The sequence below is a fragment of the Burkholderia sp. F1 genome, assembly GCF_050813845.1.
Lineage (GTDB): Bacteria > Pseudomonadota > Gammaproteobacteria > Burkholderiales > Burkholderiaceae > Burkholderia > Burkholderia ubonensis.
In genome coordinates, this window is the sequence record NZ_CP172422.1 from 622373 (window position 1) to 847793 (window position 225421).

202 protein-coding genes, 4 pseudogenes and 1 riboswitch (1 of these 207 only partly in view) are annotated in these 225421 nt (G+C 66.7%); of the genes and pseudogenes, 120 read left to right on the top strand and 86 right to left on the bottom strand.

Going from position 1 to position 225421, the window contains the following annotated elements; genetic code table 11:
• Together glnA and ACFIMZ_RS21850 are read right to left on the bottom strand one after the other, a co-directional pair.
• Positions 1-1018 carry the 5' portion of a type I glutamate--ammonia ligase gene (gene glnA, locus ACFIMZ_RS21845; protein WP_431824398.1) on the bottom strand. Its footprint begins 488 nt before the window's first position, so 1018 of the gene's 1506 nt are visible here — the first part of the coding sequence; its start codon is at positions 1016-1018; its stop codon lies beyond the left edge, outside the window.
• Between the two features lie 94 nt (positions 1019-1112).
• On the bottom strand, positions 1113-1316 hold the full coding sequence (locus tag ACFIMZ_RS21850) for a hypothetical protein (protein WP_431824399.1): 204 nt from the start codon (positions 1314-1316) through the stop codon (positions 1113-1115).
• 809 nt (positions 1317-2125) lie between these two features.
• Between ACFIMZ_RS21850 and ACFIMZ_RS21855 the strand changes: the two genes are divergently transcribed.
• Positions 2126-4018: a DUF3857 domain-containing transglutaminase family protein gene (locus ACFIMZ_RS21855; protein ID WP_431824400.1), complete on the top strand. Its 1893-nt coding sequence runs from the start codon at positions 2126-2128 to the stop codon at positions 4016-4018.
• Positions 4019-4437: 419 nt separating this feature from the next.
• Positions 4438-5136, top strand: a complete 699-nt coding sequence (locus tag ACFIMZ_RS21860) for a hypothetical protein (protein WP_431824401.1) — start codon at positions 4438-4440, stop codon at positions 5134-5136.
• A 240-nt stretch (positions 5137-5376) separates the two neighbouring features.
• Here the strand turns inward: ACFIMZ_RS21860 and ACFIMZ_RS21865 are convergent, their stop codons facing one another.
• The gene (locus ACFIMZ_RS21865; RefSeq protein WP_431824402.1) at positions 5377-5910 is read right to left on the bottom strand and encodes a carboxymuconolactone decarboxylase family protein; all 534 of its coding nucleotides are present in this window, start codon (positions 5908-5910) and stop codon (positions 5377-5379) included.
• 162 nt (positions 5911-6072) lie between these two features.
• Here ACFIMZ_RS21865 and ACFIMZ_RS21870 point away from each other — a divergent pair, with 162 nt between their 5' ends.
• On the top strand, positions 6073-6993 hold the full coding sequence (locus tag ACFIMZ_RS21870; RefSeq protein ID WP_431824403.1) for a cupin domain-containing protein: 921 nt from the start codon (positions 6073-6075) through the stop codon (positions 6991-6993).
• 105 nt (positions 6994-7098) lie between these two features.
• On the opposite strand, the gene ACFIMZ_RS21875 is transcribed toward ACFIMZ_RS21870, so the two are convergent.
• The gene (locus ACFIMZ_RS21875; protein ID WP_431824404.1) at positions 7099-8079 is read right to left on the bottom strand and encodes a hypothetical protein; all 981 of its coding nucleotides are present in this window, start codon (positions 8077-8079) and stop codon (positions 7099-7101) included.
• 232 nt (positions 8080-8311) lie between these two features.
• On the opposite strand from ACFIMZ_RS21875, the gene ACFIMZ_RS21880 reads away from it, so the two are divergent.
• Together ACFIMZ_RS21880 and pbpC are read left to right on the top strand one after the other, a co-directional pair.
• On the top strand, positions 8312-14317 hold the full coding sequence (locus tag ACFIMZ_RS21880) for an MG2 domain-containing protein (protein WP_431824405.1): 6006 nt from the start codon (positions 8312-8314) through the stop codon (positions 14315-14317).
• 45 nt (positions 14318-14362) lie between these two features.
• Positions 14363-16780 (top strand): penicillin-binding protein 1C, encoded by a 2418-nt coding sequence (pbpC, locus tag ACFIMZ_RS21885; protein WP_431824406.1) that lies wholly within the window; start codon positions 14363-14365, stop codon positions 16778-16780.
• A gap of 18 nt (positions 16781-16798) precedes the next feature.
• Here pbpC and ACFIMZ_RS21890 read toward each other — a convergent pair whose 3' ends face one another.
• The 9 genes from ACFIMZ_RS21890 to ACFIMZ_RS21930 form a co-directional block, all read right to left on the bottom strand.
• Positions 16799-17719: a pirin family protein gene (locus ACFIMZ_RS21890; protein ID WP_431824407.1), complete on the bottom strand. Its 921-nt coding sequence runs from the start codon at positions 17717-17719 to the stop codon at positions 16799-16801.
• 40 nt (positions 17720-17759) lie between these two features.
• Positions 17760-18161: an OsmC family protein gene (locus ACFIMZ_RS21895; protein WP_431824408.1), complete on the bottom strand. Its 402-nt coding sequence runs from the start codon at positions 18159-18161 to the stop codon at positions 17760-17762.
• A 55-nt stretch (positions 18162-18216) separates the two neighbouring features.
• Positions 18217-18420, bottom strand: a complete 204-nt coding sequence (locus ACFIMZ_RS21900; protein ID WP_431824409.1) for a hypothetical protein — start codon at positions 18418-18420, stop codon at positions 18217-18219.
• 161 nt (positions 18421-18581) lie between these two features.
• Positions 18582-19487 (bottom strand): efflux RND transporter periplasmic adaptor subunit, encoded by a 906-nt coding sequence (locus ACFIMZ_RS21905; RefSeq protein WP_431824410.1) that lies wholly within the window; start codon positions 19485-19487, stop codon positions 18582-18584.
• 24 nt (positions 19488-19511) lie between these two features.
• Positions 19512-19712: a DUF1656 domain-containing protein gene (locus tag ACFIMZ_RS21910; protein WP_431824411.1), complete on the bottom strand. Its 201-nt coding sequence runs from the start codon at positions 19710-19712 to the stop codon at positions 19512-19514.
• Positions 19702-21195: an efflux transporter outer membrane subunit gene (locus tag ACFIMZ_RS21915; RefSeq protein WP_431824412.1), complete on the bottom strand. Its 1494-nt coding sequence runs from the start codon at positions 21193-21195 to the stop codon at positions 19702-19704. Before ACFIMZ_RS21915 ends, ACFIMZ_RS21910 begins: the two co-directional genes overlap by 11 nt.
• Positions 21179-23350 carry an FUSC family protein gene (locus ACFIMZ_RS21920; RefSeq protein WP_431824413.1) on the bottom strand — a complete coding sequence of 724 codons (2172 nt, stop codon included), beginning with the start codon at positions 23348-23350 and terminating at the stop codon, positions 21179-21181. The genes ACFIMZ_RS21915 and ACFIMZ_RS21920 overlap by 17 nt, the downstream gene beginning before the upstream one ends.
• Positions 23351-23613: 263 nt before the next feature.
• Positions 23614-24576, bottom strand: coding sequence for a LysR family transcriptional regulator (locus tag ACFIMZ_RS21925; RefSeq protein ID WP_431824414.1), 963 nt, complete (start codon positions 24574-24576; stop codon positions 23614-23616).
• A 74-nt stretch (positions 24577-24650) separates the two neighbouring features.
• Positions 24651-25481: a hypothetical protein gene (locus tag ACFIMZ_RS21930; protein WP_431824415.1), complete on the bottom strand. Its 831-nt coding sequence runs from the start codon at positions 25479-25481 to the stop codon at positions 24651-24653.
• Positions 25482-25598: 117 nt separating this feature from the next.
• Between ACFIMZ_RS21930 and ACFIMZ_RS21935 the strand changes: the two genes are divergently transcribed.
• On the top strand, positions 25599-26504 hold the full coding sequence (locus ACFIMZ_RS21935) for a LysR family transcriptional regulator (RefSeq protein ID WP_431824416.1): 906 nt from the start codon (positions 25599-25601) through the stop codon (positions 26502-26504).
• Between the two features lie 9 nt (positions 26505-26513).
• Here ACFIMZ_RS21935 and ACFIMZ_RS21940 read toward each other — a convergent pair whose 3' ends face one another.
• Positions 26514-27485, bottom strand: a complete 972-nt coding sequence (locus ACFIMZ_RS21940; RefSeq protein WP_431824417.1) for a LysR substrate-binding domain-containing protein — start codon at positions 27483-27485, stop codon at positions 26514-26516.
• Positions 27486-27906: 421 nt separating this feature from the next.
• Here ACFIMZ_RS21940 and ACFIMZ_RS21945 point away from each other — a divergent pair, with 421 nt between their 5' ends.
• From ACFIMZ_RS21945 to ACFIMZ_RS21960, 4 genes are all read left to right on the top strand, one after another.
• Complete coding sequence (locus tag ACFIMZ_RS21945) at positions 27907-29004, top strand: porin (RefSeq protein ID WP_431824418.1); 1098 nt, start codon at positions 27907-27909, stop codon at positions 29002-29004.
• 90 nt (positions 29005-29094) lie between these two features.
• Positions 29095-29316 (top strand): hypothetical protein, encoded by a 222-nt coding sequence (locus ACFIMZ_RS21950; RefSeq protein ID WP_431824419.1) that lies wholly within the window; start codon positions 29095-29097, stop codon positions 29314-29316.
• 111 nt (positions 29317-29427) lie between these two features.
• Entirely contained in the window at positions 29428-30504 is a 1077-nt protein-coding gene (locus ACFIMZ_RS21955; protein WP_431824420.1) for a porin, read from the top strand.
• A gap of 386 nt (positions 30505-30890) precedes the next feature.
• Positions 30891-32324: a PQQ-binding-like beta-propeller repeat protein gene (locus ACFIMZ_RS21960; RefSeq protein ID WP_431824421.1), complete on the top strand. Its 1434-nt coding sequence runs from the start codon at positions 30891-30893 to the stop codon at positions 32322-32324.
• Positions 32325-32603: 279 nt separating this feature from the next.
• Here the strand turns inward: ACFIMZ_RS21960 and ACFIMZ_RS21965 are convergent, their stop codons facing one another.
• The 3 genes from ACFIMZ_RS21965 to ACFIMZ_RS21975 form a co-directional block, all read right to left on the bottom strand.
• Positions 32604-32990, bottom strand: coding sequence for a DoxX family protein (locus tag ACFIMZ_RS21965; protein WP_431824422.1), 387 nt, complete (start codon positions 32988-32990; stop codon positions 32604-32606).
• 109 nt (positions 32991-33099) lie between these two features.
• Positions 33100-33738 carry a hydrolase gene (locus ACFIMZ_RS21970; protein WP_431824423.1) on the bottom strand — a complete coding sequence of 213 codons (639 nt, stop codon included), beginning with the start codon at positions 33736-33738 and terminating at the stop codon, positions 33100-33102.
• Between the two features lie 368 nt (positions 33739-34106).
• Positions 34107-34880, bottom strand: a complete 774-nt coding sequence (locus ACFIMZ_RS21975) for a GntR family transcriptional regulator (protein ID WP_431825335.1) — start codon at positions 34878-34880, stop codon at positions 34107-34109.
• A gap of 161 nt (positions 34881-35041) precedes the next feature.
• On the opposite strand from ACFIMZ_RS21975, the gene ACFIMZ_RS21980 reads away from it, so the two are divergent.
• The 3 genes from ACFIMZ_RS21980 to ACFIMZ_RS21990 are packed head-to-tail and all read left to right on the top strand — an operon-like array spanning position 35042 to position 38659.
• Positions 35042-35893 (top strand): fumarylacetoacetate hydrolase family protein, encoded by an 852-nt coding sequence (locus ACFIMZ_RS21980; RefSeq protein WP_431824424.1) that lies wholly within the window; start codon positions 35042-35044, stop codon positions 35891-35893.
• Between the two features lie 30 nt (positions 35894-35923).
• Positions 35924-37714, top strand: coding sequence for an FAD-dependent monooxygenase (locus ACFIMZ_RS21985; RefSeq protein WP_431824425.1), 1791 nt, complete (start codon positions 35924-35926; stop codon positions 37712-37714).
• Between the two features lie 15 nt (positions 37715-37729).
• The gene (locus ACFIMZ_RS21990) at positions 37730-38659 is read left to right on the top strand and encodes a VOC family protein (RefSeq protein ID WP_431824426.1); all 930 of its coding nucleotides are present in this window, start codon (positions 37730-37732) and stop codon (positions 38657-38659) included.
• Here ACFIMZ_RS21990 and ACFIMZ_RS21995 read toward each other — a convergent pair.
• The 5 genes from ACFIMZ_RS21995 to ACFIMZ_RS22015 form a co-directional block, all read right to left on the bottom strand.
• The gene (locus ACFIMZ_RS21995; protein WP_431824427.1) at positions 38635-38916 is read right to left on the bottom strand and encodes a hypothetical protein; all 282 of its coding nucleotides are present in this window, start codon (positions 38914-38916) and stop codon (positions 38635-38637) included. The genes ACFIMZ_RS21990 and ACFIMZ_RS21995 overlap by 25 nt on opposite strands.
• Positions 38917-38962: 46 nt before the next feature.
• Complete coding sequence (locus ACFIMZ_RS22000; protein WP_431824428.1) at positions 38963-40033, bottom strand: porin; 1071 nt, start codon at positions 40031-40033, stop codon at positions 38963-38965.
• Between the two features lie 108 nt (positions 40034-40141).
• Positions 40142-40456: a high-potential iron-sulfur protein gene (locus ACFIMZ_RS22005; RefSeq protein WP_431824429.1), complete on the bottom strand. Its 315-nt coding sequence runs from the start codon at positions 40454-40456 to the stop codon at positions 40142-40144.
• 92 nt (positions 40457-40548) lie between these two features.
• Entirely contained in the window at positions 40549-41757 is a 1209-nt protein-coding gene (locus ACFIMZ_RS22010) for a c-type cytochrome (RefSeq protein ID WP_431824430.1), read from the bottom strand.
• Between the two features lie 84 nt (positions 41758-41841).
• Positions 41842-43563 carry a methanol/ethanol family PQQ-dependent dehydrogenase gene (locus ACFIMZ_RS22015; RefSeq protein WP_431824431.1) on the bottom strand — a complete coding sequence of 574 codons (1722 nt, stop codon included), beginning with the start codon at positions 43561-43563 and terminating at the stop codon, positions 41842-41844.
• A 390-nt stretch (positions 43564-43953) separates the two neighbouring features.
• Here ACFIMZ_RS22015 and ACFIMZ_RS22020 point away from each other — a divergent pair, with 390 nt between their 5' ends.
• The gene (locus ACFIMZ_RS22020; protein ID WP_431824432.1) at positions 43954-46272 is read left to right on the top strand and encodes a TonB-dependent receptor; all 2319 of its coding nucleotides are present in this window, start codon (positions 43954-43956) and stop codon (positions 46270-46272) included.
• A gap of 63 nt (positions 46273-46335) precedes the next feature.
• On the opposite strand, the gene ACFIMZ_RS22025 is transcribed toward ACFIMZ_RS22020, so the two are convergent.
• Positions 46336-47295, bottom strand: coding sequence for an alpha/beta fold hydrolase (locus ACFIMZ_RS22025; protein ID WP_431825336.1), 960 nt, complete (start codon positions 47293-47295; stop codon positions 46336-46338).
• Between the two features lie 345 nt (positions 47296-47640).
• Between ACFIMZ_RS22025 and ACFIMZ_RS22030 the strand changes: the two genes are divergently transcribed.
• From ACFIMZ_RS22030 to ACFIMZ_RS22040, 3 genes are all read left to right on the top strand, one after another.
• A complete protein-coding gene (locus ACFIMZ_RS22030; protein WP_431824433.1) occupies positions 47641-47778 on the top strand; it encodes a hypothetical protein in 138 nt (45 codons plus the stop codon).
• Positions 47779-47795: 17 nt separating this feature from the next.
• A riboswitch (ZMP/ZTP riboswitch) is annotated at positions 47796-47878 on the top strand.
• A 20-nt stretch (positions 47879-47898) separates the two neighbouring features.
• Positions 47899-48531 (top strand): LysE family translocator, encoded by a 633-nt coding sequence (locus ACFIMZ_RS22035; protein ID WP_431824434.1) that lies wholly within the window; start codon positions 47899-47901, stop codon positions 48529-48531.
• A 131-nt stretch (positions 48532-48662) separates the two neighbouring features.
• Positions 48663-49622 carry an alpha/beta hydrolase gene (locus tag ACFIMZ_RS22040; protein WP_431824435.1) on the top strand — a complete coding sequence of 320 codons (960 nt, stop codon included), beginning with the start codon at positions 48663-48665 and terminating at the stop codon, positions 49620-49622.
• 57 nt (positions 49623-49679) lie between these two features.
• Here the strand turns inward: ACFIMZ_RS22040 and ACFIMZ_RS22045 are convergent, their stop codons facing one another.
• On the bottom strand, positions 49680-51245 hold the full coding sequence (locus ACFIMZ_RS22045; protein ID WP_431824436.1) for an MFS transporter: 1566 nt from the start codon (positions 51243-51245) through the stop codon (positions 49680-49682).
• A 133-nt stretch (positions 51246-51378) separates the two neighbouring features.
• Here ACFIMZ_RS22045 and ACFIMZ_RS22050 point away from each other — a divergent pair, with 133 nt between their 5' ends.
• Complete coding sequence (locus ACFIMZ_RS22050; protein WP_431824437.1) at positions 51379-52302, top strand: LysR family transcriptional regulator; 924 nt, start codon at positions 51379-51381, stop codon at positions 52300-52302.
• Here the strand turns inward: ACFIMZ_RS22050 and ACFIMZ_RS22055 are convergent.
• Entirely contained in the window at positions 52295-52843 is a 549-nt protein-coding gene (locus ACFIMZ_RS22055; RefSeq protein WP_431824438.1) for an alpha/beta hydrolase, read from the bottom strand. The genes ACFIMZ_RS22050 and ACFIMZ_RS22055 overlap by 8 nt on opposite strands.
• A 118-nt stretch (positions 52844-52961) precedes the next feature.
• On the opposite strand from ACFIMZ_RS22055, the gene ACFIMZ_RS22060 reads away from it, so the two are divergent.
• Complete coding sequence (locus tag ACFIMZ_RS22060; protein WP_431824439.1) at positions 52962-53417, top strand: Lrp/AsnC family transcriptional regulator; 456 nt, start codon at positions 52962-52964, stop codon at positions 53415-53417.
• 63 nt (positions 53418-53480) lie between these two features.
• On the opposite strand, the pseudogene ACFIMZ_RS22065 reads toward ACFIMZ_RS22060, so the two are convergent.
• A pseudogene (locus ACFIMZ_RS22065) lies at positions 53481-54085 on the bottom strand (transposase); the annotation flags it as partial.
• Positions 54086-54423: 338 nt separating this feature from the next.
• On the opposite strand from ACFIMZ_RS22065, the gene ACFIMZ_RS22070 reads away from it, so the two are divergent.
• The 7 genes from ACFIMZ_RS22070 to ACFIMZ_RS22100 all read left to right on the top strand — a co-directional run bounded on the left by ACFIMZ_RS22070 (position 54424) and on the right by ACFIMZ_RS22100 (position 60772).
• The gene (locus tag ACFIMZ_RS22070) at positions 54424-56427 is read left to right on the top strand and encodes a sigma-54-dependent Fis family transcriptional regulator (protein ID WP_431824440.1); all 2004 of its coding nucleotides are present in this window, start codon (positions 54424-54426) and stop codon (positions 56425-56427) included.
• Positions 56428-56725: 298 nt separating this feature from the next.
• Entirely contained in the window at positions 56726-56800 is a 75-nt protein-coding gene (pqqA, locus tag ACFIMZ_RS22075; protein WP_006485436.1) for a pyrroloquinoline quinone precursor peptide PqqA, read from the top strand.
• A gap of 64 nt (positions 56801-56864) precedes the next feature.
• On the top strand, positions 56865-57788 hold the full coding sequence (pqqB, locus tag ACFIMZ_RS22080) for a pyrroloquinoline quinone biosynthesis protein PqqB (protein WP_431824441.1): 924 nt from the start codon (positions 56865-56867) through the stop codon (positions 57786-57788).
• Between the two features lie 5 nt (positions 57789-57793).
• The gene (pqqC, locus tag ACFIMZ_RS22085) at positions 57794-58513 is read left to right on the top strand and encodes a pyrroloquinoline-quinone synthase PqqC (RefSeq protein WP_431824442.1); all 720 of its coding nucleotides are present in this window, start codon (positions 57794-57796) and stop codon (positions 58511-58513) included.
• Entirely contained in the window at positions 58510-58791 is a 282-nt protein-coding gene (pqqD, locus tag ACFIMZ_RS22090) for a pyrroloquinoline quinone biosynthesis peptide chaperone PqqD (protein ID WP_010093544.1), read from the top strand. Before pqqC ends, pqqD begins: the two co-directional genes overlap by 4 nt.
• 1 nt (position 58792) lies before the next feature.
• Positions 58793-59929, top strand: coding sequence for a pyrroloquinoline quinone biosynthesis protein PqqE (pqqE, locus tag ACFIMZ_RS22095; RefSeq protein WP_431824443.1), 1137 nt, complete (start codon positions 58793-58795; stop codon positions 59927-59929).
• Between the two features lie 48 nt (positions 59930-59977).
• The gene (locus tag ACFIMZ_RS22100) at positions 59978-60772 is read left to right on the top strand and encodes an energy transducer TonB (RefSeq protein WP_431824444.1); all 795 of its coding nucleotides are present in this window, start codon (positions 59978-59980) and stop codon (positions 60770-60772) included.
• A gap of 234 nt (positions 60773-61006) precedes the next feature.
• Here the strand turns inward: ACFIMZ_RS22100 and ACFIMZ_RS22105 are convergent, their stop codons facing one another.
• Positions 61007-61345 carry a helix-turn-helix domain-containing protein gene (locus ACFIMZ_RS22105; RefSeq protein WP_084910100.1) on the bottom strand — a complete coding sequence of 113 codons (339 nt, stop codon included), beginning with the start codon at positions 61343-61345 and terminating at the stop codon, positions 61007-61009.
• Positions 61346-61424: 79 nt separating this feature from the next.
• Here ACFIMZ_RS22105 and ACFIMZ_RS22110 point away from each other — a divergent pair, with 79 nt between their 5' ends.
• Both ACFIMZ_RS22110 and ACFIMZ_RS22115 read left to right on the top strand, forming a co-directional pair.
• On the top strand, positions 61425-62330 hold the full coding sequence (locus tag ACFIMZ_RS22110; protein ID WP_431824445.1) for a hypothetical protein: 906 nt from the start codon (positions 61425-61427) through the stop codon (positions 62328-62330).
• Positions 62331-62595: 265 nt separating this feature from the next.
• Positions 62596-62826 (top strand): hypothetical protein, encoded by a 231-nt coding sequence (locus ACFIMZ_RS22115; RefSeq protein WP_431824446.1) that lies wholly within the window; start codon positions 62596-62598, stop codon positions 62824-62826.
• A 143-nt stretch (positions 62827-62969) separates the two neighbouring features.
• Here the strand turns inward: ACFIMZ_RS22115 and ACFIMZ_RS22120 are convergent, their stop codons facing one another.
• The 4 genes from ACFIMZ_RS22120 to ACFIMZ_RS22135 form a co-directional block, all read right to left on the bottom strand.
• Positions 62970-63872 (bottom strand): alpha/beta hydrolase, encoded by a 903-nt coding sequence (locus tag ACFIMZ_RS22120; protein WP_431824447.1) that lies wholly within the window; start codon positions 63870-63872, stop codon positions 62970-62972.
• Between the two features lie 123 nt (positions 63873-63995).
• A complete protein-coding gene (locus ACFIMZ_RS22125) occupies positions 63996-64724 on the bottom strand; it encodes an alpha/beta fold hydrolase (protein WP_431824448.1) in 729 nt (242 codons plus the stop codon).
• The gene (locus tag ACFIMZ_RS22130; RefSeq protein WP_431824449.1) at positions 64721-65515 is read right to left on the bottom strand and encodes a DinB family protein; all 795 of its coding nucleotides are present in this window, start codon (positions 65513-65515) and stop codon (positions 64721-64723) included. Before ACFIMZ_RS22130 ends, ACFIMZ_RS22125 begins: the two co-directional genes overlap by 4 nt.
• A gap of 416 nt (positions 65516-65931) precedes the next feature.
• Entirely contained in the window at positions 65932-66837 is a 906-nt protein-coding gene (locus ACFIMZ_RS22135) for a LysR family transcriptional regulator (RefSeq protein ID WP_431824450.1), read from the bottom strand.
• A gap of 118 nt (positions 66838-66955) precedes the next feature.
• Here ACFIMZ_RS22135 and ACFIMZ_RS22140 point away from each other — a divergent pair, with 118 nt between their 5' ends.
• From ACFIMZ_RS22140 to ACFIMZ_RS22150, 3 genes are all read left to right on the top strand, one after another.
• A complete protein-coding gene (locus tag ACFIMZ_RS22140) occupies positions 66956-67546 on the top strand; it encodes a flavodoxin family protein (RefSeq protein WP_431824451.1) in 591 nt (196 codons plus the stop codon).
• Positions 67547-67618: 72 nt separating this feature from the next.
• Positions 67619-68674: an aldo/keto reductase gene (locus tag ACFIMZ_RS22145; RefSeq protein WP_431824452.1), complete on the top strand. Its 1056-nt coding sequence runs from the start codon at positions 67619-67621 to the stop codon at positions 68672-68674.
• A 94-nt stretch (positions 68675-68768) separates the two neighbouring features.
• Complete coding sequence (locus ACFIMZ_RS22150; RefSeq protein ID WP_431824453.1) at positions 68769-69065, top strand: DUF1330 domain-containing protein; 297 nt, start codon at positions 68769-68771, stop codon at positions 69063-69065.
• A 408-nt stretch (positions 69066-69473) separates the two neighbouring features.
• Here ACFIMZ_RS22150 and ACFIMZ_RS22155 read toward each other — a convergent pair whose 3' ends face one another.
• Entirely contained in the window at positions 69474-70919 is a 1446-nt protein-coding gene (locus tag ACFIMZ_RS22155; RefSeq protein WP_431824454.1) for an IS1182 family transposase, read from the bottom strand.
• A gap of 223 nt (positions 70920-71142) precedes the next feature.
• Between ACFIMZ_RS22155 and ACFIMZ_RS22160 the strand changes: the two genes are divergently transcribed.
• Both ACFIMZ_RS22160 and ACFIMZ_RS22165 read left to right on the top strand, forming a co-directional pair.
• On the top strand, positions 71143-71535 hold the full coding sequence (locus ACFIMZ_RS22160; protein WP_431824455.1) for a hypothetical protein: 393 nt from the start codon (positions 71143-71145) through the stop codon (positions 71533-71535).
• Positions 71536-71772: 237 nt separating this feature from the next.
• The gene (locus ACFIMZ_RS22165) at positions 71773-73356 is read left to right on the top strand and encodes a hypothetical protein (protein ID WP_431824456.1); all 1584 of its coding nucleotides are present in this window, start codon (positions 71773-71775) and stop codon (positions 73354-73356) included.
• A gap of 316 nt (positions 73357-73672) precedes the next feature.
• Here the strand turns inward: ACFIMZ_RS22165 and ACFIMZ_RS22170 are convergent, their stop codons facing one another.
• From ACFIMZ_RS22170 to ACFIMZ_RS22190, 5 genes are all read right to left on the bottom strand, one after another.
• Positions 73673-74383 (bottom strand): ABC transporter ATP-binding protein, encoded by a 711-nt coding sequence (locus ACFIMZ_RS22170; protein WP_431824457.1) that lies wholly within the window; start codon positions 74381-74383, stop codon positions 73673-73675.
• A complete protein-coding gene (locus ACFIMZ_RS22175) occupies positions 74380-75129 on the bottom strand; it encodes an ABC transporter ATP-binding protein (protein ID WP_431824458.1) in 750 nt (249 codons plus the stop codon). Before ACFIMZ_RS22175 ends, ACFIMZ_RS22170 begins: the two co-directional genes overlap by 4 nt.
• Complete coding sequence (locus ACFIMZ_RS22180) at positions 75126-76091, bottom strand: branched-chain amino acid ABC transporter permease (protein WP_431824459.1); 966 nt, start codon at positions 76089-76091, stop codon at positions 75126-75128. The genes ACFIMZ_RS22175 and ACFIMZ_RS22180 overlap by 4 nt, the downstream gene beginning before the upstream one ends.
• Positions 76088-76957 carry a branched-chain amino acid ABC transporter permease gene (locus tag ACFIMZ_RS22185; RefSeq protein WP_431824460.1) on the bottom strand — a complete coding sequence of 290 codons (870 nt, stop codon included), beginning with the start codon at positions 76955-76957 and terminating at the stop codon, positions 76088-76090. Before ACFIMZ_RS22185 ends, ACFIMZ_RS22180 begins: the two co-directional genes overlap by 4 nt.
• A 137-nt stretch (positions 76958-77094) precedes the next feature.
• Positions 77095-78357 carry an ABC transporter substrate-binding protein gene (locus tag ACFIMZ_RS22190; protein ID WP_431824461.1) on the bottom strand — a complete coding sequence of 421 codons (1263 nt, stop codon included), beginning with the start codon at positions 78355-78357 and terminating at the stop codon, positions 77095-77097.
• Between the two features lie 395 nt (positions 78358-78752).
• Here ACFIMZ_RS22190 and ACFIMZ_RS22195 point away from each other — a divergent pair, with 395 nt between their 5' ends.
• Positions 78753-79448: a hypothetical protein gene (locus ACFIMZ_RS22195; RefSeq protein WP_431824462.1), complete on the top strand. Its 696-nt coding sequence runs from the start codon at positions 78753-78755 to the stop codon at positions 79446-79448.
• Positions 79449-79490: 42 nt separating this feature from the next.
• On the opposite strand, the gene ACFIMZ_RS22200 is transcribed toward ACFIMZ_RS22195, so the two are convergent.
• From ACFIMZ_RS22200 to ACFIMZ_RS22215, 4 genes are all read right to left on the bottom strand, one after another.
• Positions 79491-79925 carry a YciI family protein gene (locus ACFIMZ_RS22200; RefSeq protein WP_431824463.1) on the bottom strand — a complete coding sequence of 145 codons (435 nt, stop codon included), beginning with the start codon at positions 79923-79925 and terminating at the stop codon, positions 79491-79493.
• Positions 79926-80157: 232 nt separating this feature from the next.
• Complete coding sequence (locus ACFIMZ_RS22205) at positions 80158-81594, bottom strand: MFS transporter (RefSeq protein WP_431824464.1); 1437 nt, start codon at positions 81592-81594, stop codon at positions 80158-80160.
• Between the two features lie 148 nt (positions 81595-81742).
• Positions 81743-82504: an ABC transporter permease gene (locus ACFIMZ_RS22210; RefSeq protein ID WP_059609714.1), complete on the bottom strand. Its 762-nt coding sequence runs from the start codon at positions 82502-82504 to the stop codon at positions 81743-81745.
• Positions 82501-83460: an ABC transporter ATP-binding protein gene (locus ACFIMZ_RS22215; RefSeq protein WP_431824465.1), complete on the bottom strand. Its 960-nt coding sequence runs from the start codon at positions 83458-83460 to the stop codon at positions 82501-82503. The genes ACFIMZ_RS22210 and ACFIMZ_RS22215 overlap by 4 nt, the downstream gene beginning before the upstream one ends.
• A 320-nt stretch (positions 83461-83780) precedes the next feature.
• Between ACFIMZ_RS22215 and ACFIMZ_RS22220 the strand changes: the two genes are divergently transcribed.
• The 4 genes from ACFIMZ_RS22220 to ACFIMZ_RS22235 all read left to right on the top strand — a co-directional run bounded on the left by ACFIMZ_RS22220 (position 83781) and on the right by ACFIMZ_RS22235 (position 86897).
• Positions 83781-84551 (top strand): hypothetical protein, encoded by a 771-nt coding sequence (locus ACFIMZ_RS22220; protein ID WP_431824466.1) that lies wholly within the window; start codon positions 83781-83783, stop codon positions 84549-84551.
• Between the two features lie 120 nt (positions 84552-84671).
• Positions 84672-85814 (top strand): MGDG synthase family glycosyltransferase, encoded by a 1143-nt coding sequence (locus ACFIMZ_RS22225; RefSeq protein WP_431824467.1) that lies wholly within the window; start codon positions 84672-84674, stop codon positions 85812-85814.
• A complete protein-coding gene (locus ACFIMZ_RS22230) occupies positions 85811-86305 on the top strand; it encodes a hypothetical protein (RefSeq protein ID WP_431824468.1) in 495 nt (164 codons plus the stop codon). The genes ACFIMZ_RS22225 and ACFIMZ_RS22230 overlap by 4 nt, the downstream gene beginning before the upstream one ends.
• Before the next feature lie 7 nt (positions 86306-86312).
• Complete coding sequence (locus ACFIMZ_RS22235) at positions 86313-86897, top strand: dual specificity protein phosphatase family protein (RefSeq protein ID WP_431824469.1); 585 nt, start codon at positions 86313-86315, stop codon at positions 86895-86897.
• A gap of 79 nt (positions 86898-86976) precedes the next feature.
• On the opposite strand, the gene betA is transcribed toward ACFIMZ_RS22235, so the two are convergent.
• Genes betA through betI form a run of 3 tightly spaced genes read right to left on the bottom strand, consistent with a single transcriptional unit; the run spans position 86977 to position 90789 of the window.
• The gene (betA, locus tag ACFIMZ_RS22240; protein WP_431824470.1) at positions 86977-88677 is read right to left on the bottom strand and encodes a choline dehydrogenase; all 1701 of its coding nucleotides are present in this window, start codon (positions 88675-88677) and stop codon (positions 86977-86979) included.
• A gap of 25 nt (positions 88678-88702) precedes the next feature.
• The gene (gene betB / locus ACFIMZ_RS22245; RefSeq protein WP_431824471.1) at positions 88703-90172 is read right to left on the bottom strand and encodes a betaine-aldehyde dehydrogenase; all 1470 of its coding nucleotides are present in this window, start codon (positions 90170-90172) and stop codon (positions 88703-88705) included.
• Between the two features lie 32 nt (positions 90173-90204).
• Positions 90205-90789 (bottom strand): transcriptional regulator BetI, encoded by a 585-nt coding sequence (betI, locus tag ACFIMZ_RS22250; protein WP_042588492.1) that lies wholly within the window; start codon positions 90787-90789, stop codon positions 90205-90207.
• 726 nt (positions 90790-91515) lie between these two features.
• Here betI and ACFIMZ_RS22255 point away from each other — a divergent pair.
• Genes ACFIMZ_RS22255 through ACFIMZ_RS22285 form a run of 7 tightly spaced genes read left to right on the top strand, consistent with a single transcriptional unit; the run spans position 91516 to position 99720 of the window.
• Positions 91516-92418, top strand: a complete 903-nt coding sequence (locus ACFIMZ_RS22255; RefSeq protein ID WP_431824472.1) for an alpha/beta fold hydrolase — start codon at positions 91516-91518, stop codon at positions 92416-92418.
• A 44-nt stretch (positions 92419-92462) separates the two neighbouring features.
• Positions 92463-93032 carry a methyltransferase family protein gene (locus ACFIMZ_RS22260; protein WP_431824473.1) on the top strand — a complete coding sequence of 190 codons (570 nt, stop codon included), beginning with the start codon at positions 92463-92465 and terminating at the stop codon, positions 93030-93032.
• A 17-nt stretch (positions 93033-93049) separates the two neighbouring features.
• Positions 93050-94342: a glycosyltransferase gene (locus ACFIMZ_RS22265; RefSeq protein WP_431824474.1), complete on the top strand. Its 1293-nt coding sequence runs from the start codon at positions 93050-93052 to the stop codon at positions 94340-94342.
• Complete coding sequence (locus tag ACFIMZ_RS22270) at positions 94339-95925, top strand: DHA2 family efflux MFS transporter permease subunit (RefSeq protein ID WP_431824475.1); 1587 nt, start codon at positions 94339-94341, stop codon at positions 95923-95925. Before ACFIMZ_RS22265 ends, ACFIMZ_RS22270 begins: the two co-directional genes overlap by 4 nt.
• A 22-nt stretch (positions 95926-95947) precedes the next feature.
• Positions 95948-96886: a glycosyltransferase family 2 protein gene (locus ACFIMZ_RS22275; protein ID WP_431824476.1), complete on the top strand. Its 939-nt coding sequence runs from the start codon at positions 95948-95950 to the stop codon at positions 96884-96886.
• An 8-nt stretch (positions 96887-96894) separates the two neighbouring features.
• Positions 96895-98529, top strand: a complete 1635-nt coding sequence (locus ACFIMZ_RS22280; protein ID WP_431824477.1) for an efflux transporter outer membrane subunit — start codon at positions 96895-96897, stop codon at positions 98527-98529.
• Positions 98530-99720 (top strand): efflux RND transporter periplasmic adaptor subunit, encoded by a 1191-nt coding sequence (locus tag ACFIMZ_RS22285; protein ID WP_431824478.1) that lies wholly within the window; start codon positions 98530-98532, stop codon positions 99718-99720. It begins immediately after the preceding gene.
• Between the two features lie 226 nt (positions 99721-99946).
• On the opposite strand, the gene ACFIMZ_RS22290 is transcribed toward ACFIMZ_RS22285, so the two are convergent.
• Positions 99947-100939, bottom strand: coding sequence for an AraC family transcriptional regulator (locus ACFIMZ_RS22290; protein ID WP_431824479.1), 993 nt, complete (start codon positions 100937-100939; stop codon positions 99947-99949).
• A gap of 280 nt (positions 100940-101219) precedes the next feature.
• Here ACFIMZ_RS22290 and ACFIMZ_RS22295 point away from each other — a divergent pair, with 280 nt between their 5' ends.
• From ACFIMZ_RS22295 to fdhA, 3 genes are all read left to right on the top strand, one after another.
• Positions 101220-103478 carry a fatty acid desaturase gene (locus ACFIMZ_RS22295; RefSeq protein WP_431824480.1) on the top strand — a complete coding sequence of 753 codons (2259 nt, stop codon included), beginning with the start codon at positions 101220-101222 and terminating at the stop codon, positions 103476-103478.
• A gap of 48 nt (positions 103479-103526) precedes the next feature.
• Entirely contained in the window at positions 103527-105146 is a 1620-nt protein-coding gene (locus ACFIMZ_RS22300) for a GMC family oxidoreductase (protein ID WP_431824481.1), read from the top strand.
• A 752-nt stretch (positions 105147-105898) separates the two neighbouring features.
• Complete coding sequence (fdhA, locus tag ACFIMZ_RS22305) at positions 105899-107095, top strand: formaldehyde dehydrogenase, glutathione-independent (protein WP_431824482.1); 1197 nt, start codon at positions 105899-105901, stop codon at positions 107093-107095.
• Positions 107096-107166: 71 nt separating this feature from the next.
• On the opposite strand, the gene ACFIMZ_RS22310 is transcribed toward fdhA, so the two are convergent.
• The 3 genes from ACFIMZ_RS22310 to ACFIMZ_RS22320 form a co-directional block, all read right to left on the bottom strand.
• Entirely contained in the window at positions 107167-107976 is an 810-nt protein-coding gene (locus ACFIMZ_RS22310; RefSeq protein ID WP_431824483.1) for a hypothetical protein, read from the bottom strand.
• Between the two features lie 55 nt (positions 107977-108031).
• A complete protein-coding gene (locus ACFIMZ_RS22315; protein ID WP_431824484.1) occupies positions 108032-109054 on the bottom strand; it encodes a class I fructose-bisphosphate aldolase in 1023 nt (340 codons plus the stop codon).
• 203 nt (positions 109055-109257) lie between these two features.
• On the bottom strand, positions 109258-110679 hold the full coding sequence (locus tag ACFIMZ_RS22320; protein WP_431824485.1) for a PLP-dependent aminotransferase family protein: 1422 nt from the start codon (positions 110677-110679) through the stop codon (positions 109258-109260).
• 271 nt (positions 110680-110950) lie between these two features.
• Here ACFIMZ_RS22320 and ACFIMZ_RS22325 point away from each other — a divergent pair, with 271 nt between their 5' ends.
• Complete coding sequence (locus ACFIMZ_RS22325) at positions 110951-112363, top strand: discoidin domain-containing protein (RefSeq protein WP_431824486.1); 1413 nt, start codon at positions 110951-110953, stop codon at positions 112361-112363.
• A gap of 64 nt (positions 112364-112427) precedes the next feature.
• Here ACFIMZ_RS22325 and ACFIMZ_RS22330 read toward each other — a convergent pair whose 3' ends face one another.
• Together ACFIMZ_RS22330 and ACFIMZ_RS22335 are read right to left on the bottom strand one after the other, a co-directional pair.
• Positions 112428-113450 (bottom strand): GlxA family transcriptional regulator, encoded by a 1023-nt coding sequence (locus tag ACFIMZ_RS22330; protein WP_431824487.1) that lies wholly within the window; start codon positions 113448-113450, stop codon positions 112428-112430.
• 107 nt (positions 113451-113557) lie between these two features.
• Positions 113558-113818 (bottom strand): hypothetical protein, encoded by a 261-nt coding sequence (locus ACFIMZ_RS22335; protein WP_431824488.1) that lies wholly within the window; start codon positions 113816-113818, stop codon positions 113558-113560.
• Between the two features lie 80 nt (positions 113819-113898).
• Here ACFIMZ_RS22335 and ACFIMZ_RS22340 point away from each other — a divergent pair, with 80 nt between their 5' ends.
• From ACFIMZ_RS22340 to ACFIMZ_RS22390, 11 genes are all read left to right on the top strand, one after another.
• Positions 113899-115173, top strand: coding sequence for a serine hydroxymethyltransferase (locus tag ACFIMZ_RS22340; RefSeq protein ID WP_431824489.1), 1275 nt, complete (start codon positions 113899-113901; stop codon positions 115171-115173).
• A gap of 33 nt (positions 115174-115206) precedes the next feature.
• Positions 115207-116178 carry a dipeptidase gene (locus ACFIMZ_RS22345; protein ID WP_431824490.1) on the top strand — a complete coding sequence of 324 codons (972 nt, stop codon included), beginning with the start codon at positions 115207-115209 and terminating at the stop codon, positions 116176-116178.
• A gap of 142 nt (positions 116179-116320) precedes the next feature.
• Complete coding sequence (locus tag ACFIMZ_RS22350; RefSeq protein WP_431824491.1) at positions 116321-116854, top strand: DUF5943 domain-containing protein; 534 nt, start codon at positions 116321-116323, stop codon at positions 116852-116854.
• A 61-nt stretch (positions 116855-116915) separates the two neighbouring features.
• Positions 116916-118979 carry an FAD-dependent oxidoreductase gene (locus ACFIMZ_RS22355; protein ID WP_431824492.1) on the top strand — a complete coding sequence of 688 codons (2064 nt, stop codon included), beginning with the start codon at positions 116916-116918 and terminating at the stop codon, positions 118977-118979.
• A gap of 4 nt (positions 118980-118983) precedes the next feature.
• A complete protein-coding gene (locus tag ACFIMZ_RS22360; RefSeq protein WP_431824493.1) occupies positions 118984-120909 on the top strand; it encodes a (Fe-S)-binding protein in 1926 nt (641 codons plus the stop codon).
• A gap of 4 nt (positions 120910-120913) precedes the next feature.
• Entirely contained in the window at positions 120914-122083 is a 1170-nt protein-coding gene (locus ACFIMZ_RS22365) for an electron transfer flavoprotein subunit alpha/FixB family protein (protein WP_431824494.1), read from the top strand.
• Positions 122080-122865: an electron transfer flavoprotein subunit beta/FixA family protein gene (locus tag ACFIMZ_RS22370; protein ID WP_431824495.1), complete on the top strand. Its 786-nt coding sequence runs from the start codon at positions 122080-122082 to the stop codon at positions 122863-122865. Before ACFIMZ_RS22365 ends, ACFIMZ_RS22370 begins: the two co-directional genes overlap by 4 nt.
• Positions 122866-122917: 52 nt before the next feature.
• The gene (locus ACFIMZ_RS22375; protein ID WP_431824496.1) at positions 122918-124159 is read left to right on the top strand and encodes an aromatic ring-hydroxylating oxygenase subunit alpha; all 1242 of its coding nucleotides are present in this window, start codon (positions 122918-122920) and stop codon (positions 124157-124159) included.
• Positions 124160-124193: 34 nt separating this feature from the next.
• Positions 124194-125345, top strand: coding sequence for an FAD-binding oxidoreductase (locus ACFIMZ_RS22380; RefSeq protein WP_431824497.1), 1152 nt, complete (start codon positions 124194-124196; stop codon positions 125343-125345).
• Between the two features lie 116 nt (positions 125346-125461).
• The gene (locus ACFIMZ_RS22385) at positions 125462-126325 is read left to right on the top strand and encodes a glycine betaine ABC transporter substrate-binding protein (protein ID WP_431824498.1); all 864 of its coding nucleotides are present in this window, start codon (positions 125462-125464) and stop codon (positions 126323-126325) included.
• 168 nt (positions 126326-126493) lie between these two features.
• Positions 126494-128149, top strand: a complete 1656-nt coding sequence (locus tag ACFIMZ_RS22390) for an APC family permease (protein ID WP_431824499.1) — start codon at positions 126494-126496, stop codon at positions 128147-128149.
• An 85-nt stretch (positions 128150-128234) separates the two neighbouring features.
• Here ACFIMZ_RS22390 and ACFIMZ_RS22395 read toward each other — a convergent pair whose 3' ends face one another.
• Complete coding sequence (locus ACFIMZ_RS22395) at positions 128235-128423, bottom strand: hypothetical protein (RefSeq protein WP_431824500.1); 189 nt, start codon at positions 128421-128423, stop codon at positions 128235-128237.
• 67 nt (positions 128424-128490) lie between these two features.
• Between ACFIMZ_RS22395 and ACFIMZ_RS22400 the strand changes: the two genes are divergently transcribed.
• Both ACFIMZ_RS22400 and ACFIMZ_RS22405 read left to right on the top strand, forming a co-directional pair.
• The gene (locus ACFIMZ_RS22400) at positions 128491-129108 is read left to right on the top strand and encodes a TetR/AcrR family transcriptional regulator (RefSeq protein ID WP_431824501.1); all 618 of its coding nucleotides are present in this window, start codon (positions 128491-128493) and stop codon (positions 129106-129108) included.
• 165 nt (positions 129109-129273) lie between these two features.
• Positions 129274-130266 (top strand): DMT family transporter, encoded by a 993-nt coding sequence (locus ACFIMZ_RS22405; RefSeq protein WP_431824502.1) that lies wholly within the window; start codon positions 129274-129276, stop codon positions 130264-130266.
• A 90-nt stretch (positions 130267-130356) separates the two neighbouring features.
• On the opposite strand, the gene purU is transcribed toward ACFIMZ_RS22405, so the two are convergent.
• Positions 130357-131226, bottom strand: a complete 870-nt coding sequence (gene purU, locus ACFIMZ_RS22410) for a formyltetrahydrofolate deformylase (protein ID WP_431824503.1) — start codon at positions 131224-131226, stop codon at positions 130357-130359.
• A 203-nt stretch (positions 131227-131429) separates the two neighbouring features.
• Here purU and ACFIMZ_RS22415 point away from each other — a divergent pair, with 203 nt between their 5' ends.
• The 4 genes from ACFIMZ_RS22415 (at position 131430) to ACFIMZ_RS22430 (ending at position 133992) form a co-directional block, all read left to right on the top strand.
• Positions 131430-131732: a hypothetical protein gene (locus ACFIMZ_RS22415; RefSeq protein WP_431824504.1), complete on the top strand. Its 303-nt coding sequence runs from the start codon at positions 131430-131432 to the stop codon at positions 131730-131732.
• Positions 131729-132871, top strand: coding sequence for a porin (locus tag ACFIMZ_RS22420; RefSeq protein ID WP_431824505.1), 1143 nt, complete (start codon positions 131729-131731; stop codon positions 132869-132871). The genes ACFIMZ_RS22415 and ACFIMZ_RS22420 overlap by 4 nt, the downstream gene beginning before the upstream one ends.
• Before the next feature lie 327 nt (positions 132872-133198).
• A complete protein-coding gene (locus tag ACFIMZ_RS22425; RefSeq protein WP_431824506.1) occupies positions 133199-133477 on the top strand; it encodes a hypothetical protein in 279 nt (92 codons plus the stop codon).
• Positions 133478-133644: 167 nt separating this feature from the next.
• Positions 133645-133992: an MTH938/NDUFAF3 family protein gene (locus ACFIMZ_RS22430; protein WP_431824507.1), complete on the top strand. Its 348-nt coding sequence runs from the start codon at positions 133645-133647 to the stop codon at positions 133990-133992.
• Between the two features lie 131 nt (positions 133993-134123).
• Here ACFIMZ_RS22430 and ACFIMZ_RS22435 read toward each other — a convergent pair whose 3' ends face one another.
• Positions 134124-135221, bottom strand: a complete 1098-nt coding sequence (locus tag ACFIMZ_RS22435) for an AraC family transcriptional regulator (RefSeq protein ID WP_431824508.1) — start codon at positions 135219-135221, stop codon at positions 134124-134126.
• Between the two features lie 98 nt (positions 135222-135319).
• On the opposite strand from ACFIMZ_RS22435, the gene ACFIMZ_RS22440 reads away from it, so the two are divergent.
• From ACFIMZ_RS22440 to ACFIMZ_RS22450, 3 genes and pseudogenes are all read left to right on the top strand, one after another.
• Positions 135320-136831 carry a flavin-containing monooxygenase gene (locus tag ACFIMZ_RS22440; protein WP_431824509.1) on the top strand — a complete coding sequence of 504 codons (1512 nt, stop codon included), beginning with the start codon at positions 135320-135322 and terminating at the stop codon, positions 136829-136831.
• Positions 136832-136880: 49 nt separating this feature from the next.
• On the top strand, positions 136881-137795 hold the full coding sequence (locus ACFIMZ_RS22445; protein WP_431824510.1) for an alpha/beta hydrolase: 915 nt from the start codon (positions 136881-136883) through the stop codon (positions 137793-137795).
• A 1-nt stretch (position 137796) separates the two neighbouring features.
• A pseudogene (locus ACFIMZ_RS22450) lies at positions 137797-137886 on the top strand (type I methionyl aminopeptidase); the annotation flags it as partial.
• 23 nt (positions 137887-137909) lie between these two features.
• Here the strand turns inward: ACFIMZ_RS22450 and ACFIMZ_RS22455 are convergent.
• Positions 137910-138542, bottom strand: coding sequence for an FMN-dependent NADH-azoreductase (locus ACFIMZ_RS22455; protein WP_431824511.1), 633 nt, complete (start codon positions 138540-138542; stop codon positions 137910-137912).
• 131 nt (positions 138543-138673) lie between these two features.
• On the opposite strand from ACFIMZ_RS22455, the gene ACFIMZ_RS22460 reads away from it, so the two are divergent.
• Positions 138674-139579 (top strand): LysR substrate-binding domain-containing protein, encoded by a 906-nt coding sequence (locus ACFIMZ_RS22460; RefSeq protein ID WP_431824512.1) that lies wholly within the window; start codon positions 138674-138676, stop codon positions 139577-139579.
• Positions 139580-139687: 108 nt separating this feature from the next.
• Here ACFIMZ_RS22460 and ACFIMZ_RS22465 read toward each other — a convergent pair whose 3' ends face one another.
• The gene (locus tag ACFIMZ_RS22465; RefSeq protein ID WP_431824513.1) at positions 139688-140698 is read right to left on the bottom strand and encodes an AraC family transcriptional regulator; all 1011 of its coding nucleotides are present in this window, start codon (positions 140696-140698) and stop codon (positions 139688-139690) included.
• Positions 140699-140845: 147 nt separating this feature from the next.
• On the opposite strand from ACFIMZ_RS22465, the gene ACFIMZ_RS22470 reads away from it, so the two are divergent.
• The 3 genes from ACFIMZ_RS22470 (at position 140846) to ACFIMZ_RS22480 (ending at position 144400) form a co-directional block, all read left to right on the top strand.
• The gene (locus tag ACFIMZ_RS22470; protein WP_431824514.1) at positions 140846-142315 is read left to right on the top strand and encodes an aldehyde dehydrogenase family protein; all 1470 of its coding nucleotides are present in this window, start codon (positions 140846-140848) and stop codon (positions 142313-142315) included.
• A 73-nt stretch (positions 142316-142388) separates the two neighbouring features.
• On the top strand, positions 142389-143519 hold the full coding sequence (locus ACFIMZ_RS22475; RefSeq protein ID WP_431824515.1) for an NAD(P)-dependent alcohol dehydrogenase: 1131 nt from the start codon (positions 142389-142391) through the stop codon (positions 143517-143519).
• Positions 143520-143566: 47 nt separating this feature from the next.
• On the top strand, positions 143567-144400 hold the full coding sequence (locus tag ACFIMZ_RS22480; protein WP_431824516.1) for an alpha/beta hydrolase: 834 nt from the start codon (positions 143567-143569) through the stop codon (positions 144398-144400).
• Positions 144401-144433: 33 nt separating this feature from the next.
• Here ACFIMZ_RS22480 and ACFIMZ_RS22485 read toward each other — a convergent pair whose 3' ends face one another.
• The 5 genes from ACFIMZ_RS22485 to ACFIMZ_RS22505 form a co-directional block, all read right to left on the bottom strand.
• Positions 144434-144799: a YbjQ family protein gene (locus ACFIMZ_RS22485; protein ID WP_431824517.1), complete on the bottom strand. Its 366-nt coding sequence runs from the start codon at positions 144797-144799 to the stop codon at positions 144434-144436.
• Positions 144800-144923: 124 nt separating this feature from the next.
• Positions 144924-146165 (bottom strand): M20/M25/M40 family metallo-hydrolase, encoded by a 1242-nt coding sequence (locus tag ACFIMZ_RS22490; protein WP_431824518.1) that lies wholly within the window; start codon positions 146163-146165, stop codon positions 144924-144926.
• An 80-nt stretch (positions 146166-146245) separates the two neighbouring features.
• Entirely contained in the window at positions 146246-147958 is a 1713-nt protein-coding gene (locus ACFIMZ_RS22495) for a M36 family metallopeptidase (protein WP_431824519.1), read from the bottom strand.
• 510 nt (positions 147959-148468) lie between these two features.
• Positions 148469-149413, bottom strand: coding sequence for a GlxA family transcriptional regulator (locus ACFIMZ_RS22500; RefSeq protein ID WP_431824520.1), 945 nt, complete (start codon positions 149411-149413; stop codon positions 148469-148471).
• Positions 149414-149517: 104 nt separating this feature from the next.
• Positions 149518-150480, bottom strand: a complete 963-nt coding sequence (locus tag ACFIMZ_RS22505; RefSeq protein ID WP_431824521.1) for a helix-turn-helix domain-containing protein — start codon at positions 150478-150480, stop codon at positions 149518-149520.
• A 240-nt stretch (positions 150481-150720) separates the two neighbouring features.
• Here ACFIMZ_RS22505 and ACFIMZ_RS22510 point away from each other — a divergent pair, with 240 nt between their 5' ends.
• The 14 genes from ACFIMZ_RS22510 (at position 150721) to ACFIMZ_RS22575 (ending at position 163324) form a co-directional block, all read left to right on the top strand.
• Positions 150721-151878 (top strand): amine dehydrogenase large subunit, encoded by a 1158-nt coding sequence (locus ACFIMZ_RS22510; RefSeq protein ID WP_431824522.1) that lies wholly within the window; start codon positions 150721-150723, stop codon positions 151876-151878.
• A 7-nt stretch (positions 151879-151885) separates the two neighbouring features.
• Positions 151886-152452, top strand: coding sequence for a MauE/DoxX family redox-associated membrane protein (locus ACFIMZ_RS22515; protein WP_431824523.1), 567 nt, complete (start codon positions 151886-151888; stop codon positions 152450-152452).
• Positions 152449-153075, top strand: coding sequence for a methylamine dehydrogenase accessory protein MauD (gene mauD / locus ACFIMZ_RS22520; RefSeq protein ID WP_431824524.1), 627 nt, complete (start codon positions 152449-152451; stop codon positions 153073-153075). The genes ACFIMZ_RS22515 and mauD overlap by 4 nt, the downstream gene beginning before the upstream one ends.
• Before the next feature lie 38 nt (positions 153076-153113).
• The gene (locus tag ACFIMZ_RS22525) at positions 153114-153641 is read left to right on the top strand and encodes a methylamine dehydrogenase light chain (protein WP_431824525.1); all 528 of its coding nucleotides are present in this window, start codon (positions 153114-153116) and stop codon (positions 153639-153641) included.
• Positions 153638-154138 (top strand): c-type cytochrome, encoded by a 501-nt coding sequence (locus ACFIMZ_RS22530; RefSeq protein WP_431824526.1) that lies wholly within the window; start codon positions 153638-153640, stop codon positions 154136-154138. Before ACFIMZ_RS22525 ends, ACFIMZ_RS22530 begins: the two co-directional genes overlap by 4 nt.
• Positions 154135-154614 carry a c-type cytochrome gene (locus tag ACFIMZ_RS22535; RefSeq protein ID WP_431824527.1) on the top strand — a complete coding sequence of 160 codons (480 nt, stop codon included), beginning with the start codon at positions 154135-154137 and terminating at the stop codon, positions 154612-154614. Before ACFIMZ_RS22530 ends, ACFIMZ_RS22535 begins: the two co-directional genes overlap by 4 nt.
• A gap of 24 nt (positions 154615-154638) precedes the next feature.
• Positions 154639-156144, top strand: a complete 1506-nt coding sequence (locus tag ACFIMZ_RS22540) for an aldehyde dehydrogenase family protein (protein WP_431824528.1) — start codon at positions 154639-154641, stop codon at positions 156142-156144.
• 50 nt (positions 156145-156194) lie between these two features.
• Entirely contained in the window at positions 156195-157415 is a 1221-nt protein-coding gene (locus ACFIMZ_RS22545; protein WP_431824529.1) for a porin, read from the top strand.
• Between the two features lie 278 nt (positions 157416-157693).
• Positions 157694-158647, top strand: a complete 954-nt coding sequence (locus ACFIMZ_RS22550) for a choline ABC transporter substrate-binding protein (RefSeq protein WP_431824530.1) — start codon at positions 157694-157696, stop codon at positions 158645-158647.
• A 58-nt stretch (positions 158648-158705) separates the two neighbouring features.
• Positions 158706-159635 (top strand): 3-keto-5-aminohexanoate cleavage protein, encoded by a 930-nt coding sequence (locus ACFIMZ_RS22555; protein ID WP_431824531.1) that lies wholly within the window; start codon positions 158706-158708, stop codon positions 159633-159635.
• A gap of 79 nt (positions 159636-159714) precedes the next feature.
• A complete protein-coding gene (locus tag ACFIMZ_RS22560) occupies positions 159715-160680 on the top strand; it encodes an L-carnitine dehydrogenase (protein ID WP_431824532.1) in 966 nt (321 codons plus the stop codon).
• A gap of 3 nt (positions 160681-160683) precedes the next feature.
• Positions 160684-161175 (top strand): thioesterase family protein, encoded by a 492-nt coding sequence (locus ACFIMZ_RS22565; protein WP_431824533.1) that lies wholly within the window; start codon positions 160684-160686, stop codon positions 161173-161175.
• Between the two features lie 15 nt (positions 161176-161190).
• Positions 161191-162114 (top strand): alpha/beta hydrolase, encoded by a 924-nt coding sequence (locus ACFIMZ_RS22570; RefSeq protein ID WP_431824534.1) that lies wholly within the window; start codon positions 161191-161193, stop codon positions 162112-162114.
• Between the two features lie 22 nt (positions 162115-162136).
• Complete coding sequence (locus tag ACFIMZ_RS22575; protein WP_431824535.1) at positions 162137-163324, top strand: TauD/TfdA family dioxygenase; 1188 nt, start codon at positions 162137-162139, stop codon at positions 163322-163324.
• 163 nt (positions 163325-163487) lie between these two features.
• On the opposite strand, the gene ACFIMZ_RS22580 is transcribed toward ACFIMZ_RS22575, so the two are convergent.
• The 3 genes from ACFIMZ_RS22580 to ACFIMZ_RS22590 form a co-directional block, all read right to left on the bottom strand.
• Positions 163488-163790 carry a DUF4148 domain-containing protein gene (locus ACFIMZ_RS22580; RefSeq protein ID WP_059588975.1) on the bottom strand — a complete coding sequence of 101 codons (303 nt, stop codon included), beginning with the start codon at positions 163788-163790 and terminating at the stop codon, positions 163488-163490.
• A 205-nt stretch (positions 163791-163995) separates the two neighbouring features.
• Positions 163996-164991, bottom strand: a complete 996-nt coding sequence (locus ACFIMZ_RS22585) for an oxidoreductase (RefSeq protein WP_431824536.1) — start codon at positions 164989-164991, stop codon at positions 163996-163998.
• Between the two features lie 140 nt (positions 164992-165131).
• A complete protein-coding gene (locus ACFIMZ_RS22590; RefSeq protein ID WP_431824537.1) occupies positions 165132-165422 on the bottom strand; it encodes a DUF3331 domain-containing protein in 291 nt (96 codons plus the stop codon).
• A gap of 602 nt (positions 165423-166024) precedes the next feature.
• Here ACFIMZ_RS22590 and ACFIMZ_RS22595 point away from each other — a divergent pair.
• The 9 genes from ACFIMZ_RS22595 to ACFIMZ_RS22635 all read left to right on the top strand — a co-directional run bounded on the left by ACFIMZ_RS22595 (position 166025) and on the right by ACFIMZ_RS22635 (position 175198).
• Positions 166025-166789, top strand: a complete 765-nt coding sequence (locus ACFIMZ_RS22595; RefSeq protein WP_431824538.1) for an SDR family oxidoreductase — start codon at positions 166025-166027, stop codon at positions 166787-166789.
• Between the two features lie 45 nt (positions 166790-166834).
• Positions 166835-167677, top strand: a complete 843-nt coding sequence (locus ACFIMZ_RS22600) for an ureidoglycolate lyase (RefSeq protein WP_431824539.1) — start codon at positions 166835-166837, stop codon at positions 167675-167677.
• A 29-nt stretch (positions 167678-167706) separates the two neighbouring features.
• Positions 167707-168984 (top strand): L-fuconate dehydratase, encoded by a 1278-nt coding sequence (locus ACFIMZ_RS22605; protein WP_431824540.1) that lies wholly within the window; start codon positions 167707-167709, stop codon positions 168982-168984.
• A gap of 39 nt (positions 168985-169023) precedes the next feature.
• Positions 169024-169800: an SDR family oxidoreductase gene (locus ACFIMZ_RS22610; protein WP_431824541.1), complete on the top strand. Its 777-nt coding sequence runs from the start codon at positions 169024-169026 to the stop codon at positions 169798-169800.
• A 35-nt stretch (positions 169801-169835) separates the two neighbouring features.
• Positions 169836-171389 (top strand): sugar ABC transporter ATP-binding protein, encoded by a 1554-nt coding sequence (locus ACFIMZ_RS22615; protein ID WP_431824542.1) that lies wholly within the window; start codon positions 169836-169838, stop codon positions 171387-171389.
• A gap of 32 nt (positions 171390-171421) precedes the next feature.
• Positions 171422-172459 carry an ABC transporter permease gene (locus tag ACFIMZ_RS22620; protein ID WP_431824543.1) on the top strand — a complete coding sequence of 346 codons (1038 nt, stop codon included), beginning with the start codon at positions 171422-171424 and terminating at the stop codon, positions 172457-172459.
• 40 nt (positions 172460-172499) lie between these two features.
• Positions 172500-173441, top strand: coding sequence for an ABC transporter substrate-binding protein (locus ACFIMZ_RS22625; protein WP_431824544.1), 942 nt, complete (start codon positions 172500-172502; stop codon positions 173439-173441).
• Positions 173442-173468: 27 nt separating this feature from the next.
• Complete coding sequence (locus tag ACFIMZ_RS22630) at positions 173469-174341, top strand: amidohydrolase family protein (protein ID WP_431824545.1); 873 nt, start codon at positions 173469-173471, stop codon at positions 174339-174341.
• A gap of 98 nt (positions 174342-174439) precedes the next feature.
• A complete protein-coding gene (locus ACFIMZ_RS22635; protein ID WP_431824546.1) occupies positions 174440-175198 on the top strand; it encodes a FadR/GntR family transcriptional regulator in 759 nt (252 codons plus the stop codon).
• A 27-nt stretch (positions 175199-175225) separates the two neighbouring features.
• Here ACFIMZ_RS22635 and ACFIMZ_RS22640 read toward each other — a convergent pair whose 3' ends face one another.
• The gene (locus ACFIMZ_RS22640; protein ID WP_431824547.1) at positions 175226-176467 is read right to left on the bottom strand and encodes an NAD(P)/FAD-dependent oxidoreductase; all 1242 of its coding nucleotides are present in this window, start codon (positions 176465-176467) and stop codon (positions 175226-175228) included.
• A 194-nt stretch (positions 176468-176661) separates the two neighbouring features.
• On the opposite strand from ACFIMZ_RS22640, the gene ACFIMZ_RS22645 reads away from it, so the two are divergent.
• Positions 176662-177213: a GNAT family N-acetyltransferase gene (locus ACFIMZ_RS22645; protein ID WP_431825337.1), complete on the top strand. Its 552-nt coding sequence runs from the start codon at positions 176662-176664 to the stop codon at positions 177211-177213.
• Positions 177214-177284: 71 nt separating this feature from the next.
• On the opposite strand, the gene ACFIMZ_RS22650 is transcribed toward ACFIMZ_RS22645, so the two are convergent.
• From ACFIMZ_RS22650 to ampC, 3 genes are all read right to left on the bottom strand, one after another.
• On the bottom strand, positions 177285-177830 hold the full coding sequence (locus tag ACFIMZ_RS22650; protein WP_431824548.1) for a hypothetical protein: 546 nt from the start codon (positions 177828-177830) through the stop codon (positions 177285-177287).
• 74 nt (positions 177831-177904) lie between these two features.
• Positions 177905-178618 carry a hypothetical protein gene (locus ACFIMZ_RS22655; RefSeq protein ID WP_431824549.1) on the bottom strand — a complete coding sequence of 238 codons (714 nt, stop codon included), beginning with the start codon at positions 178616-178618 and terminating at the stop codon, positions 177905-177907.
• A gap of 163 nt (positions 178619-178781) precedes the next feature.
• A complete protein-coding gene (gene ampC / locus ACFIMZ_RS22660; RefSeq protein WP_431824550.1) occupies positions 178782-179957 on the bottom strand; it encodes a class C beta-lactamase in 1176 nt (391 codons plus the stop codon).
• Positions 179958-180272: 315 nt separating this feature from the next.
• Here ampC and ACFIMZ_RS22665 point away from each other — a divergent pair.
• From ACFIMZ_RS22665 to ACFIMZ_RS22680, 4 genes and pseudogenes are all read left to right on the top strand, one after another.
• A pseudogene (locus ACFIMZ_RS22665) lies at positions 180273-180509 on the top strand (YadA-like family protein); the annotation flags it as partial.
• Between the two features lie 261 nt (positions 180510-180770).
• Positions 180771-181469 (top strand): YfiR family protein, encoded by a 699-nt coding sequence (locus ACFIMZ_RS22670; RefSeq protein ID WP_431824551.1) that lies wholly within the window; start codon positions 180771-180773, stop codon positions 181467-181469.
• Complete coding sequence (locus tag ACFIMZ_RS22675; protein WP_431824552.1) at positions 181466-182734, top strand: diguanylate cyclase domain-containing protein; 1269 nt, start codon at positions 181466-181468, stop codon at positions 182732-182734. Before ACFIMZ_RS22670 ends, ACFIMZ_RS22675 begins: the two co-directional genes overlap by 4 nt.
• 87 nt (positions 182735-182821) lie before the next feature.
• Positions 182822-183331: an OmpA family protein gene (locus ACFIMZ_RS22680; protein WP_431825338.1), complete on the top strand. Its 510-nt coding sequence runs from the start codon at positions 182822-182824 to the stop codon at positions 183329-183331.
• 234 nt (positions 183332-183565) lie between these two features.
• On the opposite strand, the gene ACFIMZ_RS22685 is transcribed toward ACFIMZ_RS22680, so the two are convergent.
• Positions 183566-184714 (bottom strand): alkene reductase, encoded by a 1149-nt coding sequence (locus ACFIMZ_RS22685; protein WP_431824553.1) that lies wholly within the window; start codon positions 184712-184714, stop codon positions 183566-183568.
• Positions 184715-184717: 3 nt separating this feature from the next.
• Positions 184718-186046 (bottom strand): SGNH/GDSL hydrolase family protein, encoded by a 1329-nt coding sequence (locus ACFIMZ_RS22690; protein ID WP_431825339.1) that lies wholly within the window; start codon positions 186044-186046, stop codon positions 184718-184720.
• A 111-nt stretch (positions 186047-186157) separates the two neighbouring features.
• On the opposite strand from ACFIMZ_RS22690, the gene ACFIMZ_RS22695 reads away from it, so the two are divergent.
• Positions 186158-187069, top strand: a complete 912-nt coding sequence (locus tag ACFIMZ_RS22695; protein WP_431824554.1) for a LysR family transcriptional regulator — start codon at positions 186158-186160, stop codon at positions 187067-187069.
• A gap of 282 nt (positions 187070-187351) precedes the next feature.
• Here the strand turns inward: ACFIMZ_RS22695 and ACFIMZ_RS22700 are convergent, their stop codons facing one another.
• From ACFIMZ_RS22700 to ACFIMZ_RS22720, 5 genes are all read right to left on the bottom strand, one after another.
• Positions 187352-187537 carry a DUF3303 domain-containing protein gene (locus tag ACFIMZ_RS22700; protein WP_431825340.1) on the bottom strand — a complete coding sequence of 62 codons (186 nt, stop codon included), beginning with the start codon at positions 187535-187537 and terminating at the stop codon, positions 187352-187354.
• A gap of 18 nt (positions 187538-187555) precedes the next feature.
• Positions 187556-188182, bottom strand: a complete 627-nt coding sequence (locus ACFIMZ_RS22705) for a hypothetical protein (RefSeq protein WP_431824555.1) — start codon at positions 188180-188182, stop codon at positions 187556-187558.
• 279 nt (positions 188183-188461) lie between these two features.
• Positions 188462-189067: a hypothetical protein gene (locus ACFIMZ_RS22710; protein WP_431824556.1), complete on the bottom strand. Its 606-nt coding sequence runs from the start codon at positions 189065-189067 to the stop codon at positions 188462-188464.
• Between the two features lie 129 nt (positions 189068-189196).
• A complete protein-coding gene (locus ACFIMZ_RS22715; protein WP_431824557.1) occupies positions 189197-189790 on the bottom strand; it encodes a hypothetical protein in 594 nt (197 codons plus the stop codon).
• Positions 189790-190395, bottom strand: coding sequence for a hypothetical protein (locus ACFIMZ_RS22720; protein ID WP_431824558.1), 606 nt, complete (start codon positions 190393-190395; stop codon positions 189790-189792). The genes ACFIMZ_RS22715 and ACFIMZ_RS22720 overlap by 1 nt, the downstream gene beginning before the upstream one ends.
• An 862-nt stretch (positions 190396-191257) precedes the next feature.
• On the opposite strand from ACFIMZ_RS22720, the gene ACFIMZ_RS22725 reads away from it, so the two are divergent.
• The 5 genes from ACFIMZ_RS22725 (at position 191258) to ACFIMZ_RS22745 (ending at position 196230) form a co-directional block, all read left to right on the top strand.
• Entirely contained in the window at positions 191258-192379 is a 1122-nt protein-coding gene (locus ACFIMZ_RS22725) for a branched-chain amino acid ABC transporter substrate-binding protein (RefSeq protein ID WP_010089871.1), read from the top strand.
• Between the two features lie 170 nt (positions 192380-192549).
• Positions 192550-193476 carry a high-affinity branched-chain amino acid ABC transporter permease LivH gene (livH, locus tag ACFIMZ_RS22730; protein ID WP_431824559.1) on the top strand — a complete coding sequence of 309 codons (927 nt, stop codon included), beginning with the start codon at positions 192550-192552 and terminating at the stop codon, positions 193474-193476.
• A gap of 11 nt (positions 193477-193487) precedes the next feature.
• On the top strand, positions 193488-194759 hold the full coding sequence (locus ACFIMZ_RS22735; protein WP_431824560.1) for a high-affinity branched-chain amino acid ABC transporter permease LivM: 1272 nt from the start codon (positions 193488-193490) through the stop codon (positions 194757-194759).
• Positions 194756-195529: a high-affinity branched-chain amino acid ABC transporter ATP-binding protein LivG gene (livG, locus tag ACFIMZ_RS22740; protein WP_431824561.1), complete on the top strand. Its 774-nt coding sequence runs from the start codon at positions 194756-194758 to the stop codon at positions 195527-195529. Before ACFIMZ_RS22735 ends, livG begins: the two co-directional genes overlap by 4 nt.
• Positions 195529-196230, top strand: coding sequence for an ABC transporter ATP-binding protein (locus ACFIMZ_RS22745; RefSeq protein WP_431824562.1), 702 nt, complete (start codon positions 195529-195531; stop codon positions 196228-196230). The genes livG and ACFIMZ_RS22745 overlap by 1 nt, the downstream gene beginning before the upstream one ends.
• Before the next feature lie 87 nt (positions 196231-196317).
• Here the strand turns inward: ACFIMZ_RS22745 and ACFIMZ_RS22750 are convergent, their stop codons facing one another.
• Positions 196318-197619 (bottom strand): aspartate aminotransferase family protein, encoded by a 1302-nt coding sequence (locus ACFIMZ_RS22750; protein ID WP_431824563.1) that lies wholly within the window; start codon positions 197617-197619, stop codon positions 196318-196320.
• Between the two features lie 78 nt (positions 197620-197697).
• On the opposite strand from ACFIMZ_RS22750, the gene ACFIMZ_RS22755 reads away from it, so the two are divergent.
• The 8 genes from ACFIMZ_RS22755 to ACFIMZ_RS22790 all read left to right on the top strand — a co-directional run bounded on the left by ACFIMZ_RS22755 (position 197698) and on the right by ACFIMZ_RS22790 (position 208807).
• Positions 197698-198582 carry a LysR family transcriptional regulator gene (locus tag ACFIMZ_RS22755; RefSeq protein ID WP_431824564.1) on the top strand — a complete coding sequence of 295 codons (885 nt, stop codon included), beginning with the start codon at positions 197698-197700 and terminating at the stop codon, positions 198580-198582.
• A gap of 196 nt (positions 198583-198778) precedes the next feature.
• The gene (locus tag ACFIMZ_RS22760) at positions 198779-199720 is read left to right on the top strand and encodes a helix-turn-helix transcriptional regulator (RefSeq protein WP_431824565.1); all 942 of its coding nucleotides are present in this window, start codon (positions 198779-198781) and stop codon (positions 199718-199720) included.
• Positions 199721-199980: 260 nt separating this feature from the next.
• A complete protein-coding gene (locus ACFIMZ_RS22765) occupies positions 199981-201687 on the top strand; it encodes an ABC transporter ATP-binding protein (RefSeq protein WP_431825341.1) in 1707 nt (568 codons plus the stop codon).
• Positions 201684-203441 (top strand): ABC transporter ATP-binding protein, encoded by a 1758-nt coding sequence (locus ACFIMZ_RS22770; RefSeq protein ID WP_431824566.1) that lies wholly within the window; start codon positions 201684-201686, stop codon positions 203439-203441. Before ACFIMZ_RS22765 ends, ACFIMZ_RS22770 begins: the two co-directional genes overlap by 4 nt.
• A gap of 191 nt (positions 203442-203632) precedes the next feature.
• Positions 203633-205762, top strand: coding sequence for a TonB-dependent siderophore receptor (locus ACFIMZ_RS22775; RefSeq protein WP_431825342.1), 2130 nt, complete (start codon positions 203633-203635; stop codon positions 205760-205762).
• A complete protein-coding gene (locus ACFIMZ_RS22780) occupies positions 205762-206025 on the top strand; it encodes a hypothetical protein (RefSeq protein ID WP_431824567.1) in 264 nt (87 codons plus the stop codon). Before ACFIMZ_RS22775 ends, ACFIMZ_RS22780 begins: the two co-directional genes overlap by 1 nt.
• Position 206026: 1 nt before the next feature.
• Complete coding sequence (locus ACFIMZ_RS22785; protein WP_431824568.1) at positions 206027-207538, top strand: PepSY-associated TM helix domain-containing protein; 1512 nt, start codon at positions 206027-206029, stop codon at positions 207536-207538.
• A gap of 24 nt (positions 207539-207562) precedes the next feature.
• On the top strand, positions 207563-208807 hold the full coding sequence (locus tag ACFIMZ_RS22790; RefSeq protein ID WP_431824569.1) for a RhtX/FptX family siderophore transporter: 1245 nt from the start codon (positions 207563-207565) through the stop codon (positions 208805-208807).
• Between the two features lie 272 nt (positions 208808-209079).
• Here ACFIMZ_RS22790 and ACFIMZ_RS22795 read toward each other — a convergent pair whose 3' ends face one another.
• A complete protein-coding gene (locus ACFIMZ_RS22795; RefSeq protein WP_431824570.1) occupies positions 209080-209907 on the bottom strand; it encodes a hypothetical protein in 828 nt (275 codons plus the stop codon).
• Positions 209908-209962: 55 nt separating this feature from the next.
• Complete coding sequence (locus tag ACFIMZ_RS22800) at positions 209963-210817, bottom strand: LysR family transcriptional regulator (protein WP_431824571.1); 855 nt, start codon at positions 210815-210817, stop codon at positions 209963-209965.
• Positions 210818-211744: 927 nt separating this feature from the next.
• Here ACFIMZ_RS22800 and ACFIMZ_RS22805 point away from each other — a divergent pair.
• Both ACFIMZ_RS22805 and ACFIMZ_RS22810 read left to right on the top strand, forming a co-directional pair.
• Positions 211745-212605, top strand: a pseudogene (locus ACFIMZ_RS22805) (2OG-Fe(II) oxygenase); the annotation flags it as partial.
• 14 nt (positions 212606-212619) lie between these two features.
• Positions 212620-213543 (top strand): DMT family transporter, encoded by a 924-nt coding sequence (locus ACFIMZ_RS22810; RefSeq protein ID WP_431824572.1) that lies wholly within the window; start codon positions 212620-212622, stop codon positions 213541-213543.
• 30 nt (positions 213544-213573) lie between these two features.
• Here ACFIMZ_RS22810 and ACFIMZ_RS22815 read toward each other — a convergent pair whose 3' ends face one another.
• Positions 213574-214047: a MarR family winged helix-turn-helix transcriptional regulator gene (locus tag ACFIMZ_RS22815; RefSeq protein ID WP_431824573.1), complete on the bottom strand. Its 474-nt coding sequence runs from the start codon at positions 214045-214047 to the stop codon at positions 213574-213576.
• A gap of 96 nt (positions 214048-214143) precedes the next feature.
• On the opposite strand from ACFIMZ_RS22815, the gene ACFIMZ_RS22820 reads away from it, so the two are divergent.
• Positions 214144-214512, top strand: a complete 369-nt coding sequence (locus tag ACFIMZ_RS22820) for an antibiotic biosynthesis monooxygenase family protein (protein ID WP_431824574.1) — start codon at positions 214144-214146, stop codon at positions 214510-214512.
• Between the two features lie 4 nt (positions 214513-214516).
• Here ACFIMZ_RS22820 and ACFIMZ_RS22825 read toward each other — a convergent pair whose 3' ends face one another.
• The 7 genes from ACFIMZ_RS22825 to ACFIMZ_RS22855 all read right to left on the bottom strand — a co-directional run bounded on the left by ACFIMZ_RS22825 (position 214517) and on the right by ACFIMZ_RS22855 (position 222118).
• The gene (locus tag ACFIMZ_RS22825; protein ID WP_431824575.1) at positions 214517-215149 is read right to left on the bottom strand and encodes a LysE family translocator; all 633 of its coding nucleotides are present in this window, start codon (positions 215147-215149) and stop codon (positions 214517-214519) included.
• A gap of 102 nt (positions 215150-215251) precedes the next feature.
• Positions 215252-216169: a LysR family transcriptional regulator gene (locus ACFIMZ_RS22830; protein ID WP_431824576.1), complete on the bottom strand. Its 918-nt coding sequence runs from the start codon at positions 216167-216169 to the stop codon at positions 215252-215254.
• A 120-nt stretch (positions 216170-216289) separates the two neighbouring features.
• Positions 216290-217495, bottom strand: coding sequence for an MFS transporter (locus ACFIMZ_RS22835; RefSeq protein ID WP_431824577.1), 1206 nt, complete (start codon positions 217493-217495; stop codon positions 216290-216292).
• Positions 217496-217780: 285 nt separating this feature from the next.
• Positions 217781-218383 (bottom strand): hypothetical protein, encoded by a 603-nt coding sequence (locus tag ACFIMZ_RS22840; protein WP_431824578.1) that lies wholly within the window; start codon positions 218381-218383, stop codon positions 217781-217783.
• 898 nt (positions 218384-219281) lie between these two features.
• Entirely contained in the window at positions 219282-219776 is a 495-nt protein-coding gene (locus ACFIMZ_RS22845) for an SRPBCC family protein (protein WP_431824579.1), read from the bottom strand.
• A 59-nt stretch (positions 219777-219835) separates the two neighbouring features.
• A complete protein-coding gene (locus ACFIMZ_RS22850) occupies positions 219836-220135 on the bottom strand; it encodes a 2Fe-2S iron-sulfur cluster-binding protein (protein WP_431824580.1) in 300 nt (99 codons plus the stop codon).
• A 78-nt stretch (positions 220136-220213) separates the two neighbouring features.
• Positions 220214-222118: a sigma-54-dependent Fis family transcriptional regulator gene (locus ACFIMZ_RS22855; RefSeq protein ID WP_431824581.1), complete on the bottom strand. Its 1905-nt coding sequence runs from the start codon at positions 222116-222118 to the stop codon at positions 220214-220216.
• A 529-nt stretch (positions 222119-222647) separates the two neighbouring features.
• Between ACFIMZ_RS22855 and ACFIMZ_RS22860 the strand changes: the two genes are divergently transcribed.
• Both ACFIMZ_RS22860 and ACFIMZ_RS22865 read left to right on the top strand, forming a co-directional pair.
• Positions 222648-222839, top strand: a complete 192-nt coding sequence (locus ACFIMZ_RS22860; RefSeq protein WP_042588930.1) for a DUF2964 family protein — start codon at positions 222648-222650, stop codon at positions 222837-222839.
• A gap of 232 nt (positions 222840-223071) precedes the next feature.
• Entirely contained in the window at positions 223072-223359 is a 288-nt protein-coding gene (locus tag ACFIMZ_RS22865) for a DUF1488 domain-containing protein (protein WP_017328705.1), read from the top strand.
• Between the two features lie 186 nt (positions 223360-223545).
• Here the strand turns inward: ACFIMZ_RS22865 and ACFIMZ_RS22870 are convergent, their stop codons facing one another.
• On the bottom strand, positions 223546-224847 hold the full coding sequence (locus ACFIMZ_RS22870; RefSeq protein WP_431824582.1) for an NCS2 family permease: 1302 nt from the start codon (positions 224845-224847) through the stop codon (positions 223546-223548).
• Positions 224848-225421: the final 574 nt, after the last annotated feature.

Genomic DNA, 225421 nt, shown 5'->3' on the forward strand with positions numbered 1-225421 from the left:
TCAGCGCGGGCGCGTGCTGCAGCAGGCCGCCGATGTACCAGCGGCACAGGTCCGACGTGAGCGCCCAGCCCGCCGCGTCGTAAAACAGGTTGCGCTCGTCGTCCCACAGGCTCTGGTGGCAGTGCATGCCGCTCGCGTTGTCGGCGAACAGCGGCTTCGGCATGAAGGTGGCGACCTTGCCGTGCCGGCGCGCGACGTTCTTGCAGATGTACTTGTAGATCATCACGTTGTCGGCCATCCGCGTGAGCGCCGCGAAGCGCAGGTCGATCTCGTTCTGTCCGGCGGTCGCCACTTCGTGGTGGTGCACCTCGACCTGCACGCCGGCCTGCTGCAGCGTCAGCGCGATCTCGGAACGGATCTCCTGCAGCGTGTCCTGCGGCGGCACCGGAAAATACCCTTCCTTGTAGCGCGCCTTGTAGCCGAGATTGCCGCCGCCGTACGCGCCTTCGTCGCGGCCGGTGGTCCAGTCGCCTTCGGCCGATTCGACGTAGTAGTAGCCGCTGTGCTGATCCTGCCCGAAGCGGATCGAGTCGAAAATGAAGAATTCGAGCTCGGGCCCGAAATAGCACGTCGTCGCGATGCCGGTCTGCGCCAGATACGCCTCGGCCTTCTTCGCGACATGGCGCGGATCGCGCGAGTAAGGCTGCCGCAGCACGGGATCGAAGACGTCGCAGATCAGCGACAGCGTCGGCGTGCCGCACACCGGATCGACGAACGCGGTGGCGGGGTCCGGCCTCAGCAGCATGTCCGACTCGTGGATCTCCTGGAAGCCGCGAATCGACGAGCCGTCGAAACCGATGCCGGCTTCGAACAGGCCTTCGTGAACTTCGGGGAGCGTAATCGAGAAGTGCTGCCAGAGTCCCGGCAGATCGGTGAATTTCAGGTCGACGATCTGGATCTCGTGCTTGTGCACCAGATCGATCACATCGCTCACGCTTTCGGGGCGGGCGACGCGATAGCTGCCCGCATCGACGGATACCGACGAAGGCGCACCGGGATTGGCTTGCGTATCGGGCATGGACGTTCTCCTCTTCCGGCCCTTTGCCTGTATTCCTGACCTGGCTTGCCCGCGCGCGAAAAACCGCGCGGGTCCACACACACGCAGCGCCCGGTTACCGGTCTTCCCTCATCCCGGCCAGGCGGGCTTCGCCGGCGTCCCTCGCGGCGGCGGCCGTGCCGAACGTTTCGTCCGACACGAGCGCGCGCTTCACGTGCTGCGCGTCGAAATCGACGAGCGCGATGACCCAGACGAACGCACCCGCATGCTCCGCGGTCTGCACGAAGGCACGGACATTGCTGCTGGCTGCCGTATTCATGGCGATCTCCTGAAAAAGGGGCACTTCGATCGGCCGGGATTGCCGCATCCTCCGTGCGTCACGCGGGGCCGGTGGGGTTGCACATTGATTGTAGGCAATGGGAACGGGCGAATCGCGTCGGGTTTTTGCGACGCAGCGCGGCGTCAGCGGCATCTCGTCGCAGAGGCCGATCGCGACGCTCGGGAATCCCGGGCGCGATGCCGGACAGGATCTTGCCGAAAACGCCGGCATATCGCTGATTTTTAGGTCGGGAAACTTAATTTGTTATGCATATTTATGATCGGCGATCGGACGGAATGCGAATGGTCGCGTTTGACCTGGAAAGTACATTTTGATACGATCGTCGCGTTTTAAAATTCCATCCTGTTCGATCAAGCGAATACCCATAGCAGTTCTACGGAATCAATGCGCCGCTTGCCCGCTTCGTTGAAGGCAGGCGGCCGCGATTCAACGTGATTGCATCTGCCTGCGCCCGCCCGCGCAGCGGCCCGGATGCAATCGCCATCGGTACAGCGACACTCGCCACGAAGCCCGCAGACCTCGTCATGCGGCGCGCCCCTCTTTAGCCATGTCGTCAGCGTCCGTCTCGACGCGCATCCGTCCGATGCGCCGAAGACCTCGGACGGTCCGCCCGGGCGCGCCTTTGCGCGCCTGACAAGCCATTCCTGAATCGATTCGTTCGCCGCCTCGACGCGAGCGGCGACGGCATTCATGCAATCGGAAGCGCCAAGCCCATGTGAAATCAGCAGACCCGTTCGAAAGGAAAGCAGCATTTCAACCAGTCACGACCAATTTGAGGAGTCCAACCGATGACCTTCCGAACCCGATCGAAACATGTGCGTAGCGGCGTCAGGGCGGGCGTCACCGCGCTGCTGTGCATCGCGTCCGCCGGAACGAACGCCGCGCTGCAGCCGAGCGACGAAGCGCCGGTGGCGCGGCGCACCGACATGACCTGCCGGCTCAACCGCGACGCGAGCAAGGACTGCACGACGCACGAAAGGCTGACGATCCTGCGTCCGGCCGGGCGCGCGCAGCTGTCCCGGCTCGATTTCGACTTCCTGGACAACGATCGCCTCGAGATTCGCGATGCCGCGGTGATCCAGCCGGACGGCCGGCGCGTCCCCCTGTCGTCGAAGCAGATCGACACGCGCACCGCGCCGAACCCCGAGGCCGGTTTTCACCGCAAGCGCCAGACGTCGGTCGCGTTTCCCGGCTTGCGGGTCGGCAGCACCATCACGTACACGCTCGTCGAGCACGTCGCCGCGATGCCGAATGCGACGGAATTCCACGAGCGCGCGCTGTTCGGGCCGATGCCCGTCCGGCTCGATGCGTACCGGGCCGCGTTTTCCGCCGACCGGCCGATCGCGTGGCGCGGCGAGCAGCTCGACGGATTCGACGTCGAAACGTCCGGGCAGGGCCACCGTATCGTCGTCACGCTGAAGGCGCCGCGCTATTTCAACCTGATCAACGAGGACGGCACGATGGCGCGCCGGGTGCCGCGCATCGAGCTGACCAGCAGTCTCGACCGGCAGGCGCACTTCGGCCCGTTCGCGGCGCGCTACAACGCGATTCTCGCCGCGCCGCTGCCCGCCGGTGCGGCGGGCGCCGTCGCGGCGGCGCGCGGCAGGCCCGAGCCCGAGCGCGTCGCCGCGCTGATGAAGCACATCAGCGCCCACTATCGGTACATGGGCGACTGGCGCATGAGCGAGCGCGGCCTCATTCCGTTCGATCTCGCGCAGATCGAGGCGAACGGCTACGGCGACTGCAAGGATCTCGCGGTGCTGCTGGCGGCCATGCTCAACGCGAGCGGCATCGACGCGCGGCCCGCGTTCGTGTTCCGCGGCGTCGACGCGGGCCCGCTGCTGGTGCCCGGGCTCGCCGCGCCGAATCACGCGATCGTGCGCGCAGTCGTCGACGGCGAAACCTGGTGGCTCGATCCGACCAACAATGTCTACCTGCCGGGCATTATCCCGCCGGACCTGCAGGAACGATGGGCGCTGGTCGTCGAGCGGAACGGCGCGGTCGAGGAGGACCGCATCGCGGCGCAGGCGCCGCGGGTGATCTTCGACGGCACGTACCATGCGAGCGTGCGCGACGACGGCAGCGCGCGCGTCGACCTGCGCGTCGACAAGGACGGGAACCTGCTGTGGGCGCTGATGGACGGCGACTATGCGCAGGGCGCGACGGCCGTCGATCAGCATCTGTGCAACACATGGTTCAAGGAGCCGGTCGAATGCCGGATCGACCGGCCGGACACGAGCGCCGCGGGGTTCGGCCGCTACCGGATCAGCGCGCACGGCGTGGACCGGCGCGCGCTCGACCGGACGTCGAGCGGCTACGTGTACAACGGCGGCGCCGGATGGCGCGACAAGTGGGAGCGGCTGGTCAACTACCGGCGCAACGGCGACGTCGGCGACCTGTACCTGGGCGACCAGGAGGAAAGCCGGGCCGAGGTGCGGCTCGACGGCGTGCGCGCGGAGCAGCCGCTCGCCGCCTGCACCGTGCGTTCGCCGTGGTTCGATCTCGACGTGACGCCCGAGCCGGCGGCGCAGGGCATCGCGTATCGCCAGCGCCTCGTGCAGAAGGTGCGCTGGCTGACCCACGACGACCTGACGAGCGACGCGTTCGGCCGCTTCCTCGACGACGCGCAGCGTTGCACGAACGCGTTGCGGCAGACGGTGTCGGTTGCGTCGCCGGTTTAGCGGGCTGTTGAAAGAGAATGGTGTAAACGGGCACGGAGGCGGTGCGTCAGGGATAGCATCGATTTTCTACCCCGTCAGCAAATGCTGGATGTGACTGGATCGGCTTGAGATCTGGTTTGGCGGCCTCCGTCTCCGCCAGCTTATGGCGGTGGAACCCCGGAAGATTACGGTCTTCCGGGGTTTTGTTTTTGGTGGACCGCTTACGCAACTATCAAAGCGGCTATCAAAACAGTCGGTGTCACATGGGCTCGTCGCAGGGTGTGAAATCCTGTTGTCCAGCGAGTTCCAACGCTGAAGCATACGCCGGGTCGAACAATCCGGGGGCCATGCGTGCCGTAGTGCTTCATGACGCCGTTCCGGAAATCGGGTGCCATACGAACCCATCTGGCGATGTGCCAGGGTTCGATTGGAGTCCGATCATGTCTCAGCAAGCTTTCCCCATTCACCATACCCATCCTTACGAAGCGGCGACGCAGGATGGTGCTCTGTCCTTGCCAATGGTTGGCGTGCCGCTCGCGCTGTTGCGCGACAAACGTCCGACGCCGATGGAGCGCAACCTGTACCGGGTGTTCTTGGTGGCGGCCCGGGAGGGCAGCCTGCCGCCCGATCTGGAGTGGCGGCGGCGCCTGCTGGCCTGCGCCGAGACCCAATCGCTCGTATCGCCGTCCACTACCAAGCGCTGCGTGTTCTTACTGCGCCTGACGCGCTGGATTCACCAGGAGCCGCAGCGGCACGATCCCATCACTGGACAGCCGCTCCCGCCCGCTTACGTGGTTCACGACACGCCTGCGAGCTTCGCGACCGTGTGCGCGGCAGACCCCGGTTATGCCGACCTGTTGCGTGATGCGCTTTGCGATACGCACCCGTCGACGCAGGCCGTGGCTGCTGGCGTGCTGGCCGAACTGGCGGCCGATCCGACGTTGCCGGTGGTTTTGCGGCCGCTCATCGCACACATGCGCCAGACCGCTCCGGGCGGCACTCGGGATGATGAGAGCGATCCGCCGGCGCCACCATCTTTGTCAGTGCCTCCGGGTTCCGACGAGACGCCATCGCGTTTGCAGGATAGGGGCACTGCGTCGTCACATGATGGTGCTCGAATACGCGGTGCATGCCCATGACGACCAGATCCTCCCGCGCGAAGGCCAAGTGCAGATTGCGTGCTTGCGGCAGACTGAACTGAGCACAACCTGGGCAAAGCCTCTGAAAGACTATGACCACCACCACACGCCCCCGCAAAAACGAAAGGCTGAATGGCTTGTCAGTGTTGAGCCAATCGCTGGCGTCGATCTCGTAGGGCATGGCGTCAACGACTCGAATGCGAGTGAGCCTCACCCATCGCAGGTGAGGCTCACCCAAACTCACTTCAGAGCGACCTTGGGAAAATCGACCGGAATATCCAATGCAACGTTGATGTAGTTGGTAAAGAGATTCAGAGCGACATGCGCCATGATCTCGACGATCTGCTCGTCGCGGAAGCCAGTCTCCCGCAGGCTCGCGACGTCGGCGTCGGTAATCTGCGCACGCTGCTCGACCACCTTCAGGGCGAAGGCCAGGGCCGCCCCGGTCTTGGGGTCACCGGATTGGCCAGCTTGGGCAGCGGACATCTCGGCGGAAGACGCACCAGCCTTCTGGCCGAGCACGGTGTGGGCCGCCAGGCAGTATTCGCAGCGATTCCGGTTGGCGATGGCCACGGCGATCTGCTCGCCGAGCTTGGCGCCCAGAGTGCCTTTTCCCAATGCGCCGAAGGCGGCCCACATGCTCTGCAAAGCGGCTGGCGAGTTGGCCACGGCCTTGAACATGTTGGGTGTAGCACCGAAGGCTTGCTGGATCTGGGCCAGCAAGGGCTGGCTGGCTGCGGGGGCGAGTTGAGGCTGGATGTTGACGCGAGACATGTCGATCTCCTAGAGGACGTCAGGTTGAAGTGAAGGAAAACGGCCGGCGAGGCAGGCCTTACTTGTTGGCCTCGCTTGACGAGTGATTCGGTGTAAGCAGTATGGTCGGGATGAATGTATGATTGGGTTCAATTAGTCCACAAAACATACCAATTGGTTCGTATGCAAGCCTCTCCTCCTATTGACCGCCTCTCGGGCATCCTCGAACGGTTCCGGGTGCAGGCCCAGTTGCATCACTCCGGCGCACTGTGCGGGCTCAACCATTTCGACGCCTGCGAAGGACACGGTTATTTGCATGTGTTGCGGCGCGGCGAGTTGAAGGTGAGCCATCCTGGCGCGCGCGATGTGCCCGAGTCGATGCGCTTTGACGAGCCGACACTGCTGCTGTATCCGCGCCCCTTCACTCATCGCTTCCACAACCCTCCCATGGAGGGTTCCGATTTCACTTGCGCGCGGCTGAACTTCGACGGTGGCTCGTACAACCCTCTCGCGCGGGCGCTGCCATCTTTGATCGCGTTACCGCTGGCACGCGTATCGGGCCTGGACTTGGCGCTTGAATTGCTGTTCGCTGAAACTGATCGAGTGCGCTGCGGCCAGCGGTTGCTGGCCGATCGGATCTTCGAGGTGGTTGTGATCCAGCTAGTGCGCTGGTTGCTTGACCATCCGCAGGAAGCGGGCGTGCGTCCCGGCTTCATCACTGGGCTGTCGGACCCGCGTTTGGCACGCGCTCTTGTCGCCATGCACGATGCTCCTGGCGAGCCTTGGTCGCTGGAGCGCATGGCCGAACGCGCCGGCATGTCCCGCACGGCGTTTGCCAACATCTTTCGCGAGGTGGTGGGTCAGACTCCGGCCGACTACTTGAGCGACTGGCGCATGGCGCTGGCGCAGCGCCGACTGCGCGCGGGCCATCCGATCAAGGTCCTGGCGGAAGAACTCGGATATGCGAACCCTTCGGCACTATCGCGCGCATTCACGGCCAAGGTAGGAATGTCCCCTCGCGATTGGCTATCGAAGGAGACTGCTATGGACCGGCACGTGCCGGACTGTTCCAGAGCCGACCCGTGTTGGACGAAGCTCAAATGATGGACGTGACCTGGATCGGTTCACGCTACTTTCCGGAGTTGAGGCTTTCGGAAGGCGGCCATGGCGACGGCTTGAGGCGAGTGTGTCGCCTAGGGAGCTAAACACTCAGGCGGGTTTGGTTTGTAGCCACGCGCGCTCCTCTTGCAACACAAGTTGTTGCATGGCGTCCGCATCAAGGGACTGCGCCGTCCTGCGGCGAGCTTCGATCTTTGCAGGTGTTTGCTCGGCCAGCAGCTTGGCGCCGGCGACCTCATTGCATACGGTTTGAAACGCTAGTTCGTTAGCTCTCGCGAACAGCATAGACTTCCGGCTATCGTCAATCATCATCAGACGAATCGGGTTCAAATGCAGGAGCTTGCGCCAGCGCTCATCCAGGGATACGAAATGCGGAATGAAGAACGAACCTAGGCTGGATTGTAGTGCCGTCTGCTCCATAAGCCTTAAATGACTCATATCCCAGGCCATCCCCCGAATGTCGTCAAAAATTTTCTTGGATGGGTTGATGACCGGGCCGAAGAAAGGGGCGATCTGCTTGGTTCTGATGCCGCTCCAGACAAGGCCAAGCTCGGTCATGGGGAGATAACCCAGATGGGAAAGGCAAAAGTCCAGCAGTTCGGCCAGTATGCGCTTGACGTCCCGCTTCTTCTTGTCTCTGTGCCATGACGTTGTGAATCGAAACAACAATGCTTGAATGCCAAGGCTCGCAGCTTCTCGATGCAATACTGCCGGATTAGCGTACTGACTGTTGAGAAATGCCTCAGCCGCTGGTCGGAGCGATGCCTTCAGTGTTTCGACAGGCGTGTTGAATTTGAGCCGGCTTGGATCACGCTTGAACGCCACCCAGTCCAGATGGTCGAGCATGCGGAATGCGATGAGCGTATCCGGCGGTCTTGCGTTTTTCGGATTCTCCCGAGCTAGCCGAATGTTTTCATACAGAAATGGCACGACGTCAAACTGCACGCGCTTGTTGCTGGCCTTCAACGTCAATACGTCGATCACGCGTGCCCGATCAGCAGACTGGATCTCTTTTCCGTTGACGAGGGCTCTTAGTCGCTCCGCGAAGAGATAGTCAGCCCAGGCCTGCATGTCTTGTCGTGAACACGCGCTAGCGCGATCGCCACGCGTTCCGCGATAATTCAGCGTCCCGCTTCGAGCGGCAGGCCGGCGTTCAGCCGAATCCGGCCTGCGCGACGCGCGCGGCGGGGCCTGCATCACGCATATCAAGCATCCACGGCGCAACTGGGCCGCGCCGTCAAAGATAACGATCCGGGGTACGTCGCCGAGGCCGGCAGCACGTCCTTGACAAGGAAACAACAACATGGATTTGCTGCGATTTTTGCTGCGCCTGCCGTTTCGCGCGATCGGTTTCGTCTGGCGTCTGCTCGGCTACGTGCTGAGGCCGCTCGTCGGCGACGTGTCATGGCGCGCGCCCGCGTGGGTGGGCTTCGCCGTCGCGACGGTGCGCCGCCGCCCGTGGCATGCCGGCGGCGCCGTGCTGCTCGGGATCGCGCTGGCGGGCGGCTGGCACTGGTACAAGCACCGCCCGAAGCCGCCCGAACCGGAAACGGTCAGCTTCACCGTGAAGCCGCCCGCCGTCACGAGCTACGACACCGACGAGAGCGGCAAGCCGAAGGTGACCGTCCATCCGCTCGACATCGCGTTCTCGCACTCGGCCGCGCCGCTCGAACGCGTCGGCAAGCCGGTCGAGCGCGGGATCGAGATCACGCCCGCGCTGAAGGGCGTGTGGCAATGGGTCGACGACAAGACGCTGCGCTTCACGCCGGCGGCCGACTGGCCGGTCGGCGCGCACGTCGAAGGGCGCTTCGCGGTGCGTGAAGCGTTCGCGCCGCAGGTGACGATGGCCGACGACCGTTTCGCGTTCGACGTGCCGGCATTCACCGCGCAGACGGGCAGCAACCAGTTCTACCAGGACCCTGAGAACCCCGCGCAGAAGCAGGCGATCCTGCAGGTCCGCTTCAACTACCCGGTCGATCCGGCCGCGTTCGAGAAGCGCATCGGGCTCGTGCTCGTCGCACGCGACGGCAAGAGCACGACGCCGCTGCGCTATACGGTGAGCTACGACGCGAACAAGCTGAGCGCGTGGGTCAACTCGCAGCCGCTCGAGATTCCGCGCGACCCGCTGTCGGTGCGGCTCGATGTCGACAAGGGCGTGACGAGCGCGCGCGGCGGCGACGGCACGAAGGACGCGCTGCACGCGTCGGTCGGCGTGCCGGGCCTCTACAGCCTGTCGATCGACAACGTGTCGCCGACGCTCGTCGACAACGACCGCTACGAGCCCGAGCAGGTGCTCGTCGCGGAAACGTCCGACGGCGTGCGCAGCGCGGAGCTCGCCGCGCGCGCGAAGGCGTGGGTGCTGCCGAAGCGCAAGCCGGGCGTCGACCAGGCGGATGACGACCCGCCATACGAATGGAACGTCGCGGACGTCGGCGACGCGGTGCTGAAGCAGTCGAAGCCGCTGCCGCTCGAGCCGGTCCCGACCGAGGACGACTACGCGACGCTGCAGAGCTTCAAGTACCACGCAACGCCGGGCGAGCGCGTTTACGTGCGCTTCGACGACGGCCTGAAGTCGGCCGGCGGCTACCTGCTCGGCAAGGCCGTGACGCACGCGTTCACGGTGCCCGACTATCCGAAGCTGCTGCGCTTCATGGCCGACGGCTCGCTGCTGTCGATGAGCGGCAGCAAGCGGATCTCGGTCGTGTCGCGCAACCTGCCCGGGATGAAGGTCGAGATCGGCCGCGTGGTGCCCGACCAGCTCCAGCACCTCGTCAGCTTCAACCAGGGCACGTATGCGCATCCCGAGCTGTCGTATTCGTTCAGCGAGGACCACATCGTCGAGCGCTTCGTGCAGAAGCGCGCGTTCCCGGCGGGCGAGCCGGGCAAGGCGCATTACGAAGGCGTCGATCTCGGCCAGTACCTGAAGGGCGGCAAGCGCGGCGTGTTCCTGCTGCACCTGTCCAAATACGATCCGGCCGCCGAGAAGAAGCAGGCGGACGCCGCTCAGGGCGACGATGCGGCGGCGGACGGCAACGGCGGCCCGGACCACGCCGACAGCGCGGATTCGGGCGGCGACGGCAGCGCCGATGACAGCTCGCTCGGCGACACGCGGCTGATCGTCGTGACGGACCTCGGGATGCTCGTCAAGCGCGCGCTCGACGGCAGCCAGGACGTGTTCATCCAGTCGATTCGCACCGGCCGCCCGGTCGCGGGCGCGACCGTGTCGGTGCTCGCGGTGAACGGCCAGGCGCTGTTCACGCAGACGACCGCCGCGGACGGCGTCGTGCATTTCCCCGCGTTCAAGGGACTCGAGCGCGAGAAGCGTCCGCAGCTTTACGTCGTGAAGAAGGACGGCGACCTGTCGTTCCTGCCCGTGTCCGGACATGACCGCCAGCTCGACTTCTCGCGCTTCGACGTCGGCGGCGAGCGCAACGCGACCGGCCAGGGGCAGCTGTCCGCGTACCTGTTCTCGGATCGCGGGCTGTACCGGCCCGGCGACCCGTTCCATGTCGGCCTGATCGTGCGGGCGGCGAGCTGGGCGCGCAGCCCGGCCGGCGTGCCGCTGCAGGCCGAGATCGTCGATCCGCGCGGGATGACGGTCGAGCGCCGGCCGGTGACCGTCGACGCGACCGGGTTCACCGAGCTCGGCTATACGACCGCCGAGACCGCGCCGACCGGCGCGTGGACCATCAACCTGTATATCGTCAAGGACGGCCGGCCGGGCGAAGAGCCGATCGGCAGCACGACGGTGCAGGTGAAGGAATTCCTGCCGGACCGGATGAAGGTCGACGCGAAGCTGTCGCAGCAGGTCGTCGAAGGCTGGGTGAAGCCGGACGGGCTGAAGGGGATCGTCGATGCGCAGAACCTGTTCGGCACGCCGGCGGAGAAGCGCCGCGTCGCCGCGACGCTGACGCTGCGGCCGGCATGGCCGTCGTTCCGCAGTTGGCAGGGCTATCGCTTCTTCGACGCGCGGCGCGCGCAGGAGGGCTACACGACCACGCTGCAGGACGGCCAGACCGACGACAAGGGCCATGCCGAGTTCGATCTCGACCTCGGCAAGTACGCGGACGCGACCTACCAGCTCTACTTCCAGGCGAAGACCTATGAGGCGGAAGGCGGGCGCAGCGTCGCCGCGAACGCGCAGACGCTCGTGTCGAACAACGACTGGCTGGTCGGCTACAAGTCGATCGACGATCTCGGCTACGTGAAGCGCGGCAGCCCGCGCACGGTGCGGCTCGTCGCGATCGATCCGCGCGCGAAGGCGATCGACTTGAAGGACCTGCGCGCGCAGCTCGTCGAGCAGCGCTACGTGTCGGTGCTGACGAAGCAGGATTCGGGCGCGTACAAGTACGACTCGCGGCTGAAGGAAGTGCCGGTCGACGAGCAGCCGCTGACGCTTCCCGCCGCGGGCCGCGACTTCGCGCTGCGCACCGACAGGCCCGGCAGCTATGCACTGGTGATCCGCCGCGCGGACGGCGCGGCGGTGAACCGCATCGAGTACACGGTCGCGGGCGAAGCGAACGTGACGCGCTCGCTTGACCGCAACTCGGAGCTGCAGGTGAGCCTGGCCAAGCATGACTACAAGCCGGGCGAGCAGGTCGAGATCGCGATCCGCGCGCCCTACGCGGGCAGCGGCCTGATCACGATCGAGCGCGACAAGGTGTACGCGCACGCATGGTTCCATGCGGACACGACGAGCTCGATCCAGCACATCACGGTGCCGGCCGGCTTCGAGGGCAGCGGCTACATCAACGTGCAGTACATTCGCGATCCGTCGTCGGACGAGATCTTCATGAGCCCGCTGAGCTACGGCGTCGTGCCGTTCTCGGTGAACCTCGACGCGCGCCGCAACGCGCTCACGGTCGACGCGCCCGCGCTGGTGAAGCCGGGCGACACCGCGACCTTCACCGTGCATTCGGCTAAGCCCGCGAAGGTCGTCGTGTTCGCGGTCGACGAGGGGATCCTGCAGGTCGCGCGCTACAAGCTCGGCGATCCGCTGAAGTTCTTCTTCCGCAAGCGGATGCTCGAGGTCGGCACGTCGCAGATCCTCGACCTGATCCTGCCGGACTTCGAGAAGCTGATGTCGATGGCGGCGCCCGGCGGCGACGCCGACGACGCGCTCGGCCGCCAGCTCAATCCGTTCAAGCGCAAGCGCGACAAGCCGGTCGTCTACTGGTCGGGGATCGTCGACGTGAACGGCGACGCGCGCGTCAGCTACACGGTGCCGGACTATTTCAACGGCCGGCTGCGCGTGATGGCCGTATCGGTGTCGCCGGACCTGGTCGGCACCTACGAAGGCGCGACGACCGTGCGCGGCGATTTCGTGCTGTCGCCGAACGTGCCGGCCACGCTCGCGCCGGGCGACGAAGCGGAAGTGAGCGTCGGCGTCGCGAACAACCTGACGGGCGTCGGCAACGCACCGGTGCCGGTCGCGGTCACGCTGAAGACGGGCCCGCAGCTGCAGGTGGTCGGCCCGGCGACGCAGAACGTCACGCTCGCACCCATGCGCGAAGGCGTCGCGCTGTTCCGCGTGAAGGCGACCGACGCGCTCGGCTCCGGCACGCTGTCGTTCGCTGCGCGCTACGGCGCGAAGGCCGCGCAGCAGAGCGTCGACGTGTCGGTGCGACCGGCCGCCGCGTTCCGCACGCAGCTCGACTTCGCGCGGCTCGACGCGGGCAAGAAGGCGAGCGTGCCGAACCTGCGCAGCATGTACGACGCGTACGCGGCGCGCGACGCGAGCATCTCGACCGCGCCGCTCGTGCTGTCGGAGGGGCTGGCGTCGTATCTCGTCAATTTCGACCACTACTGCAGCGAGCAGATGGTGAGCGCGATCGTGCCGCGCCTGTTCGCGTCGAAATGGCTGTCGGTGCGCGCGCTGACGAGCCCGCGGCAGCCGCGGGCCGCTTCGGCCGCTTCGGCAGAGCAAGCCGCAGCGGACGCGGCCGCGCAGTTCTTCGGCGCGCTGCGCACCCGGCAGAACGCGCAGGGCGGCTTCGGACTGTGGAGCGCGACGCCGGATGCCGATCCGTTCGTGTCCGCGTATGCGATGCACGTGCTGATCGATGCGCGCGAGCGCGGCGCGGCCGTGCCGAAGGACATGCTCGACGCAGGCAACGCGTACCTGCAGCAGCTCGCGGCGAACGACCGGCTCGGCTCGCTCGACCTGCTGCGGCAGCGTGCGTATGCGGTGTACCTGCTGACGCGCGCGGGCAACGTGACGACCAACAGCCTCGCGGCGGTGCAGAAGCGCCTGCAGGACGCGTACCCGAACGACTGGAAGACCGATCTCGCGGCCGCGTGGCTCGCCGCGTCGTACCAGCTGCTGAAGCAGGACAAGGAGGCGGCGGCGCTGATCGCCGGCCCGCAGGGGCTGCTCGAGCGCAAGGCGGCGCGCAACGAGCCGTACGACGCCGGCTACTACATCGATCCGCTGACGCGCGACGCGAGCGTGCTGTACCTGCTTGCGAAGCACTTCCCCGAGCGCGTGCGCAAGCTGTCGCCGCGCGTGATGGAGAACGTCTCGGCGCCGCTCGAGCGCAACCGCTACAACACGCTGTCGTCGGCGATGACGATCCTCGCGCTCGACGCATACGCGGGCGCGAGCGCGGGCGGCCTCGACAAGCTCGCGATCGACGAGGTGCGCGCGGGCGGCGCGCCGAAGGACGTGTCGTCGGTGCAGGCGAACCTCGTGCGCTCGGGCACCTGGGGCGCGGGCGCGTCACGGGTCGACTTCGTGAACGGCAGCGCGCTGCCCGCGTGGTGGATCGCGAGCCAGTCGGGCTACGACCGCGGCACGTCGGCGAAGGCGATCAAAAACGGCCTCGAGATCGTGCGCGAGTACACCGATACGAGCGGCAAGCCGCTCGACAAGGTGACGCTCGGCCAGGAAATCGACGTGCACCTGAAGATCCGCGCGACAGGCTCGGCGAGCGTCGGCAACGTCGCGATCGTCGACCTGCTGCCGGGCGGCTTCGACCCGGTGATCGCGCCGCCGCCCGCGACCGACGCGCAGGACGGCAACGGCGATGCGGGCGGCGCGGATGCGGCCGGCGCGGCGAATGCACCGTGGCGCTCGCCGATCGGCGTCGCGGGCTCGACCTGGCAGCCGGAATACGCGGACGTGCGCGAGGATCGCGTGGTGATCTACGGCACCGCGACGACCGACGTGCGCGAGTTCGTGTACCGGATCAAGGCGAGCAACGCGGGCCGCTTCGTGGTGCCGCCCGCGTATGGCGAGTCGATGTACGACCGGCGCGTGCAGGCGCAGTCGCCGGGCGGCGCGACCCTCACGGTCGGGCGCGCGCGATGATCGCGGCGTCGCATGCGTCGCGTTCGGCGGAAGGTGGACGGGCGCATGGCTGACGGGCCCGCATTCCGCCGGGCGCTGCATCGCGCCGGCCGCTGGCTGCATCGCTGGCAGAACTGGATCGCGGGCGGGCTGCTCGTCGTGGCGGTGCTGGCCGGTTTCCGGCTGTGGCCGCATCCGTCGCTGCGCGACTGGAAACCGTCGTCGACCGCCGTGTTCGATGCGCACGGGCGGCTGTTGCGGCTCACGCTCGCGAAGGACGACCGCTACCGGCTGTGGGTGCCGCTCGAACGGATGTCGCCGCAACTCGTCGAAGCGGTGCTGCTGCACGAGGACCGCTGGTTCTGGTGGCATCCGGGCTTCAATCCGTACGGCCTTGTGCGCGGCGCGTGGGTCACCTACGTGCGCGGCGGCAATCCGCAGGGCGGCTCGACGCTGACGATGCAGCTCGCGCGCTCGCTGTGGCGGCTCAACACGCGCACGCCGCTCGGCAAGCTCGAACAGGTCGGCCGCGCGCTGCAGCTCGAGCTGTTCCATTCGAAGCGGCAGATCCTCGAGGCATACCTGAACGATGCGCCGTACGGCCGCAACGTCGAAGGCGCGGGCACCGCGAGCCTCGTGTATTTCGACCGGCAGGCCGATGCGCTGACGTTGCCCGAGGCGCTCGCGCTCGCGGTGATCCCGCAGGATCCGGCGCGGCGCGTGCGCGGCGGCGCGGGGCAGGACGAGATCAATCGCGCGCTCGCCGCGTCCCGCAACCGGCTGTACGCGCGCTGGCTCGCCCGCCATCCGCGCGACGCGGCATCGAGGCCGCTGTTCGCGCTGCCGCTCGCGATGCGCCCGCTCGCGGCGCTGCCGTTCGACGCGCCGCACGCGGTCGACCAGGCGCTGGCCGAGCGCGACGCGTGGCGCACCCGGGCGGGCGCCGGGGACGATGATGCACGCGACGCCGCGCGCGTCGTCACGTCGCTCGATCTCGATCTGCAGCGTGCGCTCGAACGGCAGGTCGGCCGCTACGTCGCGCGCAACGACACGCAGGGCATCCGCAACGCGGCGGCGATCCTCGTCGACACGCGCGACATGGGCGTGAAGGCGCTCGTCGGTTCCGCGAACTTCTTCGACCGCGCGATCCAGGGGCAGGTGAACGGCACGCTCGCGCGGCGCTCGCCGGGCTCGACGCTCAAGCCGTTCATCTATGCGCTCGGCTTCGACCAGGGCGTGCTGCATCCGCAGACGGTGCTGCGCGACGTGCCGACGTCGTTCGGCCCGTACGCGCCGGAGAACTTCGACGGCCGCTTCCTCGGGCCGATCACCGCGACCGATGCGCTGAACCGCAGCCGCAACGTGCCCGCCGTGTGGGTCGCGTCGCAGCTCAGGCAGCCCGATCTCTACGGGTTCCTGCAGGCGGCCGGCGTACGCCGGCTCGCGAGCGCGCAGCACTACGGGCTCGCGCTCGTGCTCGGCGGCGGCGAGGTCACGATGCAGGATCTGGCGCGCCTGTACGCGATGCTCGCGAACGGCGGGGTGCTGCGGCCGCTGCGGCTGCGCGACGACGAGCCGGTCGCGCCGGGCCGGCGCCTGCTGAGCGCGGAAGCGAGCTTCATGACGATGGACATGCTGCGCGAGCACCTGCGTCCCGACGAGACGAGCGGCGCGCAGCCCGGGCGGCTGCCCGTGTACTGGAAGACCGGCACGTCGTGGTCGTTCCGCGATGCGTGGACGGCCGGCGTGTTCGGGCCGTACGTGCTGGTCGTATGGGTCGGCAATTTCGACAATTCGAGCAACACGGCGTTCGTCGGCGTCGACGCGGCCGCGCCGCTGTTCTTCCAGATCGTCGATGCGCTGAACGCCGAGCGTGCGCTCGTCGAACCGCCGCGGCCGGCGCCGCCGCGCGTGAAGCGTGTGCGGGTCTGTCTCGCGAGCGGCGACCTGCCGAACGAGTGGTGTCCGCAGCAGGGCTGGACGTGGTTCATCCCGGGCACGTCGCCGATCCGCGTGAGCACCGTGCACCGGCCCGTCGTGATCGACGACGCGACCGGCCGCCCCGCGTGCCCGCCCTATGACGGCAAGCGCACGCACACCGAAGTCTTCGAGTTCTGGCCGTCGGACCTGCAGCAGGTGTTCGCGCAGGCGGGCATTCCGCGCCGGCGCCCGCCGCAGAATCCCGACTGCGGCAACGCCGGGCAGGTCGACGGCGATCCGCCGCGCATCACGTCGCCGCTGCGCGGCAGCACGTATGCCATGCGCGTGAAGGACGCGAGCGGCACGCGCATCGCGTTCAACGCGACCGCCGATGCGAGCGCGCATGCGCTCTACTGGTTCGTCAACGATGCGTATGTCGGCCGCAGCGCGCCGGGCGACGCGCTGTTCTGGCAGCCGGCAACGGCGGGCAGCTTTACGGTGCGGGTGGTCGACGACCACGGCCGCAGCGACCAGCGGCCGCTGGCGGTCGGGCTCGAGCAGTAGCGGGCGCGCCGCCTGCGCTCACTTCCACGTCGGCGGCAGCGCGGGCGCCTCCAGGCGCGGGGCCGTCACGCCCTGCACGTCGCCGAAGCCGCGCCGCGCGTTCCACGCGTCGGCCGCGGCGACCATCTCCGCCGGGCTGCGCGCGACGAAGTTCCACCAGATCAGCAGGTCTTCCTCGAACGGCGCGCCGCCGAGCACGATGAATCGCGCGGCGGCCTCCGTCGTCAGTTCGAGCCGGTCGCGCCCGGTGCCGAGATAGAGCAGCACGTTCGGTTCGAGCGCCGCGCCGTCGACGGCCACGTCGCCCGTCAGCGCGAAGACCGCATACTCGAAGGCCGGATCGAGCGGCATCGCGAGACGGGCGGGGCCGTCCGACGCGAAGTCCAGCCCGACCATCGGCGAATACACCTGGGCCGGCGATACGCGATCGAACGCGGCGCCGGCGAGCACCGTGATCGTGAAGCCGCCGTCGCGGTGCACGGGCAGGTTCCGGTAGTTTTCGAACGCGGGCGCGCGGTCGCGATGCGCGTCGGGCAGCGCGATCCAGAGCTGGACCGCATGAAAGCGTCCGCCGGGCAACAAGGTGTCCTCCGCGTGCGCGATGCCGCGGCCGGCGGTCATCAGGTTGACCTCGCCGGGCCGGATCACCTGCTCGTAGCCGAGGCTGTCGCGATGCAGCACCGAGCCTTCGATCATCCAGGTGAACGTCTGCAGGCCGATGTGCGGATGCGGGCCGACGTGCATGCCGGTGTCGCCGGAAAGCGCGACCGGGCCCGCGTGGTCCAGGAAGCACCACGCGCCGACGGTTTTCCGCTGACGATTGGGCAAGGCGCGGTGGATCGGCAGCGCGCCGACTTCCGCGGCGCGCGCCGGGTAGCGTTCGGCGGCCTGCGGGCCGGGTTCGGTGGAGGTCGACGGGGTTTCGATGCGCGTGTCCATGTCGTGAACGTCCTGTGCTCGTATCGTGAGGCGGGTTATGTCATGCAGTCAGGCGGCTGTCGATCTCGACGTCGCCGGTGAGCAGCCGGTGAATCGGGCATGCGTTCGCGATTTCCAGCAGGCGGTTGCGCTGCTCGGCCGTCAGGTTGCCGCTCAGCGTGATGTCGCGCGCGATCCTGGTCGGCGATCCGGGCTGCTCGTCGGTGATCGCGAGCCGCACGTCGATGCCGGCGAGCGGCAATTCCTTGCGCTGCGCATACATCGCGACGGTGATCGCGGTGCAGGAGCCGAGCGCGGACAAGAGGAGGTCGTGCGGATCCGGGCCGCGGTCGCCGCCGCCGAGACGGGCCGGCACGTCGCTGCGCCATTCATGGGCGCCGGACGTCAGCGTGACCTGGTAGCGGATCGCGCCGAGATGCGCGACGACGGTTGAATTTGCCATGGGAAATCCTGATGAACGAGAAAGCGGGGGAAAGGGGCCGGCCGGATGCCGCGGGTCAGCGGTCGTCGATCCGGACGACGGCGTAGCCGGCATCGTCGAACGCGACGAAGAACTCCTCGGCGAACAGCCACGAATCGACCTGGACCATCCGGCTCGCCTGGTCGACCTGAACCTTGGCGTCCGGGTCGACGGTCCGGATCTGATGCGCGATGTCTTGTGCCGCTGCGCCATCGATGGCGTGGTCGAGCAGAAATTCCATGATGTGCTCCTGATCGAATGCGAATGTCAGTCTGCCTGCGTGCGCGACAGGCGCGCCGCGCAACCTGTTCGCAACCTTACATCGGCTTGACGGTGCCCGGAAGCCGGTGCGCGCGGAACGGACTGTCGCCCGCCGGGCAACAAAGCGCGCGCACGCCGCCGTCACCGGTGGCCTGCCTGCGCGGTCGCGCCCGCCGCGTCGCCTGCTCGAGGACGAATGGTGACCGTGCAGGTCGTGCCCGCAGCCAGAAGCGTATCGGACGGCAGCGCATCGAGACGAATGCGCACCGGCACGCGCTGCGCGAGGCGCACCCACGTGAAGATCGGATTGACGTCCGCGAGCAGCGACGAGCCGGTCGGATTGTCGCGATCGCTGATGCCGCGCGCGATGCTCTCGACGTGTCCGGCGAGCGGCGCGCCGCCCGACAGCAGCCGGACTTCCACCGGGTCGCCGACGCGCACCTGCGGCAGCTTGGTCTCTTCGAAATAGCCGTACACCCAGTAGGAATGGGCGTCGATCAGCGCGAGCCGCGCGACGCCCGAGGTCGCATAGTCGCCGGGGTACAGGTTCAGGTTCGTGATGTAGCCGTCGACGGGTGCGCGCACCACGCTGCGTTCGAGATTGATGCGCGCGATGTCCCGCGCGGCGAGCGCGGCCTGGTAATTGGCCTGCGCCTGGCGGGCCGCCGCGCCGGAATCGTCGCGCACTTCGGCTGAAATGACCGAGCCGTCGAGCTGCGCGCGGCGCGCGGCCTGCCGGTTGCGCATGTCGAGTTCGGAGCGCCGCAGCGCGACCTGCGCGTCCGCTTGCGCGAGCGCGTAGCGGAAGCGGTCCGGATCGAGGCGAAACAGCACGTCGCCGCGATGCACCGGCTGGTTGTCGGCGACGAGCACGTCGGTCACGATGCCCGACACGTCCGGCGCGATGTTGACGACTTTCGCGCGCACGCGGCCGTCGCGGGTCCACGGCGCGTACATGTAGTGCGTCCAGAGCGCATGGGCGAGCAGCACGGCGGCGCAGAACAGCAGCAAGGTCGCCGCGACGCGAAAGAGGGATTGGGCACGCATGATGACTTCGGAGCTGGGAGGGATTTATTGGGCGAACAGCAGGCCGATCGCGCAGAACACGCACACGAACAGCGACACCCGGAACAGCGCCGGATGCCAGACGCGCCGGTAGAGCCCGGTGCGCGCGATCCAGCGGTCCGCGATCCAGAACGCGACGCCGCAGCCGACGAACGCCGGCAGCAGGCCGGGGAAGAGCAGCGAGACGAACGACATTTCAGCGAACATCGGGGCCTCCCGGCGGCGGCATGACGGCGTCGGCCGGCATCGGTTCGACGCCGCCGCCGAGCGCCATCATCAACTGCGCCCAACTGTCGAGCCGCGCTGCGCGCGTGTTCGCGAGGTTCTGTTGCGCCTGCAGCAGCTCGGTCTGCGTCGACAGCACGTTCAGGTAATCGGTGAGGCCGGCGCGATACGCGCGCGACGCGTAGTCGAAGGCGCTTTGCGCGGACTGCACCGACGCCTCGACGTCCTGCTGCTGGCGCGCGAGCGACTGCAGCGACACGACCTGGTTGGCGACGTCGCGAAACGCGTCGAGCACGGCCTCGTTGTACGTCTCGACCGCGGTGTCATAGTCGGCGACGGCCACGCCGTACCGGCCCTTGCGCACGCCGCCGTCGAAGATCGGCAGCGACAGCGCGGCGCCGAAGCCGTGCGTCATCGCGTCGTTGTTCACGAGCGTGAAGAAGCCGCCGAACGCCGCCGATACCAGCCCGGCGCTCGCGATCAGGTCGATGTTCGGATAGAAGTCGGCCTTCGCGGCCTTGATGCCGTGCGTGGCGGCCTCGACGCGCCAGCGCGCGGCGACGATGTCCGGGCGATGGCCGACGAGCTCCGCCGGCAGGCTGGCGGGCAGCGCGGCGCGCACGTCGAGCCGCAGCGCGGGCCGCGCGAGCCGTGCGCCCGCGCCGGGACCCTGGCCGGTCAGCACCGCGAGTTCGTTGCGCATCACCGCGATCTGCCGGTCGAGCTCCTCGACCTGCGCGCGGGTCGCCGCGATCGGCGTCGTCGCCTGCGTCACCTCGAAGCGGCTCGCCAGTCCCGCCTTCATGCGGCGCTCGATGATGTCGACGATGTCCTGCTGCCGTTTCAGCGTTGCGAGCGCGACGTCGCGCTGATCGAACGCGCGTGCGAACGACACATAGGTGCGCACGACCGCCGTTTCGAGCGTCAGGCGCGCGGCGCGGGCGTCGGCTTGCGCGGCCCGCGCGCTGTCGAGCGCGCCTTCGCGCAGCGCGCGATCCTTGCCCCAGAGATCCAGCGAATAGCTCAGGTCCGCGCCGACGGCGTTGTTCCAGACCGTATTGCCGCCTGGCGGGCTGGGGCTCGCAAAGCGGGCGAAGCGCCTGCGCGTGAAGTCGCCTTGCACGCTCGCCGACGGATAGCGCGACGCGCCGGCGACGCGCGCGAGCTCGAGATAGCGATCGACGCGCGCGCGGGCGATGCGCAGCGCCGGATTGCCGGCGACCGCGTCGGCGACCAGCGCGTCGAGCTGCGGATCGCGCCACGCGAGCCACCAGTCGTCGCGCGGCCATGCGGCCGCGGCGGCTTGCGTCGAACGCGGGAACTGCGCGGCGACGCCGGACGGGTCGAGCATCTGCGCCCGCGGCGCGATTCCGTTCGTGTTGGCGCACGCGCCGAGCAGCAGCGCGCATGCGGCGGCCGCTGCGCCGGCGGCGACCCGGCGGCCCCGGTCAGGCGCGCACGTCATGGTGCGAGGCCGGTGCGAGCCGGAGCGGAATCAGGTTGCATTGCAGCGATACGCGGATGAAGTTGACGCAATGGCGCAGGTGGGTGTTCGTTTCAGGCGCCGACGGCGCGGTGGCCCCGAGTGCCGCCAGCGCGGCGGCCGCGTCCCGCTCGGCCGCCTGCAGCGTGTCGATCGACGGCGCGTCGAACAGGCGCGACACGGATGCGCACAGCGCACGCTCGCTCGCGTGCCACGCGTCGGGCATCGGGCGCTGCGCGCTCGCCGTGCGCAGGTCGACGATGCTGCGGCCGATTTCCAGCGCAGCGAACGTCCAGGCGAGCAGCGTGTCCTGGCCGAGCGGGCCGGAAGCCGGACGCGCGGCGATCTGCAGCACGAAATCGCGCACGCCGGCATCGAACCGCGGCATCAGCCCGGCGAGCGGGCCGTAGCAGGCGTCGCGCGACACGAGCCGGCGGAGCTGGCGCAGATAGAGGCCGGTCGCCCAGTCGCCGCTGTAGGGCGCGACGACGGAATAGGCCAGCGACGCGGCGCCGATGCCGAGGATCGCCGCGAAGCCCGCGTCGAACGTCGCTTCAGGCGCGTAGACGCCCGGATTGGTCAGGTTGCCCAGAAACAGGAAGTAGATGTTGAAGCCGAGGCCGAACGCCGCGGTGGCGGGAAACGTGTTCAGGTACGAGCCGACGCAGACGAACAGCGCCAGCGCGGCCGCCAGTGCGGCGAAGCCGTCGATGAGCGGCAGCAGCCCGAAGTTGAAGAACAGGCTCGCGATCCACGCGACGGCGCAGCCGAGTGCGACCTGACGCGTGGCCGCGGCGGGCGCGGGCATGATCGAGTAGAGGGCGCTCGCGATCGCCGCGGCGATCACCGCACCCGCTGCGGCGTTCCATCCCGACGCGATCCAGAACAGCGTGACCGCGCCGATGGCCACGATCGCCCGGATGCCGGATGCGGCGGATACCATCCGGTTCGCGGTGGTGCCGATCCGCGGCAGGCGGGCAGGCGCCGGCGGCGCGTCGCCCGCGGCCGGTTGCCGGATCGCGATGAAATCCGCGAGATAGCGGCGCGCGCTGACGAACGCTTGCCGAAGCAACGACACGCCGGTATCGATGTCGCGCCGCACGATCGCGTCGGCGTGCGCGGGGACGCGCGTGTCGCTCGCCGCCGACTGCGCGAGCCATCGATCGATGCCGTCGACGACGCGCTGGACGGCAAGCAGGTCGAACGGCTGCGCGTCCGCTTCGGCGGGGATCAGCCGCGCGGCGTCCGCGCACAGCCGATCGACGGTGCGCGTGGCAGGCGCGTCGGCATCGCGGCCGATGCGCAGGCGAAACTGATGAAGCGCATGCAAGCGCGCGCTCGCGTCGAGGAATTGACCGGCCATCCGCGTCATCACGTCGTCGCGCGCGCGCAGGTCGGGATCTTCGAACACGGCGGCGCTGCGCAGGTTCTCGAGCTGCGCGCGCGCGGCGATGAGCCGAAGATACGCGCGATGCTGCTCGCCGGCGGGCAGCGCTTCCGTCAGTGCGGCCCGGACGAAGCGCATGAAATCGGCATAGTGATGCTCGCCGGTCTGCATCAGCATCGCGCGGACGTGGCGCGGCAGGATCAGCGCGCTGACGAGACTCGCCGACAGGATGCCGATCGAGACCTCGCTCAGTCCGGTCACGACGTTGGCGATGATGTCGTATGGCCGGTCGACCGACGGCAGCGCCGCGATGCAGGTCGCGTAGCCGGCAAGCACGAATCCGTACGACTGGTAATTGCGGAAGTAGGCCGCGCCCCATGTGCAGCAGCCGATCCACAGTGCGAGCGCCGTCAGGAACAGCACCCGCTCCTGCGGAAAAGCGCCGATCAGCACGAGCGCGGCCAGGTTGCCGACCAGCATCCCGACGCCGCGGTAGAACCCGCGCGCCATCACCATCCCGCTGTGCTGATGCATCATCAGGATCACGACGGTCACCATCGCGGTCCGCGGCGCGGCGAGCTCCACGCGCATCGACACGCCCGCCGCGATCACGACGGCGAGCGCGGTCTTGAGCACGTGGATCAGGCGCGCGCCGTCCGTGCGGCCGAACGCGCGGAACAGGTCGAGCGAGGCGCGCGCGAAACCGGCCCGGCTCACGGCGGGAGGGATCGTGTGCTGAGTGTCTGGCATGGCGTGGCGACTGGGCGGTATCCGGCGGGACGGTGGTGACGCTGCGTTGTGGCGCGCTGCCTTGAGGTCCCGGCACGCGCCGCGAGGGCGGGCGTCCGGCGGCGCACGAATGGCGCTGCGGGCACGCGTTGCAACGGCATGCGCGGCTGCGGCGCGGTCGACGCGGGACGCGCACGGCAGACTCTACGGAAGCCCGCGCGCGCGCGGTAGTGCCGGAACGTGAAACTCTCTGTTCGGCCGCGGGAAACGCGGCGCGCGCTCCGTCACGCGGAGGCCGCCTGCAGCGCCTCCGCCGGCTGCGCGTCGTCCGCGAGCGTGGCCCACGGCCGGTCGAGCAGCGCGATCCGCGCATGTTCGATGAACGCCTTCAGCTTGTTGCTGGCGAACGGATTGCGCGGATAGACGGCATAAATTATTTCTTCCTGCGGCGTCTCGTCCGGCAGCAGCCGCACGAGCCGGCCGTCGCGCAACGCGGGGTCGGCGACGTAGGCGGGCAGCATCGCGATGCCGATCCCGTGCAGCGCGGCATCGCGCAGGGTCTCGCTGTTGTTCGCGAGGAACGCGCTGGCCGGACAGATCGTCTGCGGCTTGGCCGGCCCGTTCGGTGATTCGAACGACCACGTCTGCGACGGCGACGCATGCGTGTAGTTCAGGCACCGGTGTTCGAGCAGCTGGTCGATGGAATGCGGGCGGCCGTGGCGTTCGAGATAGCACGGGCTGCACACGACGACGCGCTCGCACGCGGCGATCCGGCGCGCGATCAGCGCGCTGTCCTGCAGGCGGGCGGAGCGGATCGCGACGTCGAAGCGCTCGGCCTCGATGCTGACGATGCGGTCGTCCGTCTCGAGCGTGACGCGCAGGTGCGGATGGGCGGCGGCGAACTGCGCGATCGCGGGGCCGAGCCACAGCCGCGTGAGGCTGACCGGCGCCGTGATGCGCAGCTCGCCGCACAGGCCGTGCGATTGCTCGGCGATTTCCTCCGCGACGTCGATGAGGCGCCGCATCGATTCCGACGCGGCTTCATAAAAGATCATGCCGGCATCGGTCGGCACGACGTTGCGCGTGGAGCGCATCAGCAGTTGCACGCCGAGCGTGCGCTCGAGATCGCTGATGCGCTTGCTGACGACCGATTTGGACAGGCCGAGCCGCCGCGCCGATTCGGTGATGCTCTGTCGTTCGACGGCGAGAAGGAAGGCTTGGATGTCGTCGTTGTTCAGGGATTTCATGATGCGATCTCGCTGGGTGTCGTGTGCCTGGCATGCCGCTTTCGTGCCGCCGGCGGACGGTCACGTCGGCCGGGTCACGGGGCGCCGCGTTTCCTCGGGTGACGGGGAAGTGGTTGTTTCAGACTAGGGCGCTTGCGTGGTTTGTCGAGACGATTTCTCGCGCCGTCGCGCGCCGCCGGCAGCGACGGCGCGCCGCGTATGAGTACGAGCGTCGACGGCGCGAGCGATTCGATGTGCGCGGTCGTTCCGGCGCGTGCGAGCACGACGAGGTGCGATGCGGGCACTTCCTGGTCGCCATTGATCAGCAGGCGGCCGCGCAACACCGCGATCGCCAGCGGCGCATTCGCTGCGGATCGCACGGGAACCGCGGCGCGCGACGGCAGCTCGAGCTCCCACACGTCGACGCGCGCGGGCGCCGGCACGGGGCCGATGCGTCCGCGATGGCTGCCGGCGATCACGCGGATCTCGCCCGCGCCAGGCAATGCCACCGCGGGCGCGTGTTCGGCGTGCAGCACGCGGCTGCCGTGCGGTGCGACGTCGATCGCGCGGGCGTCGTCGACGGCCAGCCGCACGATCTCGGCAGGTGGGGTGGCGAGCCGCGCATCGTCTGATGATTGCACGCGCACCGCGTGCGCCGCCGGGTGCGGATCGCGATCGGCATCGCCCGGCGCGGTCGACGGGCAACGATGCAGGATCGACACGGTTGCGCCGGCGCCGTCGTCCGGTTCGGGAGCGGTTGCCGGCGCGTCGTACGGCGCGCGCACCTGCGTCACGTGGTCGAGCCGCGTGAACGGGCGCAGATAGCGGCCGAGCGTGCGTTCCGAGAAGAACGTGCGCACGACCTGCCCCGCCGTGTCGCGGTGGGGAAGGGCGCAACTGAATACGCCGAGCACGTGCTTGATCATCGTCGCCTCGCAAATGGATCTCGATCGGACGACGTAAGCGTAGGGCAACCCCTTTTGCGCCGGTAGACCGCGCAGGCTATCCTCAGTGTCTCATTCATGGAACGATGAACGGCGTCGATGCAGGATCTCAACGATCTCTATTTCTTTGTGCAAGTGGTTGAATACAAAGGGTTTGCGCCTGCCGGGCGGGTGCTTGGCGTGCCGAAGTCGACGTTGAGCCGGCGGATTGCCGCGCTCGAGAAGCAGCTCGGCGTGCGCCTCGTGCACCGGTCCACGCGGCAGTTCTCGATCACCGAAATCGGTCAGCGCTACTACACGCATTGCAAGGCGATGCTCGTCGAGGCCGAGGCCGCGCAGCAGGCGATCGACCAGATGCGCGCGGAGCCGCAGGGCGTGGTCCGGCTCACGTGCCCCGTGGCGATCCTGCATGCGCGCGTCGGCGCGATGCTCGCGGCGTACCTTGCCCGCACGCCGCGCGTGACGATTCATCTGGAGGCGACCAATCGCGTCGTCGACGTGGTGGGCGAAGGCATCGACGTCGCGATCCGGGTGCGGCCGCCGCCGCTGAAGGACAGCGACCTCGTGATGCGCGTGCTCGGCGAGCGGGCGTGGTGTCTCGTCGCGAGTCCGTCGCTTGTGCGGCAGGTCGGCGAAGCCGCGACGCCGGCCGATCTCGCGGCGTGGCCGAGCCTCGATTTCGGGCCGGCGCAGTCGCAGCACGCGTGGCAGCTCGACGGGCCGGACGGCGTGCAGGTGACGATCCACCACACGCCGCGGTTCGTCACCGACGACATGACTGCGTTGCGCCAGGCGGCAGTCGCCGGCGCGGGTGTCGTTCAGCTTCCCGTGATGATGATGACCGACGAGTTGCGGCGCGGCGAGCTCGTGCGGGTGTTGCCCGGCTGGTTGCCGAAGAGCGGGGTCATTCACGCGGTGTTTCCGTCCCGCCGCGGGCTGCTGCCGTCGGTGCGGTCGTTGCTGGATTTCCTCGCCGAGCGCTTTGCGGAGGTCGACGAGGCGTAGTCGCAGGGCTTAGCCGTTGGCGATCGCGTCGAAGCGCTGCGCGAGAAAGTCGAGCAGCAGCCGGACCGCATGCGGCATGCCCTTTCGGGTCGGAAACAGCGCGTGGATCATGTCGCGCTGCAGTGACCAGTGCGGCAGCACCCGGACGAGACTGCCGCCGTCGAGCGCGTCGCGCGCGACCATCAACGGCAACTGGACGACGCCGATGCCGGCGACCGCCGCGCGGCGCAGCGTGAGCAGGTCGGTCGTGACGAAGCGCGGCCGATGCCGCACGAGCGTCTCCGTGCCGTTCGGGCCGACGAGCGTCCACGCGTGCCCGGTGACGGGCGGGCCGAAGCCCATGCTCGGCCACGGCTGCAGGTCGGCCGGGACGCGCGGCTGCCCCAGCCGGTCGAGCAGCGCGGGGCTCGCGACGAGCAGCTGGGTCGAATGGCCGAGCACGCGGACGACGAGGTCGGGGCTGTCCCACGGCTGCGGGCGCGCATAAAGCGCGAGGTCCAGTCTTTCGCGGACGACGTCGACTCGCCGGTTCATCCCGACGAGCTCGATGTCGATGTCCGGGTATTGCGCGGCGAACGCGACGAGCATCGCGCCGACATGCGCGTGCAGCAGCGCGATCGGGCACGACACGCGGATCGTGCCGCACGCGTGCGTGCGCGCGGTCTTGACCAGCGCCTGCGCGGCGTCGGCATTCTCCAGCATCGACTTGCATCGCGCGTAGTAGGCGGCGCCGATCTCGGTGACGGCGAAGGTCCGCGTCGAGCGCCGGATCAGCGTGACGCCGAGCCGCTTCTCGAGCAGCGCGATGCGGCGGCTCAGGCGCGAGCGCGGCAGGCGCAGCGCGCGCCCGGCCTGCGCGAAGCCGCCGTATTCGACGACCTGGACGAAATAGTAGAGGTCGTTCAGGTCGTAGCCGAGCGCGGGCGCAACCGTACGGGACGAAAGGCGTGACAACGGGGACGTGCGGCTGCTCTCTGTCATGAACGGTGCGGTCGTGGGCGCACGCCGCAATCGCACGGCGCCGGAGGATGTGCGCCGCGCGATGCGTGGTCGCGGCGGCGCGTGATTCACGGATGGAGGGCGAGGCGGCCGGGGTCGGTGGCCTGATTCGTCAGCTTATGCGATCCGCGACGGATTGCGTAGCCGGCGCGCATCGAACATTGTGTTCTCGCCGGGCGAACGGCGGGTGAGTAACAATATCGACTGATACGCGCGTCGATTGGTTGGTATTGCGAATCAATTATCGAGGGCAATTTCGAAGGTGGCGCGGCTGACAGGATTCGTCGGTGACGTCGTGTGCGACAAGTGCCGCGCAGCAGCGTGCGATCAGGAACGGCCGATCGATCCCTCGTAAGAAAGCGGCGATCTCGGTCAAACGATTCGTAACGCCAACAGGATATGCATGAACATTTGGCAGAGTTGTGCGGTTGCCGCACTGGCGTCGCTATGTGGGCCCGGCGCGCACGCGCAAAGCAGCATCACGTTGTTCGGCCTGCTCGACGCAGGCGTGAGCTACGTCAGCAACGAAGGCGGGCACGGCAATGCGAAATTCGACGACGGCATCTATACGCCAAGCATGGTTGGCTTGCGCGGCAGCGAGGACATCGGCGGCGGAACGCGGGTCATTTTCCAGCTGGTGAACCAGTTCGCGTTCGGCAACGGGGCGATCATCGGCAACGGGCTCTTTGCGCGCACCGCTTACGTCGGCATGCAGAACGACCGGTTCGGCACGTTGACGCTCGGCAACCAGTACGAGTTCATGGCCGACACGCTGTTCTTCAGCGGCATTGACGCCGCCGGGGACGTCGGCGGACTCTACAACCTGCGCAACGGGCCGTTCCAGAAGCTTGCGCTGCCCGGCAATCCGACCGGTGCGTTCGACTGGGACCGGATGGCGGGCAGCCAGCGCGTCGCGAATTCCGTCAAGTACGTGAGCCCCGTCGTCGACGGACTGAAGGCGGGGGCGCTTTACGCATTCGGTGGCGTCCCGGGGTCCATCGGCGCCGGCAATACGGTGAGCGTGAGTCTCGACTACGAGGCCGGGCCGTTTGGCGCTGCCGCGGCGTACACCAACCAGAAGTATGGCGCGCAGCCGGGATCGGCTGCGACGAGCGTGCGCAACTGGGGCGCGGGCGCGCGCTACCAGCTCGGCCAGGTGAAAGCGAGCGCGCTTTTCACGACGGTGCGCAACGCCGCCAACGGCGGCGCGGCATGGATGAGCGAACTCGGCGGCGTCTGGCAATTGACCGGCCCGATCCGGATCGGCGCCGACTACATGTACATGAAGGGTAACGCGGTGCTCGACGACAACCATGCGCACCAGGTCACCGCGACGCTCCAGTATTCGCTGTCGAGGCGGACGATGGTGTACGCAAGTGGCGTGTGGCAGCGCGCAAGCAGCGGCGCACACGCGCAGATCAACGGCGTGATGGACCCGGACGGCGCGTCCTCCGGCGCGAACCAGGCGATTGCCCGCGTCGGCATCCATACGATTTTCTGACCGCCTCCGCGAGACGGAGAACGACGTTCAAGGCCAGGGGACAGACATCGTGAAGGCATCGTGGCGCCCGATGCAATGCCGGAAGCGGGAATGACCCGATATTGGCGATGGTTCGCGGTCGATATACTGCGCGACGTTGGGGTCTGGAATCTCGCCATCCTGCCCGCGAAGCGCCAGGAAGACACGACAACGATCAGGGCAGCGATCGTCGGAGGGAGCGATGAACAATCGACGCGCTGCGGCAGTGTCTCCGGGAACCCGAACGCCACGGGCGCGCGCGCAATCGAGCGCGACGCCGCGCGGCCGGATTGACGCCGACCGCGAATCCGCTCGTCGGCAAGCCGCGGATGACGCGCGCACGCGACGGTTTCACACGCTGCGCGGCACGGAAAATCGTCAGGCCCGTCACGGAAAAGATCATCGATGATCGACAACGGGCGGCACGGCCGGTGGCGTGGCGATGCCCGGGCGGGTCGGGCACCGCCGGTACGCGCGTATGGCGTGCTGGGCGCATTGCTCGTTGCGGCGCCCTGCGCGTGGGCGCAGGGTTCGGTGACGCTGTACGGTCTGCTCGACACCAGTATCGAGGTCACGAATCCGGGGGGCGGGTGGGTGCCGCGGATGGATTCCGGCGCCTATCGCGGATCGCGGGTCGGCCTGCGGGGCCGCGAGCCGATCGGCGGCGGCACGAGCATCCTGTTCGCGCTCGAGAGCGGTTTCAGCACGGCCGACGGCACGCTGTCGACGGCGGGCATGCTGTTCAGCCGCCAGGCGTGGATCGGCATGGGCGGCCCGTGGGGCGAAGTGCGGGTGGGGCGGCAATATTCGCCGATCTATATCCCGTTCAAAGGATCGATCGACGCGTTTGGCGCCGGCACGATCGCGTCCGGTCTGAACAACCTGTCGAAGATCACGCCGTACGTGAGCGATGCGATCACGTATCTGTCGCCGACGATCGCGGGATTCGACGCGACCGTGATGATGGCGCTGCGCGCGCCGGACGACAAGGACGGCAACGGGCTCGCCGGCAACTTCGAGACGGTGGCTTACCGGTACGGGCCGTTCCGGATCGCATACGCGCACCAGCAGACGCACGGCAGCGGCGCGCTGCGCGCGAACCTCGGCGGCATATCGTATGACGTTGGCAAGGCAACGTTGTTTGCGGACTGGTTCAATGGATCGGGCGGCGGCAAGCCGGCCTATCTCGACGACGGCATTGCCGTCTCGCTGCGCTATGCGTTCGCGACGAATTTCGATGCGTCGCTCGGCTATGCGTATGTGCGCGACCGTTCGTCGGCGCGCAACAATGCCGATCAGTTCAGCGCGATGTGCGAGTACAGCCTCTCGAAGACGCTGCAGCTCTATGCAAGCGCGGGCTGGCTGCGCAATCGCAACCAGGCGACGTTCACGCTGCGCGGCGTCAATGTGACGGGACTGCCGCCGACATCGCCCGGCGCGCCGGTGCGCGGCGCGCAGCTCGGCATGATCGACCGCTTCTAGGCAGCACGATCGATACGCGCAGAGGCGTCGCATTCGTCGTCGCCATGCATCGTCTTGCGATCCTTGTAATTGGGCAAGGTGCTCCCTATGCTTTTACCGAAATTCGTCTCTGCATCGAACTCGCCGTGGACGCCGTGAAGGGCGGATGCCGGGCATCCGCTGTCCATCGAAAGATCGGCCAGGCGGGGCTTTTTCTTCGGGAGGCCGGCCGGGCGCCGGCCAGGCAATCAACCGTCTCACGGAGGGGGAAAATGCTAAGCGAGTTCAGCAGAAAGGACGCTTGTCGGCCGTCGTCGCCGCGCTGGCGGAATCTCGCCGCCGTGGCGCTGGCGGGCGGCGTCGTGGCCGCCGGTCAGGCCGCGGCACAAAGCGCAGGGGATTGGCCGATGGCCGGGCAGAACGTCCATAACACCCGCAGCGCGCCGGGCGAGCGCGCGATCGGGGTGGACAGCGTCGCGAAGCTGGCGCCGCGCTGGACGCTCGACACGGACGGCAATGTCTCCGCCACGCCGACGGTGGTCGACGGGGTCGTCTACGTTCCCGACTTCGGCGGCACGTTGTGGGCCGTCGATGCCGCGAGCGGGCAGGTGAAGTGGCGCAAGAAGGTCAGCGACTACACCGGGATTCCGAATGACGCGTCGCGCACCAGCCCTGCGTATTGGAACGGCACGCTGGTGATCGGACAGGGCACGCAGGTTGCGGTCAATCCGACCGGCGCCTACGTGCTGGGCATCAAGGCCGCGGACGGGGCGCCGCTGTGGCGCACGCAGGTCGAGACCGAACCGACCGCCATCATCACCAGTTCGCCCGTCATCGACGATGGCGTCGTCTACGTCGGGGTATCGTCGCGGGCCGAAGCGCTCAAGGACGTTCCCAGGTACCGGGGCAGCGTCGCGGCGCTCGACGCGAAGACGGGCAAGCTCCTCTGGAAGACGTACATGGTGCCCGAGGGCTATACGGGCGGCTCGGTCTGGGGCAATACGCCGGTTGTCGATCGCCGGAACGGCCTCCTGTACGTGACCACCGGCAACAATTTCTCCGTTCCGACCGGCGTCTGCCGGTATCCGACGCAAAAGAAATGCAAGCCGGGGGTAGCGGCCAATCACATCGACAGCTTCGTCGCGCTCAACCTGAAGACCGGAAGGATCGCGTGGGCCACCCGCACGCTGCCTGCCGACATGTCGACGAACTACGATCACAACGATGGTCCCGACTACGACTTCGGTTCGGGGCCCAACCTGTTCACGACGACGATCGGCGGGCATGAGCGGACCCTGCTCGGCGCCGGCCAGAAGAGCGGCGTCTATTGGGCGCTCGAGCCCAGGACGGGCAAGGTCGTCTGGCATACGCAGGTCGGCCCCGGCAGCCTGCTCGGCGGCATGCTGTGGGGAACGGCCGCCGACGGCAAGCGGATCTATGTGTCGATCGGCAACCTCAATCACGAGTCGATCCCCGTCGATTCGCCGAAGGGCAAGACGACGACCACGGGCGGGATCTGGGCGGCGGTCGACGCGGCGACGGGCAAGGTCCTGTGGCGCACGGCCGATCCGCAGCAGATGATGGACACCGTCGCGATGTCCGCGGCGAACGGCGTGGTCTATGCCGGTTCGCTCGCCGGCAGCGGCGCGAACATGTATGCGCTCGATGCGGCTACCGGCGAAATCAGGTGGCGCTTCGAGAGCGGCGGCGCGGTCGTGTCCGGCGCGGCGATCGTCGATGGCACGGTGTACTGGGGGAGCGGCTATCACACGAAGGTGCTCGGGCTGCCTTATGCCGGCGACAACCACAAGCTCTTTGCATTTGCCATAGCGAAACAGTGAGCCGGATGGTTGAGGGCCGGGTTCGCAATGGCTGAATCCTGTATCAAGCGGGATTCAGCCTTTTTGATTGGAGCGTGGGTCGGCGCAGCGGGACCACCCGTTTGTCAGGCGATACGGGACAGCTCGAAGACTTCGGCTCGTTCGATCTATCGCGTCGACACGGAAAATACCGGCGTCGACTTGATGGAGCGCGTCGTGCCCGCGGCATGACTTTCCGATGACTTCTGGTGACGCGGCATCCCGCGTTGTACGAACATTATGATCGACCCCACCAGGCGGTTACGGATGAATGGCCAACTGACCCGGACCGGCCGCGATCAGGAGCGTGAACCCGCCGATGATGCTGATGTGCTCCAGAAAGCCGGTCAGCATCAGCGTGCGCTGATTGCCCTGCTGATTCCAGAAGTCGTAAAACACGGCGGCCGTCGCCAACGTGAAGGCGGCCAGCAGGAGCGACGCGATCGTCGTATGGAATCCGGCCATGATGGCTCCGCCGCACGCCAGTTGAACCGCGATCGTGCTCGCCAGCGCAAGCTTCGGCAGCGGCAGGTTCCTTGCCTGGACTTCTTCGAGGCCGTGCTTGAAAAACAGGAGCTTGTTGATGCCGCTCAGCACATACATCAATGCGATGAACAGGCGTCCTGCGAACAGGAGGTAGTCGTTCATGATGTGTCTTGACTGAAGAAGACGCCATTTCGACGGGAGGTCCGGCGCGCTGCGGCGCCGGACCTCGGGCGAACGCCGCGCATCGGATGCGCGGCGCGCGCGGAACGCGTCAGCTCTTGTCGTACGAGAACTGGATGCCGGCCGTGCCGCCCGTCTCGATGAACAGGTTGATGAACGCGGGCACGGTCTCGCTGCGCGCCCAGTCGCGTTGCAGTTCGCAGAACAGCTGCGCGACGCTGATCAGCTGGCCGCCGGCCTGCTCGATGCGGCGCAGCGCGGCTTCGTGCGCGGCGACCGACGTGCCGCCGACCGCGTCGGTCACCACGTAGACCTCGTAGCCGGCCTTCAGCGCGTCGAGCGCCGGGAACGTCAGGCACGCTTCCGTCCAGAGCGCGGTCATGATCAGTTTCTTGCGGCCGGTCGCCTCGACCGCCTTGCGGAACTCGACGTCTTCCCACGAGTTGATCGACGTGCGGTCATAGGTCGGATAGTCGCCGAGCGCCGCGCGCAGTTGCGGAATCGGCGGCTTGTTCAGGCCCGTCTTCACGTTCACGGTCGAGTGCACGATCGGGAGCTTGTACGCGACCGCGGCCTTCGACGCGCCGACGATGTTGTTGATCAGCAGCTGGCGATCCATCGACGCGATCGAGTTCACCTGAACCGGCTGGTAGTCGATGACGATGAACGCGGCGTTCTGCGGCGTGAGCAGATGGTCGTTTGCGGGGTCGCGAATCGGTTCGCTTGCCATGGCTTTCTCCTCGTCAGGGCAGGGCGTGGAAAGGGGAGCCCCGATCGTCCGCGGCGCGCCGATGCAGGCCGCGGCGCGTAACGGTCGGGAGTGGCCGGGTATGAAGGCCGGTGCCGGCGGCGCAACGGATTCGATGCAACCGACGAGCCTGGTCAGATTAAGCGAACGCCGACGGGATGCGTAGACGGCCGGGACAGAACTCTGTGTTCTCGTTCAGCGAACGGCGCGCATGCGCAGTGCCACGATCGCGCGCAGTACCATGCGATCCATCAAGAGGATTGCTGAATTGATCGGTGAAGGCGGTGTGCCGGAGCGACGCGATCGGCGATGCGATGCCGCCCGCCCGCCCGGGACGCGAACCGGACGGACTACGCGGCGGTGCCGGTGGCGGAGGTGCCGGTCGCCGTTGGCGCCTTGCGCGCCTTGGTGCCGGCGCGGCGCGCGCCGGCGGGCGTTGCGGGCGGGGTCGCGGCTTCCAGCACGAGCCGGGTCGTGTGCGCGAAATGGTCGCGCAGCAGTGAGCACGCGAGGTCTGCGTCCCGTGCGAGCACGGCCTTCACGATGGCCGCGTGTTCGCCGCCGACGTCGCGCTCGCCCGCGTGCCGGCTGAGCAGCGACTGATGCCGATAGCGGGCGCTTTGCGTGCGCAGCGTCGCCGCAAAGTGCTTCAGCCATTTCGAGCGGCAGCCGGCCAGCAGCGTCGCGTGGAAATTGTCGTGCGCGCGCTCCCAGTCGGGATTCATCCGCGGCGGCTCGCCGGTCACGGCCGGCAGGCTGTTGACCAGATGGAACGCCGCCAGCACCGACGCTTCCCATTCGAGATTGCCGCTCGCGATCGCGTCGCGCAGCGCTTCCGACTCGATGCTTTGCCGCACCGACGTGATGTCCTCGAGGTCGGCGCGCGACACCGGCGTGACGCGGAAGCCGCGCTGGTCCTCGGCCTCGACGAAGCCGCTCATCGCGAGCCGCGACACGGCCTCGCGCAGCGGGATCACGCCCGCCTGGTAACGGTCGGCCAGTTCCCGGATCTTCAGCTTCGAGCCCGGCGCGAGGGCGCCGCTGACGATGTCCTGAAGGATGGTGTCCGCCAGCATCGACGCCATCGTTCGCGAGCCGCCGGGCATCGGCGTGTCAAACGTCATGTCCACGAGTTTCTCCTGCAGATGGCGAAATTATATGCATAACACGGGGCCATATGCATATGTCAGGGTAAACATGCAAAGACGAAAATATATATATTTTCTAAATTTGTATCCGAAATCGCGGCCACTCCTGGCCGTGAGCCACCTGATCCGGAGATGTCATGCGCTATGTCAATTTCTCGCCCGACGGCCGCACGCGGATGCTCGGCGTACAGCAAGGGTCGACCCTCGTGCCGCTCGGCGACGTGACGCTCGAGCAGCTGCTCGCGAACGGCACGGACCTGGTCGCATTCGCGGCCGTCGCCCAATCGACCGGGCGCACGTATCACGTCGACGAGGTTACGTGGCTGCCGCCGCTGGCCCGGCCGGGCAAGATCATTTGCGTCGGCCTCAACTACGCGGACCATACGAAGGAAAGCCCGTACGAGCAGCCGTCGTATCCGACGCTGTTTCCGCGCTTCACGTCCAGCCTGATCGGCCACGGCGAGGCGATGATCCGGCCGCGCGTGTCCGACTCGCTGGATTTCGAGGGCGAACTGGCCGTCGTGCTGAAAAGCGGCGGGCGTCATGTTCCGGCGGACCGCGCGCTCGACTGCGTGGCCGGCTATTCGATCTTCAACGACGGCTCGGTGCGCGAATACCAGTTCAAATCGCCGCAATGGACGGTCGGCAAGAACTTCGACGGCACCGGCGCGTTTGGTCCGGCGCTCGTCACCGCGGACGAACTGCCGGCGGGCGGCGCGGGCCTGAAGCTGCAGACGCGGCTGAACGGGGAGGTCGTGCAGTCGGCGGATACGCGCGACATGCTGTTCGACGTGCCGACGCTGATCTCGATCATCAGCGAAGCGATCACGCTGGAAGCCGGCGACGTGATCGTCAGCGGCACGCCGGCGGGGATCGGCTGGGCGCGCGAGCCGAAGCGCCTGATGCGCGACGGCGACGTGTGCGAGGTCGAGATCGAAGGACTCGGCGTGCTGCGCAATCCGGTGCGCGACGAAGCCGCGGCGCGCTGAGCGCCCCATCCAAAGGAAACTGGAGGAGACATGAGACAGATTCGCGTTCCGGTATTCGTGGTCGGCGCAGGGCCGGCCGGACTGACGACGGCCGCGCTGCTCGCGAAGTACGGCGTCGATGTGCTGGCGATCACGCGCTACCCCGGCACCGCGCATTCGCCGCGCGCGCACGTGACGAACCAGCGCACGGTCGAGGTGTTCCGCGATCTCGGGATCGAGGCGCGCGTGCGGGCGATCGCCACGCCGAACGAGCTGATGACCAACAACGTATGGGCGACCAGCTTTGCCGGGCAGGAGATCGCGCGCCTGCAGACATGGGGCACCGGCGTCACGCGCAAGGCGGACTACGAGGCGGCCAGCCCGTCGCAGATGTGCAATGCGCCGCAGCATCTGCTCGAGCCGGTGATCCTCGAGGCGGCCCGCGAGTTCGGGGCCAACGTGCTGTTCAACACCGAGCTGCTGTCGATCCGCCAGACCGCCGATGCCGTGTATTCGCGCGTGAAGGACCGGCTGACCGGCGAGGAGTTCGAAATCGTGTCCGACTATGCGGTCGGCGCGGACGGCGCGCAGAGCGTCGTCGTCAAGGACACGGCGTTCGAGATGGAAGGCGAGATGGGGCTCGGCTGCGCGGTGAACTGCTGGCTCGAAGTCGACCTGACGCAATACTGCGCGCACCGTCCGGGCGTGCTGTACTGGATGTGCCAGCCGGGCAGCGACTACTGGGTCGGCAGCGGCACGTGGATCAGCGTGCGGCCATGGCGCGAATGGGTGCTGCTGTTCATGTACAACCCGAAGGACGGTGAACCCGATCTCGGCGAAGCGGCGGTGATCGCGCGGGCGCGCGCGACGATCGGGGATCCCGACATTCCGATCCGCGTGAAGTCCGTGTCGAAGTGGACGATCAACCGCATGTTCGCGCGCAGCATGGTGAACGGGCGCGTCGCGATCGCCGGCGACGCCGCGCATCGTCATCCGCCGGCGAACGGGCTCGGTTCGAACACGTCGGTGCAGGACGCGTTCAACCTCGCGTGGAAGCTCGCGATGATCGTCAAGGGGCAGGCGTCGCCGGCGCTGCTGCAGACGTATTCGGACGAGCGTCAGCCGGTGGCCGAGGCGATCGTCAATCGCGCGATCCGGTCGGTCGGCAACATGCTGCCGATCGCGAACGCGCTGGGATTTTCGGAAGGCCAGAGCGCGGCGGACGGCTGGGCATCGCTCGACGAGCTGTTCTCGGCCGGCGAGGTCGGCAACGCGCGGCGGCGCGCGCTCGCCGCGGCCGTCGAGCTGCAGAACCAGCAGTTCAATTGCCACGGTGTCGAACTCGGGCAGCGCTACGCATCGGCGGCCGTCGTCGGCGACGGGCAGACCTGTCCGCCACCCGCGCGCGACCCCGAGCTCTACTACCAGCCGACGACCGTGCCGGGCGCCAGCCTGCCGCATGCATGGCTCGAGCGCGACCGCGAGCGCATCTCGACGCTCGACCTCGTCGGCCACGGGCGCTTCAGCGTGCTGACCGGCGCGGGCGGGCAGCCTTGGATCGACGCGGCGAAGCGGGTCGGCGCGGCGTTCGGGATCGAGATCGATGCGGTGTCGATCGCGCATTGCGGAGCGACGCTCGACGTGTACGGCGACTGGGCCGCGCAGCGCGAGATCGACGACGACGGGTGCGTGCTCGTGCGGCCGGACCGGTTCGTCGCGTATCGGGCGCACTCGTGCGTCGACGATCCGGTCGCGGAGCTGACCCGGGCGCTGAGCCGGATACTCGGCCGGCAGCCGGGCGCGGCGATCCGCGGCGGCGAGTGCGCGGCGGTGGCCGCGTAACGCGAGGAGGCCATCGTGACCCATCCGATTTCCGAGCGCGCGCGGTTCGGCATTCATTCGATCGATCATTTCGCGCTCGACGTGCCGGACCTCGACGAAGCGCGCCGCTTTCTCGACGCGTTCGGCCTCGACGTCGACGCGACGCCGGACCGGCTGCTGGTGCGAACGTCCGGAAACGATCACGTGTGGGCGCAGGTGCGGGCCGGTGAGCGCAAGCGCCTCGCGTATCTCGCGCTGAACTGCTTCGCGCACGACTTCGCGCCGCTGTGCGGGCAGGTGCGCGATGCCGGCGGGCGCGCGGTCGCGCCGGTCGTGCAGGACGGCGACGGCTTCTGGTTCGAGGATCCGGACGGCAACGTGCTGTGGCTGCGGGCGGGCGTCAAGACGTCGCCGACGCACAAGCCGCCGCCTCGGCCAGCCGCCGCGTTGCCGCGCATGCGCGGCGCGACGTTTCGCGGCGATACGCCGGCCGCACGCCCGACGCGGCTGTCGCACGTGCTGCTGTTCACGCCGGACATCGCGCGGGCGATCCGCTTCTACGAGCAGGCGCTCGGCCTGCGCCTGTCCGACGGGTCCGCGGGAATCGTCGCGTTCCTGCACGCGCGGCACGGCAGCGATCATCATCTGATCGCGTTCGCGACCGGGAGCGCGAAGGGGTGGCACCACAGCGCGTGGGACGTGCCGACCGTCGACGCGGTCGGCGCCGGCAAGATGCAGATGGCGCGAGCCGGCTATGCGGACGGCTGGGGCGTCGGCCGTCACGTGCTCGGCTCGAACTACTTCCAGTACGTGCGCGACCCGTGGGGATCGTTCTGGGAATACTCGGCCGACATCGACTACGTGCCGCCGGGGGCGGAATGGCCGACCGCCGACCATCCGCCCGAGGACTCGCTTTATCAGTGGGGCCCCGACGTGCCCGGCTATTTCTTCGACAACACCGGCTGACCTGCGGGGTGGGGGCGGGCAGCGGCCGCGCCGGTCCGCCGCCCGTTCGTCGCGTAGAAGATCGCGGTGACCATCGCAATCCAGGCCGGCCCGACGGTCACCGCGATGCGCGTGTCGTCAAACGCGGCCATCAGCGAGATCACGACGAGCAGGAACGTCATCGCGACGGCGTTGCAGGACGGGAAGAACGGCACGCGGCACGGCAGCTTCGACACGTCCTGCGCGTGCAGCGTCTTGCGGAACCGGTAGTGCGGCACGAGGATGACGCCCCACGTCCACAGCGCGCCGAGCGGCGCCCGGCGGTCAGAACGTGTGACGGATCCCCGCGTTCGCGCCGAGCGTCGTGCCCGTCACGCCGAACAGCGCGTTGTTGATCCCGAGCCCGGTGTTCATCGCGCCGTGGTTGTTGACCATCGCGACCTGCGCGTACAGCGCGGTCGCTTTCGACAGGCTGTAGGTCGTGCCGAGCGCGGCGAGCACCGAATGATTGCCGGTGTCGTTGCGGTCGCTCGTCACCCAGACGCCGCCGTTCAGGTCGACGGCGGGCGTCGCCTGATAGTCGAGGCCGCCGCCGTAGACGTTGTTGCTGAACGAGCCGCCGACCTTGTAGCTCGTGAATGCGGCCTTCGCAGTGACGGGACCGAAGCGATACGCGGCGCCGAGCGTGCGGCCGACGAACGCGACGGTGCCCGGAACCGGCGTCGATGCGGTCCCGCCGCCGTTGCCGTCGTAGAAAGCGGCATTGATCATGAAGCCGCCGCTCTCGTACTTGAGGCTCGCCGAGTACTGGCGTCCGGCCTGGAAGTCGCCGGCCTTGCCGCCGAACGCGAACAGTGCGCTGCCGGTGAGCCCGGCGATCGCCGGGCTCGTGTACGACACCGCATTCGCATTGAACAGGCCCGTGACGAGCACGTTGTCGACATAGTGGATCAGTCCGCTGCCGAAATGCGAGAAGCCGCGCGGATCGGAATCCAGGACCGCGAGCACGAACGGCGAGAATTGCAGGCCGGCCTTGACCTGGCCGTAGCCGCTGTCGAGCCCGACCCACGCCTGGCGGCCGAAGAAATTGCCGTTCGAGTGATTGAACGCGCCGTTCGTCACGCTGAAGCCGCTTTCGAGCTTGAATATCGCCTTGAGGCCGCCGCCGAGATCCTCGGCGCCGGTCAGCCCGAACGTCGTGGGCGTCAATCCGGTGTCGGTCATCGCGAACTGATGGCCGGCGTTCCGCCCGGTGGCCGAATCCAGGGTCTTGCTCGTGTAGAGCAGCGCGGTGTCCAGGTTGCCGTACAGCGTCACGCTGCTCTGCGCGAAGCCGCTCGTGCTTGCCGTCGCGCCGAGCAGTGCCGCGCAGATCGTCCATGTCCTGCTCTTCATCGTCTGTCTCCGTGTTTCTGGTTTTGTAATCCGTACAGCTAATTAATCTTGACGAATCGGCGGCGATGTTCAACGCCTGAATGCCGTGCCGCGGTGTCGTGTCCGCGATCAGGCACGCTTCGCATAGACGTTGCACCAGCCTTCGGCGGCAACCGCCTTGCCCGCGAACATCGGGCACGCGCCGGAGGATTCGCCCGCGGCGGCCTTGTAGAAGCGGCAGTTCTCGCACGTCTGGCCGGCCTGATATTTCGGGAACTTGCCCGCGTCGACGGTCGTCGCCTTCGCGCGATAGCCGAGCGTCTTCGCGGCTGCGTCGTTTTCGTCGACGAGCGGCGCGGCCGCGAATGCACGGGTTCCAGTTGCGAGCGCGGCGCACAGGCCGGCCGTCTGAATGATGAAGGTTCTGCGATTGCGGGGAATCATGTCGTTTTCCTGAATGAAATGAAAGACAACGGGCTGCCCCGCGCGCCGGGAATACTTCCCGGCGCGGCGGGTCTGCCGAAACGAAGGGGACGTTACTTGCGCGGCCCGGCGACGAGCGGCGCCTTCGACGCGTTGGCAATATCGGCGGTCAGCTTGGCCTGCGAGGCGTCATAGCCGTTCGAGTAAAGCAGGAACGCCATCAGATCCGAATATTCCTGTTCCGTCATCTTGCCGGGGCGGTCGGCCGGCATGTTGTTCGACATGTACTGGTACACGCCGCCGACGGTGATATGCGACTTGCCGTCGGGCGCGAAGGCTTCCCCGCTCAGCGCGGGGGCGGTATCGCCCTCGAGCTGAGCGCCGTGGCATTTCGCGCAGGCGTCCGCGTAGATCGTCTTGCCATGCTGCACCTGCCCCAGGTCGAACGACGGCACGGCGCTGCCTTCGTTGGTCGAAACCTTGATGAAGCCGCTCTTCACGGGGTGCTGTTGCGCGGATGCGACCGCGCCGTCGAGAAACCGGCCGGGCGCAGGCTTACCCGCCGCTTGCGCGAGCGTCTCCGGAAGCGCCCAGCCGTGCGTGAGCGTGGCGAGACGGCCGTTGCCGTTCATCCGCGACAACGCCGCGTCGATCCGCTTCTGCAGCGCTGCCTTGCCTGGCCCGAACGCGAACGACAACTGCCAGTCGGAGTACGGCGACGACGTCGCCGCAACCCGGAACCGCTGTTGCGGGTGCGCGTGCTCATACGCGACGACGCTCGGATACCAGACGATGGCGCGCTGTGCGCGGCCGGCCGCGAGCGCGCCGATCGTCTTCTCGCTCGTGTTTTCGAGAACGAAGCGGGCGTTCGTCTGCTGCGCGGCGATCAGCTGCGAAGGGCTCCCATACGTGGCCGCGATCGTCTCCTTGACGCCGGACGCGGCTTGCGCGTCGCGCAGCGAGACGCTGACGTAGCCGGAGCGCAGATAGCCCTGCGAAAAGGACATTTTCGATCCCGACGCATCGGCGATCTCCGAGCGCGGGAAGCCGGCGATCACGTCGCAGTCGCGTTCGAGCGATTTCTTCAGTTCGCCGGCGGAGATGCCGTCGTCGCCGCCGTCGTCGTCGACGCCGCGCTTGCTGAACGATGAGGGGATGCCTGCGGTGCGGAACACTTCACGTGCAACGGCTTTGTCGAGCGCCGTGGTCGGGCTGCCGGGCAGCGTGCAGATGCGTACGCCGGCCGACGCGGATGCCGGTGTCAGCGCCACGCCCACGGCGAGCAGACTGGCGACGGCAACGGGAGTGAGGCGAGTATTCATGGTCGTGGGTCCGGTTGAAGCTGCTGGGGTGTCGCGCCCGCATCGGGCGCAGGCGGGCGCGACGAAGGCCGGGGCCTTGCCCGATCAGTCGAGCGCGAAGACATAGAGCGTGCCGCCGCGCGGAACGTCCTTCGCGATGTCGGCCATCGGGCCGCCCCAGATCGGGTTCGCGCCGCCGTAGCCGGCGAGCACCGCGACGTATTCCTGGCCGTCGACCTCATATACCGAGGGCTGCGAAATGATGCCGCTCGCGAGCTGCGGGCTCTCCCAGAGCACCTTGCCGGTCGCCGTGTCGAACGCGTACAGGCGGCCGTCGAGCGAGCCGCTGAACGCGAGGCCGCTCGCGGTGGTCGCGACGCCACCGTTCCATGGCTTCTTCGTCCAGTGGCTCCACAGCTTCTTGCCGGTGTTCACGTCGATTGCCGTCAGTTCGCCGTAGCCCTGGCTGCCCGGCTCGGGCTTGATCTCGAAGCCTTCGCCGAGATACGGCAGGCCTTCCTGGTAGCTGACCGACTTGCCGGTCAGGCTCATGCACGCGTGCAGCGCGGGCACGACCGCGATGTTGCGCTCCGGGTCGTACGAGATCGACCACCAGTTCTTGCCGCCGAGGAAGCTCGGGCAGGTTTCGATCGTCGTGCCGGCCTTCGGGAACTTCGATTCGTCCTGGATCGGCTTGCCGTCGGCCGTGTAGCCGGTGACCGACGTCGCCTTCACGAACGGCGTCGCATAGATCAGCTTGCCGGTCGTGCGGTCGATCGCGTGGAAGAAGCCGTTGCGATCCGCGTGGATGATCGCGTCGTAGTCCTTGCCCTTGTACGTGATGTCCGCGAGGACCGCCGCGTTCACGCCGTCGTAGTCCCACGTGTCGTTGTTCGTGTACTGGTAGTGCCACTTCAGGTTGCCGTTCTTCGCGTCGAGCGCGAGCAGCGAGTCGGAGTACAGGTTGTCGCCGGGGCGCAGCGCCGCGAGCCACGGGCCGGGGTTGCCGACACCCCAGTACAGCGTGCGGGACGCGGCGTCGTACGTGCCGGTCAGCCACGCGGCGCCGCCGCCGTGAGACTGCATGCCGTCGGGCCAGGTTTCGGAGCCCTTTTCGCCGGAAGCCGGGATCGTGTAGCGTTTCCAGACCTCCGAGCCGTCGTCCGGATTCAAGGCCATGATGTAGCCGCGAATCCCGTATTCGCCGCCGGACGTGCCGACGACGATCGCGCCGTCGAGCGCGAGCGGCGCGAGCGAGAACGAGTAGCCGAGGCCCGGATCGAACAGCCGCTTCTTCCAGACGAGATTGCCGGTTTGCGCGTCGAGCGCGGCGACTTCGCCGCCCAGCATCGCGACATAGACGTTCTTGCCGTACAGCGCGACGCCGCGGTTGACGACGTCGCAGCACGCGGTCTTGAACGATGACGGGCTGAGCTTCGGCTCGTATTTCCACAGCGGCTTGCCCGTCTTCGCATCGAATGCGTAGACGTTGTCCTTGGGCGTCGTCACGAACAGGTAATTGCCGTTGACGATCGGCGTTGCTTCGAAGCCCTGCTTGAGTTCGGCGGGGAACTTGTAGGCCCACACCTGCTTGAGATCCTTTGCATTCGACGGGTCGATCTGCTTGAGGGGCGAATGCGACCGGCCGTTGTAGGTGCGGTAGTAGGTCAGCCAGCCCGGGTCGGCCTGCGCATCGGTCAGCCGCTGGTAGGTCACGGCCGGGTAGTCCGCGGCCGCTTCGACGAGGCCGGGGGTCAGCGCGACGGCGGTTGCCGCCGCGATTCCGATCGTCGCCAGTCGGCTCGCTGAAGCCGAGAGTTTCTTCATGGTTGTCTCCTGAGTCATTGTGGCCGCACCGCCGCGAACGGTTCGTCGCGCCGGCACGGTGGGGTTCCGGGCCGAGTGCGCTGCCGTTCACGCAAGTCGCATGCCATCGCGTCGCGAAGCCCGCGCGGTGCCGCACATGGGCGCATCGCGCGCGGCGCGGCGTCGAAGGCACTGCGCGGCGGCGTCGACGCAGGTGTTGCATTCAGGTACACCGCGGTGCCCGAGGTGTTGCCAAACATGACAGGTGGCGGGTCGCCCGTGACAACGTGCCGCCGGCCTGATGCGCGCCGTGCGGCACTGGCATGGTTCTCGCTGTCCTGCTTCGCGCAGAGGCGTCGCCGCGCGGCGGGCAGCGCCGCGTGGCAGAGCGCGAACAGGAGACAGAGGGAAATGATAAGGAGACCAAAGGCATCAGGCCGTGTCGGCGCGAATCTGCTCTCGACGCTCGGTGCGATCGTGCTGTTCGGCTTGTCGCCGGCCGGCGTGCGCGCACAGCAGAGTGCGAGCGACAACGCTTCGTCCGGCCTCGCCGCGCCGCAAGCGGCGGCCGACATGCTGCCCGCGGTGGTCGTGGTCGGCACGACGCCGCTGCTCGGGATCGGCACGCCGCTGTCGAAGGTGCCGGCGAACGTGCAGACCGTGCGCGCGGCGGACCTCGACGCGCAGCACCGCGCGACGCTCGCGGGCTTTTTCGCGGCGAACCTGCAGAGCGTGACGATCTCGGACGCGCAGGGCAACCCGTACCAGACCGACGTCAACTATCGCGGCTTCACCGCGTCGCCGCTGCTTGGCACGCCGCAGGGGCTGTCGGTGTTCGTCGACGGCGTGCGCGTGAACGAGCCGTTCGGCGACATCGTGAACTGGGACATCCTGCCGACGCAGGCGATCGACCGGATGCAGCTGATTCCCGGCTCCAATCCGGTATACGGACGCAATACGCTGGGCGGCGCGCTCGCGATCACGACGAAGAACGGCAAGTCGAACCCGGGCGGCGAAGCGGAAGTGTCGGGCGGGTCGTGGGGCCGCAAGACCGCCAGTCTCGAGCAGGGCGGCAGGATCGGCTCGAACCTCGACTACTACGCGACCGCGAACGTCGCGAACGACGGCGGCTGGGCGGACCACAACGCGAGCCGCGTGCGGCAGGCGTTCGGCAAGCTGCGCTACACCGATGCCGACACGACGCTTTCGATCGCCGCGGGCGGCGCGGACAACGCGCTGTACGGCAGCCAGACGATCCCGCGCTCGTTCCTCGACAACCGGAAACAGGCGTACACGTATCCGGACCTGAACCGCAACAGCGCCGCGTACGTGACGCTGTCGGGCGACCGCTTCGTCGGCGAGCACGTCGAGCTGAGCGGCAACGCGTACTACCGGCACCTGCGCAATTCCAACCTCAGCAGCAACAACAATACCGACTTCGGATCGGTCGGCGCGGACGGCACCGTCGACAAGGTGCAGGGCACCAACGCGCAATCGACGATCGTCACCGACAGCTACGGCGGCAGCCTGCAGCTCACGCTGCTCGGCAAGCCCGGCGGGATGGCGAACCAGCTGATCGCGGGCGTCGCGGCCGATTTCGCGAACTCGCGCTACGTCGCGTCGTCGCAGGATGCGACTTTCACCGACACGCGCGCGGCGATCGGCATCGGCGATGTCGTTCAGCAGACGAATGCGAGGACGCGCAACGCCAACTTCGGCGTGTACCTGAGCGATGCGTTGTCGCTGACGCCGCACTGGACGCTGACGCTGTCGGGCCGCTACGACTGGTCGAAGGCGCAGATCGGCGACGCGAGCGGGATGCAGCCGCTGCTCGACGGCAATCACACGTTCTCGCGCTTCAACCCGGCGGTCGGCGTCAACTGGAACCCGGTCCCGGGCTTCACCGCCTACGCGACCTACAACGAAGGGATGCGCTCGCCGACTGCAATCGAGCTCGCGTGCGCGGACCCGGCCGCGCCGTGTTCGCTGCCGAACGACTTCGTCGCCGACCCGGCGCTCAAGCCGGTGATCTCGAAGACGTTCGAATTCGGCGCGCGCGGCCGCATCGGCGCGGCGACGACCTGGAGCGCCGCCGCCTACCGCACGACGCTGATGGACGACATCCAGTTCATCAGCAGTCCGGCGAGCGCGCAGGGCTACTTCCGCAACGTCGGCGACACGCGGCGCCAGGGCGTCGAGCTCGCGGGCCGCACGCAGCTCGGCCGGCTCGGCGTCGGGTTTTCGTACAGCCATGTCGACGCGACCTACCGTTCGTCGTGGACCGAACACAGCCCGGCGAACTCGGCCGCCGATGCGAACGGCAACGTGAAGGTCAAGGCGGGCGACCGCATCCCGGGCATTCCCGCGCACACGGTGAAGCTGCGGCTCGACTACGCGGCGACGCCCGCGTGGGACATCGGCGCGAACGTCACGTGGCGCAGCGGCGTCCATGCGCGCGGCGACGAGAACAACCAGGACGTGAACGGCAGGATCGCGGGCTACGTGCTCGTCGATCTCGACATGCGGTACCGGATCACGAAGCGGTTCGAGGTCTTCGCGAGCGTGACGAACCTGTTCGACAAGCGCTATGCGAGCTTCGGCGTGCTCGGCCAGAACTTCTTCAACGGACCGAACCACACGTTCGACGGCGCGAATCCGGTGCACGAGCAGTTCGTCGGGCCGGGCGCGCCGCGCGGCGCGTGGGTCGGCGTGCGCTATGCGTGGGATTGAGCGCTTCGCGGCGGAACCGCGTGGCCGGCTGAACCGGTTCCGGGCTTCGCGCGGTGCGCGCGGTTACGCGCACGGCATCGCCGCGAACATCGCATGGATTGCGCGGGCGACGCTGCGGGCCAATGCCGGGTCGCCTGCCAGATGCCCGGCCGGCACGCGCTCGATCCGGGCGGCGGGCACGGCGCGGCTGAGCCGCGCGACGTTGCCGATAGGGCAGACGGGATCGCGCATGCCGTGCGCGGCGAACAGCGGCACGCCAGCGTCTGCCGCGCGGCGTGCGAGCGCGAGCAGCCGGCGTTCGCCGAGCCAGCAGCCGTGCCGCAGGTAATGCGCCTGGATCCGGTACTTGTCGATCAACCGGAGGACGCCCGGGTGCGAGCGGATCGTGCGCGCACGCGGATGGCGCGATTGCGGCGACGCGAGGACCGCGTCCTCGTACGCGCGCCACGCGAGCGCGACCGCGCGCTGTCCGGCCGCGCCCGCGCCGGGACGCAGCCGCCGCGCGCAGCACGACGGCAGGCGCAGCGGATCGCGGCAGCCCGCCGATGCGCACAGGCGCCGCCATTCGCGCGGCGCGCGCGTGCGCGACGTCGTGAACAGGCGGCGCACTTCGCGCGGCGACGTCAGGAACAGGCCGCGCATCACGACGCCGGTTACGCGCTCGGGATGCCGGCCTGCATAGGCGAGCGCAAGCGCCGCGCCCCACGATCCGCCGACGACGCCCCAGCGCGCGATGCCGAGCCGTTCGCGAATCGCTTCCAGATCGCCGATCAGCCGCGCCGTGCTGTTGTGGCGTGTGCCGCCGCGCGGCGACGACGCGCCGGCGCCGCGCTGGTCGACGAGCACGACGCGCACGCGCGTCAGGTCGAACAGGCGCAGGATGCCGGGCTGGCTGCCGCTGCCGGGCCCGCCGTGCAGCACGACGACCGGGTGGCCGCGCGGGTCGCCGGTCACGGCAAACGCGACCGATTGCGCGTCGCGGCGGATGCGCCTGCGGTCGGGCACCGCATGCGCGGCGGGCATGGCGGGCAACGCGGTCGGCTGCGCGGGTCGGAGCGGGGCAGGCTTCATGTCGGCTTGGCTCGGGAGCGGGTGTCGGGCAATGGTCGCTTGATCGTAATGAAGCAAAGCCGGAAACGCGCCAGCGTCGAGGATCGGGAGTTGCACGGGTAGCGGCAGCGTCGCGAGCGCGGTATCGGAAACGCTCACCCATCCGGCGGCTCGGCGGGCGCGACTCCCCGGATCATGTCTTGCATTCGTCGCTCTGGACCTTTGATCTGCTATAGAAATCCTGGACAGAAATCTACGACGCTACAAGCCTTACCGGGAGACGCACCAAAATCATCTCCGGCGGGCGCAATTTTCCCCATGAGCATCCCATACGTGGCCCTTGGCGTCGCGGAAGCGGCTTCGCCGGCGAGCGTGCTCGCGCAGGAGTTGTGTGTCGGAATGCTGAGGAAGAGCAGGGGCATGCAGGCGGAAGTCCGGATCGAGACGGCAGACTAGAAGACATGCTAGGATTTCTTCACTCACGTGACTGGCGCATATAGATAGAACACTATCGGGGAGCGTGAGGTTGCTGCCGCCGCGCGCCTGGGCATTACCTACTATCCCTGGAGATGGGTTATGCCTGATTTCACACAATTGCTCATGTTCGCTCTTGTGGCGTTGGGAATGGTTCTAACGCCGGGGCCGAACATGATTTATCTGATTTCCCGCTCAATTTGCCAAGGTAGACGCGCAGGCCTCATTTCGTTGGGGGGTGTTGCTCTGGGCTTTGTGTTCTATATGCTCTGTGCGGCATTCGGAATTACGGCTTTCGTATTTGCGGTACCTTACGCATACGATGCGCTTCGCTTTGGCGGCGCTTTGTACCTTTTGTATCTTGCCTGGCAAGCGGTCAGACCGGGCGGACGATCCGCGTTTGCAGTGCGCGACCTACCGGTCGATACTCCAAGGAAGCTCTTTGGCATGGGGTTTGTCACTAACCTGGCGAATCCCAAAATCGCCGTCATGTATCTGTCGCTGCTTCCCCAGTTCATTACGCCAGGACATGGCAGTGTTCTTGCACAATCGCTGGCGCTTGGCAGCGTTCAGATTTCGATCAGCCTCGCTGTGAATGCACTGATCGTCGTGACAGCCGGATCGATATCTATCTTCCTGTCAGGACGCCCGTCGTGGCTATTGGTGCAGCGCTGGCTGATGGGAAGCGTTCTGACAGGTCTGGCGGTGCGGATGGCATCCGAATCCAGGAAATAGCGACGCCTCGCATCGGTTGTACGTCGCCCCTGCGTTAAGGAGGTCTGCGCAACGCGGATTCATGCTGACCTTCCACGCCCCTAACAGTTGAGTTATCGCCCTGGATAACACGTTCCGCACAAAATCTACCGATGCCCCAGGCAAGCTACAAGACGGAAACCTATTGGAAACAGTATCAATCCTTCTTTCCCGCACATGCGCGAGTAACCGCCGCCAGCGGCCCGAACGAAGAGTGGCTCCCCTGGAGAGGAGCATCGATCCATGTTGATCGATTTCCCTGCGCTGCATCGCCGCTGACGGTGGTCGTAGTGCATGGAGGAGGAGGATACGGCCGGTTGTTCGCGCCGATTGGCAAGCTATTGCACAGCGCCGGCTACGAGGTAGTCGCTCCGGATCTACCGGGGTATGGATTGAGTCAGGCGCCTCCTTCACTGGTTTCCTATGAGGCGTGGACCGACTTGCTATGCGATCTGGCATCCATCGAGTACCGGAACACTGGGCGACGCGTAGTATTGTGCGGCGGAAGCCTTGGTGGCTATCTGGCTTACCTGTGCGCGGCGCGGATGGGTGACGGCCCGATTGCTGGCGTGATCGCCACGACCCTTGCGGATCCGCGCTCGCCGCTGGTGAAACGACAGTTTGCCCGCAACGCGCTGGTGCGCCACGTCATGATGCCCCTGTTGCCCTTCTGTGCCCCTCTGATCGGCAGACTGAGACTGCCCGTGAAGTGGTTTACCAAAATGGGCGCGATGTCGAACGATCCATCGCTAAACCGGCTCGTTGCCGAGGATCCCTATGGTGGCCGCGTACGTGTGCCGATCAATTTCATGCAGTCAATTTTCGCCGTGCGGCCGGACATTGAGCCCGAGGACTTCGACCGCTGTCCTTTCCTGCTTGCTCACCCCGAAAACGACCGCTGGACGGGCTTCGAATCGAGCCGGCAGTTCTTTGACCGCATCAAGGGCGAGAAGAGATTGGTGATGCTGGAAAACTGCGGTCACTTTCCGGTGGAGGAGCCCGGCATCGCGCAACTGGAACAGGCTTCGATCCGATTCCTGCGGGAGATTGCCAGCAACGGATCGCGCTCATGACCGCGTGACATTGTGTTGTGACGAGGTCAGAGACGTACTACTGCCCGCCGGGGCCGGTCATGGCTGCGCCCGCCTGTCCGGGAAGATCAGGAAGCTGACACTGGCGAGCACGCAGACAGCAATGCCGCTGTAGAGCATGATCCCGCCGAAACCGTGCACGAGCGCGGCGCGGCCAGTCGCCGCCAGCGTCTCCGCAGACATGGACGCCCATGCGCCAGCGCTGGCGGAAGGCAGGCTCCCGGACGCAATACGATTGGCCAGCGCGCGCAAGGATGCCTCGTCGGACGGTTTGGCCAGCGCCATTTGCAGAAATTGCAGCACCCCTTGCACCAGCAGAAATCCCATCAAGGCGATGTTGATGGCGAGGGAGATCATGCGGGCGCTCATGTCGATGCCGGATGCCATGCCGGCGCGTGCGCTGGACACCGAGCCCGTCGTGGTGTTGGTCACAGGGGTATTGGTGATGCCCAGGCCCGCGCCAGCCAGCAGGCAGCCTGGCAGCACGGTCAGCCAGCTCGCGTGTTCGATGCGGCTGCCGATGAGCATCAGGAAGAACCCCAGCCCGATGGTGAACAGGCCGGCGGGAATGACGATGCCGGGCCGGTAGCGCAACGCCAGCCGTTCGCCGATGGGTGGGAACACCAGCGTAGGCAAGGTGTAGGCCAGCAGCGACACGCCTGCGGCCGCCGGACCCTGACCCAGCGCACTCTGGAAGTAGATGGGCAGGTAGATGATGAACGGCCAGAAGCTGAAGTTCATGCCCACCGAGCCAAGCAAAGCGCCGGAGAAATTGCGTACCCGGAATACCGAGAAGTCGAACATCGGGTGCGCGACGCGCGTTTCCACGACGAGGAACAGCACGAAACTGGCGGCACTCGCCGCGATGACGCTCAGGGCGGAAGCGCTGCCGAATCCCGTCTCGGCGCCCTGCGTCACGAAGTAGGCAAGTCCCAGCACGGCGAGGGACAGGGTGACGATGCCAGCCAGGTCCAGTCTCCGTGCGTGCGGATCACGCGATTCGCGCACGCCAATGATGGCCAGACCGAGCGTCAGGGCCGCGATGAAGACATGCACCCAGAAGACCCACTGCCAACTGGACACGGCGACGATCAGGCCACCGATCAGCGGTCCGAACCCGAGCCCGATACCGAAGACGATGCCCCAGATGCCGAACGCCCTGCCGCGTTCGGCGCCGTCGGGGAACTGGTGCGAGAGTACTGCCACGAGGCAAATGAGCATCGCGCCGCCGCTCGCGCCCTGCAGGAAGCGGCTGGCGATCAGGACAGGCGTACTCCACGCCAGGCCGCACAGCAGCGAGGCGACGCCAAACAGCACGATGGTGCAGAGAAATACGCGCTTGCGGCCATAGCGGTCGGCCAGTGTTCCCGTGGCCATCAGAACGGCGGTGCAGGCGATGGTGTAGGCATTCATGATCCACTGCATGCCGCTGAAATTGCCATGCAGTGTCACTTCCAGCGTGGGCAGGATCACCGGCACGCTGGAAATCTCCAACCCGAACATCAGGGCGGCCAGGCACACGGCCAGTAGCGCCACAGCGTTGCGCGCGGCAAAAGGATGGCCTGTCTGCGGCCGGGGCGGTTCCTCGATGTCACGCACCTGCATGGTTCTTTCGCTCCAAGATTTAGGGAAGGGGTCTGGCAACCCACGCCGCAGCACAGTCTATGGGAATAAATTTCCCATATTGGCTCAATAACTTCTCATACAATGTTCCCTGCAGGAACCAATCGAGATCGCGATGCAAGACAAACTGGATGGGGTCACAACGTTCGTGCAGGTCGTCGAAGCCGGCGGATTTGCGCCCGCAGCAGAGCGACTCGGCCTGACACGCTCGGCGATCGGCAAGGCGATCGCCCGTTTGGAAGCACGGCTAGGTGCGCGACTGCTACAGCGCAACACACGTAGCCAGGTACTGACGACAGAGGGGCAGGCATACTACGAGCGCTGCGTGCGCGCGCTAACGGAACTGGACGCGGCGGAAGCCGATCTGGACAACGGCCGCCTGGAGCCATGTGGCCGACTGCGGGTGAGCGTGCCCGAGGCCTTCGGGCATCTATGCGTCGCCCCGATCCTGCTTGAGCTCACGCGTCTCTATCCGCAACTGCATATCGACCTGTCGTTCAGCGATCGGTACGTGGACTTGATCGAAGAAGGCTTTGACCTTGCCGTCCGCATCGGCAACCTGCACGACAGCGGGACACTGGCGGCCCGACATCTGGGTGTCCAGTACGTCAGCATCGGCGCGTCTCCGGACTATCTATCGCAACATGGCATACCAGGCAGCCTGGAGGAACTGGACGGGCACATCGGGATAGCACCGTCTCGCACAGGCGTCCCCGCGCCGTGGGATGCGCAACCTGCCGGCGGCCATGTCCGGCGGCTAGCTATACGGTCACGGATCAGCATGGATGACGTTCAGGCAATCGCGGCTGCAGCCGTCAAAGGCTATGGCCTCGCCTGGCTACCTGGCTGGCTATTGGCCAGATACGTACAAAGCGGTGAACTGGTTCCCGTCCTGGAGAGCTACCGTGTCCGCTCTCAGGAAATCCATGCGTTATGGCCGCAGGTGCGCCATCTGCGTTGCAAGACCCGGGTCGCCATCGACGCACTCGTAGCCCATATTCCGGCGATGATGAATCCGGGCAACTTGCCCGTCAGGTAGGCGCACTCGCGTCAAAATGCTGCAGGAGCCGGTATCCCTCAACCCAGTCATCGAGTTGGCTGGCGGCATTCAAATGTCCGCGTGCTCCGACGTCGAGAAATTCGCTGCCCCATGTACTGGCACAGGACTGTGCATAACCGATTGCCCCATAGGGATCGTTGTTGCTTGCAACCACGATACTGGGAAATGGCAATCTTGCTGACGGTACGGGCGAGAACCCGAGGCTGAAGGCGGAGGGAAAGGCCGATGTCGACGGGTCTGGAACAGCGACGAGCAGTGCCCCTCGAATGGCGACCGCGCGACGCGCGGCCCAATGCACGACCGCAAGGCACCCGAGACTATGAGCGACGATGATCGTATCAGGACCGAGAGCCGCCACATCGCGATCGATTGCCGCTACCCATTCGTCGCAGACGGCATGATCCCAGTCTTCGACCTTCATGCGTCGCCAGTGCCCCGGCTTTGCAGCCTCCCAGATACTTTGCCAGTGTGTTGCTCCCGAATTGCCGTGACCAGGCACTGTCAGAACGCGTCGACTCATGTTTAGCCTCCCTGAATGAGTATCCAGTGTAAAAGCCGATGGTCTCTGTCAGAATGGCCGAACCAATGAAAACGTTGCCCGCTGGCTTCGAATGCACGGAATTGAAGGGCATGCACGAATGAATCCTAAGCAGGTGGAACTAGATCGACTCGACTGGCGCATTATCGAGGCGCTGCAAACGCATGCGCGCGTGACGAATACCGAGCTGGGCAAGCAGATCGGATTGTCGCAACCAGCTGTCAGCGCCCGAATCAGGCGACTCGAGGAGCAAGGCGTGATCGAAGGTTACTCGGCAAGAATCAACGCCGGGCTGGTCGGTCGCGACATCTCCGCGCTAATCCGCCTGCAAACGAGTCACGCGCAGATTGCGAAATGCCTGAAAGCCTTCGCGACGATGCCTGAGATCATCGAGGCGCACCGCATCACGGGCAACGATTGCTTTATTGTTCGCGTGGTAGTTGAAAGAATGAACCAGCTAGAAACCGTCATCGACGCGCTGGCCGGATTCGGACCTGTGACGACCTCGATCGTACTGGCAAGCTATCCGCCCAAGGCGATTGGTGAAATCAGGTAGTACATCGATATAGATGTACTCCTGTCACGGCACCGGTGGCCAGCCCAGCGTCTATCGCGCGCTGCGCGATGGCCGGCTGATGGCGTAGCCGGCCCAGCGCGTCGTGCGACCGTCAATCGCCGAGCCGCCGGTTCGGCCGTTGTTGCGCGCCACGTGCGGCGTCACGCGATTGGCCCGGCACGTCGCGACGAAGCCCGCCGTATCGTAGTTCTTGTCCGCGCCAACCGTAATAGGCATACCCGCAAGTCGCGCTGCATCCGAAAGCATTTCAGCCGCAGCATCGCGCTCGGCCGTGCCACTGGCCCGCGTCACCTGTGCGTTCACCACCAGGCCGTGCCGGTTATCCGTGAGCAGGTGCCCGATATGGCAGAGCAGCGCGCCGGTACGTCGATTCTTGCGAAACAACTTCGCCTGGCTGTCGGTGCTCGATTCATGCGTCTCGTTGCTGCGCTTCTCGCCGTGCCAGTGCTCACGCTGGCGGCTACCGGCGCATCGTCATCCGATTTGTTCTCGCGAACGAAGCGCTTGTGCCCGCACCGCGCCTGAATCAGGGTGCCGTCCACGCTGAAATGCTCGCCCGACAGGTAGCCATGCGCGTGCGCCGTCTCGACCGTCTCGCTGAACAGCCCCACGATGACGTCGTGCTCGAGCAGCCGGTCACGCGTTCGCTTCGAATCGAATACGGCACCTGCAACAGCAGCGCACGAAAGGAGGCGTGTAAGGCTGGCCGGTTCGCAACCGAGCGTTCGGACGATCTGAGTGTCGAGATACGATGCGGCACGATTTATCGTAAGCCATTGATTTTCAGTGCGTCGTTGTGATCCAGGCCGGTTTGCTCCACGTGGTCCGTTCGCATTATTCCGACCTGGGGGAATAACTTTCAGGCTTGGCCGCGAACCCGATGCAGGAACGTCCGTCTGCGCCGCGACGATCGCGTGGCCCGATGCTTGCTTGCAATCGCGGCATAGAGTCCGGCAGATGACCGGAAGGATCCCCGGAGGAGACAATGCCCGATGACGTACCCCAGGCGGCCGGGTCACGGGCCGCGCATCCCGCCGGCTGGCCGGCGCCGTCGATCCAGAAAGCCCACGAGCGGTCCGAGACGTTCGGCCTGCAGGTGTCGGCCCGCCCCGACTATGACGTGCTGTCGAATGCGGCGCTCGTGCTGAAGCGCGAGCAGAACCGCGTGCTGTGCGTGCACGCGATGCCGGTGATGGAGACGCTGCACGAGCAGATCGTGAACACGCAGAGCATGATCGTGCTGACCAACGCGGAGGGCCTGATCCTGCATTCGATCGGCGACGACGACTTCCTGCGCCGCGCGGAAAAGGTCGCGCTGCGCCCGGGCGCGAACTGGGCGGAGAGCCGGCAGGGCACCAACGCGATCGGCACGGCGCTCGCCGAGCTGTGCCCGATGGTGGTCCACGGCGACCAGCATTTCCTGGCCGCGAACCGCTTCCTGACCTGCTCGAGCGTGCCGATCCTCGACCCGTACGGCGACGCGATCGGCGTGCTCGACGTGACGGGCGACCACCGCAGCTATCACCAGCACACGATGGCGCTCGCGAAGATGTCGGTGCAGATGATCGAGAATCACCTGTTTACGACGACGTTTCAGGAGACGCTGCAGGTGTCGTTCCATGGCCGCCCCGAGTTTCTCGGCACGCTGATGGAGGGGATCGTCGCGTTCACCGCCGACGGCCGCTTCCTGTCGGCGAACCGCGGCGCGCAGTTCCAGCTCGGGATGCCGCTTGCCGCGCTGCGCGCGCACACGCTGTCGTCGCTGTTCGACGTCACGCCCGCACAGCTGATCGACCGCATGCGCGCGAGCACCGACCAGCGCCTGATGCTGAATCTCGGCAACGGCGCGGTGGTGTGCGCGCGCGTGCACTTCCGGCGCGCGATGCTGGCCGAGGGCAGCCGGCCGACCGACGTCCATGACGCGGGCGCGCCGGCCGCGCGCGCGTGCAGCGCGTCGGCGGCGGGAAACCCGGCGGGCCTGTCGCGGCTCGCCTGCCTCGACACCGGCGATCCGCAGGTCGCGTCGGTGATCGCGAAGGTGCGCAAGGTGATCGGCAAGGACATTCCGATCCTGATCACCGGCGAGACCGGCACCGGCAAGGAACTGCTCGCGCAGGCGATCCACAACGACTCGCCGCGGCGCGACGGCCCGTTCGTCGCGGTCAACTGCGCATCGATTCCGGAGACGCTGATCGAATCCGAGCTGTTCGGCTACGAGGAGGGCGCGTTCACCGGCGCGCGCCGCAAGGGCGCGGTCGGCAAGCTGCTGCAGGCGAACGGCGGCACGCTGTTCCTCGACGAGATCGGCGACATGCCGTATCCGCTGCAGGTGCGGCTGCTGCGCGTGCTGCAGGAGCGCCTCGTCAACCCGCTCGGCTCGACGAAAACGATCGCCGTCGACATCTCGATCATCTGCGCGACGCACCGCGACCTGCGCGACATGATCGCGCAGAACCGCTTCCGCGAGGACCTCTACTACCGGCTGAACGGCCTCGTGGTGCGCCTGCCGCCGCTGCGCGACCGCACGGATCTCGCGGTCGTCGTGCAGAAGATGCTGCAGCGGGAAGCGATCGCGGGCGCCGGGCGCCCGCCGCTCACCGTCGCGCCGGACGTGATGGCGCTGTTCGAGCGCTGCGCGTGGCCCGGCAATTTCCGCCAGCTCGGCAACCTGCTGCGCACGGCGGCGGCGATGGTCGACGACGACGGCGAGATCCGGCGCGAGCACCTGCCGGACGACTTCTTCGACGACCTGCGCCGCGGCGACGCGCAGGCGGCACCCGGCGCGTGTGCCGCACCCTGCGCCACGGACGCGCTCCCGGCTGCCGACGCGCGTCTGCAGGACGTCGCCGCGTCCGCTATCGCCGCCGCGCTGGCGCGGCATGGCGGCAACGTGTCGGCGGCGGCGCGCGCGCTCGGCGTGTCGCGCAACACGATCTACCGGAAGATGCCCGCGGCCGACGCGGGCCGGCAGCCGTCCGACGAAAGCTGACGCGCAGGACGCCCGGCTGCCGTGCGATCTGTCACAGCCGGTGTGTCAGGTTGCAACACGGGTGTTCAATCATTGAACACCTGTCGCCGTCCCCGGGCGTCGTGCTGCCGGGGCGGAGGAGCGCATGCGCGCGAATCGTGTCGGCAATTCGTAAGGGTCTCGCCCGGACGCCCGGGCGGCGCGTACACGCAGCGCTCGCGCACGCTTTGCGCGGCTTCGGCACGCTCCTTGCTGAAGAGGAACCGGCCGCTCGATTGGCGCGGTTCTTCGACTCATCAACTGAACAAGGAGACACATCATGCAGTGGACGACCCCGTCTTACACCGATTTGCGCTTCGGCTTCGAAATCACGATGTACATCGCCAACCGCTGATCGCCGCGCGATGCGCTGCCCGCGTCGCCGTGCGCGGCGCGGGCAGCCTCGGGAGCTGACGCCAATGAAGATCAAGATACTCGGCTCGGGAGCCGGCGGCGGCCTGCCGCAATGGAACTGCAACTGTGCGAACTGCCGTCGTGCGCGCAACGGCGCGGGCGACGTGGTGCCGCGCACGCAGTCGTCGATCGCGGTCAGCGACGACGGCATCGACTGGATCCTCGTCAACGCGTCGCCCGACCTCCTTTCCCAGTTGCGCGCGAATCCGGACCTGCAGCCGGCGCGCGCGATCCGCGACAGCGGCATCGCCGCCGTCGTGCTGTGCGATGCCCAGATCGACCACGTGACGGGCCTCGTGATGCTGCGCGAGCGTTCGACGCCGCTGCCGCTTTACGCGACCGCGCCGGTGCTCGACGACCTGTCGACCGGGTTGCCGCTCGTGCCGCTGCTCGGCCATTACTGCGGCGTCGAAGCGCACACGATCGCGCTCGGCGAGCCGTTCTCGGTGCCCGCGGCCGGCGGCATCCGCTTTACCGCGATCCCCGTCGACAGCAAGCCGCCGCCTTATTCGCCGAGGCGCGCGTCGGCCGCGCCCGGCGACAACGTCGCGCTGTCGATCGAAGACGTCGCGAGCGGCCGGCGCGCGTTCTACGCGCCGGGGCTCGCGGTCGTTTCCGGCGACGTGCGCGCGGCGATGCGCGAGGCCGACCTCGTGCTGGTGGACGGCACGTTCTGGACCGGGACCGAGATGATCGATCTCGGCCTGTCGAGCAAGCACGCGGCCGACATGGGGCATCTCGCGCAGTGCGCGGAACACGGGCAGCCCGGCATGATCGACTGGCTCGACGCGCTGCCCGCGCGCACGCGCAAGGTGCTCACGCACATCAACAACACGAACCCGATTCTCGACCCGCATTCCGCCGAGCACGCGCGCCTGCGCGCGCATGGCATCGACGTCGCGCACGACGGCATGCAATTCCAGGTTTGACGACGATGAACGCACCGATCCCCGCTACGGCGTTGCACGCGACGCCCTGGACCGCGACCGAATTCGAATCGCGGCTGCGCGCGCTCGAAGCGCGCTATCACATCCACCATCCGTTCAACCGGCGGCTCAACAGCGGCGCGTGCTCGCCCGCGCAGATCCGCGGCTGGGTCGCGAACCGCTTCTACTACCAGATCAACATCCCGCTCAAGGATGCGGCGATCCTGTCGAACTGCCCGGACCGCGACACGCGGCGCCGGTGGATCCAGCGGCTGATCGACCACGACGGCAACGGCGACAACGAAGGCGGCATCGAGGCGTGGGTGCGGCTCGGCGAAGCGGTCGGCCTCGATCGCGCGGAGTTGTGGTCGCTCGAGCACGTGCTGCCCGGCGTGCGCTTCGCGGTCGACGCGTACGTGAATTTCGCGCGGCGCGCGCCGTGGCAGGAAGCCGTGTGCTCGTCGCTGACGGAGATGTTCGCGCCGCAGATCCATCTCGACCGGCTCGCGGGCTGGCCGTCGCATTACCCGTGGATCGAGCCGGACGGGCTGCATTACTTCCGCAGCCGCGTGCCGCTCGCGCAGCGCGACGTCGAGCACGGGCTTGCGGTCACGCTGCAGCATTTCACGACGCCGGAGGCGCAGCAGCGCGCGCTCGGCATCCTGCAATTCAAGCTGGACATTCTCTGGTCGATCCTCGACGCGGTCGAAAGGGCCTATCCCGTATGAACGCCATCGATGCCGCCAGCGGCGTGCCGCTGCGCCCCTGCCTGAGGGGCATGTACCGCCTGCAGTGGGAGGTGGCCCAGGATGCCTACGTGCTCCTCTATCCGGAAGGGATGGTCAAGCTCAACCCGAGCGCGGGCGAGATCCTCGCGCGCTGCGACGGCACGCGCGAGCTGGACGACATCATCGGCGAACTCGAGCAGCTGTTCAGCCAGTCCGACCTCGCCGCCGACGTGTACCGCTTCCTCGATCATGCGCGGCTGCGCGGCTGGCTCGACTGACATGACGCCCGACACTTCCCGTCCGTCCGCGCCGCTGTGGCTGCTCGCGGAGCTCACGTACCGCTGCCCGCTGCATTGCGCGTTCTGTTACAACCCGGTCGACTACGCGACGCACGGCCCGGAGCTCGACACCGATGCGTGGCGCACGGTGATCAGCGACGCGCGCGCGCTCGGCGCCGCGCAGATCGGCTTTTCGGGCGGCGAGCCGCTGCAGCGCGGCGACCTCGAGACGCTCGTCGCGCATGCGCGCGGGCTCGGCTTCTACACGAACCTGATCACGTCGGGCATCGGGCTGAACGCGGCGCGCATCGAGCGGCTCAAGTCCGCCGGGCTCGACCATATCCAGGTGTCGCTGCAGGATTCGACGCGCGAGCTGAACGATTTCCTGACCAGCACCCGCACGTTCGAGCTGAAGCGCAGCGTCGCGCGACTCGTCAAGGCGCATGGCTATCCGATGGTGCTCAACTGCGTGCTGCATCGCTACAACCTGCCGCATGTGGGCCAGATCATCGAGATGGCGCTCGATCTCGGCGCCGATTACCTGGAGCTGGCGAACACGCAGTACTACGGCTGGGCGATGCTCAACCGCGACCAGCTGATGCCGACCGCCGAGCAGTTGCGCGACGCAGAGGATACGGTCAACCGCTATCGCAAGCTCATCGGCGGGCGTTGCCGGATCCTGTTCGTCGTGCCCGACTATTTCGAGCAGCGTCCGAAGGCATGCATGAACGGCTGGGGCTCGGTGTTCCTCGGTGTCGCGCCGGACGGCACCGCGCTGCCGTGTCATGCCGCGCGCTCGCTGCCGGGGCTCGCGCTGCCGAACGTGCGCGACCGGTCGTTGAAGGAAATCTGGTACGACAGCGACGCGTTCAACGCGTTTCGCGGCGACGGCTGGATGCGCGAGCCGTGCCGCACGTGCGACGAGCGCCATGCGGATCACGGCGGATGCCGATGCCAGGCGTACCTGCTGACCGGCGATCCGGCGAACGCCGATCCGGTCTGTGCGAAGTCGGCGCATCACGGGCAGGTCGAGCAGGTGGTGCGGCTTGCACGGCAACCCGCGCGTCGCGACGAACAGCCGCTGGTCTTTCGCAGCAAGGAAAATTCGCTGGCGCGCTGCGTGGCCGCGTGCGATTGAGCGAAGGCGCCGGGCTGTCAGGACGATGTGGACGCGCGAGGCAAAGCGATGAGCATAGCCGTCGTCGATGCGCGCGACGCGCCCCGGCCGGGCGAAGTCGCATGCGAGCGCGCCGGCCGCGGCGTGAAGCGGATCGTATCGGTTGTCGCGGGCGTGTGCATGCTGCATGCGGGGCTGTTTGCGCTGCTCTTGCGTGATGGAGCAGTGCACAGCGTGCCCGTCCGCCGGCAGGTGATGATCGTGACGCTGATTGCACCGACGCCTGCCACCGCGACCGCGGCGGCGGCAGTCGCCATGCCGCGGGCGATGCGGCGGGCAGGGCCGACGCCCAAACCGTCGGCGCGCAGGGAGCCGGCGGCCTCGCGGCCGCTGGCGTCCGCGCACCCTCGGGCGCCGGCGCACGACGTACCCGTGCCGGACGCGTCGCGGCCCGCTCCGGTCGCCTCGACGGATGAACGCCGCAGTGTGCCGTCGAGTGATGCGGTATCCAATGCGGTGCAGACGCAGACGCAGACGCAGACGCAGACGCAGACGCAGACGCAGACGCAGACGCAGACGCAGACGCCGCGCTTCGTCGCGCGTCCCGCCTGTGCGCTGGTCAAGCCGGACTACCCGCCGCAATCGCTGCGCATGGGCGAGCACGGCACCGTGATCGTCGAACTGGAAACCGACGCAACGGGCCGAGTCGTGGCGGCGCGCGTCGTGACCGGCAGCGGTTACCCGCGCCTCGACGCCGCTGCGCGCGAAGCGGTTCTCGCGAGCCGCTGCGCGCCGCATCTGGAAAGCGGCGTCGCGACGCCGACGCGGGCGCATGCACCCGTCACCTTCAATCTCGACGAGTGACAGGACACTTCATCAGTTGCTCCGGGAAACCCGCCCGTCCACACACGCTTCCCTGACCTGAATATCCGTTCCGGCGGTCGGCGCGAGCCTGCGATCAGCCTGACCCGCCATTGACGCCGCCGCGCGCGCGTCGGCAGCGAAACGCGCATCGGCTTCGTCGACATGCGACGCGGGCGGTGACGACACTCGATCGTCACCGCCCGCGTGATGTTGCTCCGCGCCTGCCCCGCGCCGTCATCCGTCGTCGGCCTTGGCCTGCAAATCCTTCAAGCCCTTGATCACGACCAGCAACGCGCGCCCGTGCTCGTCGGAGCCGTCCCATGCGTCGACGATCGCGTCGCGCAGCAATTCGTTATAGCGGCGCTGCGACGGATGCACGTCGACGCCATAGAAAGTGCATAGCTTATTGAATGGGGTGCTGCGACGCAGGCGCCGGCCGTTCGATTGCCGAAGGCGCGACACGGTCGGCTGGCTGACCCCGGAAAGCCGCGCTATTTCGCTGGATGAGCGGGTATCTGCCGACAAGCGGCGCAACAGGTCATCAATGGGAAAATCATCGTCCGGGGCTTCCATGTCATGCATTATACCTATACAGTTACGGTTGTTGAATGACTTGCTGAAACTGGCAAGCGGCTGCGCCCTGAGAAAGTTGATGACACTGAAACACCTCCCTCGTACGTTTTGCTGGACCAAGATCGGCGCCGAGTCCGGCGAAGAACTGGCCACCGTGGTGCTCCGCAAGGAATGGGAGCGCCGGCTGGGAGGCGGGCGGTTTCTGTGGGGGATCAACCAGCCGCTCGGCAACAGCGCGCAGGTCGCCGCGCATCGCACGGGCTCGCTGCTCGCGTTGTTCTCGCCGGTCGCGGCGCGCACGCGCGCGGCCGAGCGTGGGCGCGGCAACGTGCTGTTGTGGAATGCGTGGGTCGATGCGAGCGGCCAGGTGCGTCAGCTGCCGCCGCACACGTTCATCACGAGCCGCGCGAAGCTGCCGTCCGGCCGGCCGCGCGAGCATCACTACGCGCTCGTGTGCGCGTCGTCCACCGCGCTCACGATCGGCACGCGCCTGCGCGTGTATCCGGAGCAGCTGCGCAACGTGAGCACCGGCAGGGCGCTTGGCGCCGCGCAAGGCGCGGTGGTCGTCGACTCCCTCGGCCGGCCCGCGGAGCAGGGCGGCAAAAGCTATCCGCTCGCGCTGTCGGTCGAGCTCGAAGCGCCGTATTTCGTGCGCCTCACGCAGCCGAGCGTGCTGAAGGCGCGCGATCTCGCGGACGTGAACAAGGCGACGCGCGACGGCGATTTCGATCGTTTCGTCGAACTGGTCACACGCTTGCGCGGCCGCTCGTCGACTGAGGACGTGCGCGGCTTCACGCGCGACCTGTTCGACGTGCCGCTGATCGAAACGGCGTCGGCGTATGTTGCGCCGGCGCATGCAACGCGCCTGCGCAGCCGTCCGGCAGCCGAGGATGCGCGCGGCTTCACGCGCGATCTGTTCGATTTGTCACCGGGCGAATCCGCGCCGTTCGGTGGGCTGACGCATCCGCGCGTCGGCCGCGCGTAACGGACTCGGTGGTTGACCGGGGTGGGAGCGCTTCAGGAAGGACAGCGCGATTGAAGCGCGTGCAGCGGACGTTTCGCTTCGGGCAAGAAATTGTTGCAATCTCGTCGTGGCGGACCGGCGAGCGCAGAGGGACAATCGGCTGACGCGCGCAGCGCGGCGGCCGATGCGTTGACCGGCAGTTGGCGGTTGTTCATGCCGTCGCCATGCGCACCACGCACACTGAGCGTCGGCATGCTTCATACAGCATTCTGAGGGAGAAGTGTCGATGTCCACCCACATCTGTTCGCGAGAAGCCCGGGCCGCGCAACGCTTCGTCGAAGCGACGCGCAACGTCGATCAGGCGTTCCGCGCGGTGCGCGGCGAAGCCGACGAAGACGTGTCGTCGGTCGAATATGCGATGGCGATGTCCCGGCTGGACCGCGCGCTCGACGAGCTGGCGCGCGCACAGGAATTCTTCGACCGGGTCGCGAGCGCCGACGCGCGCGAGCGCAACTGATTCCCCGATTCCCGCTTGCATGGCGTCGATCGCAATGATCGACGCGTTCATGTCCTTCCATGTGCGGCGCTGATGGCGCGCACCAAATAGTTCCGCTTGCGCGCGATGGCGCGGCGCATCGCGCGTGATGCGCAAGGGGTGCGTCAGCCGGCGCGCTGCGTGGCGGCGGTCGCGCGGCCTGCGACGTCGGTGTGCGGGCGGAATGCGTAGCCGCTGCGCTGGAACGACGACGCGAAGAACAGCACCTGGTAACGGATCGCATTCGCCCAGTAGTCCCACGTGTGGCCGCCGGGCCGCTCCGCGTAGTCGTGCGGCACGCCGAGCGCGTTCAGCCGTTCATGCAGCGTGCGGTTTGCGCCGACGAGGGAGTCGTCGGACCCGCAGTCGATCGTCAGGTCCATGTGCGCGTGCGCGAATGCGCGGGCGCTCTCGACGATCGCATTGCGGCTCCAGAACGACGGATGCCGCCCCGGATCGCCGAACACGTGATCGATGCCTGGCTCGTCTTCGCATTTGCGCGGATCGACCGCGCCGCTGATGCTGCCGGCCGCGCCGAACGCGTCCGGCCGGTCGAGCGCGATGCGCAGCGCGCCGAAGCCGCCCATGCTGAGGCCGGTGATCGCGCGGGCGTGCTTCGTCGCGATCGTGCGGAAATGCGTGTCGATGTACGACACCACTTCCTTGCCGACGAAGGTTTCGTAGCGGCTGCCCGAATCGAACGGGCTGTCCATGTACCAGCTTTCGCGGCCGCCGTCGGGCATCACGAGAATCACGTGATAGCGGTCGGCCAGTTCGCCGATCCGCGTGTTCGCGGTCCAGTCGGTATGGTCGCCGCCCGAGCCGTGCAGTACGTAGACGGCGGGGAAGCGGTCGGCGCGGGTACTGTGTGTGTAAGCGTTGGGCAGCACGACGGTCGCCGCGAACGATTGGCGCATCGTCGCGCTGGGAATCGTGACCACGCGCGTCTGGAAGGCCCAGGCGGGGCTTGCGATGGCAAGCAGCAGGAACAGCTGGAGGGCGCGCGCCATGTTCATCGATCGTCGCATTCGTCGTGTCCGCCAAATGGTCGGGCATGCCCGGAAACCCTATGTGGAATGACTGTAGCAACGGCGCCTTTCAACCAAATTTCGGCGATGCATGCGGGTTGTCAGGTTGGCGGGGCAGTCGCTTTACGTCAGGCAGCGCTCGACCGATGCGCGGAAGGCGTCGGGCTGTTCCGTCGTCATCAGGTGCCCGCCGCCGCCGATGATCTCGATGCCGGCGCTGCGCGCCAGCGCCCAGTCCGGCACATGCCAGTCGTCGCGCGAACGTTCGCCGGCGATCAGGTAGACCGGATGGCGTTCGAACACCTGCGCGAGCGCGTTCAGGTAGGCGGCGTCGCCGGTCGTCGCGACTACCGAGCGGCCCATCGCGCGCATCGTCGATGCGGGTTGATGGGCGAGCCAGCGGGTGGCCTTGGTTGCCAGCTCCGGAGTTGGAGCGGCGATGGCGCCGCGCAGCCAGGCGAGCGGATCGGCGCGCAATGTGTCGAGCATCGCGTCGGCTTCGGCGGGCGACATGCGTCCGACGGATGCCGACCAGAATGCGTCGTCCAGCGTGAAATTCCCCTCGACGTTGACGATCCGGCGCACGCGCGCGGGATGCGCATGCGCGAACAGCATCGCGATCGCGCCGCCGACCGAGTGGCCGATGACGTCGACGGGTGTGTCGCCGAAGCGCGTGTTGATTGCTTGCCGCAGGTGTTCGACCTGTGCGGCGAGCGTGATGGTGTCGGGCAATGCTGCGCAATGCGCGCCGTAGCCGAGCAGGTCGGGCGCAAGGTGCGGGCCGGGCCAGGACGGCATGTCGAACGTGCCGATGAAGCCGTGGATGAAGACGACGGGTGTGCGGAGGCTCATGCGGGGCGCGGGGACGGGGTCAGCTCGGCGAGCAGTTCGTCGAGTTCGACGGAATGGGTGCGGTCGTGGTCGAGCAACTCGCGCACGAGCTCGTCGAGCGACATGCGGCGGACGCCGTCGCGCAGGCCGCAGCGCGTCAATTCGGTTGGCGAAAGCGTGGTGAGTGTTGCGCACAGCCGTTGCCGCATGACGCGGAACGCATCAAGTGCTTCGTCGAGATCCTGATGCATGTAGTCGCGCTGTTCGGCGAGCGCCGTGCCGTCGACCGACGCGATCACCGGCAGGTCGGCGGTGCGTACTGCGTCGATGCGCGCGGCGAATATCGCGTCGAGGTCGCGCAGGTGGCATGCGTGTTCGACGAGCGAGAAGCCGGTGCCGTCCGGGCGTTGGGTTCTCAGTGCGGTGGGCACGCGGGTGACGAATGCGGCGAACGTGTCGGGCATGCGCACGAGTTCGTTTACGATGTCGGCGAAAGGCAGCTGCTGCGGGTACGGACTGAATACGGCGCCGTAGCTGAACAGCGCGCCGCCGAGGCGGCCGCGCGCCTGCGCGACGTCGTGGCCGCGGCGCCGCATCACGTCGGCGACCATCGCGCCGCAGAACTGGCGCGCCGTGGTGTCGGTCGAGATTTCGGGGAATTTCTGGGCGATTTCGTCCTGGATCGCGCCGATCGCGGCGACGCCGACGCGGGAGAGGGCGGCGAATTCGCGGTAGCGGTCGGGTTGGGCGATCAGGGCTTCGAGCTGTGCGCCGAGTGGGGTGGTGCGGAAGCGGTCGAAGCGGGAGTGCATCGCGGGATGGACTTGGCTGTAACGTTGCGAAACGATACGTTATTGTGACGCGCCGTGTCAATCTACCGGCTTGGGCGGCTCAGCCGGTCGTGTGAAGCGGGAGGCGTGACGAGTGGTCACGTGTTTCGGCTCGCTCGACTTGGAACCGCGTTCGCTTGATTTGAAAGCGGATTGGCGATTCAGGCCAGTCGCAAATGCCGGTGTAAGCTATTCGGCAGGTTAATAGATGAGGCGATGTCGTTCGTTGTCGGCCGAGATGGAATGGACCCTGCGTCCCCGAAGGGAGGGCGGTGTCCATTCCATCTCGGCCATTTTCTGCCGCTCGGTTACGCTCTGGCGCTGACGCTCCAACGGCTGCTATGCACCCAGATACCTGACAGTTGTCCGCTGCCCCTTTGAGCCGCTACACCTATCGGTTAATCAAAATAGGGCTCCAATACCCTCTCGACCCAATTCATGAAGGCCCGGACGCGTTGCGACAGGTTACGCCGATGGGCCACGACGAGCGACGCGGCGAGGGGCTCAGGACGCAGGTCGGGCAGAATCTCCACTAGCGCGCCGCGTTCGATGTGTTGCGCGAGCGCCGAACAGCCCGCCTGGATCAACCCAATGCCCGCAAGGCCGGCTGCATGATAGGTCTGCACGCAGTTGACTTGCATTGCTCCCGGCAGCGCAAGCGCCGCATAGCCGTCGCCGTCTGGATATTCCCATCCAGCAAGCTTGCCGCCAAGTGTTCGCGTGTAGTGAACCATCTGGTGCCCCTGGCTGCGCAGATCGTCGAGCGTGTGCGGTACGCCGTACCGTGCCAGATAGCTCGGGCTCGCCGCATTGATCATGCGCAGCTTGCCAATCGGCCGGGCAATCAGCGCCTCGTCGACAATCGGACCCAGGCGAATCACGCAATCGAACCCTTCCTGGACGAGATCGACACGCCGATCGGTGCTGGAAAGTTCCACTTCCAACTCTGGATGCACCGCCATCAGTTGTGGTAGTGCGGGAACCACGACGCTTTGTGCCAACTCGGTCGGCATGTCGACGCGCAATCTTCCCCGCAGCGGTGCGCCGTCAGCCGAGAACATCGATTGCAATTCCTGTACTTCGGCCAGTAGGTCGCGTGCGCGCGAATAAAAGGCACGTCCATCTTCAGTGAGCTGCACACTCCGCGTGGTCCGATGCAGGAGCGTCGCACCCACGTCTCGCTCAAGCTCACGGATCACCGTAGAGACACGTCCCTTCTGGATACCCAGGCTTTCGGCCGCACGCGTGAAGCTCGTCATTTCGGCGACACGCGCAAAGATCACAAGTGCGTCAAGGTTTTGCATTGTTCACCAGAGGAGTAACAGAACGTTCTATTTGGCCTCATTTATACCTCAGTAGTGGCTCAGTAGACTGGCTTCTCATGTCGTCGACCGACGACCACTTGAACGAAAGGGAGCACTCGTGACTCATCACACCTCGCCGGCGAGAACGGTCGTCGTCTACCACTCTGGCTATGGGCATACCGAGCGCATGGCAACGGCCATCGCCGAAGGCGCGGGCGCCGTACTCGTCGCAATCGACAGCGAGGGAAACGTTGCTGGGGATGCCTGGGAAACGCTTGCCGGCGCGGATGCGATTCTGTTCGGCTCGCCGACCTACATGGGCGGCCCTAGCTGGCAGTTCAAGAAGTTCGCGGACGCATCCTCGAAGATCTGGTTCGAAGGTGGGTGGCAGAACAAGATCTTTGGCGGCTTTACCAATAGCGCGAGTATCAACGGCGACAAGCTCAATACGCTCGAATACTTCTTTCTGCTCGCTGGGCAGCACGGCGGCATCTGGGTCAGCATGGACATCAAGCCGGCGAACGTGAAAGCCTCAATGCGCGACGACCTGAATCGCATGGGCTCCTATATCGCGCCGATGGCGCAGACGCCTGCCGATGCGTCGCCCGCTGAGATGTCGCCGGGAGACCTCGAGACGGCACGCCGCTATGGCGTACGCGTCGCAATGATCGCCGCACGGTTTCGGTCCGGAACCTCTCGGCGCAACTGAAATTCTGGCGCGCGGGACGCGACAGATCGGACGCTGCCGCATCTTATCCAGCCAATCTTGAAGGGAATGGCCATGAAATATAAGCAGCTTGGCCGCACCGGCCTGTATGTCTCCGAGCTGTGCCTCGGCACGATGACGCTGGGCGGCAATGCTGACGCCGGCATGTGGAAGGCGATCGGCGCAGTTGGTCAGGACGAGGCGAACCAGTTGATCGCCCGCGCGCTTGCTGAGGGAATCAATTTCATCGACACCGCCGACATTTATTCCTTTGGCCAATCTGAACGCGTCGTCGGACAAGCGCTGAGAGACATCGGAGTACCACGCAGCGAGCTAGTGCTGGCTACGAAGACCGCTGGCGTGATGGGCCCGAAACCCAACGACCAGGGGGCGTCGCGCGGTCATATCATGGATTCTTTGCAGAGAAGCCTGGAACGGCTCCAGGTCGACCATATCGACCTTTACCAGATTCACGCCAGCGATCCTGTCACGCCGATCGAAGAGACGCTGCGTGCCCTCGACGATCTCACGCGGCAGGGGCTAGTCCGTTATGTCGGCGTCTCGAATTGGCGCGCAGGCAAGATCGGTAAAGCGCTCGGGCTGAGTGCAGCGCTTCACGCCACGCGCTTCGAGACACTCCAGGCCTACTATTCAATCGCTGGACGCGACGTGGAACGCGAGTTGGTGCCACTCGTTATCGAGGAGCGGATGGGGCTGCTCGTCTGGTCGCCCCTCGCCCGCGGATTGCTTTCCGGGAAGTTTGGTCCAGGGGCATCAACCGAAGAGGGTTCGCGGCGCAGCCATTTCGATTTTCCGCCGGTCGATCTCGATCGAGCCTGGCCGTGCGTTGCAGAGATGCGCGCCATCGCCGACGCGCGCGGTATCTCGGTCGCCCGGATCGCACTCGCCTGGTTACTCGCCAAGCCGCATGTCACGAGCGTCATTATCGGCGCCAAACGGGTCGAACAGCTCGAAGATAATCTCGGCGCGGTCGATGTAGTGCTTACCAGGGAGGAGCTTGCGCGTCTTGAAGCCGTGAGTGCTGTGCCTCCCTGCTATCCCGGCTGGATGATCGATCGTCAGGACGCGAGCAGGGTCCCCCAGACTTTCAGGACCCTCGCGTCGAATTAGAACCGACTGCCGTGCACCAATACCTGCGACGTGGGCGGTTGTCAGCATCGGCCCCGTGTTGAATTGAATGCGCCCACTACGAAGAGAGATAGAGATGCCAAAAGGTTATCTGATCGCACACGTCAGCATCTCGGATGCAACTGCTTACGCCGCCTATGCAAAAGCCGCAGGCGATGCAATGAAGAATTTCAGCCCGACGGTCATTGCAATATCGGGACAGTATGAAAACCTCGAAGGCGAGGCCCACGAGCGGCATGTCATCTTTGAGTTTGATTCGTTCGCCGAGGCCAAGCGCTTCTATGAGAGCCCCGAATACCAGGCGGCCAAGGCGCTCCGCGTCGGGGCAGCGACCGGGACCTTTGTCATTCTCGAAGGGACTTCATCACGCTGAGCGTGAAGCGCTCGAACGCCAGACTCCTCGCTTTGATCTGGTGCCAGGCGTTTTCACGAATCACGGCCGCCCCTCTCCGAGGGCGACATGGTTTGCGAAAGCGAGCACTCAAGTTTTTCGATGCATACCTTGCGGTGCCCGACTATTCCGTGAAACGTTCGCCGGCTTATGCGACCGGATGAGCGACGCTTGTACCTTGGAAGCTGCCACTAAAAATGTGCGAGATCGGCGGGCCGCAACGGGTCGAGGCCGTGTGGAAACGCCCATTGAACCGCAGTAGGCGCAGCCGGCTGCGAAGCTTGGCTTGCTGTAGCGCTTCCACAGTCGATTCGGTGACGATGAACGGCTGAACGATTTTGATGCTTGCCTTGCAGATGTCGTCGCTCTGTTTCGAGCCCTAACAGGTGCTCACGCACCCGCAAGCCGCATCGCTTTCATCGTTCTCGAGAAACCCAGGATATTCAACACTCGCGTGAGGTTGTAGGCAAGGACATGCAGGCTCATCTCGGTACCCACGTTGGCCAGCTTGCGTGTCAGGAAGTGCGTGTAACCCATCCAGTGCTTGAACGTCCCGAAGACATGTTCGACGGTTCGCCTGCGAACCGTCATTGCGTCAGGTGTCTTGTCGAGCCGAAGTTGGACTGCTTCCAGCACGGACTCATGCTCCCAACGTGAGATTCGTCGTTGCGAGCTCGGCGTGCATTGAGACTTCAGGGCGCACTGAGGACATGCACTGCTCCAGTAACGGCGCAGTTGCAACCCGTGTTCCTCCCGGGTGTAGCGATAGATCGCGCGCTCGCCAGCCGGGCATAGGTATTCATCGTCGCGGGCAATGTAGATGAAGTCGGCCCTATCAAATCGGCCGTGATGCTTTGCGCTCGACGTCGTGGGTTTAGGCAGGATCACCGCAATCCCGGCATCCGCGCATGCCTTGATCTGGGGTGCGTTGTAGTAGCCACGATCGGCGACTGCCTGGAGTCTGGTCCTACCCATGGCATCGCGTGCAGCTTTGGCTAAGGGGCTGAGCTGCGCGCGGTCGTGGCCAGAATTGGTGACTTCGTGCGCGACGATGAGATGGTGCTTGGCGTCCACTGCGACCTGCACGTTGTAGCCGACCATCCCCGAGCCTTTCCCGCTCGTTGCCATGGAGCGCGCGTCAGGGTCAGTCATGGAGAGTTGACCATCAGGCTGCGTCTTGAGTTGCTCCTCGATTTGATTGAGGCGTTGCATCTGTTCGCGCAATCGAGCGATCTTGTCTTGCAGCCGACTTGTCTTCGCTTCCATCTCTGCAGGCTGCGTGCGATCGGCGGTCTCCAATGCGTTCAGGTACCGCTGAATGCTTTCCTCGATTTGCTGCTGGCGCTTCTCGATCTTGCCCGTGGTGAAGTTGCGGTCGCGAGCGTTGACGGCTTTGAACTTGCTGCCGTCGATGGCAACCAGCGCTTGTGAGAACAGCTTGAGATCACGGCAAAGAATAATGAACCGGTGACAGACGTTGCGAATGCCTGCGCCGTTATCCCTGCGGAAGCCAGCAATGGTTTTGAAGTCCGGCGCCAGGCGGCCCGTGAGCCACATCAACTCGACATTGCGTTGGCATTCGCGCTCCAGACGGCGACTCGACTGGACTCGGTTGAGATAGCCGTAGATGTAAATCTTCAACAGCGCTGCCGGATGATAGGAGGGGCGGCCTGTAGCTGAAGGCGTCGCGCCATCAAACCCAAGCGATCCCAGTTCGAGCTCTTCAACGAACGCGTCAATGATTCTGACGGGGTTATCCTCGGCGATGAAGTCATCGAGGCATTCTGGAAGCAGAGTGACTTGCTTGCGATCGTCACCTTCGATGAATCTCTTCATCCGGTCCCCCGGCCTGAACGCGTTGATTCAGTCTAGGCGATCATGGCGTTTTCACACACCCTAGGTCGGCAACGGCCGGTTGCATCCGTCGGTAATCGGCCACAAGGCGTCGTTCATTCGTCCCATAGCGCAGTCGTTCAGGTGTCGGTTTCGCCCTGCAAACAGTCATTCGACTAGCGAAGACGAATGCTACCTCGTCGGCACGGCACCCGAGGACATTTGAATGACCGCCATGGCGCCGCGTCTGGGCGCGGAGTCAAATCCGGCTCGTCTTCAACCTCCCGGATGCACGCGTCGCCATCCACATCGTGTCGTGGTGGGTGCGAGCCGGCAGAAATCGCGACCGCTCGTCGGACAACTCGGTATCGACATCCTGTTGATAAGAGCGTCAGACGAAATCCTACCCAGCGGCTCTGTATTGCTCGTGCAGCGCATTCCCTGCTGCCGGGAGAATTCCAACAAACCGAGCTGTCCTGTCGTTGTGAAAACAACACTTGCGTCTCTGCCCAAAAGCTCCATCCGAAGCGCAATCGAATTCGTCATTGCTTGTCCGATCGAGATCACGCCGGAGGTCTGGACGTTCACCAGAATCCCGAAAGCGGATGCGGACCACTAGCAAGGCACTTCGCGGCACCACTACCCGCACGACGCTCTTGGAACATTGACGTCCGCTCCAAGCCATCGCCGTCGTAAGGGCGCTCGATTCGCATACCTGGTACGGCTTTTGCGGAGCTTTCACGAGCTTGGTCTCTGCGGGCTTTTGTTCTCGAGTTGCCGCGCCGCTCAGCGTTACGCCATGGCACTTGCCGGTGACTCGCGGTTTCGCTGCTGGTCCTTCACGTAGGGGTGAATCATGGGCTTGAATCTCATCACACATTTGCCGGCGAGCCACGCACTCGCGTGCCTGCTCGTCGGCTTCCACGCCTGGAGCCGGTTCAATACCCCGAGGGCGGTGCGGTCCCAAACCAGCCGTTTCCAGTACCTTGCAAGCTGCGTGATGTATGTATTGGCCTGCGCAGGACTGTGGACCGGTATCACGCTGGCGATTCAGCAAAACCCCCAGTGGCTCTCGATACTGCATCCAGCGCCCGCCGATGGCACCAGACTCGATGGACTGGAGGCTCCCCTCGTCGCCGCGCTGATGTTGACTACGTTGTTGCCTTCGGTGCCGATCCTGCACGAAATCGACGGCAAGATTCTCGCGCTTTTCCATCGGATGGGTGAGATTCCATTTGGCGCAGTGCGCTGGGCACAACGAATAAAAGATGCCGAATTCGACATGCCTGAGAGCCTTGTCGAAAAAGCCAAGGAATACATTTGCGAGAGCGACGACCTGCCAACCACGCTTGTCGTAGAGGTCAGTACCGACAGGGATGGGGCTCCACAACAGTATCGCTTTACACGAGTTCTTGTTTTATACGTCTGGCTGAAGAATTACAGGAGCCGTGCACGCTTCGAGGCGGATTTCGCGGAAGATGTCGATGCATTCGAAAAGCGAATGAAAATCTACTTTGCGCAGTGCGTCGGATTTTTCACGGTCGTTGGACAACTTTCGGCCCAGCAACTTGCTGCGCTCCCCGACTCTGCGAAGACCTACTCCGCCTTGACCAAGGATGCATATGAGGACGTCAGACTGATGGTCGCACGGATGCTGCTTTACAGCAATAACAGGGAAGCGCAGATCGCCGACAAGCTCAAGTCATTGGGATTCAAGATCACCGAGTTGAGAGGCGTTGCATTTCCGCTCAACGTCCTTGCACTTGACTGGATCGGCGTCGTATTGCTGTTCGCCGTTGTGGCGATCTTCACCGCAGGGCAGGACGGCGACGCGATCACCCGGAGGCTCACGATTGGCTTCCTCATTGCGATCAACCACTGTGTCGCCGCTGCATTTGCAATCCTCCCGAAACAACTTTGGGCTTTTGCCAATCGTGGCCGCGACTGCGAACGGCCGGTGCTCGCCTACCTCACGTCAGGGCTGCTTACGCTACCCGTGGTGTTCGCACTATCGTCTATCGTCTACGCGATCAGGTTGAGCCTGCCGCACACGGAGCAGCTCGCACCCTTTGTTGTGCAATGCAAATGGCTCACGCTGTCCATCGTACTGGCTATCCTGCTTGCGTTCGCTTGCGACAACTACGCTCTCGAGGAGCAAGATCCGCGCTGGCTGAAACTGGCCGAGAGCGCAGGAATTGCCTGCAGCATGGCGCTCGTCGGCTACCTCGTCGTTAAATGGGTCGCTCCGGACCTCAACGCCGTGCATTGGCGTACGCAACCACAGCCTTGGTTGCCGATGGCACTGAGCGCGGCGATCGGAGCGCTGTTTGGGGCGACGATTCCGCAGTGGTATCGTCAAACGATGCGCAGGCTGCAGCAAGGGTCAAAAACGCCCAGAACTGAATCGCCGCCTCATCCGGTCGTCGTCTCGGAATCGTGATGTGCGTGGCCGACACGTCGGCGAAGAGAACGGACTGTCGACGCCCGGCAAGGGCATCCAGTCCGTGACCGATGCCGCTAGCGACCGTCACCGGCTGGAGAGATCGGGCGTAGGGCTCGAATGACCGGAGCGCATCGAAGAGCGGCAGTCGACCGAACTTGGACGGATGTCCGAGAGACTTTCAGAAGCGGACGGTGCGGTGACAATGCCCCGAAGGGCTGCTCCGGGTCGATCTGCGCCAGCCGAAACCTCGCAGAGCAATATCAACCGACCCGCAGATCGGCCCGGAGCATCGACCCACCCGTATTTGACGCATCTACTCACGCGTACTGACCCCCGTCAGCGCGCGCACCCGATTCTCGTCGGCGGCGAGATCTCGCGAGTTGCCCGAATAGACGATGCCGCCATCATCCAGCACATAAGCGTAGTCGCTGATCTTGAGACCCATGCGCGCGTTCTGCTCGACCAGCAGCACCGAAATCCCCTCGTCGCGCATCTGCGATACGACGCGAAACACCTCGCGCACGATCAGCGGAGCCAGGCCTTGTGACGGCTCGTCGAGAATCAGCAACCGGGGATTGAGCAGCAGCGCGCGGGCAATCGACAGCATTTCCTGCTCGCCGCCGGAGAGCTGGCGCCCCCGGCTCTCCTTGCGCTCGGCGAGGCGCGGAAACAGCGCGTAGATGCGCGAAATCGTCCACGGCCCGCGGCGCACGAGCGGTACCTTCAGGTTTTCCTCGACACTGAGATTGGCAAATATTCTCCGCCCCTCCGGCACATAGCCGACGCCGCTTGCGGCGATCCGGAAGGTCGGCCAGCGCGAGGCATCCGCGCCGAAGATCGTCACGCGTCCCCGACGCGCAGGCGTCAGGGCCATCAGCGTGCGCAGGGTCGTGGTCTTGCCGGCGCCATTGCGGCCGAGCAAGGCCGTGATCTTGCCTTCCTCGACGGCGAGGCTCACGTCATGCAGGATATGGCTCTCCCCGTAATAGGTATGAAGGCCGTCGGCGACGAGTGCCGCGTTCATGTGGCATCACCCAGGTAAGCGGCCTGCACGGTCTCGTTCGACGCGATCTGCTGCGGCGCGCCCTCGGCAAGCAGGCTGCCGCGGTCGAGCACCGTGATCCGGTCGGCAAGATCGAACACGACGCGCATGTCGTGCTCGATCAAGACGATCGTCATGTCGCTACCACGGTACAAGCGGCGGATGAGCTGCGTGATCTCGTGGGTCTCCTGGTCGCCCATGCCGGCGGTCGGCTCGTCGAGCAGCAGCAGGCGCGGATGAAGGGCCAGCGCCATGGCGATTTCGGCAACGCGCTGATCGCCATGCGAAAGCTCGCCGACCAGCCGATCGCCCTTGGCGCCCAGGCCGGTGATGTCGAGCATCTGTTCGACGCGCTCGCGCACCCGCATCCGCTCCGCGCGGCTGATCCATGGGCGCAGGCGAAGACCGGCCGTCACCTCGGTGCTGATGCGCACGCTCTCGAACACCGTGAGTTCGGGAAAGATCTCGGTGATCTGGAAGGTGCGCGCGATACCTGCCGCAACGCGCCGATGGGCCGGAAGCGCCGTGATGTCGCGTCCGTCGAATACGATGGTTCCCGTGGTCGGCGGGAAAAAGCCGCTGATCAGATTGAAGAACGTGGTTTTACCAGCGCCGTTCGGTCCGATGATTGCGCGCAACTCGCCTTTCTCGACGGCGAGCGATACGTCGCGCACCGCCGCGAGGCTGCCGAAGCGCTTGCCGACGAGCCTGACTTCGAGAACGCTCATGATTCGCCCTTGCGCCGGATGAAGCCGAGCAGGCCACGCGGGAAAAAGAGCACGATCGCGACGAACAGCATGCCGATGAAGGACATCCAGTTGACGGTGATGCTCGACAGATAATCCTGCAGCACGACGAACACCGCAGCACCGAGGAGCGGTCCCCAGAAGCTGCGCATGCCGCCCATCACGGCCATCATCACGAAATCGCCGGACTGGCTGAAGTGCAGCCCGCGCGGATCGGCGAAGTTGTTCAGGAGCGCGTAAAGCGCGCCGGCGAACCCCATGAAGAAGCACGACAGCGTGAATGCGATCCAGATGTGGCGATCGACGGGAATGCCCAGAAAGCGGGCGCGCTGCTCGTTCTCCCGGATCGCGATCATCGTGCGTCCGAAGGGCGAGCGCAGGATGAACCCCATCGATCCGACCGCCAGCACCATGCAAAACAGCACGAAGTAGTAGAACGCGTTGGCGTTCGAGAGGATGTCGATCGTCGCAACGCCAAGATGGAGGGGCATGCGCGAAAACCCGCGCAATCCGTCGTCGCCGCCTGTCACCGAGCTCCACTGAAAAGCGATGTAGTAGAAGACTTGCCCGAACGCGATGGTGACCATCGCGAAGTACACGCCTCGCCGCCGCGCGCAGAGCGCACCCAGCAGCGCGCCGGCGATTCCACCGAGCAACGTGCCGCACAGCAGCGCGAGCGGCGTGCTCGGCGCCGCGAACTTCAACGCGAAGCCCGCGCCGTAGGCACCGAGCCCGAAAAAGGCCGCGTGACCGAACGAAAGCACGCCGGTGAAGCCAAGCAGAAAGTTCACCGACATCGCAGCAAGGCCAAGCACCAGCACGCGTGTGCCGAGCGCGGTATAGCCGCCGAGCGGCGGCATCCAGTAGGGGGCGAGCAGCAACGCCGCCCAGATTGCCGCGAGCGTCAGCAGCCGGCGCCGGCGAGACCGTGGTCGTTCGTTCATTCCAGCATGCCCTCTTCGCCAAGCAGGCCACGCGGGCGCAGCAGCAGCACCACGGCCATCATCACGTAGATGATCGCCTCGCTCGCAGCGGGCAGGAACACCGCCGTGACGCCCGACGCGACCCCGATCAGCAATCCGCCGAGCAGCGTGCCGGTGAGGCTGCCGACCCCGCCGACGATGATGGCGATGAAGCTTGGCATCAGCAACCCGGTTCCCATGGTCGGCTCCAGCCCGAGCTGGCCCGCCGCGAGCACGCCGCTCAGGCCGGCAAGAAACGCCCCGACCGCGAAATTGAGCGAGCGCAACCTGCCCACATTGATGCCGAGCGCCGCGACGGTTTCAAGGTCGAGCGTGCCCGCACGAATACGGATGCCAAGCCTGCTGTAGCGCAGCAGGATGAACAGCAGCGCCACCGCCACCGCCACCGTGCCGACCATGAACAGGCGGTAGCCCGTGACGAAAAAGAACGTGTCGCTCAAAGGTTGCGCGAGCACGGCCGGAACGGTCACGGGTTTGCCTTGGGCGCCCCATATGAAGCGGGTGCCGTCCTCGAAGATGAAGGCGAGGCCGAACGTCAGCAGCAGGCTGTATAGCGGATCGCGCCCGTAGACTCGCCGGATGAGCATCCGCTCGAGGGCGAGGCCGATCAGGGCGACGCACGGCGGCGCGATCAGCAGCGCGCCCCAGAAGCCAACGTACGGGGTGATGGTGTACGCAACGTAGCCGCCGGCGACAAGGAAACCGCCATGGGCGAAGTTGATCACGTTGCTCAAGTTGAGGATGAGCGATAACCCGAGCGCCATCAGCACGTAGAACGCGCCAATGATCAGGCCGTTGGTGACGTTGAACAGGAGAAGCTGGGTCATCGCGCACCGTTCTTGTTATCGTGCATGCCGCGTACGGGCCTCGCCCGATGCGCCTGCGGTGTTCGCTTCGCCATGTGCGCCCGCCGCCCGCGTCGGGAAGGTGGCCCGCCGGTAACGCCCGGGCAAGGCGTCGGGAATCAGGCTGGCCACTGCAGCTTGCAGCCGGTTTCGCTCTCGGGCGGCGCGGTCTTGTCGCCGGCGACCACGCGTTCGACGCGGAACAGGTCTTCAGGATCGCCGGCCGGCCTGGACAGCGCTTCGCCGACGAACGCCGACGTCATCAGCTGGTGGTCACCCTTGCGGTAGTAGACCTTGTTGGGCTGCAGCTTGATGTCATCTGCCAGTTCGAATCCGCCGAGCGCTTCGGCAAGCTTTCTGGAGTCGAGGGTTTGTTCCTTGTTGGCGATGGCGGCCAGCGTGCGGACCGACGTGTACCCGAACCAGTGACGGGCGGTGGGCACTTTGCCGCCGTTCACCTTGCGGATGTCGGCGACGAACTTCTCGACGCCCGGCACGCCCGGCTGTTTCCAGTACCACTCCAGCATCCAGATGCCGACGCGCGCTTCGGGCGGCATCGACTCGAGCGATTCCAGCTCCTGCTGCAGGCCGGCGACGTGAATATCCTTGCTGATGCCGAACTGTGCGATCTGTTTCAAACAGTTGACCATATCGGAGCCTTGCGGCAGCACCAGCAGAACGTCCGGCTTCGCCGCGCGCGCCTTGATCAGATAGGCGGAGAAATCGGTCGTGCCGAGCGGCGTGAGCTCGTTGCCGGTGATCGTGCCGCCCAGCTTCTGCAGGTCGGCCGCCGCGGCCTTCTGCAGGGTGTGACCGAACGCGTAATCCGGCGTGATGAAATGCCACTTCTTGCCGTACTGGGTAAACAGCAGACTGGCGACGGCGTTGGCCTCCATGCTCGTCGTGTTGCACACGCGAAAGACGTTCCATTTGCAGTCGCTGCCCGTGATCGTGTCGGTATGGCCGCCGGAGACGATGTGCAGCACCTTCTTTTCGTTGCTGACCTGGGCAATGGCCTGGGCGATGCCTGAATTCACATCGCCGATGAGGAACGTGACCTGATCGCGTTCGATCAGCTTGCGCGCCTTCTGTACGCCAGTCCCGACGTCGTTCGCCGAATCCTCCACCATCAGCTCGACAGGCCGACCGAGGATGCCGCCCCGCGCGTTGATCTGCTGTACCGCAAGCCTCGCACCGATCACTTCGTTCTGTGCGTCTGCAGCATAAACGCCCGTCAAAGGATCGACCATTCCGATTCGCAGCGGAGCTTCACCGCGCGACTTGATGATGAAGGGAGGCGCCAGTTGCACGGCCGTTGCAGCGGCAGCCGCCTTGAGCAAGGCACGACGATTCAAGTTAGGAATGCGACTCGGTGTTTTCATAGGGTTCTCCCTCACCGTTTGTCGATCCGGAGTGAGCGCGTTTGCACTTGGTCCGGTCCCACACAAAGCTGTCGAATCGGTCGATCGCCTCAATTCTTGATCGGCGCGTGAGATAGCCCGCGCAATTCAATCTTGGACGCGTTGAATCGAATTCACAATACGCAATACCCCGCCATTGGGATCATCTCGCAGCGGCATCGCGCAAGCACGTCAAGCGGCGGGCCACCCCCTCAGGGGTTCGTCCCAGCTTTACGCCGCCACTCCCCGCCGCCCACAATGCCTGATCGGCATCACAGACCGGATCGCCTCGCGCGCGGACCGACAAGCCCGCCGCCGGCAACCCGGAACAACGAGCACCGCCGCCCGGGGAACGCACCGCCAATAGTGGGGGAGCCATGTCACCGCGCGCTCATCTCGTGCTCGTTCTAGCGATCGGGTGGCTCGCCGCCGTGCCCGGCCGGGCGTCGGCCGACGACAGCCGCCTGCGTTTCGAAGTCCACATCGAGGCCCCCCACAACCAGCTGTCCGACCGCCCGACCGAAACGGACGACCCGCACCACATACTCGTCATCCAGGGCCGCAAGGACCCGAAGGTCGAGCTATGGCTCGGCATCGACTTCGCGTCCACCCATCCACACTGCCTGTCGCAAACATGGTTCGGCCGCCTGTTCGGCGCGCCGAACCTCCCGCAAGTCGTCACGGACAATATCCGCTTGCCGGCCGGCAAGGACCGGTTCGAGGTCCGTTTCTTCGTCGATCGCTACGCCCCGGGCCGCTGCGGATGGCAGCCGCTGGGCATTCGCCACGCCGAATTCGTCCCCGGCGTCAGCGACGGACCGAGCGGATGGGGCGGGCTGATCGTATTCAGCGACTCCGGCAGGCGCGAAGCGAACCTCGCCTGGTCCTGCCAGCTCGGCGTATCCAGCGCGTCGCCGACCGACCTCGGCTGCCTGACGAGAACGCGGGGCGCCGGCGCGATGAGAATCTCCAGCCAGGGCGGCACGGTCAACGTGACGTTCGAGCTGTTGCCCCGGTCGCCGCTGCCGCGCGGGCTGGAGGCCGAAGGCGGCGGGAAGGCGATCGGGGGTTGAGCGCGGCCGCGGCGGATGCGCGACCGGAGAACACCACCGCGGTCAGTGCTTCTTCTGCGCGGCCTCGATCTCGGCCCGCAGCCGTGCTTCCTGCTCCTGCAGTTCCGGCGTGAGTTCCGCGCCGAAGTCTTCCGCCTCGAACACCGGCCGGATCTCGATCTCCGATTCGCCCTTCATCGGATTCGGGCAGCGCTTCACCCATTCGACGGCTTCGTCCATCGACTTCACCTGCCACATCCAGAAACCGGCGATGACCTCCTTGGTCTCGGCGAACGGCCCGTCGATCACGCTTCGGCCCGGTCCGGAAAAGCGCACGCGCTTGCCGCGCGAGCTCGGATGCAACCCTTCGCCCGCGAGCATCACGCCCGCCTTCACCAGTTCCTCGTTGTACCGGCCCATCGCGGCCAGCAACTCGGTGTCCGGCATCTCGCCGGCCTCGGATTCGCGCGTCGCCCTGACGATTACCATTACTCGCATCGTTGTATCTCCTTGAAATGGGGAAAGTTCGGGCATCCGCCGATTGTATGGCCATGCGACGGACGCGCCCGATATGACGACGAACCACGACGCCGGAAATCGACATCATGCCCGGGAAAATCTCCGCGGTCGTGTCGGCGATCCCCAATGTGATCGGGCGCCCGCGCGGGATATCGTGCGCGATGGCCGGGAAGGGGCGATGGCCTCCCCGGCACGCAAGGCTGCCGCCGCGTCAGGACACCTTGTCCATTGCCACCGGATAGCGCCCGCCATTCCCGGCGTCGTCGCCCGCCGCAAGCGTTTCCAGCGCCATCCCCTTCGTCTCGATCCCGAGCGTCCACACGGCCAGCGCCGCCGCCGCGAACGACAGCGCGCCGAGCGTGAACACGCCGCCCTGCCCGAACACCGGCAGCACGACGCCGACCACGTACGGCCCGATCAGCGAGCCGACGCGCCCGATCGCCGACGCGAAGCCGGACCCCGTCGCGCGCGCACCGGTGCCGTACAGCTCCGGCGTGTACGTATACAGCGCGGCCCACATCCCGAACAGGAAGAACTGCATCGCGAGGCCCGTGCCGATCAGCAGCGCGGTGCTGCCGCCGTACAGCGCGCTCTGCCCGTACGCATACGCCATCGCGCCGCCGCCGAGCAGCGACGCGATGCAGGTCGGCTTGCGGCCCCAGCGCTCGACGAGCCACGCCGCGCACAGGAAGCCCGGCACGCCGCCGAGCGAGATCAGCACCGTATAGAACACCGATTTCGTGACCTCGAAGCCGGCCTGCTGCAGCAGCGCGCCGAGCCACGACGTCAGCCCGTAGAAGCCGAGCAGCGCGAAGAACCACAGCAGCCACACCATCGTCGTGCGGCGGCGGTACGCGCCGCTCCAGATCTCGCGCAGCGCGCCGCGCCCGCGCTGCGCCGGCGCTTGCGCGAGCCGCGCGGGCGGCGGCAGCGTCGTGACGCCGGCCGAGCGCATCACCTTCGTCTCGATGTCGCGCATCACCGCGTCGGCTTGCGCGAGCCGGCCCGCATGTTCGAGCCAGCGCGGCGATTCGGGCACGACGCGGCGCACGATCAGCACGAACACGGCCGGAATCGCGAGCAGCGCGAACACCGTGCGCCAGCCGAATTGCGGCAGCACGAAGTACGACACGATGCCGGCGGTGATGAAGCCGAGCGGCCAGAAGCCGTCCATCAGCGCGATCAGGCGGCCGCGCTTCGCGGCCGGCACGAATTCGGACAAGAGCGTCTGCGCGACCGGAAACTCCATCCCCATGCCGATGCCGAGCAGCACGCGGTAGACGATCAGCGCGTCGACGCTCTGCGCGGTCGAGCACAGGTACGACGCCGCGCCCCACAGCACCATGCTCCACTGGAACACGGGGCGCCGGCCGAAGCGGTCGGCGAGCAGCCCCGCGACCGCCGCGCCGAGCACCATCCCGAAGAAGCTCGCGCTCGCGACGAGGCCGGCCATCGCGGTCGACAGCCCGAATTCCTTCTTGATCGAGCCGAGCACGAAGGTCATCGTGCCGAGGTCGACCGAGTCGAAGAAGAACGCGATCGCGATGATGAAGAAGATCAGCTTGTGATACCCGGAAAACGGCAGGCGTTCGAGCCGGGCGGCGGCGCTGGCGCGCGTGATGGAGGCGGGTGCGGTGGCGGCGGGCATGGCGTCCTCTGAAATGAAAAGGGGCCTCGAAGCGACATGCTTCAAGGCCCCGAGCATTCAGTAGACGCGACCACAAAACGCCACATCAGAGGAAAAACGCCGTGCGCTTGAACAAATGCGTCATCGCGCGCGCCGGACCGCCGTTCCGTCAGTTCTTCAACCGATACCCGGTGCGGAAGATCCACGCGACGATCGCGAGCAGCACGGCGAGGAACAGCGTGGTCGCGCCGAGGCTGATCCCGACGTGCACGTCCGCGAGCCCGTAGAACGACCAGCGGAAGCCGCTGATCAGGTAGACGATCGGGTTGAACAGCGTGACGATGCGCCACGCGGGCGGCAGCATGTCGACCGAGTAGAAGCTGCCGCCGAGGAACGTCAGCGGCGTGATGATCAGGAGCGGCACGAGCTGCAGCTTCTCGAAGCTGTCGGCCCAGATGCCGATCACGAAGCCGAACAGGCTGAACGTGATCGACGTCAGCACGAGAAACAGCACCATCCAGAACGGATGCAGGATGTGCAGCGGCACGAACAGGCCGGCGGTCGCGAGGATGATGAGGCCGAGCAGCATCGACTTCGACGCGGCCGCGCCGACGTAGGCGATCACGATCTCCCAGTACGACACCGGCGCCGACAGGATCTCGTAGATCGTCCCCGTGAAGCGCGGGAAGTAGATGCCGAACGATGCGTTCGAGATGCTCTGCGACAGCAGCGACAGCATCACGAGGCCCGGCACGATGAACGACCCGTAGCCGATGCCGTTCACGTCGCTGATGCGCGAGCCGATCGCGGAGCCGAACACGACGAAGTAGAGCGACGTCGAGATCACCGGCGCGATGATGCTCTGCATCAGCGTGCGCCGCGTGCGGGCCATTTCTGCGCGGTAGATCGCGCGGATCGCTTGGAAATTCATGTAAGGGATGCCTCTCGTGCGCCGTTGCGGCGGTTGTCGATCAGACTGACGAAGATGTCCTCGAGCGAGCTCTGCGTCGTGTGCAGGTCGCGGAAGCCGATGCCGGCCGCGCCGAGCGCGTTGATCAGCGTCGCGATGCTCGCGTCGTCGCGTTGCGAGTCGTAGGTGTAGACGAGCGCGCCGCCGGCGTCGGCGAGTTCGAGCCCGAACGACGCGAGCGCGGGCGGCAGCGTCGCGAGCGGATGTTCGAGCTGCACGGTGAGCTGCTTCTTGCCGAGCTTGCGCATCAGCTCGTGCTTGTCTTCGACGAGCACGAGCTCGCCGCCCTGGATGATGCCGATCCGGTCGGCCATTTCCTCGGCTTCCTCGATGTAGTGCGTGGTCAGCACGATCGTCACGCCGCTTTCGCGCAGCGAATCGACGAGCTTCCACATGTCGCGGCGCAGCTCGACGTCGACGCCCGCGGTCGGTTCGTCGAGGAACAGGATGCGCGGCTCGTGCGACAGCGCCTTCGCGATCATCACGCGGCGCTTCATGCCGCCCGACAGCGTCATCAGCTTGTTGTCGCGCTTGTCCCAGAGCGACAGCGCCTTCAGCGTCTTCTCGATGTGCGCGGGATTCGGCGCCTTGCCGAACAGGCCGCGGCTGAACGATACGGTCGCCCACACGGTCTCGAACGCGTCGGTCGTCAGCTCCTGCGGCACGAGGCCGATCATCTCGCGGGCCGCGCGGTACGCGTCGCGGATGTCGTGGCCGCCGACCGTCACGCGGCCGTCGGTCGGCGTGACGATCCCGCAGATCGAGCCGATCAGCGTCGTCTTGCCGGCGCCGTTCGGGCCGAGCAGCGCGAAGATTTCGCCGGCGCGGATGTCGAGATTGACGTGCTTCAGGGCCTGGAACCCGGACGCATAGATCTTGGACAGGTTCGAGACGGACAGGATCGGGGGCGTGCTCACGGGCGAGGTCCGGTAGGAGAGAGGGCGGGCGCCGGCGCGGCGGCGCGCGGGCGCGAAGGTCGGAGAATGGCGCGGGCAAGCGGCATCGGGCGTTCGTCGGAGCGGTGGGACCGCTATCTTAGCAACGGCGACCGGAGTTTGCCGGGGGGACGACAGCCGCGCGGGGAAGTTGTCGATTAGTCGGTTTGGACGAACAAATGCTGCCAGAGACGATGGTCGACGACGATTCGTCGCGAAGGACCGGATTTCAAGGCGGGCTGAACGTTTCCAGTACGTAACGAACCCGGGGAACCCGGGGGCCGTGGGGCGATCCGTGAGGATTGGCTTCTACGCCGGGAAGGTGTTATGCCAAACTGGCAACGATAGAGACGACAACGGAACGGCTTGATGAAGAACTGGCGAAGCATGATCCGGCCGAAGATGCCAACGATGAACCCATATACGCCGGAGGGAAGGTTTCGGTGAAATACTACGCGCTGTCCCGGAAGAACGCGCCGGGCTGCCCGATCGGGATGCTGAATGGCGCTTTGTACGATAAGTACTACCCCGACACCCAGGCGGTTGAGGCCGGTTATTTCCCGTGGTATGCGAATCCGTCCAAGGGGAGGGCTCACGAGAAATTTCCATCCGGGCTGGTTTTTATCACCCAAGACACGGGATATGATTTCGACGCCAGAGGGGATCTGGGCTTTTATTATCTGGTGAGCGAAAAATTCAATAACCTCGTCTCGCAGTTCGGCGTATCGATCGTCGACGCCTCTCCGGTTGCGATATGCTCCCCGGCGGGTGAGGCGATCGCAGGGAACTGCTACCATGCGGCCGTTTTTCAGGATTTTCCGCCGGAGACGGTAGCGAATCAGCACGAGTCGCAGTTTGTTCGCGGGAAATTCGGAGGGGTCTCCAGGATCAGGAAACTGGTGGTGAATGAGGGTTTTTCATCCCATCTATTCAAAGTGACGGGCATGGAGGGGAGCAGCAATACGCTGATCTGCTCCGAGGTATTCCGCGATGCGGCAATCGAGTCCGGCGTCAAGGGGATTGAATTTCTGGATGCGTCAGCCGCCGATTGGCCAGCCGTCAGCCCCATTTGACGTAACCGCCCCCTTCGCCCCGAAGATCTGTAAGCACCCGCCGACGGATCGACGCCAAGCGCGCAAGATTGCCGCCACATAACCCGCATCCGGATCACACTAATCAAAACGGTCAGTCAGATGTCGACACAAAACAAGAAAATCCTCCTCCTGAGCGTGAGCGCCGGGGCCGGCCATACCCGAGCGGCCGAAGCGATCCGCGCGTTCGCGGACAGTCACCCCGCGGGAATCGAAGCCACGCACCTGGACGTGATGGATTTCGTTTCCACCGGCTTCCGCAAGCTGTACACCGACCTCTACATCAAGCTCGTCAGCAGCCAGCCGGCGCTTTGGGGCTACCTGTACCAGAAGACCGACGAGGCGGACCCCGGCGCGCCGTCGCAGAAGATCCGGCGCGCGATCGAGCGGCTCAACTGCCGGCCGCTGCTCGCGGAGATCGAACGGCAGCGCCCGGACGCCATCATCTGCACGCACTTCCTGCCGGCCGAGCTGCTGTCGCGCGAGATTCGCAAGGAGCGCGTCGACGCGCCGGTGTGGGTGCAGGTGACCGACTTCGACCTGCACAGCATGTGGGTCGTGCCCAACATGCGCGGCTACTTCGCCGCCAACGACGAGATCGCATGGCGCATGCGCGCGCGCGGCATGGCGCCCGACACCGTGCACGTCAGCGGCATCCCGATCATGCCGGCGTTCGGCCAGCCGCTCGATCGCGCGGCCTGTGCGGCCGAGTTCGGCCTGGACCCGGCGCGCCCGACCTTTCTGATGATGTCCGGCGGCGCCGGCCTCGGCGGGCTCGACGTGCTGGCGACGCGTCTGCTGGAGATGGACGCGGATTTCCAGCTGATCGCGCTGGCAGGCAAGAACCAGGCGATGCTCGCGTCGTTGCAGGCGCTCGCCGCGCAACATCCCGGCCGGCTCTTTCCGCAGGGCTTTACGCAACAGGTCGAGCGCCTGATGGCATGCGCCGACCTCGTCATCACCAAGCCGGGCGGCCTGACGACCTCCGAATGCCTGGCGATGCAGCTGCCGATGATCGTCAACTCGCCGATTCCGGGCCAGGAAGAGCGCAATGCGGATTTCCTGCTGGAGCAGGGCGTGGCGCTCAAGGCCATCGACGACGATGCGCTCGTCTATCGCATCCGCGCGTTGCTGCAGGCGCCCGAGCGTCTTGCCGACATGCGCCGCCGCCTGGCCCCGCTCGGGCGGCCGCAGGCCGGACGCTATGTGCTCGACCGCGTGCTGGGCCTGGAGCCTGCCGCATGAGCGTGTCCTGTTTTCTCCCGGCGCGCCGCACGCTCGTGCTCGTCGCCTGGGTCGTGCTGCTGGCTTACTTTTTCGCGAACGTCGAGATTCAGATCGAGGGCAGCGCGGGCTGGGCCGCGAACCTGCCGACCTGGCGCATCGAGAAGCACTGGCTGCTCGATCTCTTCTGGGGCGGGCGTCCGATGACCGGATACCACGCGTGGGTGTTCCCGTTCGTCGCGCTGTTCTTCCATCTGCCGGCCATTTTCAACGGACAGTGGTCGTGGCGCATCGAAGCCCGTTTCATCGCCTGCATCATGGTGTTCTGGCTTGCCGAGGATTTTCTGTGGTTCGTCCTGAACCCGGCCTATGGCCTCGCCCGGTTCACCCCGGCCAACGTGCCGTGGCATATCCACTGGCTGGGCGTTGCACCGACCGACTACTGGACCATGAGCGCCGCTGCGATCGTCCTGTTCTTCCTTTCTCGCGCGCGCGAGCGCACCCACACCTGAACCTGCCATGAAAATTGCCGTCATTGCCGTGATTGCCGTCACGCTCGCAGGGCTCGTGCAGCCGGTCAGCGCGGAGCCGTCTTCCGATGTCGCCGCGCGACCGCTTCAATGGGCGCAAAGCGTTTCCGATGCGCGCGTGAACAACCTGCATCGCATCACGCCGTCGCTGTACCGCAGCGCGCAGCTGTCCCGGGAGGATGTGCCGCAATTGCAGAAGCTCGGCATTCGCAAGGTCATCAGCTTCCGTGCGTTTCACTCGGACGACCGCATCCTGGCCGGCACGCAGATCACGATGCAGCGCATTCCGATCAACACCTGGTACATCCGCGACGAAGACATGGTCACGGCGCTCAAGGCGCTGCGCGACGCGGACCGGGACGGCCCGGTGCTGATCCACTGCCAGCACGGCGCGGATCGCACCGGCCTCGTGTCGGCGCTGTATCGGATGGTGTACCAGGGCTGGACGAGGGAACAGGCGCTCGACGAGCTGCAGCATGGCGGCTACGGGTTCCATGCGATCTGGCAGAACATCACGTATTACTTGCAGCACGTCGACGTCGAGCGTCTGCGCAAGCAAGTCGACAACGGATAAGCCGGAAGTGCGAACGCCGCTGACATTGGCTGTCAGCGGCGTTCGGGACGACCGAAACCGGGCAGGGCACCGGCGCTCGTCAGACCTTCTCCGGCGCCCTTGCCACCTTCGCAACATTGCGCGCCGGCGCACCATTCGCGACGAAATACGGCACATCCACACGCGCCAGCGCCTGCCGCCCGCGAATCCGGTCGGCGATCTTCTCCGCGATCATGATCGTCGGCGCGTTCAGGTTGCCGGTCGTGATGATCGGCATGATCGACGCGTCGACCACGCGCAGCCCCTCGAGCCCGTGCACGCGGCCTTCGCTGTCGACCACCGCCATGTCGTCGTAGCCCATCTTGCACGAGCACGACGGATGGAACGCCGTTTCCGCGCGCGCGCGCACGAACGTGTCGAGGTCCTTGTCGCTCTTCAGATCGGCGCCGGGGTGCAGCTCCTGGCCGCGGAAGCGGTCGAGCGCCGGCTGGCGCATGATCTCGCGCGTCGCGCGGATCGCGTCGCGGAACTCGCGCCAGTCGAGCGCTTCGGCCATGTAGTTGAACAGGATGCTCGGATGCTGGTTCGGATCGCGCGAGCGCAGCTTCACGCGGCCGCGGCTCGGCGAGCGCATCGAGCCGACGTGCGCCTGGAAGCCGTGCATCTCGATCGCGTTCGAGCCGTTGTAGTTGATCGCAACCGGCAGGAAGTGATACTGGATGTTCGGCCACAGATCGTCGTCGCGCGTGCGGATGAAGCCGCCCGCCTCGAAGTGGTTGCTCGCGCCGAGGCCGGTGCCGTTCAGCATCCATTCGAGGCCGATCTTCGGCTGGTTCCACCACTTGAGCGCCGGGTACAGCGATACGGGCTCCTTGCACGCGTACTGGATGTACATCTCCAGGTGGTCCTGCAGGTTCTGGCCGACGCCGGGCAGGTCGAGCACGACCGGGATGTCCAGTTCCTTCAGCCACGCGCCCGGGCCGACGCCCGAGCGCTGCAGCAGCTGCGGCGACGCGATCGCGCCGCTGCACACGAGCACCTCGCGGCGCGCATGCGCGCTCGCGCGCTCGCTGCCGTGCAGGTACGCGACGCCCGATGCGCGCTTGCCGTCGAACAAAATACGGTCGGCGAGCGCGTGCGTGACGATCTCGAGGTTCGGCCGCGCGCGGGCCTGGTCGAGGTAGCCGCGCGCGGTGCTCGCGCGGCGGCCGCGCGGCGTCACGGTGCGGTCCATCGGGCCGAAGCCTTCCTGCTGGTAGCCGTTCAGGTCGTCGGTGCGCGGATAGCCGGCCTGCACGCCGGCCTCGACCATCGCCTCGAACAGCGGGTTCACGCCCGGCTTGCTGGTCGTGACCGACACGGGGCCGCTGCCGCCGTGATAGTCGTTCGGGCCGACGTCGCGGGTCTCGGCCTTCTTGAAGTACGGCAGGCAGTCGAGATACGTCCAGTTCTCGAGGCCCTGGTGCGTCGACCAGTTGTCGTAGTCAAGCGCGTTGCCGCGGATGTAGCACATCCCGTTGATCAGCGACGAGCCGCCGAGCCCCTTGCCGCGCCCGCATTCCATCCGGCGGTTGTCCATGTGCGGCTCGGGGTCGGTCTCGTACGCCCAGTTGTAGCGGCGGCCCTGCAGCGGATAGGCGAGCGCCGCCGGCATCTGCGTGCGGAAGTCGAAGCGGTAGTCGGGGCCGCCGGCCTCGAGCAGCAGCACCGTGACGTCCGGATCTTCCGTCAGGCGCGTCGCGAGCACGTTGCCCGCGGAGCCTGCGCCGCAGATGATGTAGTCGTATTCGCGTGTCGTCATGACGGTCAATCTCCTTTCCTGAAACTCAAAACACGGGGTTGTAGCGGCCGAGCTCGACCTGCACCGACTTGATTCGAGTGTAGTGCTCGAGCGTCGTGATGCCGTTCTCCCGTCCGACGCCGGATTGCTTGTAACCGCCAACCGGCATCTCGGCCGGCGATTCGCCCCACGTGTTGATCCAGCAGATGCCCGCTTCGAGGCGGTGGATCGCGCGGTGCGCGCGCGACAGGTTCTCGGTGACGACGCCGGCCGCGAGCCCGTAGTGCGTGTCGTTCGCGCGGGCAATCACTTCGTCCTCCGAGGCGAATTCGAGAATGCTCATCACCGGCCCGAAGATTTCCTCGCGGACGATCTTCATGTCGTCGCGGCAGTCGCCGAACACGGTCGGCGCGACGTACTGGCCGTTCGCGAAGTGGCCGTCGGTCAGGCGCCCGCCGCCCGCGAGCAGCTTCGCGCCCTCGGCCTTGCCGCTGTCGATGAAGCCGAGCACCTTGTCGAGCTGCGCGGCGGACACGAGCGGGCCGAAGTTGGTGTCGGCATCGGTCGGCTTGCCGACACGGATGCGCTTCACGCGTTCGAGCACGCGCTCGGTGAAGGCGTCCTTGATCGAACGGTGCACGAACACGCGCGTGCCGTTCGTGCAGACCTGCCCCGAGCTGAAGAAGTTGGCGGTCACCGCGATGTCGGCGGCGCGGTCGAGGTCGGCATCGTCGAACACGATCAGCGGCGACTTGCCGCCGAGCTCCATCGTCACTTCCTTCAGCGACGACGCGCCGGCGAGCGACATCACCTTCTTGCCGGTCTCGACGCCGCCGGTGAACGACACCTTCGCGATGTCCGGATGGCCGGTGAGCAGCGCGCCGACCGAGCCGTCGCCCTGCACGACGTTGAACACGCCGGCCGGCACGCCGGCTTCCGTGTAGATCTCCGCGAGCTTCAGCGCCGTCAGCGGGGTCACTTCGCTCGGCTTGAACACCATCGCGTTGCCGGCCGCGAGCGCGGGGGCCGTCTTCCAGCACGCGATCTGGATCGGGTAGTTCCACGCGCCGATGCCCGCGCACACGCCGAGCGGCTCGCGGCGCGTATAGACGAACGAGTCGGCGCGCAGCGGCACCTGCAGCCCTTCGATCGCGGTCGCGAGGCCCGCGTAGTACTCGATCACGTCCGCGCCGGTGACGATGTCGACCGCGAGCGTCTCGGCGATCGGCTTGCCGGTGTCGCGCGTCTCGAGCGCGGCGAGCTCGTCGTTGCGTTCGCGCAGCAGCTCGACCGCGCGGCGCAGGATGCGCGAGCGCTGCATCGCGGTCATCGCCGCCCATTCGCGCTGGCCCTCGCGCGCGGACGCGACCGCGCGGTCGACGTCGGCGGCGCTCGCCTGCTGGACCTGCGCGAGCAGTTCGCCGGTGGCCGGATCGAAGGTGTCGAAAGTCTTGCCGCTGGTGGCGTCGACGTAGCCGCCGCCGATGTAGAGGCGCTGCAAACCGTATACGGACATGAGGATCTCCTGGGTGGCGACCGTGCGCCGCGTCACGCCGACGCGAGCAGCAGATCGATGTAGTCGTGGGCGAGCTTCAGCGCCGCCCGGGTGTCGAACGGGCCGCCGGCGAGCGCGCCGCGCAGCCACAGGCCGTCGATCAGCGCGGCGAGGCCGCTGGCGGCTTCCCGCGCCTTCGCGCGCGGCAGCGCTTTCGCGAACTCCGCGCACAGGTTCGAATAGAGACGCCGCGTGTTGACGTGCTGCAGGCGCTTGAGCGCCGGCTCGTGCATGCTCTGCGACCAGAACGCGAGCCACGTCTTCATCACGGGTGCGCTGATCTGCGTGTCGTCGAAGTTCGCGGCGACGATCGCGCGCAGCCGGGCGCGCGGATCCTTGCGCGCGGCGACGCGGCGGCGCGTGGTGGCCGACCACAGGTCGCGCAGCACGTGCCGCATCGTCGCTTCGAGCAGGCCGTCCTTGTCGCCGAAGTAGTGGCTGACGATGCCGGTCGAGATGTTCGCGCGCTGCGCGACCGACGCGAGCGTCGTGCCGGGCAGGCCCGCTTCGTCGATCGAGCGCAGCGTCGCATCGATCAGCTGCGCGCGGCGGACTTCCCGCATTCCCACTTTCGGCATCGCGACTCCCTGTGCACGGACGGCGGATGGTTGGAAGTCGAGAGCTTAGCGGTTTTTTATTGAACGTTCAATCAATAAAAAACCGGGGTCGGAAGGAATGCGCGGGAGGTGGCGGGCGACCGATGCGGCGCTCGCAATGTGCAGTTGCGGAAAACCCAATCGCAAGACTGTTAAATAAAACGAAGCATGTTTAAAACGGATTCTGAATTGAACGGAATGGTTAACGAATGACGGAATATTTTCAAATCCCTTCTCAATGAAAGAATGTTGACGCGACCGATTTTAGTGATGCTGCAGAAAATGAAGAAACATTCGAATGGGCGGAGGGGAGGTGAGTTGCGATTCGGAAACTCGTTTGAAACGTTGTAAATTATTGAATATTAAGATGTATTGATCGTTTTGCTTGGTCGGGAGACGCTGCAATGAAAACGATTTCTGGCAGCGTCATGCCATTCCGCATACCATAAAAAATGCGGGAAAAATTTGAATTCGCCGTATTTCCTACCTGAGTAGAGGGGATATTTGGTGCGGCTTGAGTAATCAATTTGACGCGTATTAACATTGCGCCGCATTGACGAGAATCAATCGACGCAGCCGAACCTGACGCAGTGCGTCGGCGACGACGCGGTCGAGGCGCGCGTCGGGGGGCCGGCGCGTCGCCGTCGCGCACCTGTGCGCGTGCAGCATGCAACATGCCGAGACGCCGAATCCACCGGGAGAACGACGATGCCGACGGAAAAACACGTGGTCCCGCTGCCGAATGGTCTGAAGGTTTACGTCGAACGCCAGATATTCGATCCGGCTTTCGACACGGCAATTCTCGTCAACGGCGCGCTCGCGACCACGGCGTCGTTCGGGCAGACCGTCCAGTACCTCGGCGAGCGGATGAACACGGTCTGCTTCGACCTGCCGTATGCGGGGCAGTCGCGCCAGCACAATCCGGGCCGCTTCGTCCTGACGAAGGACGACGAGGTCGAGATCCTGCAGCACCTCGTCGAGCGCTACGCGCCCGCGTTCCTCGTGTCGGTGTCGTGGGGCGGCGTCGCGTCGCTGTTCGCGCTCGCGCGCGGCTGCCCGAGCGTGCGGCGCGCGGTGATCTGCTCGTTCTCGCCGTTCCTCAACGACGCGATGGTCGACTACGTGACCCGCGCGCGCGACCACATCGCCGCCGGCGAGAACCTGAAGGCCGCGCAGCTGCTCAACGACACCGTGGGCCGCTACCTGCCGCGCATCATGAAGCTGTACAACTACCGCTACCTGACGCGGCTGCCCCGCGACGAGCAGGACCAGGTCGCGTTCCACGTCGACCAGATCCTGTCGCTGCAGCCCGAGCGCTACCTGAGCGAGTTCTCGAACATCCGCTGCGAGCTGAAGTTCGTCAACGGCGCGCTCGACGAATACACGACGCCCGCCGAAGTCCGCAGGCTTGCCGCGCACGTGCCGCGCGCGCAGTTCGCGACGATTCCGGCCGCCGGGCATTTCCTCGACATCGAAGGCCGCGCGCAGCGCGAGAGCACGCGCGCGGAACTGCTGGGCTTCCTCTGCGGCGCCGCGCAGGCCGCGGCCGGCGAGTCGCCCGACGTGTCGCAGGCATGCGTGAGCGCGCCGTGGCCCGCGCTGTCGTCGTGACGCCGCGGCCATCCGATTTCCACTCCACACGAGGCAGGCCAGCCGTGAATATCGTTCAGAGCATCGCCATCGTCGTTCCGTGGGCCGCGTGGCTCGCATACTGGATCGCCACGTCGCAGGCCGTGAAGGCAACCGTGCGCAAGGAGGCGTCGCGCTCGCGCACGCTGCAGTCGATTCCGCTGATCGTCGGCGGCGCGCTGATCATCCTGCCCGACCCGACGTGGCAGGCGCTCACGCCCGACTGGCAGCGCTTCGGCCTGCAGTCGGCAGCCGGCTTCGCCGTGCTGATCGCCGGGCTGCTGTTCTCGGTGTGGGCGCGGCGGCATCTCGGCACGAACTGGAGCGTGTCGGTCACGCTGAAGGACGGCCACGAGCTCGTTCGCAGCGGCCCGTACGCACTCGTTCGGCATCCGATCTATACGGGCTGCCTGCTCGCGCTCGCCGGCGCCGCGCTGCTCGGCGGCGAGTGGCGCGGCGCGCTCGGCGTGCTGCTCGTGTTCGCTTCGCTCGCCTACAAGGTGCGCGTCGAGGAGAGCTGGCTGACCGGCCATTTCGGGGCGGCCTACGCGCAGTACCGCCGCGAGGTCGCGGCGCTGATCCCCGGCTTCTACTGACTCCCGCGAGGCGCGCGATGGCGAAGGTAATCGTGACCGCGATCGGGTCGGCGGGCGACGTGCATCCGCTGCTCGGCGTCGCGCGCGCGCTTGCGGCGCGCGGCCACGCGATCGTGTTCTGCACGCATCCGCCGTTCGAGGCGGCCGCGCGACGCTTCGGCTTCGCGTTCGTGCCGGTCGGCACCGCCGAGGAATACGAAGCGGCGATGGCGAATCCGGCGCTGTGGAACCCGCGCACGTCGTTCCGCACGCTGTGGCAGGTGATCGCGCCGGTGTTGCGGCCGCACTACGACACGCTGCGCGCGCTGACCGATGCGGACACCGTGCTCGTCGGCACGCTATGGGCGTTCTCCGCGCGCTTCATGCAGGAGCTGCACGGCACCCCGTATGTGTCGGTGCAGGTGTCGCCGTCGACGCTCTTGTCCGCGCATGTGCCGCCGACGCACCCGCGCCTGACGATCCCCGCGCGCTGGCCGCTGCCGGTCAAGTCGGCGCTGATGACGCTGATCGAGCGGCGCGTGCTCGATCGCGTGTGCGGCCCCGCGCTGAACGCGGTGCGCGCGGACCTCGGGCTGCCGCCCGCGCGGCGCGTGCTCGGCCGCTGGCTGCACTCGACCGACGGCGTGCTGTGCCTGTTTCCCGACTGGTTCGCGCCGCCGCAGCCGGACTGGCCCGCGCGGCATCTGCAAAGCGGCTTTCCGCTGTTCAACGACGTGGGTGAGCGCGAGGACGATGCCGAACTCGAAGCGTTTCTCGCGGCGGGCGAGCCGCCGGTCGCGTTCACCGCCGGCTCCACGCTCGTCGATCACGCCGCGTATGCGCGCGCGGTCGGCGAAGCGCTGCGCGCCACCCGCGCGCGCGGCATCCTGCTGACACCGGCTGATGCGCCATCGGGCGACGGCCGCCTGCTCGTGCGGCGCTTCGTGCCGATGCGTGCGCTGCTGCCGCGTTGCCGTGCGCTCGTGCACCATGGCGGCATCGGCACCGCGGCGCTCGCCTATGAGGCCGGCATTGCGCAGGTGGTGACGCCGTTCGCGCACGACCATTTCGACAACGCGCAGCGTGTCGCTCAGAGTGGCTGCGGCGTGCGCATCGACGGTCCGGTCGACGGCGCGCGGCTCGGCGCGGCGCTGCGGCGCGTGCTCGACGATCCCGGGTTCGCGGCGCAGGGCGCGCGCGTGCGGGCGCGGATCACCGGCGCGGCGGACGGGTGCGAGCGCGCGGCGGATTACATCGAACGGTTCGCGCCGGCGCCGGACCGCATGGCCGGGCCGTCCGCGCCGGCCGCGGTCGCCGCGGCGGGCGCATGAGCACCACTTCGTCGCGGCACGCCGCGAGCGCCGCCCCGGCCGCAGCGCCGACGGCGCAGGCTGCGCGGCCGCTGCGCGGCGCGCGCCTTGCGCTGCTGACGTTCGCGCTGTCGCTCGCGACGTTTATCGAGGTGCTCGATTCGACCGTGACCAACGTCGCGGTGCCGGCAATCTCGGGCAGCCTCGGCGTGTCGAACAGCCAGGGCACGTGGGTGATCAGCTCGTATTCGGTCGCCGCCGCGATCGCGGTGCCGCTGACCGGCTGGCTCGCGCGCCGCATCGGCGAGCTGCGGCTGTTCGTCGGCGCGGTGCTGCTGTTCACGCTGACGTCGCTGCTGTGCGGCCTCGCGCGCGACCTGCACGTGCTGGTCGTGTGCCGCGCGCTGCAGGGGCTGTTCTCCGGGCCGATGGTGCCGCTGTCGCAGACGATCCTGCTGCGCGCGTTCCCGCCGGAGAAGCGCACGGTCGCGCTCGCGCTGTGGGCGATGACGGTGCTGCTCGCGCCGATCTTCGGGCCGGTGGTCGGCGGCTGGATCATCGACAGTTTCTCGTGGCCGTGGATCTTCCTGATCAACCTGCCGATCGGCATCTTCTCGTTCGCGGTCTGCACCGCGATGCTGCGGCCCGACGCGCAGCGCGGCGCGGCCGGCCCGATCGACGTGCCGGGCATCGTGCTGCTCGTGATCGGCGTCGGCGCGCTGCAGGCGGTGCTCGACCTCGGCCACGACGAAGGCTGGTTCGGCTCGCCGCTGATCGTCACGCTGGCGATCGTCGCGGGCATCGCGATCGTGTCGCTGCTGATCTGGGAAGCGGGCGAAGCGCATCCGGTGGTCGAGCTGAGCCTGTTCCGCGACCGCACGTTCTCGTTCTGCGTGCTGATCATCTCGCTCGGGATGATGAGCTTCTCGGTGGTCGGCGTGGTGTTCCCGCTGTGGCTGCAGGCGGTGATGGGCTACAACGCGTTCCATGCGGGGCTCGCGACCGCGCCGCTCGGCATCCTCGCGCTGGTGTTCTCGATCCTCGTCGGGCTGCACGCGCATCGCTTCGACGCGCGCGTGCTCGCGACCTTCGGCTTTCTCGTGTTCGCCGCCGTGCTCGCGTGGGACGCGCACTTCACGCTGAAGATGACGTTCGCGCAGATCGTCACGCCAGGGCTGATCCAGGGCATCGGGCTGCCGTGCTTCTTCATTCCGCTGACCGCGGCGACGCTGTCGCGCATTCCCGACGACAAGCTCGCCGCCGCGTCGAGCCTGTCGAATTTCCTGCGCACGCTGTCGGCCGCGTTCGGCACCGCGATGAGCGTGACGCTGTGGGACAACCGCGCGACCTATCACTACGACGTCGTGTCGCAGTCGGTCACGCAGGCCGCGGCGAACACGCAGCGCTTCGTGCACACGCTCAACGCGATGGGCATCGACGGCACGCGCGAACTGGCGACGCTGCACCGCATCGTGCAGCAGCAGGCGTACATGATGGCGACGGGCGACATGTTCTGGATGGCGAGCATGACGTGTCTCGTGCTCGCCGCGATGATGTGGCTCACCCGGCCGAAGCGGGGCGCGGCGGCGTCCTTCGGTCATTAGGAACGCGTTCTTCGGAGGCAACATGACGGCACTCGGCGCGCTCGTGATTCTCTACCACCCGACCGACGCACAGCTTGCGGCGCTCGACGCGCTGCGGCGCGCGAGCGACGCGCTGCTCGTCGTCGACAACTCGCCGCAGCCGGACGCGCGGGCCCGCGACGTCTGTGCGCGCGACGGCATCGCGCTGCTGCATCACGGCAACCGCGACGGCATCGCGGGCGCGTTCAACGCGGGGCTGGCGGCGCTGTTTCGCGAGCGGGTCGACGCGGTCGCGCTGTTCGACCAGGATTCGACGGTGCCGGACGCGTACTTCCCGGTGATGCGCGACGTCTGCGCGGGGCTCGCGCCGCGCGCGTTCCTGGCCGGCCCGCGCATCTTCGACGAGAACGCGCGCAGCTTCCTGCCGGAGCTTTCGACCAACGGCATCACGCTGCGCCGCCTGCATATCGAGCCGGGTGCCGCGATGCAGCGCTGCGCGTTCCTGATCTCGTCGGGCTGCGTCGTGTCGCGCGACGCGTACGACGCGCTCGGCCCGTTCGACGAGACGCTCTTCATCGATCACGTCGACACCGAATACTGCTTCCGCGCGCTCGCGCGCAACGTGCCGCTCTACGTCGTGCCGTCGCTGGTGCAGCAGCACCGGATCGGCGCGAAGCGGCGCCATGCGTTCGGTCCTTTCGCGATGACGTCGATGAATCATCCGTGGCAGCGGCGCTATTACAGCGCGCGCAACGCCGTGCAGCTCGGCATCCAGTACGGCCTGCGCTTTCCGGTGGCGATCGTGCCGAACCTGCTGACGCTGTGGCAGATCGTGCAGATCGTGCTCTTGGAGCGCGACAAGCGCGCGAAGCTCGGCGGCATCGCGCTCGGCATCGCCGACGGGCTGTTCGGCCGGCTCGGCCCGCTCGAGCGCACGCGTCCGCGGCTGGCCGCGCGGGTGCCGCGCGTGCGGCAAGGGTGAGGGCGGCGATGCGGCGTCCGACGAGAAAGACCGCCCGGACGGCCGGCGTGCTGGCCGCATTGCTGGCGTTGAGCGGCTGCGCGCCGTCGGGGTTCCTGCCGTCGCTGTCGTTGCGCGCGCCGGCCGACGATGCGCTCGCGCGCACGGCCGGCCCCGGTGCAGCCGGCGCATGGCCCGCGCCGGACTGGGTCACGCAGTTGCAGGACCCGCAGCTCGATCAGCTGATCGCGGAGGCGCTGCAGCAGAATCCCGACTTGCAGGTCGCGCAGGCGCGGCTGCGGATCGCGCAGGCGCAGCTGCAGCAGTTCGACGCGCTGACCGGGTTGACCGGCACCGCCGGCGCGACGGTCAACCGCGCGCGCATGCCGCAGCCGGGCGACATCGCCGACGTGACGATCGGCGGCTACAAGGTGCCGGTGCAGGTCTTCGGCGATCCGGCCGCGTCGCCGTCGTCGGTGTTCGTCGCGCTGAACTACCAGCTCGACCTGTGGGGCAGGAACAAGGCCGCGACGAAGAGCCTGATGTCGCTGCGCGACGCAGCGCGCGTCGAGGCCGACCAGGTGCGGCTTGCGATGTCGACCGCGATCGTCACCGTCTACTGCCAGCTCGACCAGGCCCACGCGGCGCGCGACCTGCTGCAGGAAAAGCTGAAGGTCAGCCAGCGGGTCACGACGGTGCTGCGCGAGCGCACCGCGCGCGGCATCGACAACGCGTACGACGCGAGCGACGCATCGATCAAGCGCAGCCGCCTGCTCGGGCAGATCGCGCTGAACGACGAGCAGATCAAGCTCGCGCAGCTGCAGCTCGGCGTGCTGTCGGGGCGCGGCCCGGAGCGCGGCCTCGCGCTGCGGCGGCCCCAGGTCGGCAAATTCGGCAAGTTCGGCGATGCGGCGCTGCCCGCGCGGCTGCCGGCCGACCTGCTCGGCCGCCGGCCCGACATCGTCGCCGCGCGGCTGCGCGTCGAGGCCGCCTATGCGAACGCCGACGCGACGCGCGCGCAGTTCTTTCCGGACGTGAACCTCGTCGGGCTCGGCGGCGTGTTCGCGCTGACGCCCGCGTCGCTGTTCTCGCGCGACGCGCTGGCGGGCTCGGTCGGCCCGGCGGTGTCGCTGCCGATCTTCGATCGCGGGCGGCTGAAGGCGAAGCTCGGCGCGGACGTCGCGCAGGCGGACGTCGCGATCGGTTTGTACAACAAGACCGTCGACGACGCGCTCGGGCAGGTCGCGCAGCTCGTCACGTCGCTGCAGACCTCGCAGACGCTCGTCGCGCAGCAGCAGGACGCGGTGGCCGCCGCGCAGAAGATCGTGCAGATCGCGACCGACCGACACCGGCGCGGGCTGCTGATGCAGAAGGACGTCGACGTCGCGCAGCTGTCGCTGATCGACGAGCGCGCACAGCTGATCGACCTGCTCGGCAAGCAGCGCACGCTGCGCGTCGGGCTGATCGGCGCGCTCGGCGGCGGCTTCGACGCGGGCCCCGCGCCGGCAGCGCGCGCGACGCCGAACGCGCGGGCGCAACGCGGCGCCGCGACCGCGAGCCGGAAGGCGACCGCGCGCGCAACGCCGGCCGGCCCAAGCCCGTCCGACGCGCCGTCGAATCCGATGTCCCAGCACGACCGTCTGGTCGTCACGCAAAGCGACTGAATGCACCACGACAACCTTCACACCGCTCCGATGCCGGCATCGCAGGCCGATGCCGCGCTCGACGCACGGCGCGCGACGCGCCGCAAGCGCTTTCTCGTGTTCTTCGCGGCCGTGCTGCTGGCCGCCATCGCGTGGCTCGCGGTGTGGTGGATCCGCGACCGCTATTACGAGGAAACCGACGACGCCTATGTGGCCGGCAGCATCGTGCAGATCTCCGCGCAGGTTCCGGGCACGGTCATCGACGTGCTGGCCGGCGACACGCACCCGGTGCGCGCCGGGCAGGTGCTCGTGCGGCTCGACGACACGGAGGCGTCGGTCGCGTTCGCGCAGGCGAAGGCGCAGCTCGCGCAGGCGGTGCGGCAGGTCGCGAACGCGAAGATCTCGAACACGATGTACGTGGAGGCGGTGAATGCGCGGCGCGCGGATCTATCGCTCGCGCAGCGCGCACTCGCGGCGCGCGCGGGCGCGTCGGTCGAGATCGTCGCGCCGGAGGAGCTCGCGCGCGCCCGTGCGGCGGTCGCCGGCGCGCAGGCGAATCTTGCGGCCGCTCAGGCACAGCTGGATGCGGCGCGCGCGCTCGGCAGCAAGCTGCCGGTCGACGAGAGCCCGGCCGTCGTGCAGGCGGCCGCGCAGTTCAAGCTCGCGTACCGCAACCTGAAGCGCACGACGATCGTCGCGCCGGTCGACGGCACCGTCGGCCAGCGCGCGGTGCAGGTCGGGCAGCAGGTCGGGCCCGGCGTGCCGTTGATGTCGATCGTGCAGTTGAAGCGGCTGTGGGTCGAGGCGAACTTCAAGGAAGGGCAGATCCGGCACATGCGCGTCGGGCAACCGGTCGAGATCGTGTCGGACATCTATGGCGCGCGGGTCGTCTATCGCGGCCGCGTGCAGGGGTTTTCGGCCGGGACGGGCAGCGCGTTCTCGATGCTGCCGTCGCAGAATGCGGCCGGCAACTGGATCAAGGTCGTGCAGCGCGTGCCGGTCGTGATCTCGATCGAGCCGGCCGACCTCGCCGCGCATCCGCTGCGGGTCGGGCTGTCGATGCGGGCGAGCGTCGATACGCACGAGCGCGGCGGCCACGCGCTCGACAGCGAGCCGCCGACGCCGGCGGAAAGCACGCGCGTGCATGACGGAGTGGCGAGCGAGGCGGAGGCGGCGGCCGCGGCGGTGATTCGCGAGAATCAGGGCGGGTGAGCCTTTGGCGCTCGACTGGCCGCGGGTCGCCGGACAATGTGTCAGCCGACAATCCCTGACGCAGGTATTGCATACGTAGCGAGATCAAACATCACGACGAACAGGGTAGTGCCACCGAACACGATTCCCCGCTTGCGTGCAGACCATCGCAGATATGCGATGGCGTTGAGTATGGCGAAGACGATGGACGGCCATAAGACCAAAGCGAGCATGCCGCCCGGCCATATCAGTATCTTGAGGGCGGAACGCCCTCCCAGCGCTTGAAGGCACGCCGAAAATTGGCCACATCGTTGTAGCCGAGCAGGTAGGCAACCTCCTTCACGCTTAATTTCTCGACCTCCAGGCACTCCCGCGCAATTCGGCGCCTTACCGAGTCCAGCACCTCGCTGTATGACGTTCCCTCATCGGTGAGGCGCCGGTGCAGCGTTCGCGGCGTCATGCCGAGCAGGCGAGCACAAAGTTCGAGCGGCGGAAAGGAATGCTTTCGTTCCAGCATCAGCCTTTCCACCTTCGCGCTTACGCAAGTGCCGACGCGCAGGTTCTTGAGTTCATTGCTGCAGATTCTCATGGCCTCAGCCAATACCAAGGCGTCGCGTCGCGAAGCCACTTGCTCGGCCGCTGGCAGCGGGAACGACAGGCCAGTCCAGGACTGACCATACCGCACCTCGCAGCCCAGGATGTCCCGAGCAAGCTGCGCATGCCCGGGTTCCGGAAAGGCAAAGGAAACCATGGTGCACGCGCTGTTGTGCAGCGTTTTTTCGTCCGCGATGTTCTTCACGGCGACCACGGCCGTCTCGACCACGACCGGGCCGGCTTTGCCGAGCCCAAGTGCGGGCTCGAAGCAGACCTCAAGCGTGTTGGGCGTGGCGCGGGTGTAGATCGAGACAACCCCGGTTCTGAGCGCGACATATCGCTCGACGATTTCCATGGCTTCTCTAATGCAGGCGCTTGCCGATGTCGCCATACCGACCACGCCGTGGGCGCTCGGCATCAAGCGTCGGCCAGCCAGCAACCCGAAGCCGGACTCCCCTGTCTGCGTGACTGCGTCGGCAACCAAAGCGCCAAACGTTTCCACAGGAATCGTGACCGAGGCGTCGGACAAGTCGGCCTCCCGAAACCCTTCCCTGGCCAGCCAGGATTCAATACTGGCGCCGAAGTCGGCGAGCTGGTCCGCAATCTGACGCAAATAGTTGATCGGTACTGATTCGTGCTTCTCCACCCATGAGCTCCTGGCCCTCAATAGTCCGCCGGGATACTAACGCGTGCGGTATCGATGGCGCATAAGTAAGAACCCGCCCCTCCGCGACTCCGGAGATGGGCCAACGCAAGGCGGGCGACACCGGTAATCGTGCGCCAGGCGAAGCCTCCGGAGAACATGCCTCCGGTCCGGGCAGGTGGCCAGAAATGACCGCATTTTGTCAAATCAACCTATCACGTCGCGTGACAGCTCGGTGACATGCTACGAGCACTGATATTAGATTCAACAGGAGACAATCGCGATGCGTAGGTTATTCCAAACGTCGTCCCACAAGGCGGACATCAATGGCCAGACCATTACGGTTCGCTCTGACGAAACGTTGCTTCAAGCGGCCCTGAGGCAGGACATCGATATTCCCTCCATTTGCCGGGTGGGCGGCTGTGGCACCTGCAAGTGCCGCCTGAAGGAGGGCCGAGTCGACGCATTGACCGAGACAGCCTATCTGCTGACCGAAAAGGAGATTGACGAAGGCTACATCCTGGCCTGCCAGAGCCGCCTGCGCAGCGACATACGCGTTGACGTGGATCGGGAGGCAGGGATCAGCGGTACGCGAATCAAGGGAGTAATCGTCGGCAAGACGATGCTGACGCACGACATTTGCCGCATCGACGTGAAGTTGGAGCAACCGATCGCCTACCGCGCTGGCCAGTTTGCCGAGGTGACGCTGGCAAACTTGCCGGATGCCCCGCGCAGCTATTCCTTCTCCAGCGCGCCGAGTGGCGACGGACGGGTCAACTTCACCATCCGCCGTGTGCCTGGTGGTCGCCTCTCGACACATTTGGTCGACAGGGCCGTGGCGGGTGACGAGCTTCAGGTACGAGGCCCGGGCGGCAAGTTCTGGATGCGTCCCGGCAGTGACCCGGTGCTGATGGTCGCAGGCGGCAGCGGCCTGGCGCCGATCCTGGGCATGCTTCAGGAGATGCACCAGCGAGGCGACCGCCGGCCGGTGACTGTGCTGTTCGGTGCACGCACGCAGCGCGATCTCTACGCGCTGGAGGAGCTGGCGTCTTACGGCGAAACGTGGCCCGAACTTTCCTTCGTGCCGATTCTGTCGGAGGCAGCCGCAACGGACAGATGGGACGGCAGAAAAGGTTTGGTTACCGACCATATCAAGGAACTGGCGAACCACGCGACTTCTGCCTATCTGTGCGGGCCGCCCGCGATGATCGATGCTGCCGTCGAGATGCTTCACGACATCGGGATCGCCGAGGAGAACGTGCATGCTGACCGCTTCCTGGAGCGCCAGCCAAAGACCCATACCGGGTTTTACGGCGCAGTGGGCTTGCCCACGGTCGAACGCACGCCGGCCAAGGTGACCGACTATCTGAAATTCTTCATGTTCCACCTCGTGGGCGTGGTTGGTGCACTTGGTCTCATCGGTGGTGGCATTGACAACATTGCGGGCGCGCTGGCGGTGGTCGCCTTCTACGTCGGTGGCGATGCGCTCTCCGGCGATGACACGACTACGCCCGCTTACCGCAGGCCATGGATTCTGACGGTGCAACTTTGGCTGGCACTCCCATTGTTGGCCGTTGATCTCTTCTGTCTTCTGTGGGGCTTTTCACCAGGGGACCCTCTGGGTTTTGGTGCCTTCGTCAGCCAGCTCACCGGGTACGACATGTTTGCCGCACGCGCCGCGACTACCGTGGGCCAGCATGTGGGCGGGGTCATTCTAAGCGGCCTTTTGATCGGCTTCCTTGGCACGGTGACAGCCCACGAGTTGACCCATCGCACCTGGGATCCGGTGTCACTTCTGATCGGACGGTGGCTGCTGGCATTCAGCTACGACACTGGTTTCTCGATCGAACATGTGTACGGCCATCATCGATATGTCTCGACCGAGCACGATCCCGCCACCGCACCGCGTGGCCGCAATGTGTATTTTCACGTCGTCGCTTCGACGATCAAGGGGAACATCAGTGCCTGGAAGATCGAAGCCGAGCGCCTGAAGCGCAAGCATTTGGGCCTTTTCTCCTGGCGCAACGCCTACCTGCGAGGCGTGTTCATGAGCGTGATTCTCGCGGCCATCGCCTGGACGATGGCCGGGTGGAGCGGTGTACTCGCCTTTTCTGGCGCCGCGCTGTTCGGCAAGGCCCTGCTCGAGATCGTCAACTATATGGAGCACTACGGAATGGTCCGTGTGGCCGACCAGCCCGTACAGCCGCGCCATTCCTGGAACACCAACAGCCGGATGAGCTCCTGGGGGATGTTCAACCTGAGCCGACATTCGCATCACCATGCCCAGGGAGAGGTGCCCTATCAAGACCTCATGCCCTTGCCGGATGCGCCCATGATGGTCGGCGGCTACATGGCCACGATGATCATCACGCTCTGCCCGCCACTCTGGCACCGCCTGATGACGCCCAAGGTGATCGACTGGGATCGTCGGTACGCATCCCCGGAGGAACGGGCTCTGGCCCTGCGGGCGAGCCAACGCAGCGGTCTTGCGGCCTTGGCGAGCTACGACCCCCGCCAGTGGGACGCCACTGTCGCACGGTGACTTCTCCCCATCTGTCTTGTGTATGGACCCTGGTTGAGAGGAGGGGCGATGGTTTTCGACTATGTAATTGTGGGCGGCGGGTCCGCCGGGGCGACGCTGGCCGCGCGGCTGAGCGAGGATCCCATGACCTCGGTTTGCCTGCTTGAAGCGGGGGGACAGGGTGACGGTCTTCTTGTCCGTGCCCCCGCTGCGGTGGTTGCGATGCTGCCGGGCCGTGTAAAGATCAACAACTGGGCATTTCATACGGTGCCGCAGGCCGGGCTCAACGGGCGCGCGGGCTATCAGCCTCGTGGCCGTGCGTTGGGTGGCTCGTCGGCGATCAACGCCATGCTGTACGTGCGTGGGCAGCGGGAGGACTACGACGGTTGGGCGGACCTGGGCTGCGACGGATGGGACTGGGAGACAGTACTGCCGTACTTCAAGCGGGCCGAGAACAACGAACGGGGTGCCAGCGCTCACCATGGTGCGGATGGGCCGCTGCACGTCTCGAACCAGAAGAGCCCGCGACCGATCGCGCTTGCGTTCGTGGAGGCGGCGCGGGAGGCAGGGATTCCGCTGTGCGAGGACTTCAACACCGGCGACAACGAAGGTGTTGGTCTCTATCAGGTGACCCAATTCCATGACCACGCGCGCAATGGCGAGCGCTGCTCGACGGCGGCAGCCTATCTCCATCCCGTGCTGAAGCTGCGGCCAAACCTCGCGGTGCTGACCAAGGTTCGCGCCAGCCGCATCCTGTTTGACGGGAAACGCGCTGTCGGTGTCGCGTATCGGCGTAACGGCCGGAACCTGGAAGTCAAGGCTAAACGCGAAGTCGTTCTATCGGCTGGCGCCTTCGGCTCGCCTCAGCTTCTTCAACTTTCCGGCGTTGGTCGGCCAGACGATATCACGCACCATGGCATACGCATGGTTCATGAACTGCCCGGCGTTGGCCAGAACCTGCAAGACCACTTGGACTTCATTCATTCGTTCAAGAGCAAGGACACCGATAACTTCGGTATCGGCGTGGCCGGAACCTTTCGTCTGATGGGGCATATCGCCCGGTGGGCAAAAGATGGTACGGGCATGATCGCCACACCTTTCGCAGAAGGTGCTGCATTCCTCAGGACATCTCCGGAAATCGATCGCCCCGACATCCAGTTGCACTTCGTGATTTCGGTGGTGGATGACCACGCCAGAAAGCTGCACCCGGGTTATGGCTTCTCCTGCCACGTGTGTGCGTTGCGCCCTTACTCGCGTGGTGAGGTTTTTCTGCAGTCCGCCGATCCAATGGCCGACCCCGGCATCGATCCACGGTTCCTGTCGGACGAGCGCGATCTCAGGACGCTGATCAAGGGGGCCAAGATGACTCGCGAGATTCTGATGGCCACGCCGATGGCGCGGTACCGCCACCGCGAGCTCTTCGGCGTACACGAGGGCATGAGCGATGCGCAATGGGAGGCGCACGTCCGCTCCCGGTCCGACACGATCTACCACCCTGTGGGCACTTGCAAGATGGGTGTGGATGACATGGCCGTCGTCGATCCGCAACTCAGGGTACGTGGTCTCCAAGGCCTGCGTGTGGTCGACGCTTCCGTGATGCCGACGTTGGTCAGCGGGAATACCAACGCGCCCACGATCATGATCGCCGAAAAGGCCGCGGACCTCATCCGAAACTCGGCTTCGAACTAAACACCTCACACAAAGAAATACTCATGCCTGGAAAAATGATGCCAGAGCCGTTGCCAATTTCCGGCCTCATCGCTCACGCGGCCAGGTACCACGCCGATACGGAAATTGTGTCCGTCGAAACCTCGGGTGGAGTTGAACGAGCGACCCGGGGCCAAGTGGGTCCACGCGACCCGGAGGCGCGTGCGATGGTCCAAGACATCCTCTTTTTCGACGAGCTGATCGAATCTGGCGATTAGGACTACAGATTGACCACCTGCGACGAAGAACGACCTCCTTCACTGTGCCGCAAGTCCGGTACCACCGGCCGCCCGAAGGGTGTGCTCTGCAGTCGTCGGGCAAGAGCAGCGCGTGCAAGGCGGTATCGCGAGCGATGCGGCTAATGGTGAGGCCGGAACGATGATCGTCGGGGGCGAAAACCGGCGCGGCGACCTCGGCTGCCTGCCAGACGACCGGTCCCGAAGCCGCGCTCGAAGCCTGCCACGTGCTTTGCAGCTGCACGGCGAGGGCCTTCTGCCGACAGGGCCTCCCGCGCGGACGGTTCGAGTTCGCGCATCAGACCGTCTATCTGGCGCGGCCCGGCCGGAAACGACGAGCATGAGTGCATTGCGCGCCCGGCGTCCGCGGCTGCCATGTCGGCCCGGACCAAACCCATGTCGCGTTTAGCACATCGCTCCCCCCGCGTCCCGGACTACTCTCGAACGGCACGCTGTCGTGCGCGGCAGCGCCATCCAACGAGACATGGAGACAATGCGATGAGCAGCAATCGAGGTGTCGTATATCTTGGGCCGGGCCAGGTCGAGGTGCAGAAGATCGACTATCCGAAGATGGTCGACCCCAGCGGCCGCGCGATCGGCCACGGCGTGATCCTGAAGGTGGTCAGCACGAACATCTGCGGCTCGGACCAGCACATGGTGCGCGGCCGCACGACGGCGCCGGTCGGGCTCGTGCTCGGCCACGAGATCACCGGCGAGGTGGTCGAGGTCGGCCGCGACGTCGAGACGCTGAAGATCGGCGATCTCGTGTCGGTGCCGTTCAACGTCGCGTGCGGCCGCTGCGCGATGTGCAAGGAAACGCATACCGGCGTGTGCCTGAACGTGAACCCGTCGCGCGCGGGCGGCGCATACGGCTACGTCGACATGGGCGGCTGGATCGGCGGGCAGGCCGAGTACGTGCTGGTGCCGTACGCGGACTTCAACCTGCTGAAGTTCCCCGACCGCGACCAGGCGATGGCGAAGATCCGCGACCTCACGTGCCTGTCGGACATTCTGCCGACCGGCTATCACGGCGCGGTGAGCGCGGGCGTGAAGCCCGGCTCGACGGTCTACATCGCGGGCGCGGGCCCGGTCGGGATGGCGGCGGCCGCGTCGGCGCGCCTGCTCGGCGCGGCGGTCACGATCGTCGGCGACATGAACGCGGAGCGTCTCGCGCACGCGCGGGCGATGGGCTTCGAGACGGTCGACCTGTCGCAGGACGCGACGCTCGGCGAGCAGATCGCGCAGATCCTCGGCACGCCGGAGATCGATTGCGCGGTGGACTGCGTCGGCTTCGAAGCGCACGGCCACGGCTCGTCCGGTCACGCGGAAGAGGCGCCCGCGACGGTGCTGAACTCGCTGATGGAAATCACGCGGCCGGCGGGCGCGATCGGCATTCCGGGCCTGTACGTGACCGACGATCCGGGCGCGAAGGACAAGGCCGCGCAGCACGGCAGCCTGAGCATCCGCTTCGGGCTCGGCTGGGCGAAGTCGCATTCGTTCTTCACGGGGCAGACGCCGGTGCTGAAGTACAACCGCAACCTGATGCAGGCGATCCTGTTCGACCGGCTCCCGATCGCGCAGATCGTCAACGTCACGGTGATCTCGCTCGACCAGGCGCCGGAGGGCTACAAGAAGTTCGACGGCGGCGCGCCGCGCAAATTCGTCATCGACCCGCACGGGCTGCTGGCGGCGTGACGCGGCTGAAGGCACGGTAGACGAAAGGGGGCCGGGGCGGTCAAACGCTCCGGCCCTTCGTGTATGCGGACCTAATGCCCGCGATAGAGCCTGGCAACGTCCATCCCGTTCGACGCCTGTCGCTGTACCGGCTCGGGGCGCGCGCCGACGCGGCGGATCGGATGCGCATGATGCGTCGGGGAGGGCCTGTTCCACAGTTCCGCGGTGCGGATTGGCGCGGCATGCGCACGTGCGCAGCCGGGTGCGGCACGGGCCGCGCACGTGCGCGCGGCAATCATCGTGCCCGGCGTGCGCGCGGCGCTCGCATGCTGCGCGCCAGCGATCGTCGGGGCCGCGTGTTGATCCCCGCCCGGGCCGACGGCCGCATCGGCCGCGAGCTCTGCTTCGTCGAGCGAATGAAACGGATAGGCGGGCTGCGGCGGCAACGGCAGCGCTGGATCGTCGGGCGGCGTGACCAGGTCCGCCGGCGCGCGCAAGCCGCCGATGATCGCCGTTGCACCCGACAGGTCCGGTGCGCGGCAGACGGGGTCCGTCTGGCACATCTTGTCGAGCGCGACGTAGCCGCCGAACACCAGCACGAGCGTCACGAGGCTGAGCATCGGCGCCGACGACGCGCGCGGCTGATGGATGGCGACGTGATGCAGAAAACGCGCGATGCGCGCGGGCCAGCTGTCGAACGGCGTTCGCGCCGGGCTGCCGGCACGCGCATCGAACGGCCAGTTCCACATCCCGCATACGGGGCAGTGCTCGAGCGCGCGGAAAGCGACGAAGCCGCACTGTCTGCAGCGGTAGCAGGGCGCCTGTCGCGATCTGGCATGCGCGTTCAGCGCACCCGTCAGGGTGTCGCGCGCGATGACTTTCCGGTTGGGCAGGACTCGCATCGTTCGACGAGGACAGATCCGCTCGACTGACTGAACGAAATCTGCCCGAATCCATTCATGCCGCGCGCTCCATCGCAGCGTCGTACCGACCGCGACAGGCCGCACCGTTCAGGCGCGCGCGCAGGAGCAGCGCTTGCTGCGCGTCGCGCACATTGGCCGCCTGTCCCTTCCAGGCTGCAAGCGGCGGCTCCTGCAGCGCGCGTCCATAGGAAAAGCTCAACAGCCACGGCCGTCCGGAGAGACGATTCATCGCGTCGAGATTGGCCGTCGCTTCCTCGGGCGTCTGCCCGCCGGACAGGAAGAAGATGCCGGGGACTTCGGCCGGCACGACGCCGCGCAACAGACGGACCGTCGCGTCGGCGATCTCGGCGGGCGCCGGCCGTGCCGCGTTCTCCTTGCCCGGGACGACCATGCTCGGCTTGAGCAGCATGTGCGCCAGCACGACCCGATGCCGATGCAGCGCGTCGAACACCGCGTGCAGCACCGCGTCGGTCACGGCCGCGCAACGCGCGATCGAATGATCGCCGTCGATCAGCACTTCCGGCTCGACGATCGGCACGACGCCGGCTTCCTGGCAGATCGCCGCATAGCGTGCCAGCGACTCGGCGTTCGCCTCGATCGCGAGGCGGCTCGGCAGCGTGTCGGACACGTTGTACACCGCGCGCCATTTCGCGAAACGCGCGCCTTGCCGCTTGTAGCCGTCGACGCGTGCCGCGAGCCCGTCCAGCCCTTGCGTGATTTCGTCGCCGGGCGCGTGCGCGAGCGGTATCTTGCCCGCGTCGACCTTGATGCCGGGCACGATCTGCTGGCGCTCGGCGAATTCGGGCAACGGCGTGCCGTCGTCCGCGCGTTGTCCCAGCGTCTCGTCATACAGGATGACGCCGCTGATGAATTCGCCGAGGCCCGGCGTCGACAGCAACAGGCTGCGCCACGCGCGGCGGTTCTCCTCAGTTGATTCGACCGCAATCGTCCTGAAGCGCTTCGCGATGGTCGGGCCGCTTTCGTCGGCGGCCAGCAAGCCCTTGCCGTCCTGCACGAGTGCGTCGATCGTCGCCTGGAGTTCGCTGTCGATGCTCATCTGATCCTCCGTGAAGACCGCGATGCGGCGCCACGCGGGTGCGGGTCGGACGGTTGCGTCCGTGATCCGGCATGCGGACGGATTGGCTGCACGTTGCGCGTCGCCACGTCGGCGTTCCGATCTTCATTTTTTGTCGCGCGTCGACCAGAACGCAAGGCGCGTGACGATTGTGATTGACGCGCCCGCGAAAGGCATGTCTCGTGCTAGCGCGCGTGCCGCTGCCGGGCCGCGAGCGCGCCGATGGTCCGCATCGCGTCCTCGATGGCGGGCGTCCACGGGCGGCCATAGTTGAGCCGGACGTAACGACGGAATCCGCCCGTCGCGGAAAAGATCGGCCCGGGCGCAATGCTGATGCCGTTCTCCATCGCGGCGCCGAACAGGCGCAGCGCATCCACGCGCGGCGGCAGTTCGATCCACAGGAAATAGCCGCCAAGCGGGGCACACACTTCGGTCCCCTGCGGAAAATACGCGCGCACCGCGGCGAGCATCTGTTCCTGATGCGCGGCGAGATTGCGCCGCAGCTTGCGCAGAAAGCGGTCGTATCCGCCGTCCTGCAGATAGCTCGAAATCGCCAGTTGCGCCGGCACGTCGGCCGACGGCGCAGCGACGCATTTCGCCTGCCGGATCTGATGCACGTAACGCCCGGCCGCGACCCAGCCGATGCGGAAACCCGGCGCGAGGCATTTCGAAAACGAGCCGCAATGGAGCACGAGCCCGCTATCGTCGTACAGTTTCGCGGGGCGCATCGGCGTGGACCCGAAATACAGTTCGCTGTAGACGTCGTCTTCGATCAGCGGCACCTGATGCGCGGCGAGCAGGTCGATCAGCGCGCGCTTGCGCTCGTCGGACAACGTCGCGCCGGTCGGGTTGTGGAACGACGTCATGAGCCAGCAGGCACGAATCGGATGCTGGTCGAGCGCTTCGGCAAGTGCGTCGAGATCGAGCCCCGTGCGCGGATCGACCGGGATTTCGACTGCCTTCAGATGCAGGCGCTGCACTGCCTGCAACACCGCGTGGAAGGCCGGACGCTCGATCGCGACCAGTTCCCCCGGGCGCGTCAGCGCCTGCAGGCTCAGCGTCAGCGCCTCCAGCGCGCCGGTCGTGACGACGATTTCGTCCATCGGCAACGCCGCGCCCGCGATCAGGTACCGCAACGCAATCTGCCGGCGCAGCCCTTCGTCTCCGGGCGGAAAGCCGGACAGCAGCCGCGTGCGATTCATGTTGCGCGCCACCGAAGTGACGCAGCGCCACAGGCTGCTCATCGGGAACAGCGAATAGCTGGCGAACGCCGAACCCAGCTGAACAATGTCCTGATCCTTGATGGAATCCACGAGCCTGACGAGCGCATCGTCGACGCCGCTGCGTGCAGCGGGCGTCTTGCGCGGCGGGCCGTGGCCCGGGCGCGCGCGCTTGCCTCCGACATCCGAAACGAAATAGCCGGAGCGCGTTCGCGCGACGATCAGGCCCTCGCTCTCGAGCAGGTAATAGGCGCGGAACACGGTCGTCGGGCTGACCTTGAACGCCTTGCTGGCGTCACGAATGGTCGGGATGCGCGCACCGGGCACCAGGTCGCCGCGCCGAATGGAATCGGCTATCGTCTGCGCCAGCGCCGCGTATCGCTTCATGCGTGTCCTCGGCCGATCCGTGCCTCGCTGAAAAAAAGAGTAGCACGGCACACGCTGCGCACCATCTGGTCCTCATATCTGATCCGCTTGTTTTTTCAAGGCTCTGATCCTTTTCATTTGCCCAGTTCGCGGGCATCCTCTCGGCACCTCTTTTCATCCGGTGTCCAATCCGTACGGAATTCACGCTGCACGACGGCTGATCCGTGGTCTTGCGTGTCTGCGCGGGGCTTTGTCTGCCGGCGTCTCCATCTTCCACCCAGGAACCCCCAGCGTGAAATCGAAGACCCTCGTCGCGGGCCTTGTGGCCGGTATCGCCCTCAGCCTGTCCGGCGGCGCGGCCGAAGCGGCCTGCATCAGCAATCCTCCGGCCCAGTCCAACGCGTCGTTTCCGAGCGCGCTGACGGGCAAGCTCGTCTATCACAGCTACGTCAACTACGGCGACGGCACGAGCCAGCTGTTCCTCTATGACTTCGCGGCGCACACGCTGACCCAGCTGAGCAAGAGCGCGTGGGGCATCACCGATCCGATGAACGCCGTGTTCAGCCCCGACGGCAAGTGGCTCGCGTTCATGGGCATCATGAACGGCGCATGGAACGTGTTCATGGTTCAGCTCGGCACCGGCAATCCGCCGATCAACATGACGAACAGCACGGGCGCCACCCGCAACGAAGACCCGAAATTCAGCGCGGACGGCAAGACCCTCGTGTTCAAGCAGAACGGTGACGTCAAGCAGGCGACGCTGTCGTATACGAGCGCGGGCCCAGTGTTCACGTCGGTCGTGAGCCTGACGAACGCGCCGGCCGGCGCCGAGTATTCGATGCCGTTTCTCGCGCCGGACGCGAGCGCCGTCTACTACGCCACCGGCACGGGCGCGAACATGGGCCTGATGAAGCGCACGATCGCCACCGGCGTCACGGCCGTGTTCGATCAGCCGGCGGGCCTGCAGACCTACTATCCGATCGTGCGCGCGGACGGCATGGTGTTCTACGCGCGCTGGAAGGACACGAGCCAGCTCGACCAGATCTATGCGAAGACCGCGGACCCGGCGTCGACGCCGAACCAGCTGGCGCTCAACGACTGCATCAGCAACAACTCCGACCCGGCGCCGGTGAGCGGCACGAACTACCTGTTCTTCTCGTCGACGACGGCCGGCGGCTATCAGCTCTACGTGGGCGACGTGACGACCGGCCAGCGCTGGAGCCTGTCGCAGTTCGGCGTGAACGCCGACACGACGAAGGCCAAGCTCGGGTCGAGCTACTACGGCGGTCCGGCCGCCGGCCAGACCACGCTGCTGTCGCAAGGGCGTCCCGCCGCCGCGTCGGCCAGCTACAACGCGTCGCTGACGCCGGACAAGGCATTCGACGGCAACACCACCAGCACGCGCTGGGATTCGCCGGAGGGCGCCGGCGTCGATCCGCAATGGATCTCCGTGGATCTCGGGGCCGTGAAGACCATCAACGGCATCGATCTCTACTGGGACGCCGGCGCGCTCGTCTACCAGATCCAGACGTCGAACGACAACGTGAACTGGACGACGATCTACTCGACGAACAACGGCGTGGCGTACGGTCATGTCGCGATCCCGAATCTCAACGGCCACGGCCGCTACGTGCGGATGTACGGCACGAAGCGCGCGACGCCGTGGGGCTACTCGCTCGACGAAATGCAGGTGTGGGGGTACTGAGCGTCCGCCGGAAACGAAAAAGCGACCCGACGGGTCGCTTTTTTTACGTCATGCGATGCAGGCGTCACGCATGCATCATCGCGAGCGTCGGGATCGAACCGCCGCCCGCGCCCTGCGCGAGCGGCGCGACCTGCTTGCGGCGCTCCCGCGTCGGCGCGACGCCGAACGCGTCGCGGTAGCTCTTGCTGAAATGGCACGCCGACTGGAACCCGCACGCCATCGTGATGTGCATGATCGACATGTCGGTCTGCAGCAGCAGCTCGCGCGCGCGGCGCAGCCGCAGCGTCAGGTAGTAGTGCGTCGGCGTCATGCCGAGATGCTCGCGGAACAGCCGCTGCAGTTGCCGCTGAGACATGTTCGCGAGCCGCGCGAGCTCCTCGCGCGACAGCGGCTCCTCGATGTTGTTCTCCATCAGCGAGATCACTTCGAACAGCGATTTGTTGGCCGAGCCGAGCCGCGCGACGAGCGGCATCCGCTGCTGCGCGCTCGTGTCGCGCACGTGCTCGACGATGAACTGCTCGGCGATCTGCGTGACGCGCGCGGTGCCGACGCGCGCGGCGATCAGGTTCAGCATCATGTCGAGCGGCGCGACGCCGCCCGTGCACGTGATGCGGTCGCGATCGATCACGAACAGCTCCTTCAGGAAGCGCGTATCGGGAAACTCTTCCTTCAGCGCGGACATGTTCTCCCAGTGGATCGCGCACGCGTAGCCCGCGAGCAGGCCCGACTTCGCGAGCGCATAGGTGCCCGTGCACAGGCTGCCGAGCGGAATGCCCGAACGCGCGAAGCGGCGCAGCGTCGACAGGTGCGCCGCGCTGGTCGAGCGCTGCACGTCGACGCCGCCGCATACGAACACGATGTCCGGCTGCCCCGCGCATTCGGCCGGGCCGGTGTCGACGGTCAGGCCGTTGCTCGCCGTGACCGGGCCGCCTTCCGGGCTGATGACCGACCAGCGGTAGATCGGCTGGCCGCTCAGGTAATTCGCCATCCGAAGCACCTCGATCGCATTCGTGAACGCAATCATCGTGAAGTTGGGCAACGGCATGAACGCGAAATGAGACAGCGACGCTGTGCGGTCGGGCGACATGGGGAGCGTTCCTAGAATCTCTACTAATAGCTTTGACCCGAGGCATAAACCGGGCTGCGGTATTGTGTGAGCGAGCGCAACAAGCGTGCCATACGGCTAAACCCTAGCTACATACGTTGATTTGGCTCAAGCGCTTTGCTGCACTGCACCGAATCCGTGACCGGCTGCACCCGCGGCGGGCGGCGGAGGCACCGCCGCAGTGCCTGCCGGCCGTTGGCGCGCTGCGGCGGCGATGCTTGGCGATCCGAAAAAGCACGACCGATCACTTGTATAAAACGGACGCGAATGGCGGAAAAGGCAAAGAACGCGTCTAAATTCATCAATCGACCGAAAATCCGAACGACAAGAATAGAGCCGTCGGCAGCCATGTGCTGGACACGCTGAAAACCAGGCGTGGCGGGCCTTACGCGTTGATCGCAGCCCCACAATTCTTCGTCACGGATGCTCTATGTCGAACACCCAGCCTTTCTTCTCGCAGCCCCTTGCCGAGCGCGACGCGCCGGTCCGCAGCGCCATCCTGAAGGAACTCGAGCGGCAGCAGTCGCAGGTCGAGCTGATCGCGTCGGAAAACATCGTGTCGCGCGCGGTGCTCGAAGCGCAGGGCTCGGTGCTGACCAACAAGTATGCGGAAGGGTATCCGGGCAAGCGTTACTACGGCGGCTGTGAATTCGCCGATGAAGTCGAGGCGCTCGCGATCGAGCGCGTGAAGCAGATCTTCAACGCCGGGTATGCGAACGTGCAGCCGCACTCGGGCGCGCAGGCGAACGGCTCGGTGATGCTTGCGCTCGCGAAGCCGGGCGACACGGTGCTCGGCATGTCGCTCGACGCGGGCGGCCACCTGACGCACGGCGCGAAGCCGGCGCTGTCGGGCAAGTGGTTCAACGCGGTGCAGTACGGCGTGAACCGCGACACGATGCTGATCGACTACGACCAGGTCGAGGAGCTGGCTCACCAGCACAAGCCGAACCTGATCATCGCCGGCTTCTCGGCCTACCCGCGCAAGCTCGACTTCGCGCGCTTCCGCGCGATCGCCGACAGCGTCGGCGCGAAGCTGATGGTCGACATGGCGCACATCGCGGGCGTGATCGCCGCGGGCCGCCATGCGAACCCGGTCGAGCACGCGCACGTCGTCACGTCGACCACGCACAAGACGCTGCGCGGCCCGCGCGGCGGCTTCGTGCTGACCAACGACGAGGAGATCGCGAAGAAGATCAACTCGGCCGTGTTCCCCGGCCTGCAGGGCGGCCCGCTGATGCACGTGATCGCCGGCAAGGCCGTCGCGTTCGGCGAAGTGCTGCATGCGGACTTCAAGACCTACATCGACCACGTGCTCGCGAACGCACAGGCGCTCGGCGAAGTGCTGAAGGCGGGCGGCGTCGATCTCGTCACCGGCGGCACCGACAACCACCTGCTGCTCGTCGACCTGCGGCCGAAGGGCCTGAAGGGCGCGCAGGTCGAGCAGGCGCTCGAACGCGCGGGCATCACCTGCAACAAGAACGGCATCCCGTTCGACACCGAGAAGCCGACCGTCACGTCGGGCATCCGCCTCGGCACGCCGGCCGGCACGACGCGCGGCTTCGGCGTCGCGGAGTTCCGCGAGATCGGCCGCCTGATCCTCGAGGTGTTCGACGCGCTGCGCGCGAACCCGGAAGGCGACCACGCCACCGAGCAGCGCGTGCGCCGCGAGATCTTCGCGCTCTGCGAGCGCTTCCCGATTTACTGATCGACACCGACGAGACTGGAACGAGAGGCAGATATGAGCACGTTGCATCAGGACAGCATCATCATCGACGGGCTGAACATCTCGAAGTTCGAGAAGCCGGTGTTCGAAGACATGCGCAAGGGCGGCATCACGGCCGCGAACTGCACGGTGTCGGTGTGGGAGAACTTCACGAAGACCGTCGACAACATCGGCGTGATGAAGAAGAAGATCCGCGACAACAGCGAGCTGCTGACGCTGGTGCGCACGACGGACGACATTTTCCGCGCGAAGCAGGAAGACAAGACCGGCGTGATCCTCGGCTTCCAGAACGCACATGCGTTCGAGGACAACATCGGCTATATCGAAGCGTTCGCCGACATGGGCGTGCGCGTCGTGCAGCTCTGCTACAACACGCAGAACCTGGTCGGCACCGGCTGCTACGAGCGCGACGGCGGGCTGTCGGACTTCGGCCGCGAAGTGATCACCGAGATGAACCGGGTCGGCATCATGGTCGACCTGTCGCATGTGGGCGGCAACACGTCGTCGGAGGCGATCGCGTTCTCGAAGAAGCCGGTGTGCTATTCGCACTGCCTGCCGTCGGGCCTGAAGGAGCATCCGCGCAACAAGAGCGACGCGCAGCTGAAGGAGATCGCCGATGCGGGCGGCTTCGTCGGCGTGACGATGTTCGCGCCGTTCCTGAAGCGCGGGATCGAAGCGACGATCGACGACTACATCGAGGCGATCGACTACGTCGTGAACCTGATCGGCGAGGACGCGGTCGGCATCGGCACGGATTTCACGCAGGACTACGCGAAGGAATTCTTCGACATGCTGACGCACGACAAGGGCCGCTATCGCCAGCTGACCAACTTCGGCAAGGTGATCAACCCTGACGGCATCCGCACGATCGGCGAATTCCCGAACCTGACCGCGGCGATGGAGCGCGCCGGCTGGAAGGAATCGCGCATTCGCAAGATCATGGGCGAGAACTGGGTGCGCGTGTTCAAGGATGTGTGGGGCGCGTAAGCGCCACGTCGAGCCGGACGGCTTCCAGCGATTCAACACTAGAAAAATCGGGACGTGCCCGCGCAAGCCGCGCGGGCGCGCGGACGATGTCGCGCCTGCGAGAAGGCGGCGCGCGGCGAATTTTCCTCACGGAGTCACCACGATGCAACCGCAACTGCCGATCAACGTCGATCCCGATACCGGCGTCTGGACCACCGACGCGCTGCCGATGCTGTACGTGCCGCGCCACTTCTTCACGAACAACCACGTCGCCGTCGAGGAAGCGCTCGGCGTCGACGCGTATGCCGAGATCCTCTACAAGGCCGGCTACAAGTCCGCGTACCACTGGTGCGACAAGGAAGCGAAGCTGCACGGCCTGACCGGCATGGCGGTGTTCGAGCACTACCTGAAGCGCCTGTCGCAGCGCGGCTGGGGGCTGTTCTCGATCATCGAGGCCGATCCGGCCAGCGCGCGCGCGAAGATCGAGCTGCGCCACTCGTCGTTCGTGCTCCAGCAGCCCGGCAAGGAAGGCAAGCTCTGCTACATGTTCGCCGGCTGGTTCGCCGGCGCGATGGACTGGGTCAACGACACGACGCCGGACGGCAAGGGCGCGCCGCGCGCGCAATCGAAGGAAGTGCAGTGCGCGGCCGAGCACCACGACCACTGCGTCTTCGAAGTGTCGCCGATCGCTCACTGACACGGCAGACGCAGAACAACACCCGCAACACGAGACACACGAACGCCAGAGGTCGCCAGCGATGCGTTATCCCCACCTGTTCAAACCCATGCAGCTGAACCAGCTGACGCTGCGCAACCGGATCGTCAGCACCGCCCACGCGGAAGTGTATGCCGAGCCGGGCGGCCTGCCGGGCGACCGCTACATCCGCTATTACGAAGAAAAGGCGAAGGGTGGCGTCGGCCTCGCGATTTGCGGCGGATCGAGCCCGGTGTCGATCGACAGCCCGCAGGGCTGGTGGAAATCGGTGAACCTGTCGAATGACAAGATCATCGATCCGCTCACGCGCCTCGCCGACACGATGCACAAGCACGGCGCGAAGATCATGATCCAGGCGACGCACATGGGCCGCCGCTCGTCGTTCCATGGCGAGCACTGGCCGCACCTGATGTCGCCGTCGGGCGTGCGCGAACCCGTGCACCGGGGCAACGCGAAGATCATCGAGATCGAGGAAATCCGTCGCATCATCGGCGATTTCGCGGCGGCAGCGAAGCGCGTGCAGGCCGCCGGCATGGACGGCATCGAAATCTCGGCCGCCCACCAGCACCTGATCGACCAGTTCTGGAGCAAGCGCTCGAACCATCGCACCGACGAATGGGGCGGCAGCCTCGAGAACCGCCTGCGCTTCGGCATCGAAGTGCTGACGGCGGTGCGCGAGGCGGTCGGCAAGGATTTCTGCGTCGGCCTGCGCATGTGCGGCGACGAATTCCACGAGGACGGCCTCGATCACGAGGCGCTGAAGGAAATCGCGCAGGCGATGTCGGAGACGGGCCTGATCGACTACCTGAGCGTGGTCGGTTCGGGCGGCGATACGCACAACACGATCGCGAACTGCATGCCGCCGATGGCGCTGCCGCCGGAGCCGTTCGTGCACCTCGCGGCCGGCATCAAGTCGGTGGTGAAGATTCCCGTGATGCACGCGCAGAGCATCCGCGACGCGGGCCAGGCCGAGCGCCTGCTCGCCAGCGGCATGATCGACCTGGTCGGCATGACGCGTGCGCAGATCGCCGATCCGCACATGGTGATCAAGATCCGCGACGGCCGCGAGGACGAAATCAAGCAGTGCGTCGGCGCGAACTACTGCATCGATCGCCAGTACAACGGCCTCGACGTGCTCTGCATCCAGAACGCGGCAACCTCGCGCGAAGCGACGATGCCGCACGTCATCGAGAAGTCGCGCGGCCCGAAGCGCAAGGTGGTGGTGGTGGGCGCCGGCCCGGCGGGCCTCGAGGCGGCGCGCGTCGCGAAGCTGCGTGGCCACGACGTCGTGCTGTTCGAGAAGAACGCGGAAGTGGGCGGGCAGGTGATGATCGCCGCGAAGGCGCCGCAGCGCGAACAGATGTCGGGGATCATCCGCTGGTTCGACATGGAAACCAAGCGCCTGGGCGTCGACCGCCGCCTCGCCGTGGCCGCCGACGAGAAGATGATCATGGCCGAGAAGCCGGACATCGTCGTGCTCGCGACGGGCGGCTCGAGCTTCACCTGGCAGGTGCCGGGCTGGGGCGTGGCCGAGGGCCTGGCCGTCAGCTCGTGGGACATCCTGACCGGCAAGGTCGAGCCGAAGCAGAACGTGCTGCTGTTCGACGGCGTGAGCACCCATGCGGGCGCGGGCGTGGCCGACTTCATGGCGAGCCGCGGCTCGAAGGTCGAGGTCGTCACGCCCGACGTGAAGGTGGCCGACGATTGCGGCGGCACGACGTTCCCGATCTTCTATCGCCGCCTGTATGCGTTTGGCGTGATCCCTACGCCGAATACGATGCTCGATCGCGTCTATGAAGAAGACGGCAAGAAGATCGCCGTGCTGCGCAACGAGTACACGGAGGAACTGGAAGAGCGCGCCGTCGACCAGGTGGTGATCGAGAACGGTTCGTCGCCGAACGACGAGCTGTACTGGAAGCTCAAGCCGGAATCGCTGAACCGCGGCCAGATCGATCCGCACACGCTGTTTGCGGCCGAGCCGCAGCCGTGCCTGTCGGAAGAGCTCGGCAACGGCCGTTTCCTGCTGTTCCGTGTCGGCGACTGCATCTCGATGCACAACGTCCACGGCGCGATCTACGACTCGCTGCGTCTCGTGAAGGATTTCTGACGCCATGAATCCGTCCTTCCTCATTACCGCACTGCTGTGGCTGTCGGTGGCCGGGCTCGCGTTCGCGGTCGCGAAACGCTCGTCCTACTGGCGTCTCGGGCGGGCGACCGCGCCCGGTGCGTTCGGCGTCGCGAACCTGTTCGCGATCCCGAAGCGCTACTTCGTCGACCTGCACCACGTGGTCGCGCGCGACCCGTACATCGCGAAGACGCACGTCGCGACCGCGGGCGGCGCGATCGGCGCGCTCGCGCTGGTGTTCGTCAACTACGGCCTCGCGATCTACTCGCCGTGGCTCGACAAGCTGATCTTTCTCGCGGCGCTCGCGATGCTGGTCGGCGCGGTGTTCGTATGGCGCCGCCGTCACGCGAAGAACGTGCCGGCGCGGCTGTCTAAAGGCCCGTGGAATACGCTGCCGTGGCTGCTCGGCTCGTTCGCGCTCGGCCTCACGCTGTACATGCTGGTGCCGGCCGGCGCGATGTCCGGCGCGTTCGCGGTGCTCTGCGCGGTGCTGATCGGCATCGGCGCATTCGCGATGACGTTCGGCGCCGCGAAGGGTGGCCCGATGAAGCACGCGATCGCGGGCCTGCTGCATCTCGCGTTCCACCCCCGTCAGGAGCGTTTCGCGGCGACGCGTGAATCGTTCACCGGCAACGGCACGGCCACGCCGCCCACCGCACTGAAGCTGCCCGACATCGAGCAGCAGGAATACGGCGTCGCGAAGCCGGTCGAGTTCCGCTGGAACCAGCTCTTGAGCTTCGATGCGTGCGTGCAGTGCGGCAAGTGCGAAGCCGCGTGCCCGGCGTTCGCATCGGGCCAGCCGCTGAACCCGAAGAAGCTGATTCAGGATCTCGTCGTCGGGATGGCGGGCGGCAGCGACGCCGCATACGCGGGCAGCCCGACGCCGGGCATCGCGGTTGGCCAGCATCGCGGCGAGCCGAACGGCCCGATCGTGTCGGGGCTGATCGAGGAGCAGACGCTGTGGTCGTGCACGACCTGCCGTGCCTGCGTGCAGGAGTGCCCGATGCTGATCGAGCACGTCGACGCGATCGTCGACATGCGCCGCAACCGGACGCTCGTGCACGGCACGGTGCCGGGCAAGGGCGCGGACGTGCTTGCGAACCTGCGCGAGACGGGCACGATGGGCGGCTACGACACGGCCGCGCGCTACGACTGGTCGGTGGACCTGAACGCGCCGGTCGCGCAGCCGGGCCGGCCGGTCGATGTGCTGTTCGTCGCGGGCGAGGGCGCGTTCGACATGCGCTACCAGCGCACGCTGCGCGCGCTCGTCAAGGTGCTGAACAAGGCGGGCGTCGACTACGCGGTGCTCGGCGGCGGCGAAACGGACACGGGTGACGTCGCGCGGCGCCTGGGCGACGAGGCGACCTTCCAGCAGCTCGCGAAGCGCCTGATCGGCACGCTGTCGACGCTGTCGTACAAGCAGATCGTCACGGCCGATCCGCACGTGATGCACAGCCTGCGCAACGAATACCGCGCGCTCGGCCTGCGCGTGACGGTCAAGCATCACACGACCTATCTCGCCGAGCTCGCCGACAGCGGCAGGATTTCGCCGAAGGCGGTCGACGCGCTGAGCGAGAAGCGCACCACCTATCACGACCCGTGCTACCTCGGCCGCTACAACGGCGAGACGGACGCGCCGCGCAAGCTGTTGAAGACGATCGGCATCCAGGTCGTCGAGATGGAGCGCAACGGCATGCGCGGCCGCTGCTGCGGCGGTGGCGGCGGCGCGCCGCTGACCGACATCCCCGGCAAGCAGCGCATTCCCGACATCCGCATCGCCGACGCGCGCACGATCGGCGCGGACGTGGTCGCGGTGGCCTGCCCGAACTGCACGGCAATGCTCGAAGGCGTCGTGGGCCCGCGCCCCGACGTGCTGGACGTGGCCGAACTCGTTGCTGCGTCGCTGGAGTGAGTCGATGAATACGATCAAACGAATCGATCCGCGCCGGCCGTTCATCATCACGGCGGCGGGCCTGAAGCGCATCACGCTCGGCGAGACCGGCAGCGCGGACGCGAGCGCCGCGCACTGGGCCGCGCACGCGCATGGCGGTGCGGCCGCGAAGCCGCGCCGCGCGGTGCAGGACCCGAAGCACGTGCTGCTCGCGGTGGCGCACAGCGAGCGCGGCGCGCTCGACGACCATGCGCGCCAGGCAATCGCCGCCGCCGCGTTGCTGGCCGACGCGCAAACCGAAGTCGCGCTGCTGGTGTTCGGCGAACTGAAGGACGACGCGGCCGAACTCGGCGTCGACAAGCTGATCGAGCTGACCGGCTTCGATCGCCGCGCGTTCGCGCCCGAAAGCGAATTGCAGGCGTTGCAGGCATGCGTCGCGGCGCTCGCGCCGAAGCACGTGTTCGTGCCCGACAACGCGACCGGCGACGGCGATCTCGGCCGGCGCCATGCGGCGGCGGCCGGCGCGAGCGTCGCGACCCACGTGGTCGAGCTCGACGCGCGCCACGTCGGCGCGTATGCGCAGGCGAACCGCGCGTTCGCGACCCGCGCGCTGCCGGACGTGATCCTGCTCGCGCCGAACGCGGTGGACCCGAAGCTGCCGTTCGTCGGCGCGGGCGAGCGCCTTGCCGGCGACTTCATCCGCCCGGCCGCCGACGTCGCGCAGCCGTATCGCGATCTCGGTCTCGAGGAAATCGACGCCGCGCAGGTCGCGCTCGAGGAAGCCGATTTCATCGTGTCGGCCGGTAACGGCGTGACCGACATCGGCGCGTTCGAGCGGCTCGCCGGCGCGTTCGGCGCGGCGATCGGCGCGAGCCGCGTCGCGGTCGACAACGGTCACTTCACGCGCGACAAGCAGGTCGGCGCGACCGGCAAGACGGTCGACGCGAGCGTCTACATCGCGTTCGGGATTTCGGGCGCGGTGCAGCACCTGCAGGGCATCAAGGACTGCCGCCACGTGATCGCGGTGAACCTCGACGGCAGCGCGCCGATCGCGAAGCGCGCGAACCTGACGGTGGTCGGCGACGCGCAGGCGACGATCGCCGCGCTGATCGAGCAGGTCCAGGCCGCGCGGGACGCGCGCGGCGCATCGCCGGCGGCGGCCGGCGCCCGTCAACCGGAAGGAGTCGCAGCATGAACGCCCCCCGACTGTTGAAGCGCATCGCGGTGCTGGTGTCGGTCGGCCGGCATCCGGTCAGCGGCGCGCTGCGCTACAGCCGCAACGACGCGGCCGCGCTCGAGCTCGGCCGCACGCTGGCCGAACGCCATCACTCGCAGCTCGACGTGATCCACGCGGGCGACCCGATCACGCCGGCGCTCGCCGAATACCTGGCGCTCGGCGCACGCGAGGTCGAGGTGCTGACCTGCCGCGACGGCGATGATGTCGCACAGGCGCTCGCCGCGCGCGTGGAAGGCTACGACCTCGTGCTGACCGGCACGCGCGCCGAGGGCGCGTACGACACCGGGATGCTGCCGTATCGCGTCGCCGCGGCGCTCGGCTATCCGCTCGTCGGCTCGGCCGTCGACGTGACGATCGACGCCGGCCGCGCGACGGTTCGGCAATTCTTGCCGAAAGGGCTGCGCCGGCGCGTGGACGCCGCGCTGCCGGCCGTCGTCGCCGTGCATCCGCTCGCGAACGCGCAGCCACGCTACGCGTATGCGCGGCTGAAGGCGGGCAGCGTGCGCCCGGTGCGCGTGTCGCCCGGCGCGGACGCCGGCGCTGCCGCGTGGGCGGTCGGCGCGATCGAACGCAAGCCGGTGAAGCTGGCCGCCGCCGAGAAGCGCTCCGGGCATGCCCGGATGCTGTCGGCGACCACCACCGAAAGCCGTGGCGGGAACGTCGTAAATGAAGGGAGTTCGGTCGAAAAAGCACAAGTGATCCTCGCGTATTTGCGCGAGCATCAGCTCATCGACTACTGATTTTGATGCCTGTCGGCAAGAACCCAGGGATGCAAGGAATCCGGAGCAAACGATGAAAGTAACGGCAGACATTCGTGCATTGATCGAGCGGCGCAAGGAAGGCTACAGCCTGGAAGCGCCGTTCTATACGAGCGACGAGATTTTCGGGCTCGACATGGAGGCGATCTTCCGCCGGCACTGGATCCAGGTGGCGGTCGAGCCGGACGTGCCCGAGCCGGGCGACTACGTGACCGTGCAACTGGGGAACGATTCGATCCTGATCGTGCGCGACGACGACATGGAAGTGCGGGCGTTCCACAACGTCTGCCGCCATCGCGGCGCACGGCTGTGCAACGAGGACAAAGGGTCAGTCGGCAATATCGTCTGCCCGTACCACAGCTGGACCTACAACCTGACCGGCCAGCTGATGTTCGCCGAGCACATGGGCGAGCAGTTCGACCGCTGCAAGCACAGCCTGAAGCAGGTGCACGTCGAGAACCTCGCGGGCCTGATCTTCGTCTGCCTCGCGGACGAGCCGCCGGCCGACTTCGCGCAGCTGCGCGCGACGATGGAGCCGTACCTGCTGCCGCATGACCTGCCGAACGCGAAGATCGCCGCGCAGATCGACATCATCGAGGAAGGCAACTGGAAGCTCACGATGGAGAACAACCGCGAGTGCTATCACTGCGTCGCGAACCATCCGGAGCTGACGATCTCGCTGTACGAATACGGGTTTGGCTATCAGCGCTCCGACGCCAACGCCGACGGCATGGACGCGTTTGCGGAGACGTGCATCCGGCGAGGGAAGGAGTGGGCCGAGATGGGCTTGCCGTCCGCCGAGGTCGAACGGTTGCTCGACGTGACCGGGTTCCGCACGCAGCGCCTGCCGCTCGACCGCAGCGGCGAATCCCAGACGCTCGACGCGAAGGTCGCGTCGAAGAAGCTGCTGGGCGATTTCAGCCAGGCCGATCTCGGCGGCCTGTCGTTCTGGACGCAGCCGAACTCGTGGCACCACTTCATGAGCGACCACATCGTCACGTTCTCGGTGATTCCGCTGTCGGCCGGCAAGACGCTCGTGCGCACCAAGTGGCTCGTGCACAAGGATGCGAAGGAAGGCATCGACTACGACGTGAAGAACCTCACGGCCGTGTGGAACGCGACCAACGACCAGGATCGCGCGCTCGTCGAGTACTCGCAGCGCGGCGCGACGAGCAGCGCGTACGAGCCGGGCCCGTACTCGCCGTACACCGAAGGGCTCGTCGAGAAGTTCGCGGCCTGGTACATCGGCCGGCTCGCCGAGAAGATCGGCGAATAGCAAAAAGCACAGAAGCGTACAAGCGGAGCAAGACATGATGCGAGATGCGGCGAATTTCGAGCCGACCGACAGCCGGGTGACGCGCCCGGCGTTCTGGAACGCGCTCCCCGAGCGCTGGACGAGCGACGTCGAGGAAACGCTGGTGTGCTGCCAGGTGCGGCAGGAAACGCACGACGTGAAGAGCTTTTTCTTCCGTTCGCCGCAGGGCCGTGCGTTCTCGTTCGAGCCCGGGCAGTTCATCACGCTCGAGCTCGACATCGACGGCGAGACGATCAACCGCTGCTACACGATTTCGTCGTCGCCCGCGCGGCCGCACACGATCTCGATCACGGTCAAGCGCGTGCCGGGCGGCAAGGTGTCGAACTGGCTGCACGACAACCTGCAGCCGGGCGCGCCGATCCGCGTGCTGGGCCCGGCGGGCGAGTTCACCTGCGCGCGGCATCCGGCGCGCAAGTACCTGTTCCTGTCCGCCGGCTCGGGCATCACGCCGCTGATGTCGATGAGCCGCGCGCACCACGATCTCGCCGAGGATCGCGACATCGTGTTCGTGCACAGCGCACGCACGCCCGACGACATCATCTTCGCGCGCGAGCTCGACCTGATCGCGTCGAACCACACGAACTTCCGCACGTCGTTCGTCGTCGAGCGGGTCGGCGCGCGCACCAGCTGGCCGGGCGTGACGGGCTTCCTGTCGTTGTCGCTGCTGAAGCTGATCGCGCCGGATTTCATGGAGCGCGAGATCTTCACGTGCGGCCCGGCGCCGTACATGAAGGCCGTGCGCGACCTGCTCGACGAAGCCGGGTTCGACCGCAAGCAGTATCACGAGGAAAGTTTCTCGTTCGAGACGCTCGCGCAGACCGCGAGCGACGAACTGCTCGCCGATCTCGCACCCGCCGCGGATGGCGCGGACGGTGACGCGGCGACGCAGTTCACCGTCAGCTTCGCGAAGAGCAACCGCGAGATCGCCTGCGGCTCGGCGCAGCACGTGCTGGATGCGGCCCGCCAGTCGGGCGTGCGGCTGCCGGCGTCGTGCACGCAGGGCATGTGCGGCACCTGCAAGGTGAAGCTCGTGTCCGGGCAGGTGGAGATGAAGCACAACGGCGGGATTCGCCAGCGCGAGATCGATCAGGGGATGGTGCTGCTGTGCTGCAGCAAGCCGCTGACGGACCTCGTGATCGACAAGTAGCCACCGGCGTCGCGACCGGACAAGCGCGCGTCGGAAAACAACGATACCGCGGAATTGTGGTTGAAGAACCTAGAGAGGCACAGGGGCATTCGCGCCCGATTCAATGGAGATCGACCATGAAATTCTTCGGAAAACTGTTGTGGACCGGCGCGTTGTCGGCGATGGTGGCGTTGAGCGCGTCCGCACTCGCGGACACGAAGCCGACGCTGAAGATCGGCTATGTCGAAGGCTGGGATGACAGCGTCGCGACGTCGAACGTCGCCGCGCGCATCATCGAGAAGAAGCTGGGCTACCAGGTGCAGCTCGTGCCGGTCGCGGCCGGCGTGATGTGGCAGGGCGTCGCGCGCGGCGACCTCGACGCGACGCTGTCCGCGTGGCTGCCGGCCACGCACGGCGCGTACTGGGATCAGTACAAGGCCAAGGTCGTCGATCTGGGCGCGAACTTCACCGACGCGAAGATCGGCCTGATCGTGCCCGCGTACGTGAAGGCGAAGAGCATCGACGACCTGAACGCGGAGAAGGGCGACTTCGGCGGCCGCATCGTCGGTATCGACGCGGGCGCCGGCGTGATGCGCAAGACCGACGACGCGATCAAGAACTACGGCCTCAACTATTCGCTGATGCCGAGTTCGGGCAGCGCGATGACGGCCGAGCTGGCCCGATCGGTCAATGCGAACAAACCCGTGATCGTGACCGGCTGGGCGCCGCACTGGATGTTCGCGAAGTGGAAGCTGCGCTTCCTCGACGATCCGAAGAAGGTCTTCGGCGGAGCGGAGCACGTCGACAGTGTCGCGAACCCGACCCTCGAAACGAAGGCGAAACCGGTGGTCGCGTTCCTGAAGAAATTCCAGTGGAAGCCCGGTGAAATCGACAGCGTGATGCTGGCGATCCAGAGCGGCTCGAAGCCGGGCGCCGCCGCCGATGAGTGGATCGCGGCCCACGCGGACCGCGTGAATGCGTGGACGGAGGGCGCTCAGTAATTCGTCGCACGAACCCATAAAACAAGTAGTCCGGGAGTGATTGACAGGATTCCGAATCAATAGCGCAATGATGTCGTCATATCCCGGAATTTTTTTGATGATTGTGCAAGAAGGCGCAAAAGTTGTTACACTGCGTCTCTTGTGCGGAGTCATCACAGGAGGATTTGGATGAGTCAGGCAGGACTGCGTGCGAATAGCACCAGTGATGTTGAGGCAACCATCTCACATGATTCGACGGGCCACACGCTGCATCGTGGCCTGACTTGGAAGGATGCATTCTGGGTAACGAGCGGCGTGCCGGCAGGCGTGCTGTTCACGATCGGTGGCGTATGCGCGACGATCGGCCAGCCCGCGTGGGCGATCTGGATCGCCGCGATCACGATGGGGCTGATCCAGAGCGCGACTTATGCGGAAATTTCCGGGCTATTTCCCCATAAATCGGGCGGCGCGTCGGTGTACGGCGCGATCGGCTGGGTGCGTTACAGCAAACTGATTGCCCCGGTATCCGTGTGGTGCAACTGGCTCGCGTGGTCGCCGATGCTCGCACTCGGATGCGGTCTCGCGGCGAGCTACGCGCTGACGAGCCTCTTTCCCGCCGATGCGGCGGTGCTGCACTGGCAGCTCAAGATCGCAGACCTGAGCTTCATCAAGCCGGGCCTGTCCCTGCGGATCAATGCGACGTTCATCATCGCGACGATCCTGCTTCTCGTCACGTTCAAGCTTCAGCACAGCGGCGCGTCGAAGGCCGCGCGCACGCAGCGCATTCTCGGCATCGCATCGCTCACGCCGCTCCTGATCGTCGGCATCGTGCCGTTCGTGACCGGCGACGTGCCGATGTCGAACCTGCTGCCGCTGCTGCCGCTCGGCCACGACGCGCAAGGCAACCTGACCACCGCGACCTTCGGCTCGTGGAACGGCCAGGGCGTCGTGATGGCGCTCGGCGCGATGTTCATGGCGGGCTGGGCGTCGTACGGGTTCGAGACGGCCGTCTGCTATACGCGCGAATTCCGCGATCCGCGCCGCGACACCGCGAAGGCGATCTTCTGGTCGGGCGCGCTGTGCCTCGTCGTGATGACCCTCGTGCCGATGGCGTTCCAGGGCGCGCTCGGCACGCAGGCGATGCTCGATCCGGCGATCGGCGACGGCACTGGCGTCGGCGCGGCGATGGCGAAGATCGTCGGCGGCGGCGCATGGGTTGCGAACGCGCTCGTCGTGATGCTGATCCTGTCGATCCTGCTGATCGTGATGACGTCGATGATGGGCTCGTCGCGCACGCTGTACCAGGCGTCGGTCGACGGCTGGCTGCCGAAGTACCTGTCGCACGTGAACGAGCACGGCGCGCCGACGCGCGCGATGTGGACCGATCTCGGCTTCAACCTCGTGTTGCTGATGATGTCGGACTACATGACGGTGCTGTCGATCTCGAACGTCTGCTACATGCTGTTCGTATTCCTGAACCTTCAGTCCGGCTGGATCCACCGGATCGATCGCGGCAACTGGGAGCGTCCGTTCCGCTGCCCGACGTGGCTGCTCGTCGCGGGCTCGCTGTGTGGCTACGCAAACCTCGTCTACGTCGGCGCGGGTGCGAACCTGCAGGGCGAAGGCACGCTGCGCAACGGGCTGATCGCGATGCTGCTGATCGTGCCGGTGTTCGTGTATCGCCACTACTGGCAGGATCGCGGCCGCTTCCCCGCGCAGATGCAGCGCGACATGGAGCTCGAAGTGCCGAAGCGCGGCGCGTGGCTCGATCTCGCGCCGTATGCGGCGTTGATCGGGGCCGCGCTGACGATCGGGCTGTCGTACTACTTTGCGTGGGTGAAGTAAGCGCATAGCAGGCAAGGCGATTCTCGCGCCGGACACGGAAACCGCACACGGGTCCGGTGCGACGAATCGGCGAACGCCGCTCAGCTCACCCGGCAGCCTCGTCATCCACCTTCCGCGCATCGTCGTCGAGCAGCGTGAACGCCTCGGCGATCATCCGCTGCACGTCCTGACGCAGGATCGTCGCATCGAACGGCAGGCGTGCGGCGAACGGGTCCCGGTCGAAGCACCCGTCCGCCGCGCTTTTGTCGTTCGGTGCCCCGCGTTTCGTATGCACCTGTCGACGGGTGCGCCTCGTCGTAGTCGCTTGATTTTGAGAATGATTGGTTCTAATATCTGCTCTCATGAGCCCGACCCCAACGCCTCCCGGCTCCCGCGACAGGGGGCGACCGCGTGAATTCGACGCCGACGATGTCGTCGAGGCCGCGGCGCGCGTGTTCTGGGAGCAGGGGTATCACGCGACATCGATTGACGAGCTGTGCGAGGCGACAGGGGTATTCCGCGGCAGCCTGTACCGGACGTTCGGCGACAAGCACGGGTTGCTGGTGGCCGCGTTCGACCGTTATGCGGAAGGCGCGGTGGCGCGCCTCAAGGAGCGCCTGGCGGCGGATCTCCCGCCGCGGCAGGCGCTCAGAGAGGCGCTCATGCACTATACGAAAATCGGTGTCCGCCTGTCGGAACGTCGCGGCTGTTTCATCACGAATGCTGCCATTGAGCTGCTGCCCGGTGACGACGAGTTGCGTCCTTATATCGAGTCGACGCTGCAACGCATCGCCACGCAACTGAGTCTCGCCGTCGCGCGGGGGCAGCAGGCCGGTGAGTTCGATCGGAAACTCGATGCGGAAGAAGTCGGCCGGTATCTGCTTTGCCTGATCCAGGGGATGCGTGTGCTGGGCAAGGCGAGCATGGCAGAGCCGGATCTCGCGTCGATCGTGGATATTGCGATGCGTGCGCTGGGTTGAATCTCTTTTTGCCTTTTTTGAGAATGATTGGTTTCAAAATTGGTGCGATGCGCCTGCCGAAGATCATGCGGAGGAAGTGGCAGGGAATTCTGTTCCGGTAGACGCCGAACCGCGGGATGCAGCCGGGACGGCGTCATTTTTCGATTAATTTGGGAATGATTAGTCATGAATGATGCCATTACGACGTCGTCGTCTGCAACCGTGTACGGGAGAGGCATCGTTGCGTGCGTGATCGCGACGATCCTCATGGGCGCAATGTTTCCGGTGATGACCGATGCGCTGGTGTACATCGATCCATTTACCTTCACGTCGTTGCGCTATCTGGTCGCCGGCGCCGGCTTCGCCGTGTTGCTGTGGATCACCGAAGGGCGGGATGCGTTCCGGGCCGCCGGCGAATCCGTGCCGCTCGCCTGGCTGCTCGGATCGGTCGGTTTCTGCGGGTTCGGGTCGTTCGTGTTTCTGGGCCAGCAACTGGCCGGCGAAGAGGGCGCGCTCGCCGCGTCGATCATGATGGCGACCCAGCCGATGATGGGGCTGCTGCTCAACGCGCTGGTGCGGCGCGTCGCCCCCGCGCCGTTGTCGGTCCTGTTCGTGGCGCTGTCCTTCACCGGTGTCGCCCTCGTCATTACGCGTGGCGACCTGATCGCCGCGCTGCACGCGCCGCAGCATTACGCGGCAAACGCGCTGATCATCCTCGGAGCGTTGTGCTGGGTCGTCTATACGTTCGGCGCGGCGCGCTTCACGCGCTGGTCCGCGTTGAAATACACGACGGTCACGACCTGGCTTGGGCTGACCACCATCATCACGGTCAACCTGGCGTTGATCGTCACGCATCGGATTGCGGCGCCGTCGCTGGCCGCGGTTCACGCGATCCTGCCGCATCTCGCGTACATGGGGCCGGTGGCGGGCTTCGGTGCGATCCTGCTCTGGATGACGGGCAACCGGATCCTGGGGCCGATGAACGGCGTGCTGTTCATGGATATCGTCCCCATCACGGCATTCGTCGTCTCCGCGTTCACGGGCGTCGTGCCCAATCATGCGCAAGTAGCGGGCGTGGCACTGACGGGCGCGGCGCTGATCCTCAACAACCTGTACCTGAGACGCAGGGCGCAGCGAATCGGGAAGGCGCTTGCGCGTGTGCCATCTGCCTCTGCGTGAGCAGAGGCGTGCCGTTGCCCACGCAGGCGCAACACCGGCGCGACCCGCGGGCGGGTGGCTCGCGCGAATGCCTGCCGCCCGTTCCGCCGCTTACGGAAACACGACCGTCCGATCCCCGTTCAGGAATACCCGTCGCTCGATGAACGCCTTCACCGCGCGCGCGAGCGTGATGCATTCGACGTCGCGGCCGACCGCGAGCAGCTGCTCCGGGCGATACGCGTGATCGACGCGCTCGACGACCTGCTCGATGATCGGGCCTTCGTCGAGATCGTCGGTGACGAAGTGCGCGGTCGCGCCGATCAGCTTCACGCCGCGCGTGTGCGCCTGGTGATACGGCTTCGCGCCCTTGAAGCCGGGCAGGAACGAGTGATGGATGTTGATCGCGCGGTTCGCGAGCTTCGCGCTCGTTTCCTGCGACAGCACCTGCATGTAGCGCGCGAGGATCACGAGCTCCGCGCCGCTCGTCTCGAACACGTCGAGCCATTGCGCTTCCTGCCGCGCCTTCGTGTCGGCGGTGATCGGGAAATGGCGGAACGGCAGCCCGTGCTGCGCGGCCAGCGGCTCGAAGTCCGGATGGTTCGACACGATGCCGACGATGTCCATCTTCAGTTCGCCCATCCGCCAGCGGAACAGCAGGTCGGCAAGGCAGTGCTCGAGCTTCGACACCATGATCAGCACCTTCGGCCGCGCGTTGACGTCGTGGATCGCCCATTGCATGTCGAAGCCGGCCGCGATCGGCGCGAATTCGTGCCGCAGCGCGTCGACGCTGAGCGTTTCGTCGGTCGGATGGAACACGCAGCGTACGAAGAAGCGATTGCTGAGATCGTCGTCGAACACGTTCAGCGCGTCGACGTAGCAGCGATGGCGGTCGAGAAAGCCGACGACGGCGGCGACCTGGCCGGCCGCGCTCGGGCACGACAGCGTCAGGACGAATTGTTCGGGGCGTTGGACGTCGCTCATGGGGCTCCTCGGGTCTCGGTGGGCGATCGGCGCGGGCGCGGCGCACGGGGTTGCGCTGCGACGACGAATCGCGATGCCCAAGTAAATCAGGCCAGATTTCGAGCGGATAGAACCGACTCGCCGTGTGGCTGGTATCGGCGCGTCAGTGCGCCGCCGCGCCGGGCTCCGGCGAACGGGCACTCGTCGAGTCGAGCGGGACCGGGATGCTGACGCAGGCCGAGCCGTCGCTCGTCGCGCCCTGGCTGGATGGCGTGACGACGGCCGCCGGCGCGCCGCGCCGGCCATCCGTGTTTTCCCGACCGGTCGTAACCAGACCATTTGATGTCGCCTTCAGACGGGTGACGCGAAATATGGGTTTGTATTTTTTGCCCATGGCTCCCGTTATTGCGGAAAACGAAACGGCGAAGCCATCAGACGTACTGAATGCAAATCAGGCGGCAATCAACGTCGTCAACGAGGTCTGGGGTTTTTTCCATCGAATGGTCAGGGAGGGTGGTCGACAATGAAGCAGACGAAAATGGCCGCAGCAGCCGCGCTTGCATGCGCGGCGGCCTGCGCACCGGCAGTGAGCCATGCGCAGAGCAGCGTGACGTTGTACGGGATTCTGGATGCGGGCATCACGTGGGTGAACAACACGGGCGGCGCGCACGTGGTCAAGTTCGACGACGGCGTCGCCTACGGCAACCGGTTCGGGCTCAAGGGCACCGAGGATCTGGGCGGCGGCCTGAAGGCGGTGTTCACGCTCGAGAGCGGCTTCCACCTCGGCAACGGCCAGCTCAGCTTCGGTGGCGCGGAATTCGGCCGTCAAGCCTATGTCGGACTGCAGAACGACTGGGGCACGCTGTCGTTCGGCAACCAGCTCGACATCACCAACGAGCTGGTGTCGATCTACAACATCTCCGCATGGGGCAGCGGCTACGCGATCCACCAGGGCGACTTCGACCGTTTCAACGGCGACCGCCTGCCGAACTCGGTGAAGTTCCTGTCGAACGATCTCAGCGGCTTCAAGTTCGGCGCGATGTACTCGTTCGGCAACGTCGCGGGCAACTTCCACCGCAACAGCGCATGGAGCGCGGGCGCGAGCTTCACGAAGGGCGACTTCTCGATCGGGGCCGCGTACACGCGCCTGAACAACCCGTTCGGCATCTATGCGTTCGATCCGTACGCGATGATCGGCACGCACACGTTCCTCGGCCAGCAGACCGTCACCGTCGATCCGGCGACCGGCGCGCGCACCGACCTGTTCGCGAACACGCCGATGAACATCGACAGCCAGGGCACGTTCGGCGTCGGCGCGAGCTACGCGATCGGCAAGCTGACGCTCGACGCGAACTACTCGTACACGACGATCAAGGGCTTCGGCAACTCGTCGCACATGCAGGTCTACGAAGGCGGCGGCTCGTACCAGTTCACGCCGGCGCTGAGCCTGATCGCGGGCTACCAGCACACGCGCTTCGAAGGCCACCACTGGAACCAGGGCACCGCGGGCCTCCATTACATGCTGTCGAAGCGCACCGACGTCTATGTCTCCGGCGATTACCTGCGTGCGTCGCAAGGCGTCGATGCGGTGATCGGCTACAGCTTCACGCCGTCGACGACGCAGACCCAGGCCGACGTGCGGATCGGCATGCGGCATTCGTTCTGAGCGAGGAAAGCGACGCGGCATCCAGTCTTCAGCGAGGTCTCTCTTTGGCGCGAACCCAGGTTCGCGCCTTTTTTTTGTTCATCGCGGATTACCGCGAAATCCGGCGGGAGATCGTCGGGGTTCGGCCAGATTACGCTGATCACGATTGGCGACGGCCGGCCAGGAGCGGTCCCCGCCGGCAGCGAATCGCCTCCTCGGGCCATATTGGACAGGGCTCGGGCGAGAACTGCCGGTACGCAGATAGCGTCAGACCGCGTTCGGCCAACGCTGCAATCGCGCCCTATTCGTTGGTGCTAGGATCAAAAGACGACCACGCTGGAGACGATCATGGCCCGCGCTGAGAATACGCACAATGGTTTTGAATATTCAGTTCAAACGCTCCTGAAACAAGGCGTCGGCGATGCCGATTTGCAGATATTCGGGTTCCACGGCTTCGTGCTTGTCCCGAACGACACCGCTGCTCAGCCCGCCACGCAAATTCCGGTTCAATGCCTTGAGGAAGAGGGCTACCGTCGCGAAAACTGGGCGTTGGATGCTGCCGTTGACGAAGCAAAAGCGATCATCGACGGCAAGCGTCCACTGAAAGGCCCGACAGCGCTCCGATAAGGGCGGCAGGCTTGTGCCGGCCCGAGATCTGCCGTTCGCTGCTCGAGACCGAACGACCGATACGGACAATTCCCGAATTCGTGCCCCGACCCGACCGTCCTTGACGACGCGCGTTATTGCACGTTCCGATTGTCGACGTTGTCGGCACGAAACCGGCGGAGGCGGGTATGCGCTTCGAAGCATTTTCGTTTGGTTTCATCCGCATTGATGGCGTGACCTACCAGCATGACGTGGTAATTGACCACGGGCAGGTTCGCAAACGCAAGAAGGGGCCCTCCCGGCAGTTCCGCGAGGCATTTGGGCACACACCGCTGTCTGCGGCGGAGGATATACCCTGGAAGTGCCATCGGCTTGTGATCGGTACGGGCACCGGGGCGCTGCCGGTGATGGACGAGGTGAAGGACGAGGCCAAGCGTCGACGAGTCGAACTGGTCATCCTGCCGACGGCGGAAGCCATCGCCAAACTCAAGGAGCACCCTGGCCAGACCAATGCGATCCTGCATGTCACGTGCTAGACCGCACATATCCGCACGGTTTTCGGGTTCGATTCCTGATGCATCGTGGCCGGAGGGCCCGACGGCGGGCGAAATACGCGCTGCTCGGCCGGTTGTCGTCTGTCGCGATCGCCCCGGTCCGGCCGGAAGCGTCATCCGTCCGTGCTGTTGTCCGGACGCTCCGACGCCCTCTTTGAAGATCCCTGACCCTTAGTCTCTCCATCGCATGCACTTGAATCCCGTTGATTTCCGCTGCGGATATCCGAAGGCGTGAGTGCAAACCATTGGTGGCAGGCGCGCGACAACGCGGACTGAGCCGGATAGCCGAGCATCAACGAAATCTGGCCGATCGTCAGTCTGGTGTTCTGAAGGTAATGCACCGCGAGCTGCTGGCGAACCTCGTCCTTGATGGTTTCGAAGCACGTGCCCTCTTCCGAAAGACGGCGCTGCAGCGTTCTTGGATGCAGCGCCAGCAGCGCGGCGACACTGGATTTGTCGCAGCTCGACGCGCCAAGCGCTTGCCGCAGCACTTGGCGAACGCGATCGGACGTGCTCCCTTGGGCCGCACCGAAATTCCGGAAAATGTAGTCTTCCGCGATCTGACGAAACGCGGCGTTCGCGCCTTGAACGTTGGCGGAAAACGTATCGCGCGCAATGTACAACGTTGCGCCGACCGGTTCCGCCAGCAGTCTTGCCCCGAAGAAGCGCTCGTACACCGCGCGGCTGACGACAGGTTCGTGCGGTATCGATACGGCGCGTAGATCGTATTTGTCCCCGGCAAACAGCCGCAGGAAATTATGTGCGTCCGCGAGGCAAAGATCGCTGTTTTGCCGCGTGACGACGGGCCCGGACAGGCGAATGTCGATGGATACCGCAACCGTGTTCTTCACGATCGGGCTGCGCTCGTCGACCGACACGACGAGGCCCGGGCTCTGCACGAACAGGTAACGACTCAAATCGTTCAGGGCATCCCGGATCGTGGGTGCGTTGCGCAGCACGATGCTCAACGGCCCCAGCACGTCGATGCTCTGATGCGACGACAAGCGCAGACCGAAATCGCCGCATCGCGTCACCTCGGCGCTGGCTTCCAGCAGATGCGTAGCGGAACGAAGCGATATCAACGCGTCGTCCCGGTCCAGCGACGCCTCCTCGATGTGGTAGCGGCGCAGCAGCGGCACGGGATCGTGGCCCATGTCGCGCATCAATGCCGGATAGCCGCGAAGGCCACTCGCTCTGACCAATGGATCCATGTCTCAAAATGTAAAACATTAGTCTCATGACGTCAAACTTCAGCCTGTCGCCGTCGCTAGAGTGCGTATGTCGATCAAAATCAGCGAGGAGACATCCGATGAAAAACAACTACGACGTGTTGATCATTGGCGCAGGCATTTCCGGTATCGGCATGGCGTGCCATCTGGCCAAAGCGTGTCCGGACAAACGCGTCGCGATTCTGGAGCGGCGCAATGCGATCGGCGGGACATGGGATCTGTTCCGTTATCCGGGGATCCGGTCCGATTCGGACATGTTCAGCTTCGGCTATGCATTCCGGCCGTGGCACGACTACAAGGTCCTCGCTGACGGGTCATCGATCCGGCAGTACATCGCCGACACCGCGCGCGAGCATGGTGTCGACCGATTCATCCATTTCGGCGTCAAGATCGAAGACGCGCGCTGGTCGACGGAGCAGCGCCGCTGGACGGTCGACGCCCGGCATGAAGACAGCGGCGACACGTCGACCTTCACCTGCAAGTACCTCATTCCTTGCACCGGTTACTACAACCACGACCGCGGATATCTGCCGCATTTTCCGGGGCAGGAGAGATTCACCGGCTTGCGCATCCATCCGCAGCACTGGCCAGAGGATCTCGATTATCGCGGCAAGCGCGTCGTGGTAATCGGCAGCGGCGCAACCGCCGTCACGCTCGTGCCCGCGATGGCCGGCCAGGCGGCTCACGTCACGATGCTGCAGCGGTCGCCGAGCTACATCTTTTCGGTGCCGGCCTACGACAAGATGTCGGCCGTGCTGGATCGCGTGTTGCCGACCCGCTGGGTATACGGGATGGCCCGCTGGCGCAATATCCGGCTGCAACGCCTCATCTACAAGGCGGCCAGGCGATGGCCCCGCCGGATCCGGTCGTGGTTGCTGGCCCACGTCGAGAAGCAGGTCGGCGGCGGCGTAGACATGCGGCACTTCACACCCGGATACAACCCGTGGGACGAGCGGCTGTGCGCGGTACCGGACGGCGATCTGTTCAAGGTCATCCGCGCAGGGAAGGCATCCGTCGTGACCGACCACATCGAGACGTTCACGGAAAACGGCATTCTGCTGAAGTCCGGCAAAGTGCTCCACGCGGACATCATCGTCACGGCGACCGGCCTCCAGCTCCAATCGCTCGGCGGCATGAAGGTGCACGTCGATGGACGACAGCTCGACATCAGCGCCCTGATGACATACAAGGGCGTGCTGCTTCAGGACGTTCCGAATTTCGCCTACCTGTTCGGCTACACGAACGCACCTTGGACACTGAAGGTCGATATGGCAGCGACCTACGTCTGCCGCTTGATGAAGCACATGGATGCGGAAGGTTTCGACATGGCAACGGCGCACGCGCCGTCGGGCGAGATGCTCGACGAATCGATCCTGGGTTCGCTGCAATCCGGCTACGTGCAGCGCGGTCAGGGCGTCCTGCCGCGTCAGGGCCAGGCGTTGCCGTGGCGCGTTCTTCACAACCTCGAGGTCGATCGCGAGATGCTGCTGAAGGAGACGATCGCCGACCCCGTACTCGAATTCAGGCGCCCCGGGAGCGGCGAGCCGGCTTCTGCGGCACGCCGGGCAGACAAGCGGACCGTGTCCGCGTGAAGCGGCATGCATGCACGACACTCGTCAACCGACTGAACCGGAAGCAACCATGCTCAGCTTCGACTCCACATTCCCGAGCCAGGGCGAGTACTGCGCCGGGACGCTCATGCTGCCCGACTCGGGCCACCGGCCCCCCGTCATCGTGATGGCGCACGGCTTCGGCGCGATTCGCGCTGCAGGTTTGCCCGCCTTTGCGCGACGTTTCGTCGACGAAGGGTATGCGGTGTATCTCTTCGACTATCGCAATTTTGGCGATAGCGAAGGGATGCCGCGGCATTGGGTCAGCCCGCGCCGGCACCTTGCCGACTGGGCTGCGGCAGTCCGGCACGTGCGGACGCTTTCCGGCATCGATACCGGGCGCATCGTCCTGTGGGGCACCTCGTTTTCAGGCGGGCACGTGATCGAAACGGCCGCAAACGATCAGCGGATTCATGCGGTGATCGCCCAGGTGCCGCACGTGAGCGGTGTCGCGAGCCTGCGGCAGGTGCCGGCGCACGTCACCCTTCGGCTGGCGATAGCGGCGCTGCGCGACCAAGCCGGCAGACTGTTCGGCTGTCCGCACTACAGCCCGATTGTCGGGCGCCCCGGCGACGCGGCGGCGCTGACGAGCGCCGAGTGCTGGGAGGGCTATGCCCGCCTGGTTCAGGCGGGAGCAAGCTGGGAAAACAAGGTGCTGTCCCGGATCTTCATGGAGATTCCGTTTTACAGCCCGGTTCGCTCCGCGCGTCGAGTGAAAGCACCGACGCTCATCGTTGCCGGTCGACGCGACACAGTCACGCCTGCCTCGGCGGCATATCGGGCAGCGACGCGCATTCCGGACTGCGAATTTCACCTTGTGGATGGCAATCACTTCGAGCTGCATCTCGAAGAAGAAGCGGTGTGCTTGCAGAATATCGCGTTGCAGCTGGCCTTCCTGAAAAAACACCTCGGCGTCGACCGCCCCGTCGGAACCGTGGCTGTCTAGCCTGTCCGCGCAATTCGAGCACACCGTCGCCGTGACGCGGGACGGCGTGCGGGGCCTGACGTTGCGCCCCGACGAAAAGCTGCCGAACTGACGGCCCGGCAAGCGCGGGCCGCGTCAGAAGTCGCGTGCCAGCGCGCGCGCCGCTTCCGCCGCGGCATGCCGACCTGATCGCCCGTCGTCGCCGAGCAGCGTCTTCTCGACCACGATGCCCTGTACGTCGGTCACGCCGACGAACTTCAGCCACATCTCGACATAGGGCCGCTGCAGATCGTATTCGCGCGCCGGCGTGAACGATCCCGGCGAAGCGTAATCGAGCCCGCGCGCATAGACGACCGCCGCCTTCCTGCCGGCGAGCTTGCCGGCGAACCCGGCGCCGTCGAACGCGAACAGCACGTCCTTCTGCGAAATGACGTCGATCAGGTGCTTGAGCTTGTACGGGATGCCGAAATTCCACAGCGGGATGCCGAACAGCAGCTTGTCGGCCGCATGAAACGGCGCGGCGAGCGCCTCGATGCGCGCCCAGGCCGACGCCTGGGCCGGCGTCAGCGCGGCGCCTGCGAGCCCCGCGTACTTGGCCGCCATCGCGTCGCCGTCGAATTCCGGCAACGCGAGATCCCAGACGTCGAGCGTGTCGACGGTATCCGCCGGGTGGGCTTCGCGGTACGCGTCGAGAAAGGCGCGGCAGATGTCGATGGACGCAGAATCGCGCTTGCGCGGCGAGCATTCGATGTAGAGCAGTCGAGCCATGTCGGTCGTTCCTGTGCAAGGGGGAAAGAAGGGCGCGAGCCGATGCTCGCGACGACAGCTACAAGGCTAGCGGGTCGGCGTATCATCTGGAAACGATATTAATTTGTCGGACTTACCCGTTTTGGTGATGAATGAATACCCCCCTCGACACCGCGCTGCTCCACACCTTCGTCACGGTCGCGGACGCGCGCAGCTTTACCGGCGCGGGGCGCCGGCTGCACCTGAGCCAGTCTGCCGTCAGCGCGCAGGTCGCGCGGCTCGAGGAGCAGGCCGGATGCACGCTGCTGATGCGCAATACCCGCACCGTGTCGCTGACCGATCAGGGCCTGCTGCTGCTCGGCTATGCGCGCGCGATGCTCAATCTCAGCGCCGAGGCCCGGGCTTGCCTCGGCGGCGCGGGCGCTCCGGGGCGGCTGCGCGTCGGCGCGTCGGACGAGTTTGCGTGCGGCTGGCTGCCTGACATCCTGCGCCGCTTCGGCGCGCGCCATCGCGGGCTGGCGCTCGAGCTCGCCGTCGACGTGCCGGGCAATCTGGTTCAGGGGTTCGACGCGGGACGCTTCGATCTGGTGATCGGCAGCCGTTGCGAACGCGACGAGCGGGGCATCCGCCTCGGCGCCGAGCCGCTCGTGTGGGCGTTCGCGCGTCATGAACCGTTGCCGGACGGCGCGCTGCCGCTCGCGTGCATTCCCGAGCCATGCCCGTTCCGCGAGGCGGCGCTCACGGCGCTCGCACGCGCCGAGGTCGCGTCGCGCATCGCGTGCGTCAGCCCGAGCATGGCCGGCGTGAAGGCGGCTGCGCGGGCCGGGTTCGCCGTGACGCCGCTGCCGCGCAGCGCGATCGACGACGGGTTGCGGGAGCTGACGTCGGCGGATGGCCTGCCGCCGCTCCCGAGCGTTGAATACGTGCTGATGCACGATGCGGGCGGGGCGCTCGTGCGCGAACTCGCGCAGACGATCCGCGACGAGTTCGAGATGCGGCCGCTCGGCAGCGCGGCTGCCGCGCATGCGCGCGGGGCGGCGGGTGCAACCGCCGGCTGAGCGCGTGCGGGGCGGTCCCGGCCACCGGGAAGCGTGGATCGGGGGCACAAGCCCGACGGATTCATGACCGTCGAGCCGTTGAACGGCGGTGACGTCTTTGCCGTGCGCTCAGCGCCGCGCCCGCGTGTCCGACGGCCGTTCGCCGAACGTCCTCCGATAGTCCGCGGCGAACTGCCCGAGATGGCCGAAGCCCCAGCGTGTCGCGATCTCCGTGACCGAAGCGGTCTCGTCCGGCGCCTGCAGCGCCGCTCTCGCGCGCTGCAGGCGGACTTCCTTCAGATAGCGCATCGTGCCGATGTCGCGCCACTGATGAAACGCGCGCTGCATCGTGCGCACGCTGCAATGCGCGGCAGCGGCAATATCGGCCAGCGTCAGCGGCTGGCCGGCGTGCTCGTCGATGAATGCGATCGCGCGCTTCACGCAGGCCGGCGCGACGCCGCCGCCTGCGGACATCGCGTCTGTCAGCTGTTCGCCGATGAGGCTGACGATCAGCATTTCTTCTGCCAGCGGGAGCTGCATCGCTTTCAGCGCGGGCGGCGTGTCGGGATGCAGCAACTGCCGGAGCATCTGCACCGACGCGAGCCAGAGGTCGCGGCGCCGAGCTTCGATCAGCGCGCACGACGGCAGCGCGGACGGTGGTTCGCGCCCGGACATGCGACGCCAGACTTCCGCGATACGCTGCGCGTCGATGCGCACACCCAACTGCACGTTGTCCTCGCTGTAGCGGAATTGCGATAGTTCGTCCGACGCGACGAGCACGGTCGAACCGGGGCCGCCCGTGTGCGCGAGCCTGCCGCTGCGGATGTCCGAGTGCCCGGCCAGCGTGGTCAGCACGAGCACGAAATTGCCGAAGATCTCGGGCCGGATGGCGATGTCCGTTCCGTACGCAAACCATGAGAGCGCGACACTGTCGCCTTCCAGGTTGAACATGGTGGCCGGCATGGTGCGGCGGCGCGCCGCGGTGAAACGATAGGGGCGATAAACCTTGCTGATTTCGCGGCGGGCATGTTCGAGATCGTCGGACTCGAACAGCATCGCACTGCGGGGGACGTCCTGGTCGGCCAACAGCGGCGAGCGGGACAGCGCGGGCATGCCCGGCCGGGAGAGCAGCTGGTTCACGTTCGTCCCTCCTGACTGAAGCGGCGCGGAGCGGCGGCTTCAAAGAATGGCGCGTTTCAGATGCCGATGGCACGGAAACGATAGTTGCCCGCGCGTGCTCCGGCAATCATGGAGCCGTGTTGAACGTTGAACGGAGCGTGCGCAGCGATGAATCATCCGACAGGCGGCAATTATACGGCGTACATCAACGGCGGGTTCGCGCGGGCGGACGGCGCGACCTTCGCCGCGGTCAACCCAGCGACGGGCGAGCGGCTCGCGGACATCGCGCGATGCGGCGCGGCGGAGGTTGCCGCGGCCGTCGAAGCCGCGCGACGGGCGCTGCCCGCCTGGAAGGCCACGAGCTACGAGACGCGGGCCGCGCTGCTGAACCGTCTTGCCGATGCGCTGGAACAGGCGCTGCCGCGCCTCGCGACGATCGACGCGATGGATATCGGCCGGCGCATCGCCGAGACGCGCATCGACCACGAAAAGGCCATTGCGCAGTACCGCTACTTCGCCAGCGCGATTCTGACGCACGAGGGGTATGGACGGCCGATTCCCGACGGTTACCTGGTCGTGAAGCGTGAACCGATCGGCGTGGTCGGCCAGATCATCCCGTGGAACGTGCCGGCGCTGATGGTCGCGCTGAAGGTGGCGCCCGCCGTCGCGGCGGGCAACACGGTCGTGCTCAAGCCGGACGAGAACGCGTCGCTGTCGACGCTCGCGTTCGCCGAAATTGCCGGCGGCATTTTCCCGCCGGGCGTCATCAACGTGGTGCCGGGGTTCGGCGACGAGGTCGGCGCTGCGCTGACGTCGCATCCCGACGTGGCGAAGCTCGCCTTCACCGGCAGCCCGGAAGTCGGGCGGATCATCGGTCGCGCGGGCGCGGACCGGCTGGTGCCGGTGTCGCTCGAACTGGGCGGCAAGAGTCCCAACATCGTGTTTCCGGACGTGGAGAACCTCGATGCGGTCGTCGACAACGCGCTGTTCGCGGCGATGTATTGCAACGGCCAGTCGTGTCTCGCCGGCACGCGTCTGTTCGTGCATGACGACCTCTATGCGCCGTTCGTCGACAAGCTGACGTCGGCTGCCGCGAGAATGAAAGTCGGCGATCCGCTCGACGAGACGGTTCACCTGAGCTGCCTCGTATCCGCGAAGCAGGGCGAGCGGGTGCTCGATTACATCCGTATCGGCAAGGCCGAGGGCGCGAAGGTGCTGTTCGGCGGCGAACGCGTGAGGGTGCCCGGCTGCGACGCCGGCTACTTCATCCCGCCGACCTTGCTGGAGGCGCGCAACAGCATGCGTGTCGCGCAGGAAGAGATCTTCGGACCGGTGTTGAGCATCATTCGCTGGAGCGATGTCGACCGGATGCTGAAGGAAGCGAACGACGTTCCATACGGGCTCGCCGCGGGGATCTACACGTCGGATCTCGACAACGCGATGCGGACGGCCGATGCGCTCGAGGCGGGTTCGGTCTGGATCAACCAGTATTTCAATCTCGCAAGCGGCGTGCCGTTCGGCGGCATCAAGGAGAGCGGCATCGGGGTCGAGCATTGCCGCGAAACGCTCAATCTGTATTCGCACCTGAAATCCGTGACGATCCGGAATTGCGTCGGCGATCCGTGGTTCGTCGCGTGACGACCGGCGCGATCCGCTAATTCTGCCAGTGCAACTGCGTCAGGGCAGTGCAATCCGATCCGGAGATGCTTCGATGAGTCAGACCGAGTTTCGCGACATCGTCGCCGCCGTCACCCACACCAAGGGGGCGCCATTCGTGCTGGAACCGGCCCGGCTGCGTGCGCCGGTGGACGACGAGGTGCAGGTGCGCATCGTCGCTGCCGGCATGTGCCATACCGATCTGATCATCCGCGACCAGTACTACCCGGTGCCCCTGCCTGCGGTGCTGGGACACGAAGGCGCCGGGGTCGTCGAAGCCGTCGGCCCGCGGGTCGGGTCGCTGGCGCCCGGCGATCACGTCGTGCTGACCTACGGCCATTGCGGACATTGCGCGACCTGCGACGCGGGCCGTCCGTCGTACTGCGCGGATTTCTATTCACAGAATTTCGGCGGCTGCGGGCACGACGGGCAATGCGCGATCACGACGCCCGACGGGACGCCGATCCACGATCATTTCTTTTCCCAATCGTCGTTCGCGACATTTGCGCTGACGCGCGAACGCAGCGCGATCAAGGTGCCCAGGCACGCGCCGCTGCAATTGCTGGGCCCGCTCGGATGCGGGATTCAGACGGGGGCCGGCGCGGTCATCCATTCGCTGAAAGTGGCGCCGGGCAGCCGCTTTCTCGTGCTCGGCGCGGGTGCGGTCGGGATGTCCGCGGTGCTCGCGGCCCGGCTCGCGGGCGCGGCGACCATCATCGCGGTCGACATCGTGCCTGGCCGGCTGGCGCTCGCGCGCGAGCTCGGCGCGACGCACGCGCTCGACAGCCGCGAGTCCGGCTGGGTCGACGCAGTCCGCGCAATCACCGGCGGCGGCGCCGGGTTCGCGCTCGAAACGACCGGCCGGCCGGAGATGCTCGCGCACGGCGTGTCGGCGCTCGCGCCGCTGGGCGTGCTCGGCGTCGTCGGCGCATCGCGGCAACACACGAAGGCGGCGTTCGACCTCAACGACCTGATGATCGCGGGCAAGCGCATTCAAGGGATCTGCGAAGGGGACAGCGTGCCTCGCAGGTTCATTCCCGAGCTGGTGGAGCTGCACCTGCAAGGCCGCTTCGCGTTCGACAAGCTGGTGAAGTTCTACCCGTTCGCGGACATCAACCGGGCGGCGGCGGACAGCGAAGCCGGCGCAACGCTGAAGCCGATCCTGCTGATCGACAACCATGCATGAACCCGAACAGCCGGGCTTTTTCTGAAAACGACGACACGCATCGATACATGACTACGACCACGCTCTATCGCGGCATGGACCGCCTCGCACTCGACGCCGCGTACGACAACTCGAACGCGGTTCCCGATTTTCCCGCCGTGCTGGCCGACTTTCAGGCGCGCAGCACGAAGCTCTACGACGCAGCTTCGTGCCGGCGTGATCTCCGCTACGGCGACCATGCGCGCGAACGCTATGACTGGATCGCATGCGGCAAACCCGACGCGCCGACCTTCGTGTTCATCCACGGCGGCTATTGGCAAGCCTGCGCGAAGGAGGATTTCGCATTCGTCGCGAGCGGGCCGCTCGCGAACGGGTTCAATGTCGTGCTGGCTGAGTACACGCTGGCGCCCGACGCGTCGATGACGCAGATCGTCGGCGAGATCGGCCGGCTGCTTGACCATCTGGCGGCCGACCGTGACGGTCTCGGCGTCGCGGGCAGGCCGCTCGTGCTGAGCGGGCATTCGGCGGGCGGGCACCTGACGGCGATGTATCGCGCGCATCGGGCCGTGACGGCCGCGCTGCCGATCAGCGCGCTCGTCGACCTGGAGCCGATCGCGCTGTCATGGCTCGACGACAAGCTGAAGCTGTCGGCGCATGAAATCGATGCGTACAGCCCGCTGCGGCATGTCGGCAAGGGCGCGCCGACCGTCGTCGCGGTCGGCGGCGCGGAATTGCCGGAACTCGTGCGTCATTCGGACGATTATGCGGCGGCGTGCGTCGCGGCCGGCGAGCGGGTCGAGCGGGTTCACGTGCCGGATTGCACGCACTTTTCGGTGCTCGACGATCTGGCGCGTCCCGACGGCAGGCTGTTGCGGGCGCTGTCGACGCTCACGGGGCGCTGACGGGGCGCAATGCGTTTCGCGTTCGAACCGGACTCACGCCGGTTCGCGCGTCACGCGCACCGCCGTCCCGTAGCAGATCACTTCCGTCACGCCGGAGCTGATGTCGGTCGAGTCGTACCGCATCGCGACGATCGCATTCGCGCCGAGCTTGCGCGCATCGGCGAGCATCTTGTCGAATGCCTGCTGGCGGGCCTTCTCGCACAGCGACGTGTACAGCGTGATATTGCCGCCGAACAGCGTCTGCAGCGCCGCGCCGAACGTGCCGACGATCGAGCGTGAGCGCACGACGATCCCTTGTGCAACGCCGAGCGAGCGCACGGTGGCGTGGCCGGGCAGGTCGAAGGCGGTGGTCACGCGTTCGGGCGTGACGTCGTCGAGGGAGCGGTTGGTGTCTTGCATGGTCGATGGGCGCACGGCGGCGTGTGGAAAGCGAGCGGTGATTCTATCGGATGCGACAACGGGCGCGAACACCGGTTCGCGCCCGTTTCGCTTTCGCGCATGCGAGCGGCTCAGCCGCGCGCCGTCATGGCCGGGTCGCGGCGCCGCCGTCGCCGAGATCGACCGCGTAGGCCAATGCCAGCTTGCCGAACTTCAGCGCATGGTTGGCCTGGCGATCCGAGTTCTCCAGCGTGTCGTCCACGGTATGGATGTTCGGATTGTCGTTCTGGTCCGCCTCGAACGGGAGCGACGCCGGATAGCCCTGCGCGTTCCACGACGCATGGTCCGAGCACGCATAGCCGCACCGCGACGTGCCAACCGTCAGCTCCGGCAGGTAGGTCCGCGCCAGGTTCGACAGGTAGGTGTTCTGCGCGGCGTTCGTGTAGTCGGAGATCAGGTAGATGTCTTTCGCGTCGCCCTTGTAGTTCGTCATGTCGAGCTGCAGCACGCCGACCACGTTCGCGTTCTGCGCGCGAAACTGCTTCGCGATCGCCTTCGAGCCGAGCAGCCCGGCTTCCTCCGCCGCATAGCCGATGAACTTGATCGTCCGCTTCGGCTTGTAGTTGTTCGCGAGCAGCACGCGCAGCGCCTCGGTCAGGCTGGCGATGCCGGATGCGTCGTCGTCCGCGCCGGGCGAGCGGGTGTTCTCGGTCGTCCAGCCGACGGTCGAGTCGAGGTGCCCGCCGAGCACGACCGTGCCCGCCGCCGGGTCGCTGCCCTTGATCGTCAGGATCACCGACTTCTGCGGCCAGCCGGTATGCGCGAACTGCTCGACGGTGACGTCGGCGCGCGCGCCCGCGAGCTGCTTCCATTGCAGCGCGATCCAGTCGGACGCGGCGACGCCGTGCGACGTCGTGTAGTAGCGGTTCGTGAAGCCGGACAACGACGTGATCGTGCCGACGATGTTGCTGGCCTGCAGTTGCTGGACCCAGTTGCGGATCTGCTGGGAATCCGCGACCTTGTACTCGGGCGCGGCCTGTTTCGCGAGCGGCAGCGGCTGCAGCGCCTGGCGCGCTTCGTCGTAGGAGTCGTGCACGACGTAGCCCGGCCCGTGGCCGCGGCTGCGGTGCACCGCGTGCGCGAGTTCGCCCAGCACGGCGTCGTCGACCTGTACGACGTGGACGGTGTCGCGGCGGGCGGTGCCGTCGGCGGCCTGGCCGGACGGGACCGTCGTGGTGTACCGCGCGGTCGCGCCGGCGTCGATGCGCTGCAGCTGGCGGTAGGCGCCGTCGCCGAGCGTGATCCACACGGGCGCCGCATGCGCGGCCACGGCGAACAGCGTGCCGCATAGCGCGGCGCTCAGTTGTTTCAGCGATGAAGTAGGCATGTTCGATCTCATCAGGGTAGTGATGTCGACGAATCGGGGGGGGGCGCAGGTTTTGCGATCCCCCCCGTCCTGCTGCGGTGTCACGACTTCTTCGGCACGGTCACGGCATACGTGCAGCTCTTGTTGTACGCGTTGCCGATCGCCGCGATCTGCGTGGCGCTGTAGCCGAGCGTGGCGGCGGCGTTGATCACGGCTTGCGCGGCCGCTTTCTGGTTGGTCGAGCCGTTGGTCATCGACAGGCCCTTCAGGAACGCCTTGTCCATCGCCTGGCCGCCGATCGCGTCGCGCGCGACCAGGTTGCACGACGCCCAGTACTGGCCGGCCGTGTGGATCTCGGCGCCGCGCGCCTGCGCATAGGTGCGGCCGACGTTCCAGTTGGTCACGCGGCCGCCCCAGAACTCGTTGTGGCCGTCCCAGTTGAAGACCCAGTTGTACTGCGCGTCGGACGGGCTCCACTGGTTGAAGTCGCGGCTGTATGCGGCGGCCAGGTAGTCGCCCGTGCCTTCCGACAGACCTTCCTGCTGCGACAGGCCACCGTTGGTGATCCAGTCGTGGATGCCGTGGCCCAGTTCGTGGATCACCACGTCGGCGTCCTCCGCGTCGTCGACGCCGCCCTGGCCGAACGTCAGCTTGCCGCTGCCCGACGAGTACGACGAGTTGTCCGCGCCGGATTCGCCGTGCGGGTCGTACTGGACGCCGCCTGAATACTGGTACGGCAGCGCCTTGACGCCGAGCGTCTGGTTCACGTAGCGCAGGAACGTATCGATGTGGTAGTACGCGTTGACCGCCTCGAAATAGAGGTTGCCGCGCGTGAACTCGAAGTTCGGCGTCGCCTGCACCGGGCACGCGTTGTCGAGCGGCGCATCGAAATCGACGCAGGATGCGTACGGGCCGGAGAGCTTGTAGGTCGAGCCCGATTGCGTGAGATCCTTCAACGTCACGCGCACGCGCGCGGCGGTCAGCTGCGGGGAGTCGGCGTCGTTATTGTCCTTGTAGCCGGCGCTGCCGTAGCTGCTTTTCGTCGGCGATAGCGGATCGGGGCGGAACACGAAGCCGGTGCCGTCGGTCGCGTAGAACGCCTTGTCCTCGGCACGCAGCACTTCGCCGCTGCCCGCGTCGATCAGCAGTTCCCAGTCGCCCTTCGGGCCGTTCTGCGGCTTGCCGCGCACCTTCCACGCGGTATGCGTGCCGGCGGCGTCGACGAACGCGACGAGCTGTGCGTCGACGTTCGTGAAGCCGCTCACGCCGAGATACGCGCGCGCGCGGTCGAGCGCCTGCTGCTGGTCGACGGCCTGCGACTTGGCGGCCTTGGGGGCCACGCTGCTGATCGCGTTGCTCGCGACGTACAGGATGCGGCCGTCCTTGCCGACCGTGACCGCGATGTCGCTGCCGTAGACGGGCAGGCCGGCCGCCTGCTGCTGGAAGCGCACGACGGTGAAGTCGGGGTCCTTGCGCTCCGACGTGACGACGAGGCTGGCGAGCGCGGCCGCGTCGAGCCCGAGCTGGACGGCCTGCGACGCGACGAAGTCGCGCGCGGTCGCCGCCGGCGTGGCGGCGGCCTTCTTCGCGTGATAGGGCGGGTTGTACAGCGTGACGGCGACGCCGTCCGCGCGGAACTGGCCGGTCGGCGCATCCGATTTCGCGGCGGACGGCGCGACGCCGCGCGTCAGGCTCTCGCGCAGGCTCGATGCCTGCGGGTCCCCGTTCTTGTGGTCGGCGGCGGAGCTGGTTGCGACGCCGAAACCCAGCGCGATGCTCAGTGCCAACGGCAGTGCCTTGCGTGATGTTTGCATACGTCATCCTCGATTCAACGGTTGGGGAAGCCCGCGCCTTCGCGAGGCGCAGGTACGACACGGCCCGCGCGCCGGCTTGCAAATGCCGGCGCGTCGAGGCGCGTAGCGGTGCTGCGACTGACTAAGGACAGCTAAGCGTCAGGTCGAAGCGAAACAGGAGAAAGGTGGAATGCGAACGGACCGCCGGACGGCGGAAGGCAGGGAGAAACGGACGGCGGGCAGGTGCTGCGACGGATTATCGAGCATCGTCATGTCATACCCCTCGGATCAAAGTTGGAGTGGCAGCCTGCATGCTCGACTTGTGTCGGCAAGCGTTCTCATCTCGTTAGGCTGCCTATGTATTTTTTTACATGTTACAGAATATTTTCGAGAACATTGCAAATTATTTTCGATGTTCGCTTCGATGCGTCGATCAATTGGCGGGATTGTTCATCGAACGGTCGAAGATGATGCGGGATTGCGCAATGTTCCGCTGTTTTGCGCGCAGGCGCGACGACCTGCATGGGATCGTCAGCGCTGCGCGCGGCGGTCGCTGCGCGGGCTCATCCCGAAACGCGTGCGATAGGTGCGCGAGAAGTGCGACGGCGATTCGAAGCCGCACGCGACGCACACCGACGTGATGCTCATGTCGGTCTGCTGCAGCAGCTCGCGCGCGCGGTCGAGCCGCAGGTTCAGGTAGAAGCGCGTCGGCGTGTCGTTCAGCGTCGTGCTGAACAGCCGCTCGAGCTGGCGCCGCGTGATCGCGACTTCGTCGGCGAGCGCGTCGGGCCCGAGCGGATTTTCCATGTGGCGCTGCATCGTGCCGATCACCTGGATCAGCTTGCGGTTGTGCACGCCGTAGCGCGCGGCGATCTCGAGCCGCTGGCTGTCCGAGCGCTGGCGGATCCGGCTGACGACGAACTGCTCGGAGATCGCCGCCGCGAGGTCCGCGCCATGCCGCCGCCCGATCAGGTCGAGCATCATGTCGATCGACGCGGTGCCGCCCGCGCAGGTGATGCGCCGTTCGCCGATCTCGAACAGCTCCTGCGTCGCCTTCAGGCCCGGGTAGCGCTCGCGGAACGCGGCAAGCGCTTCCCAATGCAGCGTGAGCGGATGCGACGAATCGAACAGCCCGGCCTCGGCGAGCACGAAGCTGCCGGTATCGATGCCGCCGAGCGTCGCGCCGTGCCGGTGCTGGCGCCGCAGCCAGTCGCCGAGCGCGCGCGTGTAGCAGACGAGCGGGTCGAAGCCCGCGACGACGAACACCGTGCCGACGCGTTCCACGTCCGCGTACGCGGCCTCCGCGGCGACCGGGATGCCGTTGCTTGCGGCCACCGGGCCGCCGTCCGCGCTGAGCACGTGCCAGCGGTAAAGCTGCGAGCGGAAGCGGTTCGCGACGCGCAGCGGCTCGACCGCGGACATGAAGCCGAGTGCGGAGAAGCCGGGCAGCAGCAGGAAGTGGAAATCCTCAGGCATCGGAACGGGGGCTGGAAGGCAATGAACGTCGCGCGTCGCACGGCCGGAGCCGGCGCGTGCGAGCTGAGCGGTCAGCCGGAATTATCGCGGGTTTTGCCGCGATCTCAGCGCATTTTCGTGCTGCGGGCCGACCGGCGCGCGGTCATCGACGGCAGTTCGCCGAACTGGGCCTTGTACGCGTTCGCGAAATGCCCGAGATGGATGAAGCCCCAGCGGGCGGCCGCCTCGGCGATGGGCAGGTCGGCCTGCCGCGTATCGAGGAGCAGCCGCCTGACCTGCGCGAGCCGCAGCGAGCGCATGTAGCTCAACGGGCCGGTCTGCACGACGGACTGGAAACTGTTCTGCATCGTGCGCCGGCTCACGCGCAATTGCGCGCACAGGCCCTGGATGTCGACCGGCTCTTCCGGATGATCGATCACGTAGTCGTGAACGCGCCGCACGATGTCGGCGCGGCACGCGTGCGTGAGGCGGTTCGGGGGCGCGGGCACCCGGTACGCGAGCAGGTCGGCGAGCACGTCGCCGACCTCGCCGCGCAGCGCGCGCTGCGCCTGCGGGGCGTCGAACACGGCGGGCGCGGACAGCACGCGTTCGAGCAGCGTCGCGATCCGCAGCGCGGTGCGCATGCACACGGCATTCGGCATGTCGACGACGCCGCGCCGGAACACGCTGTCGTCGAGCCCGATGCCTGCCGCATCCACCACCTGTTGCAGCAGGTCCGCATCGACGACGACGCAGATCACCGACATATCGTCGGGAGAATGGAGTTCGAACGGCGCGCCGCCTTGCGCCATCACGATCGCGCCGTGCTCGATGCGCGTGCCGCCGAACGCGAACGCGCCGGCGCCCGTGAGCGGGATGCCGAACACCGTGTGGCCGGGCGGCAGCCGTCCGCGCTGGATGATGCGGACGTTGGCGGTCTCCTGGAACAGCTGCATGCCGTCCAGCGCGACCTGCTTGACGACGCTGCGATACGCGCCCGGGCCGATCTGGTCGTAGCGCTGGTCCCAGCCCCGCAACGCCTCGGCGTGCCGGTCCGCGTCGTCGAATAGCTGGTGATGCACGAACACAGGGCCTCCGGCGTGTCGATCGGATCGCGCAAGCGTAAACCGGCCGGGCGGTCGGCGCAAGACGGGCAAGGGTTAATCCGGGCGGCGCGCGCTGACGTTCAGGAGTGCTCGTCGCGGTCCCTTTCAGCGACATTTCCAATATCCCGAATCGGCACGCACGCGTTGCCGGTCTCGGCGCTGGCCGGATTTATTGTCGATCTACAGTCGCCCCACACAACATGAATCGCAACTGGAGGCGACATGAGGACAAGGCGACGAACCGCGGCCCTCGCGGCGATGCTGTCATGCGCGGCGGCGTGGAGCGGCCACGCGCACGCGATGGAGAAACCGGAGGAACTGGTCGTGCAGAAGATGCCGCCGTGGCATCCGCACGAGATCTTCGTCGTGGACATTTCGCTGCCGGTGATGACCGACGGGCGCGTCCACGTGTACGACGCAGACGCGAAAAAGCTGCTCGGCCAGATCGATGCCGGGTTCGGCCCGGGCTTTGCGATCTCGCCCGACCACAAGACGAGCTTCGTCGCGACGACCTACTTCTCGCGCGGCTCGCACGGCACGCGCACCGACGTCGTCGAGATGACCGACAACGCGACGCTCGATCGCGCGGGCGAGATCCCGATTCCGCCGAAGCACGCGCAGCATGTGCCGTCGCCGTACAACACGGCGTTCAGCGCGGACGGCAAGCGGCTGTACGTGGCGAACATCACGCCCTCCGCGTCGGTGACGGTGGTCGACGTGGCATCGAGGAAGGTGCTGTCGGAGATCGACATGGCCGCGTGCGTGCTCGCGTATCCGTCGGGGAACGACCGCTTCACGTCGCTGTGCGAAAGCGGCAAGGCGCTGACCGTCACGCTCGACGCGAATGGCAAGGAGGCGAAGCGGACGATGTCGGACGCGTTCATCGACGTGGACCAGGATCCGGCCTACGTCAACGCGTCGCCGTATCAGGGCGGCTACCTGTTCACGACGTTCCACGGCAGGGTGCGCAGCGCCGATTTCCGCGGCGACCAGCCCGTGTTCGGCAAGCCGTGGCCGCTGCTGGCCGATGCCGAGCGCGCCGACGGATGGCGCCCGGGCGGCATGCAGCAGACGGCCGTGCAGGCCAGGCTGCATCGCTACTACGTCGCGATGCACAAGGGCGGCGAAGGAACGCACAAGGAACCCGGCACGCAGGTCTGGGTGTACGACCTGCGCACGAAGCAGCGCATCGCGCGCTGGGATCTCGCGCAGCAGAAGATCGATCCGCTCGTCTCGATCCAGGTCAGCGAAGACGACAAGCCGCTGTTCTACGGCCTCACGCCGACCTCGGACCTGGTCATCCTGGACGCGCGCACCGGCAAGCTGCAGCACGTCGAGAAGCAGGTCGGCAATACGTCGTCGCTGCTCGTCAATCCGTGAGGCCGAGATGACGATCGATCCTGTACTCGCGACGGGCGCGCAGGCCGGCGCGGCCATCGTCGTGCTGCTCGGCGCGGTTGCCAAGTGGCGGCGGCCGGCGGCGTTCCGCCAGGCGCTCGGCGCTTACCGCCTGCTGCCCGATGCATTGACCGCGCCCACGGCATGGGCGATTCCGCTCGCGGAGGCGCTCGGCGCCGCGGCGCTGCTGTTTCCCGCGACGCGCGAATCCGGCGCGAGCGTGCTGGTCGCGCTGCTGCTCGTGTTCGCGGCCGGTCTCGCGATCAACATCCTGCGCGGCCACACCGACATCGATTGCGGCTGCTCGGGCTTCGCCGCGACGCGCCCGGCCGCGCAGCCGGATGCGCCGCGCGGCATCGGCTGGTTCCATGTCGCGCGCGTGCTGCTGCTCGCGGCGCTGGCCGCGACGGCGTTCGTCGAATCGACCGCGCGCCTGGTCGTGTGGTTCGACTACCTGACGCTGTTCTTCTCCGTCCTGCTGATCGTCTGCGCGTTGCTCACGGTCGACGTGCTGCTCGCCAACGTACCGCGCCTTGCCCACTTGAGGAATTCATGATGCAAACCGCTCTCACCGTTTCCACCGCGCTGCTGTGGACCGCCGTTCTCGCGCTCGGCGCGATCTGCTTCGCGCTCGTGCGCCAGGTCGGCATCCTGTACGAACGCATCATGCCCGCCGGCGCGTTGATGATCGACAAGGGACCCGCGGTCGGCGCGATCGCGCCGGCGTTCGAACTGTCCGACATTCGCGGCGCGCACGTGAAGGTCGGCGGCATCGAGCCGTCGGGCAAGGCGACGCTGCTGTTCTTCCTGTCGCCGACGTGCCCCGTCTGCAAGAAGCTGCTGCCGCTGTTGCCGTCGCTGCAGGCAAGCGAAGCGACGCCCGTGAACATCGTGCTCGCGAGCGACGGCGACCTTGATGAGCACACCCGCTTCGCGCGGAAGCACGACCTCGGGCGCTTCCCGTACGTGCTGTCGCAGGAGCTCGGCCTCGCGTACCAGATCGGCAAGCTGCCGTATGCGGTGTTGCTCGACGAATTCGGCACGGTGCGCGCGAAGGGGCTCGTCAATACGCGCGAGCATCTCGAGAGCCTGTTCGAGGCGAAGGAGCGCGGTGTCGCGTCGCTCCAGGCATTCGTGCACGGCAGTGCCCGCCACGAAGGCCATGCGCAGCACGTGTGACGCGCGCCCCTCTTTCAATCTCAGTGGAGAACAACGACATGGGCTTGCTTGATTCATGGTTCGAGCGCTCGGCGCGCGGCGTCGCGCAACGCAGCTCGCGGCGCAGCGCGATGGCGACGCTCGGCAAGGTGCTGCTCGGCACGTCGATGCTGCCGCTGCTGCCGGTCGATCGCACCGCGTATGCGGCCGAAGCCGCATCGGGCGCCGCCGCCTCGGGCGCCAGCGACGATCCGATGAGCTGCGACTACTGGAAGTACTGCGCGATCGACGGGTGGCTCTGCAGCTGCTGCGGCGGCACGTCGAGCAGCTGCCCGCCCGGCACGACGCCGTCGCCGATCACGTGGATCGGCACCTGCCGCAATCCGCACGACGGCTCCGACTACATCGTGTCGTACAACGATTGCTGCGGCAAGACATCGTGCGGCAAGTGCTTCTGCAATCGCAACGAGCGCGAGAAGCCGCTGTACAAGCTGTCGCTCAACAACGACATCAACTGGTGCATGGCGAACGGCAATTCGAATTACCACTGCTCGGTTTCGGTCCTGCTTGGAGCGGCAAAGCAATGAACGTGAAGCATGCTGGAAAGATCCTCGCCGTCTGCATGACGGCAGCCGCATCGTTTGCGGCGCCGGGCCTCGCCCACGCGCAGCAGGCCGCGCATTACCCGGCGGGCAAGGGCCTGTTCGACGCGCAGTGCGCTGTGTGCCATCAGGCGGGTGGCAAGGGCCAGGACGGTCTCGCGCCGCCGCTCACGGAGTATCCGGGCAAGTACGCGATGGCCGCGCAGGGGCGTGCGCAGCTCGTGGCGACGCTGCTGCACGGGATGTTCGGCGAGATCAAGGTGCACGACAAAAGCTACAACTTCAAGATGCCGTCGTTCGCCGGCGCGAGTGACGACGATATCGCACAAGTGCTCAATTACGTCGTGTTCGACCTGAACGCGCAGCACGGCGACGCGAAGCCGTTCACGCCGGCCGACATCCGCGCGGCGCGCGCGCAGGCACTGGACGGCGCGGCCGTCCATGCGCAGCGTGCGGTCGTGACGAAGACGCTCGGCCTATGAAAGCCGGCCGCGCATCCCGCCGGATCGCGCTGCTGCTGGTCGCGTGGGCCGCGGCCGGCGGCGCGCCGCCGGCCGCCCACGCGGAGGGCGCCGCCGACGCGGCGCTCGCGCGACAGCACTGGGTGCTCAACTGCATGGGCTGTCACACGGCGACGGGCGGCGGCATTGCGGGCAAGGTGCCGCCGCTGTCGAATTCGCTCGGCTACTTCACGCATCTGCCGGCGGGCCGCGACTACGTGATGCGGGTGCCGGGCGCGTCGAATTCGGCGCTGTCGGACCAGGCGCTTGCCGACGTGCTCAACTGGATTCTCACGACGATGAACCGCGATGCGCTGCCGCGCGACTTCAAGCCCTACACGGCCGCCGAAGTTGCCGCGCACCGCCGTCCCGCGTTGTCCGACGTCGCGACCGCGCGCGCCGGCCTGGTCCGCGCGTTGCGCGAACGCGGGATCGACGGCGTCGCGGAGCACTACTGACTTTCCCCGATCAAGGACAGGAACATGGAGACAAACGACACCTTCCCGCTGCTCGACGCGACGCGCGCGTTTCTCGCGAAGCCGAAGCAGATGCTGATCGGCGCGGAGTGGGCCGACGCGCTGTTGGGCCGCACGCTCGACGTCGTAAACCCTGCCGACGGCGCCGTGCTGACGCGCGTGCCCGAAGCGGACGAACACGACGTGCAGCAGGCGGTCGCGGCTGCGCGCCGCGCGTTCGACGCAGGCCCGTGGCGCACCGCGAAAACGACCGAGCGCGAGCGCCTGCTGCTTGCGCTCGCCGATCTCGTCGAAGCGAACGCGCGCGAGCTCGCCGAGATCGAAGCGCTCGACAACGGCAAGCCGGTGACGGTCGCGCAGGGGCTCGACGTGTCGATGGCCGCGCAGTGCTTCCGCTACATGGCCGGCTGGGCGACGAAGATCGAGGGCAGCGTGGTCGACCCGGGCATCCCGTACCTGCCCGGCAGCGAAGTGTTTGCCTACACGCGCAAGGAGCCGGTGGGCGTGGTCGGCGCGATCATTCCGTGGAATTTCCCGCTGCTGATGGCCGCGTGGAAACTCGCGCCCGCGCTCGCGACCGGCTGCACCGTCGTGCTGAAGCCCGCGGAGGACACGCCGCTCAGCGCGCTGCGTCTCGGCGAGCTGATCCGGGAAGCCGGCTTTCCGGACGGCGTCGTCAATATCGTCACCGGCTACGGTCACACGGCCGGCGCGGCGCTGTCGCGCGATCCGCGCATCGACAAGATCGCGTTCACCGGCTCGACGCAGACGGGCAAGACGATCGGGCACGCGGCGCTCGACAACATGACGCGCATGTCGCTGGAACTCGGCGGCAAGTCGCCCGTGATCGTGCTGCCTGACGTCGACCTCGACAAGGCCGCGCAAGGCGTCGCGAACGCGATCTTCTTCAACCAGGGGCAGGTGTGCACGGCGGGCTCGCGCGCGTACGTGCACGCGAAGGTGTTCGACGACGTGCTCGAGCGCGTCGCACGGATCGCCGCAAGCCTGAAGATCGGCCCCGGCATGGACCCGTCGACGCAGATCGGCCCGCTCGTGTCCGCGAAGCAGCGCGACCGCGTGTGCGGCTATCTCGACTCGGGCTTCAACGAAGGCGCGCGCGCCGTGGCGGGCGGCAAGGCGATCGACGGACCGGGCTTCTTCGTCGAGCCGACCGTGCTGGTCGATACGGATCACGCGATGCGCGTCGTGCGCGAGGAGATCTTCGGGCCGGTGCTCGTCGCGATGCCGTTCGATAGCGTCGACACCGCCGTGCGGCTCGCGAACGACACGCCTTACGGCCTCGGCGCGAGCATCTGGTCGAACGACCTGTCGGCGATTCACAAGCTGGTGCCGCGCCTGGCGGCAGGCACGGTGTGGGTCAACTGCCATTCGCTGCTCGACAACGCGATGCCGTTCGGCGGCATGAAGCAATCGGGTTTCGGCCGCGAACTCGGACGCGCCGTGATCGACCAGTACACGGAGAGCAAGTCGGTGATGATGAACTTCGCGTAGGCGCGCGCGTTGCCGCGAAGCGGACAGGACTACTCAGGGGGAGACAACCGATGAAGCATCGGAGGACGACGCCGCGCAGGATCGCGGCGGCGGTGGCGGCGCTCGCCGCCGCGCAGGGCGCGCACGCGCTGAGCAGCGTCACGCTGTACGGCGACATCGACGCGGGCATCACGTACACGAACAACCAGCAAGCGACGCGCGCCGACGGCAGCGTGCGCGGCGGGCGCAACCTGCAGATGTCGGGCGGCAATCTCGCGCCGCCGCGCGTCGGGCTGACCGGCAGGGAGGACGTCGGCGGCGGGACGGCCGTGACGTTCAAGGTCGAGAACAGCTTTTACTCGAACAACGGCAACTTCGTGCAGCCCGGCGCGCTGTTCAACCAGAACGCGTGGGTCGGCGTCGCCAACGAGCGCTACGGCACGCTGACGCTCGGCCGTCAGTTCGATTCGTACACGACGGCGCTCGCGCCGTTCGCATCGAGCCTCATGTGGGCGACGCTGTACGGCTCGCATATCGGCGACGTCGACAACCTGAACGCGGCGCTCAATCTGAATGACGCGGTGCAATACGCGAGTCCCACGATCGCGGGGTTTTCGGTGAGCGGAACGTATTCGCTGGGCGGCGTCGCGGGAGACTTCGCGCGCAAGCGCGGGTGGGCGGTGTCCGCGAGCTACAGCGACGCGCCGTTCTCGTTCGCCGTCGGCACGCTCGACCTGAACCATCCGCTCGACGCGGCGCTCGGCGGCGAACAGGGCTATATCGGCGAATTCGCGTGTTCGAACCCGGCGGCGATGTACTGCGAGCTGCAGAACGCGCGCACGCTGAAGGTGTTCGGCGCGGGCGGCTCTTACACGATCGGGCCTGCCGTCGTCGGCGTCGTCTATACGCACACGACGCTCGCCGACAGCCTGTATTTCGCCGATGCCGCGCATCCGCACGGCGCCGACGCGCGTTTCGACATCGTCGAGGTCAACACGACTTTCGCGGTCTCGCCCGAGCTGTCGCTGGGCGCGGCGTACATCTACAACGCGATGAAGACCGACGCGAGCGGCTCGCCGAAATTCCATCAGGTCAACCTCGGCGCGACCTACAACCTGTCGAAGCGGACCTTGCTGTATACGGTCGGCGTGTTCCAGAAAGCGGCCGGGCACGGGATCGGCGCCGATCCGGCGACGGGCCGGGCCGCGAACTACGCGCAGATTCCGAATCTGCCGAATTCGGCGAACGACCGGCAACTGTCGGTGACGGTGGGGGTGAAGCACAACTTCTGAAGACGGCGCGCGCTTGATGGTTGCGCGTCGATCCCCTTTCAGGCGCCTCATCAGCGACGCACCGGGACAAGCCTCCACCCGCACGAACCCGCCCAAAAACCCCGTCCGACAAGGAGGCCACCCGATCTAGTGGTTTCTCCGCATAGTCGCATCCAGTCAAGAAAATGTCGCCGGCGGTCGCCTTTCGTCGAATATGGCTCGTTACTTTTGAGTCCACGATGCAGGCCGGGACGCATCCCGCACACCCGCTGCTTGCTGAGTCGAACCGGGAGGGAACCATGAAGTCGAGAACGATCGCCGCGCTCGGCGCGGCTTTGCTGGCGGCGGGTGTGTGGTCGACCGCGGCGCAGGCCGAAACGGACCCCGCGACCTGCCGCACCGTGCGCTTCGCCGACATCGGCTGGACCGACATCACGTCGACGACCGCGATGGCGTCGGCGGTGTTCGAAGCGCTCGGCTACAAGCCGACGACGACGATCGCGTCGGTGCCGATCTCGTTCGCGGGGCTGAAGAGCAAGCAGCTCGACGTGTCGCTCGGCTACTGGTGGCCCGTGCAGCAGAAGCAGCTCCAGCCGTTCCTCGACAGCAAGTCGATCAACGTCGTCGAGCCGCCGAACCTGTCCGGCGCGAAGGCGACGCTCGCGGTGCCGAGCTACGCCTACCAGGCCGGCCTGAAGACGTTCGACGACATCGCGAAGCATCGCGCGGAGCTCGACGGCAAGATCTACGGGATCGAGCCGGGCAGCAGCGCGAACGCGACGATCCAGAAGATGATCGACACGAACCAGTACGGGCTCGGCGGCTTCAAGCTCGTCGAATCGAGCGAGGCCGGGATGCTCGTCACCGTCGAGCGCGCGATCCGCGACAAGAAGTGGGTCGTGTTCCTCGGCTGGGAGCCGCATCCGATGAACATCCAGATCAGCATGAACTACCTGTCGGGCGGCGACGCGGCGTTCGGCCCGAACTACGGCGAAGCGCGCGTCTACACGCTGACCGCGCCCGACTTCATCGCGCGCTGCCCGAACGCGGGCAAGCTCGTCGCGAACCTGCGCTTTTCCACGCAACTGGAAAACCAGCTGATGCAGGCGGTGATGAACAAGACCAAGCCGGCCGAGGCCGCGAAGGCGTACCTGAAGAAGAATCCGCAGGTGCTCGATCCGTGGCTCGCAGGCGTGAAGACGTTCGACGGCAAGGACGGCCTGCCGGCGGTGAAGGCGTATCTCGGCCTGTGACGGCCGCGGCGCGCAGCGACGATCCACGATACAACCCGAACACAACGAGGCAATCAAGATGAATCACGAAGTCATCGTGACGTGCGCCGTCACCGGCGCCGGCGATACGGTCGGCAGGCATCCGGCGATTCCGGTCACGCCGAAGGAGATCGCGGCCGCCGCGATCGAGGCGGCGAAGGCCGGCGCGACGGTCGCGCACTGCCATGTGCGCGATCCGCAGACGGGGCGCGGCAGCCGCGACCCGCGCCTGTATCGCGAGGTGGTCGACCGGATCCGCTCGGCGGACGTCGACGTCATCATCAACCTGACGGCCGGCATGGGCGGCGATCTCGAGATCGGCCCCGGCGAGGACCCGATGCGCTTCGGCCGGGGCACCGACCTCGTCGGCGGGCTCACGCGGCTCGTGCACGTCGAGGAGCTGCTGCCGGAGATTTGCACGCTCGATTGCGGCACGCTGAATTTCGGCGACGGCGACTACATCTATGTGTCGACGCCCGCGCAGCTGCGCGCCGGCGCGAAGCGCATCCAGGAGCTCGGCGTGAAGCCGGAACTGGAGATCTTCGACACCGGGCATCTGTGGTTCGCGAAGCAGCTGCTGAAGGAAGGGCTGCTCGACGATCCGCCGCTGTTCCAGCTGTGCCTCGGCATCCCGTGGGGCGCGCCGGCCGATACCGGCACGATGAAGGCGATGGTCGACAACCTGCCGCCCGGCGCGCACTGGGCCGGCTTCGGGATCGGCCGCATGCAGATGCCGATGGTCGCGCAGGCGATGCTGCTCGGCGGCCACGTGCGGGTCGGCCTCGAGGACAACCTGTGGCTCGATCGCGGCGTGCATGCGAGCAACGGCACGCTCGTCGAGCGCGCGCGCGACATCGTCGAGCGCCTCGGCGGCCGCGTGCTGACGCCCGCCGAAGGGCGCCGCAAGCTCGGCCTGCCGGCGCGCGGCGAACGGCTGCTCGAACGCCGCGCAATCGCCGAGTTCGCCTGACCTTTCCATTGCAGGACGGCGGCGGCTTCGACGCGAAGACCGCCGTCGCACTTCACCCGATTTCAAGGATGCGTTTGACATGGCAGTGATCACCGACATCAAGACCTTCGCCGCGATCGGCACCGGCGTGATCGGCAGCGGGTGGGTCGCCCGCGCGCTCGCGCACGGCCTCGACGTGGTCGTATGGGATCCCGCGCTCGGCGCGGAACATCAGCTGCGCGCGAACGTCGCGAACGCGTGGCCCGCGCTCGAACGCGTCGGCCTCGCGCCGGGCGCCTCTCCCGCGCGCCTGCGCTTCGTCGCCACGATCGAGGAATGCGTCGCCGACGCCGACTTCATCCAGGAAAGCGCGCCCGAGCGCGAAGCGCTGAAGCTCGAACTGCACGAGCAGATCAGCCGCGCGGCGAAGCCGGACGCGATCATTGCATCGTCGACGTCCGGCCTCTTGCCGACGGATTTCTACGCACGCGCGTCGCACCCGGAGCGCTGCGTCGTCGGCCATCCGTTCAATCCGGTGTACCTGCTGCCGCTCGTCGAGGTGCTCGGCGGCGCGCGCACCGCGCCCGAAGCGGTCGACGCCGCGATGGAGATCTACCGCAAGCTCGGCATGCGGCCGCTGCACGTGCGCAAGGAAGTGCCCGGCTTCATCGCGGACCGGCTGCTCGAAGCGCTGTGGCGCGAGGCGCTGCATCTCGTCGACGAAGGCGTCGCGACGACCGGGGAGATCGACGACGCGATCCGCTTCGGCGCGGGCATCCGCTGGTCGTTCATGGGCACGTTCCTGACCTACACGCTCGCGGGCGGCGACGCGGGCATGCGACACTTCATGCAGCAGTTCGGCCCGGCGCTCGAATTGCCGTGGACGAAGCTCGTCGCGCCGCGGCTGACCGACGCGCTGATCGACCGCGTGGTCGACGGCACGGCCGAGCAGCAGGGCGCGCGCAGCATCAAGGAACTCGAGCGCTATCGCGACGAGTGCATCACCGAAGTGCTGCGCGCGATCGCCGCGGTGAAGGCGCGGCACGGAATGCGATTCGAGGACTAGACAATGACGACCGGCGATACCCCGCTGACGATATACCGCGACGTCGTGCGGCCCGAATGGGTCGATTACAACGGACACCTGCGCGATGCGTTCTACCTTCTGATCTTCAGCTTCGCGACCGATGCGCTGCTGGACCGGATCGGTCTCGACGATGCGGCGCGCACGTCGCGGGGGCGCTCGGTCTACACGCTCGAGGCGCACGTCAACTATCTGCACGAGATCAAGGAGGGCACCCGCGTGCGCGTCGACGCGCGCGTGGTCGCGCACGACGCGAAGCGGCTGCATCTGTATCTGGAGCTGTTCGCCGACGGGCGCGACGACGCGGTATCGGCGAGCGAGCAGATGCTGCTGCACGTCGATACGCGCGACGGCCCGAAGTCGGCGCCGTTCGACGACGACGTCGCCGCGCAGGTCGCCGCGCTGCACGCGTCGCAGCGCGATTGCCCGCCGCCCGCTTATGCGGGGCGCGTGATCGGCTTGCCGTCACGCCGTTAGCGCGGCGCGCGAACAATGCTCGAAACGGAAATCGCGGCGTTCGTCGCGGCGGTCGATGCGTGGTATCCGGCCGATGCGGCCACGCGTTCGCCGGCGGAGCAGCGGCGCATCTACGAACGTTTCGCGGCGGCGTGGACGCCTGCCGGGCTGCCGCCGGGAATCGTGCAGGACGACGGCGCGTGGCGCATGCCGGACGGCCGCGTCATTGCACTGCGCCGCTACCGTCACGCGCACGCGGCGCCGCGCGGCACCGTGCTGTTCTTTCACGGCGGCGGTTTCGTCGTCGGCTCGCTCGACAGTCATGCGCTGATCACCGCGCGTCTTGCGGCCGACACGGGGCTCGCGGTGATCGCGGTCGATTACCGGCTTGCGCCCGAGTATCCGGCGCCGGCCGCGCTCGACGATTGCGTTGCCGTCGCGCGCGCGGCGCTGGCGGAGCGGTTGCCGTTCGGGCCGTGCGCGCGGCCGCTGACGCTCGCGGGCGACAGCGCGGGCGGCATGCTCGCCGCGGCCGTCGCGACGGCGCTGCGCGATGCGGGGGAGGGGGGCATCGACGGCGTCGCGCTCGTCTACCCGATGCTGGGCTTCGAGCCGCAGCAGCCGGCGCGCGATACCGAAGCGCATGCGCCGATGCTGACGCTCGACGACGTCTGCCGCTATCGTGCGCTGTACTGGAACGGCCGGGTGGACGCGGCCGCGCCGCTCGATGCCGCGCGCTTCGACGGGTTGCCGCCGGTGCTCGCGATCGGCGCGGAGCACGACCCGCTGCGCGACGATGCGCGGGTCTACGTCGAGCGGATTCGCGCGGCAGGCGGCGCCGCGCGTTTCTGGTTGGGAACGGGGCTGGTGCACGGCTGCTGGCGCGCGCTCGACACGAGCCCGCAGGCGGCGCGGATGCACCGGATGGTCGGCGATTTCCTGCGCGCGCCGTGCGCGTAGCGTTCGATTCGAGGAGGCAACGATGCAGGCAGCACCATCGCGTATCGAGGACTGGCGGACGTTTCCCACCGACGTGACGATCGCGGCCGCGACGCTCGGCGACGGGCTGGTGAGCGTCGCGTGGAGCGACGGACGCCGCTCGCCGTTTCACTTCGACTGGCTGCGCGACACCTGTTCGTGTCCGGCTTGCGTGCATGCGCAGACCCGCGAGCAGGTGTTCGAGATCGTCGACGCGCCCGACGCGCTCGCGGTGCGCGGCGTGCAGGTGGGCCACGACGGCGCGCTGCACGTCGAATGGCGCGACGGCCACCGCAGCGCGTGGTCGCCCGGCTGGCTCCGTGCGCACGCCTACGACGACGCATCGCGCGCCGAGCGTCACGCGGCGCAGGGCCGCCATGTGTGGACCGGCGACGATCCGGACGCGATCGCGGTATTCGCGTGGCGCGACGTGATGCACGACGACGCGGCGTTGCGCGCGTGGCTCGGCGCGCTGCAGCGCACGGGGCTGACGCTGGTCGAGGGCGTGCCGCCCGAACGCGGGCGGGTCGACGAGATCGCGCGCCGGGTCGGGCTGGTGCGCGAGACCAATTTCGGCGCGCTGTTCGACGTCGAGTCGAAACCGCGTCCGGACAGCAATGCGTACACGTCGATCAACCTGCCGCCGCATACCGACCTGCCGACCCGCGAATTGCAGCCGGGCGTGCAGTTCCTGCATTGCCTCGCGAACGACGCGACGGGCGGCGACAGCATTTTCATCGACGGCTTCGAGCTCGCCGACGCGCTGCGCGACGCATACCCGGACGATTTCGCGCTGCTCGCGGCGACGCCGTTCGAGTTCTGGAACAAGAGCGCGGCCAGCGACTATCGCTGCGCGGCGCCGGTGATCGGGCTGAACGCGCGCCGCGAGGTGATCGAGGTGCGCCACGCGAATTTCCTGCGCGGGCCGGTCGACGCACCGGCCGCGTCGATGCCGGCGATCTACCGTGCGTACCGGCGCTTTCTCGCGCTGGCGCGCGAGCCGCGTTTTCGCGTGCGGCGGCGGCTGCGCGCGGGCGACATGTGGGCGTTCGACAACCGGCGGGTGCTGCATGCGCGCACCGAGTTCGATCCGTCGACCGGACGCCGGCACCTTCAGGGCTGCTACGTCGATCGCGACGAACTGCTGTCGCGGTGGCGGGTGCTGTCGCGCACGGCGACGCCCGCGGCATGAGCTTTCGCGCCAGCGAAAAAGCGCCCGGACGCGGGGCGCCCGGGCGAAGCCACCTGTTGCCAGGCGGCGGAGGTATGTCGTTCACAAAAAAGACGAGCCCTGTTCAAGGGCTCGTCCGGATACGGATTGCGCGAAGCGCGGCGCCCGCACCGGGCGCGTCGGCTTACTGGCCGAAGAAGATCGAGTCGCGCGGGTTCGACGACGTCGCGGTGGCCGGGCTGCCTGCGCGGACGACCGGCGCGGCTTGCGCGCCGTAGCCGCTGTTGTCGGCGCCATGCACGCGCGCTTCGGCCGTCTGGATGTCTTGCGGGTAGTACGGGCTCGACACGCCCGGCTTGTAACCGGCCTTCTCGAGCTGGACCAGCTCGTCGCGCACTTGCGCGCGGGTCACGGTGCTTTGCGCGAATGCGCCGAACGAAGCGGACAGGGCGGTAGCGGCAACGACTGCAGTGATGAGCGATTTCATGATGACCTCCGATGTTTTATTGAGTGTCGCGTTCGACTCGATGTCTTAAGCGATTGATGAAATCTTAGTCACCGCGAGCTACAGGGTAAACGCTGATTTTCGCTAAAGATTGTTTACTGAGCGGTAAAAATAAAGCGTTGGAACACGCTTTCAATGAGCTTTCATTTCAAGAGATGCAACAAGCTTGGCGAAAATGCGCCTGTGTTCAGCGAGCATCGGGCGCGGTGGTGGCGCCGCCGCGCGGCCGCGGCGCGGCGCAGTTCGCGCGCGGTTCCGCGCTGAGGAAGTGCACGCCCGTAACGGCTTCCGACGTCTGCCACAGCAGTGCCGCCGCGCCGGCGTCGCGCGCCGCGTGCGGCACGCCCGCCGGCGCCGGCAGGCCGCGCGCGCCGAACCAGCCGGACGGCCCGACGTAGGCGCCGCCCGCGAGATCGGGCGCCGTGGCCGCGAAGATCGCGGGCAGCGCGCCCATGTCGGCGGGCTGCGCGAGATAGCGGTTCGCGACGCGCATCAGCGCGGCGCGACAGCGCGCGCGGTCCATCTCGGGACCCGCGAACTGCAGGTTGGTCGCCGCATAGCCGGGGTGCGCGGCGACGCTGATGCCCGCCAGCGCCGCGCGCTCGAAACGGTGCTGCAGCTCGATCGCGAACATCAGGTTGGCGAGCTTGCTGTCGCAATACGCGAGATAACGGTTGTAGCGCCGCTCGGCGCGCAGGTCGTCGAGCCGGAGCCGGCCGCCTCGGGCGAAGCCGCTCGACATCGTCACGACGCGCGCGCGGCGGGCGGCCTGCAGCATCGGCAGCAGCCGGCCGGTCAGCGCGAAATGGCCGAGGTGGTTCGTGCCGAACTGCATCTCGAACCCGTCGCGGGTATGCCGCAGCGGCAGGAACATCACGCCGGCGTTGTTGCAGAGGAGGTTGACGCGGCCGTGGCGGTCGCCGATGCCGGCGGCGAAGCGTTCGATCGATGCAAGGTCGGCCAGGTCGAGCGCGGCGACTTCGACGCGCGCATCAGGATGGAGCGCGCGGATCGCGCCGGCCGCCGCCGCGCCGCGCGCGGCGTCGCGGCAGCCCATCACGACCAGCGCACCCTTCGCGGCGAGCGTCTCCGCCAGTTGCCAGCCCAGGCCGCTGTTGGCGCCGGTTATGACCGCGACCTTGCCGCCTTGCGCCGGGACGTGGCGCGCGCTCCATGCATGCATGTCTGCCTCCGTCGGTTCGGCGGCAGCAAGATATGCCGCGCCGCGCAATTTTTACATTGTGTAATGTAACGGAAATGCGCGGCTGCGGGACAGACAAGCGGGGGAAATAGACCAGCGCTTCTAACGCCGGATCAGGGGGGTTACTTGCCGCCGGCCAGGGCGAGCACTTCGGCGGCGGAGATCATCGCGCCGGCGTTCGCGGGCGCCGGGCGTTCGGCGGGACGAAACACTTCGTCGCCGCGCTGGATCACCTGGCGCGACAGGGCGCAGGTGCCGGTGCGTTGCGCGAAGCGGCGGCGCCAGCGCTGTTCGCCGTAATGGCAGCGGCCGGGTTCGACCCAGCGGACGACGAGCAGCGTATCGGAACGTTCGAGGATTTCGACGTGAACGTCAGCGGGATCGAGCGCAGGCAGGGATTTGGGGGACTTCATTTGCCGTTTCCTAATGCTCGTGCGGCATCGGCGCCGGCAGTGGATGGCACTGGCCAAGGTCGATTCCGTAGCGGTTTCCAGTAGTGGTGCGCTAAATGTAAGCGTCTGTGACCGGAAAAAACATCCTGCTTCGTTCAAATTACCTTTTGCCGATTTAGAAACAATCGGCATGCATTGTCATGGGAAATCGTTGACAAAAGCGCCCCGGACCGGAGTCCGGGGCGGAAAAGCGGGTTGCGTCGCCTCGTCTGCTCGCTCAGACGGGGGCTGCGCCGCGCAGGACGGAGTACCCGCGACGATAGTCGGCGGGCGAAAAACGCGGCGTCGCCAGCAGCGCGACCCGGCATCGACATGATCGCGCGGCGCGCCCGTTGCGACGCTGACGCGAACATGACGTTTCTGACAGGTTGACGCGGCGGGCCGCTGCGAATATAGGCGAATTCCCGCCGAAATCCGACCGAAATCCCCATTTCCGTCCCCGGGAAAACACTGAATCCCATTGCCGTGACAAATCGCCGATCGCTTCCTATGATTGGTTGGACCTTTAGTCCTTTGTGCCAATCAGCCGGCCATGATGCCGGCCCCCATCGGGAGAGGTGCTCATGAGATTGCAGGGCAAGCGTGCGCTCGTCACGGCGGCGGGGCAGGGCATCGGCCGCGCAACCGCGCTGCGGTTTGCGCGCGAGGGCGCCGACGTGCTGGCGACGGATATCGACGAAGCGTCGCTGGCGCGGCTCGCGGCCGACGCGCAACGCGGGGGCGGCGCGCTGTCGACGCGGCGGCTCGACGTGACGAGCGTGCGCGACGTGGCCGGGCTGGCGGCGGCGCAAGCCCCGTTCGACGTGCTGTTCAACTGCGCCGGCTACGTGCACCACGGCACGATCCTCGACTGCGACGAAGACGCGTGGGCCTTCTCGTGGAACCTGAACGTGACGTCGATGTACCGGCTGATCCGCGCGCTGCTGCCCGCGATGGTCGCCGCGGGCGGCGCGTCGATCGTCAACATGGCGTCCGCCGCGTCGAGCGTGAAGGGCGTGCCGAACCGCTTCGTGTACGGCGCGACCAAGGCCGCGGTGATCGGCCTGACGAAGTCCGTCGCCGCGGATTTCGTCGAGCAGCGCATTCGCTGCAACGCGATCTGCCCCGGCACGATCGAGTCGCCGTCGCTGGAGGCGCGGATCGCGGAACAGGCGCGCGTGCGCCAGGTTTCGGAGGGCGTGGTGCGCGAGGCGTTCATCGCGCGCCAGCCGATGGGGCGCATCGGCCGCGCCGACGAAGTCGCGGCGCTCGCGCTGTACCTGGCGTCCGACGAATCGTCGTTCACGACCGGCGCGATCCATCTGATCGACGGCGGCTGGTCAAACTGACCGCGCGGCGCGTCCTCACCGTTCACCTTCTTCTTTCCCGACGACATGAAACTGCTGCGATACGGCGCGAAACATCATGAAAAGCCCGGCCTGCTCGACGCGCAGGGCCGCCTGCGCGACCTGTCCGGCGTGGTCGACGACATCGCCGGCGATGTGCTGACGCCCGCGTCGCTCGCGCGCGTCGCCGGCATCGACCCGGCGACGCTGCCGCTCGTCGGCGGCGTGCCGCGGCTCGGCGCGTGCGTCGGCCGGGTCGGCAAGTTCATCTGCATCGGGCTCAACTATTCCGATCACGCGGCCGAATCCGGGATGGAGGTGCCGAAGGAGCCGGTCGTGTTCGGCAAGTGGACGAGCGCGATCGCGGGGCCGAACGACGACGTCGAGATTCCGCGCGGTTCGGAGAAGACCGACTGGGAAGTCGAGCTCGGCGTCGTGATCGGCCGGGGCGGCCGCTATATCGACGAGGCCGACGCGCTGTCGCACGTCGCCGGCTACTGCGTCGTGAACGACGTGTCGGAGCGTGAATTCCAGCTCGAACGCGGCGGCACCTGGGACAAGGGCAAGGGCAGCGACACGTTCGGCCCGCTCGGGCCGTGGCTCGTGACGGCCGACGAGGTGCCCGACCCTCACGCGCTGCGGCTGTGGCTCGACGTCGACGGCCGGCGCTACCAGGACGGCTCGACCGCGACGATGATCTTCCGCGTGCCGTTCCTCGTCAGCTACCTGAGCCGCTTCATGAGCCTGCAGCCGGGCGACGTGATCTCGACCGGCACGCCGCCGGGCGTCGGGCTCGGGCAGAAGCCGCCCGTCTACCTGCGTGCGGGCCAGGTGATGACGCTCGGCATCGACGGGCTCGGCGAGCAGCGCCAGCGCACCGTGCGCGCCTGAAGCCGGACCCTTTTATCGGATCGTTCGCCATGCCTATCATTCGATCGATGCGCGTCATCGACGTGCGCTTTCCGACCTCGCGCGCGCTCGACGGCTCCGACGCGATGAACCCGGACCCCGATTACTCGGCCGCCTACGTGGTGCTCGAGACCGATCGCCCGGGCCTCGAAGGGCACGGGCTCACGTTCACGATCGGGCGCGGCAACGAGATCTGCTGCGCGGCGATCGACGCGATGCGCCATCTCGTCGTCGGTCTCGACCTCGATTGGATTCGCGAGGACATGGGGCGGTTCTGGCGGCGCATGACATCGGACAGCCAGCTGCGCTGGATCGGGCCGGACAAGGGCGCGATCCATCTCGCGACCGGCGCGGTCGTCAACGCGGTGTGGGACCTGTGGGCGAAGGACGAAGGCAAGCCGCTGTGGCGGCTCGTCGCCGACCTGTCGCCGGAGGCGCTCGTGCGCGCGATCGATTTCCGCTACCTGCGCGACTGCCTCACCGAGGACGAGGCGCTCGCGATCCTGCGGCGGCAGGCTCCGTCCAGGGGCGAGCGCATCGCCACGCTGGAGCGGGAGGGGTACCCTTGCTACACGACGTCCGCGGGCTGGCTCGGCTACGCCGACGACAAGCTGCGCCGCCTGTGCCGCGAAGCGGTCGACGCCGGATTCGACCACGTGAAGCTGAAGGTCGGCGCGAACCTCGAGGACGACATCCGCCGCGTGACGATCGCGCGCGACGTGATCGGCCCCGACCGCAAGCTGATGATCGACGCGAACCAGGTATGGGAAGTCGACGAGGCGATCGACTGGGTGCATGAGCTCGCGTTCGCGCGGCCGTGGTTCATCGAGGAGCCGACGAGCCCCGACGACGTCGAAGGGCATCGCAGGATTCGCGAGGCGATCGCGCCGGTGCAGGTCGCGACCGGCGAGATGTGCCAGAACCGCGTGATGTTCAAGCAGTTCATCGCGCGCGGCGCGATCGACGTCGTGCAGATCGACGCGTGCCGGCTGGGCGGCGTCAACGAGATTCTCGCGGTGATGCTGATGGCCGCGAAATACGGGCTGCCGGTCTGCCCGCACGCGGGCGGCGTCGGGTTGTGCGAGTACGTGCAGCACCTGTCGATGATCGATTACGTGTGCATCTCCGGCACGAAGGAGGGGCGCGTGACCGAGTACGTCGATCATCTGCACGAGCATTTCGTCACGCCGTGCGTGGTGCGCGGCGCGGCCTACCTGCCGCCGACGGCGCCGGGCTTCTCGATCGAGATGAAGCGCGAATCGCTGGAGCAGTATCGCTTCCGGGGCTGACGCGGCACGCGACGACAACAGGAACGACGGAGACGCAACGTGGAATTGAACCTGCAGCACAAGGTCGTGATCGTGACCGGCGGCGCGTCGGGCATCGGCGCCGCGATTTCGATGCGGCTCGCCGACGAGGGCGCGATTCCGGTGGTGTTCGCGCGCCACGCGCCGGACGACGCGTTCTGGCGCGACCTGCAGCAGCGGCAGCCGCGCGCGGCATTCTTCGAAGTCGAACTGCAGGACGACGCGCGCTGCCGCGACGCGGTCGCGCAGACCGTCGCGCAGTTCGGCCGGATCGACGGCCTCGTCAACAACGCGGGCGTGAACGACGGCGTCGGCCTCGACGCAGGCCGCGACGCGTTCGTCGCGTCGCTCGAACGCAACCTGATCCACTACTACGTGATGGCGCATTACTGCGTGCCGCACCTGAAGGCGATGCGCGGCGCGATCGTCAACGTGTCGTCGAAGACGGCCGTCACCGGGCAGGGCGACACGAGCGGCTATTGCGCGGCGAAGGGCGCGCAGCTTGCGCTGACGCGCGAATGGGCGGCGTCGCTGCGCGACGACGGCGTGCGCGTCAACGCGGTGGTGCCCGCCGAAGTGATGACGCCGCTCTACCGGAGCTGGATCGCCGGGTTCGACGATCCCGACGCGAAGCTGGCCGGGATCGCCGCCAGGATTCCGCTCGGCCGGCGCTTCACGACCGCCGACGAGATCGCCGACACGGCGGTGTTCCTGCTGTCGGAGCGCGCGTCGCACACGACCGGGCAATGGCTGTTCGTCGACGGCGGCTATACGCACCTCGACCGCGCGCTCGGCTGAACGGCGCGAACGTGGCCCGCACCCAGGACGCCGACATGCAACCCGACCCGCCCCCGCCCCTGCAGCCGCCGCACGCGCGCGTGCCGCTGATCGCGCTGCGCGGCATCAGCAAGCGCTTCCCCGGCGTGCAGGCGCTCGACGACTGCCGCTTCGACCTGCAGGCGGGCGAAGTGCACGCGCTGATGGGCGAGAACGGCGCGGGCAAGTCGACGCTGATGAAGATCCTCGCGGGGGTATACGAGAAGGACGGCGGCGAGCTCCTGCTGGACGGCCGCGCGGTCGAGATCGCCGAGCCGCGCGCCGCGCAGGCGCTCGGCATCGGCATCATCCATCAGGAACTGAACCTGATGAACCACCTGAGCGTCGCGCAGAACATCTTCATCGGACGCGAGCCGCGCGGCCGGTTCGGCGCGTTCATCGACGAGGAGCGGCTGAACCGCGACGCCGCCGCGATCTTCGCGCGGATGCGGCTCGATCTCGACCCGCGCACGCCGGTCGGCCGGCTGACGGTCGCGCGCCAGCAGATGGTCGAGATCGCGAAGGCGCTGTCGTTCGACTCGCGCGTGCTGATCATGGACGAGCCGACCGCCGCGCTGAACGACGCGGAGATCGCCGAACTGTTCCGGATCATCCGCGACCTGCGCGCGCACGGCGTGGGCATCGTCTATATCTCGCACCGGATGGACGAGCTGCGCCGGATCGCCGACCGCGTGACCGTGATGCGCGACGGCAAGACCGTCGCGACCGTGCCGATGGCGGGCACGTCGATGGACGCGATCATTGCGATGATGGTCGGCCGGCAGCTCGACACGCAGGTCCGCACGCCGCCCGACACGTCGGCCAACGATGTCGTGCTGGACGTGCGCGGCCTGTCGCGCGGCCGCGCGATACGCGACGTCGGCTTCACGCTGCGGCGCGGCGAGATCCTCGGGTTCGCGGGCCTGATGGGCGCCGGCCGCACCGAGGTCGCGCGCGCGATCTTCGGCGCCGATCCCGTCGATGCGGGCGAGATTCGCGTGCACGGCGCGCAGGCGACGATCCGCACGCCGGCCGACGCGGTTGCGCATGGCATCGGCTATCTGTCGGAAGACCGCAAGCAGTTCGGGCTCGCGGTCGGCATGGACGTGCAGAACAACATCGCGCTGTCGAGCCTGCGCCGCTTCGTGCGCCGCGGCGTGTTCCTCGACGCGCGTGCGATGCGCGACGCCGCGCATGCGTACGTGCGGCAGCTCGCGATTCGCACGCCGTCGGTCGCGCAGCCGGCACGGCTGTTGTCGGGCGGCAACCAGCAGAAGATCGTGATCGCGAAATGGCTGCTGCGCGACTGCGACATCCTGTTCTTCGACGAGCCGACGCGCGGCATCGACGTCGGCGCGAAGAGCGAGATCTACAGGCTGCTCGATGCGCTGGCGGCCGACGGCAAGGCGATCGTGATGATCTCGTCCGAGCTGCCCGAAGTGCTGCGCATGAGCCACCGCATCCTCGTCATGTGCGAAGGCCGCGTCACCGGCGAGCTGAGCGCGGCCGAGGCCACCCAGGAAAAGATCATGCAGCTCGCCACGCAGCGCGACTCGACCGTCAGCCCGTGAGTCCGTCGCTGACCGATGACCCTATCCAACCCATGTCCAACGATATGCATCCCGTTCCGCCGATGACCTCCCGCGACACGCCGGCCGGCGCGTCCGGCTTGCGCGCCCGCTTCTTCAATCCGGCCGCGCGCCAGCGGCTGCTGGCGTTCGCCAGCCTGCTGCTGCTGATCGTGTTCTTCAGCGTCGCATCGCCGAACTTTCTCGAAGTCGACAACCTCGTCACGATCCTGCAGGCGACCGCCGTCAACGGCGTGCTGGCGGTCGCGTGCACCTACGTGATCATCACGTCGGGCATCGACCTGTCGGTCGGCACGCTGATGACGTTCTGCGCGGTGATGGCCGGCGTCGTGCTCACTTATTGGGGCATGCCGCTGCCGGTCGGGATCGTCGCCGCGCTCGGCTTCGGCGCGTTGTCCGGCTGCGTGTCGGGCATCGTGATCGCGAAGATGAAGGTGCCGCCGTTCATCGCGACGCTCGGCATGATGATGCTGCTGAAGGGGCTGTCGCTGGTGATATCCGGCACGCGCCCGATCTACTTCAACGACACGCCGGGCTTCACGTCGATCGCGCAGGATTCGCTGATCGGCAGCCTGATCCCGGCGCTGCCGATCCCGAACGCAGTGCTGATCCTGTTCCTGGTCGCGATCGGCGCGTCGATCGTGCTGAACAAGACGATCTTCGGCCGCTATGCGTTCGCGCTAGGCAGCAACGAGGAGGCGCTGCGGTTGTCGGGCGTGAAGGTGGACGCGTGGAAGATCGGCGTCTATACGTTCAGCGGCTCGGTGTGCGGGATCGCCGGCCTCCTGATCGCATCGCGCCTGAACTCCGCGCAGCCCGCGCTCGGCCAGGGCTACGAGCTCGACGCGATCGCGGCGGTCGTGATCGGCGGCACGTCGCTGTCGGGCGGCGCGGGCAGCATTCTCGGCACCATCATCGGCGCGTTCATCATGAGCGTGCTGACCAACGGCCTGCGCATCATGTCGGTCGCGCAGGAATGGCAGACGGTCGTGACCGGCGTGATCATCATCCTGGCCGTCTACCTCGACATCCTGCGCCGGCGGCGCCGTTGACCCGACGCGCAATACACGCAATACGACAAGGAGACGCGAAGTGATCAGGAACCCGCTGTTGAACGCGATCGTCGGCGTGACGTTCGCCGTCGGCCTCACGGCCGCCGCGCACGCGCAGGAAGCCTACATCCCGCTGATCTCGAAGGGCTTCCAGCACCAGTTCTGGCAGGCCGTGAAAGCGGGCGCGGTGCAGGCGGCGAAGGACTATCACGTGAAGGTGACGTTCGAGGGCCCCGAGACCGAGGCGATGGTCGACAAGCAAATCGACATGCTGTCGGCCGCGATCGCGAAGAAGCCGGCCGCGCTCGGCTTCGCGGCGCTTGACAGCAAGGCCGCGCTGCCGCTGCTGAAGAAGGCGCAGGCCGGGAAGATTCCGGTGGTCGCGTTCGACTCCGGCGTCGACAGCGACATTCCGGTGACCACCGCGGCCACCAACAACAAGGCCGCCGCGTCGCTCGCGGCGGACAAGCTGGCCGAGCTGACCGGCAAGGAAGGCGAGGTCGCGGTCGTCGCGCACGACCAGACGAGCCGCACCGGCATCGATCGGCGCGACGGCTTTGTCGAGCGGATGAAGTCCGCCTATCCGAAGATCCGGGTCGTGACCGTGCAGTACGGCGAAGGCGACCAGCTCAAGTCGACCGAAGTGACGAAGTCGATCCTGCAGGCGTATCCGAAGCTCAAGGGGATCTTCGGCACCAACGAAGGATCGGCGATCGGCGTCGTCAACGGCGTGCGGGAGATGAAGCGCAAGGTCGTGATCGTCGGCTACGACTCCGGCAAGCAGCAGAAGGACGCGATCCGCAGCGGGCTGATGGCCGGCGCGATCACGCAGAACCCGGTCGGCATCGGCTACAGGACCGTCGAGGCGGCCGTGAAGGCGACCAAGGGCGAGAAGCTGCCGAAGATCATCGATACCGGCTTCTATTGGTACGACAAGACCAATATCGACGATCCGAAGGTGGCGGCGGCGCTGTACGACTGAGCCGGCCCGATGCACGCCGACATTCCCATGACCGACTTGCGCATCGATGCTCATCAGCACTTCTGGCGTTATCGCGCGGAAGACTACCCGTGGATCGGCGAGGGGATGCACGTGCTCGCCCGCGATCGCCTGCCGGACGAGCTGCATCCGCTGCTGCGCGCGCATGCGCTGGACCGGTCGATCGCGGTGCAGGCGCGCGCCGGACGCGAGGAGACCGCGTTCCTGCTCGGCCTCGCGCGCGGCGACGCGCGCATCGCGGGCGTCGTCGGCTGGGAGGATATCGGTTCCCCGCAGCTCGCGGACCGCGTGGCCGAGTGGGGGCGAGACAAGCTGCTCGGTTTTCGCCATCAGGTCCAGGATGAGGGCGACGTCGCCGCGTTCGTCTCCCGGCCCGCGTTCGAGCGCGGCATCGCGTGGCTGCAGGCGCGGCGCTACGTGTACGACGTGCTGGTGTTTCAGCGCCAGTTGCCGGACGTGCGCGAATTCTGCGCACGCCATGATGCGCACTGGCTCGTGCTCGACCATCTCGGCAAGCCCGCGCTCGCCGAATCCGGCCGCGACGAAACGGCCTTCCCGCGCTGGCGCGACGCATTGCGCGCGCTGGGCGCGCTGCCGCACGTCGCGTGCAAGCTGTCCGGGCTCGTGACGGAAGCGGACTGGGCGCAGGGCCTGCGGCCGCAGGACTTCAGCCAGATCGAGCGTTGCCTGGACGCCGCGCTGGAGGTGTTCGGTCCGCAGCGCCTGATGTTCGGTTCCGATTGGCCGGTGTGCCTGCTGGCTGCTTCATATGACCAGGTCGTCGCGCTGGTCGAGCGATGGGCGGCGACGCGCTTGTCGGAGCCCGAGCGGCGCGCGGTGTGGGGCGGCACGGCGGCGCGTTGCTACGGGGTGGCGGCGTGACGCGCGGCCTCGATGCCGGCATATAGAATTACGATAACGTTTGCGGCTCGGGAATGTGTCCCCGCCGCCCCACCAAAACCGACGACCCGCTTCAGCGTATGTCCATCCAGCCGATTCAGAACCGCCGCCTCTACCAGCAGATCGCCGACCGTCTGAGCTCGATGATCGCGTCCGGCGATTTTCCGCCGGGCAGCTATCTGCCGCCCGAGCGCGAGCTGGCCGAGCAGTTCGGCGTGTCGCGCACGTCGGTGCGCGAGGCGCTGATCGCGCTCGAGGTGAGCGGGCTCGTCAGCGTGCGCGTCGGCGACGGCGTGAAGGTCCGCCATCCCGAAGCGGCCGCGCTGCCGCCCGAACGAAGCGCGCAGCCCGGCGCGCTCGCGGTGATCGAGATCGACCCCGAGCTCGGCATCGCGCTCGATCTCGATACGGAAATCCCGCCGTTCGCGTTGCTGCAGGCGCGCCGGCTGATCGAGCCGGAGGCCGCGGCGCTGGCCGCGACGCATGGGTCGGACGCGCAGATCGCCGGCATCCACGAGGCCTTCCTGCGCAATGAGGAAGACAACCGCAGCGGCTCGCGCACGCATCCCGGCGATCGCCTGTTCCATATCCGGATCGCCGAAGCGAGCGACAACCCGGCCTATGCGCTGATGATCAAGCAACTGCTCGCGCACAAGTACGATCCGATGTTCCAGCGGCTGCAGTCGCTCTATATGCCGAGCGACATGCCGCACCGCTCGGAGCTCGAGCACCGCGCGATTCTCGATGCGATTCGCGCGCGCGACGCGGACGCCGCGCGGCGCGCGATGGCCGAGCATCTGGACTCGGTGATTCGCATCTTCGGGCGCGCCTGCGATTGAGCCTGACGCGGCGCCGCCGCGCGGCGTTCAGAAGCGGTCGGCGCGATACGGCGACGGGTCGGTAAAGGGCGTTTCGCCGGTCATCATTTCCGCAAGCAGGCGGCCCGTGACGGGGCCGAGCGTCAGCCCGTGATGGTTGTGCCCGAACGCGAACCACAGCCCGCGATGCGCGGGCGCGGGGCCGATCACCGGCCGCATGTCCGGCGTGCACGGCCGGAAGCCGAGCCACGGCTGCGGATCGAGCCGCTCGCCGAAGCCGAACAGCGGGCGCGCGAGCCGTTCCGCGCGGTCGAGCTGCACGCCGGTCGGCGGCACGCGGCGGCGCGCGATCTCGACGCCGGTCGTCAGGCGCAGCCCGCGCTGCATCGGTGCGATCACGTAGCCGTATTCGCGATCGACGATCGGCGCGGACGGCACGCCGCGCGCCGACGGCGCGTAGTGCATGTGATAGCCGCGCTTCTCGCGCAGCGGAATCCGATAGCCGAATTTCCCGAACACGGTGTCCGACCACGGGCCGAGCGCGACGACCACCGCCGGCGCCGCCGCCGCGCCGTCGCGTGTCGCGACCTGCCAGCCGGGCGACAGCGCGTCGAGGCTCGTGGCGTCGCCGTGCAGCAGCGTGCCGCCGTTTTGCTCGAAGAGCCGCGCATACGCTTTGACGAGGCCGGCGGGATCGACGACGCTTTTCGGATCGAGCCAGTGCAGTGCGCCGCAGAAGCCCGGCGCCAGGCTCGGTTCCTGTGCGAGCAGCGCCGCCGCGTCGAGCGGCGTCACGCCGAGCCCGTGGCGGCGCGCGGTGAGCTGCGCTTCGGCGATGCCGCGCTGGAACGCGGCGGGCGAGCGGAACGCTTCCAGCCAGCCGCTCGCGCGCACCAGCGCGTGGGCGCCCGCGCGCGCGATCAACGCGTCGTGCTCGACGAGGCAGCGCTCGATCAGCGGCAGCATGTCGCGCGCGGCCGCCGCGTGGCGTTGCGGCGCGGATTCCCACCAGAAGCGCGCGAGCCATGGCGCGAACGCGGGCAGCGACGCGCCGTGCCAGTAGAGGTCGGTCGAGCGGTTCAACGCGTAGCGCAGCAGCGTGAACGGGCTGCGCGGGAACGGGTAGGGCTCGACGGACGAGCGCTCGATCAGCCCCGCATTGCCGAAGCTCGTGCCTTCGCCCGGCGCGCCGCGATCGACGAGGGCGACCTTGCGGCCGCGGTCCTGGAGATGAAGGGCGGCGGAGACGCCGACGATGCCTGCGCCTAGAACGATGACGTCGAAATCCATCGATGTTTGCTGAAGCGAGTGATCTGGAGACGGGGCGCGGTCGAAGCGCCCGTGTGGGGATCAAGCATACCCGGGACCGGAGCAGACGGCCAAGTGTGTTCGAAAGCGGATGCCGACACTGCTTCTTCATACAGTTGTTGGCAGGCGACCCCCATGTTCTAATGGGCCGCCATTTTTCATGCCTGCCCGCCGCCATGCCATTGTTCGAGCCCGTCACGCTGACTACCGCCCGCCTGAACCTGCGCCCGCTTCAGGAAGATGACGTACACGCGCTGTTCGCGATCTGGTCGGATGCGGAGGCGATGCGCTATTTCTCGTTTCCGGCGATGACGAGCCTGGATCAGGCAACGGAGCGCGTTGCCCGCAAGGTGTCGACGGCCGCCAGCGGCCAGGACCTCATTTGTGCAATCGAATTGCGGGTAACCGGTGAAGTGCTCGGCGAATGCGCGCTATTCAATCTGCACGAATCCTGTCGGCGGGCGGAGATCGGCTTTAGCCTGAAACGCACGCATTGGGGCAGCGGATATACGAGTGAAGCGGCTGCCGCGCTGGTCGGGCACGCGTTCGGCACGCTGGATCTGCGCCGGATCGAGGCGGACATCGACCCGCGCAATGCAGCGTCGGCGCGCGTGCTCGAACGGCTCGGATTTGTTCGGGAGGGGCTGCTGCGGGAGCGCTGGATGGTTGGGGACGAGGTGTCGGATAGTGCGTTGTATGGGTTGCTCAAGCGGGAGCGGCGGGCTTAGATAGACCGAGCCTGCTGCCGGGAGGGAGCGCAGTGTATCGCCGAGCGCGGCTTCAACCGGGATCGTTGCGGTCAGCGCATATGCGATGCGCCGGTCGCGTAGTCAAACCGATAGACATCGTGATTGAAATCGGTAACCTCGATACAGTCAGGCAGCAAGCGAACGGATTCGGTGAAGATGTCTGCACCGGATGCCGACCACATGACATTACCCTGCAGCGACAGGCGCGCAATCGCGAGTTCCCCGTGCGAGATCAGGGCCGCCCGGTCGCTTTCCCAATAAATGCCGAAGCAAGTCGCGATATCGACGCGGGTCGACCAGACCAGCGGGTGCGCTGAACTCAGCGACAGGCAGGCGACATGATTGCCTATCGCCAGGTACAGCTTGTCGTTGATTGCGACAGCCGAATGCGCATATACCGTTGAGCATCCGCCGCTGGCCCCCACGACCGCAACGCGACACCCATTCAGCTCGATTCCGTGAACGGAAGATGGGTAGTCGTTCCCAAGACGCAATTCGAGCGGATAGGCGCGAATATTGTCTTGCGATCCGAATGTATAAGTCGGCTCATTCACGATCGTGACTACGCCAAATTGTGTGTCGAGTTGCACGTGCATTTTCAGGGTGTCCGGTTAGTGGCGAGGCGACAGTTTGTACGGCCAGTGCAGGAAGTGGCTCCGCCCGCGCCGCATCACGACTTGCTGTAGTAGACCTTGACCGCGTATCGATAATCCCGCCCCTGCGCCGCGCACCATTCGGGAAACGAGCCGACCGGATTCCGTGGCCACGCTTGCCAGTCCGCCACGAGTCGGTCGAAATGATCGACTTCCGACGCGAGGCGAGCGAACGCCGCGGCATCCGGCGCATCGGCGATGAGTTTCCTGGCGCGATCCAGTTCAGCAAGCGCGTGATCGACGCTGCCGATGAAGTACGACTCGTCGAGGTGATGGGTCGAAAAGTCGACGGAGTCGAGTGCGTGCCCGATCAGGATCTTCCGGACAGGCGTGTCGTCGGGGCACATCGCGAGCGCGGCGGCCAGCAACCCGTCGTCGCGCTTGAGGATGCCAAGCCACCGGACCGGCAGGTTCGCGTCCGGTTTCTCGTGCATCCACGTCTGCAACGTCGGCAGCAGGAATCGGGCCGTCAGCGGTTGAGCGAGGAACTGATGGGCTTCCGACGTCCGCGCATTGGCCTCGAGGATGTCGACGGCGGCACGCCGGGCCGTCGTGCTGTCAAACGAGCGCGTAGCGTCGAGAAAGCGATCGAGCGCGGTGAATGCGTGACGACGCAGCCCTTGCTCGCGGAAGCGGCAATAGTCCGCGAGCGGCTTCAGCTCGGGGCGGGCATCGAACGCTTCCGCCAGCTTCAGGAGCCCTTCGAAATTGTGCTGGTTCCAGTAGTACACGGCGGCAAACGTCGAGAAGAAACGGGCCAGTATATTCGGGTCTGCAACTGCCGGGGATGAGCAGCGGATGTTGCACGACGACCGCGACGCGCTGCTCGTGCTCGGGCGGGCGGCGGCCGAAGCTGTTGCCGCCGCCCGCCTCGGGGCGGTTCGGGGTGCGCGGTTATCGACCGTCAAGGCCGAGCGACGTCAGGATCCGGTACGCGGCCGTGACCCGTTCCTCGTTCGGGTAGTGCCGGTTGGCCAGGATGACGATGCCCATGTGCCGGGCAGGAACGAAAGCCACGTATGCGCCAAACCCGTCGGTCGAACCGGTCTTGTTGATCCAGACCTGCTCCTGAGGCGCTTGAGGGGGCTTGATCTCGTCGACCGGCATCGCATTGAGTGCCATCGATAGAGAATTGCCTTCGGTTAGCGTCTTCAATGCGACCGGATACGGATACTGCTCCCAGATCAGGTCCTGGGTCATCGGACCTGCGTTGAAGTAGCCGGTGTGCGTGTCGGTGATGGCCTGCTGAAGCGGGTTGTCCAGCTTGACTTCGCCCATGTTGGCTTGCACGAAACGAAGCAGGTCGGCGGCGGTCGTCTTGATCCCGTAGGTTTTCGCAGACAGCACGTCGGCGACCATCCTGGTCGGCGCGCCGTCCTTTGTATAGCCTTGTGCGTAATCGGCCATGCGCGACCGCGGCACCTCGACGTAGCTGCTTTTCATCCCCAGCGGCGATAGCAGATGACGGGACAACGGCACGGCGAAGTCCTGCTGCCCCATGCTGGTTGCCGTAATCAGGCCAAGCGTCCCGATGCTCACATTGGAATAGGTTCGATAGGTGCCCGGCGAGTAGGTGGGGTGCCAGTCCTTGAGATACCGTATCAACTGATCTCCGTTCCGGATGTTGTCCGGAACCTGCAAAGGCATTCCGCCAGGTGTGTGGGTGCCGAGTTCAACGAGGGTGACGTTGCCGAACGGGCTGCCTTGCAGGTTCGGCAGGTACTTTTCAGTCTTCTCCGACATCGAAAGATGGCCGGTGACTTGCGCCCAGGATGCAAGCGTTGCAGTGAACGTCTTGCTGACGGAACCGATCTCGAACAGCGTATCGCGCGTGACGGGCTGCCGGGATTGCCGCGATGCGACGCCGTAGTTGAATACATACGTCTGCCCGTCTGCAACGATTCCTACCGCCATCCCCGGGATGCCGTATTTCGCCATGATCGGCAAGACAACGCTATCCGATACGCTCTTGACGGCGTCCTGCCGATCATTGGCCGCGTAGCCGATGGTTGCCGTTGCACACGTGGATAATAATGCGGCCGCCATGATGCACTTGATCCCGTGCTTCATATTTTTTCGATTCCTTTAGATTGCTGCCAAGTTGGAAATTGGGCGACGGCTTGCTCCGGGTTTTCCAGCGCGCGTCAAATTCGCGATGCCATATGGAAAATCCGGAAAGCCGTCATCTTGCTCCCTGCTGATGCCGATCGCTGATTCAACAAGCTCCTGACGCATGCTGAGGATGGTGATTGTTATGTGGGGAGGGCGCGACGACAAGCGAGGATATTTTGTTGGAGATAAAAGAAATTCTTGCTCGTGCGCGCTGTGAAAAACATCGCACGGACCTGTCCGAATGAAGGGGACTTCCCCGTCCCGAGGGGCGCGGAACGCCAGATTACCAACGTCGCCGCGGACCGCATCTCGCCCACCAGCACGGACGCGATCAATGTCAACCAGCTGAACGCGATGCAGTCGACGCTGTCGACGGCGCTGTCGGGCCAGCAGGCGATGGCGATCAACATGCAGGCACGGATCAGCGATAACCTGAAGGCGTCGATCAACGGCGGCCTCAGCGGCGGCCAGAAGGTGATCGGCGCAGGCATGCTGTACCAGTGGAAGTAATCGCGTCACGGGCGTCCAATCCGCTGAACAATTCGCCAACGTCGCGACTGGATCGACGGCGGGTTCGGCATTCGCCTGTATAAATCGCGCACCGCACTCGTTCAGCGTGCATTCCGACGTTTTTGGCGGGTGTTCCTCACTGGTCGTCCGCGCGACTTTGTACCAATATGAAGCAATCGTGCGCGTGAAACGGTATCTGCACGCGCAGGGCGGAGGGGGCAGGAGACGTCGCCGGGAGCGACGCCAGCGGATGTTTCGATCATGGATGCGACAGTGTGCGTGGCGGCTGCCAGTCTTGCGACTGCAACGACGCCAACCGGCGCGGCGGCGAGTGCCGCGCGGACGATGTCCGGCCGGCCCGGCCGGGCCGCTTCGCTGCGCCATGCATTGCTCACGGTGGCTTGCGTGCTGGGCGCGGCGCCCGCCGTACTCGCCGGGGCGCCAGCCAGCGCGGACGATCCGGCCGACACCGTGCGCATCGTCGCCACCGCGAGCCGTGCCGATCCCGCCATTTCGCCACTCGACGCCGCCGTACGTCAGGTCGTGCTGGGCATCATCAGCTTCACGCGCTGGCCGACAACGCCCGTCAGCCTGCATCTGTGCGTGACGGGCCGGCCCGACCACGCGCGCGGCCTGATCGACACGCTGCAGGCCGGCTCGACGCAACTCGACGTGCAGCGCGTTCGCTTCGACGATGCCTCGCTCGGCATGGCCTGCGACGTCGTCTATCTCGGCACCCTGACCGGCGACGAGCGGACGAGGGTGAGCGCCGCGGTGGCCGGCCATCCGGTCCTGACGATTTCGGAACACGATCCGACCTGCACCGCGGGCAGCATGTTCTGTCTCAACGTCGACGGCGAACGCGTCACGTTCGACGTCAATCTCGACGCCGTGGCGCGCAGCGGCGTACGCGTTCACCCGAATGTGCTCAATCTTGCGCGGCGGCCGGTGACGCCATGACACGGCCCGCGCTCCCCGCTTCCCCTTCGCGCATGTCGCGCCCGACGCTGCAAAGCGTGTTGCGCCGCGCGCACCTGCGCCTGGCGTTCGTTGCCGTCGCAATGGCCGCCGTGTCGTTGATCGTGGTCGCCGTGATCGCATTGCGTGCCTATGCCGGCAACAATCTGAACCTGCTGGCCCGCTCGCTCGGCTATACGGTGGAGGCGGCGCTTGTGTTCGGCGACCGTGTCGCGGCGGCCGAGGCGATCGCGCTGATCGCCAGCGACGAGGACGTGGCGCAGGTGGTGGTCACGGATGGCAAGGGCCAGCCGTTCGCGACGTGGCAGTTGCCCGCCGGCAGCGAATTCGCCCGGCTCGAGCGAGGCGTCGCCGACCTTGCGCTGCCCGGGCCGGTGACCATTCCGGTCGTGCACGACGGCATCGTCGTCGGTCATGTCGTCGTGCGCGGGCGAGGGCACCAGTTCTTCGGTTTCCTGCTCGGCGGGGTAGGCGGCATTCTCGGCTGCCTGGTCGTCAGCGTGTTCGGCGCTTATGTCAGTTCAAAGCGCCTGCTGCGCAGCATCGTTTCGCCATTGCGCGCGCTGGCCGGCGTCGCTCACTCCGTGCGACGCGAGCGTGCGTTCGAGCAGCGGGTCGAGCCCGTGGCGATCGCCGAACTGAACCAGCTCGGCGACGACTTCAATGCGTTGCTCGACGAGTTGGAAGACTGGCAGAACACCCTGCGCGACGAAAACGCGTCGCTCGAACACAAGGCAACGCACGATGCCCTCACGGGCCTGCCCAACCGAGAGCAGTTCGAGTCGCGTCTCGCGCTCGCCCTCCGCGAGGCCAGGGTGACGGGCCAGCGGGTTGCCGTCCTGTATCTCGACTGCGACCGCTTCAAGGAGATCAACGACGGCTTCGGCCACGAAGCCGGCGACGTGGTGCTGATCGGCATCGCGACGCGGCTGCGCGCGCAGTTGCGCGAGGCCGATGTGGTCGCTCGCCTGGGCGGGGACGAATTCGCCGTGATGCTGGCGCCCGTACGCGAAGCGGACAGTGTCGGCCGGATCGCCGACGAGATCCTGTCCGGCATGGTGCCGCCGATCGTGTTGGCCGGTGGCCGCGCGGTGCCCACCATGATGAGTATCGGCGTTGCGCTGTATCCCGATCACGCGTCGGACGCGAGCGGCTTGCTGCGCGCGGCGGATGCCGCGATGTACCGGGCCAAGCGCACGCGGCCGGGGTCGTGGCAGTTGGCCGAAGGGGTCGCCGGGCCGGCTTGAGGGTTATCGCCTCGCGCAGTGGGCGGGGTTGTCGCAGCGGTTTGAAGTCGTGCGTGCATGGCTGGCGCGTTTTAAGGGGATGCGATGATGGAAAACCCGTTTCCTGTGAGCATTGGGCGGATGTGCATGGGCGGCGCGCTGCTGCTGTGCGTGCTGCTCGGCGGCTGCAAGACGCCGCCGCTTTATCGCGGGCTGACGCAGACGCAGGTCACGGCGCTCAAGTCGGCCGGGTTCCAGGAGACCGAGCAAGGCTTCGAGTTCGGCTCGACCGGACCGATCCTGTTCGATTTCGACCGGTACAACCTCAAGCCCGACATTCGCCGCATCGTCAAGCGGATTGGGCGCACGCTCAATTCGGTGGGGATTAATGGCGTGCGCGTTTATGGGTACTCGGATGAGGAGGGGGCGGATGTGTATGACCTGGAGTTGTCCAGGCGTCGTGCCGAAATCGTGGCGATCGAACTCGCCGACGTCGGGCTGGATGCGACGCGCATTGCGATCGTGGGGAGAGGGAAGCGCGAACCCGTCGGGGATAACCGGACGCCGGCGGGCAGGGCGCAGAATCGAAGGGCGGCGATCGTGGTTTCGCCGAGGTGAGGGAACGGCGGTTTTTTTTCTACGGCCAGTTGGTATGTCTTCCATCGCCGTCACGCAACACCTGAGCGTTTGCTCAGCACAAGCAGCAGACCTTCAAATATATGGCGTGCGGAACGGGCCATCATCCAAAACGGCCTTTCGCCGTTGGTGAGAGGTTGCCGCGAACGGTTGCTTGTGGCCCTTCGTTGGCGCGACGCATGGCGCTGACGGCGAGTCAGCGATGAATGCCTTCTCTCAACGCGGTCGTGTTGGTGACTGCATTTCCTCGCTCGTCGCGTTGTCGTGCGACGAGCGAGGGTAGGTAGTGTAGCCTGCGGCCGCTCCTCCAAAGAAGTACCGCGAGTCAGGCGCAGCGAGTGCACAGCCGTTGAGCAGGCGAGCAGGTAGATCAGGGTTGGCGACGAACGGCCGACCAAAGCCAATCAGGTCGGCCCAGCCATTGCGTAGCGCAGCCTCTGCGCGCTCCAGGGTGTACTTCCCTGCATAGATCAGCGTGCCGTCGTAGATCAGCCGTAGCGCTTCCTTGAAGGCTGCGGGCATGTCCGGGGCATCTTCCCAATCGGCTTCGGCGATGTGGAGATACGCCACGCCAATGTCGTCGAGTATCTTTGCCGCCCCCAGGTAAGTGGCTTGCGGCGTGTCATCTACGGCGCCTTGCAGCGTGGTTAGCGGTGCCAGCCGCACACCAACGCGCTCACTCCCAACCACCGCGACTACCGCTTCAGTGACTTCTTGCAGGAAACGCAACCGGTTGGGCAACGAGCCACCATAGCCATCGGTGCGCGTATTGGCCCGAGAGTCGATGAACTGGTTGATGAGATAGCCGTTGGCACCATGCAGTTCCACGCCATCGAAGCCAGCTTCCAGCGCGTTGCTTGCAGCAATGGCGAAATCCTCCACCACGTGGGCGATTCCCGCTTCGGAGAGGGCGCGCGGCGCCGAGTGCTGCACCATCTCTCCCACGCCCGATTGCGGCCCCTTTTCATCGGGGTCGATGAACACCTTGACGCCATCGGCCACCAGCGGCGAGGACGACACCGGCGCAGCACCACTGGGTTGCAGCGAAACGTGCGAAACGCGCCCGACATGCCAAAGCTGCGCGAAGATGCGCCCTCCAGCAGCATGTACGGCGCTGGTAACGCCATGCCAGCCAGCCACTTGCTCTGGCGTGTGAATGCCTGGCGTCCAGGCGTAGCCTTGGCCCTGCTGGCTGATTTGCGTGCCCTCACTGACAATCAAGCCAGCCGAAGCGCGCTGGGCGTAATACTCGGCCATCAGCGCAGTAGGCACATTGCCCGCACCCGCACGCGAGCGGGTCATCGGTGGCATGACGATGCGATTTGGCAGTTCGAGGTTTCCCAGGCGATAGGGGGTGAACAGCATGATTCAACGCTCCTGTGAAGTCGTGGATGAAGTGTCGCCCAGCGTGGCACCGAGTCCCGGTAGCACCGCTTCGAGATCGACGACTTCGGCCATCGCGTGGTTGCCTTCGTCACCCGGGTGCAAATGGTCGCCAGAGTCGTAACGCGCAGCGATCCGAGTTGGATGGGTGGGATCACCTAGGGCCGCCTCGAAGTCAATGACCGCATCGAATACGCCGCTGTGGCGAATCCAGTCATTCACCTGCTGGCGCAGGGTGTCCTTGTCGGGCTGGTAGTAGTTGTCCAGCGGCGTGCCGGGCAAAGCGCCCTCGAACGGCGTCAGCGTGGCGCCGATCACGCGCACCCCCCTCGCATGGGCCTGTTCGGCCAGTTGGCGATAGCCTGCCGTCAGGGTGTCCAGCGAGGGGCGCCGTGCATCCCGAGCGAACGCAGTACCAGGCCAAGCAATATCGTTGATGCCCAGCATCACGATGACGCTGCACACGCCCGGTTGCGCCAGCACGTCTCGATCCAACCGCGCCAGCGCGTTGACGCCCATGCCATCGGACAGCAGGCGCGCACCGGAGATGCCGGCATTGACGACTGCAACGCCGTGCGGGGCCAGTCGGGCAGCCAGAAAGTCCGGCCAGCGGCTGTCTGTGTCGAGGCTGGCTGTCGCGCCATCGGTGATGGAGTCACCGATCACCACGACCGCCCGTGCGGTTTGTTCGGTTTCGACCTGAATTCCCGTCAGCAGTGGTCGGGCCGTTGTGCTCTGTATGGCGCCATCTGCCTTCGTCAATGTCAGGGCCGAACTCTGATCGCCAGGCACGATCCAGCCTGTCTGCCGGCCGTCCCAATGGAACGTGCTCATCGGGGTTGCCTTCGGCAAATAAATGCTTACCGCCACCTGTGCACGTGCAGATACTGGCAAGGCCACAGGGTCGCTGACCAATGACGCGCCGGGAAGGATGCTCGCCATTTCTCGGCCACCGAATGTCACTGTACGCAGGCTGCCGGCAACCACCTCACCGTCCTGCTTGGGTCGTGCGACCGTAGCCTTGCCTACGGTCAGCGGCTGGTTGCCGTAGGTATTGGACAACACGATGCGCAGGCGTTGGCCGCCCAAGCTGATGCGCGCTGCCTGGCGCACGGTCTGATCGTCCAATGCCGGCGGGACGTTAGCGGGAAACAGGAAGTCCGGTCCCCAGACCGGCTGCGGACTGGCTTGCCAAGTCGCCACCCAGGCTGGTGCGGCCGCCATTGCAGGCGCGACAGTCATCGCGCTGCCAGTCGCCAGTGCCAGGGTCAGCACAGCCGAAGCACGAGAAGGTGATTTCGTGGATCCTTTCATGTCAGTGAATTCATGGGCCATTGATGCGGTAATAATGAATTCAAAGACCCAATCAGAGTAGACTGGCCGCAGGAACAGCATTTGTGAATTGAGTTCACTGAGGAGACGGTCGTGGCCCGTTTGGAAGTCAACCGATCTGGCGAATTGGAAGTGTTCGTGCGCGTCATCGAACTGGGCGGCTTCTCCGCCGCCGCCCGTGACTGTGGCATGACGCCCTCGGCTGTCAGCAAACTGGTCGCACGCTTGGAGCAACGCTTGCGTACGCGCTTGGTGAATCGCTCCACCCGGCAGCTCCAACTCACCCCCGAAGGCTGCGCGTTCTACGAACGCGGTATGCGCATCCTGGCCGACCTGGAAGAAGCCGAACGATGTGCTAGCGAACACACCGCTCCTCGCGGTCGCCTGCGCGTGAATGCCAACGTACCCTTCGGACACCACTTCTTGCTGCCGCTGGCGCCAGAATTCCTGGAACGTTATCCCGACGTGACGCTGGACATCGTGCTGACCGATGAGGTCATCGACATCCTGGAGCAACGTACCGACGTGGCCGTGCGCGCCGGCCCGCTGAAAAGCTCGAACTTAGTGGCGCGCAAGCTGGGCGGAACGCGCATGGTGATCGTCGGCGCACCAAGCTACCTGACTCGCCACGGCACGCCCGCTACACCGGAAGAACTGCTTGCGCACAATCGCCTGGGGGCCAACTACGTGCGAGCGCAGCCCGGCTGGCCGCTGCGGTATGCGGATGAAAACGTCGTGCTCCCGGTGACGGGCAATGCGCAAGCTAGCGATGGCGAAGCGTTGCGCCATTTGGTTTTATCGGGGTTGGGGCTGGCACGTCTGGCTGCCTTTCAGGTACGCGACGACATTGCCGCCGGCCGACTGCTGCCCGTGCTTGAAGGCTGCAATCCGGGCGACGTTGAGGATGTCCACGCTGTCTATGTTGGTCAGGGCGGCTACCTTCCCCTGCGTGTGCGTGCGTTACTGGATTTTCTAGCGGAGAGGGTGGATATCGGCCCAACCTAGACGCGCCCTAAACCTTCCGCCACGTTGTCTCTATCGGTCGCGCCTGCCACACAAACTCCGCAACGCACATGACGAGTGGCTGATGCACGATCGATAGCCGTCCTTAACGTCGAGCAAGGTGACGGGCTGCGGTTACGGTCTCCAGGAGGTGCTGAAACTGGCCATTCACACAAGTAACTTCCTGCGCATCCGAACGATCACCAAGGCCGAGCAACAGTCACATCCTTGTTGGACGTGCTCATGCAGTGAGTCCGGTTCAAGTGAACTGTTTCGAATATTCCGTCAGCTTCTTGACGTCATCCATCTCGGGCAGGTCGAAGCCGCTGCTCGGGTCCATCGGCCCAGCAGCGTGACGCCCGAAGGCGGGAGTCCGCCGGTGAGCCTGAACCGGTCGATGGCTTCCGCCCTGGATTGCGTGTCAGGGGCCCAAGTAGCGTCCGGATCGGCCGCGCGCGAAGGCGGTGCGATCGCTCGCCGCGCGAGTCGTCACCACCGGAGATCGCACGACGATCGCGAGGCCCCCGCACCACCCGTCGCCATGCAACGCGTGCCGGCGCCGTTGTCGTAGAACGTGCGCGTCTCAGGTTGCGGCACCGACGGGTCGTATGGATTCGGCACGCCGGGCAGCCCGTGCGCGCGGCCGTACGGACGCATCGGCATGCGCGGGTTCGGCGGCGGGAACGCCTGCGTCGCGCGCAGACCGGTGCCATACGGCGTCCCGTTGGCCTTCAGATACGCATCCCAATTGAGCGTGCGCCGTTCATACTCCGGCACGCGGCGGCCGAGACCCGCGCCGGGTGTGACGCGGTTCGCGGGCCAGTGCGAATCGCCAGCGCGCTTGTCCTGCGCACCGGGCACGAGGCGGCCGCCGGACATCCGAAGCTCGCGGGTATCGTTCGTCTCGAACGGGCCGCGCGTCGTGGACGCGGTGTAGCGCCCGGCACGCGCGTCGCGCGGGATGCGCACGCCGTTCGTCGCACGCCGCTCGGCACGAAACACGTTTGTGCCGGCCACGTCCCGGTTGGGGATGTCCTGGCTCCACGCGCAGGCAGTCATGGTGAAAAGCGCACCGGCGAGCGCGGCGGCGGGAACGAAGCGAAAGGCGTGATTCATAGGCGATGCAAGGCAAGCGATATGCGTTGAAAGAAACGGGCAGATCGCTGGCTGGCGGCGGGCGCGCATCGCGGCGGAAGCTGGCTGGACTGCGGAATCGGCTCCCATTATTTCATAAAAATAACAGTGAGCTTTCTAATCAACGCTTTCGGTTGAAATGTGCGCAAGCGTGCTCTTTTAAATCCGATTCTCCGCTATCGCGACTGCGCCCCGATTTCGCTTGCGTGCTTTTCCCTGGCTGGTCGGCATTTTTTCCGCGCAATGCAGCCGAGAGCAATTTCAACCGTGTTGGTCGCTGTCAGCGCATAAGCGACGCTCCGGTCGCGTAGTCAAACCGATAAATATCGTGTTGAAATCGATAGCCTCGATACAGTCAGGCAGCAAGCGGAGGCGTTCGGTGAAGATGTCTGCACCGGATGCCGACCACATGAGAACGAGGATTGCGTCGGCGGCGCGATACGGCTGCCCCTCGAGCTTGACCGCGCCGTTTTCGAAGAGGGCGTTGGGCATGCCTTGCTGCGAGAGATCCGTTTCGCTGACCACGAAGCCTTCCGATCGCAGCCCCGCCTCGATCGCGTCGACAAAGCGACGATTGAAATGCGTATCGCCAAGCTTCGTCGACACCAGTTCATCAAACGTGACGGACCGCTTGTCCGTGGAGGCATTGACGCCACCTGAAATTGCCCGGCCGATCGCGGCGGCGATGAGGCCGCCGCCAGGAATGACGATCGGTCCGCTGCTCGACGCGGCGGTGTAGTGCTGGCGCGGTACCGCAACTGCGATGGTCTTGATTGCGCCAAGTTTTTCGGAATCGAATTCCGCCTGCGGGATCGCGCACGCAGACAGCAACAATGCTGCGGCGACAGCCATCCATGCTTGTTTCAAGTTCTCTGGAATCTTTTTTCGTGTTTGAATCGCGCCGCGATCACGTTCGTGTCAGGCGGCGCGACGGGATGCCTGCCGGCCTGACAGCGGAATGTTCGACACGTATCGATGGAATGCGCGTCGAGCCGCTTAACCCGGTGTCCTGTTCGCCATGCGCCGGCCTGCGGCGGCGAATTCAGGGTCGTCGAACAACTGGCGCAGCAGGCTCTGGAAGATGGCGGACGCCTGGTCGAGCCCGTCCGCCGCGGCGAGCACGCCGATGAAATGCGTGTCCCACTGCGCATTCGCGCGCAATGCCTTGTTGTAGACGATCGATTGATCGCGCCGGATGACGAACCGTCCGCCCAGTTCCGCCTGACCGTCGGATACCCGGACGTCCGTCAACGTCGCTTCCAGCGTGGCCGATGCGTTTGCGTCGTAGTGTCCGGCCGTCGTCAGCTCGGTACGGATGGCCTCGTTCAGATAGTCCGACCACGAACCGTTGCCGGGCGCGGCGTAACGCATCGACCGGACCTGGGTCTGTATGCCGGCCGGGTCGGGGCCGGTCGTCACGCGAAAACGTGCGTCCTGCGGCAGCCGGGCCAGCGTCATCTGGTTGGCGACGCTCGCCTGATAATGCGGCACCGGCTGCGTGACGCAGCCGCCCAAGGCCAGCGTGACGGCCAGAACCGCCGGTGCGGCGAGCGTGCCGACGATGCGCCGGCATGCAATCCGGACCGGCATTACTGCGCGAGATCCGACGATTGATCGATTTCCTCGAGGCTCTTCGCGACGATCTGCCGGATCATCGTGCTCGATGCATCCTGCAGGGTCATCGACTTCAGCCCCTCAGGCCCGGACGCATTGCCGATCGTCGTGTGGATCGCATGCTTGACGACCTTGGTCACGGCGTCGTGCCCGGGCGCAACGTAGGTGGCCGTGCAGACGTAGCCGTCGGTGACCATCGTGCCGACGAGGCCGAGCGTGAGGCCGGTGCCGAACCCCTTGGCGGCCGCGTTCTCGGTCTGCGGCAGGTTGTTGATCGTGATGGACAGCTTGCGGCCGGACGCGACCGGCTCATACGACACCTGGCTGAACAGGCCCGATTGCGACACCTGTTCGTACACGCGCGGCTTGAAGGCTTCGGTGGCGCGTGCATTGGGAACGCCCTTGGTCTGGAGCTCGACCAGCAGCTGGACGGGTTGCGGGCTGGCCGGCTTCTTCAGGTCGGCGTAGTGCGGCTCCCCGAGCGACGAATCCACGTAGGAATGCATCGACATGCAGGCGGACAGCGACAGCGCAAGGCAGAACGTGCCGGCAAGGGTCGCCAGGCGTTTGGTATTGAACATGAAGGTCTCGTGTTTCTATTGTTGTCAGCGAGCAAGCTCGCACCCCGGAATGTGCCGATCGAACAGGGGCGCGCCGATGCAAGAATCGAACGCGCCACGGGATCGCGTCTCGTAGTTAACGGTGGGCGCCGTGGGTTCTTTAGGGGACGGAGACGGCATGCCGATCGAGGCTGCGCCGCGTGCGTCGGGAGCCGGCCGGACCGCGGTTTCATATCATTTCGGTTAAATAGCAATGAGCTTTCCAATCAATGTCTTCGGTTAGCAAATTGAATGATTGGCCGTCCGGCCCCGATTCCCCGAAATAGTGCGTCACACGTCCGCCGCTCGGGCGTCCTGTCCGCCCGATATCACCCTTTAAATCACGTCCTCGCGCGGTCGACCCCTCCGGATTCCCGAACGCCTTGTCTCGCCCCGCAGGACGGCGAAATTCCGTCCGCCGTCGCAACCGGATTGCACTCCACGCAAGCGTGCCCTTTTAAATCCGGTTGCTCCGCCGTCGCCACCACGCCCCGATTCCGCCTACGTGTTTTCCCTTGGTTGGTCGGCATTTTTGACAGACGAAAGAAAAACGCCCATATAATTTCGACTGCCTTGCCAACGGCTGTCGGACCATCCATCCGGCGAGCGCTTTGGCAAGCGGGGCAGGCGAAACGCTTGCGCAATGCAAGACGCATCACGTTGTCTTTCCGAACCAGACATCCCCTTTCGGGGATGGTAAGAGCCGGGCCCCGCACGAGTTTCATTCCACCGCAGGTCCGTCTCCGCGTCTCGGGCGTGTCCCATGTCCTCGCCCCGGGTGCTGTTCGATTGCGCAAGTCATGCCGCCTTTGCCCGTATGACTAACAACATCGAGGAGCTCCTAATGACGCTGTCCCGTCTTACGTCCATCTCCGTTGCCGCCGTGCTGTTCGCCGCCGGCGCCGCCGCCGCGCAAGCGGAAACCGTGAAGATCGCCATCGCCGGGCCGATGAGCGGTTCGGTCGCCCAGTACGGCGACATGGTGAAGGCCGGCGCACTGACCGCGATCGAGCAGATCAACGCGGCGGGCGGCGCGGGCGGCAACAAGTTCGAAGTGGTGATGATGGACGACGCGTGCGAGCCGAAGCAGGCCGTCGCCGTCGCCAACAAGATCGTCAGCCAGAAGATCAAGTACGTGATCGGCCACGTGTGCTCGGGTTCGACGATTCCCGCGTCCGACATCTACGAGAACGAAGGCATCGTGATGGTCACGCCGTCGGCCACCGCGCCGCAGCTCACCGAAGGCAAGAAGCGTCACTTCATCTTCCGCACGATCGGCCGCGATGACCAGCAAGGCCCGGCGGCGGCGAAGTACATCATCACGCAAGTGAAGCCGAAGAAGGTCGCGGTGCTGCACGACAAGCAGTCGTACGGCCAGGGCATCGCGTCGTCCGTGAAGAAGGACCTCGAAGCCGCGAAGATCCCGGTCGTGCTGTTCGAAGGCATCAACGCCGGCGATTCGGACTACTCGGCGATCATCACGAAGCTGAAGTCGCAAGGCGTCGACTTCGTCTACTTCGGCGGCTACCACCCGGAAATGGGCCTGCTGATGCGCCAGGCGCGCGAGCAGGGCGTGAAGGCCACCTTCATGGGGCCTGAGGGCGTCGGCAACAAGGACGTGACGGCGATCGCCGGCCCGTCGTCGGAAGGCATGCTCGTCACGCTGCCGGCCGATTTCACGGCCGACCCGGCCAACGCATCGCTCGTGAAGGCGTTCGCCGACAAGAAGCGCGACGCGAACGGTCCGTTCCAGATGCCGGCATACGCGGCGGTGAAGATCATCGCCGACGGGATCGCGGGCGCGAAGTCGACCGACCCGACGAAGGTCGCCGCCTACCTGCACAAGACGACGTTCGACACGCCGATCGGCAAGGTCGCGTACGACGCGCAGGGTGACCTGAAGGCGTTCAAGTTCGTCGTCTACACGTGGCACAAGGACGCGACCAAGACGGTCGCCGCCAACTAAACGGAGTACCCGCCCGCGCACCCGCCCCGCTCGAAACCCGAGCGGGGCGGGTGCGTATTTAACCGCGCGAGCGGCCATCGGGCGGCTCGTGACGACACCGTGCGTTGCCCGCAGCCCCGCCGTGATCCGGCGGCGGCGCCCGGCGCGGCGCTACCGGGAGCTTCCCGCACATGACTGATTTCTTTCCGCAATTCGCCCAGCAGCTGGTCAACGGCCTGACGCTGGGCGCGATCTATGCGCTGATCGCCATCGGCTACTCGATGGTCTACGGCATCATCGGCATGATCAACTTCGCCCACGGCGAGATCTACATGATCGGCGCTTACGTGGGCCTCGTGACCCTGACCGCGATCGGCGTGTCCGCCGGCTATCCGCTGCCGCTCGTGCTCGGCGCGGCGCTGATCGTCTCGGTGATCGTCACCGGGCTGTACGGCTTCGCGGTCGAGCGCGTCGCGTACCGGCCGCTGCGCGGCGGCCCGCGCCTCGTGCCGCTGATCTCCGCGATCGGCATGTCGATCTTCCTGCAGAACTACGTGCAGATCGGCCAGGGCGCGCGCGACGTGTCCGTGCCCGTGCTGATCTCCGGCGCGTTCGAGATCCACCTCGGCGGCGACTTCGACGTCACGGTGCCGTATGCGCGCCTCCTGATCGTCTGCGTGACGATCGCGCTGATGATCGCGCTCACGCTGTTCATCTCGCATTCGCGGATGGGCCGTGCGTGCCGCGCATGCGCCGAGGACATGAAGATGGCGAACCTGCTCGGCATCGACACGAACCGCGTGATCTCGTTCACGTTCGTGCTCGGCGCGATGCTCGCGGCCGTCGGCGGCGTGCTGATCGGCCTGACGATCGGCAAGCTGAACCCGTACATCGGCTTCGTCGCGGGCATCAAGGCGTTCACCGCCGCGGTGCTCGGCGGCATCGGCAGCATTCCGGGCGCGATGCTCGGCGGCGTGCTGCTCGGCCTCGCCGAAACGTTCGCAGCGGGCTACATGCCGGCCGAGTACAAGGACGTCGTCGCGTTCGGCCTGCTCGTGCTGATCCTGCTCTTCCGTCCGACCGGCCTGCTCGGCAAGTCGGACATCGAAAAGGTTTGAGGGAGGCGCAGATGAGCCAAGTCATTTCCGTCCGCCGGCCGGCTGCCGGCGTCTCGTTCGGCGACACGCTGAAGAACGCCGTGGCCGCCGCGCTCCTGACGGCGATCCTCACGGTGCCCGTGCTCGGCCTGCAACTGAAGCTCGACGGCTACCAGGTGGTGCTCGAGCCGCACTGGCGCCCCGTGTGGATCGCGGTCGCGGCCGTGTTCCTGTTCCAGCTGTTCAAGCCGTGGCTCACGCGCGCGAAAGCCGCGGTCACGCTGCCGGCGCTGCCCGCGATGGGCGCGCAGCAGCAGCGCGTGATCGTCTGGGCGCTGCTCGCGGTCGGCCTCGTGTGGCCGTTCTTCGGGTCGCGCGGCGCGGTCGACGTCGCGACGCTCGCGCTGATCTACGTGATCCTCGGCCTCGGGCTGAACATCGTCGTCGGTTTCGCGGGGCTGCTCGACCTCGGCTACGTCGGCTTCTACGCGGTCGGCGGCTATACCTACGCGATGCTCAACCAGTACTTCGGGCTCACGTTCTGGGAGTGCCTGCCGCTCGCCGCGATCGCATCGGCGACGTTCGGCTTCCTGCTCGGCTTCCCGGTGCTGCGGCTGCGCGGCGACTATCTCGCGATCGTCACGCTCGGCTTCGGCGAGATCATCCGCCTGCTCGCGAACAACCTGACGAGCCTCACCGGCGGGCCGGACGGCATCTCGAGCATTCCGAAGCCGACCGTGTTCGGCTTCGAGATGGCGCGCTCGGCGAGCGTCGAAGGCGCGAAGACCTTCCACGAGCTGATCGGTCTCGAGTACAGCGGCGAGCACATGGTGATCTTCCTGTACCTGCTCGCGCTGCTGCTGGTCGGCTTCACGCTGTTCGTGACGAGCCGCCTGATCCGCATGCCGATGGGCCGTGCGTGGGAAGCGCTGCGCGACGACGAGATCGCGTGCCGCTCGCTGGGCCTGAACCCGACCCGCATCAAGCTGTCGGCGTTCACGCTCGGCGCGGCGTTCGCGGGCATCGGCGGCGCGTTCTTCGCGGCGCGCCAGGGCCTCGTGAACCCGGAATCGTTCACCTTCATCGAATCGGCGCTGATCCTCGCGATCGTCGTGCTCGGCGGGATGGGCTCGCAGCTCGGCGTGATCCTCGCGGCGATCCTGCTGACCGTGCTGCCGGAAGTCGCGCGCGGTTTTGCCGAGTACCGGATGCTGATCTTCGGCCTGGTGATGGTGTTGATGATGATGTGGCGTCCGCAGGGCCTGTTGCCCGCGAGCCGTCCCCACGTGGAGCTGCCGCAATGAGCGCGAACGCAGAACTGTTGAAGGTCGCCGGGCTGCAGATGCGCTTCGGCGGGCTGCTCGCCGTCGACGGCATCGATTTCGACGTGCGCCGCGACGAGGTGTTCGCGATCATCGGGCCGAACGGCGCGGGCAAGACCACCGTGTTCAACTGCGTCGGCGGGTTCTACAAGCCGACCGGGGGCGAGGTCGTGCTCGACGGGCACCGGATCGCCGGGCTCGCGAGCCACCAGATCGCGCTGAAGGGGCTCGTGCGGACGTTCCAGAACATCCGCCTGTTCAAGTCGCTGACGGTCGTCGAGAACCTGCTCGTCGCGCAGCACCGCAAGGTGAAGTCGGGCCTGCTGCACGGCCTGTTCGCGACGCCGGCCTACCGGCGCGCGGAGAAGGAAGCGCTCGAACGCGCGGCCGTGTGGCTCGAGCGGATGAACCTGACGTCGGTCGCCAACCGGCCGGCGGGCACGCTGTCGTACGGCCACCAGCGCCGCCTCGAGATCGCGCGCTGCATGATCACCGAGCCGCGCCTGTTGATGCTCGACGAGCCGGCGGCCGGCCTCAACCCGCAGGAGAAGATCGAGCTGCAGCACCTGATCGACCGGCTGCGCCGCGAGTTCGGCGTATCGGTGCTGCTGATCGAGCACGACATGAGCCTCGTGATGGGCGTGTCGGACCGCATCCTCGTGATGGAGCACGGCCGGCCGATCGTGATCGGCTCGCCGGAGGCGGTCCGCAACGATCCGCGGGTGATCAAGGCGTATCTGGGGGAAGAGTGATGCTGAAGCTGGAACAGGTCCATACGCACTACGGCGCGGTCGAGGCGCTCGCGGGCGTGTCGATCGAAGTGAACAAGGGCGAGATCGTCACGCTGATCGGCAGCAACGGCGCCGGCAAGACGACGCTGATGATGACCGTGTGCGGCACGCCGCGCGCGTCGTCGGGCCGCGTGCTGTTCGAAGGCAAGGACATCACCGGGATGTCGACGCACCAGATCATGCGGCAGGGGATGGCGATCTCGCCGGAAGGGCGGCGCGTGTTCCCGAGCCTCACGGTGCTCGAGAACCTGAAGATGGGCGGGTTCTTCGCGAGCCGCGACGAGATCGACGCGGGCGTCGACCACGTGTATCGCCTCTTTCCGCGCCTGAAGGAGCGCGCGTCGCAGCGCGCGGGCACGATGTCGGGCGGCGAGCAGCAGATGCTCGCGATCGGCCGCGCGCTGATGAGCAAGCCGCGCCTGCTGCTGCTCGACGAGCCGACGCTCGGCCTCGCGCCGCTCGTGATCGCGCAGATCTTCGACATCATCCGGATGATCCGCGACGAGGGCGTGACGGTGTTCCTCGTCGAGCAGAACGCGAACAAGGCGCTGCACGTTGCCGATCGCGGGTACGTACTGGAGACGGGGCGGGTCGTGCTCGCGGATACCGGCGCGAACCTGCTCGCGAACGACCGGATCAAGCAGGCTTATCTGGGCGGGTGACGGAGGATGCCGCCGGCCCGTGGCGGGCCGGCGGCATGTCGCGTGCCGGGGTTTCGCGGCACGGCAACGGGCATTGCCCCTGCGCGGCTACAGCGAACGCTGAATGGCCTCTTCCAGCAACGACAGGCCGAGGTCGATCTCGTCCTCGCGAACGGTCAGCGGCGGCGCGATCCGGAACACGCCGCCCATGCCGGGCAACTGCACGATGTTCATGCTGAGCCCGAGCTTCATGCACTCGCGGGTGATCCTTGCCCCCAGTCCATCCGCCGGCTCCTTCGAGCGGCGGTCCCTGACGATCTCGACGCCGAGCAGCAGCCCGCGTCCACGCACGTCGCCGATGCAGTCGAAGCGTTCCATCAGGTCGAGCAGGCCGCGCTTCAGACGCTCGCCGATCACGTTCGCGCGCGCGACGAGCCCGTCGCGCTGAACCACATCCAGCACCCGCAGGCCGACCGCGGCGGGCAGCGGATCGGACACGTGCGTCGTGTAGAACAGGTAGCCGAGCTCGTGCGCGCGTTCCTCGATCTGCGCGGACGTCACGACGGCCGCGAGCGGCAGGCCGGCGCCCAGCGTCTTCGACAGCGTGAGGATGTCGGGCGTGACGCCGTCGCGCTGGCACGCGAACATCGTGCCCGTGCGGCCGACCCCGGTCTGCGCCTCGTCGAGGATCAGCAGCATGCCGCGCGCCTCGCACTTGCGCTTGAGGGCCGCCATGTAGCCTTCCGGGAGCTCGATGATCCCGCCGGAGCTGAGGATCGGCTCCGCGATGAACGCGGCGAGGTTGCCGCTGGACTGGCGATCGATGAGATCGAACGCATAGTCGAGTTCCGCGAAGCAATCGTAGGTGCCGTTGCGCTCGAACCTCGGCCGGTACGTGAACGGGGCCGGGATCGCGAACGAGCCGACGGCGGCGGGGCCGACGCCTTTGCGGCCGGCACTGTAGGTGGCCGAAGCCGCGGCGCCCGTCATGCCGTGCCACGACTGGGCGAAGCCGACGATTTCGTATTTGCCGGTGACGAGCTTCGCCATCCGGATCGCCGCTTCGTTCGACTCCGCGCCGGTGCTGAGCAACAGCGCGCGATCGAACCCGGCGGGCGTGATGTCGGCCAGCCGGGTCGCGAGGTCGACGACCGGTCGCGACAGCATGCCGCTGAACAGATGGTCCAGCTTGCCGGCGTACTCGCTGATGACCGAGACGATCTCCGGATGGCAGTGCCCCAGCACCGCGCTCATCTGCCCCGACGTGAAATCGAGGATCGCGCGGCCGTCCGCATCGTAGACGAAGCTGCCCTGCGCGCGCTCGATGATCATCGGCTCGAACGTGCCGCCATAGCGGATCAGGTGCTGCCTGGCGTTGCGCCAGAAGGTTGCGTCGTCGCTCAGGGACATCGTGCTTCTCCTGGCAGGGGGGCGGGGGTGTCTTGCAGTCTAGGCGGACCTCTGCTTTTATAGAAACGAATAGTTCTTATGCAAGGTAGAAAAGGGGCTAATACCTTGGGTCTGTCGCTCGATATCGATCTCCTGCGCTCGTTCGTCGTCATCGCCGAGGTGCGCGCGCTCAGCCGTGCGGCCGCCCGGGTCGGCCGGACCCAGTCCGCGCTGAGCCAGCAGATGAGACGGCTCGAGGAAATCGTCGACCAGCCGCTGTTCCAGCGCACGGGCCGCGGCGTGGTGCTGACGCATCCCGGCGAGCGCCTGCTGATCCACGCGCAACGCATGCTGCGGCTGCACGACGAGGCGATGGCCGATCTGTGCGGCAAGGGGTTGTCGGGGAGCATTCGTTTCGGCTGTCCGGACGATTACGCCGCCGCATTCCTTCCGGCGCTGCTGCGCCGGTTTGCGAGCGAGCATCCGCATGCGCTCGTGGAAGTCGTATGCAGTCCTACACCCCGGCTGCTCGAACAGCTCGACAAGCGTGCGGTCGACCTCGCGATGATCTCGCTGCCGGACGGCAGCTCGGGCGACGACATCATTCGCCGCGAGCAACTGGTCTGGATCGGTTACCCGGGGCTGGAGTCCGCGCATTTCGAGCCGTTGCCGCTGGCGCTCTCCGATCCGGATACGCTCGATCACCTCGCGGCCTGCGACGCGCTGCGGCGCGCCGGCAGGGATTACCGGATCGCGTATGCGAGCAGCAGCCTGGCGGGGCTGACCGCGCTGGTTCGTTCGGGGCAGGCGTTCGCCGTGATGACGCAGACGGCCGTGCCGGCGGATCTCGCGATCCTCAACGGCGATCCGGGGCTGCCGCCTTTGCCCGCGGTCGGCATTACGCTGAAATTCGACCGGAAGCGGCCGTCGCATCTGACGGCGGCGTTCGCGGAGCATATCCGGTTCATGCTGCCGCTGCTGTGACGCGCGCGGCTCGGCTGTCCCGGCAAGTTGTCAGAAAATGTAAATGAGAGGTATTATCAATTGCAAAGGCCGCCGCAATGGCGCCTTTTTTTGATATCGCGGCCTTTTCAGTCGATCGGGCACATGCAGTGCGGCGACTGCCAGACCCGGTCCGATAACCGCCCCGTGCGCCGGCTGCCAACCAACGGACCCTCCGATGACCTCGAACTCCTTCGTTTCGCCACGACGCCCCCCAGCAGGGGGCATGCCCGGCAATCACCCGGGCGTGATGCACATCGACGCCGGCCTGAAACTCGTGAGCGGGACCCTGTGCCCGGACAGTCGCGACTGGTACGAGGAGCCGCTGGAAATAGGTCTGAAGCTCGTGCTCGTGCAGAGCGGGCAAGTCCGCTGCCGGGTGCCGGGCCAGCCGGAGCAGCACATCGAGGGGCCCGGACTGTGCGTGATCGCCAACGATGGCGACTTCACGACGCAGCAGGCCTACGGCCGGGACGCGCCGCTGCGCTACACGATCGTGCAGCTCGGTCTCGACGCGCTCGATCGCAACCTGAGCCTGCTGCCCGACAAGCTGCTCGCGCCGCCGGGCGGCGATCCGCGGATCGTCAGTTGCCCGGCGTCGAAGGCGCTGCAGGCGCTCGCCGTGCAGATCGCGACGTGCCCGTTCGAGGGCGCGGTGCGCGAGTACTACCTGAAGGCGAAGGCGTTCGAGCTGACCGCGTTGAGCGCGCAACTGCTGACGACGCAGCGGCAGTCCGCGCCGGCCGACGTGCGCGTCACGTCGTCGGACGTCGAGCGCGTCTACGCGGCGAGCGACATCCTGACGCGCGATCTCCAGCAGCCGCCGACGCTCGACGCGCTCGCGAGCCGCGTCGGGATGAACCCGCGCAAGCTGACGGCGGGTTTCCGCAAGGTGTTCGGCACGAGCGTTCATGCGTATCTGCAGGAGTACCGGCTGCGGACCGCGCACGCGATGCTGTGCGCGGAGGACGTGAACGTGTCGACCGTCGCCTACCGGGTCGGCTACAGTCCCGCGCATTTTTCGATTGCGTTTCGCAAGCGCTACGCCATTTCGCCGAGCGACATCCGGACATCGCCGAACGCGCACGACGACGTCGAGCGGACGCGCACCGCAATCTAAACAAACTCACCGGCAATCTAAAGCAATCGATCCGGCTCATGGCGTTCAATGAGATAGATTCTCGTTGACAGGCCGCCGCCCTCAAGCGGACCGGCCCGCGAACGATCCATGCAAGGCGTGCCCATGAGCCAGACCGCCGTCGATTCCATCACCGAACTTTTCGCGTCCACTCCTTCTTCTCCGTCCGTTCCCGTTCGCTCGCAGCTTGCGGCGCTCGACGCATGGCGGGAGCGTGCCGCGTGACGACGCCATTGTTCCGGATGTTGCGCCCGTTCGCGGCGCCGCTCGCGGCCGCGGTCGCGCTGCAGGCGCTGGCGGGCATCGCATCGCTCGTCCCGTGGCTCGCGCTCGGCCGGATCGCCGACGGCTGGCGCCTGCATGCGAGTCTCGACGGCGCCGGGCGCGACTGGCTGGCGGCGGCGGCCGCGGCCGGCGCGTTCTGGCTCGGCGGCCAGACGGTCGCGTTGCACCTGACGCACCGGGTCGACGCCGATCTGTGCGACCGGCTGCGCAAGCGCCTGGCCGATCATCTGCAACGGCTGCCGCTCGGCTGGTTCGTGCGCGCGGGCGGCGATCGCGTCGCGCGCTATGTCGACCAGGACGTGCGCGCACTGCATCAGCTCGTCGCGCATGCGCCGACCGACCTCACGCAATTGATCGTCGTGCCGTGCGCGGCGCTCGCGTGCCTGCTGGTTCTGAATTCGGCGCTGCTCGGGTTTGCGCTGGCGCCGCTCGTCGTCGGCGCGGCGCTGTTTCGCTGGATGCGTTCGGCGCGGTTCGCGCCGGCGTTCACGGACCGCAACGCCGCGCTCGAACAGTTGATGGGCGATTACGCGCAGCTCGCGCAGAACCCGGCGCTCGTGCGTCAGTATCCGGGCGCCGGCATCGAGGCGACCGCGCTCGGTTCCGTCGAGCGCTTCGCGCACGCGTTTTCGGCATGGGTCGGCCGCATCGGCGGGCCGGGTGCGTGCACGCAGGTGCTGCTCGGTACGCCGTTCCTGCTCGCATGGGTCGTGCTGGGCGCGACGTGGCTCACGGCCGGTCGGCTGCCGATCGGCGACCTGTGCGCGTTCACGCTGTTGATCTGGGCCGTTGCCGCGCCGGTGCGCGCGCTCGGCCACGGCGCGGACGCGCTGCGCGAGGCGCGCGCGGCCGCCGGGCGGCTCGATGCGCTGCTCGCGCTGCCGGGCCTGCCGGAGCCGGCCGACGGCGACGCGACGCGGCTGCCGCGCGACGCGTCGGTCGCGATACGCGGCGTCGGCGTCGAGATCGACGGCGCGCCGATTCTGCACGACATCGACGCGACGCTCGCGGCCGGGACGACCACCGCGATCGTCGGGCCGTCGGGCGCCGGCAAGAGCACGCTGCTGACGCTGCTTGCCCGCTTCATGGATCCGGACCGCGGGGCCGTGCTGCTGGGCGGCGTCGACGTGCGCGCGCTGTCGCAGCGCGCGCTGCGCGGCCGGGTCTCGATGGTGTTCCAGCAGGCGGCCGCGCTCGACGTGTCGATCGCGGCGAACCTCGCGCTCTACCGGCCCGCCGCGAGCCGCGACGAGATCCGCGCGGCCGCGCGCGCCGCGTGCCTGGCCGAGCGCATCGACGCGCTGCCGGGCGGCTACGACTGCGTGTACGGCCGCGACGTGCAGTTCTCCGGCGGCGAGCTGCAGCGGCTCGCGATCGCGCGCGCGCTGTTGTCGGAGGCGCCGCTGCTGCTGCTCGACGAGCCGGTGTCCGCGCTCGACCCGCAGACCCGGCGCGCGCTGCGCAACGCGCTGCGCGGCGACACGCGCACGCGCGTGATCGTCAGCCACGATCTCGATGCGATCCGGCACGCGGACCAGATCCTCGTGATGGATCGCGGCCGCATCGTCGAGCGCGGCACGCACGCGGCCTTGCTCGCCGCGCGCGGCCTGTATGCGCGGCTATGGGACGAGCGCGGCGACGCGGACCAGGAGGCCGCGCAATGACGACCTTGCCGAAGCGCTTGCGGTGCCTGCCCGCTGAAACGCGGCGCGCCCTCTGTCGCGGCGTCGGCTGGGCGCTCGCCGCCGCATTGCTCGACGGCGCATGCGGCGTGCTGCTCGTGCCGCTGATCCGCGCATGGTTTTCCGGCGCGGCCGCCGCCGCGCTGCACTGGGCAATCGCGCTGGGCGCGCTGACGCTGTGCCATGCGCTCGTGCTGTACGCCGCGCAGCTTCGGGGCTACCGCGCGGGCGGCGCGCTCGCCGCCGGGCTGGTCGAGCGCCTGGTGCGGCACCTGCCGCGCGTCGCATCGTGGCAAACCGTCCGCGACAGCCATCCGGCCGGCCTGCTGCGCGGCCCCGTGCTGCAGGCGATGGGCATTCCCGCGCATCTGCTCGGGCCGTTGATCGGCGCGGTCGCCACGCCGCTGGCGGTCGTCGCGGGGCTCGCGTGCATCGACTGGCGCATCGCACTGTGCCTCGCCGCGGCGGCCGCGCTGCTGTTTGCGCTGCTCGAGCGGGGCGGCGCGCGCACGCTCGCGCTCGAAGCGGCGCGCGCGGCCGGCGATCGGGACGTGGCCGCGCAACTGCAGGTATTCGCCGCGCATCAGGGGCTGCTGCGTTTCGCGGACCAGGATGGCGACGCGCGCGCGGCGCTGCAGCGGGCGCTCGACGAACGGCATCGCAGCGCGCGCGCGCTGATGCGGCGCTCGCTGCCGATCGAGCTCGGCTTCGCTGGCGCGGTGCAGGCGGTATTCGTCGCGATGCTGGCCGGCGGCGCGTGGGCGGTCGCGCACGAACGGCTCGATGCCGCCACCGCGGTCGCGGTGCTCGTGCTGCTGGTGCGCTTCATCGAGCCCCTGGCGCAGCTCACGCAGCTCGATCAGGCGCTGCGTGGCGGATGGCGCGCGCTCGACGCGGTGCTTGGGGTGCTGGATGCGTCGCGCTTCGAGAGCCCCGAGCACGGCCTGCAGGTGCAGGACGCGAGCGTCGAAGCCATCCGGGTCGGCTGCCGGTCGGCCACCGGGGCGGCGTTGCTCGACGGCGTCGACCTGCACTGCCCGGCAGGCGGCTTCGTCGCGATCGTCGGGCCCACGGGCGCGGGCAAGAGCACGCTGCTCGGCTTGCTCGGGCGGCTCGCCGATCCGTCCGAAGGGTGCGTGCGTCTCGGCCGCGCCGACGTTCGGCGCTTGAGCGAAACGACGCTTGCCGCGGCACGCCACATCGCGTTCCAGGACAACGGCCTGTTTCGCGGCAGCCTCGCATGGAATTTGCGAATGAGCTGTCCGGAGGCGACCGACGCCGAACTGCGCGCCGCGCTGCAGGCGGTCGGGCTGGCGCGCGACGTCGAGCGCCTGCCGCACGGGCTCGAAACGGACGTGGGGCCGGGCGGCCAGTTGCTGTCGGGCGGGCAGCGTCAACGTGCGTGCCTCGCACGCGGGCTGCTCGCGAAGGCGCCGGTCCTGCTGCTCGACGAGCCGACCGCGAGTCTCGACGTGCTGAGCGCGCGGCGCGTGCGGGACAGCCTTGTCGCGATGCGCGGACGGCGCACGCGCATCGTCGTCACGCACCAGCCTGCGCTCGCGCGCGAGGCCGACGCGATCGTCGTGCTCGACGCGGGGCGTGTACGGGCGACGGGCACGCATGCGCAGCTCGTCGCGACCGACGCGTGGTATGCGACGTTCGCCCGGGGCGGGCGAGAGCACGCGGCGTCGCCGCGCGTCGATGCCGATGCCCACCGGTCCGCGCTCGAGCAATGACGACCGGCGTACCGGAAATCGATAGAAAAAGACCCTCGATCGAAAATTCGCTGACCCGTTCCAATTGATAATGAGAACGATTATCAAGTGCGGGGGCATTCATGCAGTACGAGGGGCTGGAACCTGACAGAACGCGGCGGTCGGCCGCGCGCTTCGGACGCGGGCGCTGGCGCCCGTCGTTGTATCTGGGCATGCTGATCGCGGCCCATCCGGCGGCGGCGTTCGCCGACACACCGGTGAAGAACGACGCGCCGCGCAATGCGGACGTGCGCAAGCAGGCCGCCGCCGGGCCTGACGGCGGCGAGCTGAAGGCTATTTCGGTGAGCGCGTCGAAGGAGGCGGCCGACGATCCTGCGATCGCGACGATCGGCAGGATGCCGCTTGCGCTGCGGGAGATTCCGCAGTCGGTGAGCGTGACGACGCGCGAGCGGATCGACGAGCAGAACCTGTTCAGCCTCGACGAGGTGATGCAGCAGTCGGCCGGCGTGACGGTGCAGCCGTACGTGCTGCTGACCACCGCGTATTTCGTGCGCGGCTTCAAGGTCGATTCGTTCGAGCTCGACGGCGTGCCGGTCGTGCTCGGCGACCTGGCGAGCGCGCCGCAGGACATGTCGGTCTACGAGCGGGTGGAGATCCTGCGCGGCGCGAACGGCCTGCTGCACGGCTCGGGCAATCCGGCCGCGACCGTCAACCTCGTGCGCAAGCGGCCGCAATACCGGTTCGCCGCGCACGCGACAGCAAGCGTCGGCAGCTGGGACCGCTATCGCGCGGAAGCCGACATCGGCGGGCCGCTCAATCCGTCCGCGACGGTGCGCGGGCGGCTCGTCGCCGCTTACGAGGATCGCCACTTCTTCTACGATCACGCGAAGCAGAATACGCGCTCGATCTACGGCGTGACCGAAATCGACGTGACGCGCGACACGCTGCTCACGCTCGGCGCGCAGTATCAGTCGGTCACGTCGGTGCCCGACATGTCCGGCGTGCCGATGGCGCGCGACGGCTCGAGCCTCGGCCTGCCGCGCTCGACCTTCCTCGATACCGCATGGGGCCGTTTCGACTGGGACACGACGCGCGCGTTCGGCTCGGTCGAGCAGAAGCTCGGCGGCGACTGGAAGGCGAAGCTGAGCGGCGAATATCAGGGCGTGCGCTCGGATCTTCGCTATGCCGGCTCGTTCGGCGCGATCGACCCGGCGACGGGCGCGGGCGGCATGCTGACGGGCAATGCGTACAAGTTCAGCAGCTACAGCCGCAGCATCGACGCGAACGTGCAGGGCCCGGTGCGCGCATTCGGGCTCACGCACGAACTGCTGTTCGGCCTGACCTACGCGAACAGCAGCAGCGGGCAAATGACGGCGCCGCTGCTGGGCAACGTGGACGGCACGCCGGTGAACGTGTACCGCTGGGATCCGAACAGCGTGCCCGAGCCGGGCATCGGGCCGTACCGGCAGTCGCAGCAGACCGACATCTCGCAAAAGGGCGTCTACGGGCTCGGCCGCATCAAGCTCGCGCAGCCCGTCACGCTCGTGCTGGGCGGACGCCTGAGCTGGTGGAACCAGGACAGCCTCGGCGCGCACTACAACACCGGCCGCCAGTTCACGCCCTACGGCGGGCTGATCTGGGACTTCGCGCGCGACTGGTCGTGGTATGCGAGCTATGCGGAAGTGTTCCAGCCGCAGAGCAAGCCCACGTGGGACGGCGGCATCCTGACGCCGGTGAAGGGGCGAACCTACGAGACCGGCATCAAGGGCGAACTGGCGGGCGGCAAGCTGAACGTGTCGCTCGCGGCATTCCGGATCGATCTCGACAACAACCCGCAGGTCGACGCGGCCCACCCGTGCGCCGGGCAGAGCTGCTACTACGTCAATGGCGGGAGCGTGCGCAGCCAGGGCTTCGAATTCGAGGCGAACGGTCGCATCACGCCGTGGTGGAGCGTGTGGGCGAGCTATACGTTCGACACGATGCGCTATGCGCAGAACCTCGCGAATGCCGGCGCCTTTGCGCCGCTGCTGAATCCGCGCCATCTGTTGCGCTTGTGGACGAACTACGACCTGCCGTGGCAGGAGCGCCGCTGGAGCATCGGCGGCGGCGTGCAGGCGCAGAGCGATTTCACGGCGGTGTCGAACGGCGTCACGATGCGTCAGGGCGGCTACATGCTGGCGAGCTTGCGGCTCGGCTATCGCTACGACAAGCACTGGAGCGCGGCGCTCAACGTCAACAACCTGTTCGATCGCACGTATTACCAGAGCCTCAGCCAGCTCGGCTGGAACAACCGCTACGGCGAGCCGCGCAACGTGATGCTGACGGTGCGGGGGCAGTTCTGATGGCGGGCGGCTGGTTCGCGCGAACGGCCATCGCGGTCGGCGGGACGGCGCTCGGCGCGGGCGGGCTCGCGGTGACGCTGGCCCGTCACTATCCGGCCGACGGACTGAACCGGCTCTATGCGGCGGTGCTGGTGACGCTCGCTGCTAGCGTCGGGATGCTGCTGTGGGCGCTCGTCGCGCCCGGCTGGCGGCAGGCCGCGTGGCGCTCGCTCGCGTGGCTCGCAGTGCTCGCGCCGTGCGCGTGGTGCTGGGGAGGGCGCTGACATGGACGCATCGTTGCGGTCGCGCTGGCGCGAACTGCATCGCGGGGCGGGCGCACTGTTTGGCGTGGTGCTGTTCGTCGTGCTGTTCAGCGGCGTCTGGAGCCTTGCGCACGAATCGATGCGAGGCTGGTGGCTGCCGCCGTCGCTCGCCGTCGCCGGGCCGTCGTTGCCGCTCGACGCGCTCGCCGCGCGCGCGGCGTCGCTCGGCTTTCCGCTGCGCGACGCGCGCATCCTGCTGCCGCATCCGGCCGATCCGGCGATCGCGTTCTGCTCGGCGCGCCAGGTCTGCGCGCTGGCGCTGAATCCGGCGACGGGCGCGCTGCTTGACGGGGCCGAACGGGGCGCGCTGCTCGTCACGCTGCACAAGACGCTGTTTGCCGGCTTTCCCGGCCGGATCTTCGTGAGCCTGTGGGGCCTCGTGCTGCTGGTGCTGATCGTCGCGGGTCTCGTCGCGCATCGGCGCCGCTGGCCGGACGCGGCGCGGATCAGGCGCGGCAAGGAGTTGCGCATCGCGCTGTTCGACCTGCACGGATGGATCGGCCTGTGGGGCGCGCCGTGGCTCGTGCTGTTCGCGTTCACCGGCGCGTTGTCCGGGCTCGGCGCGCTCGGCACCGTGTCGCTCGCGCCTGTCGTGTACCCGGGACAGCCGCAGCGCGCGTTCGCGGATCTGGCCGGCAGGCCGCTGCCGGCCGCGGCAGGCGTGCCGTGGCGGCGCGCACCCGACCTCGACGCGCTGCTCCGGCGCGACGCCGCGCGCACGCCGGGTTTTCGGCCCGAAGCCGTCGTGCTGCATCACTGGGGCGACGTAAACGCGAGCGTCGAGCTGGCCGGCACGACGACGGGGCTGCCGAGCACCGCGCTGTTCGAGCGCCACCTTTATCGTGCGGCCGACGGGCAGCGGCTCGGCGGCGCCACGTCGCGCGGCCGCGGCTTCTGGCTGCGCGCGTTCATCGCCGTGCAGCCGCTGCACTTTGCGCGATACGACTGGACCGGCCTTGCGGGCGGCGCGCTGCGCGCGCTTCATTTCCTGATGGGACTCGGCGCCTGCGCGCTGTGCGCGACGGGGCTTCATTTGTGGATCGAGCGCAGGCAGGCGCAAGGCGACCGTTCGGCGCGCGCACTGGCGGCGCTCGGCGTCGGCGTGTGCGGCGGACTCGTGCTGGCGGGCGGCGCGCTGCTGTTCGTCGGGCGCGCGTTGCCGCCCGGCGCGCGGGTCGACCATGCGCTCGCCGCACTGTTCTGGGCGACCTGGGGCAGCGCGGCCGCGCTCGCGGCGTGCGCCGCGGATCGCGCGGCGCTGCTGCGCCGCCTGATGCGCGCGGCAGGCGGTGCGTATCTGCTCGCCGGCGCGACCCATCTGTCGATCGCGCTGCTCGGCGCGGGCGCACCTGTCTACTGGCACATCGACGTGTCGCTCGCCGCTTTCGGCGTGCTGCTGCTGCGCGCGGCGCGCCGCCCGAATCGCGCCACGTCGCGACCTGCCCGGCTGCCGGCCGGCGCGGAACCCTTTTAACGTCACATGCAACTGGAGACTTCGATGCGCGATCTGCTCGAACATCGCCGCCTGGTCGTCACGATCACGCTGCTTTATCTGTCGCAAGGCATTCCGATCGGCGTCGCGATGGACGCGATGCCGGCGCTGCTGCGCCACGACGGCGCGTCGCTGCACGCGCTCGCGTTCCTGCCGCTCGTCGGGCTGCCGTGGGTCGTGAAATTCCTGTGGGCGCCGTTCGTCGACAACCGCTGGTCGGCGCGAGTCGGCCGCCGCCGCAGCTGGATGCTGCCGATGCAAGGCATCGTCGTGCTGTGCCTCGCGATCCTCGCGCAGGTCGGGATGACGGTCTCGACGGCGGGCTGGGCGGTCGGCCTGCTCGCCGTCGCGTCGCTCGCGAGCGCCACGCAGGACATCGCGAACGACGGCATGGCCGCCGAACACTTCCACGGCGAGGCGCTCGCGAAGATCAACGCGATCCAGATCGCGAGCGTGATGATCGGCTTCTTCGGCGGCGGCGCCGGCTTGCTGACGCTGATCGGCCTGTTCGGTCAGCAGGCCGCGTTTCTCGTGCTGACGGCCGTGCCGCTCGCGAGCCTCGCATGCGTGCTGTGGCTGCTGCCGCGCGAAGCGGATCGCGCCCGCGCGAAATCCGGGCCGCGTGCGAGCCTCGCGCGTTTCGCGAGGCGGCCGTGGTCGCTGTCGCTGCTGTCGCTGGCCTTGCTGTCGGCGATGACCGCCGTGTCCGGTTTCGGACTGTCGAAGCTCTTCCTCAACGACGCCGGCTGGACGCTCGCCGCGATCGGGCGGCTTGGCATGGCGGGCGGCGTCGTGACCGTCGTGCTCGGCTGCGGCGGCGGCGCGTGGCTCGTCAGGCGGCTCGGCTTGTGGCGTGCGTTTACGGCCGGCGTGGGCTGCGCCGGCGCGGGCGCGTTGCTGTGGTTCGCGCAGGCGAACGGATGGCTGCCGACCGCACCGCAATGGGTGTGGCTGTGCACGGTACTCGGCTCGCTGTCGACGGGCGTCACGTCGGTGTCGATCATGACGGCCGGCATGCGCTTTGCGGGCGACGGCGATCAGGCAGGCACCGACGTCACCGCGGTGCAGAGCACGCGCGATCTTGGCGAGCTCATCGCGTCGTCGATGATGCTGACGCTGACCGCGAAGGTCGGCTATACGGGCGGGTTTCTCACCGGGGTCGCGCTGGCGGCCCTCGCTGCACTGATCGCGCTGCGGCTGCGGCGACAGGCGCCGGCGCGCGCCGGTTCCGCCGGCGACGCGCTTGCGTAGCGTTCGCACGCCTCGTCCATCCGGCGCGGGCGCGCGAACTGGCCTGGCCGCTCGAGCCGCGCCCGACGGCTTGCGCCGGAATCTCTCGCGATACTGCAGCGGCGTGACGCCAACGCGCTTCGCGAATACGGCCCTCATCCGGCAGGCAACGCGTGCCGACGCTGGTCGTCATTACGCGCCATCACGCGCTGTTGAAGGTCGCCGACCGGGCCTATCGCGTCGAGAGCGGCACGGTCCGCGAATTCGTTCCGCTGTCGTAAGCCGGACGCGCGTCAATCGCAGAGCATGTGCAGCGCCGCCGCATCGTCGCGCGATTTCATCTCGGGGTTGACGTAGTTTTCCTCGTGGTGTCGCAGCCGCGCAAACAACGCCGGAAGGCCGTTGCGCGACACGAAGTCGATGACGTCGCCCTGATCGACCAGACCGTAGTATTCCCACGCGCGCGATACGCCGTCGGTCCCCAGCAGCACCTGGCATGGCGCGGCGAAGGTCTGCCGCACATGAATGCCGTTCGCTGCGCTGTCGGGATTGAGCGTCAGCGCGGTCGTATTCCGGTTGTGCTGTTGCTCGATGCGGCGCTCGCGCTGACGCGCCAGTTGTGCGCCGGAGAATCCCGACCGCGGCCGCCATTGAATCCGCGACGCGGTCGACTGGAAACCGTTGACCGCAGGCGTCGGCTCGTCGGCGCGGCGCGCGCCGAACAATGCGAAGCAGTCCGCGTACTGGTGAATGTCCGCGACGACCCGATCGCCGGACCGTTGCAGCTCGACGATCGTGCACGCCGCGGCCGGATAGGCCCACAGCGGCGTATCCGGGGACAACGCCACATAGCGTTGCCGCAAATCCTCCAGCACCGGACGAAGACGGGCGGCGTCGAATTCCCGTTCGCCCAGCTCGCGGGCGAGGAACGCGGAGAGTTCCGCCGCGAACCAATGCGCATCGGAGCGATCGCCGAACGTGGTGAACGGATGGTCCGTCAGGAACGAAGCGCCGTCGATCGCCCATGCGTTGAAGCGGTCGCCGCGCTGTACGTGACCGAGGACATCTTCGGACGCGATGCACGCGCACGGGTCGGAAAGCGTGGAAAGAATTCGGTACATGTCGAGTGTCGGTATGCCGTCATGGAAGGGGCCCGCGCCGTGCAGCGCACAGGCGTCATGGGCCGATCCTGAAGGTGCTCTTCAGCACGTCGCGCAGATGCAGGGCGGCCCGGTTGCTGTCGTCCGTCAATACGTAGATCAGGTGCGGCGGAAGATCGGGCAGCGCGATTCCCGCGACGTTGTTCGTCAGGTTGCCCGACACGCGATCGCGCTCGATCAGGCCCACCGCGAGGCCGTTCGCGATGCAGGCTTCGACGGCGGGCGAGCTGGCGCTCTCGAGCAGCATCCGATGCGCGATCTTGTGCTTCTTCAGCACGGTCAGCGCCGTATCCCGGTACGGGCAGCCCGCCAACTGTACCGCGATCGGCAGCGGCGCACCGCGCTTGTACGTGAACGTGCGCGACGCCACCCAGACCGGATGGGTCTTGCCGAGCAGTTCGCCGTGCGGCGGCGCCTTCGGCAGCACGGCGATCGTGATGTCCAGCTGGCCGCGGGCGAACAGATGCTGCAATTCCTCGCTGGAGCGCGCTTCGACCGTCAGTTCGAGCAGGGGCCGGTCGGCGGCGAAACGCGGCAGGAAATCCGCCATGAAGTGTGCGGCGTACGAGTCGGGGATGCCGAGCCGCAATGTGCCCGTCAGCATCTGCGGAGACAGGGATTCGACGAGCCGGTCGTGGCTCGACAGGAAATCCGTGGTGTCCGCGAGCAGCTTCTGGCCGAACTGCGTCAGTTCGACCGACTGGTTGTTTCGCGTGAACAGCCGCTGCGCCACCATTTCTTCCAGCTTCTGAATCTGGGCGGTGACCGCGGATGGGCTGCGATTCACATAGACGGCGGCGTCCTTGAAGCGGCCGAGCTTCGCGACGGCATGGAACGTACGCAGCAGATCGACGTCGAGGGTGCGGGGCATGATTTCGAAACGATGAACGACTGATTCAGGTAATTTGGATTGACGGGATTATTGGGGCTCCCTATCCTCGGGTCAACAGGCAGGCAAGTCAATCGAGAGCGATACGTGTCCGAGGAACGATTCATGTCGATCAGCGATTTTGTAGTGGATGCCTTGGTTCGGGATAAAAAGCTGCGGGCGGATCTGGTGTGGACCGTCGAGAATCACGAAAAGTATTCGACACTGACGCGTACCGACGATGAAACGGAAGCACGGCGAAAAGCGGCGAGCTACGAAATATTCTCGTTGATGCGCAATCTCAACGAGCTGGGCGTGCGAAGCCCGGATCTCTGCGCGGGCGAGGACGGCAAGGGTTCGTTGCGGGAAGCGATCGGTGCGCTGAGCGAGCGTCTCGCGCTGTTGTCGCGCGGCCATCATGTGCATTACATCGAACTCGATCCGGAACCGATCAAGACGACCGAGCTCGTGAAGGCGGTGAGCGGCAGCGGCCCCGACCATTTGCGCTACACGTCCGTCGACGTCAACGAGTCTTCGGAACACACGATGAGGAACGCGATCATGCCGTTCCTCAAGACGCCGGGATGCTTCAAGTACATCGCCGACGATTATCGAAACGTTCAGCGGGATCGTATCGATCTCGGCCAGGACGTGACGTTCATCACGATGCTGGGCTTCCAGGAGGGCAACGAATTGCCCGTGACGATCGGCAGGCTCATCCGCAATCTCTGCGGCAAGTCGACGTACGTCATTTCGGAGATGCAGCTGTTTGTCGAGGGCCGTGAAGAGCCTATCTACAACTTCTGCCAGAACGAGAACATGGTGCGCTTCTCCGAGCTGGTCAGCCGGCAGCAGGGCTTCGCGCCGCTCGGCGAGCATCACGTGTCGATCGTCAGGCTGAAACTGCTCGGCGAAGCGGAGGCGTCCGCGCGCTGGACGAGCGATCGCCTGCGCGACGACTACCAGATCAGGTATCGCCGAACGCTGGCCGATCTCGGCTACGGCGATTTGCCGATGCGCGGCACGCGTGCGCCGTCGCTCAACGCGGTATGCGCGCTTCGCGGGCTGTTCTCCGCCGACGCGGTCGGCGCGTTGCGCGAGATCGGCCGGGAACCGGAGCGCGGGGCTTCGGACAGCAACTGGATCATCTCGAGACGGATTCGCGCGGTGACGAGCCGCTCGCGGTTCGTCGACGACATGATGAACGATCGCCGGTTCCTGCTGACGCTGTCGCGCCTCGCCGGCGCGCCGCTGATTCCGTATCCGATGACCAATGCCCGCTCGCAGTTCAACTACTACTATCCGGCAGCGCAGCGCGACGACAACGCGCAGGTGGGCATGTGGCACACGGACGGCACCAGCTTCGTGCTGAACGTCGTGCTGTCGGATCGCTCCGAATACGACGGCGGCGACTTTCTCTTCCACGAATCGACGGCGCAGACGTTCGACCGGCATGACGCGGCGCGCCCGCACGTCAGGACAGCGAATCTGGACAAGGCGGGCGACGCGCTGCTCATTTATGGCAGCAAGCTGTTCCACGGCGTCGAGCCGGTCGTTGCGGGGCGTCGCATGTCGCTGGTGCTGTCGTTTCACTGTCCGTACACGCGCGAAGACGACAACGGATTCTGGCATCTCGCCTCCGATGACGGCATTGCCCGGACGGTCGTGAACTGGCTGGCGCTGCAGCGCGACCTCAAGCGCGCTGCCGAACAGCAGTACTGGCGGCTGGGCCTCGAACCGATCCGGTTCGAGGATCTGCAAGACGGGCGCAAGTTCGCCGCAACCGCCTGAGCGCCGCCATTCCCATGCCGCTATTCCTGATCCAGTTCGTCTTCGTGCTGTCGTGGAGCTCCGGCTTCATCGGCGCAAAAATCGGCGCCGAGACGGCCGGCGCGTTCAACCTGCTGTTCTGGCGCTTCCTGCTCGTCACGCTCTGCCTGGCGATCGTCCTCAACAAGCAGCTCGGGCGCCTGACACTCGAGAAGATCCGCTATCACGCGGTGATCGGCTTCCTGTCGCAGTTCCTGTATCTCGCCTGCGTCTATGTGGCCATCCAGCATGGCCTGCCGCCGGGCATCGCGGCGATCGTCGCCGCATTGCAACCGCTCATCACCGCGGCGATGACGACGTTCGAAGGCAGCGAGCGAAACGGCGTGCGCGAATGGACCGGCCTGCTCGTCGGCTTCATTGGCGTCGGCATCGTGATCGGCGGGCAATACGCGCTGTCGACCGCGTCCGTCGGCATCGTCATGTACGTGCTGCCGCTCGTGTCCGCACTGGGCCTGTCGGTGGCGACGATCTATCAGCGGCGGCGCGCGCTGGCGGCCGTCAGCAGCAACGAGGATGGCCTGTTCCTGCCGCTGTTCGTGCAGGGCTGCGTCAGCCTCGTCCTGTTTGCGTTGTGCGGGCTCGTCACGCACGATCTGCACGTGCCCACGCAGCCGAATGTGTGGCTGTCCGTCGTGTGGCTGACGGTGTTCTCGACCTTCATCGCCTATTTGTCGCTGTGGGCGTTGCTCAAGCGCATGCCGGCGACACGCGTGGCCGTCCTCGTTTATCTGGAGCCGCCCGTCACGCTGACCTGGGCCGCGCTGATGTTCGGCGACAGGATCCAGGGCACGACCTATCTCGGCATCGTCGTCGTCGCGCTCGGCGTGTGGCTGGCCAGCAAGCACGGCGAGAGAGGCGCCCGGTCGCAGTGCGCGGATATGGAGGCGGCCGGGCGCTGACGCGCAATGCGCCGCCATGCCGCCATGCCGCTATGCTGATTCGCCGCCGTCGGCCTCGTCCAGGTTCCTGCGCAGTCCGGCGATGACGCGCCGCGTCGCCTCGAGATCGTCCACCGACAACCCGTCCGACAGACGGTTCACCCATGCGGCCTGCAGGCCCATCGCCGCGTCGAACGCCTGCTTGCCGCTGTCGGTCGGCACGACGAGCTGCGCGCGCCGATGGTGCGGGTTCACTTCGAAGCGCACCAGTCCTTCCGCTTCCAGATCGTTGACGATGCGCTGCACATTCTGACGGTTCGCGCCGAGATCGCGCGCGATCCATGCGACCGGCTGCGGCTGCCCGGCGCCGGCGATCGCGCCGAGAATCTGCCAGCGCGCGCTCGTCAGCCCGAGCCCGGCGACCAGCCGGTCGCCGGACGCCAGCATCCGGCTGTTGAGCCGGAAGAAATCGAGAATGAAATCGGTCAGGATCTCGCCCGCCGGCGTGCGTTTCGTCTTTCTCATCTGTCACTATCAATGCAAATTGACATCATGGTGTCAATGAACTATACCTGTGCCATGTCGAATTGACATCATGCAACCAAATTAATGGAGCCGATCATGCCACAGTTTCGTCCGCTCGATCCCGCGTTTCCGATCGACCGCCAGCTTGCCGAGGAGGTCGCGCCGGTCGTCCTCGTGAACGTCTTCACGCTGGAACCGGCGGATGAACAGGCGTTCCTGCAGGTCTGGCAGGACGATGCCGCGTTCATGAAGCGGCAGCCGGGTTTCATCTCGACGCAGCTGCATCGCGCGGTCGGCGAGCGTCCGACGTATCTGAACTATGCGGTGTGGGAATCCACCGCGCACTTCCGCGCGGCGTTCACGGATCCGGCGTTCCGGGCGAAGCTGTCCGAGTATCCGGCGTCGGCGGTCGCGTCGCCGCACCTGTTCCGGAAGGTGGCGGTGGAGGGGATTTGCGTCGCGTGAGCGCTCAGGCCTGCCGGGCCGCGAGCAGCCGGATTCCCAGCCCGACGAACAGCAGGCCGCTCGCGCGCTTGAGCGCGCGCACCCAGCGGGTCATGCCGAAGCAGCGATGAAACTTGCGCACGCCCGCCGAATAGATGCTGTGGACGAGCACCACCATGCACGCGATCGTCAGGTACATCACGACGAATTGCATCGGTAGCGGGCGGTCGTGCGCAATGAACTGCGGCATGAACGCGGACAGGAAGACGAGCGTCTTGGGATTGCTGGCCGACACGAGCAGCGCTTCCCGGAACAGCTTCTTCCGGTCCGGCATCTCGTGCGGCTGCATGCTGTTCCGAGCATCGGCCGCGGTTCGCGGGCCGCGCAGTTGCCGGATGCCCAGCACCATCAGGTACAGCGCGCCGACGATCTTCATCGCGACGAACAACGGCGGCATCGCGGCGAGCACCGCGCCGACGCCCTGCGCGACGAGCACGACCACGAACAGTTGCGCAAGCAGATTGCCGGCGATGGTCGCGGCCGTGCCGTGGCTGCCATGCCGCACGGTATTCCGGACGACGAGGAGCACGTTGGGCCCCGGCGACAGCGTGGTGACGAAATAGGCTGCCGCAAAGAGCATCCAGGTCTGAACGGACATGCGTCGCTCCGTGAAGTCGATATCGCGTGTGTAGATGCAGGGATGATGCCACGCGGGCGCCAAAGCTGCGCCGGGCTGCCCCGCATCGCGGCGATGCGCGCTTCAGTCTTCCGCGCAGACGGCGCGCAACGCGCGATCGAGGAACTCCAGCGTCGCGCCCACCTTCGGCAAGCGTTCCCGGTGACGCGCCCAGATCAGGTTGACGGGCAATCCCGCCGTCGCGCATGCGGGCAGCACGTCGACCAGCTCGCCGCTGCGCAGCGCGTCGCGGATCATCCAGGTCGCCAGCTGCGCGACCCCGTAGCCGGCCTTCACCGCCTGAACCTGCGCTTCGCCGCTGCCGACGACGATCCGGCCGTTCATCGTTCGGCGTTCGACCTGTCCGTTCGGCCGGGCCATGACCCACGGACTCACGCTGCCGTCCGCGCGGCCGTAGGTCACGCAATCGTGGCGCTCGAGATCCGCCACCTCGCGAATCGCCGGGCGCTGCTGCAGATAGCGCGGCGCCGCACAGAAGATCACGCGCTCCCGGCCGATGGTCCGATGCGCGAGCAGGTTGGAAAGCAGCTCGACGCTGCCGATCCGCACCGCGACGTCGATGCCTTCCTCGACCGGATCGACGAAGCGGTCGGTGAACGACGCGTGCAGCTTCAGGCGCGGATGACGCTCGGCGAAATCGAGCAGCAGCGGCAGCACGTGCAGGTGGCCGAATGTCACCGGCACGTCGACGCGCAGGCGGCCGGCCGGTTCGACGTGCTCGGCGGCGAGGTCGATTTCGGCCGCTTCGAGGTCCGTCAGGATGCGGGTGCAGGTGCGATGGAACGCCTCGCCCGCGCTGGTGAGCGCGAGGCGGCGCGTCGTGCGCTCGAAGAGCCGCGCGCCGAGCCGCGCTTCCAGCCGCGCGATGGTCTTGCTGACCGCCGAGGTCGTGAGATGGAGCCGTTCCGCCGCGGCCGTGAAGCTCCCGGCTTCGGCAATGGCGACGAAGACTTCGATACCTTTCAGGCGTTCTGTCGACATCAGCGAGGACGATAGGGTGAACGAGGGCTCAATTCTCCATGCAATTCCCATTGCGTTGTGAAAATGCCGTTTGACTGTGGTCAGGGCCGGGTGGAAGGCGGCGTTGTCGTGCCGCTCGCGCTATTGCCCTGCGACGCCCCGCGCGCCGAGACCGGCGTCGATGCGCGCCGGCCGGCGGCGGCCGATGGCGAGCGCGATCAACGCGGCGAGCAGCGCGATCGCCGCGGCGACGTAGCCGATGTTGGCGAGCGCGCTGCGCTCGATCGTGTAGCCGCCGACGATCGCGCCGACGCCGATGCCCGCGTTGGCGGCGGACACGTTCAGCGTGCCGGCCAGCGCTTGCGCATGCGACGCGGCTTTCATCACGCGCACCTGGCAGACCGGGTAGAGCGCCGTATAGGCGATGCCCCAGACGGCCAGCGCCGCGCCGAGCCAGCGCGTCGAAGACGCGAGCGGCACGCTCGCCGCCATGCCGATCCCCAGCAGCAGCACGAAGGCGGCGGTCGCGCCGGCCGGATGGCGGTCGACGTAGCGTCCGCCGAGCCAGTTGCCCGCGAGTCCGACCGCGCCGAAACCCATCAGCCACCAGCCGACCTGCGCGGGCGGCACGTGCGCGACGCGTTCGAGCAGATCGGCGAGATAGGTGTAGGCCGTGAACATCGCGGTGAACACGACGACCGACAGCGCGACGTTTGCAATGACGCGGCGGTCGCCGAGGATGCTCAGCTGCGCGGCGATGCGCTGGCTTTCCGGCCGCGGGCGGGCGGGCATGAAGGCGGCGAGGGACAGGGTCATCAAGAGCGACAGCATCGCGAGCCCAGCGAACGCGCCGCGCCAGCCGATCGCGTCGGCCGCGACGGTGCCGAGCGGGATGCCGAACAGCGTGGCCGCGGCGATCCCGAGATAGACCTGCGAGACCGCGCGGCCGGCCTGCCCGGGGGCGGCCAGCTGGCTCGCGGTTTCGCTCGCGGTGCCCCAGAACACGGGAAGCAGCAGCGCGGGGATGAAACGGGCGAGCGCGAGCACCCACGGATTCGGCGCCAGCGCCGCCAGCGTGTTGGCGGCGGCGAAGACGAACATGATCGCGACGAACAGCCGCTTGCGCTCGATGTGGGACAAGGCCGCGGTCAGAAACGGGCCGAACAGCATCACCGTGAACGCGAACAGCGTGACGAGCTGGCCGGCGGTTGAAATCGAAATGCGGAAGTCGCGCGCGAGCGCGGGAAGCAAGCCGACGATCAGGAATTCGGTGGTGACGATGACGAACGCGGAAATCGCCAGCAGCGCGATGGACAGGGTGCGGGGCGGAGCATCGAGGTCGGGCATGGGATACGGGCTCGTGAGGCGGGAGGGCCTCACAGCGTATTCACTGTCCGGCGTCTTATCTTGGGTGAATATTCATCGCAGTGTTGACGACGGGGAAACAATCGAATACGCGTAGTCGCCGTTGGGTTGCGACCGTGATCGTCGCGGCATCGATGTCGAACGACCGGAGTGGGTTGTGGATTCAACCGGTCGATGCAACACCCTTGAGGCTGCATGGCAGCGCGGATGGTGCGGCAACGGGATGCGCACTGCGGCGAGCAGTGCGCATCCTTCGGGTGTCGGCGATCAATAGGCCGCGGCCTTTTCGGCATTGTGACGTTCAACGGGCTTCCTGGATTTCGCCAGCGCCGTGATAAACAACATGGCGGCGATTCCGCCGGCAATCAGTGCCGGGTAGGCTGCGAGGATCTGGAACAACGAATACTTCCAGCTCAAAGGACGCCCGACGCCCAGCATTGCCGCATAGAACCACGAGACTGCGGAAACCACGCCCAGGAAAATGGCAACCATGCGCCGCTCAAAGGAAAGCTTCAGCAGGGATCCCGCTTTCTGCAATGCCGGGAGGACCATGGAGTGCAAAGCGATACCGTTGAAGGTCAGCAACGCGACGATGCCGATCTTGGCCTGCAGCTTGGGGTTGTGCAGATACGTGAGCCCCTGGGTCCGCATATCGAACGCAATGATCGCAATGCCGGTGACCCAAAGCACCATCAGCGCCAACGTGATGGTGCGCTGCAGGCTGGGCAGGTGGACCTGGGCAGGCTCGGCGGGCGCGTCAGAATCCAGGAGCCGCCTGACCATCGCAATGTCACTGGTCAGCACGAGACCAATCGAGACACAGCAGGCTATGAGATGAACAAAGACGATTCCCATTCGTACGAATTCCATTTTCTGTCCTCTTTCCTTTCGCGCGTTGCGCAAAGTTAATCTATACCGATCGAAAATCGGCTTGAGTCTCCTCAATGCATTGGTAGGAGTACGATGCAAATATCGTGATTCGACCATATCCGCCTGTCGCGCCGGCTTCAGTCCGGCATGACAGGAACAACTCGGCGAGCCCGCAACGGCGCGCCGGGTCCTATCGGGCTGAATGTAGTCGAATCGATACTCAGTGCGAGTTCGACCGCTTGACCAAGTCCGCACGGCCTGCAGACTTGCAGTGTCGGATGGCTGGCCATCCAGGTATCCGGCATGTGGTGATATGTAGAATGAAACATCGCCCAACTGCCGGATGTCGCCGGACGACGTGCAAAATTTACGGCAGGTGGCGGCAACGAATCAACCCGACTTGTTACGAAATGCAAAGATGGTTACGAGCGAGAAATGAGGGCAGCCAAGGGTCCGACCCGGGCGTGGTTCCCGCGATAAGGAGTGCGGTGTAATGTCGCCATTTCGACGGCGGCGCAGATCGACGAGTCGCGTCAATTTACATTTTCACGAGAAATATTGAAGGGGTCGCAGGCAACAATGCACGCTGCGAGATTTTCATGTGTGGAATGGAGAAATTCGGCCGCGCGTTTTCCGATGGAACGCGGGATTTATCAGCTTTAAATGATGAAAGGCGCGATCCAGTCCGGGGATGCGTCCGTGAGTCTTTCGATTTGCCACGGGCGCACGTGGCCGTCGGTGTGCCGGGTGAGGGCGCAAGCGTAAATCATGGCCTGAATGCCGCTCAGGTCGGCAAGCAGCGCTTCGCTTTCTTCGTAACGAATGACGAATCGTATTCGCCGTCTACGGGATCGATATTTCGATGTCGGCGGCGTGAGGCCACGCCGCCGTCCGAACTTCACGCGTGCTTCGCCAGATATTTCTCGATCAGCACCATCTGCGCAGTCCACCCCTGGTCGTTCATTTCATACGCCTTCGCGCGGCGCTCGGCGAACAGCTGGTCGAACCCGGCTTCGGTAATCGTCAGCAGCGTGCCGTCCGGCCTGGCGTCGAGCGCGAACGTGATCAGCGTCATCGGCTCGCTCGAATAATCGATGCTCGGATTGATCGCGAACGGATGCCAGCGGAACGAGAACAGGTGCTTCGGCTCGACGCGATCGACGACGATCTCGAATACCGTGCCGGCATACGGCTCCTGCGCCTTCGCGACGTCCGCGTCGACGGTCGTCGGCGTGATCCGTCCAAACAGCCGCTGCCCGGCGACGAACGGCCCGTCGAAGGTCACGCCGAACCAGATGCCGAACTCGCCGGCGTTGCTGACGGCTTCCCATACGCGTTCCAGCGGCGCGGACAACACGGCCTGCTTTTCGATGCAATCGGTTTGCTGGGTCATGACGCTCTCCAAGGGTGTGTTAAGCGTTGCCGTTGCGGACGGATCGCGCGCCGCGCGCGTTACAGCATGACCGCGTCCGGCACGTCGATCACGACGTCCGACGTCGCGACCGCGACGCACGGCAGCGTGTAGCCGCCGGCCTTCTCCTCGCGGCTCAGCCCGGGCCATTCGATCGTATAGCACACGCTGCCGCTGACAATCTTGCACAGACACGTCCGGCATGTCCCGTTGCGGCACGAGCGGGGCAGCGACACGTTGGCGAACGCGGCCGCTTCGAGCAGCGTCAGCGAGTCGGGCGCGTCGAAGCTCACGCCAAGCGGTTCGACGCGGACGAGGGGAGGGCGTTCGGAATCGGTCATGTCGGAAGAAAACGGCGGATCGCAACGGCAAGCCGCCAAGCATACCCGATGCCGTCCATGCGTCCGCCGCGTTCGTCGTCAGTGCCGGCGCAGATGCCGGTACACGGTATTGCGCGCGAGCCCGAGCTCGCGCGCGGTCGCCGACACGTTGCCGCGGTGTCGCGCGAGCACCGCGTCGATCACCGCCGTCTGGTGGTCTTGCAGCGTCGCCGCGTGGCGCAGCGGTTTCGCCGGCGTTTCCGGTGCCTCCCGTGCGTCCGGCGCCGCGTCGCAATCGAGCCAGAAGTCGTCCGGCAAATGCGCGAGCGCGATTTCCGTTTCGTCGTCGGCGAGCATGCCCGCGGTGCGCAGCACGTTGGTCATCTGCCGCAGGTTGCCCGGCCAGCGATGGCGCGAGAACGCGTCGAGCACGTCGGGGGCGATCCGGCACGGCATCGGCTCGCTGCGCGCGAGCCGCGCGAGAATCCGCTCGACGAGCGCAGGCAGGTCGGTGCGCGTCGCGAGCGGCGGCAGCGTCACCGCGAGCCCGTTGATCCGGTAGAACAGGTCCTCGCGGAACGTGCCGTCGGCGATCATCGCGCGCAGGTCGCGGTGCGTCGCGCACACCACCCGCACGTCGACCGGCACCGCGCGCGCGCCGCCGAGCGGCATGACCGCGCGTTCCTGCAGCACGCGCATCAGCCGCACCTGCTGCGCAAGCGGCATGTCGCCGATTTCGTCGAGGAACAGCGTGCCGCCGTCGGCCTGGGCGATCTTGCCGGGGCTGCCGCGCTTGCGCGCGCCGGTGAACGCGCCGTCCTCGTAGCCGAACAGCTCGGCCTCGATCAGCGAATCGGGCAGCGCCGCGCAGTTCACCGCGACGAACGGGCCGTCCGCACGCGGCGACGCATGGTGCAGCGCGCGGGCGAGCCATTCCTTGCCGGTGCCGGTCTGGCCGAGGATCAGGAGCGGCAGGTCGCGCCCGCGGATCTTCGCGACCCGTTCGAGCACCGCGGCCATGCGCGCGTCGCCGGTGTCGAGCGTCGCGAACGTGATCGCGTCGGGATCGGTCGCGGGGGCGCGCGCGACGGCCGGCGCGACCGGCGTGACGGCGATGGCCGTTTTCTGCGCGTCGGCGAATTCGCAGCGCGCGAGCACGCGCACGCCGCTCGACAGCGTCAGCCGGAACGTCGCCCCCGGCGCGCGGGCGGCCTGCTGCGCGAGCAGGCCGAACGACATGCCGAACAGCGCATCGCAACCCTGGTGCTGCAGCGCGTCGAGCGGTGCGCCGAGCTGGAATTGCGCGCTGCGGTTCGCGGCGATCAGCCCGCCGTCGGGCCCGAGCGCGACCAGCCCGGCGAACAGCGAGTCGACGCATTCCTCATGCGCGTGAAAGCGCACGCGCAGCGCCTCCGCGCACTGGTTCGCAAACAGCTGGTTCTCGATCAGCTGCGCGGACATGCGCACGAGCGCCAGCGTGTGCGAGCTGAAGCCGCGCGGGTCGCCGCTCACGTCGAGCGCGCCGAGCGTGCGCCCGAACGGATCGACGATCGGTGCGCACGAGCAGGTGAGGATACGGTTCGCACGCAGGAAATGTTCGGCGCCGTGCACCGCGAGCGCCTGGCCCGACGCGAGCGCAGTGCCGATCGCATTGGTGCCGCGCACGCCTTCGGCCCACGAAACGCCCGGGCACAGCGCGACGCGGTTGGCTTTCTCGATGAAGTCCGCGTCGCCGATGCTGTGCAGGATCACGCCGTCCGGGTCGGTCAGCAGCACGAGGCTTTGCGTGTCGGCGATCTGCGCGTGCAGGTTTTCCATCACCGGGCGCGCGTGCGTGTAGAGCGAGTGATGGGTCGAGACCAGTTCGCGCAGCGCGACGCGCGACAGCGGCGAGAAGTCGGGCAGGTCGCTCGTGCGCAGGCCGACCGCGGTCGAGCGGGTGTGCGCTTGCGCAAGCAGGTCGATGCGGCCCGTGGTGGCGGGCAGCACGGAAGATTGGGGCATGACGTGTCTCCTGTCGACCCGAGTTGGCGCTTCAGCGCCTACTCGGGTCCCATGCTTCGCGGTCGACCCGAGTTGGCGCTTCAGCGCCTACTCGGGTCCCATGCTTCGCGGTCGACCCGGGTTGGCGCTTCAGCACTTGCCCGGGTCCCATGCTTCGCGGTCGACCCGGGTTGGCGCTTCAGCACTTGCCCGGGTCCCATGCTTCGCGGTCGACCCGGGTTGGCGCTTTAGCACTTGCCCGGGTCCCATGCTTCGCGGTCGACCGGAGTTGACGCTTCAGCGCTCGCTCCGATCGCATGCTGATCTGCAGCCGCCGGCGGGGTGCGTTCCCCGCTCGCGCGACGTCCGGCGCAAGGCCGGCAGCGCTGGAACGCTCCATCATACAAGCGCCGCGCGAGATGCGCGACCGCGGGCAAATTCTGCTTGCTTCCAGGCGGACGCATGCAATGATGAAATTGGATCACGCCGCGCTTTGTTCCGCATTGCAGCATGCATGCGCCGCGACATGCATCCGTTCGGGAGACGCATCATGGTTCGGACGGAACTGAGGGTCATCCTGGCGGCCATCGCCACCTTCGTGATGCTGGGCGGCATTGGCGTGGCGATCCACGGCCTGCTCTTCGATATCCAGGACGCGCTGCTCTACGGCGCGGCGGCAATCGGGCTGGGCGTCGCGACGACCGCGGTCGCGCTCAACGTGTGGCCGAAAGATCCCCACTGACGCCGGGCCGGATTCGGCTCGCCTGGCCTGACGAAAACCGCGGCGGAACGCCGCGCGCGCAAAATTTGCCTCCTGCGCGAAACCGTCTAAAGTGAATGCAACCGGCATGCATTGTCCGCGCCAAACTCCGCGGGCCGTATCGCTGCCGGCCAGCCCGCGAACATTTCGTCCGGCCGGTAGCGGACGACGTACGCGGTCATTCATTTTCTACCGGACGGTCGAGGCGGCTCCCATGCAGATCCATTTTCCGAACGAGGCGCCCGAGTATTCGGGGCGCGAACTGATGCTTGCGTTTCCGGCGTTGGTCAATGGCGAGCGCGTCCAATGCCACATCACTGCGGAGGCGCTGGAAGACCACTTCGGCGCGGCATCCCCGCGTTTCGAAGACATGGTCGGCGCGTTCGACATGCACCGCGACCGCATCGAGGCTGCGGCCCGGCGCCTGCTGTCGGAAACGCGCGCGCAATGCGTGACGCTGCGCAGCGGCTACGTGCGCTTCTACGAGGCGAACTGGCGCTGAACGTCGAGCGCGTGTCGAGCGGGCGCCGCTGAGCGCAGCGGGCCCGGCCGTCGTCGAGTCCGCGCGCGCCGCCCAGGCGCGCCGGCGGTTTGCCGTCGACGTCTCGCCGCCACCCGATGCCCGCGCACCAATGAAAACGCCACCCGGCAGGTGGCGTTTTTCGTTATGCGGCGGGTTGCGCGACGCTCATTCGCTGCCGAGATAGAAGAAGCGGAACAGGAACACGGCGGCGATGATCCACACGATCGGCTTGACCTGCCGCACCTGGCCCGTCAGCAGCTTGAGGCCGCCGTACGCGATGAAGCCGAACGCGACGCCGTTCGCGATCGAGTACGTGAACGGCATCAGCAGCGCGGTCAGCGCGGCCGGCACGGCCTCGGTCGCGTCGTCCCACGGCACGTCGACCATGTCGCGCAGCATCAGGCACGACACGTACAGCAGCGCGGGCGCGGTCGCATAGCCCGGCACGACGCCCGCGAGCGGCGCGATGAACAGGCACGCGAGGAACAGCACCGCGACGGTGATCGCGGTCACGCCGGTGCGCCCGCCGGCCTGCACGCCGGATGCGCTCTCGATGTACGCGGTGGTCGACGACGTGCCGAGCACCGAGCCCGCGACGATCGCGGTGCTGTCCGCGAGCAGCGCCTTGTTGAGCCGGTCCATCTTGCCGTGGACCAGCAGGCCCGCGCGGTTCGCGACGCCCATCAGCGTGCCGGTCGCATCGAACAGCTCGACGAGGAAGAACACCAGGATCACGTTGATCACGCCGGTCGACAGCGCCGCGCGGATGTCGAGCTTGAACAGCGTGGCGTCGATCGACGGCGGCGCGGAGAACACGCCGTGGAATTCGTTGCCGCCGAAGAAGAACGACAGGATCGTGACGCCGATGATGCCGATCAGGATCGCGCCGCGCACGCGCAGGTGGTCGAGCGTGACGATCGTGAAGAAGCCGATGATCGACAGGATCGTGGTCGGCTTGTGCAGGTCGCCGAGCGTGACGAGCGTGGCCGGGCTGCCGACGATCACGCCCGAGGTCTTCAGCGAGATGATGCCGAGGAACAGGCCGATGCCGGCGGTGATCGAGATGCGCAGCGATTTTGGGATGCCGTTGACGATCGCTTCGCGCACGCGGAACAGCGTGACGAGCAGGAACAGGCAGCCGGAGACGAACACCGCGCCGAGCGCGGCCTGCCACGTGAAGCCCATGCCCTTGACGACCGTGTACGCGAAGTACGCGTTGAGGCCCATGCCGGGCGCGCACGCGATCGGATAGTTCGCGTACAGCCCCATGATGATCGACGCGAGCGCCGCGACGAGGCAGGTCGCGACGAACACGGATTCCTTCGGCATGCCGGCGTCACCGAGAATCGCGGGGTTGACGAAGATGATGTAAGCCATCGTCAGGAACGTGGTGACGCCCGCGAGTATTTCGGTGCGGAAGTCGGTGCCGGCTTCAGCGAAGCCGAAATACCGCTTGATGGATTCCATGTAGGCGTTTCTCCGGTCGGTTTGTCGTGTTGCTTGTTACGTTGATTTGTTGTAGCTGCGCAGCCAGCCGGGTGCGGCCGGCGTACTGTAACCAGCCACTATTGCGTGACTATCGGCGGATTGTAATAGCCGGGATAGGTCGGACGATATAGTTGCGGGGCACGATCGGCGGGCCGGCCGAGCACGGTCGTGTCGGCGGCCGGCTGCGGGAAGGCGCGCATTTTACCGGTTCGGACGGGGAACGGCGGCAAAACGGGACGAAACGGGACGGAGCGTGGTGGAAGGCGCGCGGATGCGCATGCAGCCGCGGCGCCGACATGCGGATGAAACCGAGCGTGCGCATGCTGCACGCGAACTGTGCATGCGCGGCATCGCGTGCACGTGTGGCAGGGCGAATGCACGGGTGAACCGATTCGTCAGTCCAGCGCCGCGCGGGGATCGAGCTATCCTGCGCCGAAGCCGTCCCGTGCGCAACTGTCGTCGCGCGCGGCGACGCGGACTGTGGTTTCTGTGTAAAAGAGTGCAAGACCCCATCGCGTTAACCGGCAACAGTTTCTAGGATAGATACACCGCG

Coding starts and splice junctions, on each gene's coding strand:
- ACFIMZ_RS21850 (WP_431824399.1), bottom strand. CDS start 1,316: ATGAATACGGCAGCCAGCAGCAATGTCCGTGCCTTCGTGCAGACCGCG.
- ACFIMZ_RS21855 (WP_431824400.1), top strand. CDS start 2,126: ATGACCTTCCGAACCCGATCGAAACATGTGCGTAGCGGCGTCAGGGCG.
- ACFIMZ_RS21860 (WP_431824401.1), top strand. CDS start 4,438: ATGTCTCAGCAAGCTTTCCCCATTCACCATACCCATCCTTACGAAGCG.
- ACFIMZ_RS21865 (WP_431824402.1), bottom strand. CDS start 5,910: ATGTCTCGCGTCAACATCCAGCCTCAACTCGCCCCCGCAGCCAGCCAG.
- ACFIMZ_RS21870 (WP_431824403.1), top strand. CDS start 6,073: ATGCAAGCCTCTCCTCCTATTGACCGCCTCTCGGGCATCCTCGAACGG.
- ACFIMZ_RS21875 (WP_431824404.1), bottom strand. CDS start 8,079: ATGCAGGCCTGGGCTGACTATCTCTTCGCGGAGCGACTAAGAGCCCTC.
- ACFIMZ_RS21880 (WP_431824405.1), top strand. CDS start 8,312: ATGGATTTGCTGCGATTTTTGCTGCGCCTGCCGTTTCGCGCGATCGGT.
- pbpC (WP_431824406.1), top strand. CDS start 14,363: ATGGCTGACGGGCCCGCATTCCGCCGGGCGCTGCATCGCGCCGGCCGC.
- ACFIMZ_RS21890 (WP_431824407.1), bottom strand. CDS start 17,719: ATGGACACGCGCATCGAAACCCCGTCGACCTCCACCGAACCCGGCCCG.
- ACFIMZ_RS21895 (WP_431824408.1), bottom strand. CDS start 18,161: ATGGCAAATTCAACCGTCGTCGCGCATCTCGGCGCGATCCGCTACCAG.
- ACFIMZ_RS21900 (WP_431824409.1), bottom strand. CDS start 18,420: ATGGAATTTCTGCTCGACCACGCCATCGATGGCGCAGCGGCACAAGAC.
- ACFIMZ_RS21905 (WP_431824410.1), bottom strand. CDS start 19,487: ATGCGTGCCCAATCCCTCTTTCGCGTCGCGGCGACCTTGCTGCTGTTC.
- ACFIMZ_RS21910 (WP_431824411.1), bottom strand. CDS start 19,712: ATGTTCGCTGAAATGTCGTTCGTCTCGCTGCTCTTCCCCGGCCTGCTG.
- ACFIMZ_RS21915 (WP_431824412.1), bottom strand. CDS start 21,195: ATGACGTGCGCGCCTGACCGGGGCCGCCGGGTCGCCGCCGGCGCAGCG.
- ACFIMZ_RS21920 (WP_431824413.1), bottom strand. CDS start 23,350: ATGCCAGACACTCAGCACACGATCCCTCCCGCCGTGAGCCGGGCCGGT.
- ACFIMZ_RS21925 (WP_431824414.1), bottom strand. CDS start 24,576: ATGAAATCCCTGAACAACGACGACATCCAAGCCTTCCTTCTCGCCGTC.
- ACFIMZ_RS21930 (WP_431824415.1), bottom strand. CDS start 25,481: ATGATCAAGCACGTGCTCGGCGTATTCAGTTGCGCCCTTCCCCACCGC.
- ACFIMZ_RS21935 (WP_431824416.1), top strand. CDS start 25,599: ATGCAGGATCTCAACGATCTCTATTTCTTTGTGCAAGTGGTTGAATAC.
- ACFIMZ_RS21940 (WP_431824417.1), bottom strand. CDS start 27,485: ATGACAGAGAGCAGCCGCACGTCCCCGTTGTCACGCCTTTCGTCCCGT.
- ACFIMZ_RS21945 (WP_431824418.1), top strand. CDS start 27,907: ATGAACATTTGGCAGAGTTGTGCGGTTGCCGCACTGGCGTCGCTATGT.
- ACFIMZ_RS21950 (WP_431824419.1), top strand. CDS start 29,095: ATGACCCGATATTGGCGATGGTTCGCGGTCGATATACTGCGCGACGTT.
- ACFIMZ_RS21955 (WP_431824420.1), top strand. CDS start 29,428: ATGATCGACAACGGGCGGCACGGCCGGTGGCGTGGCGATGCCCGGGCG.
- ACFIMZ_RS21960 (WP_431824421.1), top strand. CDS start 30,891: ATGGCCGGGCAGAACGTCCATAACACCCGCAGCGCGCCGGGCGAGCGC.
- ACFIMZ_RS21965 (WP_431824422.1), bottom strand. CDS start 32,990: ATGAACGACTACCTCCTGTTCGCAGGACGCCTGTTCATCGCATTGATG.
- ACFIMZ_RS21970 (WP_431824423.1), bottom strand. CDS start 33,738: ATGGCAAGCGAACCGATTCGCGACCCCGCAAACGACCATCTGCTCACG.
- ACFIMZ_RS21975 (WP_431825335.1), bottom strand. CDS start 34,880: ATGACGTTTGACACGCCGATGCCCGGCGGCTCGCGAACGATGGCGTCG.
- ACFIMZ_RS21980 (WP_431824424.1), top strand. CDS start 35,042: ATGCGCTATGTCAATTTCTCGCCCGACGGCCGCACGCGGATGCTCGGC.
- ACFIMZ_RS21985 (WP_431824425.1), top strand. CDS start 35,924: ATGAGACAGATTCGCGTTCCGGTATTCGTGGTCGGCGCAGGGCCGGCC.
- ACFIMZ_RS22000 (WP_431824428.1), bottom strand. CDS start 40,033: ATGAAGAGCAGGACATGGACGATCTGCGCGGCACTGCTCGGCGCGACG.
- ACFIMZ_RS22005 (WP_431824429.1), bottom strand. CDS start 40,456: ATGATTCCCCGCAATCGCAGAACCTTCATCATTCAGACGGCCGGCCTG.
- ACFIMZ_RS22010 (WP_431824430.1), bottom strand. CDS start 41,757: ATGAATACTCGCCTCACTCCCGTTGCCGTCGCCAGTCTGCTCGCCGTG.
- ACFIMZ_RS22015 (WP_431824431.1), bottom strand. CDS start 43,563: ATGAAGAAACTCTCGGCTTCAGCGAGCCGACTGGCGACGATCGGAATC.
- ACFIMZ_RS22020 (WP_431824432.1), top strand. CDS start 43,954: ATGATAAGGAGACCAAAGGCATCAGGCCGTGTCGGCGCGAATCTGCTC.
- ACFIMZ_RS22025 (WP_431825336.1), bottom strand. CDS start 47,295: ATGCCCGCCGCGCATGCGGTGCCCGACCGCAGGCGCATCCGCCGCGAC.
- ACFIMZ_RS22030 (WP_431824433.1), top strand. CDS start 47,641: ATGAGCATCCCATACGTGGCCCTTGGCGTCGCGGAAGCGGCTTCGCCG.
- ACFIMZ_RS22035 (WP_431824434.1), top strand. CDS start 47,899: ATGCCTGATTTCACACAATTGCTCATGTTCGCTCTTGTGGCGTTGGGA.
- ACFIMZ_RS22040 (WP_431824435.1), top strand. CDS start 48,663: ATGCCCCAGGCAAGCTACAAGACGGAAACCTATTGGAAACAGTATCAA.
- ACFIMZ_RS22045 (WP_431824436.1), bottom strand. CDS start 51,245: ATGCAGGTGCGTGACATCGAGGAACCGCCCCGGCCGCAGACAGGCCAT.
- ACFIMZ_RS22050 (WP_431824437.1), top strand. CDS start 51,379: ATGCAAGACAAACTGGATGGGGTCACAACGTTCGTGCAGGTCGTCGAA.
- ACFIMZ_RS22055 (WP_431824438.1), bottom strand. CDS start 52,843: ATGAGTCGACGCGTTCTGACAGTGCCTGGTCACGGCAATTCGGGAGCA.
- ACFIMZ_RS22060 (WP_431824439.1), top strand. CDS start 52,962: ATGAATCCTAAGCAGGTGGAACTAGATCGACTCGACTGGCGCATTATC.
- ACFIMZ_RS22070 (WP_431824440.1), top strand. CDS start 54,424: ATGCCCGATGACGTACCCCAGGCGGCCGGGTCACGGGCCGCGCATCCC.
- pqqB (WP_431824441.1), top strand. CDS start 56,865: ATGAAGATCAAGATACTCGGCTCGGGAGCCGGCGGCGGCCTGCCGCAA.
- pqqC (WP_431824442.1), top strand. CDS start 57,794: ATGAACGCACCGATCCCCGCTACGGCGTTGCACGCGACGCCCTGGACC.
- pqqD (WP_010093544.1), top strand. CDS start 58,510: ATGAACGCCATCGATGCCGCCAGCGGCGTGCCGCTGCGCCCCTGCCTG.
- pqqE (WP_431824443.1), top strand. CDS start 58,793: ATGACGCCCGACACTTCCCGTCCGTCCGCGCCGCTGTGGCTGCTCGCG.
- ACFIMZ_RS22100 (WP_431824444.1), top strand. CDS start 59,978: ATGAGCATAGCCGTCGTCGATGCGCGCGACGCGCCCCGGCCGGGCGAA.
- ACFIMZ_RS22105 (WP_084910100.1), bottom strand. CDS start 61,345: ATGGAAGCCCCGGACGATGATTTTCCCATTGATGACCTGTTGCGCCGC.
- ACFIMZ_RS22110 (WP_431824445.1), top strand. CDS start 61,425: ATGACACTGAAACACCTCCCTCGTACGTTTTGCTGGACCAAGATCGGC.
- ACFIMZ_RS22115 (WP_431824446.1), top strand. CDS start 62,596: ATGTCCACCCACATCTGTTCGCGAGAAGCCCGGGCCGCGCAACGCTTC.
- ACFIMZ_RS22120 (WP_431824447.1), bottom strand. CDS start 63,872: ATGCGACGATCGATGAACATGGCGCGCGCCCTCCAGCTGTTCCTGCTG.
- ACFIMZ_RS22125 (WP_431824448.1), bottom strand. CDS start 64,724: ATGAGCCTCCGCACACCCGTCGTCTTCATCCACGGCTTCATCGGCACG.
- ACFIMZ_RS22130 (WP_431824449.1), bottom strand. CDS start 65,515: ATGCACTCCCGCTTCGACCGCTTCCGCACCACCCCACTCGGCGCACAG.
- ACFIMZ_RS22135 (WP_431824450.1), bottom strand. CDS start 66,837: ATGCAAAACCTTGACGCACTTGTGATCTTTGCGCGTGTCGCCGAAATG.
- ACFIMZ_RS22145 (WP_431824452.1), top strand. CDS start 67,619: ATGAAATATAAGCAGCTTGGCCGCACCGGCCTGTATGTCTCCGAGCTG.
- ACFIMZ_RS22150 (WP_431824453.1), top strand. CDS start 68,769: ATGCCAAAAGGTTATCTGATCGCACACGTCAGCATCTCGGATGCAACT.
- ACFIMZ_RS22155 (WP_431824454.1), bottom strand. CDS start 70,919: ATGAAGAGATTCATCGAAGGTGACGATCGCAAGCAAGTCACTCTGCTT.
- ACFIMZ_RS22160 (WP_431824455.1), top strand. CDS start 71,143: ATGACCGCCATGGCGCCGCGTCTGGGCGCGGAGTCAAATCCGGCTCGT.
- ACFIMZ_RS22165 (WP_431824456.1), top strand. CDS start 71,773: ATGGGCTTGAATCTCATCACACATTTGCCGGCGAGCCACGCACTCGCG.
- ACFIMZ_RS22170 (WP_431824457.1), bottom strand. CDS start 74,383: ATGAACGCGGCACTCGTCGCCGACGGCCTTCATACCTATTACGGGGAG.
- ACFIMZ_RS22175 (WP_431824458.1), bottom strand. CDS start 75,129: ATGAGCGTTCTCGAAGTCAGGCTCGTCGGCAAGCGCTTCGGCAGCCTC.
- ACFIMZ_RS22180 (WP_431824459.1), bottom strand. CDS start 76,091: ATGAACGAACGACCACGGTCTCGCCGGCGCCGGCTGCTGACGCTCGCG.
- ACFIMZ_RS22185 (WP_431824460.1), bottom strand. CDS start 76,957: ATGACCCAGCTTCTCCTGTTCAACGTCACCAACGGCCTGATCATTGGC.
- ACFIMZ_RS22190 (WP_431824461.1), bottom strand. CDS start 78,357: ATGAAAACACCGAGTCGCATTCCTAACTTGAATCGTCGTGCCTTGCTC.
- ACFIMZ_RS22195 (WP_431824462.1), top strand. CDS start 78,753: ATGTCACCGCGCGCTCATCTCGTGCTCGTTCTAGCGATCGGGTGGCTC.
- ACFIMZ_RS22200 (WP_431824463.1), bottom strand. CDS start 79,925: ATGCGAGTAATGGTAATCGTCAGGGCGACGCGCGAATCCGAGGCCGGC.
- ACFIMZ_RS22205 (WP_431824464.1), bottom strand. CDS start 81,594: ATGCCCGCCGCCACCGCACCCGCCTCCATCACGCGCGCCAGCGCCGCC.
- ACFIMZ_RS22210 (WP_059609714.1), bottom strand. CDS start 82,504: ATGAATTTCCAAGCGATCCGCGCGATCTACCGCGCAGAAATGGCCCGC.
- ACFIMZ_RS22225 (WP_431824467.1), top strand. CDS start 84,672: ATGTCGACACAAAACAAGAAAATCCTCCTCCTGAGCGTGAGCGCCGGG.
- ACFIMZ_RS22230 (WP_431824468.1), top strand. CDS start 85,811: ATGAGCGTGTCCTGTTTTCTCCCGGCGCGCCGCACGCTCGTGCTCGTC.
- ACFIMZ_RS22235 (WP_431824469.1), top strand. CDS start 86,313: ATGAAAATTGCCGTCATTGCCGTGATTGCCGTCACGCTCGCAGGGCTC.
- betA (WP_431824470.1), bottom strand. CDS start 88,677: ATGACGACACGCGAATACGACTACATCATCTGCGGCGCAGGCTCCGCG.
- betB (WP_431824471.1), bottom strand. CDS start 90,172: ATGTCCGTATACGGTTTGCAGCGCCTCTACATCGGCGGCGGCTACGTC.
- betI (WP_042588492.1), bottom strand. CDS start 90,789: ATGCCGAAAGTGGGAATGCGGGAAGTCCGCCGCGCGCAGCTGATCGAT.
- ACFIMZ_RS22255 (WP_431824472.1), top strand. CDS start 91,516: ATGCCGACGGAAAAACACGTGGTCCCGCTGCCGAATGGTCTGAAGGTT.
- ACFIMZ_RS22265 (WP_431824474.1), top strand. CDS start 93,050: ATGGCGAAGGTAATCGTGACCGCGATCGGGTCGGCGGGCGACGTGCAT.
- ACFIMZ_RS22270 (WP_431824475.1), top strand. CDS start 94,339: ATGAGCACCACTTCGTCGCGGCACGCCGCGAGCGCCGCCCCGGCCGCA.
- ACFIMZ_RS22275 (WP_431824476.1), top strand. CDS start 95,948: ATGACGGCACTCGGCGCGCTCGTGATTCTCTACCACCCGACCGACGCA.
- ACFIMZ_RS22280 (WP_431824477.1), top strand. CDS start 96,895: ATGCGGCGTCCGACGAGAAAGACCGCCCGGACGGCCGGCGTGCTGGCC.
- ACFIMZ_RS22285 (WP_431824478.1), top strand. CDS start 98,530: ATGCACCACGACAACCTTCACACCGCTCCGATGCCGGCATCGCAGGCC.
- ACFIMZ_RS22295 (WP_431824480.1), top strand. CDS start 101,220: ATGCGTAGGTTATTCCAAACGTCGTCCCACAAGGCGGACATCAATGGC.
- ACFIMZ_RS22300 (WP_431824481.1), top strand. CDS start 103,527: ATGGTTTTCGACTATGTAATTGTGGGCGGCGGGTCCGCCGGGGCGACG.
- fdhA (WP_431824482.1), top strand. CDS start 105,899: ATGAGCAGCAATCGAGGTGTCGTATATCTTGGGCCGGGCCAGGTCGAG.
- ACFIMZ_RS22310 (WP_431824483.1), bottom strand. CDS start 107,976: ATGCGAGTCCTGCCCAACCGGAAAGTCATCGCGCGCGACACCCTGACG.
- ACFIMZ_RS22315 (WP_431824484.1), bottom strand. CDS start 109,054: ATGAGCATCGACAGCGAACTCCAGGCGACGATCGACGCACTCGTGCAG.
- ACFIMZ_RS22320 (WP_431824485.1), bottom strand. CDS start 110,679: ATGAAGCGATACGCGGCGCTGGCGCAGACGATAGCCGATTCCATTCGG.
- ACFIMZ_RS22330 (WP_431824487.1), bottom strand. CDS start 113,450: ATGTCGCCCGACCGCACAGCGTCGCTGTCTCATTTCGCGTTCATGCCG.
- ACFIMZ_RS22335 (WP_431824488.1), bottom strand. CDS start 113,818: ATGGCTGCCGACGGCTCTATTCTTGTCGTTCGGATTTTCGGTCGATTG.
- ACFIMZ_RS22340 (WP_431824489.1), top strand. CDS start 113,899: ATGTCGAACACCCAGCCTTTCTTCTCGCAGCCCCTTGCCGAGCGCGAC.
- ACFIMZ_RS22345 (WP_431824490.1), top strand. CDS start 115,207: ATGAGCACGTTGCATCAGGACAGCATCATCATCGACGGGCTGAACATC.
- ACFIMZ_RS22350 (WP_431824491.1), top strand. CDS start 116,321: ATGCAACCGCAACTGCCGATCAACGTCGATCCCGATACCGGCGTCTGG.
- ACFIMZ_RS22355 (WP_431824492.1), top strand. CDS start 116,916: ATGCGTTATCCCCACCTGTTCAAACCCATGCAGCTGAACCAGCTGACG.
- ACFIMZ_RS22360 (WP_431824493.1), top strand. CDS start 118,984: ATGAATCCGTCCTTCCTCATTACCGCACTGCTGTGGCTGTCGGTGGCC.
- ACFIMZ_RS22365 (WP_431824494.1), top strand. CDS start 120,914: ATGAATACGATCAAACGAATCGATCCGCGCCGGCCGTTCATCATCACG.
- ACFIMZ_RS22370 (WP_431824495.1), top strand. CDS start 122,080: ATGAACGCCCCCCGACTGTTGAAGCGCATCGCGGTGCTGGTGTCGGTC.
- ACFIMZ_RS22375 (WP_431824496.1), top strand. CDS start 122,918: ATGAAAGTAACGGCAGACATTCGTGCATTGATCGAGCGGCGCAAGGAA.
- ACFIMZ_RS22380 (WP_431824497.1), top strand. CDS start 124,194: ATGATGCGAGATGCGGCGAATTTCGAGCCGACCGACAGCCGGGTGACG.
- ACFIMZ_RS22385 (WP_431824498.1), top strand. CDS start 125,462: ATGAAATTCTTCGGAAAACTGTTGTGGACCGGCGCGTTGTCGGCGATG.
- ACFIMZ_RS22390 (WP_431824499.1), top strand. CDS start 126,494: ATGAGTCAGGCAGGACTGCGTGCGAATAGCACCAGTGATGTTGAGGCA.
- ACFIMZ_RS22400 (WP_431824501.1), top strand. CDS start 128,491: ATGAGCCCGACCCCAACGCCTCCCGGCTCCCGCGACAGGGGGCGACCG.
- ACFIMZ_RS22405 (WP_431824502.1), top strand. CDS start 129,274: ATGAATGATGCCATTACGACGTCGTCGTCTGCAACCGTGTACGGGAGA.
- purU (WP_431824503.1), bottom strand. CDS start 131,226: ATGAGCGACGTCCAACGCCCCGAACAATTCGTCCTGACGCTGTCGTGC.
- ACFIMZ_RS22415 (WP_431824504.1), top strand. CDS start 131,430: ATGCTGACGCAGGCCGAGCCGTCGCTCGTCGCGCCCTGGCTGGATGGC.
- ACFIMZ_RS22420 (WP_431824505.1), top strand. CDS start 131,729: ATGAAGCAGACGAAAATGGCCGCAGCAGCCGCGCTTGCATGCGCGGCG.
- ACFIMZ_RS22425 (WP_431824506.1), top strand. CDS start 133,199: ATGGCCCGCGCTGAGAATACGCACAATGGTTTTGAATATTCAGTTCAA.
- ACFIMZ_RS22430 (WP_431824507.1), top strand. CDS start 133,645: ATGCGCTTCGAAGCATTTTCGTTTGGTTTCATCCGCATTGATGGCGTG.
- ACFIMZ_RS22435 (WP_431824508.1), bottom strand. CDS start 135,221: ATGGATCCATTGGTCAGAGCGAGTGGCCTTCGCGGCTATCCGGCATTG.
- ACFIMZ_RS22440 (WP_431824509.1), top strand. CDS start 135,320: ATGAAAAACAACTACGACGTGTTGATCATTGGCGCAGGCATTTCCGGT.
- ACFIMZ_RS22445 (WP_431824510.1), top strand. CDS start 136,881: ATGCTCAGCTTCGACTCCACATTCCCGAGCCAGGGCGAGTACTGCGCC.
- ACFIMZ_RS22455 (WP_431824511.1), bottom strand. CDS start 138,542: ATGGCTCGACTGCTCTACATCGAATGCTCGCCGCGCAAGCGCGATTCT.
- ACFIMZ_RS22460 (WP_431824512.1), top strand. CDS start 138,674: ATGAATACCCCCCTCGACACCGCGCTGCTCCACACCTTCGTCACGGTC.
- ACFIMZ_RS22470 (WP_431824514.1), top strand. CDS start 140,846: ATGAATCATCCGACAGGCGGCAATTATACGGCGTACATCAACGGCGGG.
- ACFIMZ_RS22475 (WP_431824515.1), top strand. CDS start 142,389: ATGAGTCAGACCGAGTTTCGCGACATCGTCGCCGCCGTCACCCACACC.
- ACFIMZ_RS22480 (WP_431824516.1), top strand. CDS start 143,567: ATGACTACGACCACGCTCTATCGCGGCATGGACCGCCTCGCACTCGAC.
- ACFIMZ_RS22485 (WP_431824517.1), bottom strand. CDS start 144,799: ATGCAAGACACCAACCGCTCCCTCGACGACGTCACGCCCGAACGCGTG.
- ACFIMZ_RS22490 (WP_431824518.1), bottom strand. CDS start 146,165: ATGCCTACTTCATCGCTGAAACAACTGAGCGCCGCGCTATGCGGCACG.
- ACFIMZ_RS22495 (WP_431824519.1), bottom strand. CDS start 147,958: ATGCAAACATCACGCAAGGCACTGCCGTTGGCACTGAGCATCGCGCTG.
- ACFIMZ_RS22500 (WP_431824520.1), bottom strand. CDS start 149,413: ATGCCTGAGGATTTCCACTTCCTGCTGCTGCCCGGCTTCTCCGCACTC.
- ACFIMZ_RS22510 (WP_431824522.1), top strand. CDS start 150,721: ATGAGGACAAGGCGACGAACCGCGGCCCTCGCGGCGATGCTGTCATGC.
- ACFIMZ_RS22515 (WP_431824523.1), top strand. CDS start 151,886: ATGACGATCGATCCTGTACTCGCGACGGGCGCGCAGGCCGGCGCGGCC.
- mauD (WP_431824524.1), top strand. CDS start 152,449: ATGATGCAAACCGCTCTCACCGTTTCCACCGCGCTGCTGTGGACCGCC.
- ACFIMZ_RS22525 (WP_431824525.1), top strand. CDS start 153,114: ATGGGCTTGCTTGATTCATGGTTCGAGCGCTCGGCGCGCGGCGTCGCG.
- ACFIMZ_RS22530 (WP_431824526.1), top strand. CDS start 153,638: ATGAACGTGAAGCATGCTGGAAAGATCCTCGCCGTCTGCATGACGGCA.
- ACFIMZ_RS22535 (WP_431824527.1), top strand. CDS start 154,135: ATGAAAGCCGGCCGCGCATCCCGCCGGATCGCGCTGCTGCTGGTCGCG.
- ACFIMZ_RS22540 (WP_431824528.1), top strand. CDS start 154,639: ATGGAGACAAACGACACCTTCCCGCTGCTCGACGCGACGCGCGCGTTT.
- ACFIMZ_RS22545 (WP_431824529.1), top strand. CDS start 156,195: ATGAAGCATCGGAGGACGACGCCGCGCAGGATCGCGGCGGCGGTGGCG.
- ACFIMZ_RS22550 (WP_431824530.1), top strand. CDS start 157,694: ATGAAGTCGAGAACGATCGCCGCGCTCGGCGCGGCTTTGCTGGCGGCG.
- ACFIMZ_RS22555 (WP_431824531.1), top strand. CDS start 158,706: ATGAATCACGAAGTCATCGTGACGTGCGCCGTCACCGGCGCCGGCGAT.
- ACFIMZ_RS22560 (WP_431824532.1), top strand. CDS start 159,715: ATGGCAGTGATCACCGACATCAAGACCTTCGCCGCGATCGGCACCGGC.
- ACFIMZ_RS22565 (WP_431824533.1), top strand. CDS start 160,684: ATGACGACCGGCGATACCCCGCTGACGATATACCGCGACGTCGTGCGG.
- ACFIMZ_RS22570 (WP_431824534.1), top strand. CDS start 161,191: ATGCTCGAAACGGAAATCGCGGCGTTCGTCGCGGCGGTCGATGCGTGG.
- ACFIMZ_RS22575 (WP_431824535.1), top strand. CDS start 162,137: ATGCAGGCAGCACCATCGCGTATCGAGGACTGGCGGACGTTTCCCACC.
- ACFIMZ_RS22580 (WP_059588975.1), bottom strand. CDS start 163,790: ATGAAATCGCTCATCACTGCAGTCGTTGCCGCTACCGCCCTGTCCGCT.
- ACFIMZ_RS22585 (WP_431824536.1), bottom strand. CDS start 164,991: ATGCATGCATGGAGCGCGCGCCACGTCCCGGCGCAAGGCGGCAAGGTC.
- ACFIMZ_RS22590 (WP_431824537.1), bottom strand. CDS start 165,422: ATGAAGTCCCCCAAATCCCTGCCTGCGCTCGATCCCGCTGACGTTCAC.
- ACFIMZ_RS22595 (WP_431824538.1), top strand. CDS start 166,025: ATGAGATTGCAGGGCAAGCGTGCGCTCGTCACGGCGGCGGGGCAGGGC.
- ACFIMZ_RS22600 (WP_431824539.1), top strand. CDS start 166,835: ATGAAACTGCTGCGATACGGCGCGAAACATCATGAAAAGCCCGGCCTG.
- ACFIMZ_RS22605 (WP_431824540.1), top strand. CDS start 167,707: ATGCCTATCATTCGATCGATGCGCGTCATCGACGTGCGCTTTCCGACC.
- ACFIMZ_RS22615 (WP_431824542.1), top strand. CDS start 169,836: ATGCAACCCGACCCGCCCCCGCCCCTGCAGCCGCCGCACGCGCGCGTG.
- ACFIMZ_RS22620 (WP_431824543.1), top strand. CDS start 171,422: ATGTCCAACGATATGCATCCCGTTCCGCCGATGACCTCCCGCGACACG.
- ACFIMZ_RS22630 (WP_431824545.1), top strand. CDS start 173,469: ATGACCGACTTGCGCATCGATGCTCATCAGCACTTCTGGCGTTATCGC.
- ACFIMZ_RS22635 (WP_431824546.1), top strand. CDS start 174,440: ATGTCCATCCAGCCGATTCAGAACCGCCGCCTCTACCAGCAGATCGCC.
- ACFIMZ_RS22640 (WP_431824547.1), bottom strand. CDS start 176,467: ATGGATTTCGACGTCATCGTTCTAGGCGCAGGCATCGTCGGCGTCTCC.
- ACFIMZ_RS22645 (WP_431825337.1), top strand. CDS start 176,662: ATGCCATTGTTCGAGCCCGTCACGCTGACTACCGCCCGCCTGAACCTG.
- ACFIMZ_RS22650 (WP_431824548.1), bottom strand. CDS start 177,830: ATGCACGTGCAACTCGACACACAATTTGGCGTAGTCACGATCGTGAAT.
- ampC (WP_431824550.1), bottom strand. CDS start 179,957: ATGAAGCACGGGATCAAGTGCATCATGGCGGCCGCATTATTATCCACG.
- ACFIMZ_RS22670 (WP_431824551.1), top strand. CDS start 180,771: ATGGATGCGACAGTGTGCGTGGCGGCTGCCAGTCTTGCGACTGCAACG.
- ACFIMZ_RS22675 (WP_431824552.1), top strand. CDS start 181,466: ATGACACGGCCCGCGCTCCCCGCTTCCCCTTCGCGCATGTCGCGCCCG.
- ACFIMZ_RS22680 (WP_431825338.1), top strand. CDS start 182,822: ATGGAAAACCCGTTTCCTGTGAGCATTGGGCGGATGTGCATGGGCGGC.
- ACFIMZ_RS22685 (WP_431824553.1), bottom strand. CDS start 184,714: ATGCTGTTCACCCCCTATCGCCTGGGAAACCTCGAACTGCCAAATCGC.
- ACFIMZ_RS22690 (WP_431825339.1), bottom strand. CDS start 186,046: ATGAAAGGATCCACGAAATCACCTTCTCGTGCTTCGGCTGTGCTGACC.
- ACFIMZ_RS22705 (WP_431824555.1), bottom strand. CDS start 188,182: ATGAATCACGCCTTTCGCTTCGTTCCCGCCGCCGCGCTCGCCGGTGCG.
- ACFIMZ_RS22715 (WP_431824557.1), bottom strand. CDS start 189,790: ATGCCGGTCCGGATTGCATGCCGGCGCATCGTCGGCACGCTCGCCGCA.
- ACFIMZ_RS22720 (WP_431824558.1), bottom strand. CDS start 190,395: ATGTTCAATACCAAACGCCTGGCGACCCTTGCCGGCACGTTCTGCCTT.
- ACFIMZ_RS22725 (WP_010089871.1), top strand. CDS start 191,258: ATGACGCTGTCCCGTCTTACGTCCATCTCCGTTGCCGCCGTGCTGTTC.
- livH (WP_431824559.1), top strand. CDS start 192,550: ATGACTGATTTCTTTCCGCAATTCGCCCAGCAGCTGGTCAACGGCCTG.
- ACFIMZ_RS22735 (WP_431824560.1), top strand. CDS start 193,488: ATGAGCCAAGTCATTTCCGTCCGCCGGCCGGCTGCCGGCGTCTCGTTC.
- livG (WP_431824561.1), top strand. CDS start 194,756: ATGAGCGCGAACGCAGAACTGTTGAAGGTCGCCGGGCTGCAGATGCGC.
- ACFIMZ_RS22745 (WP_431824562.1), top strand. CDS start 195,529: ATGCTGAAGCTGGAACAGGTCCATACGCACTACGGCGCGGTCGAGGCG.
- ACFIMZ_RS22750 (WP_431824563.1), bottom strand. CDS start 197,619: ATGTCCCTGAGCGACGACGCAACCTTCTGGCGCAACGCCAGGCAGCAC.
- ACFIMZ_RS22755 (WP_431824564.1), top strand. CDS start 197,698: ATGCAAGGTAGAAAAGGGGCTAATACCTTGGGTCTGTCGCTCGATATC.
- ACFIMZ_RS22760 (WP_431824565.1), top strand. CDS start 198,779: ATGACCTCGAACTCCTTCGTTTCGCCACGACGCCCCCCAGCAGGGGGC.
- ACFIMZ_RS22765 (WP_431825341.1), top strand. CDS start 199,981: ATGTTGCGCCCGTTCGCGGCGCCGCTCGCGGCCGCGGTCGCGCTGCAG.
- ACFIMZ_RS22770 (WP_431824566.1), top strand. CDS start 201,684: ATGACGACCTTGCCGAAGCGCTTGCGGTGCCTGCCCGCTGAAACGCGG.
- ACFIMZ_RS22775 (WP_431825342.1), top strand. CDS start 203,633: ATGCTGATCGCGGCCCATCCGGCGGCGGCGTTCGCCGACACACCGGTG.
- ACFIMZ_RS22780 (WP_431824567.1), top strand. CDS start 205,762: ATGGCGGGCGGCTGGTTCGCGCGAACGGCCATCGCGGTCGGCGGGACG.
- ACFIMZ_RS22785 (WP_431824568.1), top strand. CDS start 206,027: ATGGACGCATCGTTGCGGTCGCGCTGGCGCGAACTGCATCGCGGGGCG.
- ACFIMZ_RS22790 (WP_431824569.1), top strand. CDS start 207,563: ATGCGCGATCTGCTCGAACATCGCCGCCTGGTCGTCACGATCACGCTG.
- ACFIMZ_RS22795 (WP_431824570.1), bottom strand. CDS start 209,907: ATGTACCGAATTCTTTCCACGCTTTCCGACCCGTGCGCGTGCATCGCG.
- ACFIMZ_RS22800 (WP_431824571.1), bottom strand. CDS start 210,817: ATGCCCCGCACCCTCGACGTCGATCTGCTGCGTACGTTCCATGCCGTC.
- ACFIMZ_RS22810 (WP_431824572.1), top strand. CDS start 212,620: ATGCCGCTATTCCTGATCCAGTTCGTCTTCGTGCTGTCGTGGAGCTCC.
- ACFIMZ_RS22815 (WP_431824573.1), bottom strand. CDS start 214,047: ATGAGAAAGACGAAACGCACGCCGGCGGGCGAGATCCTGACCGATTTC.
- ACFIMZ_RS22820 (WP_431824574.1), top strand. CDS start 214,144: ATGCCACAGTTTCGTCCGCTCGATCCCGCGTTTCCGATCGACCGCCAG.
- ACFIMZ_RS22825 (WP_431824575.1), bottom strand. CDS start 215,149: ATGTCCGTTCAGACCTGGATGCTCTTTGCGGCAGCCTATTTCGTCACC.
- ACFIMZ_RS22830 (WP_431824576.1), bottom strand. CDS start 216,169: ATGTCGACAGAACGCCTGAAAGGTATCGAAGTCTTCGTCGCCATTGCC.
- ACFIMZ_RS22835 (WP_431824577.1), bottom strand. CDS start 217,495: ATGCCCGACCTCGATGCTCCGCCCCGCACCCTGTCCATCGCGCTGCTG.
- ACFIMZ_RS22840 (WP_431824578.1), bottom strand. CDS start 218,383: ATGGAATTCGTACGAATGGGAATCGTCTTTGTTCATCTCATAGCCTGC.
- ACFIMZ_RS22845 (WP_431824579.1), bottom strand. CDS start 219,776: ATGACCCAGCAAACCGATTGCATCGAAAAGCAGGCCGTGTTGTCCGCG.
- ACFIMZ_RS22850 (WP_431824580.1), bottom strand. CDS start 220,135: ATGACCGATTCCGAACGCCCTCCCCTCGTCCGCGTCGAACCGCTTGGC.
- ACFIMZ_RS22855 (WP_431824581.1), bottom strand. CDS start 222,118: ATGCCCCAATCTTCCGTGCTGCCCGCCACCACGGGCCGCATCGACCTG.
- ACFIMZ_RS22860 (WP_042588930.1), top strand. CDS start 222,648: ATGGTTCGGACGGAACTGAGGGTCATCCTGGCGGCCATCGCCACCTTC.
- ACFIMZ_RS22865 (WP_017328705.1), top strand. CDS start 223,072: ATGCAGATCCATTTTCCGAACGAGGCGCCCGAGTATTCGGGGCGCGAA.
- ACFIMZ_RS22870 (WP_431824582.1), bottom strand. CDS start 224,847: ATGGAATCCATCAAGCGGTATTTCGGCTTCGCTGAAGCCGGCACCGAC.